The sequence below is a fragment of the Flavobacterium piscinae genome (assembly GCF_004122145.1).
GTDB lineage: Bacteria > Bacteroidota > Bacteroidia > Flavobacteriales > Flavobacteriaceae > Flavobacterium > Flavobacterium piscinae.
Genome location: NZ_SBKQ01000004.1, coordinates 57,672 through 281,023, shown reverse-complemented (window position 1 = coordinate 281,023; position 223,352 = coordinate 57,672). Strand labels below are relative to the sequence as shown.

Below are 223,352 nucleotides of genomic sequence, written 5' to 3'. Positions count from 1 at the left end.
GTGTCAATTGTCCCACTCCATGTTCCCGTTACTCCCTCCAATGAAGTCGTCGGTAATAACGGTGATTCCGAACCTTGACAAACTGATATCGGATCAAAAGTTGGTAAAATCTCTGAGGATACGGTGATTAACAGAGTAACTGTAGTAGCACATTGTCCTGCATCAGGAGTAAACACATATTCTGCATCTGTAACTGCTGCAGAAGTATCAATAGTTGCAGGACTCCATGTTCCTGTAATACCGTTTGTTGCTGTTGGTAAAGCATCCGGTGTTGCATTAAGACAATAAGCTGTTACAATAGGATCAAATGTTGGAATCACTTCTTCTGTTACGGTAATTAACCATGTAACAACACTTGCACATTGTCCTGCATCTGGAGTAAATGTATATTCCGCATCAACAACAGCAACTGATGTATCAATGGTTGCAGGTTCCCATATACCCGTTATGCCATTCGTTGGTATTGGTAATTCATCTGGTGTTGCACCAATACAGTAAGTTGTTGTAATTGAGTCAAAAACAGGCTCAATAACTTCAATAACAGTAAGTGTTACTGTATGACTTTCGTTTATTTCACAAACACCAGTATTTGATGTTACTAAATAAGTAATCTCATAAATACCAGCCGTACTGGTTGACAAATCAATTGCTCCGGTAGAAGCATCGATAGTTAACCCTTCAGGAGTAGTCGTAAAAGTACCTGTTGTATCAAAGTCTACAGCAGGAGTAAGAACCGGATTTGGTCCGGATTTACAATATTCTGCTTCGTCATAATTAAATTCTGTAATAGGTGTAACGGCATTTACTAATTCTACTGTGAAAGTAAACGAACCGCCATCAGTACAACCTTGAGGCTCTAGTGTATATACGACTTCATATATACCTGCAGTACTAGTTCCCAGATTAATTTCTCCGGTTGTTGGATCAATTACTAAGCCAGTGGTTGAAGTAAATTCTCCTCCGGTATTAAAGTCAGTTGCTAATGTTGGCAACAAAAGACCACTCGTACTTGATACACAAATGACTGCCGGATCATATTCAAACTCAACAATTGGAGTAACAATATCATCACCAAAAGTTAAGAAGAAGGATTTAACTAGAGAACAAGTATTCGTTAAATCGGAAACTCGAACCCAAATTTGTTGACCCTCTGTACCTTCAAAAGCTTCTGGGTTTTCAATAGGGTTTTGTGGAACTTGAGCATCTTCTTCTGATAAATAATAAGTAAATAAGAATAATGCTGGATCAAAAGTTCCCAATACAACTTCATTATTTTGAGTTAAATCAAAAATAGCTGTACTAGTTGCACTACATGATTCTAAATCGATAGGATCATTGCTAGGGAATTCAATAATATATACAATATCAACTGTTTTAGAAGTAGTAACCTCTTCGCCTGGAGTACACGTTGCATAAGTTGCAACAGCTTGCATTTCAAGAGTTAAAGACAAATTGGTTTCTAATTCAAGTTGTTGTTCAGGTGTTAAAACAATTGAAATATCTTCTTGATCACTGTATAGCTCACCATTCATTAACCATTGGAAATCTACATCTGACTCACCATTTGGTAAAAATCTCCACGCTTCATCAATTGCAGACCAAGTACCTGTGTTACGTCCCGGAGGAGTATAGCCATCTGTTCCTGTTGCATTTTGAATTCCAATTACACCTCTACCTCCATTCCAAGCAGTACAAGGTTCTCTTCTTTGTACATACACTTCAATAATATTTGAAATTTCATAAATTACAATTTGAGTTGTTTGAGCTCCAATAGTCGGGTTATTATTACAACCGCCACTGAACTGAGCAACTTGAGAAAAATTAACAACCAAAGCTCTACAAGGATAGGTACCTAAAACTTGGTAATTAATATTTGGAATGGCAAATGCATTTTCAACCGAAGGGTCAATATCTTGGTAAACCCCATAAATAGCATTTAAAATTGGGAAGGTAGGATCTGGTACATTTTGGGTATACGACCATGGGCAAAATCCTCCATCAGCCATTCCGTTTCCAAACTGAACAACACCATTAGAACCAACTTTAGCTTGCGTAAACGATTGCCCAAAGAAACAGAAGTTGAATGGCAAATCAATGGCATCCGACCAAACGTCATCCGTCTCAACGGAAGTCTGTATTCCTCCCACAAAAGGGAATGGTGGTGCATATTCGATAGACTCTACGGCATAAGAAGTTGTAGAAGCAATTCCATAGAATGATGCTGAAAGGTTAATTTCTTCAATGTCAGAATCCGGACAAACTACCACAGAACCATCTACTATATCTACACCAACACCAACTACATCAACAGAGGCACATCCTGGTGGGATAAAGATTGAAAATTGTTCAGGACCAGCCCAAAAACTTAAATCATCTTCACTACAAATTGCTCTCACATAAAACTCATAAAATTCATCTTCTGCCGCTATAAAAGTATAATTTGGTTGGTCAACAATAATACCAACTGTACCAGGCCCTGGTGCTCCTGCTCCTAATGGTTGTATGAATACTTCCCATTGTGTCTCAGTTCCAACCGGTGTCCAAGTTAAATCTACAGAAAATGATCCAATCTCTGTTTGCGGTAATAAATCAATCGGAGAAGGACAAGTTACAAGGCTTAAATTAATATTATCAATTGCTGCCGGTGGTTGTGTTCCCCCGCTTCCGTCATTTCTCCATTCAAAAACCAATCGAATTGTAGTTCCTGCATAAGGAGCAAGAGACAATATATATGTCTGAGTCGTGTAATTTCCATTTTGATTAAAGTTGGCTCCCAATTGAACACCTCCACTTGCCGCCGCAGTAATTTGAGTTCCTTGCGTTGGGTTGAAAGAAGTTGGAACAATCCAAACTCTAAAATAATCAAATGTGGACTCTCCAAGTGCTCTCCAATCAAACGAAAGCGTACCCTCATTTACAGCATTTGGAATTTCAATATCTCTGTAAGCATGAACAGTAGTAGCAGAACCACCCGTAGTATAGGTATTCGAAACTCCAGTATCATTAGAAATGTACATTGCTTGAGTGCCGCCGTTATTGGTAGCTGTACCCACTGTCCATCTGTTAACAGATGCTCCGTTTACAAACGACCAACCATGTGTCCCTTCAAACCCTTCAGCATAATCTAATTCTGCCGGAATTTGAGTTGTAATAAAAGTGGCTGGTGATGTAGTCCAAGGACTAATACTTGTCTCGCTACAAATGGTTCTTACATATACTGTATAACTAGATGAAGGAGTTAGGCCTTCAATTAAAAACGGATTATCTGTAGTAACAGTTCCGGTATCAGTATCTGCAGGAGCGGGTGAACCTGCCGGAACCACAATTACTTCATAGTTGTCAAAGCCTGGAATAGCATCCCAACTTACTTCTGCATTTTCTTGACCAACATTCGCTACAACAATATTATTTGGTGGTAAACACGCCGGATTATCACAATCTACCATCGCGGTATATAAAACTGTGTTAACTAATCCTGCTGATGCCACATTCATATTGTATAGAGTTTGATCAAATGGATTGATAACTTCTATACGAACCTCACCGGCAAAAGTACCTCCTACGCTCCAAAATAATTCAAATGGAATACCATTACACAATGGCACGACCACATCAATTGGCCCTGCTCCACCTGTAAAAGTGGCACCTATAGTTGCTACTACAATTCCGTTTTGTCTGATTTGCATTCTAGCTCCGTTCCATCCGTCGCCAAAACTATCACGCATTCTGAAAATGTAATTACATTGTTCCTCTAAAGGACAGATTGTTGTGTTAAACACTGCTACAGGAGTCCAGTTGCTTGGGTTTCCATCACATATCGCTCTTACATAAACATTATAAATTGTTGCTCCGGTTAATCCTTCAATTAAAAAAGGATTATCCGTTGTAACCGTTCCTGTACTTCCGGCATCCGGAGCGGGAGAACCATTTGGCAACACAATAACCTCGTATTCCGTAACACCTGGAATCGGTGTCCAAGATACTTCTGCAGAAGAATCACCAATGTTATCAAAAGTAATACCAGTTGGAGGTAAACACTCCGGAATACCACATTGTACTAAATTATCTTCATACAATACTGTACCAACCAAACCAGCAGATGCTACGTTCATGTTGTACACAGTTTGGTCAAAATTGTTGATTACTTCTATTCTAACTTCTCCGGCAAAAGTACCCCCAACACTCCAGAATAAATCAAATGGTAATCCATCACATAAAGGAACAACTACATCAACTGGACCAGCACCTCCTGTAAAAGTTGCACCAATTGTAGCTACTACAATTCCGTTTTGTCTAATTTGCATTCTGGCACCATTCCATCCATCTCCAAAACTATCCGTCATTCTAAACGTATATTCACACTGATCTTCTATAGGACAAACGGTTGTATTAAATACAGTAACCGGTGTCCAGTTACTTGGTGTAGGTGTAGAACATATTGCTCTTACATATACATTATATATAGTAGCTCCTGTTAATCCCTCAATTAAAAAGGGATTATCCGAGGTAATTGTACCTGTACTGGTAGCACCAGGCGCAGGGTCTCCATTTAGTAGAACAATCACTTCGTATTGAGTAATCCCGGGTATTGGTGTCCATGAAACCTCAGCAGAAACATCACTTATATTATCAACGGTAACCCCATCAGGAGGTAAACACGCCGGAAAATCACAATCAACTAAACCGCTATACAATTCAGTATTTACTAAACCTGCCGAAGCAGTATTCATGTTGTACAGTACTTGGTCAAATGGATTAATTACTTGAATACGAACCTCTCCGGGGAAACCTCCACCAACTGTCCAAAATAATTCAAAAGGTACGCCAGTACAAAGTGAAACCGTAACATCCACAGGACCATTACCTCCGGTGAATGTCTCTCCGATAGTGGCAATGACTATTCCGTTTTGTCTTATTTCCATTCTTGCTCCATTCCATCCGTCACCAAAACTATCACTCATTCGGAATGTATACAAACACTGCTCATTAGGTTCACAGATTGTCGTATTAAATAAAAACGGTCCTGCCCATGCACTGAAAGAACCATCGCCACAATCTCTTCTCACCCAATATTGGTATTGAGAAGAAGCTACAAGCGGTGTACTGTCAAACAATGTTGTTACGTTTACGTTTTCAAAACTATTCGTTTGAACTCCAGCACCTACAGGTACAGTAGATCCAGCAGTTTGAACTACATACTCCCAAGAGGTTGCTCCGTTTGCGTCCCAATTTAAAACAGCACTTGTTTGCCCGCCAACAGCACCTAAATTGGTAGGAGGTGGACAATTAACTACTTGTAATGCCAGCGTGTAAGGAATAGTGGCTGGGGTACCGCTAGTTGAAATAACTATATAATAAGTTTGTCCTGAAACTACAGGCAAGTCAATAACTCTTGGCGTCCCTGCATTATTTGCTACACCTGCAATACAACTTACTCCAACGTTAGCACAACTGTTGTAAATAAACAAACCTGAGTTGTTTCCGGTTGGCGTCATCGTTACATTAACCACACCATCAAAATCTGCGGTGTAACTGTAATATACATTATTTCCATTTAAGAAATTACCTGCTGCTCCACAACCTGATGAACCAGGGGTTCCGTCGATATCATCTGAATAATTTGAGGTATTATCAGTAGTAGAATAAGGTAAACCACTGTCAATTGGAATAGCGGAATCACAGGTTAAACCCGGTGAGGATGTAGTAAAATTCGCCGGTCCAACCCATTCACTGCTACTTTCAGAACAGATTGCTCTGACATATACTTCATATTGAGTAGTAGGGTTTAAATTTGTTGGCGAATAGGAAGTCCCCGGTCCTACTTGAACACCAACTCCGGTAGGAGTATTTGGAAACTCTACAATTTCTACTTCAAAAAGTTGAGCACCACTTGGGTTATCCCAAGTGATAGTAGCACCAACTTGGCTAATCATTCCTACTTGAATGTTTTCGGGATTTAAACATCTTTCAACCACACGAACATCATCCACAATCCATCTGTCTCCGGTTGGAGCCGCTGTGGGTTGTGTAACGCTCAACACAAACGCTATGTAAATATTTTGCCCTTGAAACCCGGTAAGATCTACTGTTTTTTCTTCACAAATATTAAAAACTTCTGTTAATTCAGCCTCAGTCCATGATGCAACAATTTGGAATCCACTAAATTGGTCAACGGTTGAAACCCGAATCTGATAGGTTGTGTTTTGAAACCCATTGATTGTTGAGCGAGTTGAAAATACAAGCTGTCCATTATCCGGAACCGTAACTTCTGTAGAGACCAACCATTTTTCGGAAGTATTTCCTGCTCCAATATTTTCAGTTCCATTCACAAAAGCTGAAATGGTTCCTTCACAAACAATTGGAGGTGTTGCAACGGTGTTTACGGTAGTCCATTGGTTAGAACCGAATGCATTGTTGTATCTTGCCCAGCCGGTCGGTATTCCACCCTCAAAGTCTTGAGGAACCTGAGAATACGCAACCGTTCCTGTCATGATAAACAACAGTAAAAGTAATGTAATTCTTTTCATAAAATGAAAGTTTAGATTGTTTTGTAATTTTTTTTTGTAGGTTTAGAGAGCCAAATTTAACAAAAATTAAGAATTATGTAACATTATTTTAATTTTTAACTAAATAATTCAACAATTTTGTTTTTTTTATTTATACAATTTGGCCTAAAAAGCTCTTGAATTACTTAATTTTGCAAGACATTTAATCGTTTATGTTAGAAAAAGAAAAAATAAATTTTGAGAAAACAGTTGTCGTTGGAATTGTTACCAAAGAGCAAGATGAATCGAAATTGAACGAATATTTAGACGAATTAGAGTTTTTGACCTACACTGCTGGGGGAGAAGTAATTAAACGTTTTTGGCAAAAATTGGAAAAACCCAACCCAAAAACATTTGTTGGCACGGGTAAGATGGAAGAAATTCATCTTTATATTAAAGAAAACGAAGTTTCAACCGTTATTTTTGATGACGAGCTTTCTCCGGCTCAGCAAAAAAATATTACCAAAATTTTAGATTGTAAAGTATTAGACCGAACCAACCTCATCTTAGATATTTTTGCTCAACGTGCCGAAACTTCGTATGCGAGAACGCAAGTAGAACTGGCTCAATGTCAGTATTTGCTGCCGAGATTATCCGGAATGTGGACTCACTTGGAACGTCAACGTGGAGGAATCGGGATGCGTGGTCCGGGGGAAACAGAAATTGAGACTGACAGACGAATTGTGCGTGATCGAATTGCTTTGTTAAAAGACAAAATCAAAACCATTGATAAACAAATGTCGGTCCAACGCAGTAATCGTGGAGCGATGGTTCGCGTTGCTTTGGTTGGTTACACCAACGTAGGAAAATCAACATTGATGAATGCGGTTGGAAAAAGCGATGTTTTTGTAGAGAATAAATTGTTTGCTACCTTAGATACTACCGTCCGTAAAGTAGTGATTAAGAATTTACCGTTTTTGCTATCGGATACAGTTGGTTTTATTCGAAAATTACCAACACAATTAGTTGAATCCTTTAAAAGTACGTTGGATGAAGTTCGCGAAGCCGATTTGTTGCTTCATGTTGTAGATATTTCACACCCGGATTTTGAAGATCATATTGCTTCGGTCAATCAGATTTTGCAGGACATAAAAAGTGTTGATAAGCCAACTATCATGGTTTTTAACAAAATAGATGCTTACAAACCCGCTTATTTTGATGAGCACGATTTAATGACTGAGCGAACTTCAAAGCATTATACTTTGGAAGAATGGAAAACCACTTGGATGAGCAATGTTGGCGAAAAAAATGCCCTATTTATTTCGGCTACTGAAAAAGAAAACTTTGAGGAATTTAGAGAAAAAGTATACGAAGCCGTACGTGAGATTCATGTGACTCGTTTTCCTTATAACAAATTCTTGTATCCGGATTATAAGGATGCTGTAGAAGAAGATAAATAATAGCACAAACTGCGACAGGGGTTGAAGTGGAAAGCTTTTTTGATTTTTTTCGTACAAATGCCCGAGCGAGGAAGCGACCAACGGAAGCTCCCGCAGCAGGAGCAGTTGTTGAAAAAAATCAAAAAACTTGGAACGGAAAACCCGACCGTTCGCCCAAAAAAAATTCCGACAAACGAGAAATTTCACAATTCATTTTTGATTATGAGATTCCTCGTTCCTCGGAATGACAAGGTTCTGTGGGAACTATTTTTTAAAATCCGAAATTCACGCCTAAACCAATAACTTGTCTGGTTTGAAACCCTCTAAAAGCATTGTCGTCATAAATGGTTTGAAAGGCAAGATTGGTTGACAAATATTTATTGATTTTCATCACAATATTCACTTGATAGTCTAAATCAACATTTTGTGGGTCTTCGAGGTAGTTGGTATATAAATTCAAGATATTTTCCATGCTTACATTTTCGAAAAGTTGAGTTTTGTAGTAAGCGGAAAGCGATGCTCCAAATTCAAAACGCATATTATCTCCCGGATCCACTCCAAAAGCACCTAAGTCAGCTAAATCTTGGTCCATCACAAATACAAAACGAGAAGTTAGCGGTGCGATGTTTACTTTAAGATTTTCGCTTTTTCTCCACATCATACCGGGACCAACTTGTAAAAATGCAGGAGAGAAGAAACTGGTTGATTTAGGTAAAGTAAAGCCCGGTGCAGGATTTCCTAAATCAGTTGTTAATTGCGTTTTTAAGTTTAAAAACATCGAATAATACCAATATCCGCTTGCTTTTTTACCGGCTAAGGAATTGAATTCAAAACGGTCATCTGATTTTAAGATTTCTTGTCCTTTAATCTTAGTAACGCCATAGTTAACCATTAATTTGTTATCCCAGCTCCAATCTTCTTTTTTGTAATTGAAATCATAATTAATTCCGGCTGAAATAGCCAAATTTGATTGTCCGCCGGCTAACCAATTAGAAAAAGTTGATTGATTGGCCAGAAAATTAAAGTTTCCTTTTTTAGTCCATCCTTTTGTTGCAGTAGTGTCTTCAATTTTTTTTGCCACTTCTTCAACAGATTTTACAACTCCGTCTTGAGCCATTACTGTTGACCCAACAAATAATACCATTAAAAGTAATTTTTTAAGCATAATTTTAGTGTTAAAAATAAGGGCAAAAGTAACACTTTTTTTTAACTTTTCTTTTTGAATAAGGGAACGGCTGAGCAAGCTTCACCAAACATGACACTTTTGGCTACTTTTTGAAGATTTTGCATAGCAAAAACATAAGCTGATTCCGGTACCGGTTTTTTAGAACATCCTTTTAGAATTACCGGTTTATTGGAGTAATTGGAATAATCGATTTGACTAAGTATTTCATTATACAATATAGTGTCAATTTCTTCCTTTTTACCTAAGGTTACCTTTTTGGCAAAGGGTTGTAAATGTACCGTGACCAAAATAGTAGCCCAAGCGGGCAAAATAGCCTCGGCAGAGCAATGAATGGCTATAAAATGGTTTTGGTATTGCGACCAATCATGGTTTTTTAAGGCTTCCCGAAAATCTTTTTCTTTCAGTAAAAACCCTTCTTCCAGCCATTGGGCAATATCAATTTGTGTTCTGATTCCTGAGGGATAATAATCCTCTAAATCGAACACTTCGAGGGATGAGTTGGCTACTTTGTTGATGATTTCGTTCATAATAATAAGTCTTCAGTCGCAGTTCACAGTCGCAATTTTCAGATTCAAGTTACTGAAAACTGAGACTGAAAACTGCTAACTTCTTTAAAGCATCCCCAATTCTAATTTTGCTTCTTCGCTCATTAAATCTTTGCTCCACGGTGGGTCGAAAGTAATTTCTACTTCGCATGATTTTACCGGATCAAGTGATTTGATTTTTTCTTCCACTTCTCTTGGTAGGGTTTCCGCAACGGGACAATTGGGTGAAGTTAAGGTCATTAACACTTTTACATCATTGTCTTCGTTAATCATGACATCGTAGATTAATCCAAGTTCATAGATATCAACAGGTATTTCAGGGTCGTAAATTCCTTTCAATACTTTAACTACTGATTCACCTAGGTTTATTTCGTCTTTGTATTCTTCCATTTTGTTTATTTAAAAAAAATTGACTGTTTACTTAACCATATAAGTAGTGTAAGGGAATATAAGTTAATCCCAAATTTGATTATATAAATTATTAATATATGTTTTTTGGCCTTCTTTGTAAATGTTTGTTACATTAAAATTGATTAATAAGCCAATTGGTATTTTTAATAAATTCATATACGATAAAATCTGAGCTTCAAAAATCGGCTTCATTTCTGTAACTGATTTTAATTCAACAACTAATTTTTCTTCAATTAAAAAATCACACCTTAATTCAGCATTAACCTCAATCCCTTTATATTGAATTGGTATCAATAATTCCGATTGAAAATTAATTTTTCTTAATTCAAGTTCATGTTTAAGACATTTGTGATAAACACTCTCAAGTAATCCAGGACCAAGACTTTTATGAACTTCAATGGCCGCACCATTTACTTGATAAACTAAATCTTTTAAATCTTGTTTCGTATAATTCATAGATCTTATATTCTCTTATATGGCTTATATGGTAAAAAATTATTGCTTCGCTTCAAAAGCTAACGCGTACATTTTTATTTGTTTGATCATCGAAACTAAACCATTTGCTCGAGTTGGTGAAAGATGTTCTTTCAATCCAATTTCATCAATAAAATCGGTATTCGCTTCTAAAATATCAGCCGGTTTTTGGTTGGAAAACGCTCGAATCAAAATAGCGATAATCCCTTTAGTCAAAATAGCATCACTGTCTGCTGTGAACATAATTCTTCCGTCATTTTCTTCACCTTGCAACCACACTTTTGATTGACACCCTTTAATAATGTTGTCATCCGTTTTATACTTTTCATCTATCAGAGGTAATGATTTTCCAAGTTCGATGATGTATTCGTATCGTTGCATCCAATCATCAAACATTGAAAATTCATCCACAATTTCATTTTGAATTTCTTGAATGGTCATATTATTCTTTTATCGTTAAAAGGACAAGCTTATTAATAAAATTTTCAATTTCTACCGGAGGGTAACCATGGTCAAAACCATCCGTTGTATACGTTTTGCCTTCTAAATTAATCGTAATATTGGCATGAGCTGCTCCGTCATAAAGTCGTTTGGACGTTGGAGCTTTTAAGTTTTTCATGTTCTCTAAGTTGATTTCACGAAAGGCTTCCACTAACTCTTTCCAATCCTCTTTTGATAGATTAAGCTCAAATGGTTTTTCGTCGCGACTATTGAGAACTGTAACTTTTTTGTCATCAATTTTAATAACCTTGTAAAATCCTCTTGAAACAGCTTGGTATTCAATTATTGCATTGTCAATATCAGAAGTATCTGAACATCCTTTCGCCAGAAAAAAGGATAAAAAAATAGTAAAAATTGTTTTCATGTGCTTTGATTTAATATTAACTCAACATCATTTGTGCTTTTTTGACAGCTTCTACTAAGGCATCAATTTCTTCTTTGGTGTTATAAAACGCAAACGAAGCTCTCAGTGTTCCCGGAATTTGATAAAAATCCATAATTGGTTGGGCACAATGGTGTCCGGTGCGAACCGCTATTCCTAATTTGTCAATAATCGTACCAACATCATACGGGTGAATTCCGTCAAGATTAAACGAAATTACGGAAGTTTTTTGAGATGCAGTGCCGTAAATTTTTAAACCTTCAATTTCGAGTAATTTTTTTGTACCGTACTCTAGCAACTCGTGTTCGTAAGCGGCAATGTTGTCAAAACCAATTTCATTAAGGTAATCAATGGCGGTACCGAGGACAATTCCACCCGCAATGTTTGGCGTTCCCGCTTCAAACTTGTGTGGCAATTCCGCATACGTAGTTTTTTCAAAAGAAACGGTAGCAATCATTTCTCCGCCACCTTGATAGGGTGGTAATTTGTTTAACCAAGCTTCTTTTCCGTATAAAATTCCGGTTCCGGTTGGTCCGCAAATTTTGTGTCCGGAAAACACATAAAAATCACAATCCAAGTCTTGAACATCCGGTTTTAAATGCGGCACAGCTTGAGCTCCATCGATTAAAACCGCAGCACCCACTTCGTGTGCTTTTTCAATCATCCATTGAATCGGATTGATGGTACCTAAGGCATTGGAAATGTGGTTTACCGTTACCATTTTAGTTTTTTCTGAAAGTAAACGTTCGAACTCTGAAAGTATCAATTCTCCGTTTTCATTCATCGGAATTACTACCAATTTCGCTCCTGTTTTTTCGCACAACATTTGCCAAGGCACAATATTACTGTGGTGCTCTAAGGCCGATACCATAACTTCATCACCCGGTTTCAAAAAACTCCCAAATCCATTGGCTACCAAATTAATACCGTGTGTAGTGCCGGAAGTAAAAAGCACTTCGTGGGAGAATTTAGCATTGATGTGCTGTTGAATTTTATAACGAGAAGCTTCGTATGCATCGGTAGCCAATTGACTCAACGTATGCACACCACGATGAATATTGGCGTTAATTTCTTTATAATAGTTGGCTTCGGCATCAATCACTACTTGCGGTTTTTGCGAAGTGGCGGCGTTATCGAAATAGACAAGCGGTTTTCCGTTTACGGTTTGATTAAGAATCGGAAAATCAGCTCTAATTTTTTGACTATCTATCATTTTTATTTAGAAAAATTCTAAATACAAAAGTAGTAAAAAAGGAAGTGGTAACCGCGACAAATTCACGAATTTTTATGAATTGTGACAGCTGAAATACTTCATAATCGATTTTTATTTATTATAATTTTATACATTGCAAAAAATAACATTTCAAATGAAAAAGTTTTTCAAATTTTTAGGCGTTATACTTTTTTTGGTTGTCGTATATGTGGGTGTAACCACCTATCCGAAATTAGATATTGTTTCCGGTTTTTCGGCCAAAAGTGTGGCTTCAGGACATTTTATTGACGGACGATCACTCGAAATTATAGAAAGTGGCGATAATGATATTGACAATGTTCGTTTGGCCACTAATGAAATCAATGAACAAGGAAAATTTGTCATCTCTTCTGCTTTCGGATTAAAAACACGGAAAGCCATTTATCGAGAAGGTTTAGGAGCAACTTTGATTAACGATGATTTTGATGAAACAAAACCGTATTTGGTACCGAAACGAAATAAAACAGCTATTGATTTACCTTTTCCTTATGGAAATTTGGAACCCAAAGACAGCGTTTTTCCGGAAGTGAATTACGAAAAACTGAATTTAGCAGTTGATAATGCTTTTGATAAAAAAGGTGAAAAATCGAAACGAACTCGTGCACTTTTGGTAATTTATAAAGACAAAATTATCGCTGAAAAATACGAAGACGGTTTTACTAAAAACACCAAATTCTTAGGTTGGTCGATGACCAAAAGTATTACAGCGACCTGCTTTGGAATTTTGCAAAAACAAGGAAAAATTGACATTAACAAACCCGTTGGTTTAGCGGAATGGGCAAAGGATGAACGTTCCAAAATTACCTTACACCATTTGATTCAAATGAATTCCGGTTTGGAATGGGAGGAAGATTATGGGAAAATATGCGATGTAACCAAAATGCTTTTCTTAGCCGAAGATATGCCCAAAGTGCAATTGGAAAAACCGGCTGCTTTTGAACCCAACACCCATTGGAATTATTCTTCGGGAACAACGAATTTATTGTCAGGGATTTTGCGAAGACAATTTACTACGCATCAGGAATATTTAGATTTTTGGTATGCTTCTTTGATTGATAAAATCGGCATGCATTCGATGTTGATTGAACCCGATATGGCTGGGAATTACGTAGGTTCCTCTTACGGTTGGGCAACCACTCGCGATTGGGCAAAATTTGGCTTATTGTATTTGCACGAGGGCAATTGGAATGGTCAACAGATTTTCGATAAAAGTTGGGCGAAGTATGTAGCAACTCCAACACCAACTTCTAATGGGAGTTATGGTGGACATTTTTGGTTAAACGCAGGCGGAACGTATCCGGATGTACCGAAAGATATGTATTATGCCAGTGGCTACCAAGGGCAAAAAGTCATCATCATTCCGAGTAAAGAAATGGTGATTGTACGTTTTGGATTGACGGAAGATGAGGATTTTGATTTTAATGGGATGATGAAAAACATTATCTCTAGCATTAAATAATTTTTTAACCGGAAAGAGCACAAAGTAAAAATGGCAAAGGACGCAAAGATTGTTAAATCAACTTTGCGTCCTTAGTGTAAAACTTAGCGAACTTTGCGGTTAAATCTTATAAATCAAACCCCAAATTCACTCCCAATTTTGTTGCAATAATCTTCATGATACGTTGCTTGAGTTCCGGGATTTTGATGCTTTCGATGACTTCATTGGAAAAAGCATAGAGCAATAACGCTTTGGCTTCTTTTTGAGGTATACCGCGTTGTTGCATGTAGAACATCGCTCTTTCGTCTAATTGACCAATCGTGCAACCATGCGAACATTTGACATCATCAGCGAAAATTTCCAATTGTGGTTTCGCGTTGATGGTGGCTTTATCGCTCAATAAAATATTGTTGTTTTGCTGAAAAGCATCGGTTTTTTGGGCTTCTTTTTCCACGAAAATTTTTCCGTTGAAAACGCCTGTGGAACTTCCGCCTAATATTGTTTTATAGTTTTGATGGCTTTCACAATTGGGTGTCGCGTGATTTACTAACGTGTAATGATCCACGTGTTGCTTGTCGCCAATAATCGTGATTCCTTTTAAGGTGGAATCGATGCGTTCCCCAAAATGGTAGAAATTTAAGTTATTTCGGGTGATATTTCCACCAAACGAAAAGGTGTGCACCGCTACTCTACTCTCTTGTTTTTGAGAAATATAAGTGTTGTCAATCAAATTGGCGGTTTGTTCGTCATTTTGAATTTTATAATAATCAACAATCGCTCTTTTTTGAGCAAAAATTTCGGTCACTGAATTGGTCAACACCGGATTACTATTCAAACTCTGATGGCGTTCGATAATTTGCACGTGAGCATTTTCGCCTACAATAATCAAGTTTCGAGGTTGCACCATCAAGGCACTTTCTTCACCTGTTGAAAAATGAATGATTTCAATAGGTTTGTCGGCCACTTTACTTTTTGGAATGTTGATGTAAGCACCTTCTTGGGCAAAAGCCGTATTTAGAGTGGTTAAACTCTCATCTTTGCTGGCAATTTGGTTGAAATAGGTGTCCAACACCATCTTGTATTTTGGTTTGGTCAATACCGATGAAAGTAAACAAACATCAATTCCTTCGTGCGTTGTTGACGATAAAAACGAGCTGAATTTTCCATCTACAAAAACCAATTTATAGGTGTCGATTTCGTGAAGAAAAAATTGCTTAACGTCTTTAAATTCAATCGCATTTTCCCTTTTTGGAAAAACAGAAAAGTCGTTTTTTAAGACCGAATTCAGCGATGTATATTTCCAAGCTTCCTCTTTTTTAGTGGGGAAACCTTTGTTTTCAAAATTTTTAATGGCCGAAGTTCTGATGTCGTGTAACTGTGCTGTTACATCAACTTTTTCTTCGAAAGCCATGAAGGATGATATGAGTTTTTCTTTTAGTTCCATTTGTTCGGTTTTCAGTCGCAGTTTTCAGTCGCAGTCGCAGTTACTGTAAACTGTGACTGTGACTGTAAACTAATTTAATTCACTTTTTATCCAATCGTAACCTCTTTCTTCTAGCTCAAGTGCTAGTTCTTTTCCGCCGGATTTGACTATTTTTCCATCCATCAACACATGTACAAAATCAGGAACGATATAATCTAATAAACGTTGGTAATGCGTAATAACTAAAACGGCATTTTCGTCGTTTTTTAATTTGTTTACGCCATTTGCCACAATTCGTAACGCGTCAATGTCTAATCCTGAATCCGTTTCGTCTAAAATAGCAATTTTGGGTTCCAACATTGCCATTTGAAAAATCTCGTTACGTTTTTTCTCACCACCCGAAAAACCTTCATTTAACGAACGGGATAAAAACTTGCGGTCAATTTCTAATAATTCTGATTTTTCACGAATCAATTTCAACATTTCATTGGCCGGCATTTCTTCTTTTCCGTTGGCTTTTCGGTGCTCGTTGATGGCCGTTTTCATGAAATTCGTTACCGAAACGCCCGGTATTTCAACCGGATATTGAAACGATAAGAAAACGCCTTTATGAGCTCTTTCTTCAGGAGCTAATTCTGCTAAATCTTCTCCTTCTAATTCAACTGAACCTTCCGTTACTTCGTAATTTTCGTTTCCTGCTATTACAGCAGAAAGTGTACTTTTCCCGGAACCGTTAGGTCCCATGATGGCGTGTACTTCTCCGGCTTTGATTTCAAGGTTGATGCCTTTTAATATTTCTTTGTCTTCAACACTTGCGTGTAAATTTTTTATGCTTAACATATTATTTTTAGTTTCAGGTTTAACGTTTCAGGTTCATTTAATATGACTCTTGAAACGATTCATTTAAATTATTTTTTATAGTTTAAATACTAATTTGTTTAAGTTCAGGAACAACTTGAAACCTGAAACTTGAAACAAAACTATCCTACCGAGCCTTCTAGCGAAATCTCCAACAACTTCTGAGCTTCCACTGCAAATTCCATCGGTAATTTATTCAATACTTCTTTGCTAAAACCGTTTACTATTAACGCAATGGCTTTTTCAGTTGGAATGCCACGTTGGTTACAATAGAACACTTGGTCTTCTCCAATTTTGGATGTTGTGGCTTCGTGTTCGATTTTGGCGGATGTATTTTTACTTTCGATATAGGGAAAGGTGTGAGCTCCACAATTATTTCCCATCAAAAGTGAATCACATTGCGAAAAGTTTCGAGCATTTTCGGCTCTTGATGAAATTTGTACCAAACCACGGTAACTGTTTTGCGATTTTCCGGCCGAAATTCCTTTAGAAATAATGGTGGACTTAGTGTTTTTGCCTAAATGAATCATCTTAGTGCCGGTATCGGCTTGTTGATGATTATTTGTCACAGCAATAGAGTAAAATTCACCTATCGAATTATCACCTTTTAAAACACACGAAGGATATTTCCAGGTGATAGCAGAACCGGTTTCTACTTGTGTCCATGATATTTTTGCATTTTTCTCACACAAACCTCGTTTGGTCACAAAGTTATAAACGCCACCTTTTCCTTCTTTGTTTCCAGGGAACCAGTTTTGAACAGTGGAATATTTAATTTCGGCATCGTCCAACGCAATCAATTCCACCACAGCGGCATGCAATTGATTTTCGTCACGACTTGGAGCCGTACAGCCTTCTAAATAGGAAACATAACTACCTTCGTCGGCAATGACTAACGTACGTTCAAACTGACCTGTTCCGGCTTGGTTGATACGGAAATAGGTAGATAATTCCATTGGACAATGAACACCTTTTGGGATATAACAGAAACTTCCGTCTGAAAAAACAGCGGAATTCAACGCTGCATAGAAATTATCTTTGGGAGGAACAACGCTTCCAATATATTTCTTTACCAACTCAGGATGTTCTTTGATGGCTTCTGAAATACTCATGAAAATGATGCCTTTCTCCGCCAATGTTTTTTTGAATGTAGTGGCTACAGAAACCGAATCGACCACAATATCGATGGCCACATTGTTCATTTTTTTCTGCTCATCAACTGAAATACCTAGTTTTTTATACATGGCCAGTAATTCAGGATCTACATCATCCAACGTTTTGTTAGGATCTGCTTTTTTGGGTGCCGAATAATACGAAATCGCCTGAAAATCTGGTTTTTCGTAGTGTACATTAGCCCATTCCGGTTCGATCATTTCTTGCCAAGAACGAAAAGCGTCCAAACGCCAATTGGTCATCCATTCGGGTTCACCTTTTTTAAGTGAAATTGCCCGAACAATATCTTCATTTAAGCCAACGGGAAACGTTTCAGAATCTAATTCGGTATAAAAACCATATTCATATTCTTTGGTTTCCAGTTCAACTTTTAAATCGTCTTCTGTATATTTAGCCATAATTTATTAATCTAAAAAATTAAAAAATCTAAAAAATCTAAAAAAAGTCAGTGCAACAATTTTTTTGTTTTCAATCCTTTTGATTTTTTTGATTTATTTTATTCTGCTTTTCTAAATTTTTCAAATACTTAATGTAATTTCCTAATTGTTTTGAAATTTCAAGAACATCATTTCTGTGCTCATAAAAATTTTCATTATTTATATATTCTAACAATTGTAAAAAATTAAACATATTTCTACACTCTCCGGCAGAACCTTTTGAAATATAAAGAAATCGAATTAATTCTTTTTTGGTTTCTCGTTCAAAACCTTCTGCAATATTGTTAGAAATAGATAGTGCAGCTCTTTGTAATTGATCTTTTAAACCATAATCTTTAGCAATTTTTTCATTTGTTAATGTTAGTTTATACACTTTTACACCAAATTCTAATGCTTTTTGGTAAACTTCCATTTCTTCGAAAGAATTATATTTTGCCATTATTATAAATTTAAAAAACTTAAAGAATCTAAAAAATCTTAAATAAGAACAAATAACAATTTGCTAGCTTTTGATTATTTAGATTATTTTACTTGTTTTGATTTTTTTGATTTTTTTGATTCATTTACAACGAAAAACTTTCACCGCATCCGCACGTTCTATTTGCATTCGGGTTGTTGAATACAAATCCTTTTCCGTTTAATCCGCCTGAGAATTCTAAAATCGTTCCGGCTAAATAGAGAAAACTTTTTTTCTCAACCGCTACTTTTATATCGTTGTCCTCGAATACTTTATCGTTTTCTCCGATTTCTTTGTCGAATTTTAAATCATAAGACAAACCGGAACACCCTCCGCTTTTAACCCCTACACGAACATAGTCACGAGCGGCATCAAAACCATCTTCCGACATCAAGTCGATGATTTTTTTTCTGGCTGTATCTGAAACTTTTATCATGTGTTATTTTGATTTTGTCTAAATTAACTGCAAAGATACATCAAAATAAGAATTTTAAAAGCATTGCTAACATTTTTATAACGAATGGATTGATAGAAAATAGTTATAATTCCGCTTTGAAAAGATAAGTTTTTAGTAATTTGCGAAACATTTATATCAATTTATACGATTTATGAAACTATACCCCATAGAAGCCGGAAATTTTAAACTCGACGGAGGAGCCATGTTTGGCGTAGTGCCAAAAACCATTTGGAACCGAACCAATCCCGCAGACGAAAACAACCTCATCGATATTGCGGCTCGTTGCTTATTGATTGAAAATGGAAATCGACTGACCTTAATTGACACCGGAATGGGCAACAAACAATCGGATAAATTTTTTGGTTATTATTCCCTGTGGGGCGAACATTCTTTAGATAAATCGTTGGCCAAATATGGCTTCCATCGGGATGATGTGACCGATGTTTTTATGACGCACCTTCATTTTGATCATTGTGGTGGAAGTGTCAATTGGAACAAAGACCGTACCGGTTACGAAGTCGCTTTCAAAAATGCCAAATTTTGGACCAATGAAAACCATTGGGAATGGGCCACAAAACCCAATGCAAGAGAGAAAGCTTCTTTTTTGTATGAAAACATCATTCCGATGCAAGAAAGTGGTCAGTTACATTTTATCAAAAGACCCAACGGTGATTTTGGCTTTTCAGAAGAATTGAATTTCGGCATTTTTTATGCCGACGGTCATACCGAAAAACAAATGCTACCTCACATTAAATACCAAGATAAAACCATCGTTTTTTGTGCTGATTTATTGGCTACTGCCGGACACATTCCTATTCCGTATGTGATGGGATATGATACTCGGCCGCTTTTAACCTTGGATGAAAAAGCGAAGTTTATGACTGCCGCAGCAGAAAATAATTACTATTTATTTTTAGAACACGATGCTCACAACGAAATCATCACGGTTGAAAAAACCGAAAAAGGTGTGCGTTTAAAAGAAGTTTTCCGTTGTGAAGATGTCTTAAGATAGTGTTAATCTCATTACTTTAGCTTTTAAAAATCATAATTTTACTCCAAAAATCACATCATGAATCATTTAAAATCTTTATCAATTCTGACCCTTTCCGGAATTTTATTAACCGGATGTGGTGCCCAAAAAAATATCTCTTACCAACAATTAAAACCGATTACATCTGAAACGGTTCCCTTAAAAAACAGCAAAATAACTGATGCTGAATTAATGCGTTGGAGTCATTTAGATTTAGTTAAAGATACGATTCCGGGCATGAGTGTAGATCGTGCTTATGAGGAACTTCTTAAAAACAGAAAAGGTCAAAAAGTGATTGTAGCCGTTATTGACAGTGGAACCGATATCGAACATGATGATTTAAAAGGACGTGTTTGGACGAACGCTAAAGAAATTCCCGGAAACGGAATCGACGATGATAAGAATGGTTATGTGGATGATATTCACGGTTGGAATTTTCTTGGCGATATCATTCATGAAAATTATGAGTTTGTTCGTTTGCTAAAAAAAGGAGATGACGGTTCGGAGGCGTATAAAAAATTGCAAGCGAAATACGACAGCAAAAAAGAAGAAATTTTAGCAAACAAACAGCAATTGGATTTTATTATTGCTGCAGATAAAGCCATTTCCGACCATTTGAAAAAAGAAAACTATACCGTTCAGGATATCAAATCCATTTTAACAACAGATGCTACTTTAGGTAATTATAAATTGGTTATGCTACAAGTGCTGTCAACAACAACTGTTGAAGAGTTCAAAAAAGAAATCAATGACTTCAAGGATTACGTTTATGACCAATTGAACTATAATTTGAATTTAGAATATGACGGTCGGAAGATTTTGGGAGACAATCCGGAAGATTTTTCTACTAAATATTATGGAAACAACCAAGTTTGGGGACCGGATAAAAAATATGCTATGCATGGCACTCACGTAGCCGGAATTATTGCTCAAGTGCGTGGGAATAATTTAGGCGGCGACGGTGTGGCTACCGATGTTGAAATCATGGCGATCCGTGCCGTGCCAAATGGTGATGAATATGACAAAGACATCGCTCTTGCTATTCGTTATGCGGTTGATAACGGAGCAAAAGTAATTAACGGCAGTTTTGGAAAAGGCTATTCTCCTCAAAAAGAATGGGTACATGATGCTATTAAATATGCTGAAAGCAAAGATGTGTTGTTTGTGCACGCAGCTGGAAACGACACCGACAATTTAGATGTGGTAGAAAGCTACCCAAATGACCGCGTAGGCGAACAAGAAATTGCTTCTAATTTCATAAAAATTGGAGCATTAAATTATGAATACGGCACAAAAATGGTTGCCACTTTTTCAAACTATGGAAAAAAAGATGTGGATGTTTTTGCTCCCGGTGTAAAAATTTATGCCACTGTTCCTAATCAAGAATTCAAATACGAACAAGGCACTTCCATGGCCTCGCCTAATGCGGCCGGTGTTGCGGCTTTGATTCGTTCGTATTATCCGAATTTAAAAGCAGCTCAAGTAAAACAAATCTTAAAAGAAAGCGGTGTTTTAATCAACAGAACGATTGCTATTGGTGGAGATAATTCAAACAAAGTCAACTTTACCGAATTATCCGGAACCGGAAAAATTGTGAATGCGTATAATGCCATCTTAATGGCGGAAAAAATGTCAAAATAAAAACCGATGAAAAAACTTTTTATCCTTTCTGTTGGTTTCCTTTCGGGAATAGTTTTTGCCCAAAACAACCCCAATCCCGGTTATTGGCAACAACAAGCCGATTATAAAATGGATCTTTCTATGGATGTGAAAACCTTTCAATACAAAGGAACGCAAACATTGGAATACACCAATAATTCAAATGACACCCTTCGTAAAGTGTTTTATCATTTGTATTTTAATGCGTTTCAGCCGGGTAGCGAAATGGATATTCGGTTACAAACCATTACCGACCCGGACAAACGGATGGTGAAAAGCTTTAAAGTAGGCGACAAAGAAGTCAAAGAAAGTAGAATTTCAACTTTAAAACCGAACCAAATTGGCTATTTAAAAATCGCTAATTTCAAACAAGACGGACAAGTGGCTTCGACAAAAGTAGTGGGAACCATTTTAGAAGTAACGTTAGTAAATCCGATTCTTCCCAAATCAAAATCGACTTTTACGTTGGATTTTGACGGACAAGTACCTGAGCAAATTCGTCGTTCGGGAAGAAACAGTTCAGAAGGTGTAGCTCTTTCGATGACGCAATGGTATCCGAAAATCTGTGAATTTGACTTTGAAGGCTGGCATGCCGACCCATACATTGGTAGAGAATTTCACGGTGTTTGGGGCAATTTTGATGTAAAAATTACGATTGATAAAACCTATACGATTGGTGCTTCCGGTTATTTGCAAAACAAAAACGAAATCGGTCACGGCTATCAAGACGAAGGTGTAGAAGTCAAACATCCGAAAAAAACAAAAACCCTAACGTGGCATTTCGTAGCTCCAAAAGTGCACGATTTTGCTTGGGGTGCCGATAACAATTACATCCACGACAAAATCATGGGTGAAAACGGCGTAGAGCTACATTTCTTTTACAAAAACGATAAAGAAATCCTCGAAAACTGGAAAGCCTTACAACCTAAAACGGCTGAATTGTTAAGCTTTTTCAATAAAACAATCGGGCAATATCCCTACAAACAATATTCCGTGATTCAAGGTGGCGATGGCGGAATGGAATATGCGATGTGTACACTCATCACCGGAAAACGTTCGTTAGGCAGTTTGGTGGGCGTAACCGCTCATGAATTGGCTCATATTTGGTTTCAGCACGTGTTAGCGACCAACGAAAGCAAACACGAATGGATGGACGAAGGATTTACTTCTTTCATTTCCGACATGGCGATGACGCAAGTGATGCCACCTAAAAACAAAAAGGAAGACGAAAACCCGTTTCAAAGTGCCTACAACAACTATTTCTACATGGTGAGCACCGGTCGTGAGCAACCGCAATCTACACATGCTGATCGCTATGATGAAAATATGGTATACGGTATTTCTTCGTACAGCAAAGGAACGGTGTTCTTGACGCAATTGGCGTATGTGATTGGCATGGAGAATATGTTTAAAACCTTAAAACGCTATTACCACGATTATCAATTTACGCATCCCACACCAAATGATTTTAAACGCTCGGCAGAACGCGTTTCAGGAGCGGTTTTGGACTGGTATTTGGTCGATTGGACACAAACCACCAACACCATTGATTACGGTATAAAAAACATCGACGATAACGGAAAAGTTACCTTAGAACGCATCGGAAGAATGCCGATGCCGTTGGATATTTTAGTTGCTTACGAAGACGGTACAGTGGAGAGTTTTTACATCCCGAACCCGTTAATGCGATGGGAAAAAGAAAACCCGTACCCACAAGTAAAACGAACCGTTTTAAAAGGCTGGGATTGGGCGTATCCAACCTATGAATTAACACTCTCACAAGCAAAAGCAAAAATTAAATCGGTGGTGATTGACCCGAGCGGCTTAATGGCCGATGTGAATCAAGAGAACAATAGTTATCCTAAAACGAAATAAAGAAAGAATCTGGACGTAATGTTCGGATTTTTTGTTTGCAATTCTTAGGTTATGAAATTTATAAATGGTTATCGCTAGTGCGAAAGTCACGCTCGTACACGCAATCCATTTTTAGCAATGATATGTTATTAACGAACATCGCATAATAAGTATAAATTTTTATACAAAATGTAGATTTTGTTTGTGGGTACGAGTGTGACGCTCGCACTAGAGGGGATTAATAAATCTTATATCATTCATATTATATTCGTTTTCAAAGGTTCCAATTTTTTTTAAATAGTAATATCTTAATCTTTTTGAACACGGTTTGTAATTTTCATAGCCCCCAACTGAATATTTTAATAACTTAATAGGTTTAAAGTCATTTTTATTATAAACAAACCCATTTCCAGAAAATTCAATCCCGCCTTTTGGATAATTCATATACTCATTAAAAACTTTAGTTATAAGTAGACCAGAAGTGATTTCCTTTCCGTGTTTAGAATAAAAAAGTGTGTCAACAATAATTTCTTTACATTCAAGATTTGTAGGTAAATCTATAGCCCAATCTCTTTCAATTGTATCATTGTAGTTTTGTCCGTTAAAATATCTTAGAGCTAATTCAGCGGGCCTTTCAATAGTTTTTATTTTAATTAAACTATCAATCAATTTCTCAATTTTCAATTTATCACGATTATAAATATTTGGGTCAACTTTTACTTCGTTAAGAAATTTTTTTGGTGTTGTCGTTTCGGTGAATTCTAGTGAATATTCTTTTGTCAAATGAGTCAATGATTTTAATGCTAACGGACAACTTAAAATTAATAAAAACCAAACACTTACTTTTTTCATGTTATACTTAAAGGAATAAAAAATATAAATTAAAGTTGAAAAAAATAGAACTATTGAAGTAATTGTAAGAGTTTCAATAACATTTCCCAATCCAGCTCCATTTTTACCATTAATTATATGAAAGATTGAAATTATAAATCCAAGTACTAAAATTCCATATAAAATTTTTATTCCGTGTTCTTTCATTTTAACTTGCCTTTTTAATCTTATTGAAAATAGCTAATAAATTAAATTTTATTTGCTTTTTCTTTAATTCTACACGAATTTGTAATGATAATAATCTAATTTTAATCCTCCACCAAAATACTAAAAAAACAAACACTTCCGCCATTCCAAAACAAATACACAGCACTCAAAACCTTTTCGTACTTTTGCCGCATGTCTTTCACTTATCCCAAACACGAAAAACTCAAAAGCCAAAAGCAGCTAGATTTGCTGTTTTCGGAGGGGAAATCGGTTTCCAAGTATCCGTTGCGGTTGGTTTTTGCTCCGGTGGAATTGGAGCACGAGGAGAAAATTAAGTTTGGGGTTTCGGTTTCTAAGAAATATTTCAAAAAAGCCGTTGATCGCAATTACTACAAACGGTTGCTTCGCGAATGTTATCGGTTGAATAAAAGTATTTTATTGGACAACCTCGATAAACCTTACGCCATGATGTTTTTTTACCAAAGCAAAGAAGCGATGACTTTTGCCGAAATGAATGAAAAAACGGTTCAATTGTTTGAAAAATTTATCAAAGAGATTTAGTCGTAAAAATTGGTTCGATTGTTGTTGTACGTTTTTTGAGAAATTTTCGTTTTACTTCTAAATCAATTCTTTATGAAACTTGCTATTGCTTACCTTTCCCTCTTGGTATTTCCATTAATGTGCAGTAAAAGCTCAGACACCACTGAATATGCAACCGAAGTGCTAGAAGAAGCCGCACCTGCAATGATAGACGACAAAGTCACTTCAGGAAATTTTGAAGCCCAAACCGAACAAAAAATCATCAAAGAGAGTAATCTTCGTTATGAAACGCAAGATTTAGAGGCTACCTATCAGCAAATTATTGCTTCCGTCAAGAAAAATAAAGCCTACGTGCAAAGTGATGCGGAAGGAAAAGACTATAATTCACTTTATCGAACGATTACGGTTCGCATTCCAAACGCTAATTTTGATGCTTTTTTGGCGGATGTAGGAAAAGGCGTAGCCTATTTTGACCGAAAAGAAATTTCTGCCCAAGATGTTACGGCCGAATTTATTGATATTGAAGCACGGTTGAAAGCTAAGAAAACGTTGGAAGAACGCTATCTTCAATTACTAACCAAAGCCACTAAAGTATCCGAAATTTTGGAAATTGAAAAAGAATTATCGGTCATACGGGAAGAAATTGAAGCGAAAGAAGGACAATTAAAGTATTTGCAAAACCGCGTTTCGTTGAGCACCGTGACCATCGAATTTTACAAAAAAGTAGCCAATGCAGACAATGCCACCATTTCCTATGGCACAAAAATGTGGAACGCTATCAAATCCGGCTGGAACGGAATTTCGAGTTTCTTTATCGGATTGCTATACATTTGGCCTTTTATTCTTATTTTAGTAGCCGTTATTTTTATTATCCGAAAAAAATTGAAAAAGAAAAATGTTTAATACCCTTTTAAAAATTAAAAAAAGATATATACTTCCGGTTGTTTTCAGCGGGTTTATCTTGGTGGGAAGTAGTTTCAAAGAAGATTTTTTTGAAATTGCCAAGCAAATTGAAATCTTCACCAATTTGTTTAAAACCGTGAACATGAACTATGTTGACGAGACCAATCCGGGAGAAATGATGGACAAAGCCATCAAAAGCATGTTGGCCGATTTGGATCCGTATACCAACTATTTCAATGAAGCAGATGTGGTGAAATTCAAAATCAACAACACAGGCGAATATACCGGAATTGGTGCTTTGATTACAAGAAAAGAAGGCAAAATCATCATCAAAGAACCCTACAAAGATTATCCGGCCGACAAAGCAGGGTTAAAAGCCGGTGACGAAATTTTTCAAATTGGCGATGTCAATTTGAAAGATTACAAAGAAGATGCTTCTGCCTTGATGCGAGGTGCTAAAAATGCCAAAGTAGAAGTAAAATTCAACCGTCAAGGCAAAACGCAAACCGCTACCATTGTGTTGGACGAAGTAGAAGTAAAAGCTGTTCCGTTTTATGGAAAAGTAGATGAGAAAACCGGGTATATTGTGCTTTCGCAATTCAACCGAAAAGCTTCGTTTGAAACGCAAGCCGCATTGTTAGATTTAAAATCAAAAGGTGCTGAGCGTATCATTTTAGATTTAAGAGGAAATCCGGGAGGTTTGTTGAACGAAGCGGTGAATATTTGTAATTTATTTGTGCCAAAAGGTGAAATCATTGTGACTACCAAATCGAAAATTGAAAAACATAACCAAACCTATAAAACGACCCGTGAACCGATAGATTTAGACATTCCTCTGGTGGTTTTAGTGGATGGAAAAAGTGCTTCGGCCAGTGAAATTGTTTCCGGTGCCTTACAAGATTTAGATCGTGCCGTTGTGGTGGGAAGTCGCAGTTTCGGAAAAGGATTGGTGCAACGTCCGTTGGATTTAACGTATGGAACACAAGTAAAAGTGACAATTTCCAGATATTACACGCCTTCCGGAAGATGCATTCAGGCATTGGATTATTCGAAAAAAGATGCCGAAGGAAAGGCGATTAAAACCGACGCCAAAAACTTTAATGCCTTTAAAACCAAAAAAGGAAGAACTGTTTATGACGGTGGAGGTATTCAACCCGATGTGGAATTAGCGGAAACAAAATTGAGTGCAATTGCCGAAGCCCTTCAAAAAAATGATGCCCTCTTTAATTATGCCACCGCTTATTTTTATAAAAATCCAAATCCGGGCAACACGATTCCAACCATTACAGATGCGGATTTTAATGATTTTAAAGCGTTTTTAAAGAAAGAAAACTTCTCGTTCGACACCGAGACCGAAAAACAATTAAAAAAGACGTTAGAAGCCGCTCAAAACGAAAAAATTGACGAAAACATCAAAACGGAATACCAAAATTTATTGACCGCTTTGCGAAAAAGCGAGGATATTCAGTTAGACAAAAACAAAAACGAAATCAAAGAATTATTGTTGGATGAATTGATTAAACGGTATCAATACAAAGAGGGACTTTATCAATATTATATTCAAAACAATTCTGAGGTAAAAAAAGCGACTTCTATTTTAGCCAATGCTTCCGAATACAATAAAATTCTATTAAAATGATAAAAACGTGGACAATTGGGTTATTATTTCTGATGCAATTTGGACTTTTTGCACAGGAAGAAATGGTACAATCCATTTATTTTGAAACGAACCAATCCGATGTTGAATCAAAATACGTTGCCGAATTGGCTGGTTTTTTTCAAAAAGTAGACAGCACAAGAGTAGAAAGTATTGAAATTTTTGGGTATTGTGATGATGTAGGAAAAGACGATTACAATCGAAAATTATCTACCGACAGAGCCAACAAAGTAAAAGCCGAAATCACCAAAAGCGGGATCAAAAACAAAATTATTGTGACCATCGAAGGAAAAGGACGCATTTTGATTGATGATGATATTGAAGAAAACCTTCCTGAAATTCGTTCAAAAAACCGCCGTGTGGATGTCGTTTTGAATATGAAACCCCAACCGGAAGAAGAAATTAAATTACCCGGAGTTTATTCCACTTTTAATAAAGAAAACATTGTAGGCGATCGCATTATGCTTTCCGATATGATTTTTGAGAGAGGGAGCAGCAAATTGTCGATTAAGAGCAAAAACCAGCTCGATAAAATAGCTCGTATGTTAATTAAGAACAAAAACATTAACATCGAAGTGCAAGGTCATGTGTGTTGCACGCCACCCAACCACAAAGAAGCCATTGACAAAGGAACCAAAAAACGAAAACTGTCGCACAACCGTGCCGAAGCGGTTTACAAATATCTCATCCTGAAAAAAGTACCTAAAGCCAGAATGACTTTTAAAGGCTATGGAAACACAATGCCGTTAGGAAAAAGCCCGGAATTGGATAGAAGGGTGGAGTTGGTGATTACGAAGGTGTAGCTTATTTTCGTTTCATCTGAATATGCTCAATATCATCTTCCAAATACACTTCACTGGTTTTCACAAACCCTAACTTTTCATAGAATTTTTGAAGGTATAATTGAGCAGAAATCGTGATGTTGGTTTCGTTTAATTCTGATTTGGTTGCCGAAATGGCTTCTTGCATCAAATCGTAGCCCCACTTTCTGTCGCGATAGATTTGTTTGACTACTACTCTGCCGATGGAAGCTTCGTCAAAATAATCCCCGGGTTTAAAAATGCGGACGTACGCTACGATTTCGTTTTTATAAGTTCCGATGAGATGAAGTGCTTTCTCGTCTTTGCCGTCAATGTCTTGGTAAACGCAATTTTGCTCCACTACAAACACTTCGCTGCGTAATTGAAGCACATTGTAAAGTTCGATTAGAGATAGTTCGTTAAATCGCTTTATTTTGAATATTAATTTCATTAAAAACAGTTTCACAAGTTAATTCCTGCGAATTTAATGAAAAGTTGACGATAAAATCTTTAAAAGAAAACTTATAAAATCTTCACTGATTTAAGAATCGACTCTAATTCGTGCATAATGTCTCGTTTCGCCATCGAGGGATTATAGCAAAAACCTTCAATTACCAAATAACGCTTGTTTTTTTCATCTCGAATAGCGTAATTAATAAACGGACCTGCCATGTAGTCGTTTTTCAATTCCCAAGTGCCTTTTGTTTCATAGGTTTTTTTACCATCCATCATAATGTTAAAAAAATAGGGGGAATAGGCTGCTTGCGTTATCATGTAAGTATTGGGAAGTGTCCCTTCAATGTGTTTTTGTCCGATGGAATCACGCATTTGAATGATGTTGGCAACCGTGTTAGTGTCTTTTTGAATTGTGTTTAAAGGCACTTCATAAATCAACACACTGGCATTGCCGGAAGGAAGTTCTTTCCGAATCCAGAAGAATTTATCTTCTTCAATAATATATTTGTAAGCAGTTGGTAGCTTCAAACTGGCTTTAAAATGCTTTCTGATTTTACTGTCATCCAACAACGATTTGGCTATTCTTCGTTGATTTTCTTTTATATCGGTTTGTTTAAATTTAGTGATGATTTCCGGTGAATGTTTTTCTAACAACCCAACTATTTCTGCAACAGAACTGCCGGTAATGTGGGCTACATTTTGTGGTTTAGCAAACTCGTTTTCAACTAATTCAAAATTGTTCTCCTCTTTTTTCAAAACCACTAGAATGTTGCGACTGTTGGTCATGAAGCCTTCAAACAAATTGGGAGCATATTGTTTAATGGTAAACAACGGTTCTTCTTGCGGTAAACCATCAACCGGAGCAGCGTAAATGTTTCTGATGCTGTCTCCTACTTCACCATTCCAAAGTTGGTTTTCAATAATAACCGACAAATGATTAATTTTTCCGGAAGATTCTTTAAGTATATCTTCTCTATTTTCCTCTTTGCAAGAAATAAAAAACGAGGCTACAAACAGTAAAATAACAACTCTTTTCATGCTGGTGTTTAATTATGGAAAGAACTTTTTATCCGCTGATCTTAAGTTTCATTCCCGGTTTAATAGTTTTACCGCTAATACCGTTCCATTTTTTTAAATCGGACACAGTTACACCTTTAATTTTTTGAGAAATACTGAAAAGAGAATCACCTTTTTGTACAATGTAAATTTTTTCTGATTTATAGGGTGACTGTTTTTCAGGTTTCTTTGTCTTTACTTCTGCCACAACAACTTCTTCATCGGCCGGAAGCATAATTTTTAAAGTTGTTCCTAATTTGATGTTGTTGTCTTCAAGTTCATTCCATTCTTTCAATTCATCAATCGTTACATTGTATTTTTTTGCAATTGTATTTAGATTTTCACCACTTTGAACAATGTGATTTTCTGTCATTTGTTTTTCAAGAGGACGTACAATTAATTTTGAACCGATTAGAATATTTTCGTCTTCTAATTCATTCCATTCTTTCAACTCATCATTTGTTATCTCGTATTTTTGTGCAATACTGAACAAACTTTCTCCTTTTTCTACAATATGATAATTAACCGCTTCAAGAGGTTTGTCATTTTTTACTTTGACAGTGTCGTTAGAAACCACCGCTTTTGCAACAGGGTTCTCAATCACTTTCTTAGGAGTAACGGCTACTTTTTCTTCTTTAAGTATTTTAAGATTTTTTCCGGCCGCAATAGTATTAGACCGCAATCCATTCCATCGTTTTAATTCTGTAACTGTTACACCATTTTTCTTAGCTATCAAGCCTAAAGATTCACCTCTTCTTACTTTGTGGTATTTGGTTTTCGTCACAATTGAAACATCTGAAGTGGCTAACATTTCTTGCGAAGAAAATGGTTTTTCACGTTGGTTAAATTCATAGTCACAATAGGCATAAATTTTATTTTCATTCGAAGTAAAAACGGCTACTTTATCCAATGGCAAACGAAGAAAATGATTTTTGTCTGTTTGATAGGGTATAAAATCCCGCTTATACATTGGGTTTAAAAACTGTAATTGTTCCATCGAAATATCTAACAAATCAGAAATTTGTTTGAAAGACATTTTGTTTTTCACCATAATGGTATCGGTAGCAAAATGATTTACGATTGGTTTTTGCGGAACAATTCCATGCTCTTTGTGGTATTCAAACACGTACATTGTAGCTAAAAAAGCAGGAACATAACCTTGGGTTTCTTTAGGCAAGTAAGGTCTGATATTCCAGTAGTTTTGTTTTCCGCCGGAACGACGAATTGCTTTAGAAACATTACCGGGACCTGCATTATAGGATGCCAGAACTAAATCCCAATCGCCAAAGATTTTATACATATTTACCATGTATTGGCAAGCCGCATCCGTAGCTTTCAATAAATCACTTCGTTCGTCTGTAAAAGTTGTAATATCAAGATTATATTGTTTTCCGGTTCCGTACATAAACTGCCATAATCCGGTTGCTCCTGCCCTGGATACCGCTCTTGGGTTTAAGGCTGATTCTACGACTGCTAAGTATTTAATTTCTAACGGTACATTGTATTTTGCTAAAGCTTCTTCAAAAATGGGGAAATAATATTGTGACAAAGCCATCAAACGCTCATACGATCTTTTTCTGTTTTTGAGATAATGTTTGATAATATTCTCTAAACCGGGATTGTATTCAATATGAAAAGCAGATTTTGCATCTAACGCTTTTAATCGTTCTTTCAATAATTCAGTTGATAAATCATACTCCACTTTCTCGTCTAGGTTGGTGTTTTCGATATCCGCAATCATTTCGCTGTACAAATCCTGATTGCTTAATTCATTCATCCAGCGTTCATCCACACAAGCTGCAATTTCGTGTTTTTGAAAAGTTGATTTAATGGAGTCTAAATAGGATAACTTTGGTTCTGCAGCTGTATTTACGTCTACAAGCGTTGAGTCTTGAGCATAAGTAACGCAGGCAGAAAACAGAACAACGAGAAGTGTGGTATTTCGTAAATTCATTCTTTCAGGTTAATATTTTATTTGTCAATTGGTTATGTTTTACAAACATAATTAAGTAAAACGACAGAAATTGTTTTTTTATTGTTAAAAATTATTTTTAATCCAAAATTGCGGCGATGCCCGGTAAGGTTCTTCCTTCAAGCATTTCCAACATTGCTCCTCCTCCGGTTGACACATAACTCATTTTTGGTTCTAAACCGAATTGTTTTACGGCTGCTACCGAATCTCCACCGCCAACAAGTGAAAAAGCACCGTTTGCAGTTGCTTCTGCAATATAATTTCCTAATGTGATTGTGCCTTTTGCAAAAGTTTCCATTTCAAAAACACCTATAGGACCATTCCATAAAATCGTTTTTGAATTCATAATAACTTCTTTAAAGTTTTCCAAAGATTTTGGTCCAGCATCAAGACCTTGCCATCCATTCGGAATCTCACGAACATCAACAATCTGCGTTTTGGCATCGTTTGAAAAAGCATCGGCAGCCACTACATCAACCGGAATGTGGATGTGTACATTTTTTTCTTTTGCTAAATGTAAAATATCCAATGCCAATTGCATTTTATCCTCTTCACAAATCGAATCACCAACGTTTCCACCTAAGGCTTTCACAAAAGTAAATGTCATTCCGCCACCAATAATCATATGGTCAACTTTGTCTAATATATTTTCAATTACGGTAATTTTGGAGGACACTTTTGAACCACCCAAAATGGCTGTTACCGGTCTTTCACTGTCTTTTAAAACCTTATTCAGACTTTCAATTTCTTTTGCCAACAAAGTTCCGAAACATTTATCGTTCGGAAAAAACTGAGCAATAATGGTTGTAGAAGCATGTGCTCTGTGGGCTGTACCAAAGGCGTCATTTACATAAATATCGCCTAAAGAAGCTAATTTTTTTGAAAATTCCACATCACCTGCTTCTTCCTCTTTGTAAAAACGAAGGTTTTCTAATAATAAAACTTCTCCCGGTTTTAAATCGGCAGCGGCTTTTTCGGCAATACTTCCGATGCAATCAGTAGCAAACTTTACAGGAACCCCCAGCACTTCTTCTGTTTTGGTAACGATATGTTTAAGTGAATATTTTTCTTCTACCCCTTTAGGTCTTCCTAGGTGTGACATTAAAATCACGCTTCCGCCATCGGCCAAAATTTTATCAATGGTTGGTTTTGCTCCTTCAATTCTATTGACATCCGTTACATTGAAATTTTCATCCAAGGGAACATTAAAATCTACTCGGATTAAAGCTTTTTTATTCTTAAAATTGAAGTCGAATAACGTTTTCATGATTTTTTGTTTTGTTGTTTAATTTTAAAGACAAATATAAAATTTTAGAATTTAAAATGGTTTGATAATAATCATGTTTCGATTATTTATTCATGTTTACTATCAAAATCCACATTTCTTCGGTGTATGAATTATTTAATTTATTTTCGATAAGTTTTTCGGCTTCTTGTTTGGTTGAGACATAATCGAGGTATACATACATATAATTGTTTGCCGGATTTGTAAAATAATTAGGGTCGAGTCCATTGTCACGCAAACTTTTCATAAACCGGGCAGCATTCACTCTTTCATTAAAAACATTGACCACTAAATAATAACCTTTGGGAGAATCGATGTCGTTTAATACTTCTATTTCCAACTCTTCATTTTCTTTTGGAGTTGCGGTTTTTAGTGTATCAGAAACAGCCAGAACGGGTTTGGGTTGTGGTTCAGCTGATTGAGTTTGAGTAGAAACTTCATTTTTTATTGATGTTTTAGGCTCCTCTTTTTTAACAACGGTTTCTTTTTTTGGGGTTGTATCTATGGGTTTGACTGCAATTTCTTTTTTAGTTTCAGGTTTTGAGTCTCCAATCGGTTTTGAGTCTTGTTGTATTTCTTTTTCTACAGATTTATTTTGAGTTTTCTCAACAATCTCTTTTGGGTTTTCTAAAGTTTCTTTGACAAAAGCCTCTTTTGCCTTTAGTGCCAATAAAGTATCGTCTGAACCTTGTAAAGGTTGGTTTTGAACAACTTCCTTGTTCGTAGATTTATCTACTATTTTGAATTTATCATCTTGGTAAACTAATTTAGTATTATCCTCTTGAGCTTCTTTTAAGGGTTTAGTTTCGATAGCCATTGCACTAAAAAAAAGATAAAACACATCACCGGATGACTTAAATCGAACCGTCGCTTCATCTAAATTATTTCCGACAAAACGATTGTTATAATTTGATAAAGTGGTTAAAAACGAATCATAACCCAAGGTGTTTTTACTGTCGGGAATCCGGTACCTAAATTGTTCGTCTTCAATGGTGATTGAACTGTCAAAAAAATTACTGTAACGTCTTGTAATGGTTTTAACGTTAGTAAAATCTTTATTTTTGGTTGAACCAAACATAAACAAATCGCCATCCACTTTAAAATCACCCTCTAAGGCTGCACCGGCCAATTTTACATGAACATTTCCTTCGGGCAAGGTTTTAAATCCTTTGAAAACAACATTTACACTTTCACTTGAAGCCCCAGCGAATCCATCATTTGAAACAATAAACTTTTCACTCATGGATAAGTCTTCAAACACAAAAATCATGGTCCAACCTGCAGCAGAACCACCTATAAGCGTACCTTGAGTGGCTCTTACATTTGCAACTGTATAAAATCCGAAAGGGTTTCCAAGTTCTTGAACTTGCTGGGTAATATCTGCATATACTGCATAGGGGGCGGCATCTTTAAACTTTTTATTTTTTAATCCATCAAAAATAATTTCACCTTTGATTGTTTTGTACTCTTTTTGATCAGGAAATTTTACCAATATCTCTTCAAAAGACTCTCTAGTTTTGTCAAAAGCAACAAACTTGTCTTCTCCTTTTTTATATCCGCTTTCGTATTTGTAAGTGGCAGACCAATATATTCCGGCATAAATTATTTTTTTGGAGGCTTCTTCTTTTTGAAATAATGCGGCACTACTGGATGAAAAAGTTTGATTATCGTCGTCAATATCAATGTATTCCATATCGATTTCGTCGTTGGTAATGGCATCAATACTTTGGTCGTTATACGGATCGTTTGGCGAATTTTTTTTATCAATTCGGTTTAAGATAGAATTGGCTATAATAGCCATGTCGCCTTTTACATTCACTTTGTATCGCTCTTTAAAAGGAATAGCCATTTGAGCATGGCACCAACTGACAGACATAAAAAGTAATAAAAATAAATTTTTACATCTTTTTCGATTCATAAGCTTACTCATTTTGCATGGAGCAATTTAGATTTGGGACAACTAATTTGGGCTCAAAGGTACTAAAGACTCACGACAAAACGCATTTTTTATCGATTAAAGTGTTAAAAATGGTTTCTTTTTTCATACAAACAAAGTATTTTAACTTGATCTTATAAAAATTCAATTATAAATTACTCAAAAACAAAGCGAATCAGAGGCAAAAAATCAATTATATTTGCTTTATGCAATTCAGACAAATATTAGGCCAAGAGCATATCAAAAATCATTTAACCCGAAGTGTACAACTGGGTCGTATTCCGCATGCACAACTTTTTGTTGGGCCAGAAGGTTCCGGAACATTGGCTATGGCTATTGCTTATGCACAATACCTTCTTTGCTATAATACCGGAAATGAAAATACCGGTGGAAACGATGCTTGCAACCTCAAATTTCAACATTTTGCTCATCCGGATTTACATTTTATTTATCCAACGGTAACTACTGAAGATGTAAAATCGAAACCCAAAAGCATTGATTTTATTCAAGATTGGCGAAGTTTTTTAAATGAAAACTGTTACGGTGGTTTGTTTGATTGGTTTAAAATTTTGGGTGTTGAAAACAAACAAGGAGAAATTCGTGTGGATGATGCTCAAGAAATTGTGAAAACACTTTCACTGAAAGCCTATGAAGGGGGCTATAAAGTGATGATTATTTGGATGGCTGATAAAATGAACATCGCCGCTTCCAATAAACTTTTAAAAATATTAGAAGAACCCACCGACAAAACTGTTTTTATCTTGATTACTGAAAAAGAAGAAGATTTGATTCAAACCATTCGTTCTCGTTGTCAGGTGTTGGATTTTAATGGTTTACCTGAAAATATAATTGCCGAAGCTTTGATTGAAAGGCAACAACTTGACCCGAAAGTAGCTGCAAAAATTGCTCATCAAGCACAAGGAAATTACAACAAAGCGTTGAAATTATTGAGCGACGATAACGAAGATTTACCTTTTGAACAATGGTTTGTGCTTTGGGTTCGTGCTGCCTTTAAAGCCAAAGGAAACGCTGCTGCTATTCAAGAATTGATTGCTTGGAGTGAGGAAATTGCCAAACTAGGTCGTGAAACACAAAAGAAATTTTTATCATTTTGTATTGAAATGTTCCGTCAAGCATTATTGTTGAATTATCAAGCCACTTCATTGGTTTATTTGGAACCAAAAGTTGAAAAATTTAAACTCGAAAATTTTGCACCTTTTGTCAATGGAAATAATATCCTGTCAATTTATCAAGAGCTTAACGATGCCATGTATCACATTGAACGCAATGGCAATGCGAAGATTATTTTAACCGATTTATCAATTAAATTAACCCGTTTAATTCATAAAAAATAAACGCATGAACAATCCTGCTTCTTTTCTGATTTTGCTTCTTTTGACTGTTACTTTTTTGCAATCCGGTTATGATAAATTGTTTTATTGGAAAGACAATTTAGCTTGGTTAAAAGAACATTTTTCTAAAACGATTATCAAAAATATGGTTGCACAAGCCTTGGCTTTTGTATTGCTTTTAGAATTAGTCACCGTAATTTTAGCCATTGCCGGCATGATTCAATTGTTGTATAACGGCAACCGAGAATATGGTTTTTATGCCGCTATCATGAGTTGTGTAACGTTGCTTTTTTTACTTTTCGGACAACGTTTAGCCAAAGATTATGACGGTGCCAGAACGATTGTCATTTACTTTATTCCGGCAGTTCTGGCGGTGTATTGGTTGAATTAGGCTGTTTCATAATAAAAGATAAAACCTACAAACTTGCTTTAAACATCCTTAATTCCCCCCAAGTAAACTTTTCGCCAACTTGTTCTTTTAAAGTGTTTAATGATTCTTTGTTATAGCCTTCAAATGCGGCTGCCAATTCGTTTATTTTGTCTTCCGGCAACACCTCTTCAATAGAAATGGTTTTCGCTTCAATCAACTTCGCTAAATGGCCTTGAATCGTTTGTGGTGTTAATACTCTAATTTTTGCTATGTCTTGAATAGAATTGTGTTGTTGCCAAAGTTCGTAGGTTTCTTGAACCGTTGATTTCTTTGGTTCTTTTGTTTTTTTCTTTTTGAGAGTGTAATGATGTGGGTCAAAATCAGATTCTTCCACCTCATCAATTAAGGCTTTGTTGATCGTTTTATAATGTTCTTCCACATTTTCAATCAAAATACTTCTGTAATTTTGAATTTCATTGGAAGTTAAATTTTCTTTGTTTATTTCCTTTCCTTCAGCTAAAACCTCCACCATTTTAACGGCTTTAAATAATTGAAGAATCGTTTTTAAAGTTCCTTCTTCTAATTCACTCAACTCTGTGTAGAATTCTTTGACTCTTTTTTTACGTTTGATCTCTTCCATTTTCAAAAGTAAATCAAACATAATTTCATTCCATTTTGGAAGAAAATAATCTTTGGCTGCTTTCACTCTTTCCGCAATAAAAGGAATATTGACATCATCGGCGTGAAAAAGTTTGTCTAATTGATGTCTAAATTTTTTTGCAGGTTCTTCTAATAAAGCCACTTTTTGTTCTTGCGTTTCTGCCCATTTTTGTTGCTTTGATTTCTCCGATTTTTCAGCATCGGTATGATAACTAAATCGATGGTTTCGCCAATCTTGTGTAATGGCTTCCCAATCGAAACTGTTTTTAATGTAATGAAGTATAAACTGTTGCGTTTCTTTCTGTAATGCAGTCACGATGGTTTCTTCATCCGCTTTATTTTCAGCATATTGCATCACTTCTTGATCATTGGAAATGCCGTTCATTTGAATCGGTTTTAATAAAATTAAACCTTCCAACGAACGCAAACGCGAAAGTGCCACATAGGCTTGACCGGGCAGAAATACTTGCGAAACATCCAAAACGGCTTTATCAAAAGTTAGTCCTTGGCTTTTATGCACCGTGATTGCCCATGCTAACTTTATCGGATAATGAACAAACGTTCCCATGGTTTCTTCATCAATTTCTTTAGTATTTTCGTTTACCGAATAACGAATGTTTTTCCATTCATATTTCTCCACTTCAATGGTTTTATTTTCTTCGGGAAAATGCACAATAATTTCGGCTTCAGATAAGGATTTAATAAAACCCATTTTTCCATTAAAATAATTTTTTTCGGGAGACAAATCGTTTTTAATAAACATAATTTGAGCACCCACTTTCAGTTGTAAAACTTCTTCGACCGGATAAATTTTTTCAGGAAAATCCCCTACTACTTCAGGTTTGTATCGGTAACATTTTCCTTCTAATTCTTCTAACGATTCAGCATTTATCGAATCGGCTTTGGCATTGTGCGTGGTTAGTGTAATGTAACCTTTATTGGCTTTGATATCGAAATTGGGTTTTACAAAATCATTTAACACCATCATATCCTGTTGTGTAATGGTGTTGTTGCGAAGATTATTTAACACCGAAATAAAACGATCATCCGTTTGACGAAAAATCTTTGATAATTCAATGTATAAGGGCGGTTTTTCCAAAATAACTTTGGCGTTAAAAAAGAAAATCCCTCGGTAATAGTTGCGTAAAACTTGCCATTCCTCGTTTTTAACAACGGGTGGCAATTGCAATAAATCGCCAATAAAAAGTACTTGCACTCCACCAAAAGGAATGTCTTTCCGACGAACTTTTCGCAACATAAAATCGATTGCATCCAATAGATCGGCTCTAAGCATGCTGACTTCGTCAATAATGAGTAATTCCATATTAAGCATCACTGCTTTTTTTTGTCCGCTCATTTTGAAATGCTTCACTAAGGTGTTTTTAGTCTCAAATTTTTGGTGTTGCGATAGGCTTGAACCGGTTATAAATTCAGGTATAAAACCTCCAAAAGGCAGCTGAAACATGGAGTGAATGGTAACACCGCCTGCGTTTAAAGCAGCTATTCCTGTTGGAGCTACCACTACTGTGTTTTTGTGAGTTGTTTGAATGATTTTTCGCAACAAGGTAGTTTTTCCTGTTCCTGCTTTTCCGGTTAGAAAAATAGAGCGTTGCGTTTGATTGATAAATTGCAAGACTTGGCGTGCATCGTTTGTAATTTCCATGTGGCGTTGAGTTTAAATGTGTGAAAGTACAAATTTTTGATTAATGACGAAAGTCTTGTTCTGAATTTTCAATTTTTGAATTTAAGCAAAATAAAAAAACCTCCCGAATAGAGAGGTTTAGTTAATTGTAAATCGAAACTTACTTTTTAGTAGAATCAACTTTGGTTTCTGCTTTTTCATCTTTTTTGTCATCTGAAGAAGATGATTTGTACTTCTCATTCAATAATTTAATGATTTCATTGGTGATATCATATTCATCTTTAGCGTATAAAACAGTTGCTGCGTCGCCCGTTCCATAAATATAATTATATCCTTTTTCTTTCCCGTAATCTTTAATAAATTTTTTAACATCTTTCACCAAGCTATCCATTTCTTTGCCACTTTCATCTTGCAATTGACGTAAAATAGCCTGTTGAGCATAAGACAATTCTTGTTCTTTTTGTTGCAGTTCAGCTCCTTTTTGTTGAGCCCATTGTGGACCATAGGTTTGAGCATTTTTTTGAAATGCTGCCGCTTCAGATCGAAATCGAACGACTTCAGCTTCCAATTGCTTGCCCATTTCTTCGCCTTTCGATTTATATTTTTCTTCTATATCTTTTGCTTCTGTATACTCCTCTAAAAGTTTTGAAGTATCTACATAAGCTGTTTTGAAATCTTTTTGCTCGGTTGCTTTTTCACACGATGCCATGGCCAAAAGTAAGCCGAAAACTAAAATTGATTTTTTCATTATGATTGTCTGATTTATAAAATTTTGGTAAAAGTAGTAATTCCTATTTAATTGGCAAATTTGAAAAACATTTTCAAAATATTGTCAGTATAAGAAATTACAATGGTTTTTAAACAGTAAATAACTAAAATTTATTTGGTTTTGGTGTGTTAAAATCGATTAAATCAATTAATAGATCTGAATTGACATAAGAGATGTTCATTGAAGAAATAGCCCCAAAAAAGGTCTTAAAATGATTATTTAACTGTTTTTAAAGATATAAATGTGTGAGGAATATTCTAAACTCTTTTTACCTTTTAAATTGGATGTAAGACCAATCCAAAACGCTTTCCAGGGATTCATTTTTCCGGTTTTGTATTTTTCTGACAATAAACTTACATAAAAACTATCAAACCACATGGGTAAAACTTTTACAAGCTTTAGATTTTCTTGAGCAAATAGCTTTTGCATGGTTGTTTTAGAAAAATGCCAAAGATGTCTAGGCACATCATATGCCGCCCAAAATTTTCCGTAATGTCTTGCGTCATACGATTTATAATTTGGGACTGCAATAAAAATTACACCATCCGGTTTTATTAAGCGTTTTAATTCTTTAATCTGAAAATCTAAATCGGGTACATGTTCTAAAACATGCCACATCGTTATAACATCAAAATAATTGTCTTCTAATTCCGCATATGTATCAATAATGCAAATTCCTTTTCGTTTTGCAAGTGACTTTGCTTTTTCACTGGGCTCCATTCCAACGGCTTTCCATTTTTGTAATTTGGCTTCTGCCAGAAAATCACCCGTACCGGAACCAATATCTAAAACACTTCCTTTTTCACCACTCCAATAATCAATCAAACTGACTTTGTCACGAATTGCTTTTCGTTTGATAAAATGATATACTTTTTCAAACAAAGAACGCTTACTATCGGTGTGCGAGATGTAATCATCACTTTCATAATAATTCGGCAAATCCGAAATTGCTGGTGGCGGATAGGTTTTTAATAATTGGAGGTCTTCGTCTATCAACAATTCAAATTGTTCTCCTGAAACGGAAAAATCTGTAACTTTAAGATACGGTTCTTTTGAAAAATTCATTTTAAATTATAACGTGCCATTGTTGTGGAACACTAAGTGTTTGTTGGGTTTTCGAAAATAGTTTCACGTGGAACAATTAATGATTAGTATTAAACTGAACACTTTAATCTGCCTACTGAATAACTTTTATCTTCCCATATAAATTAATAAAATAGAAATATCACTTGGATTCACGCCGCTAATTCGTGATGCTTGCGAAACAGTAACCGGACGAATTTTTTTAAATTTTTCTCTTGCTTCATACGACAATGATTTAATTTTGTCAAAATCAAAGTTCTCAGGAATTTTTACGTCTTCTAAGCGTTTTAATTTATCAGCATTATTCCGCTCTTTTTCAATATAGCCGTTATATTTTACTTGAATTTCCGCTTGTTCTACCGTTTCTTCGTCTAATTGATTTGCTGATATATATTCTTTTACTTTATCAAACAAAACAATGTCTTCTAAATCAATTTGTGGTCTTGAAAACACTTTGTACATTTTGTCTGATTGAACCATTAAAGAGCTTCCCTTTGTTTCTAAAACCGGATTTGCTTCTTCAGGAGAAATACTGGTTTCTCTGAAAAAGTCAACCATTTTTTGAGCTTCATTAAACTTATGATTCATTCGAATTAATCTATCTTCTGATGCTAATCCTAATTCAAATCCTTTAGGTGTTAATCGTTCATCGGCATTATCCTGACGCAATAAAGTTCTGTATTCTGCTCGTGAGGTAAACATTCTATACGGTTCTTCTGTTCCTTTAGTAATTAAATCATCAATCAATACACCAATATAAGCTTCATCTCTTTTTAGTATAAAAGGTTCACGCTCTTGTACTTTTAGAGCTGCATTAATTCCTGCCATTAACCCTTGAGAAGCGGCTTCTTCATAACCGGTTGTTCCATTGATTTGTCCGGCAAAATACAATCCGTCTACTAATTTAGTTTCTAATGTGTGTTTTAATTGCGTTGGTGGAAAATAATCGTATTCGATAGCATAGCCGGGACGGAAAAACTTCACGTTTTCAAAACCTTCTACAGAACGGAGGGCTTTATATTGCACTTCTTCCGGTAAAGAGGTTGAAAAACCATTAACATATACTTCAACTGTATTCCAACCTTCCGGCTCAACGAACAATTGATGTCTGTCTTTATCTGCAAAACGATTGATTTTATCTTCAATGGAAGGACAATAACGTGGTCCTGTACTTTGAATTCGTCCATTAAACATAGGAGAACGATCAAACCCTTCGCGTAACAGATCATGAACAGTTCCAGATGTATATGTCATCCAACATGATTTTTGATGTGTCAAGGGTTTTGAAGAATCTAAATAAGAGAATTTATGTGGTTTGTCATCTCCTTTTTCTTCTCTCATTTTAGTATAATCCAATGAACGACCATCCACTCTGGGAGGTGTTCCGGTTTTCATTCTTCCTGATTCAAACCCAAGTTTAACTAAATCTTCGGTTATCCCGAAAGCAGCACTTTCCCCTGCTCTTCCTCCTCCGAATTGTTTTTCACCAATATGAATTAAACCATTAAGAAAAGTTCCATTCGTTAACACTACAGTTTTTGCTTTTATTTCAATTCCTAATGACGTTTTGATCCCTTTAATAACATTGTTTTTAATAATTAATCCGGCCACCATTTCTTGATAGAAATCAACGTTTGGAGTGTTTTCCAACATCAAACGCCATTCTTCTGCAAACCGCATTCGGTCACTTTGAACCCTTGGCGACCACATGGCCGGACCTTTCGATTTATTCAACATTTTAAACTGAATAGCCGTTTTATCTGAAACAATTCCCGAATAACCGCCTAACGCATCAATCTCACGAACAATTTGCCCTTTTGCAATTCCGCCCATTGCAGGATTACAGGACATTTGACCGATGGTTTGCAAATTCATGGTAACCAATAAAGTTTTACAACCCATATTGGCAGCAGCAGCAGCGGCTTCTGAACCCGCGTGCCCAGCCCCAACCACAATTACATCATACTTGTCTTGAAACATACTTCTTTATTTGTTCCACGTGAAACAATTCACGCTTATCTTTTTTTTAATGTTCCACGTGGAACATCATGATTTTTTCTTCTTCTTTTTGACGCATTAGCAATGCGTCACTTTTGCTTTTGTCTTTATAGCCACAGTAATGAAGCACGCCATGAGCCATCACTCTTTTCAATTCGTTGTCAAAAGAAACATTAAATTCATTTGCGTTTTCAGCCACTCTTTCCACGGAAATAAAAATATCTCCGTGTAAAAAATTTCCTTCACTGTAGTCGAAGCTAATAATATCAGTCAGCGTGTCGTGATTGAGGTACTCAACATTAATTCTGTGTAAATATTCATCATCACAAAAAATATAGTTGATATCTCCTTCTTCTTTGTTTTCTGAAGCGATTATGTTTTGAATCCAAGTGGTAAAATCGGATTCACTACTGAGTTCAAAATCGATTTCATAATTAAAACTAATCATTCTTTTTAAAGTATTGCTGTACCTTTTGGTTATAATTTGGACGCAAAGGTAAGCTTTGTCGATTTAAAATTTCAACACTATTCAAATATTGTTGTAATTCAGGCGAAAGAGGTTTCACTGAATTATTAAAATCTTTTGTGTTTGTTTCTGATTGTCGTTTGGTATCTTCACCTTGCTGTTGCAATGCTTTTTCTAATTTCAACATTTCATAATTGATGTTCAACATCCGTTGAAGCACTTCGTTTTTGAATCCTTTATTCAAAATTTGTTTCTCTGCATCTTTCATTTGATCCAACACCTTTTGTCCGCCGGGAGTTAGTCCTTTCTTTCTTAATTCATCTTCTAATTGTTGACGTAAACGACGCTGTTCTTGAAAAATTTCCATCAATTCTCGTGCATTTTCTTCTCCGTCATTATTACTTTGGCCACCACCACTTCCTTCGCCGGGCTTATTTCCTTTTTGATTACCTTTGCCTTTATCACCATCTTTGCTACCTTCTTTTCCGCCGGGTTTTTCCCCTTTCTCCCCGTCTTTTCCATCACTGGGCTTTTCCCCTTTTTCCATGCCTTTTTTCATCTTTTCAGACAAACCTTGTTGCTTTTGGATGATATCCGGTAATTGTCCGCCACCTTTCCCTTGACCCCGTTTAGGTTTTCCGGAAGAACCGGAACCCATCCCTTGCATTGACATCTGCATGTTATTCATGATGTCTGACAAAAAATCGGCTAATCGATTGGACGCTGCTACTGTATATTGTTGGTGGGAAACACCTTTGGAAATTATTGCTTCTGCTAAGGATTCTAGAGCTTTATCTACATTGTAATGCACGTTTCCTATTTCTTCCGTCACTTTCTCAGTTATCATCTCGTTTCGTAATGACATAGCAAACAAACTATCATCAACGTGTTTGAATTGCTGTTTCAAATCTTGTTGAATTTTAAGGTATTTATTATAAGAAGGTGCTCCTTTTTTCAATCCTTTAAATTGTTTCATCAACTCTTCTTGAGAAAAAGAAAAAGCCAATAAATTGTCAAGTATTTGACGCATCATTTTGACATCTTCTTCGAGTTGCTCCATATCACCTCCAGCCATACTTTGAGCCATTTGTTGACTCATTTGTTTCATTTTTTGGGCAGCACTTTTTTGTTTTGGTTTAGCTTTTTCTTTTTGGTCTTTTAGTAACTCATCAGAGGCTTTTTGCATGTCTTCTTCTATGCTTTTTTCTTGCTTTTCGTCAGAAGGAATGTCTAAAGGCTTTTTTAATTCTTTGTTTTCTTTTTCTAATTCACGAAATTCTTCTTGCAATTTATCAAACTCTTTGTTTAATTCCTCTTGCTTAGCAGAAGTGTTTTCTTTTTCTTCTTTTGATAAACTCTCTTGTTTTTCAGCTAGTTTATCCAGCTTCTTCATGAGCTGTTCTGCTTTCTTTTCAACGTAATACTTTTTAGTTAATTCAACTAATTGCTCGAGGTTTTTCGTTTGGTTTTTCGCATTTTGTTTAATTTTATCTAACTTTTCTTCGATGTCTAAATCCTGAATCTTCTCTGAGAGTTTTTGAAGTTCATCTAGTAATTTTTGATTTTCTTCCGATTGTTTTTCAGCATTTTCAGCACGTTTTTCAAGCTGTTCTTTGAATTCGTCTTTTTCATCTTTGTTAAACTCGTTCAAATTATTCTTCAAATCCTTAGTAAATTCTTTCATCATTTCCTCTTGTTGCTTTTGGCGTTTGATGAAATCATTTATTTTTTGTTTGTCTTTAAATTCTAAGCTTTCCTTTTCTTTGCTCATTTTCTGAAGCTTTTCTAGCTCAGATAACTGCTTATCTTGATTTTTTAAAGACTTCTGAATACTATTGATATTGTCATTTTGTTGTTTCAATTGCTCTTCTTCCCGTTCTTCTTCCGTACTGATTCGGTCTGAGAAAACAGATGATTTTGAACTTTTATAATTGTGAATTGCGTCATTATCAAAGACTTCAAAATAATATTCATAAGAAACCCCTTCCTCCACCGGAAGATTTCCGGGAAACATGAAGATAAATTGATCAAACACATCCTTTTTGACCGGAATAGATGATTTTAAAGCTGCTTTTTCATTGTTTTTTGGATAATAGACAATTTGCAACTTAGAAAGTCCAATATCATCTGACACTTGTCCGATTAAAATATTCTTCTCCATTCGCAAACTATCCGGAGCATTGTTGACTGTAATGGTAGGAAATTGATCTTTAATCGTTGAAATTTGATAGTTTAACTTCTCGTAATGTTTGATTTTAGCATTAGAAGTAAGTAGTTGATATTCTGTATTTTGAACAATGTTTTTAGACAATTTAAACACCTCATATTCTTGATTAAATTTGATAAATCCGGAACCATCGGAATATTCAATTTTTGAGGTAGAAAGAGCATTTATTTTCCAACTCACCCTCGTTCCTTCAGGAACAATTGCATTACCGGATCCTTTGATAACTTCTGCTTTTCGGTTTAAATACGATGGAAACTGTAAAACCATTTCAAAATTAGAAATCGTTGGAACAGCCACTACTGAAAGTTCCAAATCAGGTGTAGCAACCGAATTGGATTCCACATGAAAAGTAATGTTTTTTGAAGGTTTCGTAAAACGATATTCAAAAACACCTGGTTTGGTACTTTCCATGTAATAACTTTCTTCGCCAATAAATATCATTGCATTTTCAGGAATTACCTTTCCTTCTGATTTCACTTGCAAAATAAAATCTGAACCTTGTTCGGTTTGTAAATTATCATTCAATACCACAAACGAAAAAGGTGCCGGTGGCGAAAATTTCTCATTGTATCGTACTACTCGATTCATGCTATCGGCAATTATATCGCTATTTCCCGACAACATAAAGAAACTCAAAAATAATAGCGGAACAATGGCCCACGGAAGGTATTTGGTGTTCTTCTTGAAATTAATCGCGTTATTAAACGGAATCGGTTGCAAACTTTTTCCTTTTTGTTCAATAGAGGCCAAAAGCAGCTCTGATTGTTGATTGTTTTCCGCTAATTGAAGAAAGTTCGTGAGTTTGTCATTCACTTCCGTAAAATGATTTCCAATAATATGTGAGGCTTGTTTGTAGTCAATTCCTTTTTGAAGCTTAAATAATTTGAAGAGCGGAAACAATATAAAACGTGATAATAAGTAAAGCTCAACCCCTACAAAAGTCCAAAAAAGGATGGTTCTTCCGGTTGGTTTTAACCAAAGAAAATATTCTATAAAAAGGGTAAAAAAGAAATACAACAACCCTAAGCCAACGAACAAAATAACTCCTTTGAGTAATTCATTGGTGTAATATTTTTTGATAAATGCTTCTAACTTTTGATAAATCAGCGACTTTGTTTCCAAAATAATAAGGCTTTTACTTGTAACCGATAAAAGTACAATTTTATTTTTTAGTCAAAAGTTAAAAGTTTTTAAAAGAATTTTCTAATTTTAGAAAAACGATTTGTATCATGAAATACTTATGGGCATACAGTATCCCTTTGGTTGGAATTTTATGTATTTTTCAACAAGGCTTTTGGTCTTATTTTTTAATTGTTTTTGTGTTTATTTTTATTCCTATTCTGGAATACATTCTACCGCTTAATCATTCCAATTATTCAGACGAGGAAAAAGAAAAAAAATTGAAAAATAAACTCTATGACTGGTTGTTGTACCTGAATATCTTAATTGTATATGGAAGTCTCTTTTTTACGTTTAAAATCGTTCAAACAACTTCGTTACAACTGTATGAATTAATCGGAATAGTGCTCAGTTTAGGAATTATTTTGGGTTCTAACGGAATAAATGTTGCTCATGAGTTGGGTCATCGAAAAATATTATTTGAGCGAATTTTAGGAAAATTATTGCTTGTTCCAAGTCATTATACCCATTTTTTCATCGAACACAATCACGGACATCATTTGGATGTTTCTACTCCGGAAGATCCTTCAACGGCAAAATACAATCAGAATTTATACTCTTTTTGGTGGCAAGCCGTTAGTGGAACATATATGAAAGCCTGGAAAATTCAGAAAAAAATTAATGAAATCAATAACACTTCTTTTTTCTCCCCAAAAAATGACATGTTTTGGTTTACTATTCTTCAAATCACCTACTTGATAAGCCTATATGCTTTTTTTGGTTTAAAAGTCTTAATCGTTGGAATCTCTGCCGGCATAATCGGTTTTCTTTTGTTAGAAACCATCAATTATATTGAACATTATGGGTTAAAAAGAAAAAAATTACCATCCGGCCGATATGAACGAGTAACCGAAAAACATTCTTGGAATTCCAATCATATTTTGGGAAGAATCATTTTATATGAACTAACCAGACACAGTGACCATCATTATAAATCGACCAAGGAATATCAAATTTTAGAATGTCATGAGGAAAGTCCACAATTACCTTACGGCTATCCCACTTCAATGGTTTTGTCGTTTATTCCGCCTCTTTGGTTTTCAATCATGAACAAAAGAATACCGGAAGAAATGAAATAAATCATTCCTCTCTATCCTGATTCAACAGAAAAAGCAAACTAAATCTTATCTTTGCAAAAAAATTATTTACAAATGTCAAGACCTGTTCGTGTTCGTTTTGCACCCAGTCCAACCGGACCTTTGCACATTGGTGGAGTAAGAACCGCTTTATTCAATTATTTATTTGCTAAAAAAAATAACGGTGTTTTTTATCTGCGTATTGAAGATACTGACCAAAATCGCTTTGTTCCCGGAGCAGAGCAATACATATTCGAAGCGTTGGAATGGTTAGGAATTTCACCTTCCGAAACAGTTGGAAAAAACGAAAAATTTGGTCCCTATCGTCAGAGTGAACGCAAGCATTTGTATAAACAATACGCCGATCAATTGATCCAATCAGGTTGGGCGTATTATGCGTTTGATACTCCGGAAGCCTTAGATAAACATCGTAAACAACACGAAGAACAAGGAAAAACCTTTATTTATAATTGGCATAATCGTGAAAAATTAGATACTTCATTGGTCATTTCTGACGAAGAAACGAACAGAAGAATTGCTGCCGGCGAAGATTTTGTGATACGTTTTAAAACACCTGTGAATGAGGTTTTAGAATTGAAAGACATCATTCGAGGCGACATCAAATTTGATACAAACTTACTGGATGACAAAGTTTTATTTAAAAGCGACGGAATGCCAACGTATCATTTGGCCAACATTGTTGATGACCATTTGATGGAAACGTCGCACGTAATTCGTGGCGAAGAATGGTTGCCTTCTCTCCCACTTCATCATTTGTTGTACAAAGCTTTTGGTTGGGAAGCACCTGAATTTGCTCATTTACCATTAATTTTAAAACCTATTGGCAACGGAAAATTATCCAAACGAGATGGCGATAAAATGGGCTTTCCGGTTTTCCCGTTGGAATGGAAAACGGAAGAAGGCATTTCATCCGGATATCGTGAAACCGGTTATTTTCCGGAAGCAGTAATCAACTTTTTAGCGTTATTAGGTTGGAATGACGGAACCGATCAAGAATTATTTTCATTAGATGAATTAGTGGAAAAATTTGATTTGAATCGTGTGCACAAAGCCGGAGCTAAATTTGACCCGGAGAAAAACAAATGGTTTAATCATCAGTATTTACAGAAGCAAAGTGAGGAAGCGTTAGCGGAATTATTTATTTCTGACTTAAAGAAAAGAGATTTCTCCTTCGTCGAAATGACAAACAGGTCGTTGATGAAAAGAATCGTTTCTTCCATCAAAGAACGAGCAAATTTTGTATCAGATTTTTGGGAATTAGCCGATTATTTCTTTGTGGTACCGACTTCGTATGACGAAAAAGCATCCAAAAATTGGAAAGAGGAAACGCCGGTTTTAATGAAACAAGTGATTGACGTTTTAGTATCGATAGATGATTTTACCTCTTTAAACATTGAAACGATTGTAAAAGACTGGATGACAACCAATGAAATTGGCATGGGGAAAGTAATGCAACCACTTCGATTGAGTTTAGTTGGAGCGTTAAAAGGGCCACATTTGTTTGATATTATTGAACTAATTGGAAAGGAAGAAACCGTTAAAAGAATTGAAAAAGCGATTCAATCCTTATAAAAAAAGGCTCCCTTGAAGGAGCCTTTTTAATTTAAAAATAGAAGATAATGTTTCCGGCAATAACTCCTAAATTTCCTTTTAACTTTCCATCGGCTAGAGCGGCCACGTCATCTTGTTGATTGAGATTATTTAAAATATTGGTCACACCATATTGGTAACTTAAACTCAAACGAATATTTTCAAAACCTCCTGAAATTCCGGCATAAACATTAAAATTAAAAGTGTTGATGTCTTCAATATCTTGAACACGAAGTAATTCATTGCCTACAATAAAATTATTTTCATCAGCATCGTTGAATTTTAATTTACTGTTCACTTGTAAAACCGGACCAAAATCCAATGAAACAGGACCTCCGCCAATTTTATAACACAACAACAAATGAACTTGAACAGCCATCATCTTTAAATCCACTTCTTTTTGAGAAAAGCCTGAAAAAGTTTCAATGGAAAATTTGTTTTCAGTAAAATTCATACCATATATCATCGAGAAATTATTGTAGTAATTTCCACGCATGGATAAGCCTGCTGTCCAATTCATTGCGGGTTTAATATTAAAATTATCCGTATATAAGTTGGTTTGGTTTATACCTAAACTTATTCCAATATGGTTGTAATCACCCTTGCCATATTGAGCCAATACGGTGCTTGTTATACTAAATAAAACGAGTGTCAAATAATATCTTTTCATAAAATGTGTGTAAAGTTGTAACAAACGTACGAGAAATTTCGTATCATTACGTATAACTCATTAAACTATTTTTTATGATTGGTTACATTATTATTGTTTTAGGTGTTTTTCTTTTATTAGCTTCCTTTTTCACAGTGAAGCAACAAACGGCTGCAGTTATTGAACGATTTGGTCGTTTTAGCAGTATCAGACAGTCCGGTTTACAATTAAAAATCCCGGTTATTGACCGAATTGCAGGGAAAATTAATCTGAGAATTCAACAATTAGACGTGATTATTGAAACCAAAACCAAAGACAACGTATTCGTGAAAATGAAAGTTTCGGTTCAGTTTAAAGTGATTCAAGAAAAGGTTTATGAAGCATTTTACAAATTAGAATATCCTCATGATCAGATTACTTCGTATGTTTTTGACGTGGTGCGTGCGGAAGTTCCTAAATTAAAATTAGATGATGTTTTTGAGCGTAAAGATGACATTGCCATTGCCGTTAAACGCGAATTAAACGAAGCGATGACTACGTATGGATACGACATCATCAATACATTGATTACTGATATTGACCCGGATATTCAAGTAAAAAATGCGATGAATAGAATCAACGCTGCCGATCGTGAAAAAACCGCTGCTGAATACGAAGCAGAAGCCGGAAGAATCAGAATTGTAGCAAAAGCAAAAGCGGAAGCAGAAAGCAAAAGACTTCAAGGTCAAGGTATTGCCGACCAAAGAAGAGAAATTGCAAGAGGTTTAGTAGAATCTGTTGATGTGTTGAATAAAGTGGGAATTAATTCTCAGGAAGCCTCTGCCTTAATTGTAGTGACACAACACTATGATACATTGCAAGCGATTGGTGCCGATACAAATTCCAACTTGATTTTATTACCTAATTCCCCACAAGCCGGAAGTGATATGTTAAACAATATGGTAGCGAGTTTTACAGCAAGCAACCAAGTGGGTGAAGCGATGAAAAAAGCAAACAGTAATTCGCGGATTGGAAAGAAGAAAAAAGATGAATTCGGGACAACCGAAGAAGAAGAATAAAATAGGAGAGACCTTCGGGTCTCTTTTTTTTGAACTATATTTTCTGTTTCTTCTTTGAACACTGATTTTAAAAATTTGAGAAATTTAAAATAAAGAAAACTCGCAAAACAGAAAAATTAAAATCTTTATGTTTTGTGAAAGTAAAAATGAACGAAAAATAATCAAAAACGAATTAGAAGCGTTTAAATTCATTTTTGTCAAGCAAATCATAAAAACATATTGCTGTTTTTTTCTATTCTCTTAAAACTTATCTAAAAAAGTCATTTTTAATTGTTTTTTATTATTTAATTTTTAAAACCAATAGTTTTTTACAATAATAAGAAAAGCCACTATGATATGTGGCTTTTAATTGTTTTTATTTATTGTTTAAACTTATTCTTTGGCTTCAATTTTTGCCCAAGTATCTCTTAAGCCAACTGTTTTATTAAAAACTAATTTTTTTGAAGTAGAATCTTTATCGGTACAAAAATAACCTAACCGTTGAAATTGAAATTTATCTTCCGGTTGAGCGGATGTTAAACTTGGTTCAACATATCCAGTAATTACTTCTAATGAATTAGGATTGATGTAATTTTTAAAGTCAACTTCTTTATCACCATCCGGATTTTCGTGTGTGAATAAACGATCATAAATACGTACTTCTGCTTCAACTGCATGTGGAATCGAAACCCAATGAATGGTTCCTTTTACTTTGCGTTGACTGGCTTCAGTGCCACTACCCGACTTAGAATCCACGTCATACGAAGCGTGAATTTCAGTGATATTTCCGTCAGCATCTTTGATAACATTTTCACCTTTAATAATGTAAGCATTCTTCAAACGCACTTCTGTTCCCAGGGTTAAACGGAAAAATTTCTTGTTGGCTTCTTCTTGAAAATCCTCTCTTTCAATGTATAATTCTTTTGAAAAAGGCACTTTTCGGTAGGTCAAAACTTCTTCCTCAGGATTATTTTCTGCCTCTAACCACTCTTCTTGTCCATCGGGATAATTGGTAATAACCAACTTTACCGGATTTAAAACCGCCATTACACGGGGAGCCGTTTTGTTCAAATCTTCACGAACGCAAAACTCTAAAAGCGAAACATCGATTAAATTGGTTCGTTTCGCAATTCCGATGGTTTTGGCAAAATTTCGAATAGAAGCCGGTGTAAAACCTCTTCTTCGCATACCGGAAATCGTACTCATTCTAGGATCATCCCAGCCGGAAACGTGACCTTCTTGTACTAATTGCAGTAATTTTCGTTTACTCACAACCGTATGCGAAAGGTTTCTTCTGGCAAATTCTCGTTGTTTCGGACGAACCTTTGAGCTATCATAAATTTGGTCTAAAAACCAATCATATAATTCTCTATGTGGTAAAAATTCCAGCGTACATAGCGAATGCGAAATGCCTTCGATATAATCACTCTCTCCGTGAGCCCAATCATACATGGGATAAATACACCATTTATTACCCGTACGGTGATGATGTTTATGTAAAATGCGATACATGATCGGGTCTCGCATCAACATATTGGTAGATGCCATATCTATTTTGGCACGTAAAACGTGAGTTCCTTCCGGAAATTCTCCGTTTTTCATGCGTTCAAAAAGGTCAAGGTTTTCTACTACAGAGCGATTTCTGAATGGGCTATTGGTACCTACTTGAGTGGGCGTTCCTTTTTGCTTGGCCATTTCTTCGGAAGATTGGCTATCGACATACGCTTTATCCATTTTGATGAATTCGACTGCCCAATCATATAATTCTTGAAAATAATCAGATGCATAGCGTTCTTCAGCCCATTGAAAACCAAGCCACTGCACATCCCGTTTGATGGCATCAACAAATTCTTGTTCTTCTTTGGCGGGATTGGTATCATCAAAACGTAAATTAACCGGTGCTTGATAATCAATTCCTAAACTAAAATTTAAACAAATGGCACTCGCGTGACCCACATGAAGATACCCGTTAGGTTCAGGCGGAAAACGAAAACGAAGTTTCGCTTTAGGAAAACCGTTTTTCAAATCTTCTTCGATTATTTGTTCAATAAAATTGAGCGACTTTTCTTCTGACATAATCATTAAAATGAACGACAAAAATACGGAAAAATTTACCTAATTGCCGTAAATGATTTTTTTAAATAAATCACAAAAAAAGGTAGTCTGTTTCTAAATAATCGACCAACAGCATTTGCGGTTACGGTTTTCAACAAAGGCAATTACGGTTTCCCACAAACATGTATGTCGTTCATCGATTTTAATGTTAAATTTATTTTCTCCTCCATATATTTGTATACTTTTAGTGAAACAAAATTCAAAAACAGATAGAAATAAAAAACCATTTATCGTTTTTTTCGTAATTAAATGTAGTGTAGTGCCTATTTAAATTACAAAATAACAACCGATTGCTTTTGGGGTAAAAGCAGTCTGACATAAAGAGTGTTTTATGGTTTGGAAAATTACCCCAAGAAAATTATTTTTTTCTTCTTTGTTTTTGATGTTGCTTAACAGCATCGGGAATGGGTATGCCCAAACGATCGTCATCGGAACTCCCGCATTGGGATTCACACAAGCTTGTGCTTCACAAGGATTTAACTCATACAATTTAAGTTTTACCTTCTTCCCCGTTTCCAACGTTCAAGCCGGTAATCAATTTATTGTGGAGCTTTCTGATGCTTCCGGAAACTTTGGAACGGCAACAACGTTAACCACTTCAACAAGTACTTCTTCTCCGGTAAATGTATCTTTTGCAATGCCTACAACAGTGGCAGGAGAGGCGTACAGAATTAGAGTAAGAAGTACAGCTCCTGCCGTGACAAGTCCAAATAGTGTAGCATTTTCAGCATATTATGCCATTCATAATCAGCCATTTTCAATTAATAATAATTCGGGTTCCGTTTCCTTTTGTGAAGGAGGAAATACAACGTTACAAGTTGATAACACCGGAACTGCAGCTTCGCCTTTATTCTATTCCGGTTTGACCTATAAATGGTATCGGAATTTTGCAGAAGTTGCCGGAGCAACCGGTCCTTCATTAACAGTAACCCAATCCGGAAATTATTATGCTATTGTAGATTATGGAAGTTGTGTAATGAATTCCTATTCCAATATTGTCACTGTTAATGTCACTGCAGGAATCAATTTATCAATTTCTTCTGCCGGTAACGTAGATTATATCTGTGATGGAACTCCACGTCTTTTATCGTCATCGCATCAAAATACGGGTTACGTTTACCAATGGTTTAAAGATAATGTTGCCATTTCGGGAGCAACCGGACCAACGTATAATGCTGCACAAGAAGGAACTTATAAGTTAAGAATCACGTTTGGTGGTTGTGTTTTTGAATCGAATGCTATCTTTTTGGAGTTAATTGAATTAGATGTTGATTGGAATGTAGAAGCAACAGAAGTCTTAATTCCGGGTGAACAACTTCAAATTAATTCGGTTAACAACGCAACAACTCCCACTTATCAATGGAGAAAAGACAACGTAGTAATAGCGGGTGCAACTACGGCCAATTATACTGTTACTCAACCCGGTACTTATCAATTAACCGTAACAGAAACACAAGGGTGCACGATTTCTGAACAATTAACCGTTGTGGTGCAATATCCAATTGGGTTTACGGTAACGATTCAAAATTCCGGCGATTATCAATCGTGTAATGTAACGAATTCTACCTTGTCTTTAAATTCCATAATAGCTCAAACGTCAAGTGGAAATGTACCTGTTTCTCTACCCAATTCAAACTTTACATATCAATGGTTATTGAATAATACACCTGTTGCAGGTGCAACCGCATCAACGCATACCATTAATAATGCTACAGAAAACGGATCGTATAAACTTCGTGTGAGTATTCCAACTTTTGCACCCATTGAATCGAATGCTATTTCAATTGCTTTGCAACTTCCAACACCGGTGTTAACAGCTGTTGGAAGTTTGTGTGGCACAAATACGGTTCAGTTAAACAGTTCTATAACCTATAGTGTTTTTACTTATAAATGGTATCGAAATAATACCTTAATTACCGGAGCAACACAACCAAGTTATACTACCAACCAAGCAGGAAATTATCATTTGGTGATTTCATATGGTGCTTGTTCGGTTACTTCTAATACGTTGAATTTAGAACAAAATAGTATTACAGCAAGTTTGAATTTTCCGGCAACGTCAATTATTATTCCCGGTGAGACTAAAATCTTAACTGTAACAACCAACGCTGTGAATCCAACATTTGAATGGTTTAGAAATAATGCCCTTATTTCCGGTCAAACAAGTTCATCAATCAATGTATCACAAAATGGTATTTACAAAGTAATTGTTACCCAAACCACAGGTTGCAATGCAACACAAGAGGCGGTCTCCGAATTGGTTTATCCCGATTCATTTAACGTGACCATTGCCGCTAATTCAGGTTATTCACTATGCGAAAGTGACCAAGCAACGTTGTCTATTACAAACTTTAATGCGGTGAGTTCTTCTGAAACAATGTCCATTTTAAACAATTCATTCGGGTATGTGTATGATTGGTTTAAAGAGGGAGAATTAGTTTTTTCATCCTCCGGCACAACTTATGACATTACTTCTTATTTGGATAATGGTTCATACGAATTACGCGTTTCTATTCCTGGTTTTAGTGCTATTATTTCGAATGTTGTAGAAATAAAATTAGGAATATCAGATGATTTTACTTTATCGTCTGAAGGAGTTTTGTGCGAATCGGGTGGAAGTGTCACCTTATCATCAGAAATTACAAATCCGGATTATAATCTAACATGGTTTTCTATTGAAAATGACTCGGAAATCGGTACAGGTAATTCGGTTACCGTAACCGAACCCGGAAATTATTTTATGACAATTGACTTTGATGGATGTTCATATTCATCGAATACAATTGCTGTTGAAGTCATCACAACAGATGGAATTACATTAAACATAGCCGATGCCATTACTATTATTCAAGGCGGTTCAACTGAAGTGATTGCCAGCGGAGCGGATAATTATACTTGGTATTTAAATAACGAAATCATCGCAACCGGAAATACATTTTCTGTTTCTGAAGCCGGAACCTATACCATCATCGGAACCCTTGGCGACTGTGAATTTACTAAAACATTCACGGTTACTGTTGTTGAAAACACAAGTATTGTTGTGCCAAATGTGATTACCCTAAATAATGATGGCATTAATGATTTTTGGTCGATTCCAAATGAATATGTGAACAAAGAAGAGGTCGAAGTAATTATTTATTCGCCCAAAGGAAAAGTGGTTTTCAGAGCCCGAAATTATCAAAACAATTGGCCGAATTCTACTTTAGAATATGCTAAAACTGAACCGGTTTTCTATTATACCATTTCTGAAAACGACGAAATTATTAAAAAAGGATCTATTACCGTAATCGAATAAACATGATAAGACTATTCGTAATACTATTTATAGGATTTGTGTTTGCTACTATGCAAGCACAAGATGCTCCTGTATTGACGTTTACGATACCTACGCAAAACACTTTATTGTTGAATCGATTCATGATGAATCCAACATTTTCTGTGGTTCGAGAAAATAATTCCTACCTCACGCTTTACCACAGAAACCAATGGATTCAATTTGATGATTCACCGGAATTATACATGCTTTCCTATTCCGGGAAATATGGTGAAAGAGCAGGGGTAGGAATTGGAGTTTATCAACAAAATTTGGGAATCATCACCAGTTTTGGAGGTGTTGGTAATTATGCGTATCAAATTCCGATTTTAGAAAAAATCAAATTAACACTTGGTTTTAATATTGCTTATTACAATAGTGGTGTGGATAGAACCAGAGCGGTAACCAACGAACCGGATCCGGCCATTTTGGCTCTGCGAAACAATTCAATTTTAACTGTAAAACCGGGTTTGAATGTAACCTGGGGAAGTTTTGACTTTGGAATTTATGCAGAAAACTTTGTGGATTATGATTTTAAATCCAGTAAAATGGTTCAAGATTATGCACAAAAAACCTATACCGGACATGTAATGTATCATCATCAAATGCAAAACCAAGAAGGATTGTTTGAAAACGGTTTTTTCAGATTAATTGCTAGAGGAAAAATGAATCAAACCGATGATTTTGTGTATGGAGGTTCGGTGATAACCAATTTTCCGAATTTAGGATGGGTACAAGCAGGAATTGATGATTTCTTTGGAGTAAATATTGGCGTTGGAGCTCATTTTACCAAAAAATTATCTTTAGGTTACACGTATGAAAGAGTAATAAACGATGGATTAGTAAACTTTGGACCTACCCACGAAATTACACTTTCTTATCGATTTGCAGGAAAAGACAGCGAAGAAACACAAAACAGAAAATCATCTTCAAAAAAGAAGACCACAGCTATTGTTAAAAAGCCTAAAGTATTGAAAAAAACACAAGAAATTGAGGAAGAATATGAAGAGGATATGGCTGAAGAAGAATATGAGGATATGCCCGAAGAACCTATTGTCATTGAGCCTGCTCCAAAGAAGAAAAAATCGGTTTTGAAAAAGAAAAAACCATCAAAAGCAATTACAGAAGTTGAAATGCAAGTAGAATTTGAAGAGGAAGAAAACGAAGAAATGAAAGCCTATAATAAAAACGTTGAAATTGAAAAATTAAAAATGACGTTGGACGAAAATCATTTAAAACTATTGGAAATTATTATCAAACAAGATTCGCTTGAAAACTTGAAAAAAGCTGATTTTGAAAAACGAATTGAAAACATGATGCTATATATCGAACGATTAGAAACAACCATTGCTGAAAAAGATTGCAATTGCGACCCAAAAACAACGGTAGTTACAGAAGAAAAAACGGTAGAAACCACTACAAAAACAACGGTTAAAAATGGTGAAACAGTTGTTGTAAAAGAAGATAAAAATGATTTGAATAGCAAATTATCCGCTATGAAATCATCAACTAAAAGAGAAGAAATCAAATTACCAACTCAAAAAAATAATTCAAAAAATACAGAATTGGAAGCTAAAATTTCCCAACTCAAAAAAGAAGAACCAAAAACAAATACCAACTCCAAATTTACCTTAACCGATGAAGAAATCAAAGAGTATTATTCCAGACTGACCGACAAAAAGAGAGCTACAGCCAAAAAAGGAAATTATTTACAGGTAGCAAATCAAGAACCCGGATTTTACATTATTTCCAATGTTTTTTCCGAACCTGCTTTTGCGGATGATTTTATCAACAAACTAAAAAAGCGAGGAATTACAGCCCATTATTTTATTAACCCAAAAAACAATTTCAGGTATGTTTATTTAAAAAAACATTCGGAATGGAGTGAAGCCCTAATCTCTTATTACACGAATGTGGACAACACCTACTTTGATGAAATTTGGATCATGAACATTAACATAAAATAAACACCCCAAAATGAAAACGCCCCAAATACCACAATTTAAAACAATCTTCCTACTCGGTTGTTTTTTGCTAGTGAGCTTGGCCACCTATGCCCAGGTTCCTGTTCCTTTTACGGTTCGTTATGAACGAAACCTTAAAGGAGACATGACTTTAATTTCTAACGGAATTGTAAACAGACAAACCAATTCCGATGGGCCGAATGTTCCGTATAATGAAACCGGAAATTCTTCGGAATACAATGACAATCTCAACATGCAATACATTGATATTGATGGAGATCCTTCTACCTTCAGTTCAAGTAGTGCATCCTTACTTTTACCCGCAAGCGGTTGTAACAAAATTGTGTATGCAGGATTATATTGGTCCGCAACCTATCGTTTCAACAACGGGTTTTCTACTTCTCCGGGAGATGGAGATAATGTACGTGAAAATGATTTTAACCAAGTGCGATTAAAATTACCCGGAGGAGCTTATCAAAACATCACCGGACAATTAATTTTTGACGGATTTACCAGTCCTGACTTTATTGCCAATAGTCCTTATGCTTGTTACGCCGATATTACTTCTTTAGTAACAGGCTTGGCCAATCCGGAAGGAGAATATACCGTAGCGAACATCAGAGCTACACAAGGACAAATCAATGGGGGAGGAGTTTCCGGCGGATGGACAATTTTCTTTGTCTATGAAAATCCAACCATGACCGGAAAATACATTACGGCTTATGACGGTTTTGCCGGTGTTCGGGCAACAATTGGACAAACAGATATTACTTACTCCGGATTTACCACTTTACCTCCGCCATTTCCGGTAAGAGCAAAATTAGCCTCGGCTGCCTTAGAAGGTGATAATCGAATTACGGGAGATCAGTTGTTAATTAGAGCAGATTCAAATCCAACATTTACCGCCTTAGGAAATACCTTAAACGCAACTAACAATTTCTTTAATAGTAGATTAACACTGAATAATGTTGATTATACGGACAGAGTGCCCAACAGTTTGAACACATTGGGTTACGATGGTGATATTATGACGGTAGCTAATCCGCTTAACAGCGTAATTCCAAATAATGAAACTGCGGCAACATTGCGAATTACCTCAACACAAGACACTTACTTTATGTTCTTCAATGCGTTTAACATTGAAGTCATAGAACCGGATATTAAATTAGTAAAAACAGTAGAAGATTTAGCAGGAAACGACATCGGTGGGGCTGATGTTAACCTGGGGCAATTCTTAGATTATGTTATTACATTTCAAAATGTAGGGAATGATGACGCGACAAACATAACCATTCGCGACATCTTACCCATCAATACCAGTTTCATTTCGGCTGATTTAAGTGGAGCTCCTGGGGTGACCTTCACACATGATCCGGGTTTGGATGAATTGGTTTTTACTTTACCGAATAATTTAGTTGAAATAGGTGATCCTGTTTACACTATTCGTATTCGTGTTCAAGTTGCAACCACTTGTAGCGAATTAGAAGACGCTTGTTCAAACTTAATTCAAAATCAAGCTTATACAACTTATAGAGGTGTATTAAATAGTAATTGGATATCTAATGACCCAAGTTTTGCCGGACTGGACAGTTGTGGATTTGGTCAACCGGGTCCGGCGAATTTCTTGGTCGATATCGACGATTGTATTTTTGAAAACGAAGCCTATTTGTGTGGAACAGATTTAACGCTTACCGCTGCAAATGGCTACGACACCTACACTTGGTACAATAGTTCAAATCAAGTAATCGGAAATACACAAACGATTACCGTTTCCAGTGTGGGAACCTATACCGTGGTGAATACAGCAACTCCTCCGTGTATCGGAATTACGCAAACATTTAATGTATTATTATTTGGAGCAACTCAAACCAATCCGGTGATTCCTTTTGCCGATGAGGTAGTGATTTGTCCAAATAATGGTGAACAATTGCCTTACATTTTCCTTTGTGGAACGAATGACAGTCAACTCATTCAAACAGGAATCAGCGATGCCACCAGTATCGTTTGGGAGGTGTTAAATGAAGCGAGTTGTCCACCGGTTGGTATTGATACATGTGCCAATAATAATCCTTCTTGTCAATGGAATCAAGTTGGTACGGGTGCTAATTTTAATGTAACTACAGCAGGACAATATCGCTTGACGATCAATTATCAAGATGGTTGTTTTACCCGTTTTTATTTTAATGTTTATACGAATTTATTGGATATTCAATATGTAACAACGAATATTCTTTGTAATACACCGGGAAGTATCACAATTACGAATTTACCTTCGGATTATCAATTTCAATTGGTGGGTCAAACGACAGGAAATATTTTAGTTCCCTACCAAAATAATCCTGTGTTTACTATTTCAGATGCGGGAGTATATACCGTTCAAGTTACCCAAATTGGTGTAACAGATGGCTGTGTTTTCGAACTACCCAACATTGGAATTCAAGAAAATGATTTTCAAGTTAATTTAATTCCTGAAAACACCAATTGTAATGGATTTGGTAGCATTCGTGTGCAAGCTAATGGTGCACAACCACAATATCAGTTTAGCATTACCAATCCAATTTCTGCCACAAGCGGATGGGTTGTTGATAATGATTATACCTTCAATAACCTAAATCCTGGAACTTATACCGTTACAGTGGTTACAGAAGATGGTTGTACTTTTACCGGAACTGTAACTATTGAAGATGAAAATAATTTGGCTTTAGTTGCTTCCGTTTCTCAAAATATTACTTGTAATCAAGGAAATATTTTAGTTAATCCTTCAGGAGGACAACCTCCTTATTCTTTTGCAATCTACAGTTATAATGGAACATTGTTAAATCCAACTGGAACTGACTATCAAACTAGCGTTATTTTTGATATTGAATTTGGTCAGCAAGGAACCTATGTTTTTATAGTTGTTGATGCAAATAATTGTACTGCTTTATCAAATCCTGTAACAATTGAATTAGTTCCTAATGTTCAGTTCACTACAACTGTTCAAAATATAAATTGTTTTGGTCAAAATGATGGATCAATTATTTACAATTTAACTTCATCTAATGGTTTTCAGGTATCATATCAATTATTAGATGAAAATGGAAACATCATCAGCACTAATAATTCAGGTATATTCAACAATTTACCTGCTGGAAATTATACTGTTGTTTTGGTTCAATCACAAGGAAACAGAGTGTGTGAATTCCCAACAGATTTTACAATAACTGAACCAACGCCAATGACCGGTGTTGCTGAAATTACTGAAAATTATACTTGTATAACTAACGCGGGAACAATTAACATTGTTCCGGGAAGCATCTCTGGTGGAACTGCTCCGTATCAATTCAGTATTGATGGGGTGAACTTTGTTTCTTCTTCTGAATTTGCGGGCTTAACATCCGGAAATTATACGATTTATATTCAAGATGCTAACGGATGTATTTTTACAACCAATACCATTTCTTTGGTTGCACCAAATCAATTAACCGATTTAACTTTTAGTGCAACTGCTTTGACGTGTCCATCTCAAAATGCTACGGTAACTGTAACAACTGTTGGAGGAACTGCACCGTTTACTTATCAAATTATTGCTCCGGCGGGACAAACGTTGAACAACGGAACCAATCCTGTTTTTGCGGGATTAACTACCGGAACGTATACATTTGAAGTGACCGATAGCAATGGTTGTATTTATCAAGAAACTTACACCATTAATGCGTTACCGATTATAGATGTTATTGGTCAAACGGTGAGTAATGTGGTTTGTTTTGGAGCCTCAAACGGAGAAATTTCGTTTTCGGTAACAAACTCAAATCCATACAATTATCAAATCGTAAATAGTTCAAATACAGTTGTTGCATCAGCAAATAATTCAACTCTTTCAACAATTTCGCTAACAGGTTTAACCGCTTCAACGTATACGATAACAGTGACCGATACTGTTACTAATTGTACAGACACCACTACTGCACTAGTAGAAGCACCAAGTAGTGCATTAGCATTCACTTTTGTGGCTAATCCAATCAGTTGTAATTCCAATGGTAATCTAATCATAACCGCTACCGGCGGATGGGGAAGTTATCAATACCAACTTACGCAACCCAACGGAACTGTACTTGGACCTCAATCAAATGCCACATTTACAAATTTAACTCAAGCCGGAACCTATACAATTTCGGTAAATGATATCAATGGTTGTGTTGTGAGCAACACGTTCAACCTAACTACACCTACGAATCCTGTTGCTGTAATTGCACCGTCATCCGATTTATGTTTTGACGCTAATGGGGCTACATTAGTAATTGCAGTAACAGGTGGTGTAGTTCCTTATACCTACAGTATTAATGGAAACCCATCTCAAAATTCAAACACATTTGCTAATTTAACTCCGGGGAATTATACGGTAATTGTGACGGATGCTAATGGATGTACCTCAACTGTTTCGCAAACCATTCAAGTAGAGTTAACAGGCGATATATCGTTAACAAAAGGGTTAGATTGTACCGCTTCGCCAAATGCTGAAATTTCTGCTCTTATTTCAGGAGGATTAGCTCCGTTTAGCTATCAAGTTTCTTTTAATGGTGGAGCTTTTGGAACTTCAACAAATGTAGTTGGAAACAATTATGTGTATTCAACGACAAATGCCGGAAATTATCAATTTTTAATAACCGATGCACAAGGCTGTACGTTTAACAGTCAAACAATTACAGTTGAACCATTAACATTGCCGGAAATTACTTCGGTAGTAGAAGTACAAGGAATTTTATGTCATGGAGGGAATGACGGTGAAATTCAAATCAATACCAACAATGCCGTTGGATTAGCTCCATTTACTTTTGAAATAATCAACACTTCAACCGGAGTTAATTTCGGAACACAAACTTCTGGCTTAACCGCCGGAACATATCAAATTACGTTAACCGATGCTAATTCATGTACGGATACAGCATCCATTACATTAACAGAACCCAATCCGATTGCTTTCACAATAGCTACGGTAGATATTACGTGTAACAATCCGGGTGGTACTTCTTATGGTGAAATAATCGTGCAAGGTGTAGCCGGTGGAACAACTCCATATACTTATGTTTTAAATAATAATTTTGGTTTTATAGCTTCATATACTCCGGTAACCAATGAAAATCATTCTTTCCAAATTTTAAATTTTGGAATTTACAATGTGGAAGTAATTGATGCCAATGGATGTGTAATGATGGTTGACAATATTGTAATTGCTTCTCCGCCAAGTGATTTGATTATTGATGTTTCGGCTTCCACAGCGGATTGTGTGAATGGTGGAACTGCCGTAATTACGGTAACTTCTGCAGTAAGTAGTGGTTCATATGAATTTGCTATTTTAGAAACCAATACATTGCCTTATTCTTCCGCTTATCAACCGGCAGATGCGGGAACACCTGAAACATCAACATTTACCGGATTAGTTCCGGGTGTAACCTACACGTTTGTAGTACATGATTTAGTAACCGATTGTTATTATTTTAAAACAGCTGATACACCAATCAACACGCCTTCCAATTTAACTTCTGTGTTAGATGTGATTGGAAATGTAAGTTGTACCGGAAGTAACGATGGATTTGTGAATTTTACTTTTGATAATTATGATGCTACGGCTACCAGTGTTTCGTATGAAGTTTTCAATTCTCAATCGAATAGTTCAACCGGAATATCAGGAACTTCTGCTACAACAGGAGGGCCAATTTCAGTTACCAATCTTGGGCCTCTAGCACCTGGAATTTATTATATTTTATTTACTGAAAATGGAGGTACGTTAACCGGATGTAGTAGTGCTTCGGTTCCGTTTACCATTACTCAGTCAACCAATTTATTACAAGTAACGGCAAATGTTACCAGAAATGATAATTGTCAGAATAACAGAGGACGAATTTCTGCAACCGGTCAATTTGGAACCGCTCCTTATCAATTTCAATTGGTTATTGCAGGAAATCCGGCCCCTACGGTGGGAACTTGGGTTGGTAGTGCTACCAATGTTTTCAACGTAGAAGGTGGAAATTATGTGATTTATATCAGAGATGCGAATAATTGTATTCAAGCTGCACCTGTTTTTGTTCCTACCGATCCTTCGCCGCAAATTGCTGCTTCGGTTACAAATTTGTGTACTGCCGCTCAAGGCGATTTTACTATTGAAGTGACATTAACAACCGCTGGAATAGCTCCTTATACGTTCAGTTTAAACGGTGGAACTTTCCAAACACAAACCGTTCCAACTTTTACATATAACAACTTAAATTCAGGAAATTATTCTATTCGTGTGAGAGATTTTAACGGTTGTATTCATACAGTGAATCTATCAATTCCAGCTCCGTTAAATTTAACGCCTTCAGTTACAGCTCAAACTTCATGTGCTAATAACGATGGAATTATTACCGTAACACCTTTCGGCGGAAGCGGAACTTTTACATACGAATTACAAAACAATGTGGGTGGTGTAATTGTAGCAGCTCAAGCTTCTCCAATTTTTAATGGATTAGCTTCCGGAAATTACATTGTAGTAATTAACGACACAACCACAGGCTGTTCAGCTCAAGCTCCAATTGAATTAGAGCCTGCCACTCCTGTAACTTTCACCACAACACACAATGATGTAAGTTGTAATGGTGGAAATGATGGTAGTATCAATGTAACTTTACCGTCATCCAATGATAACCCGATTTATACCTATGTTTTAACCGATGGTGTAAATGCTCCTATTTCTCAAAATAATGGCGTTTTCACCGGATTAGCAGCTGGAACGTATACAATTACTGTTATTTCAGCCAGAAATTGTTCATTACAAGAAATCATTGTAATTGATGAACCGGCTTTATTAACAGTTACTGCAATGGCTACCGATTTTGCTTGTGATGCTTCGAATGTAGTTCAAACATCAACCATTACAGCCACAGCCAATTTTGGAACAGCCCCTTATGTTTACAGCATTAACGGAACGAATTTCTTTGCTTCCAATACCTTTACAATTGTGGATAATGGAAGCGTTCAAAACATTACGGTCACTGTTCGTGATACTAATAACTGTTTAGCATCAACTGTCGTTAACATAAATCCGTTACCAACCATTACGGCTGTTACTGCAACAACAGTAACGAATTTAACGTGTACAAATGACGGAATAGTTCAAATAAATGTAACAGGTGGTTCCAGTGATTTTACCTTTGAATTATTACCACAAGGAAGTCAGCCGGCTGTTACTCCCGGAAGTGGTGTTTTCAATGCCAACTTTACGTTAACAGAACCGGGAACGTATACATTTCAAGTAACAGATAATGTAACCGGATGTTATTTTGTAACCACTCCTTATACAATTGCTCCGTTTGATACCATCGAAGCGAGCATAATCAACTCTTCTGCCGTTACATGTTTTGGCGATACAGATGGAACAATTACCGTAAATGTTTTGGGTTATATAGGAAATGCTACCTACGATGTAATTGACATTCAAGGTAATATTGTCGCTTCCGGAAGTGGAAATACAACAGTTAATCCATTTGTAGTTTCCGGATTATCAGGTGGAAATTATCAAGTGGTTGTAACGGCTACTGAAACTCCATTCTGTACAGCTACATCAAACTTTGCTGTTGTCTCTTCACCAAGCGAACCATTGGTATTATCAGCCAATGAAACTGCTAATGTAACCTGTACAAATAACTTAGGTGAAATTTTTGCAAGTGCAACCGGTGGTTGGGGAACATATCAATTTGAATTGGTCAATAACAGCACTTCAACAACGATTCAGCCTCTTGGAGCCAATTCATTGTTCACCGGATTAGCGGCCGGAAACTATACCGTTACAGTGCAAGATGCCGGAGGATGTTCAATAAGTTCAACGGTTATTTTAGTTCAACCGAGTTTAATTTCTGCAAATCTTACTGCTGCCAATACTAATTTACTATGTAATGGTGATACAAATGCTTCAGTAACCGCTACCAATGTAACCGGTGGTCAAGGAACATATCAATACATTTTGAATTCGTATGATTTAACCGGAACAACGATTGTAACTTCTTCAGGTGCTCAAACCAGTCCAACGTTTACCGGTTTAGGTGCCGGAATTTATAGCATCACCATCACAGACGGATGGAACTGTGATTTTACAACGAATACAATAACTATTACAGAACCTACATCAGTTGTTGCTTCATTGACCTTAACGAGTTCTTTAACCTGTATAAATGATGCGGTTATCACCGTTTCTGCATCCGGTGGAACGGCTCCTTATCAATACAGCACGGATGGAGTGAACTTTACCAACACAACGGTTTACAATGTTGGACCCGGAACGTATCAGTTTTTTGTAAGAGACGCTAACAATTGTGCGGTAGTTCAAACCAATCAAATTACAATAGAAACGATTCCGGATTTAGAATTGAATTTAAATCTTAACAGTGCGAACATCAACTGTTTCGGTGAGAGCACAGCAACCATTATTGCCAACGCAACCGGCGGTTTAGGTAATTACAGCTATACACTTTTTGATGGTGCAAATAATGTGATTGCCGGTCCTCAAAGTAGTGGTCTGTTTACCAATCTTCCATCCGGAAATTATACAGTTGAGGTGGATAGTGTGGATTGTAATGCGGTTTCTTCCGTAATTCAAATTACCGATCCGCAAGAATTAATGATTTCCAACTTAACCGTAAACAATGTTTTATGTAATGGTGGTGCAAACGGAAGTGTTTCCATTCAAACCACAGGGGGAACAGGAACCGTTCAATATGCGATTTCACCCAATTTGAATCAGTTTTTCAACACCGGAACTTTCAACAATTTAGCTCCTGGTAATTATGAAATTATCGTTCAAGATCAAAACGGATGTTTTATATTATTAGACGTTGAAATCACAGAACCTGCTCCATTAGTAGCCGATGTTGATTTGACTTCAGTAGTTCAAAACTTATGTTTAGGAGATAATGATGGTTCGTTTTCCATTTTAATTACAGGTGGAACAGCTCCCTATTCAACCAGTTTAAATAACCAAGATCCAAGTGCTTTTGTTGAAGGGCAATTATCGTTCACAGGATTAGTAGGCGGAACCGATTATTTCATCTTTGTAAAAGATGCCAACGGTTGTGAAACAATTGCGTATATCTTCCTAGATGCACCGGTTGAAGTAATTCCGGCTATCGAATCAGTTGTTTATAACTGTACAGGAAATGTGCCGGGTAACATCGTAACTGTTTCTGTCAATGCTTCAGCAGTTGGAAATGTTCAATATGCTTTGGATGGCGGAAACTATCAAGCATCAAATGTATTTGAGAATGTACCTGCAGGCAATCATACTATTTCAGTTCAACACACCAATGGTTGTACCAAAACAGTTGATGTAAATATCGATGATAATCAGCCGTTGAATGCCACTTTATCCAGTGTTCAAAACGTACTTTGTAACGGTGAGTCAACCGGAAGCGTTACCGTTGATGTAACAGGAGGAACCGGAACAATTGAATATGCGATTTCGCCTAACTTAACCACATTTACAACCAACAATGTGTTTTCTAATTTGGCAGCCGGAACGTATGACATTATTGTTCGAGATGGAATTGGGTGTAGTATTACGCAACAAGTAATCATCACTGAACCAACTGTTTTAACTTCTAATGTTTCCGCTTTAGTACAAGAATTGTGTACCGGAGACGGAAACGGAAGCATTACAATTACTGTAAATGGCGGTGTTGCACCTTACTCAACCAGTTTGAATAACCAAAACAACTTTGTTGCTAATCAATTTACGTATGCTAACTTATCAGGTGGACAAACTTATACGATTTTCGTTCAAGATGCGAATGGTTGTATTTCCTCTATTCCGGTAACGTTAGATGCACCAGTTACTATTTCTCCAACTGTTGATGTGAGTTATATTTGTACTGGAAATGTCGTAGGAAATATTGTGACAGTAACTGTAAATGCTGCTGTTGAAAATGAAGTTACTTATTCGTTAGATGGTGGAGCTTTCCAAGCATCAGAAACATTTAACAATGTTGCGGTTGGAAACCATACCATCACCGTTAGACATACCAATGGTTGTGAGCAACAAGTTCAGTTTACCATCAATCCATCCACACCAATTCAAGCGGTATTTACACAAGTAGATGTAACTTGCCATGGTGAATCAACCGGTTCTTTCCAAGTATCAGCATCAGGAGGAACAGGTATTTTAGAATTTGCGGTTTCACCTAACTTGATGGATTTTGGTTCAAACCAAACCTTTACCAACCTACCTACCGGAAATTATACGGTTATTGTAAGAGATGAAATTGGTTGTACAACTCAATTGAATATTGCCATCAATGAACCAAATCCACTAAATGCTTCCTTAGTAACCATGTTCCCTGATTTATGTGCCGGTGATAACGTAGGAGCTATTGAAATTTCCGTTAATGGTGGAACGGCTCCGTATTCGACGAGTTTGAATAATGAAAACAATTATACCCCAAACCGTATTTTGTTTGAAAATTTAGCCGGTGGACAATCTTATACCATTTATGTAAGAGATGCGAACGGATGCGTAACAACATTGGAAGTTGATGTAGACGGTGGTATTACAATAGCTCCTGCAGCTAATGTAGTTTATGGTTGTGTTGGCGATTCAGCCTTTAACACAGTAACCATTAAAGTTGTTCAAGAAGTGGAATCGGATGTAACTTACTCGTTAGACGGTGGTGCATATCAAAATGGAAATGTATTCACCAATTTAACAAACGGAAACCATACGGTAAGTGTTCTTCATGAAGGAGGTTGTATAGAAACAGTTGATTTTACTATAACAAATTACACACCAATTGTTTTAACATTAGCAGAAACCTATCAAAACCAGTTTACAGCCACAACAACCGGTGGAACGGGTAATTATACCTACTATCTAAACGGTGTAAACTACGGATACAATGATGTTTTCCAAATCTTAGCTACCGGAACCTACACGGTGGTTGTAGAAGATGAAAACGGTTGTACTGCTGAAGCTCAAATTAACATGGAATTCATCGACATCGAAATTCCGAACTTCTTTACACCTAATGATGATGGTGATAATGATACTTGGGTTCCTGAAAATTTAGAAGGTTTCCCTAGAGCTCGCGTAGAAGTCTTTGATCGCTACGGTAGAATTATAACTCAATTTGGACACAAAGGAGAGTGGGATGGAACCTATAACGGATCACTGTTACCTACCGGTGATTATTGGTATACTATTACCCTCGACGGCGGAAGACAATTTGTTGGAAACGTTACCCTTTACAGATAAAAAAATAAAAAAATACCAACTCCAAATCGCCACAAGTTTGGAGTTGGTTTAACCCCAAAACCTACAACCATGAAAAAAATAGCCCCATTTTTCATTTTGCTGGCTTTTCTAAACGGAAAAGCACAGGAATTAAACCTACCTTCTTTTACGCAATATTTAGCCGATAATCCTTTTATTATTTCGCCGGTATATGCCGGAATTGGCGACCATGTAAAAATAAGAGCCAACGGATTTACACAATGGGTAGGCATCAAAAACGCTCCCGAAAACATGTCACTTGCTGCTGATATGCGAATTCATGACCAATCCGGAATTGGATTGTATTTGTACAACGATAAAAACGGAAATACCCGTCAATCCGGAGCAAAAGTGAGTTTTGCTCATCATATTGTAATTGATAAATATGCCGAACAATTTGTTTCGTTTGGAATTTCGTATGCATTAAATCAGTTTCGAATTGAAATAGAAAATTTTACCGGTCAAGATATGGCCGTGGTTGATGACAGACGATTAACAAACCACAACATAGATGTGGGTTTTTTGTATCGTAAAAATGGTTTCTACGGAAGTTTTACCGTAGCGAATTTATTAAACAAAAATGTAGATATTTTTAATGATATTGAACCTTTAGAACTACGTAATTATCAAGTGTTTTCAGGTTATAAATGGCGGAGTAGTTCCAACAGTGATTTTGAAGTGGAACCTTCCGGCTTTTTTCAATATTTTGAAAGTGATCAAAGATCAACTACCGACTTGAATTTAAAGCTGCGTTTTTATAACTTTGAGGATTATTATTGGGCAGGCGTTTCCTATCGGTTTTTAAATGATCAATTGTTGGAACCGTTGAACATTGGACCGATGCTGGGATTAAAAAGAAGTAATTTCTACTTTGCTTATTCCTATCAAATTACGCTCAACAAATTGGTGAATTACAATTCGGGTACGCACATGGTTACGCTTGGGATAGATATTTTCCAAGGCATCAGCAACTGTCCGTGTACCTATTAAAAACAACAAATGGGAACAATTAAATTACAAAACATCCGAACGTTTTCGTTTCACGGCTGTTTGATGGAAGAAAGCAAAATCGGCTCTGATTATTCGATAGATTTGGAAATTAAAACCGATATGCGAAAGTCGGCGGTTTCTGATGAGTTACACGATACAGTAGATTATGTTCACCTGAACAAAATTGTGGTGGAGGAAATGGCTATTCGTTCCAAGTTATTAGAACACGTTGCTCATCGTATCATCAAACGTATTTTTGATGAAATTGCTGCGGTTTCTCGTGTAATCGTTTCGGTTTCTAAACTGAATCCGCCTATTGGTGGCGATGTAGAAGCGGTTACGGTGGTGATGGAAGAATACAGGAGTTGATAGTTGGGAGTAGGGAGTTAGTAGTTTGCGGGTTTTCCTGCGTAAAATTGTCATTCCGAAGAATGAGGAATCTCTTAACTTTAAGAATAAGGTTACTTTTACAAAAGTTTTTTAAGGTTTAGCTTTTTAACTTTAAACTTTTTATTTACATTTGCCATCCGATGATAAGGCGTCGTGGCCGAGCGGCTAGGCACCGGTCTGCAAAACCGTCTACCCCGGTTCGAATCCGGGCGATGCCTCTGAAAGAGTTACCAATTTGGTAGCTCTTTTTTTTGTTTTAAATTTTTAGAAAAAATTAAATTAAAGATAACGCAAAACCGTCTAACCCGGTTCTCCCGATTGCTATCGGTAGGGTGATGACCCTGAAAGCTTCAAGGAAAATTAGTGTTTTAATTTTATTTTTAACTGTACCTTAAGTGGTTAATCAGAAATTAATATCAGAATTGGTGGAATATTAGGCCAAAGACCACTAATATTTGGAGACACTTTGTATTTAATAGCTGCTATTGTAATTATATCTCCTTTTTTTAATCTATTTAATTCAATTAGAGTATTTTCATTGATAGTATTTCCATCTACTATAATAGCGGGCTTTTTTTCCTTTTTAATCACAAAACTTGTTACTTCAAAATTCCAGTCAAATAGAAAATCATCCTGATAAACTGAAATTTTTGCATTTTTAAGCTCTGTTATATCCATTGTTACATAGTTATCACAATTTCTATTATTTATTTTACCCAAAGGACGAGGAATATTTTTTATCCTGAAAATATGTTCTTCTATCACTTTTGAATCATCTTCTAAAATAATTTCTAAAGTGACAATCACTTCATTTCCTTGTCCGGGAACAATAAAATATTTACCATTTTCTTCTTTTACCCCTAATCCAGAAACAGTAAATGATTTTGCGTTTGGAACAGCAATCGAAATTGGATTTTGAATTCCTCTATAAACTACATTCAGCTTATCAACAGAAATCACTCCTATTTTTGGCTTTGAAACAATTACAGAATCATTTTGTGCCAATAAAAATTGACAAAAAAATAAACAAAATATAAGAAGAAATTTTTTCATAACTATCACTCCTTCATCTTCTCAATTTTCTCCTTTATCATTTCCTTTTCCTCCGGAAAAAATCCTTGAATGATTAAAAAGAATCCGAAAATCATTAAAATCACACTGATTACACGTTTGATTTTATAAATGATATACGGCGTTAATCGGTTTTTAAGTTGTTTAGCTAAGATGATTTTGATGATATCGGTAATAAGATAAGTAATGAGAATAACCGACATAAATAGGACAATGCGACCGGGATTCATATTCATTTGAGGACCAAAAACGATAATGATTCCCACCCAAAAACCTAATACACCAATGTTGATGAAATTGAGTAAAAATCCCTTAAAAAAAAGTGCTAAATAATTGTTTTTCGGAATCGAATCGGCTACAAATTCCGGGTTGAGGTTTTTCTTTTTACTTTTCTTTTCTTTAATAAATGAAATTAACCCAAACACAAACATGATTACACCACCAAAAATAAACAGACTTGGGTCATCTTTAAGTTTTTCCAACAATTGGTTAGTACTGAAATAGGCGATAAGTATAAAAACCAAATCGCCAAATACAACGCCTAAATCAAATAGCATAGCCGCTTTAAAACCTTTAGTAATACTGGTTTCGATCAATACAAAAAAAACCGGCCCAATGGTAAAAGCCAAAAGAATTCCCCAAGGAATGGCAGCTAAAATATCGTTAAGCATTGAAAAAAGTTTCAGGTTTAAAGTTTCAGGTTACGAAACTTTCTAAATGCTAATTTAAAATTTAAAATTCAAATGAACACCTTTCTTAGTTCATTTCTTTGATAGAACCGCCTAAAACTGTTTTTTGGTCAATCTGTTTTGGTTTTCCGTAAATGTAAATATATCCACCCGCTCTCACTTTTGCATCCACATAATCAGTGGCGTGAATACTGGCATTTCCACCCGCATTGATACTCACAGTAGTTTGATTGGAATTGAATTTATTAGCATTTACTTCACCTCCCGAAGTAACGATAACCTCCTGATTTTGAGTAGTTCCGGTAATGTTTATTTTTCCGCCGGTGGAAGCTTTGCTGTTGCATTTTTGCACATTTAACGCAATTTTAATTTCTGCTCCTTCTTTGGCATTCAACTCAAAATTAACCGCTTTTATTGTTTTTTCTGCATTAACATACGAACCTTCACTGGCTTCTACACCTTCTAATTTTTTGTAATAAACGGTCGCTTCAATGGTTTCACCTTTTAACAATTTGGTGAGTGGCATGCGGATTTTTAAATCGCCATTATTATTCACCACTTCTACTTCTGCCGCTCTGGAACCTTTGATTTCCACTTTATTTTCATTCGATGGAATAAGCTGAGCTGAAATTCTGTCAAATATTTTTACCGTTGTAAAATCGCCCGGACTTTTGGTTACTGTTTGAGCAAAAAGGGGAGAAGTAGTTAAAATAAAAAGGAAGATGATTTTTTTCATGATAGGATGATTTTGATGATTGATTAGTTCAAATATAATACCATTGTATAAATTTAAGTAGTAAAAATAAAACAATCTTATCAACCATATAAGTCATTTAAGTTCAAGAATGTGAAAACTTATATATCTTATATGGTGATATTATTAAAGTTATGTATAAGTAAAAACTATTCTTTTCTTCTAATAAAATGAAAATCCAATTGTTTTTTTATCAAATCGGCATTTTTTACTTTAACGTAAACTTCGTCGCCTAATTGTAAAATGTTTTTAGAAACTTCGCCTACTAATGCATATTGCTTTTCATCAAACACATAATAATCATCTTTAATTTCACGGATTCGCACCATTCCTTCACATTTGTTTTCGATGATTTCTACATAAATTCCCCATTCGGTTACACCGGAAATTACGCCTAAAAATTCTTGATCTTGATGATCTTGCATGTATTTCACTTGCATGTATTTGATACTATCCCGTTCCGCTTTAGCAGCTAAATTTTCCATATCGGAGGAATGAGCACATTTTTCTTCATAAACTTCTGCGGATACTGATTTTCCTCCATCCAAATAATACTGCAACAAACGATGTACCATAACATCCGGATAACGTCGAATAGGCGAAGTAAAATGCGAATAATAATCAAATGCTAATCCGTAATGACCAATGTTTTCAGTAGAATAAACCGCTTTACTCATACTTCGTATGGTTAATGTATCAACTAAATTTTGCTCTTTTTTACCCACCACATCATTCAATAAATTATTCAATGATTTAGAAATATCTTGTTTCGACTTGAAATTGATTTTATAACCAAACTTCGAAATCACTGTTTGCAAGTTGATTAATTTATCTTCATTCGGTTCATCGTGAATTCGATAAACAAAGGTTTTCTTTTGTTTTCCGATAAATTCTGCCACTTTTCGATTGGCTAACAACATAAATTCTTCAATTAAATGATTGGCATCTTTAGAAATTTTAAAGAAAACACCCACCGGTTCGGCTTGCTCATTCAAATTGAATTTTACTTCCACTTTATCAAAGGAAATAGCACCGTTGGCCATACGTTTTTGACGCAGAATTTTAGCCAATTCATCCAATTTCAAAGTGGCTTCTAAAATAGGTTGAGGTGTTTTATAATCCTTTCCGGTTAATGAAATTTCCGCCGGAATAATAGCTTGTTTGGTTTCAATAAGGTGTTGAGCTTCTTCATACGAAAATCGCTGATCAGAATAAATCACGGTTCTTCCAAACCATTGTTTAACCACTTCTGCTTTAGGTGAAACTTCAAAAACGGCAGAAAACGTAAATTTATCCTCGTGTGGATTCAGCGAACAGGCGTCGTTGCTTAACACTTCCGGAAGCATCGGAACAACACGATCAACTAAATAAACCGAAGTAGCTCGTTTATACGCTTCATCATCTAAAATAGTTCCTTCTTGCAAATAATGTGAAACATCGGCAATGTGAATGCCAATTTCATAATTTCCGTTGTCTAATTTTTCAAACGATAAGGCATCATCAAAATCTTTTGCATCTTTCGGATCAATGGTAAACGTTAATGTTTTTCGCATATCGCGACGTTTGGCTATTTCTTCTTCAGTAACAGAAGTATCAATTTTGTTAGCATACGCCTCAACTTCAATCGGGAAATCATACGGCAAACCATATTCGGCTAAAATACCGTGAATTTCGGTGTTGTGTTCACCCGGTTTTCCTAATACTTTAACCACAGAACCAAACGGACTATCGGCTTTTTTCGGCCAATCTTCCATTTTTACTAAAACCACATCGCCATGCTCCGCCTCACCAATTTTATTTTTAGGAATAAAAATATCAGTGTACATTTTAGCATTGGCGGTGGTGACAAAAGCAAAATTTTTCTGAATGTCAATTACACCTACAAATTCAGTTTTGGCTCGTTCTAAAATTTCTAATACTTCTGCTTCCGGTCGGCGAGAGCTTCTTCGGTTGTAGATATACGCTTTCACCTTATCGTTATCCAATGCATGATTTAAATTGATGAATGGAATGAATACATCTTCTTCCAATTCATCACAAATAAAATAGCCGGTTTTACGCGAAGTCATGTCGATGGTTCCTTCGTAGTATTCGGCTTTAGAAACCATTTGGTATTTGCCAATTTCGGTTTCATGAATTTTATCTTGGGCTTTAAGAATTTTTAAATCGCGAATAATTTCGTTTCTGCTTTTAGTATCGGATAATTCTAAAACAGCCGCTATTTGTTTGTAATTGAATGATTTATTGGGTTCTTTGGATAATATTTTAAATATTTGTGCAGTAAAATCTTTGTTCTTTTTACCTAATTTTTTGGGTTTCTTACTCATAATTCTTTTCTAATAAGGTTGAAAATTACGAATAAGATGGGAGAAAATAGAATTTAGAAAGTAGATTTATTGAAAATATAACTTTTGTATCTTTATGAAAATTTGAAAAATGAAAGACTTTGTAACCGTAGCCGTATTTACTTTACCCACAGAAATTGCCGTTTTAAAAACCGTATTAGAAAACGAAGGTATTCAGTTCTTTTTTGAAAATGAAACGATAGTTTCGATTGATCCTTTTGCGAGTATAGCATACGGTGGTATTAAATTGAAAGTGCATCAAAATGATGTGGAAGTAGTACGAAATATAATTGATAATTTAGAAAGTCATTTACGAATTGTGGAATGATTTAGTTCTCTCAGAAAACACGGAAACTACAGAACATATTTTTTTACTTTAAGTAGAACAAAGATTTATAAAATAGCGTACTTCAAAAATCTTCAATCGTTATTCTTCATTCTAAAATCAGTAAGTTTTCAACATTCATTAAAAACAACAAAAAGAAATTTTAAATTAATTTAAATTTTATGATGGTTATTATAGCGTGTTAATTTGTAGAAAAACTTTTTTGAGAAATAATTTGAAATGCAGTTTTAATTTGTTTTACATAATTATCAACACCTTTTTGAATAGTTAAAATATTGAATATGACTATTTTTTTAGTTTTTATTAACAGTTGTTAACATCCAATTTTTGATGCAAATTATGAATAAGTTTGTTGAGAAAAACTGTTGAAAACTGATTTCAAAAAGTTGATAATTTTAAAGTAAAAAATCAAAACTAAAGTTGATTTTTTCAATTCAATTTTTGATTAGAAAAAAAACCTATACTTCGTAAAAATACTTCTAAAATTCTATCTGAATTTATGAACAACTTATGTTAATTTAATGTTAGCTGAATATCAAGCAATTATGAAATACTGTTAACAATGTGAATATTTAACGTTTGGTACAGTTGTCTGTTATCGGTTATCGGTTGTCAGTCAACCGTTTGCAGATAACGGATAACAGACAACAGTCACACCAACTTCCTCAACGCTCGAAAAGTAGCTTTGATAAAAATCCATTTAGGTAACGTTAACATCACTTTTAAATCGGAGACAACAGTTCCTTCCTCATTTAAAAATCGGAAGATATTTTGAATGGAATTTTTTTGAAAAAGTGTCCCAAAAAGTTGGGCTCCCAATTCATTATTTTGATGTAAAACTTCCAACAAAATTAAGTCATAGAGCCAATACCTGTTTTTTTTATTGAACCGGGAAAGATTTTGATTCGATTTTAAAAATTCCACCAATTTTTTCGACTTTTTTTTACTGTTGAAAAACGTAAAACCCGTGCTGGCTTTGGTCCAACCACCGGCTGTTCCGATGAATAAAACGCGTTCTGAATTTTGTTTATCAAAAGGAAAACACGTCATTGGAATATTTCCGGCTTCTTTTTCTACAATTTCATATTCATTTATTCCTAAATTGTGAAGATAATTTTGAATAGCTTTTTCGTATTCCGAATTTTCCAATAAATCTTCCGAAAACAACGTATATTCAAACAAGGCTTCGTTCTTAGAGGTGGGCAAAACATACATAAAACGCGTATTACCACTTTGCTCAATCGTAAAATCCATGAATTTTACTTCCGAATCATCAAAAATTTCGGTTTTGGTTTTAATAAACCATCCGATGAAATGTTGTTTTAAATAAGGGTATTTTTTTTGGTTAAGAACAGGATTGACGTCAAAAAAACTATTCAATAAATAATATCCATTATAGGATTTATTTTTTCCTTGAACTTCAACCGAATTTCCATTCGTTTTCCAACTTAAAATTTTATCATTAATAAAAGTAAAATTAGATTTCGCTGAAATAGCATCAAACACCAATTGATAAAAATCACTACTTCGAATCATTTTATATAAATAAGGATTCATTTCAAATGATTGTTGAAAATCCTGATTTCCTATGAATGCTTTTTCCCAGGTTTTAGATAAAATAGAATCAAACTCGCCATTAGCTTCTTCCCAAAAACACCAGGTTCGATCGTTTTGATTTTTGATTTCTTTATCAATGATTACTACTGATTTATCATCAAACCAAGCATCATTCGCCATCCGATAAGCGGAAAGCAAACCGGATAATCCGGAACCTAGGATGATGTAATCGTAGTTAATCACTTCTAGATATGTTAAGTTTTTCATTAATTTCAACTAATATATTAGCATCTTCTAAACAAACCGGCCTTTTTGATTTAATTAAAATTTTTCCTTTATATAACTCAACATCTAAGTTTTTATAACCTTTTATTTGAGATAAAATAGCTTTATTTTCTATTGTAAATCTTGATTTTTCTATGGTATTGGTAATGTAATTATCAAGAATTAAATCTTTTTCAGGATGTAGTAATTTTAATAATCGATTTTCTAAATCGTTTTCAAGAAATTGATAATGTCCAGTGGATTTTGTGTTATTTATAAATAACAGAATTTGTTCCTCATTTATATTTTTATAATAAACATTTAAAATGATTAACCAGCAATAATTGTTTATTTCAAATACTTCGGTACAAAACCAATCTTCATATTTTTGAAGAATTTGGCAATCTTGGAATAACACACTTATTTTATCATATTCATTTTCAGAGTCTTCTGCATAGTTTTGTTTTATTTGTTTGAATTTTAATTTTGTAAAATATTCAATTACTTGTTTAAGTTGTACCTTATCTTGGTTTGGAAAATCAATTTTTTTGCAACTACCGATATCCCAAACACCACTTTGTGCTTGATCAAGAGTTATTAAGCATCCTGTTTCTGGATCATATAACATTCCTTCCTCAATATGATCTTCTTTTTTATAATCAATACTTTCCTTTTTTATTACTTTTTTTGGTTTATTATCACCAAAATAAAGGGAATAAATCACTAAAAAAGCTATAAAAACAAAAAAAATGAAAAAGAATGTACTCATTAAATTTACTTAAAAGTTTTTATTAAAATTCTTGAAATCCTCATTCAACCCTTTAAAATCCAAAACCCCTTTTCGACTTTTCAAATGCTCTAAAATTACGAATGATTTCTCAATCCTAAGTTGTGAACTTTTGTATTTATTCACTACATGAATTAATGTTCGTTGTTTGCCGGGTGTGAGTTGATGAAATAAATCACTTCCTTCCGGATCACTGAATAAAACTTCATGCATTTCCTCAGAAAGCGGCATACCGTATTTACTTTCGTCTTTTACTAATTCTACTTCCACATCATCATTCAAATGTAGATTTAGTTTTTTGCAGATTGCTCTATTCAATAATATATAATGAAAGGTTCCTTTTGGCAACATCGCACAATGAAAAGAAAAATCTCTATTCAAGGTACAAACAACACGTTTGTCTTTGGCTAACTCAACTAAAGTTGAAAAGACATTTTCCGGAATAGGGATGTGTAATTCCCAATACAAAGCATTATCATCAAACGAACAAACCTGACCGTTAAATTTCATCCTAACCTGATTGAATTTGATTATTTTTGTAAAGATAAAAATAACAACACAACAACACATGAAAATATCCATTGGAAACGATCACGCCGGCCCGGATTATAAAAAAGCCATCGTTGAATTTTTAGAAAAAAATGGCCACGAAGTCATTAATCACGGAACCAACACCACTGATAGCGTGGATTATCCCGATTTTGGTCATCCTGTAGCCACTGATGTAGAAAAAGGAAAAGCCGATTTTGGCATTGTCATTTGTGGTAGCGGAAACGGAATTGCTATGACGGTAAACAAACATCAAGGCATTAGAGCTGCTTTGTGTTGGACGAAAGAAATCGCTGCTTTGGCCAGACAACATAACGATGCGAATATCATTAGTATTCCGGCACGATTTACTTCGATTCCGCAAGCGGTGGAAATGGTGGATATGTTTTTGAAAACCGATTTTGAAGGCGGAAGACATCAGAATAGAGTGAATAAAATAAGTTGTTCATAACAATTTAAGCATTAAGGAATTAAGTGATATTAAGAAACAAAAACTTAATGAACCTTAATTCCTTAATGGTTTTAAAAAACAAAAAACCAAATGTCCACCAACCCAAAAATCCACAAGCATAACGTAAAAGGGAATAATTTAATTTATTCCATTTTACTGAATACCTTAATTACCATCGCTCAGGTGATTGGCGGAATTGTTTCCGGAAGTTTGGCCTTAATTTCAGATGCATTACATAATTTTTCTGATGTGCTTTCGCTCATTTTTAGTTTGGTGGCTCATAAATTATCCCGAAGAAAAGCCTCTATCAATCACACATTTGGTTACAAAAGAGCTGAATTGATTGCGGCTTTTATCAATGCCTCTACATTAGTTATTGTAGCATTTATATTAATTTATCATGCGATATTAAAATTGATGCATCAAGTACCCATTGAATCTAACTTAGTAATTTGGTTGGCTCTTTTAGGAATTGCGGTAAACGGATTTTCAGTTTTATTACTTCGTAAAGATGCGGCTCATAATTTGAACATGAAATCGGCTTATTTGCATTTGTTAACCGATATGTTGGCCTCGGTAGCGGTTTTAACCGGAGGATTGTTAATGAAATATTATCAAATTTATTGGGTTGACAGTCTGATGACATTGTTGATTGCTGTTTATCTAATAGTTGTAGGATTTGATTTATTTCTAAAATCCACTAAAATGTTGATGCTATTTACACCGGACAACATTGATATTAAAGATATTATTCGTGAAGTGCATCAAATCAAAGGAGTGGGGAAATTGCACCACATTCATGTGTGGCATTTAAACGAAGAAGAATTGCATTTAGAGGCTCATCTCGATTGTGCCGCCGACATCAAAATGAGTGAATTCAACGATTTGTTACATGAAATTGAAGAAGTTCTTTATGAAAAATTCAACATCAACCATGTAAATATCCAGCCGGAATTTCAAAAAGTTGACCCGAAGGATTTTATTGTGCAGGATTAAATTTTCGTTAATTCCGTCAACTAACTGACTCAATTTAGCCAAATTCCGTCAATCAACTGACGGAATTTACATTTTTTTACTATCTTTGTTCTTTCAATGCTAATTCAATTTTAAAAATGAATTATTACAAAAGAGCTGTTTTAGCTGATTTTCATTCCAAATTAAAACCGAATAAAGTATTAATTTTATTGGGAGCAAGACGCGTAGGCAAAACGCAACTGATAAGAAAATATTTAGAAAATGCTGAGGAAAAAGTACTTCAACTAAATGGTGAAGACGTAAACGATGCTCGTTTGTTGGAGGAAAGAAGTTTGGCTAACTATTCAAAATTGTTGCAAAATATTTCCCTTTTGGTTATTGATGAAGCTCAAAATATTACAGATATTGGTCTGATTTTGAAATTCATAGTCGATACCATAGATGGAATAAAAGTCATTGCAACCGGCTCGTCAATGTTTGATTTAGCTAATAAATTAGGAGAACCATTGGTAGGAAGAAAAAGCACATTGTATTTATTTCCTTTAGCTCAGCAGGAATTTCAACAATTTGAAAATTATAAACAGACAACTGAAAATTTAGAAACCCGTTTACTTTATGGTGGCTATCCAGAGTTAACCCATTATGAATCGTGGGACGAAAAAAAAGAGTATTTAAAAGAAATAGTAAATGCTTATTTATTAAAAGATATTTTAATTTTTGAAGGTATTAAAAACGCTGATAAAATTTATGATTTGTTGCGATTGATTGCTTTTCAGATTGGTAAAGAAGTTTCATTACAAGAGTTAGGAAATCAATTGCAAATGTCAAAAAATACAGTGGAACGTTATTTAGATTTGTTGTCTAAAGTGTTTATTTTGTTCAAAGTAGAAGGTTTTTCAAGAAATCTCCGCAAAGAAATCACCAAATCAAGCCGTTGGTATTTTTTTGATAATGGAATCCGAAATGCCATTATTAATAATTTTACAACGTTGAATAACCGAACCGATGTAGGTGATTTATGGGAAAACTACCTCGCTTCTGAACGAATGAAAAAACAAGCCTATCAAAAAATGTCAAAACAGAATTATTTTTGGCGAACTTACGACCAACAAGAATTAGATTGGCTGGAAACCGAAGCAGATAGCATCAATGCTTTTGAATTCAAATGGAATGAAAATAAAAAATCTAAAATTCCAATTGCTTTTGCAAAAGCCTATCCGGAAGCAACATTTGAAGTAATTAATAAACAAAATTATCTAGAATTTATTACCTAATGAATAATATTCAGTATATCCAAAACGCCACACAACTTCCCACCAGAGGAATCGAAAACACTATAAATCTGTTAAACGAAGACTGCACAATTCCCTTCATTTCCCGTTACCGAAAAGACCAAACCGGGAATCTGGATGAGGTGCAAATTGAACAGATTTTTAAACTCAATAAACAATTTGAAGAAATTGTAAAACGAAAAGAATCCATTTTAAAGTCAATTGACGAACAAGGACAATTGTCACCGGAATTAAAACAAAAAATTGAAAATTCATTCGATATACAAGAAATCGAAGATTTTTATTTACCTTATAAAAAGAAGAAAAAAACCAAAGCCGACGTGGCTCGCGAAAAAGGATTGGAACCCTTGGCCAAAATCATCATGGCTCAAAACAGCGATGATATTGAATTCATCGCTTCAAAATACCTGAATGATCAAGTAGCTAATGAATACGAAGCGTTACAAGGAGCACGAGACATTATTGCCGAATGGATCAATGAAAACACGTTTATTCGAAAAAATCTTCGACGGTTATTTCAGCGAAAAGCGATTGTTTCTACCAAAGTGGTAAAAAGCAAAAAAGACGACGAAGCCGCACAAAAATTCAATCAGTATTTTGATTGGGCCGAACCACTTTCAAAAGCACCATCGCACCGATTATTGGCTATGTTACGTGCCGAAGCAGAAGGTTTTGTAAAAATGAATATCGAAATTGATCCCGAAGGTTCGGGACAAGAAGCTATCGAATTCATCGAAAATAATACGATTAAAAACAACAAAGAAACGGCACATCAATTGAAGTTAGCTATAAAAGATAGCTACAAACGTTTGTTAGAACCGGCTATCTCCAATGAAACCTTACAAGAATTCAAAACCAAAGCAGATGCTAAAGCGATTGATGTATTTGCTCAAAATTTGAGTCAGTTGTTACTTGCTCCGCCGTTAGGAGAAAAGCGAATTTTAGCCATCGACCCAGGCTATCGCACCGGTTGTAAGGTAGTTTGTTTAGATGAAAAAGGCGATTTGTTATACAACGAAACCATTTATCCGCATCCGCCACAAAATGAACATGTGATGGCGATGAAGAAAATCCGTTCGATGGTGAATGCCTATAACATTGAAGCCATTTCCATCGGAAACGGAACAGCCAGTCGTGAAACCGAATTTTTCATAAAAAAAATTGCGTTTGACAAGCCAATCCAAGTGTTTGTGGTTTCCGAAGCCGGAGCATCGGTGTATTCCGCTTCCAAAATAGCACGAGATGAATTTCCGAATTATGATGTCACGGTTCGAGGGTCGGTATCCATTGGAAGACGTTTGGCCGACCCGTTGGCTGAATTGGTAAAAATAGATGCCAAATCCATCGGGGTAGGGCAATACCAGCACGATGTGGACCAAACCAAATTAAAGGAGGAATTGGACACGGTTGTCGTTCGTTGTGTAAATTCGGTGGGGGTCAACTTAAATACTGCCAGTAAATCCTTGTTGAGTTATGTTTCCGGAATAGGTGAAAAAATGGCTGAGAATATTGTAACGTTCCGTTCTGAAAATGGTCCTTTTGAAGATAGAAAACAGTTGAAAAAAGTACCTCGATTGGGCGAAAAAGCGTTTCAACAAGCCGCTGCTTTTATTCGTATTCAAAACGGAAAAAATCCGTTGGATAATTCAGCTGTTCATCCGGAAGCCTATTCAATTGTGGAAAAAATGGCGAAAGATTTAAAAGTATCCTTATCGGATTTAATTGGAAATAAAGAAAAAATTGGGTTGATAAACCCCGAAAATTACACGAATGAAACCATTGGAATTTTGGGAATCAAAGACATTTTAAAAGAATTAGAAAAACCCGGACTTGACCCCAGAAAAGCGGCCAAAGTTTTTGAATTTGACCCCAATGTCAAAAAAATGTCCGATTTAAGAACCGGAATGATTCTACCCGGAATTGTGAATAATATTACTGCTTTTGGCTGTTTTGTAGATATTGGATTAAAAGAAAGCGGATTGGTTCATATTTCGCAACTCAAAGCCGGATTTGTCTCGGATGTGAATGAAGTAGTCAAATTACACCAACATGTGCAAGTAAAAGTAGTGGAAGTGGATGAAGTGCGAAAGCGAATTCAGTTGACAATGGTACTATAAAAAAAATCCAAACACAAATTCAAAATTCGTGTTTGGATTTTTATTTAAAAGTAAATAAAAGTTATTCTTTTTTCTCTTCTTCTTTTTTGTTAGCCGGTTGGTCATCTTTGGCGGCGTTTTTAAATTCTTTGATGCCGCTTCCTAAACCTTTCATTAATTCCGGAATTTTCTTTCCTCCGAATAAAAGTAAAACCACGACAATAATCAAACCAATCTGCCAAGGACCAACAAAACCTAAAAATATAGCTAATGCATTCATAATATCTTAATTGAGACCACAAAGGTAAAAATATTTTAATGTACTTGGTTAGATTATAAACAATTCTTAACTAAAAACAGCGTTAAAGTGCAATATATTTGTGTAAAACAAAAATATAGACGCTTTTTAAAGTAGCTTTAATTCCTATATTTGTATATTAAAAGAAAAATATGTCTGCTAAAAGACTAAAAAGACAACGACTTAAAAAACAATTGTTCACCAAAAACCGTTTGGTTATTTTGAATGAAGAATCTTTTGAAGAGATTTTTTCATTAAAACTTAATTTGATGAATGTGTTTGTGGTAGTAACTATTTCAGCTATTTTAATTATTTCCATCACAACTTATATTATTGCTTTTACACCATTAAGAGAATTTATTCCGGGTTATGCCTCCAATAAATTAAAAAAAGACGCAACATTTTTGGCCGTAAAATCAGATTCTTTGGCTTTAGAAGTTAAAAAAAACGAATTGTATATTCAATCAATAAAAAAAATTCTGACCGGTGATTTAGAGTACGCTAAGTTCAACAAAGATTCAATTTTAAATTCAGAAAATGTTGACATCTCCAAAGATGAATTAAATCCGTCAAAGGAAGAATTAAAACTAAGAGAACAAGTGGCTTTAGAGGATAAATACAATCTTTTTGAAAAAGCTCAGTCAAAAGTTAACTTGGTTTTGTTTCCCCCGGTTAGAGGACATATTACTGAAAAATACAGTGCAAAAAATAAGCATTTTGCAGTAGACATTGCCGTTCCTAAAGACACGCCAATAAAGGCGGTTGCCAACGGAACCGTTGTTTTTGCTGATTGGACACCCACTACCGGAAATGTAATTATAATCAAACATCGGGATGCCATTTTATCCGTTTATAAACACGCAGCCACATTGACCAAAACCCAAGGTGATGTGGTGCGAACAGGAGAAGTAATTGGATTGGCAGGATCTACCGGAAAAGAATCAACCGGTATTCATTTGCATTTTGAACTTTGGAAAGACGGATTTACGATCGACCCTTCTCAATTTATTGATTTTGAATAACCATGCGAATTAAAGTTTTAGCCGCCAAATTATTTGCTAAAAAAATAGCAAAAGAAACCAAAAAATGGGCATCAAAACCTGTTGAAACTCAGCAAAAAGTTTTTCAAAATCTGATTAAAGAAGCCTCTAAAACCAAGTTTGGTAAAGATCATCATTTCGAGAAAATCAAAACCTTTCAAGATTTTGCAGAAAAGGTTCCGGTTAGGGATTATGAAGCATTACGTGATTATGTTGATTTGGTTGTGGAAGGAAAATCCGATGTTTTATGGAAAGGCAAACCGATTTATTTTGCCAAAACATCGGGAACAACTTCCGGGGCAAAATATATACCACTCACTAAAGAATCAATACCGTTTCATATTCAAGCCGCTCGAAATGCGTTACTAAGTTATATTCATGAAACCGGAAATGCCGATTTTGTCAAAGGAAAAATGATTTTCTTGCAAGGAAGCCCCATTTTAGAAGAAAAAAATGGAATCAAATTGGGTCGATTGTCAGGTATTGTAGCCCATTATGTGCCAAAGTATTTATTAAAAAACCGAATGCCTTCGTGGGAAACCAATTGCATAGACGATTGGGAAACTAAAGTTAATGCCATTGTTGATGAAACCATAAAGGAAGACATGACCGTTATTTCAGGTATTCCGGCTTGGGTGCAAATGTATTTTGAAAAATTACATGAAAAGTCAGGAAAAAAAGTAGGCGAACTGTTTAAAAATTTCAGTTTGTATGTCTATGGTGGAGTTAATTTTGAACCGTATCGAGCTAAATTTGAAAATTTAATAGGGAGAAAAGTTGATTCGGTAGAATTGTTTCCTGCTTCTGAAGGATTTTTTGCTTACCAAGACAAGCAAAACGAAAAAGGAATGTTGCTTTTATTGAATGCCGGCATGTTTTATGAATTTATCAAAACCGACGAATTTTTTACCGAAAATCCTAAACGATATACCATTGGTGAAGTGGAATTAGGAGTGAATTATGCACTCATTATTTCTACTAATGCCGGACTTTGGGCCTACAACATTGGCGATACGGTACAATTTACATCATTAAAACCGCATCGTGTGATTGTTTCCGGGCGAATCAAACATTTTATTTCCGCATTTGGAGAGCATGTTATTGGCAAAGAAGCAGAACATGCGTTGAAAGAAGCCATGGAGGAAACAACCATTCGAGTAAACGAATTTACGGTTGCTCCACAAATTTCACCCGAAACCGGATTACCTTATCACGAATGGTTTATCGAGTTTGAAAATGAACCAGACAATTTAGAAGCATTTGCTTTAAAAATCGATAATGCGATGCGAAAACAAAACACCTATTATGACGATTTGATTGTCGGTAAAGTGTTGCGAACATTAGTCATTACAAAAGTTGCTCAAAACGGTTTTCAAGAGTATATGAAATCGATTGGAAAATTAGGTGGACAAAATAAATTGCCGCGTTTGAGTAATGATAGAAAAATTGCTGATTTTCTGAACCAATATAAAAAAACGTAACTTTGCGGGTTAGAAATTAAAAATACATGAAAGAAATAAAAAACATATCCCGTTCAAGAGCACAAGAATCATCGGCTGCTATTGAGCGATTATATATCACCATGCGTCACTTGTTCAACCGAGGTTTCTATAAACCGATGGGTGTTTCCGGTGAAACGTTGCGTGAAGCTTTATTGCAATTGCGACCTGAAATTTATGGTTCCATTGCCGAAGAAAAAGTTGAATTAAACGGATTATTATATGTGATTGAACGTCTTCCGGTTGGAATAGAAGAGTGTAGATACATCAATTTAACTTCCGACGAAGGCTATTCAAAATCGCATTTTCAAGCGATAGTTCCTCCTAAAAGAAGACGCAACTGTTACCGAATCGACGAGGAACAAATGAATGTGGAAATAACACGAGGCCGTTCCGATATTTATGATATTTTAACGCATTTGACGTTTATTTTCATCGAGTCACATAAAATAAAAGATCGTGTTTTATTAGATGAAAATCAATTTGAAGTAACGCGTGATTGGCAGAAAGTAGAACACTATGTTTTACAGGGAAAAAAATTATCTCAAATTGATAAAGAAAAAGCGATTTCACATGCCTCAAATGTATTGGGAAGAAGTTTTTCGGAAGTATTAGATATTTATGATGCTTTTGGCTCCACTGAAAAACCCGATCGTTTTTTACATATTATCTATTGGTTAGGAAAATTAGCCATTGAAGAAGTAATTGATAATAACAAACGAACCATCACTTTTAGTCCGATTTTGAGAGAACGTTTAGGACATCACATTCACGGAGAATTTTGGGCAACCCGCATCAAAGATGTTTTAAAAGAAAATAACTTGTTAGATCGACCGATTCACATTATTAGTGCTAACATGCACAGTGTGATGAATTCAATTTTTGCAACGCAGGTTTTAAAATCCAAATTTAAAGATAAAACAGACTTCTTTATTTATGAAGAATTAAGTAAATCCGGAGCGGATGTTTTACGAAATAAAGTAGAAGAAGTGGCTTTAAAAAGTGGTATGATTTCATTATTAGATACTTCAGGGACCAATATTGATGTACAAATCTTTGATACAGCCAAAATAGATTTTTCTAAAACAGCTTTTCCAAAAGCAAAAATAGCTAAACAACAACCTGTTTTGATTGTCATGGATTATGCTTTTGGCGAACAAGCCTATGAAACCATTGACGAGTTGTTAAAAGCTTACAAAGAAAACAACAATCAAACTTTTTTGAATGTAGAATCGGTTTCCATTATGGGAAAAGCCGGTATTTTGCAGGGAGGAAAAGGAGATATCATGATTCCGTCTGCACACATTAACGAAGGAACAGGCGATAATTATCCGTTTGAAAATCAATTGTCACCTAACATGTTTTATGGCAATGACATTCCGGTTTTTGCCGGACCAATGGTCACCGTTTTAGGAACTTCATTACAAAACAAAGATTTATTAAAGTTTTTCCATGAATCTACGTGGGGTGTAATTGGGTTGGAAATGGAAGGAGCTTATTATCAAAAAGCCATTCAATCGGCGTCCAAAATACGAAAAAGTATACCAGAAAATGTAAAAGTACGTTATGCTTACTATGCTTCAGATAATCCATTGGAAACCGGAAGTACGTTGGCATCGGGCGGTTTAGGAACGACTGGTGTTAAACCAACTTATTTAATTACTATCAAAATATTAGAACAAATTTTTAATTCTAAATAAACATGAGCTCAAACTCACCAATTAACTCTGATAATCAAGAAATTGACTTAGCAAAAATTACTCAAAAAGTAAACGGTATTTATGAAGGACTTCTAAACACGCTCTTTCGATTGATATTATTTGTTAAAAAGAATTTTATTTTGCTTGCTATTCTTTTTGTTGTTGGTGGCGGAATAGGATATTATTTAGATAAGAAAGTTAAGTCATATGATCATCAAATTATCGTTTCACCAAATTTTGGAAGCACAGATTATTTGTATTCTAAAGTTGATTTATTACAATCAAAAATAAATGAAGGAGATACGCTCTTTTTAAAAGAAATTGGAATTAAAAACACTAAGAAATTTGGTAACATTCAGATAAAACCAATCATTGATGTTTACAAATTCATTGATAATAAAAAAGATAATTTTGAATTAATTAAGTTATTAGCAGAAGATGGAAATATTGACAAAGTAGTTGAAAATGAATTAACGAGTAAAAACTACCCTTTTCATTTAATTACCTTCAACACGTCAAAAATAACCTCAGAAAACGAGACGGTTCAACCTATTTTAAATTTCTTAAACGATAGCCAACATTTTAAAAAATTACAAAATGAATATTTGAGCAATATTCAAATTAAAATGAAAGCAAATGACTCTACCATTGCTCAAATAGATGGTTTAATGAATCAATTTAAAAACAGAACAAATTCCAATAACAGTGATAAATTGGTTTATTTTAATGAAAACACTCAATTAAATGATGTTCTCCAAACCAAAGAAAACTTAATTGGAGAGCAAGCTAATTTAAGAATAAGTTTAGTTAATCTTGATAAGGTTATTAAAGCAACAAGTATAATTATAAATGATAAAAACACAAAAGGAACTAACGGTAAAATGAAATTCATTGTTCCGTTTATTTTCCTACTTTTTTTTATTGGTTTTAAAGGAATGTTGCGTTTTTATAAAAAACAATCACTGAAAAGCAATCAAAAAAACAGCTAAAATGAAAGGAATAATTTTAGCCGGAGGATCAGGGACACGATTGCATCCGTTAACATTAGCGGTTAGTAAACAGTTAATGCCAATTTATGATAAACCAATGATTTATTATCCTTTGTCCACCTTAATGTGGGCCGGGATAAATGAGATTTTAATTATTTCTACGCCACATGATTTACCTTTATTTCGTCAGCTCTTAGGAGACGGAAGCAAATTAGGTTGTCGGTTTGAATATGCGGTTCAAGAACATCCAAATGGATTGGCCGAAGCTTTTATCATCGGTAAAGAGTTTGTTGGCAACGATAAAGTAGCTTTAATTTTAGGAGATAATATTTTCTACGGAACCGGTTTAGCCGAATTACTTCAAGCCAATAATAATCCGGAAGGTGGAATTATTTATGCCTATCATGTGCATGATCCGGAACGATATGGTGTGGTAGATTTTGATGCAAACGGAAATGTTTTGTCAATAGAAGAAAAACCAAGTCAACCTAAATCGAATTATGCGGTGCCGGGAATTTACTTTTACGATAATTCGGTTATCGAAATTGCTGCAAACATAAAACCAAGTCATCGGGGAGAGTTAGAAATCACCGACGTTAATAAAGAATATTTAAAACGGGGAAATTTAAAAGTGAGTATTTTAGACCGAGGAACTGCTTGGTTAGACACCGGAACGTTTCAATCGCTGATGCAAGCCGGACAATTTGTACAAGTCATTGAAGAACGACAAGGTTTGAAAATCGGTGCCATAGAAGAAGCGGCTTATAAAATGGGATTTATAAATGCCGAACAACTTAAAAGACTTGCTGAGCCATTACTAAAAAGTGGTTATGGAACACATTTAATGGGATTAATTTAATTGGCAGATTGACTAATTGTCAAATCGACACATTTTCACTATGAATTTTATAGAAACTAAATTAAAAGGCTGCTTCGTTATCGAGCCAAAAATAATTCAAGACGAACGCGGTTATTTTATGGAAAGTTTTAATGAACGCACTTTTCAGGAGGGAGTGGGTCAAAATGTACATTTCGTTCAAGATAATCAATCGTATTCCACAAAAGGCGTTTTACGCGGATTGCATTATCAAACCGCTGAACATGCTCAAGCTAAATTAGTTCGAGTTTTACAAGGTGAAGTGTTGGATGTGGCAATTGATATTCGTCCGGAATCAAAAACATTTGGTCAATATGAGGCGGTGGTTTTATCTGCTGACAATCAAAAGCAATTTTTTGTACCAAGAGGTTTTGCTCACGGTTTTTTAGTGTTGAGTGAAACGGCTACATTTTTTTACAAATGTGATAATTTTTACAATAAAGCATCCGAAGGTGGGATCATTTACAACGATGAAACGATTGGAATTGATTGGAATTTTAACTCAGAAAAATTAATCATTTCTGAAAAAGACAAATGTTTACCCACATTAGAAAACGCTAAAAAAGCATGGTAGTTTTAGTAACAGGAGCGGGCGGTCAATTAGGACAGAGTTTGCAATTTATTGCTCCCAATTATCCTGCTATTCAGTTTGCTTTTTGCGATTCAAGTACGTTGGACATAACCAATTTGAACAACGTTAAACAACTATTTAAACAATTTAAACCAACTTTTTGCATTAATGCAGCTGCCTACACAGCGGTTGATAAAGCGGAAAGTGAACCTGAAAAAGCTCATTTAATCAATGTAGTTGGAGCCAAGAATTTGGCTGTAGTTTGCAAAGAATGTGACACGATTTTACTTCATATTTCCACCGATTTTGTATTTGACGGAACAAAAAATTCTCCTTATACCGAAGAAGATATTCCAAATCCAACCGGTGTTTACGGTCAAACCAAATTAGACGGTGAAAAAGCGATACAGGAAACATGGGAAAAGCATTTTATCATCCGAACCTCTTGGGTTTACTCACAATTCGGAAATAATTTTATGAAAACCATGCTTCGTTTGGCTTCCGAAAGAGATAAACTAACAGTTGTAAACGACCAAATCGGAACGCCTACAAATGCTGTTGATTTAGCCGAGGTTTTGGTCAATATAATCCAATCACCCATCACCAATAACCCATCACCAAACCTTTTCGGCATCTACAATTTCTCCAACGAAGGGCAATGCAGTTGGTATGATTTTGCGAAGAAAATCTTTGAGGTGAACCAAATTAGTATCAATTTAATACCTATTCCAACTTCCGGTTTTCCTACACCCGCTAAACGACCGGCGTATAGTGTTTTGGATAAGAGTAAAATTAAAAAGGGATTTGGTGTTGAGATTAAGGATTGGGAGGAGAGTTTGAGATCTTTATAACTTTTTTGCTATAATAATAAGCTAGTTTGAGCCATTTTTTTCACAAATAATTCAGTGAATTAAAATTAGATTTTAAAATAGAATTATCTACTTTTGAAAAGTAATTAAAACACCAAAAAAAAATTGAATTTTGGAAGAAATAAAAATTTCTATTGTAGTTCCGCTTTACAACGAAGAAGCTGTCTTTGATAAGCTCATAGAGCGTATTTCTAATGTAATTAATCAAACAAATTTTACTTGTGAAGTAATTTTAATTAATGATGGTAGTAAAGATAAAACGCCTTTTTTAATTGAACAACTATGTAAAAAAGACAAACGTTTCACAGGTGTTTTACTGTCTAGAAATCACGGTCATCAATTAGCAGTAACAGCTGGCTTAAACTATGTGAGAGGTACAGAAGGAGCAATGATAATCGATGGAGATTTACAAGATCCGCCAGAACTTATTAATGAATTTTATTCATTAATGCAAGAGGGTTATGATGTTGTCTATGCTGTTAGAAAAAACAGGAAAGAGTCTGATTTAAAGAAGTTTGCATACTGGATTTATTATCGATTACAACAAAAGATTTCAAACTTTACAATTCCAATTGACAGTGGTGATTTTTCAATGATTAGTAGAAGAGTCGTTGACACAATGAATGAAATGCCGGAACAAAGTAGGTATTTAAGAGGAATGCGTTCTTGGGTTGGTTTTAAACAAAAAGCATTTGAATATGACAGGGATGAAAGACAAGCAGGACAAACCAAGTATAGTTGGAAAAAATTGTTTGAACTGGCATTTAATGGTATTTTTAATTTTAGCGATTTTCCGGTTAGAATAATAACTAGATTAGGACTACTTACTATTTTACTTTCCATTTTCTATTTTAGCTATATTATTTATAATAAAATTGTAAATCATAATGTACCCCAAGGTTTTACTACGTTGATTTTTGCCATAATTCTTTTTAGCGGAGTTCAGTTATTATCTTTAGGTTTAATTGGCGAATATGTATTAAGAATCTACAATCAAGTTAGAAATAGACCTTTGTTTATTATTGATAAAATTATTCAAGCAGGAGAAGAAAAAGATAAAAAATGAATCACGATTACTATAAAGAATACTATTTATTAGAGCGAAATCATTGGTGGTTTAAAGCAAGAGAACGAATAATTTCAAATTTAATAAAGAAATTAATCTCAGATAATAATTATACATCGGGCGAAATTTCTATATTAAATATTGGATGTAGCACAGGTAGAAGTTCAGAATATTTATCAGAATTTGGTAAAGTAACCTCAATAGAATATGACGAATTTTGTTGTGAATTTGCTAGAGAAAAAACAGGTTTAGAAATCATTCACGGATCAATTACGGAACTACCCTTCACCGTTGAAAAATTTGATTTGGTGTGTGCTTTTGATGTAATTGAGCACGTTGAAGATGATCAATTAGCCGTAAACGAAATGAAGAGAGTTCTTAAAGAGAATGGCGTCATTTTTATTACAGTACCTGCATTTATGAGTTTGTGGAGTCATCATGATGAAATTAATCAACATTTTAGGCGATATAAATTGAATGAAGTGGATCATTTATTCAAATTAGAAAAAAACGGGAAAACAATTTTTTCATCCTATTTCAACTTTTTTCTTTTTCTGCCAATTTATTTATTTAGAAAGTTAAGTAACTTATTAAAATTGGGTAACAAAAGAAAAGGTGCCGGAAGTGATTTTGAAACCTTTAATCCAGGGTTTGTCAATGCTTTTCTTTTTTATTTAATGAAAACGGAATCTTTTTTTATAAATTTTAAAATTCGTTTTCCTTTTGGAGTTTCAATATTATACGTATGGAAAAATACATAATGAAAATTACGAATTGGATTAAAGTTAATAATATTCTATTACTAATATTATTATTAGCCTCTTTTTTAAGGCTTTATAAGGCTGATTTTCAAAGTATATGGTTAGATGAGATTTTAACCATGAATGATGCTAACCCAAAACTAACATTTAAAGAATTTTATGATGGAATTTTGTTTTGGGAATATATACCGCACATGTATTTTTATTTGGTACGAATATTATTTGAGTTATTTGGATACACAACATTGGTAGCACGAGTTTTTTCAGCTATAATTGGAGTTTTAGGTGTTTATTCAATGTATCTGTTAGCTAAAGAAATATTTAATAAAAAAGTGGGACTAGTGGCAGCAGCTTTAGTATCAGTAAATATTTTTCATATTTCGTACTCACAAGAGATTAGACCATATGGAATGTTATTTTTATTTACGGTATTGGCTTTTTACCGTTTAATAAAATTTTTAAAATGTACATCGATAAAAAATGCTTTGTATTATGGTATTTTTGCCGGTTTAATTTTAAACGCTCACTTTTTCGGATTTATTACACTTTTTGCACAGTATTTAATATTGCTTTTCTTTTTAATACAATCTCCAAAGGAAAACAAAAAAACTTTTTTTATTAATTCATTTATATCTGGTTTTGTTACTTTAATAATTTTTCTTCCTGCATATGAAGCTTTTGTGAGAGTTTCAGAAATCCAATCTTTTTGGTTGCAAAAACCAGGACAAGATGCTATTACAAAACTAATTAGTGAGTTTTTCGGTTATTCAGAGCTTATATTGTTTTTAATTCAATTTATTGTCATAAATTATATTATAAATGTTTTCAACCTAAAAAACATAAAAGTAAATTATAAAAGTATTGTCAATAGTAAATTACTCACTTGCTTTATAATTACTTCTGTTTGGTTGTTAGTATCTATAATCATTCCTTTGTTAAGGTCTCATTTAGATGTTCCAATGATTTTAAGTCGGTATTTTATAAATATTTTACCTGCTATTATTTTAATTTTAGCTGTTGGTTTGTATTTGATAAAAAATGTATTTATTAAAAAAACTATCATTATTTTATTTTTAATTTTATCATTAATAGATTTATTTGCCATCTCAAAATATTATTCTACAATTAGAAAAAGTCAATTTAGAGAATTGACTACTGAAATTTCTAAAAAAAACTACAATAACACTAAAATTGTTGCATATTATAGATGGCTGTTCCCTTATTTTTTTCAAAACAAACCCTTTGTCAAAATTGAGGAAAAATCATTGGAGGATTATGTAAGTGGAATAAAAAACAATTCAATAAAAAAAGAACCGTTTTGGTATGCTGATGCAAATTCAAGACCATATTCATTGAATAAAGATCAAGAAAAATTTCTTTTAGAAAATTTTAATTTAATAGATAAAATAGAATATTACGATGCTTGGGCACATTATTATGAACCTAAAACAGAAGTTTCTATTTTAACAGAAGGTAATATAAACTTGTCATTGTTTAAACCTAATAGATTAGATAATAATGGAAACATAATCTTATTTAAAAATGGTAATGTTCGTTCCCCAAATATTTTCCTTGAAAAAGGAAATTATAAATTAATAATTAATTGCAACAGTTTGCCTGATAAACCAATAAATAACGAGAATGCTCATTTAAATGTTAAAATTAATGGTCAAATGGTTGAAGATTTTTACTTAAGTGAAAACAAAAATTCATCGGAAAACGTAATTAAATTTGAAACCCTAACTGATGAAAAGATTAGAATTCAACTTATTTATGACAATGACGTTTCAAATAAAAATAGCGACAGAAATGTAATTATTTATTCAATTAAATTAGTGAAAGAATAATTTTTTTTTATTTTGTAATTGTGAATAAAAAAGTATTTATTTTTGCAAAAAAAAACAATAAAAATGAAAAGTAAAATTTTAATTATAGCATTTACATTATTATTCACCTTGATTTCTTGTAAGGGAGAGAAAGATAATATCTTAAACCCAGAGAATACATTAAAAGATGAAAAAAAGAATGAGTTTTTTAGTGTTGAAATGAGTGTTATTTGCACTAGAGAAGATAATTTTGCTGTATACTATACAGAGGATGGAACCATAAATTTTACAGGAGAAAAAGCTATATGGAGTGGTGTTTTGGGTCAAGAAGGTAGTCAAAAGGTGATGTTTAACTTTCCTGAAGATGTTATTCCTACCCACATTCGTTTTGATTTAGGTTTTAATAAAGAACAAGGAGATATAACTGTTGAAAAATTTAAGTTGGATTATTACGGCAAGAGTTTCGAAGCAAAGGGTTCTGACTTTTTAAAATATTTTATTCAAAATGATTCAGTAAAAACTGAAATAAATGAAGTAAATGGAACTATAACAATTTTGAAAAATCCAAAAGGGTTTTCTCCACCATTTTACTACCCGCATCAAGCTTTACTTGATGAAATATCAAAAATCACAAACTAATTATCGAAACAAAATATAAAGATTATACAAATAATTGGTGTTTAAAAACTATAAAGATTATATTTTTTTTTAATCTTGAATAAAATTTAAAATTATTAGTTGTATTAATTTTATTTCAAATCAATAAAAAGTATTTTTACAATCCAATTATGGATATGTGAAACGAATACGCTTAATTAAAAACAACAAACATTTTCAAAATTTTTCAATTTATGGAATTGGACAATTCTTTAATCTCCTTACTCCATTAATTGTTGCTCCTTATATAATTTCAATATGCGGAGAAGAGGGATTTGGAAAAGTCGGTATTGGTTTGTCATTTGTTTTTATTTTAACTGTTTTAGTAGATTTTGCTTCTGGAATTAATGGCGTTAAAGAAATTTCAGTTCATCGAAACAATCCAAAAAAAATTCAAAAAACAGCAATAACTTTATTTTCAATTAAGTTAATATCGTTAATTGTTGTAATCCTTTTTTCAACGTTAATCATATTTTATATTCCATTTCTATATCAAGAAAAAAAGTTACTTTTTTTGAGTCTGATTATTTTAGTATCTCAAGCGATAAACCCCACATGGTTTTTACAAGGAATTGAAAAATTCAAAATGATTTCCTTTATTACAATTTCAAGCAAATTACTATATATAATTTTGATTTTGTTACAGATAAAGAAACAGGAAGATTATGTTTTTGTGAATTTATATTTTGGTTTGAGTGTAATAATTGCAAACATTTTTTGTTTATATTGGTTAGTAAAAAATCATTTTTTAGTACTAGTAACCCCAAAAAGACAAGATATCATTTTAATTTTTAAAAGAGATTATAAACTTACTTTTTCGCAACTTTTATTGTCGCTTCAACAATATTCTCCAATACTATTAATCGGTTATTTTGGAAATAATATGTTAGCAGGTCAGTATAAAATTATTGAACAAATAATTATGATTTTTAGAACTTATTTACAAGTAATTTTCAATTTTATTTATCCGAGAGTTTGTTTCTTAATAGCCCAAAATAAAGAAAACGGAATGAAAAAATGGTTCTATTTCAATGGGTTAAACTTTGTTTTAATTTTGTTTTGTTCAATATTTCTGTTTGTTTATGCACAAGAAATTTTGACTTATTTCAATGCTTCTGACAGTTTGAATTTATCTTTTTATTTAAAAATAGCGGCGTTTATTCCACTTTTAATTGCTCTCAATATACCCCTTCAGCAACTTGTATTAGCATATAATTTTCAGAAAAAATATGTCAATACTACTATTTTAACAGCAGTAGTTTTGTTAGCATCTATTGTGTTCTTTTTTAATCAGTGGCAATTAACCGGAGTGTTTATGGCTTTATTATTAGCTGAAGTTTTTGTAGTGGTTCTTTATATAAAAATTCTTCGAAATCATTTAATCATTAGAAAAAATGAAATTTAGTTTTTCAAAAAAAATTATACACTCCATTTTATTTACACTTTGTGTTGCTGTTCCCTATTTAAACAATTATGAACTTACATTTTTGGTTTGGTCGGCAACGATGGCTGTTTCGTTACGAAGAACATACAGTAAACAACTATTGATTCAAGTTGGTTTATTTACATTGATTTTAGGAATCGCTTTGTTCAGTAGTTTTTTTCAAGATTTTGGCAGTTATGATTTTATTCGGGATATAACCTATTTGGCCAAACCCATTATTGGATTATTAGTAGGATACCAACTGTGTAGAAATAGCTTGAAAGATCCTTTGCAAACAGTTATTTATACCGGTGTTTTATTAGCAATATTCCACCTGTTTATTGTTTTTTATGGAATTGTTTTTGTCGGCTTTAGAAATATTCACCAAATTAGAGGTTTTGCAGGGTTTTTTAGTGATTTTGAAATCTATGTTATCATTTTACTACTTTTTAGCGATAAATTTGGAGTAGCCTTATCTCGTAACAAAAAAAGTATTTTTCTAACGCTCTTGGTATTATCCTCAGCATTTTATTTATCCAGAACCAATTTTCTACAATTTGGGATTTTATTCTTGGCAATGAAAGGTTATTTTGTACCAAACAGAAGAAATGCAACCATCTTATTTTCTTTAGTACTCGCAGGTTTAGTTGCTTATTCTGCTATTCTTTATTACAACCCTAAACGAAACGGTAAAGGCATTGAAGCTTTTCTATACAAAGTAAAAATAGCCCCAACCGAACCCTTTAAAACCAAAATAAATACTGAGGATTATAAAGATTTTAACGATAATTATCGATCGGTGGAAAACATCAATACCTATCGGCAAATGAGAAATGATGGTGCTTTTTCTGTTTTGTTCGGAAAAGGGCTTGGCTCAAAGGTAGATTTAAAAAAAGAAGTTTGGTTAGATGATGCTTCTTTACGCTATATTTCAATCCTTCATAATGGATTTATGACTGTTTATTTAAAATCGGGAATTTTTGGGCTTATACTTTTAAGTTTATCCATTTTTCTTTTATTTAGAAAGCAAATAACAAACAATCAAGAATTAACCAATTTGAATTATTTGATTACCGGAACAGCACTGTTTCTTTTTATTTCGTATTGGGTGTTTATGGGATTCTATTTTAAAGCCGATACAAAAGCTATTTTAGTGGGATTATTAATTGCTCTTTCCGAAAGAATAAGCTCCCAAAAGTCTACTCAAAAGATTTTAGAATAGTTTTAATTTGTTTACTGGTTGTTCCATCTCCATACGGATTTGAAGCAGATGCAATTTTTGAATAATAATTCTCATTGTCAAGCAATTTAACCGTCTCTGCACAAATTTTATCATAATTTGATCCAACCAAAACAGCAGTTCCGGCTTCTACACCTTCTGTTCGTTCGGTTACTTTTCTCAAAACCAATACCGGTTTTCCTAAACTTGGTGCTTCTTCTTGAATTCCTCCGGAGTCTGTTAATATCAAATTACTTTTACTCATCATCCATATTAGTTCCGGATAATCTAAGGGGGAAATGAGTTTGATGTTAGAAGCGATTAACCACTTGTGGGCGTATTCTTTGATATTTGGATTTAAATGAACAGGATAAACAATTTCAACCGTTTTATCCTTTTGTTTTGCAATACTTAATATAGCTTGACATATTTCTTCAAATGGTTTTCCGAAATTTTCTCTACGGTGACAAGTAACCAAAATAATTTTTTTTGAAAAATCGATGTTCTTAAATTTTTCAAACATAATTTGTTCATTGGTCGAATTAATCTTATTAAGACCCATCAATAACGCATCAATAACTGTGTTACCTACCACAAAAACATTGTCTTTAATTCCCTCCTTAATTAAATTTTGTTGTGCATTTTTTGTTGGACAAAAATGAGCAAAAGTAAGTTTAGAAGTCAAAACACGGTTCATTTCTTCCGGAAAAGGAGAGTACATATCGTCACTTCTTAACCCGGCTTCAATGTGAATAACTTTAATTTTTTGATAAAATGCCGCTAAAGAAGTTGCTAAAACAGTGGTAGTATCGCCTTGTACAAATACAAAATCAAAAGGTTCTTTTAATAAAATATCATCCGTGATTCTGGAAACTAAACGAGCCGTTAATTCATGTAAAGACTGATTTGGCTTCATAATATTAAGATCATAATCGACATTTATTTCAAAAAAATGTAAGACCTGATCCAGCATTTCACGATGTTGTGCTGTGACTGCAATTTTTACATCAAAGTGTTTGTCTTCAGAAAAATTTTTTATTAATGGGGCCATTTTTATGGCTTCTGGTCGAGTTCCGAAAACAAATAGAACTTTTTTCATTTATTAAAGTAAAAATATTGAAATGTAAAACTACTAATAAAAACTATATTTGCAAGGTATAAAATGCCTATATGAAAGTTTTATTTCAAACCAGAACAAATTTATTTGACGCACCCGGTGGAGACATGGTTCAAATGTTAAAAACGAAAGAGTTTTTAGAAAAAGAAGGGGTATCTGTTGATATTTCTTTAGAATTAGAACCTAATTTGGATAATTATGATTTAGTTCATTTATTTAATTTGATGGAGCCTCAAGATATTTATATTCAGATGCTCAATGCAAAAAAACAAAACAAAAAAATTGTACTTTCAACCATTTATGGACTTTACACAGAATTTGAGCGTAAAGCAAGAGGAGGTTTATTTCAACAAATTGCGAACTATTTATCCCCTTATCAAATTGCATTTGTAAAAAACCTAGTAAAGCATTACAAAGGCAAACGAATGCACAAAGGTGTATATAAAATGATTTTTAAAGGCTATTATGGCTTAATGAAAGAAATTGTTGACAACACCATTGTTTTCTTGCCTAATTCTCATTCTGAAATGAATAGAGTTATTCTTGATTTTAAGCTAAATAACCCCAAATATGTCAGCATCCCAAATGCCATAGATAAATCGGTTTTTACCTCTGAAATAGACAATCAAAACAATCCTTACAACAGGTTTAAAGACTGTATTTTATGTGCTGCCAGAATTGAAGGAAGAAAATCTACTTTAAATTTAGTAAGAGCCATTAAAAATACCGATTATCATCTAGTGTTAGTTGGAAATGAATCTAAAAATCAAAAAAAATACGTAGACCAAGTTCGAAAAGAAGCAGGTGCTAATGTTACTTTTTTAGGGGCGGTTTCACATCAAGAGTTAAGACAATTATACGAAGTCTCAAGAGTTCATGCTTTAGTAAGCTGGATGGAAACTCCGGGCTTGTCATCGTTAGAAGCCGCTGCCATGGGCAAAAATATAGTTGTTACAACAAAAGGAGATACGTATGATTATTTTGAAGACTATGCGTTTTATTGTGAACCGGATGATGTAAATTCAATTACAGACGCCATCACAAAAGCCTTTGATTCCCCCGTTGATCCTATGTTAAAAGAAAAGATTCTGCAAAAATATACGTGGGAGGAAACCGCTGCAACAACGATTAAAGCATATCGTGTTGCACTAGAGCATATATAGCGTCTTAATTTTATTTGATTTCTTTCCGTTTGTTTGTTCTAAAATCCTATTTTTGCCATTAGAACAACCTAGCAAGTAGAATGAAAATAGCCATTTTAGGTACACGAGGCATCCCCAACTATTATGGAGGTTTTGAACAATTTGCTGAATTTTTTTCAGTGTATTTGGTTCAAAAAGGACACGAAGTATACTGCTATAATTCTCATAATCACCAGTTTCAAGAAAATACCTTTCATGGTGTAAATATAATTCATCAACACGATCCGGAATATAAATATGGAACCTTCGGTCAGTTTATTTATGATTATAACTGCATTATCGATTCCCGAAAAAGAGATTTTGATATTATCTTACAATTAGGTTACACCAGTAATTCCATTTGGTTTTTTCTACTTCCCAAAAAACCAATCATCATAACCAATATGGACGGCATCGAATGGAAACGCTCCAAGTATAATCGTCTAGTGCAGCAATTTTTGCGATTTGCAGAACGCTTAGCCGCGATGAGTAGCGATTATTTAGTTTCTGACTCTATGGGAATACAATCTTTTTTAAAAAAAAGATATAAAAAAGAGTCTACATACATTGCTTATGGAGCTCATCCGTTTACCAATCCAAATGAAGCCGTTTTAAAAGAATATCATGTTGAAAAAGAAAACTTCAACATGATTATGGCTCGCTTTGAACCCGAAAATAATCTTCAAATGGTGTTAGATGGTGTAGTAAAAAGTAATGATTCAACACCGATTTTGGTCATAGGAAACCACAATACCAAATATGGAAAATATTTAAAGAACAGATACCAAAATCATGCATCTATTCGATTTATGGGTGCTATTTACAATTTAGAACACCTCAATAACCTTCGTTATTTTTCAAAACTATATTTTCATGGTCATTCTGTGGGTGGAACGAATCCTTCATTATTGGAAGCCATGGCCTCCAAAGCATTAATTTTAGCCCACAACAATGATTTTAATAAAGGAATAATTAAACAAAACGGTTATTATTTTGCTAATGCAGAAGAGGTGAAAAATTTACTGCTCACTATCAAAAAAAATGATAACTTGCAAATCATTCAAAACAACTACGAAGCCATTGTAAATGAATTTAATTGGGATAAAATAAATGGAGAATACCTTAACCTTTTTGAGCAATGTATGGCAAGATCTAAAAAAGGAAAATAAACAACATTTTTCATTTATTCCTTTTTTGTTGCTACTCTGTACCATTCCAATGCCATACGGAGTTAATAATGTTCTATTAGGTTTCTTTCTGCTGTCAGTATTCTTAAAGATTAAAGAGGTCAAGTTTAATTTTCAATCCACTCTTTTTCTGCTTATTGTCCTTTTTTTATTGATGGTTGTTTCCTATTTCTGGAGTATTGATACAAAAGCAACTCTCAAAGCCATACCCAAAGAGATTGGGTTAATACTCATTCCGCTCTGTTTTATGATAATGAAACCGTTTTCAAAGGAACAGCGGCAAAAGATTGTAAAATACTACAGCTATGCGATGGTGGTTTATGTTGTTTTTTACTTGGTAAAAGCGGTCGTCAGGTTCCTGTTGAATGCTGATTCAAATGTGTTTTTTTATCATGAATTGGTTACAAAAGAAGTAAACGCAATTCATGTTTCAGTATATGTATCAATTGCTTTTTTCTACTTTTTCACTAAAGAAATCAAATCTAAACTAGAAGTAGGTCTTACTTTATTACTTTTTATCTTTCTATTTCTTTTATCTTCCAAAAACATCATTATTGTTTTTATACTCTTAGTATTAATTGAGTTTTTCTTTTTTTCAAAAAGCGGACATAAAATGCGTTTGCGGAATTTAATTGTTGTTGGTTTAGTGGTTAGTTCTTTTCTGTTTGTTGGAAAAATCAAAGACAGATTTATGGCAGAATTTCAATCCAATACTGAAAAGAGCATCAGTCACACAGTACTGGATCTTGATAAAAGTTTAGAAGGAGTGAATGTATTAAGTATCAAAGAAGCATGGACAAACGAAAAATTTTCACCCAACGACTTTTTCCCCGGGACGGCTTTTCGGGTGTATCAAGCTCGAATTTTTTTAGAACTTTTTAAAGAAGAAAACGTTTTTTGGACAGGTTATGGCCTAAATGCTTCTTATAAAAAACTTGATCAAAAAGCTATAAAATATGATGTATACAGAGGTAATGGTGACAAAGAAGGTTACCAAAATAAAAACTTCCACAATCAATACATTCAAAATTTTGCTGAATTAGGCTTTTTTGGTTTTTTCATTTTAGTACTATTACTTACTTTTAATTTAAAGAATGCAATAAAAAACAAAGATTTTATCCAAATTGCTTTTGCAGTTCTAATGATAAGTTTATTTTTGACAGAATCTTTTTTGTGGAGACAAAGAGGCGTGATGTTTTTTAGTTTACTTTACTGTCTTTTTAATGCAAAACAGTATTCGCCCCTAAAAAAAATGTAATATGAAAAGAATACTTATAACAGGAGCAGCCGGATTTTTAGGCTCGCACCTTTGTGACCGATTTATTGCAGAAGGCTATTATGTTATCGGCATGGATAATTTAATTACCGGAGACTTAAAAAACATTCAACATCTATTTAAGGATAAAAACTTCGAGTTTTATCATCACGATGTAACCAAATTTGTATTTGTACCGGGAAAATTAGATTACATTCTTCATTTTGCCTCACCGGCCAGCCCAATTGATTATTTAAAAATACCTATTCAAACGCTAAAAGTTGGTTCGTTAGGAACACACAACTTGCTTGGTTTGGCTCGGGTTAAAAGAGCAAGAATTTTGATTGCCTCCACATCAGAAGTATATGGAGATCCTCTAATTCATCCTCAAACAGAAGAATATTACGGAAATGTAAACACCATTGGTCCTCGCGGTGTTTACGATGAAGCTAAGCGTTTTCAAGAATCGATTACGATGGCCTACCACACTTTTCATGGATTAGAAACTAGAATTGTTCGTATTTTCAACACTTATGGCCCACGAATGCGATTAAACGACGGCCGTGTTATTCCAGCATTTATTGGTCAGGCATTACGTGGTGAAGATTTAACCATTTTTGGTGATGGAATGCAAACCCGATCATTCTGTTATGTGGACGATCAAGTTGAAGGAATATACAGACTACTTCTTTCTGATTATAATTTACCGGTAAACATTGGAAACCCGGATGAAATCACTATTAAAGATTTTGCAGAAGAAATCATTAAACTTACAGGAACTAAGCAAAAGGTGGTGTATTATCCATTACCTATAAACGATCCGCTACAAAGACAACCGGATATTTCTAAAGCAAGGGAAATACTTGGATGGGAACCAAAAGTTTCTCGATCAGAAGGCATGAAAATTACGTATGATTATTTTAAAACACTTTCTACAGAAGAATTATTAAAAGAAGAGCACAAAGACTTTGCGGGATTTATTCATTAAAAAATGGTAGCAGCTCAAAAAGGAAGATATTCTAAATACATTAGGCCAATAAGCGTTTTATTAGACTTATTGGTTATTGTATTTTTATCACTCCTTTTGTTTGATGAACATCGTGTGAATTTTTTTATTTTTGAACCATATCTGCTAATTACTTGGTCTTTGATAGCTTTTTTCGTTGGCTTTTATGAAGTATATCGATTTACAACCCCTGTAGAAATCCTCTCCAAAATTCTTAAACAGTTTGTTGTTTTTTGTTTAGTAGTTATTGCTTTTTTTCCTTTTGCTAAAGAATCTATTTTTAGCGGAAAAGCGATAGCGATTTTTATGACAATTAGCTTTATTCTTGTTGTTTTAGTCAAATATTTACTTTTCTATTATCTAAAAAAGTATCGAATAATAACCGGAAGCAATTTTCGTAACGCTATTATTATTGGTTACACGCAAGAAGCTAAAAATTTGAAAGAGCTTTTTGAAAAACGAAATGACTATGGTTATCGTTTCTTTGGATATTTTTCAGATAAAAAAGTCAATGATCAAATTAAAGGAAAAGTGGCAGACATAAAAAATTATGTTATTGAAAATAAAATAGATGAAATTTATTGTTCCTTAAACGAAATAACTAATGAACAATTAAAAGATTTAGTTGAGTTTTCTGACGAAAATAACAAAACAATTAAATTTATTCCCGACACAAAACAAATTTTTTCTAAAAATCTTAAAATAGATTATTACGAAATGTTTCCGGTTCTTTCATTACAACGAACGTTGTTACATGAACCAACAACCAAAACTTTTAAAAGAATATTTGATGTTTTGTTTTCTCTTTTTGTAATTACTTTTCTATTATCATGGTTAATGCCAATACTCGCCATTTTGATTAAACTTGAGTCAAAAGGGCCGGTGTTTTTTAAACAAGGAAGACCCGGTTTAGATGAAGAAGAATTTTTCTGTTATAAGTTCAGATCAATGCAAATTAATCAAACAACAGAAAAAGAGGCTTCTAAAAATGATCCAAGGGTAACAAAAATTGGCCGCTTTCTCAGAAAAACCAGTTTAGATGAGATGCCCCAATTTTTTAACGTTTTAATGGGTGATATGTCCGTTGTTGGTCCAAGACCACACCTTTGGTCACAAAATAAAGCCTATGGTAATAAAGTTAAAAAGTATATGGTTCGTCACTATGTTAAGCCGGGAATTACCGGCCTGGCTCAAGTGAAAGGTTTTAGAGGAGAAATTGAGACCGATGAAGACATGATTAATCGAATCAAATTTGATGTTTTTTATATTGAAAATTGGTCTTTTGTGTTAGACATAAAAATTATTATTCAAACGGTCTTAAATATTTTCAAAGGAGAAGAGAAAGCCTACTAAAACACATTTTTTGATAATAATTCGGCAATCTGATTATCTAAATTAAATGATTTTTCCGCTTTTTGGAACACGTCATTTTTTATGCTTTTTAAATCTTCCTTTCTAAGTTCAGCAATTACTTTAATTTCGTTATTCAAAGAAACATAATCACCAACGGGTGCAATCCAACCTAATTTATTTTCTCTTACAATATCTTCTCCTTCGCCGCCGCCAAAATATAATACCGGAAAACCCAACGAGCCATACTCAAAAATTTTAGAAGGAACTGATCCGTAAATTCTAGTTTTTAATGGAACTAATGCAATGTCAAACGTTTTAAGTTCATTGAGTAATTGTTTTCTTTCCATCATACCATGAAAAAAGATTTTTTTCTTGGAGTGGTTTTGAAGATAATCTTCAAGTTGTTTTTTTTCTGCTCCATCACCAAAAAGGTGGAGCTCAACAGGTAGACTTTCTAAATTAATTTGCTTACACAGTTCAAAAACACCCTGAGCGACTCCCAAAAGGCCGGCATAAAAAATTTTGATTGGCTCATCAAGTGTTGTCGTTAAACCAAACTCCGCTGTTTTATGGTCGGGAAAATTACGGTATAAATAGCAATTTTTAGCAGGATAAATACTTCTTACATGAGCAATAATTTCGTCGGATTGACCTAAAATTAAAGTAGCTTTTTTGTAGATAAAACGTTCTAAAAAGCACAAAAACTTGTGTGATATAGAATTTATTTTTATCACTCCCAATTCGATTGCCGCTAATGGCCATAAATCAGAAACATTGAGGATTATTTTTTTAGATTTAAAAGAAAGCGTAAAAACAGAAATAAAGGAAAGCAATAAAGGAGGCGATTGAACAATTATTTTTTTTGGTGTTTTTTTGAACATTAAAAAGAAAAAAAGACTTAAAGAAAAAGATAAAATAGAAAAAACGCGGACTATAAAATTTTTACTGTTACTCGGATAAATCCACAATCGTTTAACCGTAATTTCCTGAAGCACTTCAGTTACCGAAAATTTACCTTTGTATTCAGGGAAAAGCTCACCTTTCGGATAATTTGCTAACGGACAAACAACGGAAACGTTGTACTTATTTTGCTTTAATTTTAATGCTAATTGCTCAATTCGATTGGCCGCTGCTCCTTTTTCAGGTGGATAATAATTGGATATAATCAGGATTTCTTCCATTACTTTTTCAAAAGAATTTCAACAATACGTTCAGAAGCTTTTCCATCCCATAATTCAGGAATACCGGATTCTTTTTTACCCGTTTGAATAAAGTTACGATACACTTTTCGTAGGTTTTCAATTGAAGTTCCCACCAAAGTATTGGTGCCAATGGATTGCGTTTCGGGTCTTTCTGTGTTGTTTCGCATCGTAAAACACGGAATTTTTAACACAGTAGTTTCTTCAGAAATACCGCCACTATCCGTTATCACCGCAAAACTATTTTTAATCAAAAACATAAAATGCAAATATCCTTGAGGTTCTACAAATACTATGTTTTTTAAATTCAATTCATAATCGCCCAAAATTGCTTTCGTTCTCGGATGAATTGGAAAAATTATTTTTTTGTCTTTAACCATTTCATCAATTCCTTGCAATAAGTCAATCAAAGATGTTACTTCATCAACATTGGAAGGGCGATGAAGCGTAAGAACCACATAATTATTTTGTTCTAATTGATAATCATCCCAAAAATTAGGAGCAGAAATTCGATCAAGATTTTGATACAACGTGTCAATCATCACATTGCCAACAAAATGAATGTTTTCCGGATTGGCTCCATACATTTTTAAATTATTTGAGGCGGTATCAGATGTTGTGAAAAAATAATCGGTTATACTGTCTGTCACAATTCTATTAATTTCTTCAGGCATTGTCATGTCTCCTGAACGAATTCCAGCCTCCACATGACAAACTTTTATATTCATTTTTTTGGCTACAATCGCACAAGCCATGGTTGAATTTACATCGCCAACCACCAAAACCAAGTCACACGGGTTTTGAATTAATTCCTGCTCAAAAGCAACCATTATTGCCGCAGTTTGAACGGCTTGTGATCCGCTTTTTACCTCTAAATTAATATCGGGTTTTGGAATATTTAGTTCTTCAAAAAAAGTATCACTTAAATTTTTATCATAGTGTTGACCCGTATGAACTAAACGATAGGATACATTCTTTCCTTCCGATTTATTCTTTTCAATTGCCCTAATAATAGGTGCAATTTTAATGAAATTGGGTCTCGCTCCTGCAACTATAGTTATATTCATTTTGAAGAAGTTGATTTGATTTTAGATTCAATTATTTGAGGTTTACCAGATGGCGTTGGTTTAATTTCATCAACTTTTAAAAATTCTATAATTAAAGAGTTATCTGCCAGAAAATCAATTTTTGTTTTTATTTCATGCAGAACATCTTCCCTAAATGGGAAAAATTCATCAACAATGTATTCGAAAATTATTTTATTTATGGTTTCCTGAATAATTTTAAATTGTTTTATTTCAGGATAAAACTCTACAATACCTGTAAAACTATGTACAATTAAAGTTCTATCATTTGGAGTAACCACAACATCTGTTTCTCGACCAATTATTTTTTCTAAAATTGGATAATTGAATTTTCTATCTTTTGGATATTTTTCTTTTGGAAGTTTAATAGCTAAATCTCCAAGTTTATATCGAATTAATGGCATGGCATAGGAAGTTAAAGAAGTAACTAAAACATTACCCATTTCACCATCTTTTACTTGTTTACCGTAATCATCCACAATTTCTATAACTACATTTGGCGACATAATATAAAAGTAATCCAAATCACATGTACAAGCCATTAATATTCCTTCTGCACATCCATAAGTGTCAATAATTGTTGGGTTTTTAAAAGCGGTATTAAAATTTTTCCTGAAATGCGGAAACAATTTATCTCCCAAAGAAATTACTCCTTTTATTTTATAGTTTAGTTTTTTCTCAATTAATACTCTTGCAAACTCATTAATTGCTGAGGGATATCCAATAATATATTCAATCTTATTTTTTTGTAAAATAGCTGCCGCTTCAAGTAGTTTACTCTCGTTTAATGAAAAGCTGTTTAAATAATGAACGTTGTAAAATATATCTTTTAAATTTTTTGGAAAAACTCTATTTGGCGACATTCCAAATTGCAATATGGGATCTCCTATTTTGTATCCGGACCACATGTACCAATGACTATGTATTCCTTGTATGTAAAATTTATATTTTTTATCAGTGTAGGCATAAGACTGAACACCACTACTTCCACTACTGTAATTCTTTTGTAAATTATTAACATTGTGTTTGTTAGACACTAGATTTTCTTTTTGTTCCCGAAGTATTTCTTTAGTAAGTATCGGAAAATCTTGTAAAGTTATCTTAGAAACATCTTTATTTAAAAAGTAATTTTGATAATAGGGAACATTGGTAGACGTATGATGGAGAATTTTTTTTAAATTTTCGTCTTGAATTTCCTCTAATTTTGATTCAGAAAACGTATCATATTTATTCCACATGTGCAAAGAGGAAAGATAATTTGCTCCTAAGATTTTATCCCCTAAGCTAACAACAGTTTTAATAAATAAATTTCTAAATATCATTTTCTTATTTCAATTAAGAATTCAAAAATAACAAAACCATTAACCGAAAACCAAAAGAACTTACTTTTTTTACCTCTTCGTTTTAACTTCTGTTCAAAACGAGTTATTTTTGCACAACTAAAACTGAATTTATTCAGCTTAAACAACAACACAACATGACAATTTTACTCCTTGGTTCCGGCGGACGCGAACATGCGTTGGCCTGGAAAATGCTTCAAAGTTCAAAATGCTCCAAACTTTTTGTAGCTCCCGGAAATGCCGGAACAGCTTCCATTGCAACGAATATTTCAATCCAACCAACCGATTTTGAATCCATTAAATCTTTTGTATTTAAAGAAAAAATTGAAATGGTTGTTGTCGGCCCGGAAGATCCATTAGTAGCCGGAATTTTCGATTTCTTTAAAAATGATGATGAGCTAAAATCAATTCCTGTGATTGGCCCATCAAAAGAAGGAGCAAAATTGGAAGGAAGTAAAGAATATGCCAAAGAATTTCTAATTAAACACAAAATTCCAACCGCTGCTTATGATAGTTTTACAGCCGATACAGTTGAAAAAGGATATCAATTTTTAGAAACGTTATCGCCGCCTTATGTTTTAAAAGCAGATGGTTTAGCCGCCGGAAAAGGTGTGGTAATCCTTAAAGATTTAGATGAAGCCAAAAGCGAATTACGAAACATGCTTGTGCTTCAAAAATTTGGAAATGCCAGTTCAAAAGTCGTTATCGAAGAATTTTTAGACGGAATCGAACTAAGTTGTTTCGTTTTAACCGATGGGAAAAACTATAAAATTCTTCCCACTGCCAAAGATTACAAACGAATTGGCGAAGGCGATACCGGTTTGAATACAGGTGGAATGGGAGCTGTATCTCCCGTTCCGTTTGCCGATGCTGCTTTGATGGAAAAAATTGAAAATCGAATCGTAAAACCAACCATCGAAGGCCTTCAAAAAGACGGAATTGAATACAAAGGTTTTGTTTTCATTGGTTTAATCAACGTTAAAGGAGAACCGATGGTTATTGAGTACAATGTTCGAATGGGTGATCCGGAAACCGAAGTGGTGATGCCGAGAATAAAATCAGATTTAGTAGAGTTGTTTTTAGCTGTTGCGGATGAAAAGTTAGACCAAGTTTCATTAGAAATCGATTCCAGAAGTGCCACGACCATTATGGTTGTTTCAGGTGGCTATCCCGAAGAGTTTGAAAAAGGAAAGACAATTACCGGAATTGAAAACGTACAAGATTCCATCGTTTTTCATGCCGGAACTAAATTAGAAAATGGAAATGTGGTTTCAAACGGTGGTCGTGTTCTGGCAGTAACTTCCTATGGAAATGATTTTAAAGAGGCTATAAAAAAATCTTACCAAAATATAGAAAAGCTACATTTTGATAAGATGTATTTTAGAAAAGATATTGGTTTTGACCTTTAAAAAGAAGAATTTAGAGTTTAGAATTCAGAATTTCTAATTTCTAATTTCTAAATTCTAAACTCGACTATCTTATTTCAAAAAGGAATGTGCCGTTGTATCTTGATTTTCTTCGTTGTTGGCTTTATGTAATTTCAATTGTTTTATCCAATAGACAATGGCTGCTGAACAAATTATCATAAACAACCAGTTAATGGTATTGGCTCCCCACCAGTTAGATAATTCCATTTCTCTGAAAAAATCGTATGGAAGAAAAAGAAAATCTACAAATAATGATTGAATTCCCTCGAAAAATGCTTTCATGGTATAAAGTATTATATTTACAACCACAAAAGTATAAAATATCCGTATGATTGCAAGTGTTTTTAGTAAATCAAGACCATTTAATTATATTTTAGTTTCCGGTTTATTGGTTTTGTGCTTTTTTATCTATCAAACCCAAACGGTTGATGTGACTTCAAACACTTCATTTTCTTGGTTGAAAGGAATCCAAAAGAGTGTAATATTATTACTATTGGTCGCCTCTCTTTTTGTTACAAATTTTATCATTAAACGAAACGGACTGAGTAAAGACAATAGCTTTTCGGCTCTTTTCTTTGTTTCTTTTTTAATGTTTATTCCGTCAGCTTTTGATGATTTTAAAATAGTGCTTTCTTCTTTTTTTATTTTGTTGGCTATGCGAAGGCTAATTTCGATGAAATCACTTCTTACACCAAAAGAAAAAATATTTGATGCTTCGTTGTGGATTTTCATCGCGGCTTTGTTTCATTTTTGGAGTATTCTTTTTATTGTAATCGTTTTTGTCTCCATTATTTTTCATGTTTCCGGTGATTATCGAAATTGGGTTTTGCCTTTTATTGCTTTTTTTACGGTGGGAATACTTTTTATATTCTTTTCGCTATTGATTGATAAAGAGTGGTTAAATGTAGTTTGGAATCAAACCGGTACTGATTTTGAATTTTATTATCTAGAAAAATCAGCCGGCAATGCAGCCTTAGTTTTGTATGCACTTTTTTCAATCGTTTTTTTATTTTCAATGGTATTCACATTGTCAAAACGGCCTATAATTATGTTGGCGTCGTATAAAAAAGTGATTTTTATTTTTTTAATAAGCATACTGATTTACTTAATATCTCCGGATAAAAACAATACTTTGCTTCTTTTTGGACTTATGCCTGCTTCTATTTTAGCTACCGGCTTTATTGAAATAAACAAAGATTCTGTTTTAAAAGAAATTGTGACAGGAGCCGTTTTAGCAACCGGAATTTTACTTTTTATTTTTCAATTATAATTTGACGCCATAAGCCAAATCGCCGGCATCGCCCAAACCGGGAACGATGTAGTTTTTTTCGTTTAATTTCTCATCCAAAGCGGCGACCCACAAATGACAATTGGTGGGAAGATTTTTTTGTAGATAATCAATTCCTTCCGGAGCCGCAATCACTACAGCAATATGAATCTCTTTGGGTTTTTGTTCTAAATGCAATTTGTTCAAAACCGCTACAATCGATTGTCCGGTGGCCAACATCGGATCGATTAGAATTAATGTTTTATTTTCAAAAGAAGGAGCCGCTTGATATTCCACCAAAATATCAAAATAATCATCATTGTTGGGATGATGACGATAAGCCGATACAAATCCGTTTTCGGCATTGTCAAAAATATTCATAAATCCGGTGTGTAAGGCTAAACCGGCTCTTAAAATGGAACATAAAACCACGTGGTCTTCCAAAGCAGTAGTTTTTTTGATGCCTAGTGGGGTTTGCACTTCAATTGGAATATAGGGAAGCGTTTTACTCAATTCATACGCCATAATTTCACCAATACGTTCAATGTTTTTTCGGAATCGCATGCTGTCTTTTTGCACGGAAATATCTCTAATTTGTGCCAAAAAATGATTGAGAATACTGTTTTGTTCCGAAATGTAATGAAGATGCATAAACGTTTTGGTTTTGAATTAGTTTGATAAAGGTATAAAAAGTATATTTGTATTTTAAAATTTAATCCTATGTTTTCACAATTTGCCTTTTCTGTTTTTGAACAAAGTATAGCCGATTATCACGTCCATGATAATGTATATCAACCGGTTAACAACCCTTATCCCAAAGATAAAATTGAACATTTATTATATGCAAAAAATTGGGTGGATACTGTTCAATGGCATTATGAAGACATCATTCGCGATCCGCAAATTGACCCGGTAGCCGCATTAGATTTAAAACGTAAAATTGATGCCTCGAACCAAGTTCGTACCGATATGGTGGAATATATTGACAGTTATTTTCTTCAAAAATACAAAGATATTCAGGTTAAAGCGGATGCTAAAATCAACACAGAAAGTCCGGCTTGGGCTATCGATCGTCTTTCTATTTTGGCTTTAAAAATTTATCACATGAGCGAAGAAGCCAACAGAGCAGAAGCTTCAGCGGAACACAGAGCCAAATGTCAGGAAAAATTAAACGTGTTGTTAGAACAAAAAAGTGATATGTTTTCTTCCATTGATCAATTGTTGAAAGACATCGAAAGTGGTGACAAATTCATGAAAGTGTACAAACAAATGAAAATGTACAATGATGAGGAATTGAATCCGGTGTTGTATCAGAATAAAAAATAGATGTCGACTGATGTCTAAACCAAAACATATATTGGTCATAAGGCTTTCAGCCATGGGAGATGTAGCAATGGCAGTTCCTGTGCTGAGAGCCTTAGTTTTACAGTATACAGAAGTAAAAATAACTGTCGTTTCCCGACCATTTTTTAAACCATTTTTCGATGGAATTCCGAATGTGAATTTCTTTGCGGTTGATTTAAAAAAACGACACAAAGGATTTTTAGGTTTACTTCGATTGTTTTCCGATTTAAAAAAATTGGGAATTGATGTAGTGGCGGATTTGCATAATGTTATTCGATCAAAAGTTATCCGAAATCTATTTGCTTTAAGCGGAAAAAAAGTGGCATTTACAGACAAAGGAAGAGCGGATAAAAAAGCATTAACGAGTTTGACCAACAAAGTATTTAAACCCGTAAAACGGATGGTTGAACGCCATGTGGAAACGTTCAAAAAACTCGGATTTTCAATTGATTTAACAAATCCACAATTTCCAGCTAAAGCAATTTTATTAGACGATATTCTAAAAATAACCGGCAATAAAAACCAATATTGGGTTGGGATTGCACCTTTTGCTCAATATAAAGGTAAAGTTTATCCGCTCGATTTGATGCAAAAAGTGATTGATGAATTGACTCAAAACACCACAATTAAAATTTTTCTTTTTGGTGGTGGAAACGAAGAAATTGAAAAATTGAATCAATTGCAAAACAATCACTCAAATGTGGTTGTAATTGCCGGAAAAATAAAATTTAAACATGAATTGGATTTAATTTCCAACTTAGATGTGATGCTTTCCATGGATTCCGGAAATGCTCATATTGCTGCTATGTTGGGTGTAAAAGTCATCACACTTTGGGGAGCCACACACCCGTTTGCCGGATTTTCACCGTTTAATCAACCGCTGGAAAATTGTTTAGTTTCAGACAGGGAGAAATTTCCGCTTTTGCCAACTTCTATTTATGGTAACAAGAAAGTAGAAGGTTATGGAGAGGCTATGCGAACGATTGAACCGGAAAAAGTAGTGTTCAGGGTACAGTCTATGCTGGGGGTTTAGTTTTCAGTCGCAGTATTCAGTCGCAGTAACAGTCACAATCGCAGTATTCAGTGACAAATTACAAGTAAATTTTATGGTCTTTGCACATTCCCAAAATAAACGATTTTAAATTAGAAACCGCTTCGGCATAATTAGGAGCATCATAGCCAAACCGTTCGTGTTCCATTTGTTCTTTTTCCATGGCATTGCATCCTTTGATGACCTCGCGAATCATATCAAGTAAAATCAATTCTTTATTGTTGGTTTTTTCAAATTTGAAATCCACTAATTCATCTTCCAAACGGTCACAATAGGCTAAAAGCTCTTGTACCTCCGGCTCTTCTAAAAGATCTTGAGCTTTTTTAAATATGTCCAGTTTGTTTTTCACAGGATATAAATTTTACCCACAATCATTGGAACCGACAACAGACAACCAACAACCGATAACTGAATTAAACATCATCATAATCCACAAAAATCTCACTCGAAGTAGGATGAGCTTGGCAGGTTAAAATTAACCCTTCAGCTATTTCACCATCCGTTAAAATCGTATTTTTTTTCATCTCAGCCGTACCTTTGGAAATTCGGGCAATACAACTGCTACAAATGCCGCCTTGGCAAGAATAAGGAGCGTCTAAACCTTGTTTTAAAGCGGCTTCCAATAAGGTTTGCTTTTGTGACATTTCAAATGAAGTTTCATCACCATCTACTAAAACCGTGATTTTTGTATGTCCATCTAATGATTTTTGCGTTTCCTTTTCAGACGTTGAGGTAGAGAACAATTCGAATTTTATATCTTTTTCTTTGACATTGTTTTCTTTCAAAACCGAACTAACCGTGTTAATCATTTCTTCCGGTCCGCATAAATAGAATTTGTCAAACTCTTTTTCTTTATGTTTATTATTCAACACAAAATTCACGGTTGATTTTTCAATTCTTCCAAACAATTGATCATCGGCTTTTTGCTGACTAAAAACGTAATGCACAAAAAAACGTCCTACATATTTCAATTGCAAATCGTGTAATTGGTTGTAAAAAATGGTATCGTCTGTTGATTTATTTCCATAAACCAATACAAATGTGCTATTAGGTTCTTTTTCTAAAACGGTTTGCAAAATGGACATTACCGGCGTGATTCCGCTACCAGCCACAAAAGCGGCATAATTTTTTAACCGTGTTGCATCGGGTTCAAATGTAAATTTCCCTTCGGGAGTTCCTACTTCCAAAACTTTTCCGGCAGTTAATTGCTCATTGGCAAATTTTGAAAAATAACCGTTTTTTATTGCTTTAATTGCAATTCGCAATTCGCCGCTTTCGGGTGTAGAGCAAATAGAATAAGCTCTACGAATTTCATTTCCGTCTAACGTAAGTTTGAGATTGATGTATTGTCCGGCTGTAAAACGATAGGTTGCTTTGATTTCATCAGGAACATTAAATAAAACTGAAACGGCTTGGGGAGTTTCGCGAGTAATTTCTTTTATTGCTAGTTTATAGAAAATAGACATGTATTTGTTTTTTACAAAGATAATAAACCACAGTTTTTGAAAACAGCATAATTTTTAAAAAATTTATACCTAAGTTTTTTATGTATAAGAAACTTAGGTATATTTGTGTTTTAATATATTTGAAATGAAAAATTCGGCATTGTATAAAGGAAGTCTTAATACGATTATAATGAAGCTTTTAGAAGAAAAAGGCAGAATGTATGGGTATGAAATCACACAAAAAGTAAAAGCCATCACATTGGGCGAATTGACTATCACCGAAGGTGCATTGTATCCTGCCTTACACAAATTGGAAGCCGAAGGTTTGTTGGAAGTAGAAGTTGAAAAGGTAGATAATCGTTTACGCAAATACTACAAACTGACCGAAAAAGGGAACAAAGAAACCGTGAACCGATTGGCAGAATTGGAAGAATTTATAAGAAATATGCAATCTATTGTAAATCCTAAATTGAGTTATTGATTATGGAATTAAAGGTAAATCAAGAACAAATAGACCGCCTCTACCGTTTCACCCGCGAACATTTTGTAGAGCATTACGATTTGCAAACCGAATTGGTTGATCATCTTTCCAATGCCATAGAGGAACAGTGGAAAGAAAATCCAAAATTATCCTTTGAAGATGCCTTACAAAAAGAGTTCAAAAAATTTGGTGTTTTTGGTTTTATGGATGTGGTAGAACAAAGACAAGCAGCTCTAAACAAAAAATATAATTTACTGATTTGGAAACATTTTAAAGAATTTTTTACCATCCCAAAGATTGTGATTACGATTTCATTAGTCATTGGTTTATTCTATTTTTTTAAATATGTATTCTTTTATGAGTTAATGGCTCTCGGGATGATTCTTTGGTTTGTGTTTTTGATAATAGCATTGTTTTATGAAAAGAAAAAAATGAAGAAACGGAAAAGTCAAACCGGAAAAAAATGGATGTTTGAAGAAATTATTTTCGGATACGGCTCTTTTTCAGGGGTTTTTGTTTTTCCGCTTCATGTTATTAATGGTTTTACAAACTTTGGAAATGAAATTCCAAACTATTATGTACTTTTTGGAATTAGTTTCTTTTTAGTTTCGTTGTTTTTGGCCACTTATGTGGTAACCAAAATTATTCCATCCAAAGCAGAAGAATACCTCAATCAAACCTATCCTGAATATGCTTTTTCAAATTAAGTTGTAACAAAACGTTAAAAGTGTAGTCAAACATTCAAACCAAAATAATTCAATAATCACCAAACCATCCAATTTATGATAAAACGTTTTCTCTCACTCGAATGGAAATCTTTTTTTAGAGCGGCATCGTTTCAAACCAATTTAGCGATAAAGATTTTAATGGCATTTGGGGCATTGTATTTTATTTTAGTGTTTTTAGGATTAGGAGCAGGTTCTTATTATTTCATAGAGGAAGTTTTGAAGAAAGAACCCTTTGAATTGATAAACAAATTCATGCTTTATTATTTTGTTTTTGATTTGGTTTTTCGCTTTTTCATGCAAAAAACGCCGGTCATGAATATCAGGCCTTTGCTATATATCAACATCAAAAAAGACACCATTGTCAATTATACCTTAGGAAAATCAGCCTTGTCGTTTTTCAATATCATGCATTTGTTCTTTTTTATTCCTTTTGTTGTTGTTTTATGTATTGAAGACTTTTCGGTTTTAGGGGTAATGACATGGCTACTTGGTATGTTGGCAACAGTTTTAATTATCAATTTTTTGAATATTTTGATAGACAAAAAAGATGTCGTATTTTATTCCGTTGCGGTTATTTTTATGGCGTTAGGAGCTTTGCAGTATTTTAATCTATTTGATGCCACCAACTATACCGTTTATTACTTCAAAGGATTGTATGATTATCCTTGGATGGTCATCATTGCTTTGGCAGTGTTATTTGTAGTTTATAGAATTGTACATAATTTCTTTAAAGGCAATTTATACCTCGATGCAGGATTGTCAACGCAACATGATATTGCTAAATCTCAACATTTTAACTGGTTAGATCAATTTGGGACACTAGGGGCTTTTCTCAAAAACGACATTCGTTTGATTACCCGAAACAAAAGAGCAAAATCAGTTATTTTAATGAGCTTTTTGTTTTTGTTTTATGGACTTTTATTTATCACCGGAGCCATCGAAGCTTATAAAAATCCGGTTTGGAAAATTTTTGGAGGAATATTTGTCACGGGTGGTTTTATGTTTAGTTTCGGACAATTCGTACCGAGTTGGGACAGTTCCTACTACAATTTAATGATGAGTCAAAATATTCCGTACCGCGATTATTTAAGTTCAAAATGGTGGTTGATGGTAATCGTAACTTTAATAGCCGCAATTTTGGCTTCATTTTACATCTATTTTGGATGGGAAGTGTATCTTTTAGTGCTGGCAGCGGCTGTTTACAATATCGGAATTAATGCCCACATTGTACTTTTAGCCGGAGCATTTACGAGAACGCCAATTGATTTAATGAGTAATAAAAATGCCTTTGGCGATAAAAAAGCCTTCAATTTTAAAACCTTGCTGTTAATTATTCCACAGATTTTAATTCCGTTAGCATTGTATTATTTAGGAATAGCCTTTTTTAATGATTTAATTGGATTACTTTTTGTTGCATTAGCCGGAGTGGCCGGTTTTGCCCTCAAAGGGTTTGTATTTGACAAAATTGAACACATTTACAAAACGCAGAAATATGAAACGATTTCAGCATATAAACAAAAAAACTAACCTATTACCTATTTCTTTCACCCATAACCATATTATTATGATTCAAGTAAAAAACCTTAGCAAATCCTACAACGGAACTACCGTTTTAAATATAAATGAATTAGAAATTCCAAAAGGACAAAGTTTCGGTTTGGTAGGAAATAACGGAGCAGGAAAAACCACTTTTTTCAGTTTGTTGTTAGATTTGATTCAGCCTTCAACAGGAATGATTACGAGCAATTCGATTCAAATTAATTTGAGCGAAAAATGGAAACCTTTTACCTCCGCATTTATCGATGAAAGTTTTTTAATTGGCTATTTAACACCGGAAGAATATTTTTATTTTATCGGCGAACTTCGCGGATGGAACAAAGCCGATGTAGACAGTTTTTTAGTAAAATATGAAGATTTTTTCAATGGTGAAATATTGAAAAACAAAAAATACCTACGTGATCTTTCTAAAGGGAATTCCAAAAAAGTGGGCATTGTGGCGGCGTTAATCGGTGAGCCGGAAGTCGTGATTTTAGACGAACCTTTTGCAAACTTAGATCCAACTACTCAAATTCGTTTGAAAAAAATCATCAAAGAGTTGGCTGATGATCCAACAGTAACCATTTTAGTTTCCAGTCACGATTTGCAACACACGGTTGAGGTCTCTAACCGAATTGTAGCCTTACAAAAAGGTGAAGTGGTACTCGATTTAGTTCCCTCTTCAGAAACACTGAAAGAATTAGAAGCGTTTTTTGCCGCCTAATGCATGAATAAAAACCTCATTTTACGATTTTTTTTTCGTGGAATGAGGTTTATAAACAAAAAAACCGCAATATTTTTCTCTATTTCAAAAAGAAACGTATTTTTACCCTTGCGATATACTAAATTCATTAGTTTTTAGTTATGCCTTTAAACGTTTTTATTTTGAAATCCATTACTTTAAAATATTTTATTTTCTTTCTTGCCGCTACTGTTTTTATAGCTTGTTCCACCAAAAAGGATAAGTTTATGAACCGTAACTTTCATGCGTTAAACACAGAATATAACGTTTTATTCAACGGTGAGCTAGCTCTTGAAGCCGGTTTGAATGAAGTGCGAGATACGTACAAGGACAATTTTTGGGAAATTCTTCCCATCGAACGCATGCAAACAGAGGAAGAAGCCATCTTACCCGGGCAGAAAGCCAAAAATGCAAATTTTGAAAAAGCAGAAGAAAAAGCAACCAAAGCCATTCAAAAACGTTCCATGTTAATTGGGGGAAGTGAAAAAAACCCACAAATGGATGAAGCACATTTATTACTGGGAAAATCAAGGTATTATGACCAACGTTTTATCCCGGCTTTAGAAGCTTTCAATTATATTTTATATAAAAGTCCTGCTAGCGATAAAATTTACGAAGCTAAAATCTGGAGAGAAAAAACAAATGTCCGCCTAGAAAATGATGCATTGGCAGTAAATAATCTAACCAAGCTACTGAAAGAAATTAATTTTAAAGACCAGATTTTTGCGGATGCAAATGCTACTTTAGCCCAAGCGTTTTTAAATTTAGAACAAAAAGACAGTGCAATTTCCAGACTTCGATTGGCAACAAAATTTACCCAGAAAGACGAGGAAGAAGCCCGATATAAATTCATTCTGGGTCAATTGTTTGAATCGATGGAAGAAAAAGACAGTGCTTTTAATTACTTCCAATCGGTGATTGATATGAAGAGAAAATCACCCAAACGCTATACAATCCAAGCCCATTCAAAACAAATTCAGCAATATGACGTAGTAAAAGGAGATACAATTGCTCTTTTTGAACGGTTTGCTAAACTCTTGGAAGACAGAGAAAACCGACCTTATTTGGATGTGTTGTACCATCAAAAAGCATTGGTTTATGAACGCTTGAAACAACCGGATAATGCGATAAAAAATTATAACAAATCGCTAAAAGCACAGTCATTAGACAATTATTTATTGGCTTCTAACTACCGTAATTTGGGTGAGATATACTTTTATAAAGCCAAATACCAAACGGCAGGGCATTATTATGACAGCACCTTGGCTTTGTTAAAACCCAGAACACGTGAGTTTAATGCTTTCAAAAAGAAACGTGATAACTTAGAAGATGTAATTAAATACGAGGGAATTGCCCAACGAAATGATAGTATTCTGAATGTAGCCTCTCTATCAAGAGAAGATAAAATAGCCTTTTTTGAAGATTATATTTCTAAACTCAAAAAAAAGGAAGAAGAAGCAGAAAAATTAGCCAAAGAAGAAGCGGAAAGAGCAGAAACAACCGCAACAAATCTTCAAAATTCTAAAGATCTTTCCATTAGCAATCGCAACAGTATTGGCGGACCATCACTGACATCAAACTCAGCAGGAGGTTTTTCCGGAGATTCTAAATTCTATTTTTATAACCAAACTACAGTGGATTTTGGTAAAAGAGAATTTGCTAAAACATGGGGAAAAAGAACTTCTGAAGGCAATTGGAGATTGTCTTCCAATAATTTTTTCAAATCAAAAGAGGAGGATGAAAAGGATCAAAAAGAAGAGGATGTATTAGCCTCAAAAGAAGCTGAACCAAAATATTCAACCGATTTTTACATCGCTCAATTACCCACCACTAAAACTGACTTAGACAGTATTGCCAAAGAAAGAAACTTTGCCTACTATCAATTAGGTGTAATTTATAAAGAAAAATTCAAAGAATATCAATTAGCATCAGACCGATTAGAAATTTTATTGCGAAGTAAACCCGAAGAACGGTTGGTTTTGCCGGCCATGTATAATTTGTATAAAATTTACGAAATTACCGACTCGGCCAAAGCGTTGGCAATGAAAGATAAAATTATCGAGCAGTTTCCGGATTCCCGATATGCACAGATACTTTCCAAAACAGGAACTTCGGCAGAAAACTTAATTGATGACCCGGAAATTGTGTATAAAAACCTCTATAAATCCTATGAAAAAGGAGAGTATCGAGAAGTTGCCGCTAACACTGATTTTGCTATTGAAAAATTTGCCGGCGATGAGATTATGCCAAAACTTGAATTGCTGAAATCGAAAATTACAGCCAAAATCAAAGGATTGGCAGAGTATAAAAAAGGATTAAATTATGTGGCATTAACCTATCCGAACTCCGACGAAGGGAAAGATGCCGAAGAACTATTATATGACAACATCCCATATTTGGAAAGTTTGTATTTTGACCAAGTGGAACCAACCAGTTTTAAAGTGCTTTATCATGCAGACGATTTAGAAGATAAAAAAGTAAAAACGCTAATCGAAAAAATTAATAAATTCATTAAAGAAAGAAACCAGCCTCAATTAACCACTTCAATTGATTTGTATACCATGGAAAAAAACTTTTTTGTGATTCATGGATTACGCGATGAAGAATATGCAAAAGGTGTTGTTTCTATCTTAAAAGAGTTTAAAGAGTATAAAATTGCTGAACAAGCTATTGTTATTTCTTCTGAAAATTACAAAATTGTTCAAATGAAAAAGAATTTAGAAGAGTACCTCGACCCTAGTCTTCGGGTTATACCACCTGCCTATACACCAAAACCTAAGCGAACGAAAGTGAAAGAAGAACGACCACAAGTTGTTATTCCTGCACAGAATCCGATATTACCTCCTATGCAAAGTAAAGGAACAATGCAACCCCCTTCAGGCAATGATCCGCAATCGGCACCAAAAACCAGAACTAATTCTAAAGATACTAGAAATAACAATCAAGAAACAAGGTCTGCCATCATGCCACCATCCGAAGGAGGAAGCCCTAAAAAAGGATAGATATGTTTAAAAAAGACTCAAAATCATATACCGACTTATTGGGAAAAACCAATAGAATTGTGGAAGGCACAATAATTAAAGGAGACATCACTACCGCTGCCGATTTTAGATTGGATGGTCATCTTATAGGAAATTTTAATTCCAAAGGAAAAATTGTAATTGGTCCCGGCGGAATGGTAAAAGGCGATATCGTTTGTAAAAATGCCGATATTGAAGGGAAGTTTGAAGGTAAAATACAAGTAGCTGAAATTTTAAGCCTAAAATCTAAAGCTGTAATTCACGGTGAAGTGATTTGCGGAAAATTAGCCGTAGAACCCGGAGCCGAATTCAGTGCTTCGTGCGTCATGAAACCCAACGTAAAAACGTTACCCACCCAAAATGAATCCGGAACCGAAGAAAAAACCGCTTAATAAATGGTTGCAATTGATCAACATTCCTATTCAAATGGGAATCGTGATTTTTCTTTTTGCCTATCTCGGTCAATGGCTTGATGAACATTATAAAAATGTCCATAACCCTAATACTAAAATTTTCACGATGATGGGTGTCTTTTTAGCTCTTTACAATGTTATTCGTCAAGTCAATCAACTCAACAAAGAAGAATAAATATGGATTTAAAAAGACTTTGGTTTTTTTTTGGATTACTAAAATACACCATTCCGGTTTTTATTATTCATTTACTCCTTTTTCAATTATCTGATTTAAAAGCTGCCGCTCAAAACTTCTATTGGAGTATTCCGGTTTTATACCTTATTTATTTTGTTTTTTCTAAAATTATTCTTTTCCTATTAGTACAGGTTTCAACAAAAAATTTCGACAATGTTGGAATGACTTTTTTGGTTATCACAAGTGCAAAGATGGCTGTTTCATATTTTATTGTGCGGCCAATATTAAATTCCCCATTGGAAAACACAATTGAGAAAGCAAATTTTTTTTTCATTTTCATTCTTTTTTTGACAATTGAAACCTTGATTACGATACGATTATTGAACAAAAAACAATAATCAATCGATTATGGTGCGTATTAATCAAAAAAAATAATTTAATACACTTGCAGAATAAAGAAAAAATGTACCTTTGCACCAAATTTTAGAAACCCTAATAGTTAAGTTTAATCAATATGGTGATTTCAAAAAAACCACTTCATTTTATAGTTGCCTTGCTAGTGTCGGTTTTACCGATGATTTCTTCCGCAAACAATTCGGATTCAACGACTGTTCACAAAGAAGTTGCTCATGCTGAAACCGAAGGGCATCACACAGAAGAGTCAAAAGATTTAAAGACTGAAATCAAAGAATACATTGATCACCACTTGTTGGATAGTTATGATTTTCATTTGTTTTCTTGGGAAGATGATTCAAAAGTGGCTCACCACATTGGTTTTCCACTGCCTGTTATTTTGATTGACAATGGTGTACAGTTTTTCATGTCTTCTAAATTCCATCATGGTGAAACAGTTGCTGAAAGCAATGGAAATTTCTACAAATTATACCACGGAAAAATTTATAAAACAGATGCTGAAGGTACTATTACTTACGATGCAGAACATCATGTAACCAATGCAAAACCAACAATTGATTTATCTATTACCAAAAACGTTTTTATGATGTTGGTGGTTTCTGTTTTAATGTTTTTGTTGTTTTCCGGTTTAGCAAAATCATATGCCAAAAACGGCGGAATTGCCAAAGGAGCAGGACGCTTTTTTGAGCCAATCATTTTGTACATCAGAGATGATATTGCTATTCCTAACATCGGACACAAGAATTATAAAAAATACATGAGTTATTTATTGACCATCTTTTTCTTTATATGGTTTTTAAATATGTTCGGACTAACACCGCTAGGGGTAAACGTTACAGGTAATATTGCTATAACCGCAGGTCTTGCTTTGTTAACGTATTTAATCACAACATTTACAGCAAATAGAAATTATTGGGGACATATTTTTTGGATGCCTGGTGTGCCAACTCCTATGAAAATCATTTTAGCTCCAATTGAATTATTAGGTACATTTATCAAACCCTTCTCATTGATGATCCGTTTGTATGCAAATATTGTGGCAGGTCACGTCGTATTAATGAGTATCATTGGTTTGATGTTTATTTTCAAAAACTGGTTAGGAAGTAGTTTATCATTCTTCTTAGCTTTTGCATTATCATTATTGGAAATTTTAGTTGCGGCATTGCAAGCCTATATTTTCACCATGTTATCCGCTCTCTATTTTGGGGCAGCCAATGAAGAGCACCATCATGAGGATGCTCATCATTAATAAATTGAATGTTTAATTAAATATATATACATTATGACAATTCCAAACATCGTAGGAGCAGGATTAATCGTTATCGGTGCTGGTTTAGGTATCGGTAAAATCGGTGGTTCAGCAATGGACGCTATCGCTCGTCAACCAGAAGCTTCTGGAAAAATTCAAACAGCTATGCTTATTGCAGCAGCTCTTATTGAAGGTATTGGTTTCGCTGCGTTATTCGCATCTTAATCAAAAAAATCAACAACAGTTGTAACGGTTGGTTATAACTGTTGTTTTAAAAAATTATAATTTTCTAAATTATTGATATAAATGGAGAAGTTAATAGAACAGTTTTCACTTGGTTTATTTTTTTGGATGCTTGTCATCTTCGTGGGCTTGATTTTTCTTTTGAAAAAATTCGCTTGGAAACCAATTTTAGATGCCGTTAACGAAAGAGAAGAAGGAATCAGAAACGCTTTACTTTCAGCTGAAAATGCTAAAAAGGAAATGTTAAACCTTCAATCGTCAAACGAAAAGTTAGTTGCAGAAGCTAGAGCAGAGCGTGATGCTATGATGAAAGAAGCTCGTGAAATCAAAGAAAAAATGATTAACGATGCTAAATCAGAAGCTCAAGCACAAGGCGAAAAAATGATTGCCCAAGCAAAAGCCGCTATCGAAAGTGAAAAAAATGCAGCCATGGCAGAATTGAAAAATCAAGTTTCTACCTTGTCATTGGAAATTGCAGAAAAAGTATTAAAAAGCGAATTGTCTAACACAGAGGCTCAGTCAAAATTGGTTGAAAGAATGTTAGGTGATGCTAAATTAAATTAATCCTATGTCAAGAGCTGCGATTAGATATGCCAAAGCGATTATAGAGAATGCTGTTGCCAACGGAAGAGTTGACGCTATTAGTCACGATATGATTTTAATCAATCAGACGGTAAGTTCAAACGAAGAGTTGAAGCAGTTTTTAAGTAGCCCGGTCGTAAAACCTCAAGCAAAATTTGACGCCATAAATGAAGTTTTTGCTTCAGTTCAACCGGATACAAAAGGATTGTTTTTGTTATTGAAGGAAAACAAACGTTTTGAACTTTTGGGTGAAATTGCTCAGCAATACAAAGTGCAACACGATGTGCTTAACGGAATTGAAGAAGCTCATGTTACGACGGCTTTCCCAATTACACAGGAGTTAGAATCGAAAGTTTTGGCAAAAATAAAAGAGTTTTCAAATAAAAAAATCACCTTAATCAACACTGTAGATTCATCCATCATTGGAGGATTTATTTTACGAATTGGGGACCAACAATACAATGCTTCTGTTTCCAGCAGACTGCAACAATTAAAGAGAGAATTTTCAAACTAATTTGATATGAAAAAAATTATTACAATTCTATTTTTATTCTTTTCTTTTTTAGGGTTTTCTCAAAAGGTAAAATTCAAAAAGGGAGATGTTATTGTTGATGATGTTGTTTGGATGAAATATACAGACTGTGGGACTTTTGATTCGACATGTTCATTATATAATTTAAAAGATGAAGAAATTATTTTTTTTAAATATATATTTATTGAAGGAGCTGTTCCAAAAACACAAGCTAATCCTCAAGGAAGATTTGGTTATGTTGAAGTAAATTTCATTGGTTTGAAGAAAAGTTTTGAAATTCAGGAAACAAACAAAAACATTATAGAAATTTTATACAAATCCAAAATTTTTAATTCTGAAGGAGATTTAGACGAAGAAAAAGTAGATCGGTTAGTACAAAAATACGGAAGCGATTTTTCACCTCGATTTAAGAATTACGGAAATTAATTAGATAAAAAATAATTAAACAATGGCGGAAATTAAACCTGCTGAAATTTCAGCAATATTAAAAAAACAATTATCTGATTTCGAATCAGGTGCATCGTTAGAGGAAGTAGGAACAGTACTTCAAGTAGGAGATGGTATTGCTCGTGTGTACGGCTTATCAAATGCTCAATACGGAGAGTTAGTACAATTCGACAACGGATTGGAAGCAATCGTATTAAACTTGGAAGAAGACAATGTGGGGGTAGTATTGTTAGGTCCTTCAACAGGTATTAAAGAAGGTTCTACCGTAAAAAGAACACAACGTATTGCTTCTCTTAAAGTAGGAGAAGAAATGGTAGGTCGTGTGGTTGATACATTAGGAAATCCAATCGATGGAAAAGGACCAATCGGTGGAGATCTTTATGAAATGCCATTGGAAAGAAAAGCTCCCGGTGTAGTTTTCCGTCAACCGGTAAACGAACCGCTTCAAACAGGTATCAAATCAATTGATGCAATGATTCCGGTAGGAAGAGGTCAACGTGAGTTGGTGATTGGTGACCGTCAAACCGGTAAAACAACCGTTTGTATCGATACCATTCTAAATCAAAAAGAATTTTATGATGCGGGTCAACCGGTGTTTTGTATTTATGTTGCTGTGGGACAAAAAGCCTCTACAGTTGCCGGAATTGCTAAAACATTAGAAGACAAAGGAGCAATGGCCTACACGGTTATCGTGGCCGCAAATGCTTCAGACCCTGCACCAATGCAAGTATATGCTCCTTTTGCAGGAGCTGCTATCGGAGAATATTTCCGCGATACAGGTCGTCCGGCTTTGATTATCTATGATGATTTATCTAAACAAGCGGTAGCTTATCGTGAGGTTTCTCTATTATTAAGAAGACCACCGGGACGTGAGGCATATCCTGGAGACGTTTTCTACCTCCACTCAAGATTATTAGAAAGAGCGGCAAAAGTGATTGCCGATGACGATATTGCTAAAAACATGAACGACTTACCGGATTCGTTACGTCCTATCGTAAGAGGTGGAGGTTCATTAACGGCTTTACCAATCATTGAAACACAAGCAGGTGACGTTTCGGCGTATATTCCAACGAACGTAATTTCGATTACAGACGGTCAGATTTTCTTGGATGGAGATTTGTTTAACTCAGGGGTTCGTCCGGCAATTAACGTTGGTATTTCGGTATCACGTGTGGGAGGTAACGCTCAGATTAAATCAATGAAAAAAGTATCAGGTACTTTGAAATTGGATCAAGCTCAATTCCGTGAATTAGAAGCGTTTGCTAAATTTGGTTCAGATTTGGATGCGGTTACGTTAAACGTAATTGAAAAAGGAAAAAGAAACGTTGAAATCTTGAAACAAGCGGTAAACGACCCATATACAGTAGAAGATCAAGTAGCGATTATCTATGCCGGTTCTAAAAACCTGTTGAGAAATGTACCTGTGAATAAAGTAAAAGAATTCGAAAAAGATTTCTTAGAATACTTGAATAACAAACACAGAGATACATTAAACGCTCTAAAAGCCGGTAAATTCACAGACGAAATTACGGATGTGTTAGACCGTGCAGCGAAAGAAGTTTCAGCGAAATATAACTAATTAGTCAATTAGACAATGTGTCAATTAGACAATTAATTGACACATTGATGAATTGGCATATTGACACATTATAAAAAATGGCAAATTTAAAGGAAATCCGTAATAGAATTAGTTCCGTTCAGTCAACGATGCAAATTACATCGGCGATGAAAATGGTTTCTGCCGCAAAGTTGAAAAAGGCCCAAGACGCCATAACAGCCATGCGACCTTATGCCGAAAAATTAACTGAAATTCTACAAAGCCTAAGTGCATCCATGGAAGGCGAAATTGGTGGAGAATTTACAGCACAACGTGAGGTAAAAAAGGTTTTAATTGTAGCCATCACTTCCAACAGAGGATTGTGTGGAGCTTTTAACTCCAATGTTATCAAACAAGTAAAAGCAGTAGCCGATTCGTATACCGGTAAAAAAGTAGACGTTTTAGCCATAGGTAAAAAAGGAAATGATGTATTAGGTAAAAACTATTCGGTTATAGCCAATAAAAGTGAAGTTTTTGATGCGTTGACTTTTGAAAATGTAGCAGCCATTTCTGAATTATTGACAGAAAAATTCATTTCCGGCGATTACGATAAAATCGAAATTGTGTACAACCAATTCAAAAATGCAGCAACACAAATTGTTCAAACAGAACAATTTTTACCGTTAGCTCCGGTTGTGGGTGCTGCTACAGCAAGCTCTGATTATATTTTTGAACCATCCAAAGAAGAAATTGTGTTGACTTTGATTCCAAAATCATTAAAAACACAATTATACAAAGCCATCCGCGATTCATTTGCTTCCGAACATGGAGCTCGTATGACCGCCATGCACAAAGCAACCGATAACGCGACCGAGTTGAGAAATCAATTGAAATTAACCTACAACAAAGCCCGTCAAGCAGCAATTACCAATGAAATTTTAGAGATTGTTGGTGGAGCAGAAGCGTTGAAAGGATAAGTAAAGCATATATTCATATTAAAAAGAGTCAAACATTAGTTTGGCTCTTTTTTTTTATTAAATGTAAAAGTTAAACATTTTTTCGTTAGATTTGAAATGCTAATCCATTTATTTCTAAGTACATGAAATTAATTCTACTTTCAATCACTCAACACTCAACACTCAAAAAATTAAAGTTTGTTAAGTTATTTGTATTTACTTTCTTTTTAATGAATTATTTAATTCATGCACAAGTACCCCAACCAAACCATTTTACTCCAGGAGGTGTGATGGATAATATTTTTGATAAAAGCGGAAATCAATATACATTTAATGATATTTTAATTAATACGCAAAGTAATGCAGAAAGTAGAGTAACTTTATTATCTTGTGCAAACAACTCCATTTTTAATTTGTATTTTGAAGAAGGAAGTGGTTGCGAAGATAATTCGATTATTGAACATAATTTAAGGCGACAAGTGATTTGTAATGTGTTTGAGGATTTATCTGCTTTTTTAACAACATCGTCTTCTGCCTTACTACCAACATCAACCACAAAAGTAAATATCTGGGTTAGAAATATTGCAAATATACCAAACGTATCACCACAGGCACTAGGTTTAGCAAGTGGTTTTTATAATTTTCCTGCAAGTGCTACTACAGGTGGAATAACGGACAATGAAATTTGGAAAACAATTCACAATGGAATAGATTCTTACACAAATGTTGTTAACCCTTTAATTATTGCTGGTAGTGGATCAAACTCTTCTGGAATATTTTTTCACGGTTATATGGCTTTTAATTTTGATGCATCAATTAATTGGAATTTAGACACTTCTGTATTTGCAAGTACAACAGAAAAAGATCTTTATACCGTAGTACTCCATGAAATAACTCACGCATTAGGTTTTAATAGTTTAATTGATGTTGATGGAAGTTCAAAATTTCCTGTCGATTTTAATTATTTTTCCCGATATGATTTGTTTTTAAAAAGCAATACAAATGTTCCTTTACTTTCTACAAATTCAACTATAAATTTATATAATAATTCTTTCAATTCAACTTCATTATCCAGTTCTATTTTACACCCAAATTGCACTATAAGCGGAAATGTCAATACAGGAAGTACTGTGAATACTACTGTTTGCAACAATGCAGTTAAATATTTTGGAGCAGTTTTTACTGTTCCTGTTTATACGCCAACTTGTTTCGAAAGCGGAAGTAGTTTAAGCCATTTTGAAGATGAACTCTATCCCAGTTGTAGTGATGCTTATGGGAATGATAGTTATTTTGTAATGAGTAATGCCAACGGGAATGGTGTAACAAAACGTTTTTTAAAACCAGAAGAGAGAAATGCTTTATGCGATTTAGGCTATACTGTGAATACAACCTATGGAGTAAGTGGTACAATAATTAATGGGGTTGATACTTTTTACGATTATGGAGGCTCAACATGTGATGGGATAATAGTTGCAGGAATTAATGATGGAATTACTTTTGGTGCAAATGATTTTGTCACATACACCTTTTTAGGCTATACTAGTATGGTTCCAAATATTAATATTTATAATATTTTGCAAAACGATCAAAACGCAACCGGATTTGAGGGTTTAGAAGATATTACTGGCAATTCCACTTTATCAGTAACGTCAGGAAACGCTTCTACAATTATAGAATTTAATAGTACAAGTGTTGGGCTACATTTATTGCGTTATGTACCTACTTACGGAGCACAAAAAGGAAATATTACATATATTTATGTATATGTTATACCAAATAACCATGAAGAATTATCTAGCTGTGTTCCTTTACCAAATCCTTGTGATTTAATTTTGAACGGTGATTTTGAACAATATTCATCTATACCGAATAACTGGTCAAATTTAAATTTGGCTTGTGGTTGGTGGGAAGATGGTACTTCCGGGCCGGATTATTTTCACATTGATTCACTATTTCAATTAGGAAGCCCATCTATCCCTTGTAGCGATGCGGGAAATCAAAACCCGACAAATATAGCAAGTAATGGTCATACTGGATTTTATGCTCTAAAACATATTAATTCAAGCGAACTAAATTTATATGAAACAATTACTTCAAAATTATCTTTTCCGTTAGAGCCTGATACAGCCTATCAGCTAAGTTTCAACATTTCTCTTGCAGAAAGGACAAGTGCCAATCCAATTAAAGTACAAGCTTTTCTGAGTTCAGATTATATTCCAAGAGTATACTCATATAATCATGACATTAGTAATGGTATTTTTCTAGAAAATGCAACTTTTACAACTAATTCTGTTGATAATCAGTGGGATACTGTTGTGTTCAATTTTACAACTACTAGTGGAGGTGAACAATATTTATATTTAGGAGGAATTAATAATGTCCAATTTTCGACAAATCCTATAATTGCTTCTCCTTCAAATGGATGTGCTTTTATTGAACAGAATGAAATTCTTAATAATTATATTCTGTCCTATAACTTTATAGATAATATCTCTTTAATTCCAACAAACGGTGCTAAGTTTATTCTTCCGGAGTCAGTCACATGTACTTCTGCCATTATTGAGGATTTACATGCTTTTTTAGGTGGTACACCACTTGATGGCTATTTTTCGGGACTAGGTGTTTCAGATTCTACAACATTACCAGGAACTTATTCTTTTAACCCCGCTTTAGCAGGAGTAGGAACAATAGCAATTACCTATCATTATCAAAATAGTTCGGGTTGCCCGATTGAATTAATTAGAAATATTTTAGTAACAGGAGCCGAAATTATTCCGCTATTCTCACCAGTTGACCCGATTTGTATAGGTGCAGCCTATACTTTACCTTCTGTATCAAATAATGGTTTCGCGGGAACTTGGAGCCCTGATTTTAACAATCAGTCCACCACAACTTATACGTTTACACCAAATGCAAATTCGTGTGCAATTCCCACAACACTCACTGTGGAAGTTACCAATACTAATGCTGTTACACCTATTTTTACGAGTTTAGCCCCTGTTTGTGCAGGTGCTACATTTACCTTACCAACTGTCTCTAATAATGGTTTTACAGGCACTTGGTCGCCAGAGATAAACACTGATATTTCAACTCAATATATTTTTACACCAGATAATGGTCAATGTGCAACTCTTGCCCAAATGAACGTAGAAATAATTAACCCTGAAATCATTTTAGATGGAAGATTAAATGTCTGCATTGGACAAAATCCAAGTTACTACTCTAATATTCTTGGTGGCATGTGGTCTAGTTCTGACATTTCAATAGCAACAATTAATCCTGAAACAGGTGAACTTACAACGTTTAATACAGGCACAATAACCTTAACATACACGCTTTCTGACTCTTGTTCATCATCGTCTAGTATAATTGTTAATATTATAGATCGCTACACAATCCCAGAGTTTAGTTTTCCAACTACTATTTGCAAAGGTTATACTCCCCCAAGACTTCCAGATATTTCTGATAATAATTTAACTGGTGTTTGGCTACCAGCTATAATTAATAATTCTGTAACAGGGGATTATACTTTTTTTGCAGATGACAGCTGTATTGAACCAATAACAATAACGGTTACTGTAATTACTGAAGGTGAAATAACAGCAAACGATGATTATTTTTATTTACCTTATATGCCTGAACCCCATTTATCTCCAAGTATTTTAAATAATGATTTGTTTAATGGTAATCTAATTACATCCAATTTTTTAGGACTTACGATTCAATTAATTGGGTTTACTCACAATATTACAGTAAATAATGATGGTACTTTAAATATACCTCCAGATTTACCCCCTGGATTGTACGCTTTTGATTATATATTAGTAAACCAATGTTTAAATGGTGGTAAAAAAATAACACTTAACATTTTTAAAGAAGTACTATCTGCAAAAGAAAGGTTTATAGTTGATGTATGCTATAAACCAGATGCTTATATTACAGAACAAACCTTTTTAAGCAATGTTGCCTATGGCGAAATTCGTGCCACCTCAGAAAATGTAACATTTAGTAACATTACTGCACCGGCAGGCTTTTCAATTAATCCGGATGGCACTGTTAATGTACCTGCAAATGCTTTACCCGGTGATTATAACTTCACCTACACACTTTGCCCAACAGGAAGCTCAACGGGTTGTGTGTATGATATTATAGCACATTTTACTATTCATAACACCGTTCGAGCAGTAACAGATGCTTTTAATTTTGATACCAGCGGTACATTTTTAGGCTCAAACCATGACGACCCTACAAGCTTCAACATATTAACAAACGATCGCTATTCCGCCGATTGTGGGTTTTCTGCACCTAATAGTTTTGTGGGTGCTGTTTTGGGTGGGAATGTCACACTATCCAATATTAATCAAACTGAATTAGCTGGATATTTTAATATTTTAAACAATGGAATTGTAAACCCACTAAATTTTAATATCCCCACAGGATATTATAACTTTACGTATGAAATTTGTGATTATATTTTTCCGAATGCTTGTTCCACTACTAATGGTTGGATAAATGTAATGAGCACAGCAAAAAGTGCCCCTACAAATATAAAAGAAAAACCAGATGACAATTTAGTGTCTATATATCCTAATCCTTCAAAAGATATTTTTACAGTTTCTTTTCAAAACACAATTGATAAAGGCAATATTAAGGTGTTTTCTGCATTGGGTCAAGTACTTTTTAGTAATTCCATTCAACAAACTAATGAAGAAATAATTGATTTAAGTCGTTTTCCAAATGGCACTTATTTAATTCAAATTATTTTAAGTGATAATGTGGTCAATATGAGAATAATTAAAAATTAAGCTTATGAAAAGCATAATTATATTTTTTATTTGTGTTGTTTCAAATGCCCAAATAATCAACATTCCGGACCAAAATTTCAAGAATAAGTTGCTTCAAGCAAACACTACCAATCAAACAGCTGCGGGTGCTATTATTGACACCAATGCGAATGGAGAAATTGAAATCAGTGAAGCGTTGATGGTTAACTACTTGTTTGTAGCGGTTTCAAATATTAGTGATTTAACGGGTATCGAATATTTTACAAATTTGCAATATTTATTTGTTAATGTGAATTCAATTACTAATATAGATTTATCAACTTTAACTAATTTAATTCAATTTAGATGCGATAACAATAACTTATCTTCAATTGATTTTTCAGGGTTAAATAATCTGGCAGGGATAAATATTTCAAATAATAATTTTAATTCGATAAACTTAAATGGATTGATTGCTTTGGAAGGAATTGCATTAAGTAACAACAATATTTCATTTTTTGATGCAACATCAAAACCATTTCTCAAGGAAGTTTATTGTTTTAATAATCAACTGTCATCTTTAGATTTCAGTAGTAATCCATTATTAACAAAACTACATTGCCGTAATAATAATCTTACTTCTTTAACTATAAAAAACGGGATTAATCAAGATTTTAATTTAACAACAAACAACGACTGCTGGAAAACAGGCAACCCCAACCTAACCACCATTTGTGCCGATGAAAGCGAGCTAGCTAGTGTTCAAAGTTTTTTAGACGGTTGTGGAAGTCAGCAAACTATTTCAGTAAACAGCAACTGTAATTTAACTAGCCAAGATTTTACAAAAAACCAAATTGCAATTTACCCAAACCCTGTTAACGATGTGCTAAACATCAATTTAGAAAACAGTATCATTTCATCGGTTACAGTTTTTAATACATTGGGTCAAAAAGTATATTTTAGTTATTCAACGACCAGCCAAATAGATGTTTCAAAACTGGAGGCCGGAGTTTATTTTTTAAAAGTAGATGGTTTGGAAGGTGAGTATTATGGTAGGTTTGTGAAGAAGTAAAATAGAACGCACTCAAAAACAAAACAATATTTACTTTATATTTGAAGTAACATAAAAGCTATGAAGTATTTTGTTTTATTATTATTCCTTTTTTCTTTTGGCTTAAATGCTCAGGTCATAAATTTTCCTGATCAAAATTTTAAAAATAAATTATTGCAAGCGGATATTAATAACCAAATTGCAGGATGGACTAAAATTGATACTAATAACAATGGTGAGATTGAAGAGAGCGAAGCATTGCAAGTGACCTATCTATTTTTATTTAACTCAAGTATTTCAAATATAGAAGGAATTGAATATTTTACAAGTTTAGAATATCTTTATGTTCACAATAATTCGTTAACATCAATAAATTTATCTAATTTAACGAGTTTAACTCAATTTAGATGTAATAACAATAATTTATCAGATTTAGATTTAACTGGTTTAACTGCTTTAGTTGGAATTAATTTAATGTCAAACAATTTTTCATCATTAAATACTCAGTCTTTACCAAATTTAAACGATGTTTACTGTACTCAAAACCAAATTTCATCATTAGATTTTAGTAACAATCCACAATTAACACGATTATATTGTAGCAATAACAATCTTACTTCTTTAACTATAAAAAACGGCATCAATCAAGATTTTAGTAATGTAAATTTTAACGACTGCTGGAAAACAGGCAACCCTAACCTAACCACCATTTGTGCTGATGAAAGCGAAATTGCCAGCGTTCAAAGCTTTTTAGAGGATTGTGGTAGTCCGCAAACTATTTCGGTAAATAGTAATTGCAATTTAAGTAGCGAAGAATTTACAAAAAATCAAATTACGATTTACCCAAACCCTGTAAACGATGTTCTAAACATCAATTTAGAAAACAGTATTATTTCATCGGTTACAGTTTTTAATACATTGGGTCAAAAAGTGTATTTTAGTTTTTCAACGACCAGCCAAATTGATGTTTCAAAACTGGAGGCCGGAGCTTATTTTTTAAAAGTAGATGGTTTGGAAGGCGAGTATTATGGTAGGTTTGTGAAGAAGTAAATGGATAGATAGTCAAATAAATAAATGACTTTTTTATCTTTGGCAAACTAGTTTTGTACCTATTAAAATGATTCAACTAAAAGAACGCACAACCAAGGCTGAAATGCTTCAACAATTGCCTTTAATTCAGCAATTGTATCCTGAATTTACAGAACAATTTTATGGTGATTTGTTAGACGAAATGTTAACCAACAACTACAAACAAGTAGTTGCTTTCGAAAATGAAATAGCAGTTGGACTTTCCGGTTTTTGGGTGGGAACCAAATTGTGGTGCGGGAAATATTTAGAATTGGACAATGTAATAGTTCATCCCAATCATCGTTCTAAAGGAGTTGGTAAATTACTAACAGAATATTTGAATCAAAAAGCGATTGATTTAGGCTGTAAAGTGGTTGCGTTGGATGCGTATACGAACAATTTCCCGGCTCATAAATTTTATTTTAACCACGGTTTTGTGCCGAAAGGGTTTCATTTTGTGAAGTTTTTGAAGGAGAAGTGATGAAAAGTTATTCAATTATAGTTGTATTAATTTTGGTGGGTTGTGCTTCTAAAGAAACCCTCCAAACCCAATTTCCCAATCCAATTGCTGATTATTTTTATAAAGTTGAAGGCAATCAAACTCATTTTCTGATTGAATTTCAACAACCCCTTCCAGAAGATATCAAACTTAAAAAACTCTATTTCAGAAACCAAACAGCTGCAATTAAAATGATTTCACGTCAAAAAGCAGAAGCTGTTTTCATCAAACCGGATTTGATTTTAGACGTCAATCCCGAAAACGAATACGGAAACCAACCACCTATTCCACCAAAACAACGATTTCAATTAAATTCCACCGAAGCTGTTTTAGAATTCATTCAAAAAGGCAAAATAAAACACTACAAATTCACTAACGTGCCCGAAAAATCAAATAAATAGTTAATTTTGCTTGATTGCAAAATAAATTCAACAGCCACTTTGGGACTTTACAAATCACTTTTTAAACAAACCGCTATTTATGGACTGGCCACTGTGCTACCCAGAATGCTGAGTTTTTTATTAGTTCCGCTTTACACGGATATCCTGAACCCCGGCGATTACGGTGATGTATCCATTATTTTTTCATGGCTGGTCTTGTTTAATGTGATGTTGGCTTACGGAATGGAAACTTCTTTTTTCCGGTTTTACAATTCGCATGACGATAAAAGAGCCGTCATCGGCACATCAACCATTTCTGTTTTTTGGACAACCATTGTGTTCCTCATTGGTTCGCTTTTATTCCGAAATACGATAGCCAATCTTTCAGGTATTGAGGTCGAATATATCACCTATACCATTTGGATTTTAGTATTAGATGCTTTGGTAATTATACCCTTTTCAAAATTAAGAGCCTACCAACGTTCGATTATTTATGCGATAATAAAAATTGGAAATGTCGCAATCAACTTAAGTTTAAATGTTTTCTTTTTGTTGTATTTACCCAAAATTGCAGCAACTCATCCGGATAGTTTTTTAGGAAGTTTATACGTAGAAAACTTTCAAATTGGGTACATATTTGTGGCGATGATATTCGCTAGTTTACTCACATTAATTGTTCTTTCGCCTAATTATTTTCACATTCAATGGCATTTTGATGCACAATTGTGGAAAAAAATGCTTCGTTACGGTTTCCCTATTTTGATTGCCGGACTCGCATTTGCCATCAATGAGCATTTTGATAAAATTTTATTGGATTGGCTCAATGTGAGTAAATCAGAAATCGGAGCTTATTCCGCCTGTTACAAAATCGGTTTGTTCATGGTTTTGTTCAGAACAGCCTATACGTTAGGCATTGAACCGTTTTTCTTTAGCTATGCCAATAACGAAAATGCTCCGCAAACCTATGCTGATGTAACCAAATATTTTGTGATTTTCGGGTCGTTAATTTCATTGTCTGTCATTGTATTGGCCGATATTTTAAAATTATTTTTAATACCGAATGAAACCTATTGGTCGGCCATGAAAGTGGTGCCTTTAATTGTATTGGCTAACTTCTTTTTAGGAATTTACACGAATCTTTCGGTATGGTATAAGTTAACCGACCGAACTAAAATGGGAGCTTATATTTCAATTGTTGGAGCCATTATTACATTAATAGTTAACTTTTTATTAATTGAAAAATTAAGCTATATGGGTTCTGCAATTGCTACCATTGCGGCGTATGGAAGCATGATGGCGATTTCGTATTATCTTGGAAAACGGCATTACCCAATACCTTATGATAAAAGTAAAATTGGCCGTTATCTCGGACTTTCCATCCTGTTCTCTTTTGTCTATTTTTACGGTTTTAGAGAAAACTATTTTGTAGGCATTGGATTCATCCTCATTTTTATTTATTTTGTGTATCGAAATGAAAAAAATACACTCTTACGAATTTTAAAAAAGTCATCTTAAAATGAACATCAAAATCATCAATAAATCGCAACATCCATTGCCAAACTATGAAACCATTGCTTCTGCCGGAATGGATTTACGAGCCAATTTGTCCGAACCAATTACCTTAAAATCATTAGAACGAACCATTGTTAAAACAGGCTTGTTTATTGAATTACCAATTGGTTTTGAAGCTCAAGTTCGACCACGTAGCGGATTGGCCGCCAAAAAAGGAATCACCGTGTTAAATTCACCCGGTACAGTTGATGCCGATTATCGTGGGGAAATCGGGGTTATTTTAGTAAATTTATCCGCAGAAGATTTTATCATCGAAAATGGCGAACGAATCGCACAACTCATTATTGCCAAACACGAACGAGCCGAATGGATAGAAGTGAATGAATTATCTGAAACATCGCGTGGTGAAGGGGGTTTTGGGAGTACAGGCGTGAAATAGTTCAATATTCAACATTCGTTAATCATCATTCAACATTATATATTTACAACAATAAAAATTTAAACGTAAACGCCATGAAAAAATTTGATTTAAACGAGCGATTAATTGATTTTGCAGTACAAATTATTAACATATCCGATTCAATTAAAAATTCAAAAGCAGGAAATCATTTGTGCGGACAAATTATTCGTTCAGGATCATCACCTGCTTTAAATTACAGTGAAGCTCAAAGTGCTGAATCTAAAAATGATTTTATTCATAAAATGTCAATCGTTTTAAAAGAATTAAGAGAAACACTGGCATGTTTAAAAATTATTTCAAAAGCAAAATTATATGTTAACGATCAAATGGAATTGATGGAAGTTATTAATGAAAATAATCAATTGGTTTCAATTTTTGTAAAAAGTATAGAAACATCAAAAAAGAATAAATTATAAATAAATCAGTTCAGGATTTTTTAATTTTGAACAACGAATTTTGAATAACGAATTAAGAATTTTTATATGAAAATAATAGTACCCATGGCCGGACGCGGCTCCCGATTACGACCTCATACCTTAACAGTACCAAAACCCTTAATTCCCGTTGCAGGAAAACCAATCGTGCACCGTTTGGTAGAAGACATTGCCGGTGTTTTAAACCAACCCATCGACGAAGTCGCCTTTATCATTCACGAAAGTTTTGGCAAAAAAGTGGAAGAAGAATTAATTGCCATAGCTCAAAAATTAGGAGCAAAAGGTACAATCTATTACCAAAATGAAGCTCTGGGAACCGGTCATGCCATCATGTGTGCCAAAGATTCATTGAGCGGACCGGCAGTTATTGCTTATGCCGATACGTTAATTCGTGCCGATTTTGATTTGGATACATCAGCGGATAGTGTAATTTGGGTAAAACAAGTCGATCAACCGGAAGCGTTTGGTGTGGTAAATTTGAATGCCAATGGTGAAATCATCGAATTGGTAGAAAAACCAAAAGACTTTGTATCCGATTTAGCAGTCATTGGAATATACTATTTCAAAGATGTTGCCGTTTTAAAAAATGAGTTACAAGCGGTGCTGGACAATAACATCATTCATGGTGGCGAATACCAAATTAATGATGGAATCAAACAAATGATGGCAAAAGGCATGAAATTTGTTCCCGGTAAAGTAGACGAATGGATGGACTGCGGAAACAAAAACGTAACCGTTGAAACCAATACCAGAATGTTAGGGTTTTTACATCAAGACGGAGAAGAATTGATTTCTAAAACAGTAAAATTAGACAACGCAACCATTATTCCGCCTTGTTATATTGGAGAAGATGTAATTTTAATTAATGCAACCGTTGGACCTAATGTATCACTTGGAAAAGGATGTCATGTGATTGATTCAGCCGTCAAAAACAGTTTGGTTCAAACCCATGCACACATAAAAAATGCTGTTTTAGATAATGCTATGATAGGAAATCACGCTTCGTTTGATGGAAAGTTTACAAGTATTAGTATCGGAGATTATTCCGTTTTAGAATAAAACAAAGAAAATGCTCTCTCCCCTCACTAAAGAAGGGTTGGGGTGAAGTAAAATGATAAAAAACAAATTATATACTTTCATCTTCTTTGGAATGCTTTTCCAATTCATAACCGTTTTCTCCCAAGAAGAACCGGAAGATATTGCATTGGAAACAAGCGAGTTTCAAGTGGCTTTTTACGAGTCTTTGCGAGAGAAAGGGATTGAAAATTACGATAAAGCCATAACCGCGTTACAAAAATGTTTATCCTTAGAGCCCAATAATTCAGTTGTCCATTTTGAATTAGGTAAAAATTACCTTTATCAAAAAGACTACAAAAACGCCAACGACAGTTTTGAAAAAGCGACCCAATTGGACCCAAATAACCGTTGGTACTGGGTAGGCTTATATGACGTTTCCTATGCCACTCGCGATTATTTAAACGCGATTGTCATCATGAAAAAGCTCATTGAATTCAAAAAAGAATACAAAGAAGATTTGGTTTCCTTGTATATGTTTACACAACAATATGACGAAGCCCTTAAGTTAATTGATGAATTGACAGAAACGGTAGGTAAAACGGAAATGAGAGAGCAATTCCGCAGTCAAATAAAAACAACTACTCGTTACCAAGGACAGGAAACCGAAAAACTCTTGCAAGCCATCAAGAACAATCCTAAAGTGGAAGATAATTATGTGGCGTTGATTTATTTATATTCAGAAAATAATCAAGAAGATAAAGCGTTGGAAATTGCTAAAATGTTAGAAAAGGAAATTCCGAATTCTGATTGGGCACAAGTCAGCTTGTTCAAATTCAATATTGATAAGAATGACGGAAATAATGCTGCTTTGGCGATGCATAAAATTTTAAAAAGCCCTAAAATTGATCGGAAAATAAAACACCGCGTTTTTAATGAGTTTTTAATTTTTACTAAAAATAACCCTTCATTTTCCAAAGAGTTGGAAACGGCGATTGCTTATTTTCAGGATGATCGAGAAGTAAAAGTGGCCAAAGAAGTTGGGAAATTCTATCAACAAAAAAGCGATTGGGTGAATGCTGTGAAATATTATGAAATATATGCTAAATCCAATCCGGATGATTTGGAGAATACACTTTTGCTTTTTAACGCGTACGCACAAAACAATCAATTCCAAGTGTTGGTTAAACAAGCAGAAGAAAATCTTGAATTGTATCCGTTACAACCGGATTTCTATTATTATGCCGGTTTAGCAAATAACCAACTGAAAAACTTTAAAAAAGCAAAAGATCAATTAGAATCCGGAATAGATTATATTGTTGATAATAAATCCTTAGAAGCTAATTTTTATATTCAATTAGGAGAAGCATACCATGGGTTAGGTGATACCAAGAAAAAAGAAAGTTTTTTTATCAAAGCCGACAAACTTTTAAAAGAAATTAAATAATGAAAAAGTTTGTATTCGTTTTGGTAGTTGTGTTTACATTGGTTGGATGTAAAGCCAAAAAAGGTTTAGTTGAAGCCAATGCTTCCGATGATTTGGCTACTCAAAAAATCATTGAAAACCATTATGATGTAAAGAAAAATTTTTCAACGGCTTACATTCGGGCGAATGCCAAATACAAAGACAAAAACCAATCGTTGAGTTTTTCGGCTGAAATCAGAATTAAAAAAGACGAAATGATTCTGGTTAGCATTCGTTTTCTGGGAATAACCATGGCAAAAGGTTTAATTACACCTACTGAGGTGAAATATTATGAGAAAAACGGAGGCAAATTTTTCGAAGGGGATTATACCACGTTAAGTAATTGGCTCGGAACCGATTTAGATTTCTATAAAGTGCAAAACATGCTTATCGGTCAGGCGATGGATGATTTGCGAAAAGGAAAATATGCCAACACAATTGAAAATAAATTTTACAAATTGAAAGACATCCATGATATACAAAACGTTAAGTCTTTCTATTTTGAAGCGTCCAATTTTTTAATTAAACGACAAGAAATTGAACAAGTGGCAAAAAACAGAAAGTTGAACGTATATTATCCCAACCATAAAGAATATGCGGAAGCGATTTTGCCATTAAACATTCTAATTGAAGCCAATCAGGAAAATGAAAAGAACACCATTTCTTTAGACTATAATTCGGTTACATTTAATGAAGAACTATCTTTTCCGTACAATGTACCCAGTGATTATGAACAAATTTATATAGAAAATTAAAGCTCTAAACATGATAAAGTCGGTATTGACATTTTTGCTTATTCTTTCAAGTTCAATTCTTTTGGCTCAATCGGAGGCACAAAAGAAATTGGAAAAGCGAAAAGAACAATTGTTGGAAGAAATTAGAGTAAACGAACGTATTTTACAAGAGAACAAGAAAAAAGAAAAGTCGGTTGTCAACGTCATTCAACAGCAAAAAGCAAAGATCGAATTACGCGAAAAATTGATTCAAACCAATGAAAAGCAAGCCAAACTATTAAATGATGACATTTATACCAATCAATTAAAAATAAATAAATTAAATCGAGAACTAGAGGCTCTCAAAGAAGATTATGCCAACATGATTGTAAAGTCATACAAAAGCCGTTCCGAACGTAGCCGTGCAATGTTTTTGCTCTCGTCAAAAGATTTTACACAAGCATACAAGCGAGTACAATACATGAAACAGTATGCGGGTTACCGAAAAAGCCAAGGAGATGAAATTAAAGTTAAAACAACAGAATTAGAGGTATACAATGTAAAATTAGCGGCTTTAAAATCCGAAAAAGAAAAAATTATCCAAGAACAAGAAAAAGAAAAATTAGTTCTTGAAAAGGAAAAACAAGAACAGGAAAAATTGGTCAAATCAATTAAAAAAGACCAAAAGAAAATTATTGCTGATATTAAGAAAAAACAACAAGAGGCAAAAGATATCGACAAGAAAATTCAAAAAGCAATTCGTGATGCCATTGCTGCAGAAAATAAAAAAACAGCCAAAAAAGGAGGAACAAAGACTACATCAACCGGAACTTCTTCCTCTAAAATAGTACTAACCGCAGAAGGCAAAATTGAGTCAGATAATTTCAAAGCCAACAAAGGGAAATTACCCTGGCCGGTGGAAAAAGGTTTCGTGTCGTTAAAATTTGGTAATCAGCCACATCCGGTGCAGCCTACGTTAACCATTCACAGTAACGGTGTAGAAATTACAACAGAATCAGGTTCATCTGCCCGGGCTGTTTTTGCCGGAGAAGTAATGCTAATTCAGGTTTTATCTCCCATCAATAAAGCGGTTTATATTAGGCATGGTGATTTTATTACGGTATATCAAAATTTAAGTACCGTTTCTGTAAACAAAGGAGACAAAGTCGGTTTAAAACAAACCATTGGAAGAATTCGAACGAACGAATCTACCGGAAAAACAGCCATCAAGTTTTCTGTTCTTCAAAACGATTCGTTTTTAAATCCGCAAAGTTGGTTGTACAATATGTAATTAAAAAGCCTGAAAGTTTACATTTTCAGGCTTTATGATTTAAAAGAACAATGCTTTTAGTTCAGAGGCTTCGTGTGGCTTCATTTTTCCCGCCAACACCAAACTCAATTGTTTTCTCCGCAAAGCGGCGTCAAATCGTTGCTTTTCTAATTCAGTTTGCGGTTCAATTTGCGGAACCGGTACCGGGTTTCCGGTTTCATCTACGGCCACAAACGTATAAATCGCTTCGTTAGCCTTCGTTTTATTACCTGATTCACGGTCTTCAATCCAAACATCTATATAAATTTCCATCGAAGTGTTAAATGCTCTCGATACTTTCGATTCAACCGTTACCACACTGCCTAACGGAATAGCTTTGTTAAAAGCAACGTGATTCACGGAAGCCGTTACACAAATTCGTCTTGAATGACGTCGGGCAGAAATACTCGCCGCTCGGTCCATTCTGGCGAGTAATTCTCCACCAAAAAGATTATTTAACGGATTGGTTTCACCGGGCAATACAACGTCGGTTAACGTGGTAATGGAATCTGAAGGATATTTGACTTGCATGTTGAATTTTTTTTGCAAAGGTAGAAAAACAACCTTGATTCTTTTGGAGTTATACCAAATAAAAAAAGCCCCATAAGTGAAGCTTTAATCAAGATTGTATGGGCAAAGGGTTTATTGTTCCAATTCTAAAACCAACATCCAAGCATCTTTATTGTGCGATTGCTTAATCGATTGTAAAGCACTTTGTGCTTCCTCAATCGTAGCATAACTTCCATAAAGCACCGGATGTAAGCCGTATTTATTTGGACTGATTTTTTTAGCATTATAGCCCAACTCTTTCAGAGATTGTAAGGCCCTTTCTGCATTTCTTATTTCTTTAAACGCTCCGGCTACAATGTGATAATGAAATGACCGATCGGTTGTTTCTTCCACATTCATAGAAACAGAAGGAATCGGACTTTCAATAAAAAAAGTGGCTTGTTGAATTTTATCTTCTACTTTTTGCTGAACGCTTTTTTCTACCAACAATGTCTCCGCTGCAATTTTGTTTTCGTGCCAATCAAGACCCTGCTTACCTAAAACGCCTGTGATTCCAATGCCAACAGCAAAAATGGCGGCATATTTTATCCAAGGGTTTGCTTTACTTCTTTGTTCAGGGGTAAATTGAATCGGAGCTTTTTCTTCTAATTGTTCGACTTCTTTTTTAAATGTTTCGCGTTTGATTTGTGGAGAAACAAAAGAGGTCAAACCGAAAGAATGTGTAGAATAATTTAAACTGTCTGCCGGTTCAAAAAGCAAACTGCTTTCACTATTTAAAGAAAGTTTACCAATATTTTTTAGCAAAATTGACTCACTTTTTTGAATGGTATATTTCCAAGAGGTTACTTCTTCTTCAATCAAAGCTATGGCTTTTTCATAATCAATTTTCTCTGCAAGAGCAATGTGATTAGCCAAAAGACCATCGTTGTTCTTTAAGTGAAAATTAAATGAAATTACTTTTTTGGGCGGATAAAAAGTGTTCGTGTCTTCAGAAAGACTTGCCGAACGGTTTTCAGTTAAAAACGCACCAAAACCCGGAACCGTAACACACTGGTACCGATATAATAATTGGGATATATACTGCTCCATTCTCATAGCAACAAAGAAAAAATATTCAACTGCCGAATCAAAATTTTATCCACAAATTTTATTAACAATTTAAGGTAAATTGATAACTATTTCGGCTTCATTGAATTAGATTTTTTGATATACATTTCTATAGTAGTCCAAATTCATTTTTCGAGTAATTTTTTTATTAAAAATTTTTAAGAAATAGAAAAAAGCTGTTTCTTTGAAATTCAATTATACGCCATGACAGATTCTGAATTATATTACACGCTTGCGTTACTTCAAGTAGAAGGTGTTGGTGACATTGTTGCCAAAAAACTCATTCATCACTGCGGTTCTGCAGAAAAGGTTTTTCATACAAAAAAGAACAAGTTAGCATCCATTGACGGTATCGGGGAGGTTTTGATTAAAAATCTAACAAATGCATCTGTTTTTAAATTAGCGGAAGAAGAAATAAAATTTATTGAACGGGAAAACATTACTTTCTGTTCATTTTTAGAGGAAGCCTACCCTGAACGACTCAAACACTGTATTGACGGGCCGACCGTTTTGTTTTCTTCCGGAGAAATTGATCTACATTCCAAACGAACCATCAGTGTTGTTGGAACGCGACAAATCACGAGTTACGGGATTGATTTTTGCAAAAAACTAATCGAAGAGTTGTCACCGTTAAATCCGGTAATTGTGAGTGGTTTTGCCTATGGTGTGGACATTGTCGCTCATCAGGCAGCTATGGAAAACAACCTGCAAACCATTGGTGTGTTGGCTCATGGGTTGAATCAAATTTACCCAAAAACGCATAAAAAATACGTTGCCAAAATGGAGAAAAACGGTGGGTTTTTTACCGAATTTTGGAGTTCTTCGAATCCGGACAAAGAAAATTTTGTGCGAAGAAACCGCATCGTAGCGGGTATTTCAGAAGCGACCATCGTGATTGAAAGTGCCGAGCGAGGAGGCTCACTCATCACCGCAACCTTAGCCGGCGATTATAACCGCGACGTGTTTGCCGTTCCGGGACGAACCACGGATAAGTACAGTTTGGGATGTAACAATTTGATTAAAACCCAACGGGCTCACCTACTCACCTCAGCAGCCGACTTAGTTTATATTTTGAATTGGGAATTGGAGGCTAAGCCCTCTAAATCAGTTCAAAAACAATTGTTTGTTTCGTTGGAGGAAGAAGAACAAAAAGTCTATGATTATCTGTTGAAAAAAGGAAAAGAACTCATGGATATTATCGCTTTGGAATGCGATTTTCCCATCTATAAACTCTCCGGGGTTTTATTGAACATGGAATTGAAAGGAGTTGTTCGTCCGTTGCCGGGGAAATTGTTTGAAGCAATTTAATTATTGCAATTTTTCCCAAACCACTTCATATTTCGCATATTGACCGTTTTCAATGGCTTCGATGATATAAATTTTTGGAAAAAGTTGATTGATGTTTTTTGTAAACTTTTCTTCTTCTTCGCGGGAGATCATTTCATCTAACGTAATCATTTTATAGCCGGCTACCACTGAACCATCCACTGTTTCAAAATGATTTTTTTTGAATTCAAACACAAAAATATTTCGGCATAAAATAAACCGGGTGATGTTGATTTTACGATGTCTTTTTTGAGAATAATCCAGTTTTATCTTTTTAACGGGTTCCACCCGTTTTACCGGAAATTGGCAGCTTGCGGTTTCGTTTTGGTTAAATAAAATATACACCGGTTCCTGTTTCTGACTAAATCCGAAAGCGAAAAAGAAAAGAACAAAAACCGTGATATACTTTTTCATTTTATAAAAAACCTAATTTGTTGCGTACGCGTTTCAAAACAGCATCGGCGATTTTTCCTGCTTTGGCAGCTCCTTCGGCTAAAGCATCATCCACTTCGGCTAAATTAGCCATGTAATAATTATATTTTTCTCGTTCTGTTTTAAAACGTTCTAAAATCAATTCATACAAGGCTTGTTTGGCATGGCCGTACCCATAATTTCCACCCAAATAATTGGCGGTCATTTGTTGAACTTGTTCCGCAGAAGCAACTAATTTATAAATGGCAAAAACCTTGCACGTTTCCGGATCTTTGGGTTCTTCCAACGGTTTGCTGTCAGTTTCAATCGACATGATTTGTTTGCGTAAGGCTTTGTCGTCCAAAAAGATGTTGATGATGTTTCCTCTGGATTTGCTCATCTTATGTCCGTCTGTACCGGGAACATACATGGTTTCTTTTTGAATTTGAGCATCCGGAAGCACAAATGTTTCCCCCATTTGATGATTAAAGCGGGAAGCCACATCACGGGTGATTTCCAAATGTTGCAACTGGTCTTTTCCTACCGGAACCACTTCGGCATCATACAGTAAAATATCGGCCGCCATTAACATCGGATACGAAAAAAGACCGGCGTTCACATCTTCCAAACGGTCGGCTTTGTCTTTGAAAGAATGAGCTAAGGTCAACCGTTGAAAAGGGAAAAAGCAACTCAAATACCACGACAATTCTGCCGTTTGAGGCACGTCGCTTTGACGGTAAAAAATGACTTTATTGATGTCTAATCCGCAAGCCAGCCACGTGGCAGCCACACTGTAGGTGTTTTGACGAAGACTTTCGCCGTCTTTAATTTGCGTGATGGAGTGCAAATCGGCAATGAATAAAAACGATTCGTTTTCCGGTTTGTTGGCCATTTCTATGGCAGGCAAAATCGCCCCTAATAAATTTCCTAAATGCGGTGTTCCGGTGGCTTGTATTCCGGTTAATATTTTTGGCATAATGAACGGGTTGTAAAAACGCAAATTTCGGAAAGTTTTTGAAAAACACCGCTACTTATTAAGGTTAAAAATTTTTTTGCCACAGATTCACAAATTTTAACTCCTATTTAACCTGCGAATCTGCGGTAAAATTTCATAATATAACCTTGTGTTCATTTGGTCTGCAAACCAAGTCTAGGGTCTTCAAGATCTCAATTGTTTAGTTAATACGGGAATAAACTTATTTTTATGATTTTAAAATCACTTTGGTTTCCTTACATTTGGCTTCATGAAATTTGTTAATCTACTTTTTTGGTTGCTTTGGCGGATATGGTTTTATATCGTGTTGGCATCCATTATCATGCTGCTTTTCCCACTATTAATCATTTCTATTTTAAAAGAAGAATGGTATCCGTTTTTCTTTCGTTTGGCTCAACTTTGGGCTTGGGGAATTCTCTACGCGATGGGATTTTACCCCAAAATTGTTCGTGAACAAGAATTTAAAAAAGGAGAAAGTTATATGTTGATTGCCAATCACACCTCCATGACCGATGTCATGCTGATGTTAATTATCGCGAAAAATCCGTTTGTTTTTGTGGGTAAAAAAGAACTTTCCAAAATCCCGTTGTTTGGCTTTTTCTACAAACGGACGTGTATTTTGGTGGACCGTGACAGTCCGAAAAGCAGAATGGAAGTTTACCAAAGAGCCCAAAAACGGTTAAATCAAGGCTTAAGCATCTGTATTTTTCCCGAAGGATTAGTGCCGGAAGATGAATCCGTGATTTTAGCGGATTTTAAAGACGGGGCCTTCCGGTTGGCAATTGAGCATCAAATACCCATTGTTCCGATGACATTTTATGATAATAAAAAACGGTTTTCCTATACTTTTTTCAGTGGAAGTCCCGGCATCATGCGAGCGAAAGTACACGAATTTATTCCCACCGCCGGCTTTACGGTAGACGACAAAAAAGCAATCCGCGACAAAGCATGGGATGTGATTTACAAAGAATTAAACAAAGAAAACAATTAAATCTTGAACCATGTAAGTCATATAAGACTAAAGTATTTCAAACTTATATGACTTATATGGTAAATTAATCATCCTTTTTTTTGGTATTAAAATTGCTCATCATGTTGCGATAGGTCCAAACCGATTTGTTCGGATTCTTCCGAAACACGAAGGGGAATAATCACATTCGTAACTTTATACAACAGCATTGACCCAAAGAAAGTAAATGCCGCTACTAACACCAACGCAATCATGTGGTGACTAAACACACCCCAACCGCCGTGTAGCAAACTGGCGTTTTCACCTTGAGCAAAAATAGCGGTTAAAATCATCCCCATGATTCCACCGACTCCATGGCATGCAAACACATCTAAGGTATCGTCGATGGATTTGAGTTTTTTCCAATACAGCATTTTGTTGGAAACAATAGCGGCAATGAAACCAAAGAAAATACTCTGAGGAATAGTCACAAAACCTGCTGCGGGCGTGATGGCAACCAAACCCACCACCGCACCAATACACGCTCCCATGGCCGAAACTTTTCTGCCGTTTAATCGGTCAAAGAAAATCCAGGTAAGCATGGCTGAGGCCGACGCAACGGTGGTGGTGGCAAACGCCATGGCTGCGGTAGCGTTGGCGGCTAAAGCTGAACCGGCATTAAACCCGAACCAGCCAAACCAGAGCATTCCGGTGCCCAGTAATACAAACGGAATATTGGTGGGAATGTGCTCGCTGTTTTTGCGTTTGCCTAAGACTAATACTCCGGCTAAAGCCGCAAAACCGGCACTCATGTGCACCACCGTTCCTCCTGCAAAATCCTTCACGCCAAAATAAGTGCCTAACAAACCATTGGGATGCCAAACCATGTGGCACAGCGGGGTATAAATAAACAAAGTAAACAAACAAATGAATAACAAATAGGAGATAAATCGAACGCGTTCTGCAAACGAACCGGTAATAATGGCCGGTGTTATCACGGCAAATTTCATTTGAAAAAGGGCAAAAAGAATGAACGGAATGGTAGAAGCCATTTTCGCATGGGGTAAAACGCCTACTTGGTCCATGAAGGCAAATTGAAACGGATTCCCGATGAGGCCATAATGTTGTCCGTTAAGGGTAAAACCGTATGAATCGCCAAAAGCCAAACTGAATCCGACGATGACCCATAATAGCGACACCACACCCAAACAGATAAAACTTTGTAACATGGTGGAAATCACATTTTTTTTACCCACCATTCCCCCATAAAAGAAGGAAAGTCCGGGTGTCATTAATAAGACCAAACAGGAAGAAGTGAGCAACCACGCTACATCAGCGGTGACAATCGTGTCGGCTGCGTTAAAAGTGGCAGATGCTATGGCGGGAGTGGTTTCCCAAAACAAACCGCTTATGGCTGCAATGCTGATTAAGACAAATGAAATGACCCAACGTTTTTCTATTTTCATAATTATCCCTATTTTTAAAGGGGTAAAAATAATAAAATATTATTTTATTCAAACACAGCTATATAAAAAAATGGGGGATTATTTAAAAAAACTTTATTTATTTTGTTTTTACCCCACTCAATTTATTGTTTAAATATGTTGTTGTTTTTTAATTATATTTGGTTTTCAATTTAGAAACAATGCAGACACCAACTGCCAATTACATAGCAAATTTATCGGAGGAAAAAGAAAAGGCAATCGCACATCAGTTAGCCCACTTGATTGATACGCACTTGGCTTTTACTGAATCAAAAATCTGGCATGCTCATCCCGTTTGGTTTATTGACGGTAATCCGATTGTGGGTTTCAGCAAACAAAAAGCCGGCATCCGATTGATGTTTTGGAGTGGTGCCGATTTTGACGAAGCACAATTGTCCGTTCGTGGGCAAAAGTTCAAAGATGCTTCGATTTTCTTCAATTCAGTTTCAGAAATCAATGAGGATGATGTAAAACGCTGGCTACAAAAGGCGGAAACCATTCAGTGGGATTATAAGAATATTGTCAAGCGGAAAGGGGTTTTGGAACGGTTGAAGATTGTTTAAGGGTTTAAATGTTTAAGAGGTTTAAACACAGATTTAAAAAATTGGAGAAATAAAAACTCAATTTTTTTAACATTAAGGAAATAAGACGCTTCGCTTATTTTTCATTAAGGGAAATAAGGTAGTTTAAAGTTTAAAAGAGGTTGAGAAATCTGTAATTAATAGCACTATGAAAGCAATACAAATTACGATTGATGCTACAGTGAATCAATCACCTGAAGTCGTTTGGGATCATTATACCAACGCCAAGCACATTGTCAATTGGAATTTTGCCAGCGACGATTGGCATTGTCCAAGAGCTGAAAATAATCCGGTTATTGGTGGAGCTTATTTTTCCAGAATGGAAGCGAAAGACGGCAGTTTTGGTTTCGATTTTAGAGCCACTTACGATGACTTAATTCCGAATGAAAAATTGGTATATACCTTGGAAGACGGCCGAAAAGTGACCACATTATTTGAAAAAGTAGGTAGCACAACCCAAGTTACTACGGTTTTTGAAGCAGAGAATCAAAACCCGTTGGAGCTGCAAAAAGACGGTTGGCAAGCGATTTTGAATAATTTCAAACGCTATGTGGAGGAAGCTAAAAGTTAATCTACTAAAAACGTATATGACTTATATGTTTAATTTTACCATATAAGGCATATAAGTCAAATTTCTAAAACCTCAGCACCTAAAATAAATCAACATGAAAAAATTAACGTATTCCATAGCCATTAACGCCAAAGCCGAAAAGGTGTTTTCTACGATGATTGCGAAAGCTACTTACCAACAATGGACAGCGGCATTCAATCCTACATCCACATTTGAAGGCGGTTGGAACAAAGGTGAAAAAATCCACTTCATCGGAACGGATGAAAACGGAAAAAAAGGCGGCATGGTTTCCCGCATTGCTGAAAACATTCCCAATCAATTTATCTCCATTCACCATTTGGGTATTTTGGATGGCGACAAAGAAATCTTGGATGGTCCCGAAGTAGAAGGTTGGGGCGATGCTTTGGAAAATTATTCCTTTTCGGAAAACAATGGCGTTACAACGGTGACAGTTGAAATGGACACCAAAGAAGATTATGCGGATTATTTTGATGGGACATGGCCGAAAGCATTGGCGATTTTGAAGGAGTTGTGTGAAGATTAGTTTAAAAGGTTAAACGTTTAAAAGTTTAAAAGGCAAGGCGAAATAACTTTGTATAGGAATTGAATATAGCTTTACTACGACTTTGACACGACTTTCATCAGGCTTTGATCAGGGGATGGTCTGCCATACGTATACTATAACAGTACTATACTAGTACTATACCTATACTATATTGATGAACTACTAAAAGGGAAAAACAAAAAAAGGAAGTAACACCGCACCGGTAAATACTAAAATACCGCTACACACACAAAGATAGTTTTTTTGGTGAAATAGACATGTGTTTTTTACGCTTTTTTGGGTGAAGTAGTGGTTTACGAGCACCTTGGTTTTGAACCCCTCCTTTTTTTGAAAAGTAGCCTTCAACAAAGTGTACCACAACCCCGAACCCATCTCGAACGAAACCCGAACAAAACCCGAAGGAAATAGGAACCAATTAGAAAGTGGCTAAAAACCTGCTCTGACCAGTATTTACAATGTATTGGAACACTTTTTACAAGTAGTATCAACGTTTATAAATGGTTTGGTTTTACTAAAAGCATTGATTTTAGGGAGGTTTATGGAATTTTAGTACCACAACCCTTAAGGAATTGGGTAGGAAAAGGTAAAATTTCAGCTCCCGAGATAGTAGTGAATGAAGTCATTTTCGGTCTCGTTTTCAGGGTTGAATTTGAGGACGAATTGAGAAAGGATAAAGTCTATTTTTTGTTTTATGGTTGGGGACAGTTTAGCTCATGTAAGAAGTCAAATGTGGGCTTGTTTCGTGAAATCGTCATTAAAATAGAAAAGTATATCTTCTGTGAAACGATCATAATAGGAATGATGGGTTTGGTTTAGGAATTTTTGGAGTTAATTTATTCTGCAAAAATTATGTTACAATCATAATTTTCTGATTTGAATTTTATTTGAAGTAATCCAAAGAATTTCAATTTGGTCTCCAACCTTTGCATTTATGTGACTAAACCAATTTCCAATCAATTTCAAATTACCATTACCATTAAATTGTTTTGCATAAATATCACCAGCTTTATTACAACCTGTAGATTTTAAAGTGATATTATTTAAAAAGCCGTCAGTAGATGAACAAATGTATACGTTGTTTCCTCCAACTAAATTACTATTGGTTATATTCAGTCTTCTTGCCTCTTTAGCAGGTATCTGTAAATAACCTTCACCATAAATAATCCCTCTGGAATTTGTATGTCTAAATGAACCCCATTCTAGATGTGCTCTTTTTAATGTTGTTATAAAACGATCGCCACTTTTTGCCATTTTTTACTTTTTTTATTGATTTTCATTTATGAATTTTTCATAACTATCAGAACCGGCTTTGTCGATTTTGAAGTTGTTTTCATCCTTTTTTGTTATCATTACACTATCAAAACCGAGTTCTTCTAATTTTTTTATTGTAGCTAATTCGCCTTCTTTTAAGTTTAGAATTTTTCTTAATAACCAATCTGATAAAGCCTTATTTGGGTTTGTCATTAATGCTTTAGAATTTTCTTGACAAACTTTTGCATTAAAAGTTTCACCACTAGGAACAGTTAAGTTAAAACCCTTATCTCTTTGTGGAAAAAAATTAGGATATAAATGATGAATAATTATTGGAATCGGTATGTAAACTTCACCGAAATCTCTTTTTCTTCCACCGGCATTCCATTGATTTAAACCACTTTTTTCAAACACAAATTTTTTCCCATTTTTTAAACCATAAAGTGGTAAAATCACATAATTTTCACCTTTAACTAATAAATCTTTTGAAGTTGAAAGGTCTTTGTATTCATTAAATATTTGTAACAGCAAAGTATAAGGGTCCTCAATAATTTCAATAGGTATATTAAAAGTATTTTTTGGAACCTCAAACTTTCTGAAAAGTGTACTTTTTGAAAAATTAAAAGAGTAAAAATTTTTTCCATCTTCAAATTGAATACCAGCAGCTGTTGATTTGATAGAATTAATATTATTAATGTTTATTAATTCATAGTCCGTTTCGTATAGAAATAGTTCGTTTTTTTTTCTGGCAACAACATGATAAAGTGAATTTTCTGTATTATATAATCTTTTTGCTAATTCAATTCTTTCATTTCTAAATTCTGCCAATTTAATTGCAAGGTCTTTTCCTTTTAAATTTTTTAATTGGTTGGAAAGTTTATTAAATTCAGCAATTTTTTCAGTGCTAGAATTTTTTTCGCAAATAAATGTTTTTAAACCAACTCCTATGTTAAAATGTTTAGCATCAAAAGCACTATCTCCTCTTGACAAATTTTCTGCATTAAAACTTCTACAAAAAATATTTTCAGCTGCTCTATAATATAAATATGGGACACGACTTTCGCTAAATAATCCAGATAATTTGGAAACAGCGGAAAGTAATTTTATGTAATTTCCATTATTTTCTATATCAATTTCAGCAAATGACTTCATAAAGTTTTTAAAATTTCATTAGCAATTCTTTCGATTAATGTTGTTGTTACTGAGTTACCAGCTTGCATGTATAATCCACTATTCGAAATATTTGGTAAAATATATTTGTCAACTGGATATCCTTGAAAAGCAAAGCATTCTTTTGGAGTTAATTTTCTTATCCCATAATCATCTAAAATTAATGGTACATTGTGACCTCCTGCTCCCATATTTGCTGTTAAAGTAGGACACATATTATTCTTATTTTCTCTTACATAAACTCTCCTCCATTGATAAATTGTATCTTTTGATGTTATGGTTTTTTCTAACTCAGGATAATATGGATGATTTTTTTTATAATATAAATATTCTGCTTGTTTACCTTTTTCTAAAACATCATGAATTGTTTTAGTCAAAGGAATTGGCTCTGGGAACTTAAAATTATTGTGGTTTGTTACTTGTTTTGGGTCAAAAGCTACAATAAAGATTCTTTCTCTATTTTGTGGAACATTAGCATGTGTTGAAGAATTTAGAACTTTTGTATATGTTTTGTAACCTAATTTTTCCTCTAAGATTTCAATAATTATTTTAAATGTATTTCCATTGTCATGAGAAACTAAATTTTTCACGTTCTCTAGAAATACCACTTTTGGCCTATGTTTTTCAACAATTTTTTCAATATCAAAGAATAATGTTCCTCTTGTATCATGAAATCCTTTTCGATAACCTGCAATAGAAAACGCCTGACATGGAAAGCCAGCACAAAGAACTTGAAAATCTGAAGGGATGTAATCTTTTGTATATTCTTTAGTAATATCTCCAAACGGTGTTTCACCAAAATTAGCTCGATAAGTTTTTTTTGCATTTTCGTCCCATTCACTGGTGAATACGCATTTTCCTCCTAAATTTTGCAATGCAAGTCTAAAACCACCAATTCCTGCAAATAAATCAATAAATTTAAAAGTGTAATTTTCAGGAGTTGGAAAAGGTACATTTTCAACTTCAAAAAGAAGTTGTTGCAAAGCAACATCGGAGACTAAATTTAATTTTTCTTCATGATTTTTATACTCAACGATTTGATTTAGATATTCAATCGCATCTTTTTCATAATGTTTTTTTACACCATTTCTGTAATTATGAAGATAATGAGTTAAAATAGCTTTCCTATTATCATCTTCCTCAACAAAACGAATTTTAAATTTTTTGTTGTCAAATTCCTCAATTGATATTTTCTCCTTCATTTTCATTTTTTAAAAATTTTATCATTAAAGAATCCGGTAAAATCAGATTCCAAGGCGGTTATTATTTTTTCCATAATTTCTATGGAAAGGTTTCTTTTTCCTTTTTCGATGTCAGAAATATAGTTTCTGTCTACGTTGGAAATATTCGCTAAATGCTCGATTGACATGGACTTTTCTTCTCTGAGTGTTCTGACTTTTTGTCCAAATTTTTCTTTGATATTCATGTTTTTAAAATTATTGTTATGCCTACAATTGACCCGCCTACTATTGTAAGCATAGATTATTATTTATTAACTATTTTTCAAATGTAACTTTATGTTTGTTGGTGAGATTCCTCCTGCGTCGGACACAAGAGCTTTGCTCGAATTGGCGAAGCAATGACAAGATAGCGGAGAGATTCCTCCTTCTTCGCACACGAGAGCTTTGCTCGAATTGGCGAAGCAATGACAACATGGCGAAAAAAGTTAGGCTTTACTTTTCATCCGGCACCGCATATTTTTTACCTTTACCCCATGCAAGTCAAAACCAAAGCCCTCGTGATTTCGGCGTTAAAGTACCAGGAAAAATCCCTGATTGTGAAGTGCTTTACCCGCACCGATGGGGTGAAGAGTTACTTTGTGCCCAACGCGTTTTCGAGTCGGAAAAACCAACAAAAGATTGCCTATTTTCAACCGCTGACGTTGCTGGAAATCGAAGCAACGCATAAAAACCAAGGCAAACTGGAGTACTTTAAGGAAATCCGTATCAGTCAGCCGTATGTGACGTTGCCGATCAATGTGGTGAAAAGTTCCATTGTGCTTTTTCTTTCAGAAGTGTTGCATCATTGCATTCAGGAAGAAGAAAAAAATGAGGCGTTTTTTGATTATTTAGAAACGGCCTTGCTGTGGTTAGACAGCCACGACGAAGTGGCCAATTTTCATTTGATTTTATTGCTGGGCATGACCCGCTTTTTAGGGTTTTATCCGGATATTTCTCAACAAGAAGCTCCCTTTTTTGAATTGACCGAAGGGGTGTTTACCGCCTACCACGGCGTGAGTTGCCTCTCGGAACACGAAACGGGGTTGTTTAAAAAATTACTTTCGTTAAAATGGTCGGGTGATACGAAGTGTTTTGTGGCTGCAGAACGGAGGGTGTTATTGGGGATTTTAATGGATTATTATGCGTTTCATTTGGATGGGTTTAGGAGGCCGAAGTCTTTGGAGGTGTTGGGGGAGGTGTTTTCTTAGGTGCTGAGGTTTTTTAACCGCAAAGGGCACAAAGGAGGTCGCAAAGAGCACAAGGACGCTTCGCTTTTTTTTGGGAACGCGGATTAAACGGATTAAGTGGATTTTCACAGATTTTGATAGATTTTGATAGCTTCGCTATAATGGATGGAAGCGGATTCTATACATCTTTTTTTTAGTTTTTTTCTTGATGTTTTTTACCACTAAGGGCACGAAGGAGGTCGCAAAGGACACAAAGAAGCTTCGCTTTTTTGGGAACGCGGATTAAACGGATTAAGTGGATTTTCAAGGATTTTGATAGCTTCGCTATAATGGATTTCCAGGGATTCATAACTGCTAAATTTAGCAGTTATTTCAACGGTTTCGCTCCCCTCTCCTTTGGAGAGGGGTCGGGGGTGAGGATTTCAGCTTCGCTATTTTCTCTCACAGAAAACACAGAAAACACAGAAAACGCAGAATACAACAACTACTTCTAAAATTGTCCATCAACTAATTGACTCATTGCCACATTGCCGAATTGGCACATTATCACATTGGCTAATTGCCACATTATTTTACCATATTATCCCAAAAATCCTTACTTTCGCAAATTGATTTTTTAGAACGAGAAAACATGAGTACGAAATTCGCTGAATACAAAGGACTTGACTTGCCTACCGTGGCCTCTGAAGTGCTGAAGTATTGGAAAGAAAACCAGATTTTTGAACAAAGTGTCACCAGCCGTGAAGGGCAACCACCGTATGTGTTTTTTGAAGGTCCGCCTTCGGCCAACGGCTTACCCGGGATTCACCACGTGATGGCTCGTGCGATTAAAGATATTTTTTGCCGCTATAAAACCCAAAAAGGCTTTCAAGTCAAGCGTAAAGCGGGTTGGGATACCCACGGCTTGCCGGTAGAATTGGGTACCGAAAAAGAATTAGGCATTACCAAAGAAGACATCGGTACCAAGATTACGGTGGCCGAATACAACGAAGCGTGTAAACGCACCGTGATGCGATACACCGACGTGTGGAACGACCTCACCGAAAAAATGGGCTACTGGGTGGATATGAACGACCCGTATGTGACGTACAAATCGAAATACATGGAGTCGGTTTGGTGGTTGTTGAAACAGATTTACGATAAAGATTTATTATACAAAGGCTACACCATTCAGCCGTATTCGCCCAAAGCGGGAACCGGTTTGTCTTCGCATGAAGTGAACCAACCGGGCAGTTACAGAGATGTGACCGATACCACCGTGGTGGCTCAATTTAAAACCAAACCGGAAACCTTACCTGCTTTTTTACAAGGGTTTGGCGACATTCATATCTTAGCTTGGACAACCACGCCTTGGACGTTGCCAAGTAATACGGCGTTAACGGTTGGACCGAAGATTGACTATGTGTTGGTGAGAACGTTTAATCAATATACGTTTGAGCCAATAAATGTGGTGTTGTCCAAGAATTTAGTGGGGAAACAATTTGGCGGAAAGTATATGTTAGCCGCAAGCGAAGAGGACTTTTCTAACTATAAAGCCGACGACAAAAAAATTCCGTATCAACTCTTAGCCGAATGCAAAGGAGCGGATTTAGTAGGCATTCGCTACGAACAATTATTGCCTTGGATTTTACCGTATCAACATCCGGAAAATGCGTTTCGTGTGATTTCAGGTGATTTTGTGACGACGGAAGACGGTACCGGAATTGTACATACCGCTCCTACTTTTGGTGCGGATGATGCGAAGGTGGCGAAAGAAGCTACGCCTGAAGTACCGCCAATGTTGGTGTTGGACGCCGCCGGAAATCCCGTTCCGTTGGTGGATTTACAAGGAAAATTCATTCAAGGATTGGGTGATTTTTCGGGGAAATATGTAAAAAATGAATATTACACCGAAGGTGATGCACCGGAACGTTCTGCTGATGTGGAAATTGCCATCCAATTAAAAGAGGAAAACAAAGCCTTCAAAGTAGAAAAATACGTGCACAGTTATCCGCATTGTTGGCGAACCGACAAACCGATTTTATATTATCCGTTGGATTCGTGGTTCATCAAAGTAACGGAAATCAAAGACCGTATGTTTGACTTGAACGATACCATCAATTGGAAACCTAAAGCTACCGGCGAAGGGCGTTTTGGCAATTGGTTGAAGAACGCCAACGATTGGAATTTGTCCCGTTCTCGTTACTGGGGTATTCCGTTACCAATTTGGCGAACCGAAGATAAAACCGAAGAAGTGATCATGGGTTCGGTGGAAGAATTATACACGGCTATCGAAAAATCGATAGCAGCAGGTTTCCAAAAAGAGAATCCGTTCAAAGGATTTGAAATTGGCAACATGAGTGAGGAAAACTATGATTTAGTGGATTTACACAAAAATGTTGTGGATGAAATCGTATTGGTTTCGCCTTCCGGCAAACCGATGAAACGAGAAACCGATTTGATTGACGTATGGTTTGACAGTGGAGCCATGCCGTATGCTCAATGGCATTATCCTTTTGAAAACAAGCATTTAATTGACCATAACGAAGCGTTTCCGGCTGATTTTATTGCCGAAGGTGTCGATCAAACCCGTGGATGGTTTTATACTTTACACGCCATCGGAACGTTAGTGTTCGATAAAATTGCCTATAAAAATGTGGTTTCGAATGGGTTGGTTTTGGATAAAAACGGCCAAAAAATGTCGAAACGTTTGGGTAATGCAATTGACCCGTTTAAAACGTTAAGTGATTTTGGTCCGGATGCGACACGTTGGTATATGATTGCCAATGCGAATCCGTGGGATAATTTGAAATTTGATATCGAAGGCGTGGCGGAAGTACGACGTAAGTTTTTTGGCACGTTATATAATACCTATTCATTCTTTGCGTTGTATGCCAACATTGATGGGTTTACCAATAAAGAAGCAGAAGTTCCCTTAACGGAACGGCCTGAAATTGACCGATGGATTTTATCGGAATTGCAAACGCTAGTGCAGTTAGTAGATGAAAGTTATGCCGATTACGAACCCACAAGAGCGGCAAGAGCGATTTCTGATTTTGTACAGGAAAATTTAAGTAATTGGTATGTGCGTTTGTGTAGAAGAAGATTCTGGAAAGGTGAATACGGCACGGATAAGATAGCGGCGTATCAAACATTATACACCTGTTTGATTACAGTGGCTAAATTATCGGCTCCTATTGCTCCTTTCTTTATGGACAGACTTTACCGAGATTTAACACAAGCTACACATTCAGAAAATTTTGACAGCGTACATTTGGCTGATTTTCCGAAATATGTTGAAAAATATGTTGATAAATCGTTGGAGAGTAAAATGATGAAAGCACAGACGGTTTCGTCACTGGTTTTATCGCTTCGCAAGAAGGAGATGATTAAGGTGCGTCAACCGTTGCAAAAGGTAATGATTCCGATACTTGACGATGTTCAGCGAGCAGAAATTGAAGCGGTTTCCGACCTTATAAAAGCGGAAGTAAACGTAAAAGAAGTGGTGTTGTTAGACGATGCTTCAGGGGTGTTGGTAAAGCAAATCAAGCCTAATTTTAAAGCCTTAGGGCCTCGTTTTGGGAAAGATATGGGATTGATTGCCAAAGAGATACAAGGTTTTTCGCAAGAGCAAATTGCTGAATTAGACCGCAACGGAAGCTATTCGCTTGTTATTTCAGGAAATTCAATAACTTTAACACAAGATGATGTGGAGATTTCTTCGCAAGATATCCCGGGTTGGTTGGTGGCTAATGCAAACGGAATTACGGTAGCCTTAGACATTACGATTACCGATGAATTGCGAAAAGAAGGCATAGCGAGAGAGTTAGTCAATCGTATTCAAAACCTTAGAAAAGACAGTGGTTTTGAAGTAACCGATAAAATAAAGGTTCAATTGTTGCGAAATGGTAGTTTAGAGGAAGCCATTACTGCAAATGAATCATATATAAAGTCCGAAACATTAACCGAAATGCTCGTTTTTGAAGACCAATTAGAAAATGGTACGGAAATTGAGTTTGATGACATTAAAACACTAATAATAATTTCAAAATAGATTAACATGACAGATGAAGTAGTACGTTACTCAGAAGCCGATTTGGCGGAGTTCAAAGAAATTATCCTTAAAAAAATTGAGAAAGCACAGAATGATTTGGAGCTCATCAAGAGTGCCTATATGAATGATTTGAATAATGGAACGGATGATACGTCGCCCACGTTCAAAGCATTTGAAGAAGGTTCTGAAACCATGAGCAAAGAAGCGAATTCTCAATTGGCTATTCGCCAGGAGAAGTTTATCCGCGATTTGCGAAATGCTCTTTTTAGAGTAGAAAACAAAACCTATGGGGTTTGCAAAGTAACGGGTAAATTAATTTCGAAAGAACGCTTAAAATTGGTTCCACATGCGACGATGAGTATAGAGGCGAAGAATATGCAGCGATAAGGAGCAAAGGCTCTAAGGTACTGAGTTGCTGAGGTACTGAGGAAATCAGATTTAAAAATACCCAAATAAAAAGAGAGGACTTTAACATCCTCTCTTTTTATTTGGGTATTTTTAAATTTAGAAATTTACAGTGCTAATGACTTCTAATGTATGGTTTTCACCATAGTTGTATTGGATGATTTTATTGGTTCCCACAGCAATAAGATGGGTGTCTAAAGCGATCACATCTTTTACTTGGTCGTTATAAGTGTTTTGAAGTATTAATTCGGCTGAATTGGCAGCATCAAAAACATTTAAGTTTCCATCGGCACACACATAGAGCACATTATTTTTTACACCCAACCCAAAAGGTTGAGTCAATAAATAAGTAGAAATCAACGTTGGGTTTTCAATAGTTGTGATGTCAATGACATTTACTTGGTCTTCAATTGAACCGCAGTTGGAGCCGCCTCTTACAGTGATATAGGCTTTGTAGCCGTCAACCACAACCGGGTCACAGGCTGTGGCATGAGCAAAACTAGATACAAAATAAGGATTGAACTCATCCAAGGCATTCACCACATACATTCCATTGGTAGAACCAATAAAAAGGAATTCTTTTTGTTTAAATAGTGTTTCAAATAGTCCACCTCCTAACCATTCGTTCATGTTTACCGTTTTATCAAAATAAGTTTCTGTCGGGTTGGTAATGTTGAAGACATTTAAATTGTATGAATCTACAGTATACAAAGCATTGTTGTTGATTTGGAATTTAGCATAAGAGCCACCGGTTCCCACACTTCCTCCACTGGCATTTTCAAAGCTTGCAAGAGCGTCGTCGGCCCAATTCGCATATTCCTCAGAAGGTCTTTGTCGGGTTTCAATTTTAAACCCAACCATGATTTCGCCTTCGGATGGATACACGTCATAGGCATAAAATTCAGCCTCATTCGGATAAGTTGGGTAGAAGGAAATTACGTTCTCAGCCACACGAACAACTTCTATATTATTGATGTTGCTGATATCAAAAACCACTAAATCCACAAAGTTATCCGCATACAAATAGTTCCCTTTTACCGCAATATCATGCACTCCTTCCAGGTTGATAAAAGCCATGTTTTGGGGATTAGCCGGGTTGGAATTGTCAAAAATGTGGATGCCTGATTCTTGAGCAATATAAAACAGTAGGTTTTCTGCAATGTAGATTTTGCCGTCGGAGTTGGTTTCTTGGGCGGAAGTAACCGAAATAGAATTTCGTAATGTTTCTAACGATTTGATTACCGGAACCGCAAATTTTGCTGTTTCCGAAGAGCGGTCATCGTCTTGGTTGCAACTTGCAAAAAAGCCGACAAACAAGCATAAGCAAAGTAAATTTATTGTTTTCATTATCAGTTAGGTTAGGTTAAACAAATGTACAAATTGTTGTATGTAGTTGAGATGTAAAATCTAAAAAAGGTTGCGTGAAATGCTAAATATTATTTAAAGTTTTGTGCTCTTGTTCCATAATTCGCCTTTTGTTTGAGATAATTGTTATTTTTGCACGATAAAATTGTCAGCATGTCTTTAAAGAAAGCTTATTTGATCGTCTTTATCATCTTATTAGTTGATCAACTTTCCAAAATATATATTAAAACGAACTTTGTTCTAGGAGAAGAAATTAAAGTTTTCGACTGGTTTCGTATTCATTTTATCGAAAATGAAGGCATGGCTTGGGGAACTAAAATACCCGGTGATTACGGGAAATTGTTTTTAACGTTATTTCGTATTGTAGCTGTTTTTGGAATTGGGTATTGGTTGTGGGACAGTGTGAGAAAGCATAGTTCAAACTACCTGATTGTAGCCGTAGCATTGATTTTAGCCGGAGCCTTTGGCAATATTATCGACAGTGTTTTTTATGGGGTCATTTTTAATGACAGTCACCACGCCGCTTCTACTTTATTTTCAGACAATCCTTATGGAACTTGGTTCCACGGGAAAGTTGTGGATATGCTTTACTTCCCGATTTGGAAAGGAACGTTACCGGAATGGATTCCTGGTGTAGGGGGAAACTACTTTACTTTCTTTAATGCCATTTTTAATATTGCCGACATGGCCATTTCTACCGGAGTGGGTATTTTGATTGTATTTAATAAAAGAGCTTTCGGCACAACTAACAAGGAAGAAGTTGCAACCAACGAAGAAATGGCTGCTTAATTAAACGTGTAAATTTTGGTGGGTGTTATGCAATAATCCAGTAGAACATCTGCTTCAAAAACATCTTCAATTTGATTTTCTGCTTCAAAAAAAGACAATCCTATCTTGATAGTGTCCGGTTTACATTCGGCTAAGAATTGGTCATAAAAGCCTTTGCCGTAACCCACGCGATGTCCTTTTTTATCAAAAGCCAACAAGGGGATAAAAACCACTTCAATCATAGCAACAGGAACTTCTATCCCATTGACCGGTTCCGGAATATTATAGTCGTTTTTTTTGATTTTGGTGTTATCCGTTAACAAAAAATGTGTCATTTTTCTGGTTTCAAAATCACTTTTAGCGATGACAATTTCTTTGTCTTTTCCGGCTAAAATTTGCAAGATGAATTCGGTATCAATTTCTTTATGTTCTTGGATGGATAAAAAAAGATGGTAATAGGTTTTATCCCAAATGTTCAACCGAAGCAATTGGTTGGCAATGGCTAAACTTTTTTCTTCTCTTTCTTCTTCTGCAAGAGCGGCCCGTAACGCTTTATACTTTATCCGAAGTTCTTTTTTATGCATATACCGAAGCGTTCAATTCGGCTATAAAAGTAATTAAATGTTCGGGTTCCACGTGATTCATCACTACAATTTTATACCATTTGTTATCCTTGAGGTGCGATTGAGGTACGAGTTTAAAACGTTGAGCGATTTCATTGGAAATGTATTTTGCTTCAATCGTTACAATGTTCATAAACGGTTCTCGGAAATAACGAATATCCAATTGATCTAATTCACGACAGAGAAAATCGGTTCGTAATTGTAGTGTATTCACTTTTTCAAACCATCCGTGTGGTCCATATGTGGATAGTATCATCCAAACGGCAACAGCATTGGCTCCTGAACGGCTACCGCAGAGCGTAACATCCATGCCTTCTACATATTCTGCTTCTTTGGTGAGTACATGATGGATAAGGTTTTTTCGGCAAATAAAAATGCCGGTTCCATACGGTGCTTGTAACATTTTGTGGGCATCAATGGTAATCGAACTAATAGCAGGATTGCTGAAATTAATGGTTGACTGTTGATTGCTAAACGGATATACGAAACCGCCATACGCCCCATCAATGTGCAATTTAAACGGCAGTTGAAGAGCGTTTAATGTTTCAATATAGTCCAACGGATTGTCCACTGAACCAAACATGGTGGTGCCCATATTTGAGACTACTATACAGTATTTTTTACCGTTTTCTTTCGCCTGTATAAGAATCGATAGCAAGGCTTTTTTATCCAATTGACGGGTTGAAAAATCAACCGGGATTTTGAGCCAATCTACTTGTAAAAGGTTAGCTCCTTTTGGAATGGAATAATGGGTATCTTCTGAGGAAACAATAGCAATTTCCTGTAAAGAAGCTAGATGTTCGTGAAGGAAATAATTGCGGTACATCCATAAGGCTTGAATGTTGGCTTCTGTTCCGCCGGGTGAAACATAGCCGTCAAAACCCTCAGGTTTGGCCTTAAAAACATCAATGGCTAAAGCATTAAGCACTTCATTTTCCAGCTGTTGTGTGCCGCTAAACACACTTTCGGATTGGCCTAATGTGTGACAACCAATATGATTGGGGTTGGCTACAAAGGTTTGCAATGTTGGAGCTTCTTTCAAAAAAGGAGCGTTATCATAAAAGACTTTCCCATCCAATTTTGAAGCCGGAAAGCCGAGTGAAATGTCTTGTGCAAAGTTTACGTTTTCAGCCAACGCCTCAGCTACTTTGTCTAAACGTTCTTGGTGGCTATATTTTTTCCAATACTTCATGGTTGTATATTTTTGGGCAAAGCTAGGTAGTTTGCCGAAGAGGAAATATGATAAATGTTAGTTGCAAGCACCTTTTTTTACTACTATATTTGTACTATGCAGACCATTTCTTTAGAACTTCAACTACAAACCCTTCCCGACAGTCCGGGAGTATATCAATATTTTGATAAGGAAGGAAAGATATTGTATGTTGGAAAAGCGAAGAACTTAAAAAAAAGAGTTTCGTCTTATTTTACCAAATCGCATGACAACCACAAAACGGCGATTTTGGTGAAGAAAATTGTTGAAATCCGTCATATTGTAGTGGCTACCGAACAAGATGCCTTGTTGTTAGAAAACAATTTGATTAAAAAATTACAACCGCGGTATAACATCAATTTAAAAGACGACAAGACTTATCCGTGGATTTGCATCAAAAAAGAACCGTTTTCCCGCATTTTTCCTACTCGAAAAATGATAAAAGACGGTTCCGAATATTACGGACCCTATACCAATTTCAAAACTGTGAATACGTTGTTGGATATGATTAAAGAATTGTATCCGTTGCGAACGTGCAATTACGATTTAAGTGAACAAAATATCCGTAACCATAAATACAAAGTATGTTTGGAATACCATATTGGCAATTGCAAAGGCCCATGTGAAGGGATGGAAAGTCTGGAACATTACCAAAGTCAGGTGGATGCTATTCGGGAAATATTGAAAGGTAATTTTAAAGACAGTATCAAGACTTTTAAACAAAAAATGATGCTTCATGCACAACACATGGAATTTGAAGAAGCACAGAAAATCAAAGAAAAAATAGATGTTTTAGAGAATTATCAGGCTAAATCGACCATTCTCAATCCAAAAATATCCAACATTGATGTGTTTTCAATTGTTTCGGATGAAACGATGGCCTATGTTAATTTCCTTCAAATTGCTCATGGAGCGATTATTCGTTCGCATACCTTGGAGATGAAAAAAAAGTTGGACGAAACCGACGAAGAGCTATTGGAATTGGCCGTTGTAGAGCTTCGGGAACGTTTTCGACTCACTTCCAAAGAAATTATACTGCCGTTTGAATTGGATTTTGGCAATAAAATTAAAGTCACTGTACCACAGTTGGGTGATAAAAAACAGATTTTAGAACTGTCGCAACGCAATGCTAAATACCATCGTTTGGAGCAATTGAAACAAATTCAGATTGTAGATCCGGAAAGGCATACCAACCGCATTATGGCTCAAATGCAAAAGGATTTACGCCTTTCTGTTGAACCACGACACATTGAATGTTTTGACAACTCGAATATTCAGGGAACCAATCCTGTGGCGGCTTGTGTAGTGTTTAAAGACGGAAAGCCCAGCAAAAAAGACTACCGTCATTTCAATATTAAAACGGTGGAAGGACCGAATGATTTTGCGTCGATGGAAGAAGTGGTGTACCGTCGTTATAAAAGGTTATTGGATGAAAACCAACCTTTACCGCAATTGATTATCATTGATGGAGGGAAGGGGCAATTATCGTCGGCACTGAAAAGTTTAGACGATTTAGGATTACGCGGAAAAATAGCGATTATAGGCATTGCTAAACGATTGGAAGAATTGTTTTATCCCGGTGATTCTGTTCCGTTGTATTTGGATAAAAAGTCGGAAACGCTCAAAATTATTCAGCAATTGCGAAACGAAGCTCACCGATTTGGCATTACTCATCATCGAGACAAACGCAGTAAGTCGGCTCTTCAAACCTCGCTTGAAACCATACCCGGAATCGGAGAAAAAACGATGATTACGTTACTAAAACATTTCAAAAGTGTTAAAAGATTGTCTTTGGCCACCGAAAGTGAAATTTCTGACGTGGTGGGTGTATCAAAAGCCAAAAAAATTTCCGAATTTTACAGAAGTAAACCTAACTAATACATTTTGAAGCGAATAATTCCTGCCTTTTTGGATTCCAATTTCCCGTTTTCGTCTGTATCTCTGCATGCAGTTACAAGAATATTGGCTCAACCGGGGATAGGAAGGATTTGTCTTTTGTGTTTGTTGACCATAGCCTTTAACCTATCACCAAATACTGTTCAAGCACAAGATACAATTCCAAAAAAGCCTAAAATTGGGTTGGTTTTAAGTGGAGGAGGAGCAAAAGGATTGGCTCACATTGGTGTACTCAAAGTCATTGAAGAAGCCGGCATCAAAATCGATTACATTGGCGGAACCAGTATGGGAGCTATCGTTGGCGGGTTATATGCTTCGGGCTATACCGCCACGCAACTTGACAGTATTTTTAACAATACCGATTACGATGCTGTGATTCAGGATTTTATTCCTCGGTCATCCAAAAACTTTTATGAAAAAGCAAATGATGAGCGGTATGCTTTTGCGTTACCTTTTAATAAGTTCAAAATTGGCATTCCCACTGCTTTGTCAAAAGGCTTGTATAATTATAATATGATGACCCGTTTAACAGCAAATGTTCGCCATGAACGGGATTTTAAAAAGTTGCCCATCCCGTTTTTGTGTATCGCTACCGATATTGAAACCGGTCAGGAAGTGTTGTTAGACCACGGTTTTTTGGCTCAGTCTATTTTGGCCAGCGGAGCATTTCCATCGCTCTATTCACCACTGGTTATCGATGGTAAATACCTTATAGATGGAGGGGTAATTAATAATTATCCTTTGGATGAGGTGAAAAAAATGGGTGCGGATATCATTATTGGTGTCGATGTTCAAGACGACTTAAAAGACCGGGAATCATTAAAAGATGCGACTCGAATTTTGGTACAGATTTCAAACTTGCAAATGATTCAAAAAATGCAAGAGAAAAAAACGCGTACAGATGTTTATATTCGTCCTGATGTAGAACAATATTCGGTGATTTCTTTTGACAAAGGAACCGAAATTATTGAAGTAGGGAAAAAGGCCGCCCTCAGTGTAATTGAACAACTCAATCAACTAAGTAGTAATTATCAAAAGCAAAAAACAATTGTTCCCTTAACCGAGCGGGATAGTTTATATGTTTCTTCCATTACACATACTCAGTTAGAAAATTACACAAGAGCTTATATCATTGGTAAGTTAAGGTTTAAAGCCGGTAGAAAAATCAGTTTTTCAGAATTAAAGCAAGGCATTGAAAACTTGAATGCTACACAAAATTTCGGATCCATTAATTATACTTTGGAAAAAGACAACAATGGCGGTGACAGAATAAATTTAAATTTAACCGAGAATCCCTATAAAGCATTTTTAAAATTGGGTTTGCATTACGACGGATTGTTTAAAAGTGGGATTTTAGTTAATTTCACACAAAAGAAAATGTTGTTTAAAAATGACATATTTTCCACCGATGTTGTGTTGGGGGATAATTTCAGGTATAATTTGGATTATTATGTTGATAACGGTTTTTATTGGAGTTTTGGAATCAAATCAAAATTTACCGGTTTTAACCGAAATGTAACTACCGATTTTAGTCAAGGTGTTCTGTTTACCTCGGAAGATGTGAATTCTATTAACGTGGATTTTTCCGACTTCACCAATCAAATTTATATGCAAACAGTTTTTATACAAAAATTTGTGGTAGCAGGTGGTTTGGAATATAAACATTTGAAATTAAAATCGGAGACCTTAAACACAGGTGATCCGGTTATAGAAAACAGTGATTATTGGAGTGCTTTTGGGTATTTGAAGTATGACTCTTTTGATAATAAATACTTTCCCAAAAGTGGTTGGTATTTTAATGGGGATATACAATCGTTTTTTTATTCTACGGATTACACGAACACGTATAACAATTTTTCTATTTTAAAAGCGGAAGCCGGTATAGCTCAAAAGTTGTTTAACCGAACGACACTGAATATTCAAACCGAAGGAGGTTTAACTATTGGAGAACAAACCGTTCCCTTTTTTAATTTTGTATTTGGGGGATATGGGTTTTATCCCATCAACAACTTTAAACCGTTTTACGGGTATGATTTTTTAAGTTTTGCCGGGAACAGTTATGTTAAAGCCCTGTTTCAGTTGGATTATGAAATTTTTAAAAAAAATCATTTAAACTTCTCGGCGAATTTTGCAAATGCCGGCGATAAGATTTTTGAATCGGATGAGTGGCTCACTAAGCCTTCTTTTACCGGTTATGGATTTGGTTATGGGTTAGAATCTATTTTTGGTCCCATAGAAATTAAGCACAGTTGGTCCCCCGAAACTAAAGATCACCACACATGGTTTAGTGTAGGTTTTTGGTTTTAATTGTGTAGTATTCCTTTTTTTACGATATTTGTGTTATATTTTACTAAAATCATAAAAAATGTTTGTAATTCTTGGTTTTTTGGTAGCCTTTGGTCTTGGAATTATTGTAGGCGTGAACATTAAAAAAAATCAAAACTAACCTCAAATAATTTTTGAAATGAGTGCTTTTTGGCCCGGATTATTGGATTACCTTCAGTTCCTTATCAAACGGAATCCGGAGTGATTTGAATTAATTAGCCAAATTGACAATTTGTCAATGTGACAATTCATCAAATGTTCAATCTAAATTCAAAAAAATGCCATTTTATCATCAATTAGGAGAAATTCCTCCCAAACGTCATACACAATTCCGAAAACCAAACGGCGAACTTTATTATGAGCAACTTTTTGGTACTGTGGGTTTTGACGGAATGTATTCCAACATGTATCACGTGCACAGACCCACACAAGTTAAAGAAATCCGTAAACAATATTCCGTGGCACCTTCCATTGCCAAATCCAATAATATGCAATCGTATAAATTGCACGGATTTGACGTAGCCCCTGAAAAAGATTATTTGGAAAGTAGAAAAATTGTGTTGACCAATTCAGACTGCCACATTACGTTGGCTGCTCCTCAAAACAAAACGCAAGACTATTTTTATAAAAACACCGATTCCGATGAAATGATTTTCATTCACAAAGGAAGCGGAAAACTACGCACTTTTTTAGGTAATATCGACTTTAAATACGGCGATTATTTATTGATTCCACGCGGAATCATTTATAAAATTGATTTTGATACCGAAGATAACCGATTGTTTATTGTAGAATCGAGACGACCTATTTATACGCCAAAACGGTACCGTAACTGGTTTGGTCAATTGCTAGAACATTCTCCTTTTTGCGAACGCGATTTACGTCGCCCAACTGAATTAGAAACGTATGACGAAATAGGTGATTTTGTGATTAAAGTGAAAAAAAGAGACGAAATCATCGAAATGGTCTATGCTTCGCATCCGTTTGATGTGGTAGGCTATGACGGTTACAATTATCCGTATGCTTTTTCCATTCACGATTTTGAACCGATAACCGGAAGAATTCACCAACCGCCACCGGTGCACCAAACTTTTGAAACGGATGCGTTTGTGGTATGTTCATTTGTGCCGAGATTGTATGACTATCATCCGCTTTCTATTCCGGCACCCTATAATCACAGTAATATTGACAGTGATGAGGTGTTGTATTATGTGGATGGTGATTTCATGAGCCGAAATGATGTGAAACCGGGAAATATTTCCTTGCATCCGGCGGGTATTCCGCACGGACCGCATCCGGGAGCCTACGAAAGAAGCATCGGAAAAACCGAAACAAAAGAGTTGGCCGTAATGGTGGACACTTTTAAGCCGTTGATGGTGACGGATGAAGCGATGAAAGTGGCAGATGAGCAGTACTTTCAATCGTGGCTTTGATAATTTGGCAATTTGTCAATTCGGCAATTTGTCAATGAGGGGTAGTAGTAATCAAGATATTAGAATTTATATTTAAAAAAAGATATTAATTTTAAAAACATTTCTAAACAAATCAGTCAATTGACACATAGACAAATCAATCAATTGACACATTAATTCTATAAGCCATGATAACATTTAAAGAAAAGTACAAGGATAATTTAATTCTTGTAAAATCATTTGAATTTGCCAAGAAGATTGTTTTATACACCGAAAAATTAGAGGAAAATAAAAGGTTTGTTGTTGCCAATCAACTGCTTAAGTCCGGCACATCAATAGGAGCAAACATAAAAGAAGCTCAAAACGCAGAAAGCAAAGCTGATTTCATACACAAATTTAAAATTGCCATGAAAGAAGCTGATGAAACCGAGTTTTGGTTGTTTTTATGCAATGAACTAGAACGTTATCCCGAAACAGAAGAATTGTTAATAGAATTATTTGACATTTTAAAAATCACAAATAAAATTATAGCAACTTCAAAAATTAATAAAAAAAGTTCAACCCAATTGGTTGATGAAATGTAAATTTTAGCAGTTTTCAAAATTGACAAATTGCCACATTGACCAATTGACAAATTAAAAACAAAGTTTAACCAAATTGGTTGAAAAGATGCAATTTTAGCAGTTTTCAAAAATTGTCACATTGCCACATTGACCAATTGCCACATTAAAAAATTATGTCACAAGAAATAAAATCAGTAGAATACGGACTGGAAAAAATATTTGAAGGAGCTCAAGATTTCCTTCCTTTAATGGGAACCGATTATGTAGAGTTTTATGTTGGGAATGCCAAACAAGCGGCTCATTTTTATAAAACAGCCTTTGGCTTTCAATCGTTGGCGTATGCCGGATTGGAAACCGGTGTAAAAGACCGAGCTTCGTATGTGTTGAAGCAAGATAAAATCCGATTAGTTTTAACCACCGCATTAAAAAGTGATTCGCTTATTGGAGAACATGTTAAAAAACATGGCGATGGAGTAAAAATCGTAGCTTTATGGGTAGAAGACGCTCGTAAATCGTTTGAAGAAACGACTAAACGCGGTGCAAAAGTTTTCATGGAGCCTACGGTGGAAACCGATGAGTTTGGTGAAGTGGTTCGTGCCGGAATTTATACGTACGGTGAAACCGTTCATCTATTCGTAGAACGCAAAAATTACAACGGGACTTTTTTACCGGGTTATAAAGAATGGAAATCGGATTACAATCCCGCACCTGTTGGATTAAAATATGTAGATCACATGGTGGGAAATGTGGGTTGGAATGAAATGAATACGTGGGTAAAATGGTATGAAGATGTGATGGGATTTGTGAATTTCCTTTCCTTTGATGACAAACAAATTACCACCGAATATTCCGCTTTGATGAGTAAAGTAATGAGCAACGGAAACGGGAGAATTAAATTCCCCATCAACGAACCGGCCGAAGGAAAGAAAAAATCACAGATTGAAGAATATTTAGATTTTTATGAAGGTCCGGGTGTGCAGCACATTGCGGTAGCCACCGATGATATCATTTCCACCGTAGCCGAAATGCGAAAAAGAGGTGTTGAGTTTTTGAGTACGCCACCACAAGCCTATTACGATGCCATTCCGGAACGTTTAAAAGATCACATGTCGAAGTTTAAAGAAGACATCAAAGAACTTCAAAAATTGGGTATTATGATTGATGCCGATGAGGAAGGATATTTGTTGCAAATTTTCACCAAACCGGTGGAAGACCGCCCTACTTTATTCTTTGAAATCATCCAACGGATGGGAGCCAGAGGTTTTGGAGCAGGAAATTTCAAAGCGTTGTTTGAAAGTATCGAACGTGAACAAGCGTTAAGAGGAACGTTATAATCGTTTTTGTATATTAATAATCCGCTATGTTTCATAAAATCATCGTGAAACTTAGCGGATTTTTATTTTATAACGGGAACAAGAAGTTTTTTGTAAATTAAAATTAATAAAACAGTCTTAAAATTGCGAATAGTGAAATTTTACACCTTCTTTCAATGTGTTTTTTGCTGAATATGTGTTAAAGTCAAAAAATAACTAACAATTTAGTAACCAACCCATTACCTTTGCACTCGCAAAAAAGGAGGAGTGGTTACCTTTTTTTGAGTAATGTAAATTTTCATAATTTATAGTTTTTTTGGTTAGTTAATTAGCATACAGCCCAATTGGAAACAGTTGGGCTTTGTGTTTTGGGTAATGTGTCAATGATTCAATTTGGAAATGAGTCAATTTGTTTTTACAACAGATCAATTCATCAGAGTTCCCTCTACGCTGAGTATTCAACAAACAATTTTTATTATTTTTTCACAAATTTAAATGTAAAACTTTCAAAGTTAGGTGAGTCAATTATACCAAAATAAAGACCTGTTGTAAGGTTTGAAACATCCAATTGATTATTGATAATTTCACCACGATAAATTTCTCTTCCGTTTATGTCAATCAATCTTATTGAATTTGTATTACCGTCTTCTAACTGAAAATTCAAAAAATCATTAGTAGGGTTCGGATAAATTGTGAAGCGTTTATTGTTTTGTGTCAGGCTTAAGTTTTCACTCAACGAATTTCCAAATTTAACGACGGTAAATTTATTTTGGATAACGGTATAAATTTTTTCTTGAGAATCTAAAACAATTGCCATCGGTTCCGTGCCTTGAATATTGTATGAAGTGGACCATTCAAAACCATTTTGAGCCGAATAAGCATAGATGAATGTTGCCGAGGGAGCACCACCATTGTTATTTGAATTACCTATGATATAATAATTGTCATTTACAGAAACAATCATATCATAAACCCAGTTGTTACTTTGTGATAAAAGCTGTTCGTTTTGATATAAAATTGAGCCATCTATTGGAGATACTTTTGCTACATATAGTTTGTTTTCTCCGCTGGTAGACCAATTTGTTCCGGAAATAATTAATTCGCCGGTACTCAGTACTTTTAATCTTCCCGAAGTAGCGGCCACTTGTATATCGTATGTTTGAGAAAATACAACATTGCCATTTGTGTCATATTTTGTTAATTCAATGGATGGATCGGAGCCTACATACGTTTGCGTAAGAGAAAAGGTGTTCCCGGAATTGTCTAGTAAAACATCTGTAGCCCAAGTTTGGTTATTGTTTTGACTGTTTCCGGACCAAATCAAATCACCATCTGCATTCCAAACAGCGTATTGATTGTTATAACCTGAAATCATCGTATTTCCTACTAAAACAATTTTGCCGTTTTTATAATTCATACCATGAATCCCGTGAACGTTGCCAAAGCTCTTAACTCTTTCCCACAATAATTCTCCGCCACTACTAAGTTTCAATAAAACAAATCCGGCTTGTGATAATGTATTGGTGATACCGGCTGTTCCAATATACAAATTATCCAACTCATCAATTGCTCCTAAGTTTCGCTTGCGAATTCCCATTATATCTCCCGAATTAAATGTTCCCGGAATAGATACATTATACAGTAATTCACCTGTTGGAGAATATTTCAAAACTTTTATAGCATTTGGATTTTCATTTTGGAGTGATAAAGTAAATTGATAACCCACTACAATAATGTTGTTATTACTATCTGTTCCCGTCCAAGTGGCTCGATGTGAATTGTTTGGCAATGTAGTTGAAACAGAATCTTTCCAAATTAAGTTCCCTTCGGAATCCATTTTTTGAGTATAAATATAATTGGCATATCCGGTTTGGTTGAACCCATTTCCAACAGAAATAATTTTATCCTCAGAGTCTACCGCTATCATTTTTCCCAAAACAAGGGGGTTAGGATAGACGTTTTCCCAAAGTAGATTTTGACTAATGGAAAATTGAAAAAAGAGGCATATCATAAATAAGTATAAATATCTCATAATGGTATTATTTGAATGAATAATTAGTTAATAAAGGTTCAAAGTTATTGTATCTACTTTAGCAAAACAGTGACAAATGTCACATCGTACTTTTTATTTTAACAATTGTTGAGACAATTACCCTACTTTTAGAATAAAGAAGTAATCAATTATCCTAAAAAAACATTAAAATCCTCCCTTTTTTTGAGGTCTTTTTTAGATTTAGTACATTTGGAACAGAAATTGCAACGGCTTCTGAAAAAAGACAACGTTTTATGAAAAAAGTACTGCTTCTCTTCCTGTTTATATCAACTGCCAGTTTTGATTCTCAGACGAGTTATCCTATAAAAGAAGATGCTTTTGATGTGGGTGAATGGTTTCAGTTCCGCATTCACTACGGCTTGATTAATGCCGGAATGGCAGAATTGAGTGTGCATGAAGCCATTAGAAACAATAAAAAAGTTTTTCATGCTAAAGGGCGTGGCTACACCACCGGAATGACTAAATTTTTCTTTAAAGTAGAAGATGATTACCAAAGTTATTTTGATAAACAAACCGGTAAACCCTATCAATTTGTTCGAAAAATAGACGAGGGCGGTTACACCAAAAACCAAGAAGGTTTCTTCAACCAAAGCAACAATACGGTTTTGGTAAAAGACTATAAACGGAAGACAGAAAAAACATTCCAAGTACCGGATAAAACACAAGATATTTTATCGACATTTTATTATTTGAGAAATCACCCTGCTGTTGATAAACTAAAAGTAGGAGAGTCCATCGACATCGATATGTTTTTTGATGAAGAAACTACAAAATTTAAACTGAAATTTATTGGTCGTGAAGATTTAAAAACTAAATTTGGTGTCGTTCCTGCCATGATTTTCAGGCCTTATGTGCAAGCCGGACGTGTTTTTAAAGAACAAGAAAGCTTAACTGTTTGGATTTCAGACGATGACAACAAATTACCCCTGCGAATTAAGGCCGAATTAGCCGTGGGATCGATCAAAGCTGATTTGGAAAAATTTAAAGGATTAAAACATACATTTACCGTTAAAGCAAAACCGTAATGAATACTACCGCACACGATGATATTCTTGAAAAGTTGGAAGAAAAGTTTCAAGGAATTAACCAAAAAACGGAAACACACTTAGAAGGACTTTTGTGGGCGAAGCCCATCACTTATTGGGATTATATTCAAACGGATGCACTTTTGAACTTGCAGATACAACGAACAACCTTGCCGGATGAGATGGTTTTTGTGATGTATCACCAAGTGAATGAATTGTTATTCAAAATGATACTTTGGGAAATCGAGCAAGTCTGTCATTCTGAAAAGCCCGAAACAGCTTTTTTTACTGAAAAATTAATGCGAATCAGTCGTTATTTCGATATGCTGACCACTTCTTTTACCATCATGAAAGACGGAATGGAAGTAGAACAATACATGAAATTCCGCAATACATTAACACCTGCCAGCGGTTTTCAAAGTGCTCAATACCGATTGATAGAATTTGCTTCAACCGACTTAATCAATTTGATTGATTATCGTTTTAGAAGTTCAATCGATCGCAACACACCCTATGAACATGCCCTGGAACATTTGTATTGGCAAGCCGCCGGGAAAGATTATCAAACAGGCGAAAAGTCCTATTTAATTTTAGAATTCGAAAGAAAATACAAGAAAGAATTTTTGGCCTTCATGGAAGAATACAACACGATTAATCTTTGGCAAAAGTTCAAACAATTGCCGGAAGAGGATCAAAAAAATGAAGCGTTGGTTAAAGCCATGCGACATTATGATTACACCGTTAACATTACCTGGGTAATGGGGCATTTTAATGCGGCCAAAAAATACATCGAGAGTGGTCATGGCAGTGGTGAAGCAACCGGCGGAAGCGATTGGAAAAAATACATGCTTCCTAAATACCAACGAAGAATTTTCTTCCCGGAATTATGGTCGGAGGAAGAATTGGCAACTTGGGGAGAAAAAGAAAGTGTTTAATTAGATTAAAAGTTACAAATTGAAATTCAACAAAATACTAGCTGTTTTATTTGCACTGAGCTTGTTTTCGTGCGAAAAAAAGGTTGATAAAGTCATTATAGAAGAAGATACAAAACCCAAAATACCAATAGTCGTTGAATTCGGATTCACTTTAAACGATTATTTGGTTGTTCAAGACACGATTAAAAGCGGCGATACATTCGGTAAATTATTAGAAAATCACAACATCGGAAATTTCAAAGTACATGAGGTAACCGAACAAGTGAAAGACAGTTTTAAGATGCGGGATATTCGTGTTGGAAAGCCGATTACATTATTAAAATCAAAAGAAAAGCCCAATCAACTTCAGGTTTTTATTTATCAAAAAGATAATATCAATTACAGCGTAGTCGATTTTCGAGATACGATTGTAAAGGCATACAACAAACAAAAACCAATCACCATCCGAAGAAGAACCATTGCCACGGCAATTCATGGTTCTTTATCTGAAACTTTGAATAAAAATGGCGTGGATGCCGGTGTGGCGAATAATTTAGCCAAGATTTATGAATATTCCATCGACTTTTTTAAAATTCAAAAAGAAGATAAATTTGCCGTTACGTTTTATGAAAAATACATTAACGATAGTATTTATGCCGGAGTAGACCGATTAGAAAGCTCATTTTTTGAACATAAAGGAAAGAGAATTTATGCTTTTCCATACAAATTGGACAGTCTTTCCAGAAAAGTAGATTACTATGACGAAGAAGGTAAAGGATTGAAAACCATGTTTTTAAAAGCTCCGTTGGACTTCTTCCGAATTTCTTCCCGTTTTTCACCCAAACGATTTCATCCGGTTCAAATGACATGGAAAGCTCATAAAGGAACCGATTATGCCGCTCCACACGGAACGCCAATTAAAACCACCGCTTCCGGTATTGTTGAACGCACAGGATATACAGCAGGGAATGGAAATTATGTCAAAGTAAAACACAATGGAACGTATTCCACTCAATACCTACACATGTCTAAAATTTTAGTTCGACAAGGGCAACATGTGGCACAAGGAGAAGTAATTGGAAAAGTAGGAAGTACCGGTTTAGCCACAGGACCGCATGTTTGTTATCGTTTTTGGAAAAATGGGGTACAAGTTGATCCGCTCTCGCAAAAACTTCCGAATACCGAACCCATGAATGCAAAGCACAAAGCAAACTATTTAGCCTACATTGCTCCATTAAAGAAAGAATTAGACAGTATCGCGACACTTAAATTAAAATAAAATGGCTTTAGAAAATACAAACCCTTCCGGAACAGCAGCTTGGCAAAGTTTGCGAAAACATTTTGAAGACATGCAATATGTCTCCATGCAAGAACTTTTTGAAAAAGATCCAAATCGTGCGTCCAATTTACATATCCAATGGAATGATTTTTTAGTAGATTATTCCAAAAATATTGTCACTCAGGAAACGATGAGTCATCTTTTGGATTTGGCCAAAGAAGTGAATTTGGAAGATGCCATTCAAAAATATTTTGCCGGAGATACCATTAATCAAACTGAAAATAGGGCGGTTTTACACACGGCTTTACGTGCTCCGTCTGATTCAAAAGTTTTGGTGGATGGTCAAAATGTGATGCCGGAAGTTTATTCGGTTAAAAATAAAATTAAAAATTTTACCGACGAAGTTGTCAACGGAAACAGAAAAGGATTTACCGGAAAACAATTTACTGATATTGTAAACATTGGTATTGGTGGCTCCGATTTAGGTCCGGCGATGGTAGTGGAGGCACTTCAGTTTTATAAAAATCACTTAACTGTTCATTTTGTTTCCAACGTTGATGGAGATCACGTGAATGAAGTTATTAAAAAATTAAATCCGGAAACTACTTTATTTGTCATTGTTTCTAAAACATTTACTACACAAGAAACCCTATCCAATTCAGAAACCATTCGAAATTGGTTTTTGCAATCAGCCAAGCAAGAAGACGTTGCGAAACATTTTGTGGCTGTTTCCACCAATATTCAGCGAGTAACTGAATTCGGAATCCACCCGGACAATATTTTCCCGATGTGGGATTGGGTTGGCGGACGATTTTCGTTGTGGAGTGCTGTTGGATTATCCATTAGTTTGGCCGTTGGTTTTGATCATTTTGACAAATTATTAAAAGGAGCGAACAACATGGATGAGCATTTTAAAACAACTCCTTTTGATAAAAATATTCCGGTTGTTTTGGCTTTGTTAAGTGTTTGGTATAACAATTTCTTTGGTGCAGAAAGCGAAGCGTTGATTCCGTACACTCAATATTTGCAAAAATTGGCCCCCTACCTGCAACAAGGAATTATGGAAAGCAACGGTAAAAGCATCGACCGCGACGGAAATCCGGTCAATTATCAAACCGGAACCATTATTTGGGGCGAACCGGGAACGAATTCACAACACGCTTTTTTCCAATTAATTCACCAAGGAACCAAATTGATTCCGACTGATTTTATAGGCTATGTTAAATCGCTTCATGGCAATCAAGATCATCATGACAAATTGATGTCTAACTTTTTTGCTCAAACTGAAGCATTGTTAAATGGGAAATCGGCGGAACAGGTGTTGGCAGAATTTGAAAAACAAGGCATATCCGGTGAAAAAGCAGAATTTTTATTACCGTTTAAAATATTTTCAGGGAATAGACCAACCAACACACTTTTAATCAATCAATTAACTCCGGAAAGTTTGGGTGAATTGATTGCTTTATACGAACACAAAATATTTGTGCAAGGAGTAATATGGAATATTTTCAGCTACGACCAATGGGGGGTTGAATTAGGAAAACAATTGGCCAATTCCATTTTAGATGAAATTCATACAGGAAACATTAAAGAACACGATGGTTCTACTCACTTTTTACTAAAGTATTTTTTGGACAAGAAATAATTTTTTAATTAATAATTGTAACCACGAAGAATTCTCCTTCGTGGTTTTTTTGTGCCTTTTAAAATCAAATGTTATTTTTTAATCAAATTATGATTTCCAAATGATGATTAAAAAAGTACATTTTCTTTCTATTGTTTCTTTTTTGTGTAGATAAGATTATAAAATTATAAAGTTGATTTCCTTAACATTTTCATAACGATTGAGGTTTTCCAATGGCTGAATTTTGCGGTCAAATTAAATCGAAAACCATGAAAAAAAATTTACATTTATTTTTAATTATTTGTTTCATGTCTGTCTTTATGGTAAAGGGGCATGCCCAAGGAAATACTACAGCATCCATCTTGGGGAAAGTGTCTGAAAAAGGAGATGAGTCGTTACCGGGAGCAACAATCATCGTAACACACGAACCTTCCGGAACACGTTACACAGCTACAACCGATGAAAAAGGGGCTTACCGAATCTCTAATATGAGAGTAGGAGGTCCTTATATTCTCGATGTAACGTATGTAGGATATAAGCCATTCAAGGGACAAAATATTTACTTGCAATTAGGGGATTCTAGGTTGATCAACATTGATTTGGAAAGCGAAGTTAGTGCTTTGGAGGAAGTAGTGCTTACGGGTACAAAAGACGCTGACTTTAATTCCAAAAAAACGGGAGCCCAAACCATTATTGATTCTAAGAGAATTCAAAATTTACCCACATTGTCAAGGAATATTACTGACTTTGCTCGTTTAACTCCACAAGCTCAGTTACGAGGAGACGATGTGATTTCGATAAGTGGACAAAACAATCGTTTTAATGCTATTTACATTGACGGAGCAGTAAACAACGATGTTTTTGGTTTGGCAGCCAACGGAACAAATGGAGGACAAACGGGGGTAAGTCCAATTTCTGTAGATGCGATTGAGCAATTTCAAGTACAAGTAGCTCCTTTTGATGTGAAAATTTCGGGATTTGCCGGAGGGTCAATTAGTGCTATTACTCGATCAGGGACAAATAATTTTGAAGGTTCTGCTTATTATTTAAATAGAAATCAAAATTTGGCCGGGATGACGCCGAATGCAATTAGTTCTACAAACAGAAGTAAATTAGCTGAATTTGATGCTACAACTATTGGAGTAAGAGCCGCAGGAGCGATAAAAAAAGACAAATTGTTCTATTTTATTAATTACGAACGTCAAGACAATGAAACGCCACAACCTTTTGAGATAAACAATTATGTTGGAAACATTGCTTTACAAGGAAATAGTCCGGATATAGTGCCCGGTTTAGCTGCCACAAGAATTGATGAGTTAAGCAATTATTTAATTTCAGAATATGGATACAATCCAGGCGAATATGCTAATACAAAAAGCTCTTTAGTGAGTGATAAATTTATTGCTAAAATTGACTGGAATATTAACGACAATCATAAATTGGCTGTTCGTCATAGTTTAGTGAAAGCGGTAAATATTTCACCCTTTAGATCTTCAAACAATTCAATCAATTTTTATAATGGAGCTCAAGAATTTACGTCCACCACAAACTCATCATCGATTGAATTGAGTTCACGATTCAGTGACAAAGTTTCAAACAGCTTAGTTTTAGGTTATACGAGCGTGAAAGATGATCGCAATGCACTTGGAGATCCTTTCCCATATTTAGAAATTAGAGATGGTTTAGGAACTATTTTTGTCGGTTCAGAGCCTTTTTCTACGGCTAATTTATTAGAGCAAAAGATTTTTACAGTTACGGATAATGTAGAAATACAAACCGGAATCAACACTATAACGATAGGAACTCATAATGAATTTAGTTCTTCAAAGAACGTGTTCTTCGGAAGAAATTATGGTTATTATCGTTATAGTACCTTACAAGATTTCTTAGATAATAATAAACCAAACCGATTTAGAATTGGTTATTCATTAGTGGGAGGAGATGGAGATGATTCGCAAGGAGCTGCAGAATTTGATGTGATGCAGTTGGGAGGGTATATTCAAAATGAAATGCGAATAACAGACAATTTTAGATTTTCTTTCGGACTTAGAGTAGATGTACCGGTTTGGGATGACTATATTGTAAATGAGGACTTCAATAACAGAACAATTCCACTTTTGGAAGCAGCCGGGAAAGATTTAAAAGGAGCCAAAGTTGGCAATCGAATTGATTCTAGAGCACATATTTCACCTCGTTTAGGTTTTAATTATGATGTGAATGGGAAAAAACAGACGCAAATTAGAGGTGGTTTAGGAATTTTCACGTCTAGACTTCCATTGGTTTGGCCTGGTGGAGCTTACAATAATAATGGGGTAACACAAGGAACTGTTGACATCAACGGTGCCACAAATCCGAATATGCCGAACTTTAATCCAAATACCAGCGTATCTTCTCAAATTGCAACATTACCGTCTACTATTGCTCCTGCTCAAGGAAATCCAGGTGCTCCCGGTCAATTTTCCGGTGTTGTAGATTTGTTTGCGAAGGATTTTAAATTACCTCAAGTCTTTAAAGCCAATTTGGCAATTGACCAAAAATTACCTTTTGGGATTCGATTGACAACTGATTTTACATACAATGATAATATTAGTGCAATTACGTATGAAAATATTAATTTGAGAGAACCGGCTACAAACCTAACAGGAGGAGATACTCGACCCCGCTATAATGCGAACAATAGAATTGATAATACGTATCAAGGGATTTATTTAGCTTCGAATACTAGTGAAGGAAAATCTTGGAATGCAGCATTTACGTTAACGAGAAATTTTATATCTGATAAAATTGATGCAAGTGTGCAAGCTACGTATTCTTATGGAGAATCAACGACATTGTTTGATGCAACATCGTCCCAAAATAGTTCTCAATGGAATAATATTGAGACTGTAAACGGTTCAAATGCGATTGGAGGTGTTGCTCGTTCTGATTTTGATCAAGGTCATCGAGTTTTAGCAAATTCATTCTTAACTTACAAATGGAACAAATACTTAAAAACCAGAATTGGTTTGTTTTACGAAGGAGCAGAAGGAACACCAATTAGTTATGTTTATAATGATAACGGAAGACTTTTAAGTGATACCTTTTCAAACTCGGCTCTGATTTATGTGCCTGCCAGTCAATCGGATATTGTTTTGGTAGCCGACCCTTCTACCGGTTTAGACCCTCAACAACAATGGGATGCTTTGAATGCATTTATAGAAGGAAACGAATACCTCAAAAGTAGAAGAGGAAATTATGCAGAACGAAATGGAGACCGATTAAAATGGAGTCATGTGATAGATTTAAAATTTGCTCAAGAGTTTATTTTAAACATCAAAAATAAAAAACACACCTTTGAGTTAACCGCCGACATTTTTAACTTTACAAACCTTTTAAATAAAGATTGGGGTAAACGTTATTTTGCCACTTTTGACCAAGTGCAATTGCTCAATCAGGTTGGCTTTTTAGCCGATGGTACAACACCAACATTCCGTTATAATCCGGCAGTTGAACAATCATTAAATCAGATTGACGATCAAGGTTTAAATTCATCAAGATGGCAAATGCAAATTGGAGTTAGATATACCTTCAACTAACAGAAATTTTTTTATTTGTTTTGAGGAAAAGCCTTCGGTTAATTTAATCGGAGGTTTTTCTTTTTTTGATTATATTTGTTATTCAAAAAAATCAACGCTATGTACGAACTTTTACAAAAACTTCATTCTTGGTGGGCTTATTTGGCTCTTATTGTGCTTTTTATTGCCGTTGTAAACGCCTTAATAGGCTATACGTCTAAAAAATCTTTTGAATCAAAAGACTTACGCATTTCGCTTTTTGCATTAATATTTACGCACGTGCAATTACTTTTGGGTTTAGCCGTCTATTTTGTTTCTCAAAAAGGATTAAAAGCATTTGAAATTGAAGGAGCCATGAAAAATTCCGAATTGCGTTTGACCATGTTAGAGCATCCACTCATTAATATTATTGCTATTGCTCTAATTACAATAGGATGGTCTAAACACAAAAAAGTGGCACAAGAACTCAAATTCAGAAAGATATTTTTCTTTTATGCTATTGGTTTAGTCCTTATATTAAGCCGCCTTCCATGGAAAACATGGTTCGCTTAAGAAGGTAAACCACGGATTGACGTGGTTTTTTTTATTGTTGGAATAGTATTTGTTAAATGAAACAGTCACTAAATAGTTGGCTTATGAAACACAAAACTGAACTTCTCGTGTTGGGCATTTTGTCTTTACTTTTTTTTAGTAGTTTTTCATTTAAAACAAAACGATTTGAAAGACCTAGTTTTGAACGGTTGATTCTCAATGATACTATAAAAAAAGACAGTATCTTAAACGATAGCATAAAAACGGAAGCTAATTATCGTTTTAAGCTTTACAAAAAAGGGGCCCATGCTTCTTACTATCACGATAAATTCACCGGTAGAAAAACGGCAAGCGGTCAAATTTTTGACAATCAAAAGTATACTGCTGCTCATAAAAAACTGCCTTTTGGCACCAAAGTTCGTGTGACTAATGAGGCCAATGACAAATCGGTTATGGTTACCATCAACGACAGAGGCCCATTTACAAAAGGCAGAGAAATCGATTTGAGCAAAAGAGCTTTTCGTGATATTGCCAGGCATCATGGCTATGGGACAATGAAAGTAACCATTGAAATTGTGGAAGAAGTGAAAGATAGTTTGAAACTTGATTAGTTTTATTTTAACGTACTACCTTTAGCGGCCCACCACGGAAGTGCTTCTACTTCCAAACGACCGGCTTTTACGGCTGGGTCTAAGTGGGCTAAACTATCCGCTTCTTTAATTGTTTCGGTATTAAAAAGTAAAAAACCGGCTATCGTTTCATGGTTTTCAGATGGTCCGGCCAAACTGATTTTACCGGTTTTATCCAACCAAGCGATGTGTGCCATGTGTTTTTGTTGAAGTTCAGCAGCTTCTTCTTTGGAATGGTTTCTGTTTTTTCCTTTTTTCAACAAAACCAAAAAATACTTTTGCATTACATAAGTGGTGTCTCCTTGTTGATAGGAAAAAGTTTCATGGTTTGTTTTTTTTGTTATTTTTTGATTGGGGCCATTACTAATTGTAACTGTTTTAGCACTGTTACACGCAATGATTACAAATAATAACAATAAAAAGACATTTTTTTTCATGGTTTTATTTTTTTAGTTCTTTCCATTCGCAATCCAATTCCAATGACATTCGGTAGGTATTCTCCGTTAAATAGATGCGAGATACTGATGGAATAGTTTCCTTTTTTTAGTAATCTATCTTTAAAAACAGCCTGACGAAGATCACAAACGTCACCCATGCACTCCCCTTTGTCCTTGCCGTTTTCATCTTTTATGGCAAGTTTAATTTTTTCTACCCTCAAGGTTCCGTCGGGGGATTCAATTCTGAATTGAATTGGAATTTCAGAAAATTGAAAATCATAAACATGGCTAAAATCAAAGAATAAAGTATAAGAAGACTCTTCTTCAATATTAATCGAATGTATTTTACTATCGGTTTTTAACCAACGATTATTTTCAAATTTAGTATCCATTTTTTGGTAAACGGCTAATTTATCGCAGGAGAATAGCAAGAAAAAAGCAAGTAAGACAAGAGGTTTGTGTAATTTCATAATTATTTTATTTTCCATTCTTTAAAAGGGTTTTTACTTAAATAAGCATTGTAATAACGCTCATCGTTGGTTACTTCTTCTCCCAACCAATTGGGTTTTTCAAAGGTTTCAGATTCTGAATTCAATTCAATTTCGGCAATAATCAATCCTTCATTCTCCCCTTGAAAAACATCTACTTCAAACACATGATTACCTTTTTTTATTTCGTATCGAATTTTATCAATAACACCTTTTTCGCATAATGACAGCAGCATTTCAGCTTCGTTAAGAGGAATTTCTTTTTCCCATTCCAGTCGGCTCATGCCGGAATCGTTTCCTTTTCCTTTAATGGTTAAATACCCTTTTTCGCCTTTCACTCGAACACGAACAGTGCGTTCCGGAACCGAACTTACATAGCCTTGTACTATTCTATTCTGACAAAAAGCCTCCTTTTTAAACGCTTCTGAAAGCACTAAAAATTTTCGTTCGATTTCTATCATAAAATTAATTTTCATTATATTGTATGGTAAAGATAATTCAATACATTCGTATAGTAAAAACAAATTGTAAAATGGGCTTATTTTTGGCAAAAAAGGAGCGTGAATCTGTCGTTGAAAAAGTCAACTTCTATTTTGATGAAAATAACCGTTGGCAAGAAAAAACAGATTCTTATGAAGTTTTAGTGGATATTGTTGCTGCATTTCGCCCGAAGAAATTGCACAATCTTCCGCCTCTTGATATTGCCGATTTAATTGTTTTTTTGCAAGAGCATCAGGCTGTTAAAAATTCCTTTTCTACTTATCTGAAATCATTATTTTCCGGAAAAAAAATCAATAAAATAGTTACGGATGCTGCCATTTTACAAGATGCTGACTTTTTTTTCGAGTTAAAGAAAAGAGTAGTTGCAAAATTCTTACCGTATCAACACGAGTCCGATACATTGGAATATATACTGAATCAAGTTTTTTATAACGATACGGATCCACTTTGGGTGCAAAAAATTCCACAAGGACAAGTTGAAACCCTTTTTGATTTGTTGACATTACCCACAATTTATGATTCAGACGATCAAAATTCAGTGTTTTCAGAACTTATGATGTCAATATTGTTAATAGCTCAACGTATAAGCGGACGTGCTTTGGAAACTGATGTGCTGAAAATGGTGCCCGAATACTTTCATTATGAAAGTCCGTTCGCGGCGTTCGAAAAAGAATTGCAAACCATTCAAAAAGAACTGGTCACCACAACCACCAATCAAACCATTACTTCTGACAATTTATCCTATAAACAATTGGAGGTGTTGCTCAAACAGTGTGAGGAATATGTGGATAAAGCCTTTCAAAATTCATCAAAATACGGGATTACAATTCATGTTAATCAAAGTTTGCTCCGAATTCGTCAGCAACTCTCGCGATTAAAAATTCTGTTACCATTGCTTACTATCAATGAAGAAATGGATAAAAAACGGCATACAATTCGTTTGGCGTACAAGCTTGTTAAATATAATTGCACTCGAAATAATCTCCGCACATTTATCAAAGAGAGTATTCAATTATTATCCTATGAAGTAACGCAACATACGGCAAAAACAGGAGAGAAATACATCACTCAATCCCGAGGGGAATATTTTAAAATGTTAAACACAGCAATGGGCGGCGGATTAATTGTTGGCGTTTTGTGTATCCTCAAAGTATTACTATCTAAAGTAGATACTAGTGATTTTGGGTATGCCTTTTTGTATAGCATGAATTACTCCATTGGGTTTATTTCAATTTATCTTTTAGGATTTACCTTAGCCACTAAACAACCGGCAATGACTGCAGCGGCGTTGATTAAGGTTTTGGAAGAAGGAATGAAAAGCGATAGTTCCACGATAAAACATCAAGCTTTTGCAGTATTTTTTGCCCGTGTTTTTCGTTCGCAGTTTATTGCTTTTGTTGGGAATGTAATCATGGCATTTCCGGTTTCATTACTCGGAATTTGGTTGATAGATTTAGCGTTTGATTATAATATTACAGCAACCAAATGGAAAACTATGGTAACCAATTTGAGTCCAATTCACTCCATGGCCATTTTTCATGCGGCAATTGCCGGTTGCTTTTTGTTTTTATCGGGAATTATATCAGGCAGTGTAGCCAATCGGGATAAACATTACGAAATCTATCAACGGATTAAAGAAAATCCTTTTTTGAAACGCAGTTTTGGAAAAGTAAAAGCTGAAAAAATTGCTCATTGGTATGAGCATAAATGGGCCGGTATTACGTCCAATTTTTGGTTTGGGATTTTTATGGGATCAACTGCTTCGGTGGGTATGTTTTTCGGATTAAATTTAGACATACGGCACATTACTTTTTCCAGCGGAAACCTTGCGTTAGGACTTTACGGCTCAAATTATTCTTTGGAGTATGGGATGCTTTTTTGGGGAATTTTGGGAGTTGGGATTATCGGATTGGTTAACTTTATTGTCAGTTTCAGTTTGTCACTGGGCTTGGCTTTTCGTTCCAGAGATATTCCTTTTTCAGAGTTGCGAAATATTAACGTTTCGATATGGCAACACTTTAAACGTAGGCCACTTTCATTCTTTTTTCCAATAGGAACCAACGTTAAAATTACTGATGGAGGAGATAAAACTTCGTAAAATCATTCACATTGACATGGATGCTTTTTATGCCTCTGTGGAGCAAAAGGATTTTCCTGAATTGATAGGAAAACCATTGGCTGTGGGCGGAAGCGAAATTCGTGGTGTGATTTCTGCTGCCAGTTATGAAGCAAGAAAATTTGGTGTTCGCAGTGCCATGAGTGGTGTGCAAGCCAAAAAATTATGTCCTGAATTGGTTTTTGTTCGTCCTCGTTTTGAACGTTACACCGAAATTTCAAAAATAATCCGAAAGATTTTTTTTGAATATACCGACTTGGTTGAACCTCTTTCACTAGACGAAGCCTATTTGGATGTAACCCAAAATAAAAAAGGAAATCCGAGTGCCACTTTATTGGCTCAAGAAATCCGAAAACGCATTTTTGAAGAAACCGGTTTGACTGCTTCAGCCGGAATTTCGATTAATAAATTTGTGGCAAAAGTAGCTTCCGATTATAATAAACCCAATGGGCAAAAAACAGTGAATCCCGACGAAGTTGAGCCTTTTTTAGAAGCCTTAGACATTCGAAAATTTTACGGGATCGGGAAAGTCACTGCCGAACGCATGTATCAATTGGGTATTTATACCGGGAAAGATTTAAAAAACCGAAGTTTGGAATTTTTAGAACAACATTTCGGGAAAAGCGGAACACATTATTATTTCATTGTTCGGGGCATTCACAACAGTCCGGTTAAACCGAACCGCATTTCAAAATCGGTAGGAGCCGAACGAACATTTAATGAAAATTTATCTTCTGAAGTATTCATGGAAGAACGTTTGGAAAGCATCGCCAAAGAACTTGAACGACGTTTACAAAAACACAAAATCGCCGGAAAAACAGTTACATTAAAAATAAAATATTCTGATTTTTCACAACAAACCCGAAGCAAAACCTTGCCTTATTTTATTTCGGATAAAGCCTTGCTATTAGAAACCGCCAAGGAATTATTGTATCAAGAAAAGCTGAAAGAATCCGTTCGTTTATTGGGTATTTCGTTAAATAATTTAAATACGGAAGTAAAGAAAACGGTGGTGGTGCAGTTGCGGTTTGAGTTTTAAAGCTTTTTTATTATTTTTATAAAAAATAGCACACATGAAAATTAATTTAAATTCTTTTTTCAGCATTAAATACTTGGTTGTTTTAGCCTGTTTTTTATCATTTCAATTTCAAGCCCAGACTAACGAAAATGTAATCATTACCGATGCAATAGATATTTCTGCTTTACAAGAAGGCTATCAAAAAAAGCAATATACCATAGAGGAGATTACAAAAGCTTATTTGGATAGAATTGAGGCAATTGACAAAAATGGTTCTCAACTCAATGCGGTTCTTACTATTAATCCTGACGCTATTTCCATTGCAAAAGCATTGGATTTAGAATTAAAACAAGGAAAGTGGCGAGGGCCTTTGCATGGCGTTCCGGTTTTATTAAAAGATAATATAAATACCCATGATAAAATGCCAACCACCGCCGGTTCAAGGGCGTTGGCGAATTCTTTTCCCTTGGAGGATAGTTTTATCGTAAAAAAACTGAGGGCTGCCGGAGCCGTTATTATTGGCAAAACAAACCTAAGCGAATGGGCCAATTTTAGGTCTCATCCTTCCTCAAGTGGTTGGAGCGGGTTGGGAGGTCAAACCAAAAATGCGTATGATGGCGAAAGAAATCCGTGTGGCTCCAGTTCCGGTTCGGCAGTGGCAGTAGCGGCTAATTTAGCAGTGTTTGCCATCGGTACCGAAACCAATGGATCAATCGTTTGTCCGTCTCATGCCAATGGCATTGTGGGTTTAAAACCAACGGTGGGATTAATCAGTAGAACAGGAATTATCCCGATTTCATTTACACAAGATACCGCAGGACCAATGGCACGTTCTGTAAAAGATGCAGCCATTATTTTAGGTTGGCTCACCGGTATTGATCCGGACGATTCAAAAACTGCGGCCAGTGAAAAGTATCGTCAAACAGATTATGCCGGCTCATTAGACAAAGAAAGTTTAAAAGGTAAACGAATTGGCGTTTTTACCGGAGTAAAAGGGAAATCCACTCCAGTAGATGCGTTGTTTCAAAAAGCGGTTGCTGCGATAGAAGCTCAAGGTGCTACCCTTGTTGAGGTGCCGGAAATTAGTCCTGAAATTACCAACGGACAGTCGTTTACAGTGCTTTTATATGAGTTTAAACAAGGATTAAATGACTATTTCAAATCGTTGGGACCTAACGCACCTATCAAAACCTTGGAAGATTTAATTGCGTTTAATAAAAAAGATGTGGAAGGGTTAAAGCAATTTAATCAATTGTTATTGGAATTAGCTCAACAGAAAACGGATTTAAACAGTGAAGAATATAAAACAGCTTTGGCGGGTATGTTGGCAAATTCGCAAACGAACGGCATTGATAAAGTAATGAACGCCAATCAATTGGATGCCATTGTTGCACCAACCGGAACACCTGCTTGGTTGACGGATTGGGAAAAAGGAGATCAATTTGTTTTTGGCACTTCCGGTCCGGCAGCTCATGCCGGATATCCTAACTTAACCGTTCCAATGGGCTATGTTGATGGTTTGCCGATAGGAATTTCTTTCATTGGTAGAGCGTGGAGCGAAGCATTACTTTTAAATTTAGGTTACTCATTTGAACAAAATACCAAACACCGAATAGCACCGCAATTAAAAGGGAATTGATTTTTGGATTAGTAAAGTAATAAAAAAAGATTGATGATATATAGGTTTTATGAATGCTTTTATTTAACAACATGCCGGAATTTAGTAGTACTAGACAAGAATTAAATAAATCAAAAGGAAAAATTAAATAATCAATACTAGAAAAGAAGAAAAAATTGATTAATGAAAGTCAAAATATTAGAACTATAGATTCTGTATTAAATCTTGATACAGGTAAAATTATATATGCTAATACCTTCTTAGAATTAGATGACCATATTGTTTTTCCATTCAGAGAAAAATGTCAAGATGCATATAAGAAAAAGAGAGAGCCTTTTCTTGTTTGTGAAGTTTGCGGACAAATGGTTCAAATAAGCGGAGGGAAAGGAATAAATGGAAAGATAAAATATTTTAAGCATCTTAAAGATAGCAAAGATTGTCCTATTAAAACAGACACCAAATTATCACGAGAAGACATATTAAGAGGAAAGTTTAATGGACAACAAGAGGGTGCATTGCATATTGAAACCAAAGAATTAATTTATAATTTTTTGTGTTTGAATAAAGAAACTAAAGGCGAAGTTTCATTTGCTAAAAAAGAAATGGTAATTAAAAGTGAAAGGGATTATTTAAGATGGAAAAAGCCTGATGTAACATCAATTTTCAATGATAAGAAACTAGCTTTTGAAATTCAACTTGCAACTACTTTTTTAGACGTTATTTGTGAAAGACAGCATTTTTACAAAGAAAATCAATCTTTTATATTCTGGATATTCAAAAAATTTGAAATTGAAGCAGATAAGCAACGATTTACTCAAAAGGACATTTTTTATTCTAATAACAGAAATGCTTTTGTATTAGATGATGAAGCTATCAGATTATCAAGCTTAAACAATGATTTATTCTTATTATGCCAATATCAACAACCAATTGAAAAAGAGGAAAAGATTGTTTATGAATGGCAAAGCAAATATGTTTGTATAAGTGAACTACTTTTTGATGAAGAACATTATAAGGTATATTATTTTGATGTAAATAAAGCTGAAAATGAGATTACGAACATTATTGAAAAGAAAATAGCAGTTCGTAAAAATGAAGAAAAACTTTTTAAGGAAGAAGAAGAAAAATTAAGATTAAAAGAGATAAAAGATTGGGAGGAGAAACAAAGAAAAATCAAAGCCGAACAAGAAAAAAAGCATTTAGAGGAAATAGAAAGACAGCAAGAGCTAGAAAAATATAAGACTCAAAGACAAAATGAAATAGCTGCTGAACAAAATAATTTTAAAAACAAGAATGCACTCTTTTTTGAAAGATTAGAAAAAAATTACAGTGTATTGAGTCCAATGCAAATAATATTTAAATCAAAATTACATGAAATTGATTCAAGAATAGATGAGTTATTTAAAAATGGATATGAACCAAATAAAAATGATATTACATTCCTTAATGACGAATATAACACTGAATTAAAGCTCTATAAAGAACCTGCTAGAGTATCAATCCTTTATTACCTATCAATTATTACAATAAACGCAAAAATTAGGCATAATTCAGTTTATAAACAGCAATTACCAAAAATTGAAAGATTATTAATTGCAATTTTATCATTTAAAGAAAAAAAAGTAATTGGATATAGTTATAGTTTAATACAACTCGCAAATTATTTTTTTAATCCAAAGAACGAAAAAAATTATAGTTTTGCATTTATAATTTTAAAAGCAATAAAAACTTATTACGGAATTGAATTATTCTTTAAAAACGAAGATTTGAAAGGTAGTTTTAGAAATAAAGTAAATGAATTTGAAAAAAGTAACATTTCAAAAAATACAGAATTTAATGGATTAATAAATCACATTTTTAAAGATTTAAAACTATAATATTCTAAAATAAAAAAAACCGCCCATCAAGGCGGTCATAACAATTAATCTAATTCTACAACGTATCCCTATGGGTTGTAACTTCCGCGATAAACACATCAACTTCGGCAAGTTGTTTGTTTACGCGTTCAAGGTCTAATTCTTTTTCAAGCAGAGCCACCGCACCGTAACTTTCTTTTCGGTTTTCCAACAAGAATTTACGGTATTCTAACCGTACTTTGCGTTTTTCTTCGGCCTCTTTGGTGGGGCCTTCCGGCAAAATCGCAATAACGGTGTCAACGGCAGCTATTTCAGCATTTACACCTTGCAGGATGGCATCAATCTCTACAGCGGTATTGCTGTAGTTGGTCACAAGTCGTTCTTCTGATAACTTTTTAAAGTTTAAATCAGATTTTTCCTTTTGGGCAATGCCCAACAACACATCGCAATCGGCAACTGTTGTTAAATTACTTACTGAATACATAATTAATTCATTTAAAATTACAATTACATAAACGCAAGTAATGTGCCGTAAAAGTGTTACAAATCAGAAGTTTACCAAAATATTAACGTGTAGCGTTAATCTTATTTTAAAAGTATACTAAACTCAAAATAGATTACGTTTTGACCGCTATTTCTAAACGTTTTTTGAGCAATTTTTCTTCAAAAGCCAATACTTCTATTTTAATTTGTAGTTGAACTAAACCCTCTGCATTTTTTTCATCTTGCTTTTTTAGGGTAAGCGATTCGATTAATTTGATTTCTTTTTTTGTTTTGGCTTGTTCTTTCAAGTGGTTTACTATTTTATTAGACGCCTTAGTAGCATATTCTTTTTTTTGCATGGCCACTAGTTTCTTTTCAACCAATAGTTGTTGGTGTTGATTTTTTACTAAAAGTCGTTGTAAAAAACTTTGATTTATTTGTTCGTTTTTAGCTTCAAGTTCAAAATCAGTAGTTTCATTTTGTGCTAAAGACAATAGATTTGCTAATTTTTCAGTGGCATGAGTGGGTAGTTTGCGTTTACCAATTTCATACAATGATAGTTGACTTCGTGTCACTTGAAGCAATTGTGCCAATTCTTCTTGCTTTAAACCCAATTGTTCTCTAATGGTTAGTTGCTTTTTCATTTTGAAAGTAAGTTTGTAGCAAATTTGCAAAAAATAATTTTACGCTACACTTTTTGTAGCAAAATTTTAAGAATGAAAAAAATGCGTCAATTGTTGACGCATTTTTTTATAAATGAAATTTTTGCTACGCTTGTTGAGTTGGTTTTAGATTATAAATATACTAAAGTAAAATAATATTTAAAGCAAAACAAATGAATAATACTGCTTATAACTTTATACATAACGTTTATAACATTTGTATAGCTAAAATAGTTTTCATCATTTATTATTGCAAATTTTTATCAAAACTACTCCATGCATAACACAAAAGTTTAGCAAAAATAAAAAAACATTAAACAAAATATCACCATTTCTAGTGAGAGAAAAAAAATCACTAAAAGTGGGTATTGTTTGGTGTTTATTTTTACTCTAAACTTGTAATCAGTTGATTGTAAGTAAAAAATTTTACAAAAAGAAAATATTCTCTTTACGCATAGTTTACTCCCTTTTGTACCTTTAAACACTATCAATTTTAACAATTTTTACAGAAAATCTGTAAAATGGTCTTGCTAACGTTCTTTACATTGCAGAAACAATGACAATGACAATAGCAATATAAATGGCAATATCAATAACAATATCAAAACTAAAGATTCACCAATTCCCTTCACTTATATGAAACATTACACTTCTTTTTACAGCCTCATTGCTTTTTTGTTTTGCTTATGCAGTGTGCAGCTGTTTTCCCAAGACATTTTATGGGAAAAATCTATTGGCGGTAAACACGCTGATTATTTGTTTGATGCTGTTCCAACGGCAGATTATGGATTTTTATTAGCGGGAAGCTCATTATCTGGTAAAACCGGTAAGAAAACCGATGCTAATCAAGGTGACTTGGATTATTGGCTTTGGAAAATGAATGAACATGGTGATTTGGAATGGCAAAAAAGTTTTGGAGGAACCGGTTCAGACTTTTTGCAAAGGGTTGAACTTACCAATGATGGCGGTTTTATTTTGGTCGGAACATCCAATTCCCCTAAAGGCGAAGGAAAGAAAGAAGACAGCCGAGGACATGAAGATATTTGGGTAATAAAGTTGGATGCTAAAGGAACAGAAGAATGGCAAAAAACCATTGGTGGCTCATCTCAAGAAATGGCACACAGCATTCGTCAAACAGCAGATGGTGGTTATATCATTGGAGCATCATCGTCCTCCGAAAAAACGGGTGACAAAGAAACAAACAGCCGAGGAGCAATGGATTATTGGATTATTAAATTAGATAAAAAAGGAGAAATTGATTGGCAACAAACCTTTGGTGGAATTTACAATGATTTTTTAAAGAGTATCGAACAAACGCATGACGGCGGTTACATTGTTGGTGGTTATTCAAACTCACCCGAATCAGGTGACAAAACCAACCGTAACTTCGGCATTGGTGATTACTGGGTTTTAAAACTGGACAAATCAGGTAACCTTGAATGGCAGAAAACACTTGGTGGAGACAAGGACGATCAATTAGCTACACTTGTACAAACCCGAGATGGTGATTTTATTTTGGGTGGTAACTCCAATTCAGGTGTATCTGAAAGCAAGCGTAAAAGTAATAGAAATGGAACTGATTTTTGGGTTATAAAATTAGATAAAGAAGGTGAAGAAATCTGGCAAGAAACCTATCATTTTGGCAAATCAGATGTTCTAACATCAATAGTGGAAAACGATGATAAAACACTGCTTATTGCAGGCTTTGCCAAAAGTGAAGTAATCGGAGCAAAAAAAACAGATAAGGAAGACATTAATGATTATGCATTTATTAAAGTAAAAGAAAACGGAGAAGAAATTTTTAAAAGAACCGTTGGCAGTACTGGTGAAGAAATCATGCGAAAAGTTATAATTACTCGTGATGGAGGTTACTTACTCACAGGAACATCAAACGGAAAAACTTCTCGCGACAAAAAATCGGCTATCGGCAGTCAAGATTTTTGGGTGGTAAAACTTAAAGACAAAGACAAACGCAAAGAAGATAAACTGGCCATCGAGGCCTTTCCAAACCCAACGGCACAGTACACCAATGTAATCATTGGCTATGACTATGAAAAAGGTACTTGTTCTGTATTTGATATAGCCGGACGACAGTTACAAACTTTTGACATTGCCAAGGAACGCACCATTCCGGTGGATTTGGGCGGACTACCCGAAGGGATATATGTGATTGAGATAAAAACAAACGTGCAGAAGGATGGGGTGAAGGTGATTAAAGGAAATAAAAATTAAACAAATAAGCCATATGAAATCAATCGTAAAAAAAATACTCATCATATCTTGGATAGTGATAAACAGTAGCTGTGTTTATTCCCAAATAACACCTGAAGAAATTAGTGTTCCTAATCATGCACCACTTGCACCGGAAGTTGCCGCATTAGCAAAATATAAAGAAGTTCCAGTAAACATGTATACAGGCGTACCAAATGTTAGTATCCCAATCTACACCGTTAAAACGGGTAATATAGAACTTCCAATCTCATTAAGTTATCATGCCGGAGGACATAGAGTTGAAGAAATAGCAACTTGGGTCGGACTTGGATGGAGTTTGAATGCGGGAGGTACAATTTACAGGCAAACCAGACAGTTACCGGATGATGCACCAGCTGGGTATATTCATACAGCTAGAACTATCGTAGAATGGGAAAATACAGCAACCTATTCAGGCAGAAGAGTATTGGAACAAAACGCAAAAAGAGGACATCAAGATTATGAGCCAGATAATTTTCAATTTAATTTTTTAGATTACAAGGGTAGTTTTTATTTTAATCAAAATAGAAGTACTCAAAAACCTTATGGAGAGTTAATACAGTTCCCTATTTCTGATATTAAGATTGATTATACTTTAAATCCCAGTGGCATGTTTGATTATTGGAAAATAACAACACCCGATGGGACAAAATATTTTTTTAATTCACAATGTGGAGATTTTTTAAGTAGTTCTTTCAGTTATTATGGGGATACTAGTGGATCTTTACCTATCCCAACAGTTGGACATTTAGAAAATAGTATTCCACACAATACATCTTGGCGTTTAAGTAAAATTGAAACCAATTCAGGGGAGTTAATTGAATTTGAATATGAAGCTTACTCTTATACTAATAATTGTATTCCTTCAGGTGAATCTACGAGTATATCCAATAATAGTGTTTCAGTAAACAACAGCTTTACAATAAATTTGTCCTCAGGAACAAATTATCGTTTAAAAAAAATTAGTTTTAAAAACGGGTATGTAGAGTTTGTCACACAGGGTGAACGTTTAGATTTATCGTATGATAAAGCATTAGAAGAAATATTTGTTTATTCAAAATTAGAAGACACAACTACTTCAACTTTAGTTCAAAGAACAAAATTAATTTACGATTATTTTGAAAGCCCAACTTCTCAATTCAATTCAATGTGTTTAGGTAATTATAATCCCGATGAAATTAATAAGAGGCTCTATTTAAAAGAAATTGAATTCTATGGAAACCAACTTTTTTCTTCCGATAAAATAAAATATTCTTTTGAATACAATACTGATGTAATTTTACCTCACAGATTTTCAAAGTCTCAGGATTATTGGGGATATTATAATGGAAAGTCAAACACAACCCTTATCCCAACAACTTTTTCAAGCGTTTTTGCTGGAAATTTAACTAAATCACTTGTGAATAAAGGCAATAGAGAGATTGATATTAATTATACCCAAGCCTGTATTTTAAAACGGATTAATTATCCTGAAGGGGGTTTTACTGAGTTTACGTATGAAAATAATGAACGAAATCCCACCAATATAGGATTTGGAATAGACATGATCTATGAGCCTAGTTTACAAAGAACTGAAATTGTAAACTCTAATGGCACTATGATAACCGATTCGCAAACCGGAAGAAGATATTTTAGAACCAATTTTGATGTTTCAGATGAAATATCCTATGATAATTATTTCACTTTTACAACCTCAAGTACACTTTGTGACAATACGCAAACAGACCCTGTAGAACCAAATATTAACCTACCAATACTAGGCTGTGATATTGTTTTACACATAAAAAACAGAGTTTTAGGACAACCTAATCTCACACATCCTAACGGTTTACCCATAGGATACAATGGTAAATTATTCATTCAACCCGGTCAATATACGTTGGAGATTGAAATTAAATCAAACAATTTAGATATTAGTAATGCTTATATTGAAGTGGTTGCCCAATGGAAAGAAAACAAATACCCCGGTAAAAAATTTATTGGCGGATTAAGAATTAAAGAAATAAAAGATTATAAATCGGGATATATACTAAATCAAACAGACCCGAATGCCCCAGCTTATGAGTTAGATGAAAATGCAACCATAACAAGAAAATATGTTTATCAAAACAATGATAATTCACCCTCAGGGTGGGTTGTGGGAGTACCCGTTTTTAGAAGTTTTAGTAAAAGTGAAGGTAGTTTGGATAATCCACCGCAATTATCAGAAGTCATTAGTTCCAGTTCTAGCAATAATGCCATAAGCTCTGATGCAAATAACTTAGGATATTTTTGTGTGAGAGAGGTTAGACAAGTTGAGGATAAAGAAATCATTAAAGAGGAAAGTTTTACAGGTGATACGGCAACATCAAGTTATCCGGGTTCACCAATTTATCATAATTGGACATCAGGAAGACCAACCCTTCAAAGGCTATTTATAAAAAAATCACCGGGAGACATAACTGATTTAAGCTTAGATGGTCTTTTTAATGTGATACAATCTACTCAAACAAACTATTATTCGGTAGCTACTTTGCCTTCTAATTATCCAAAAACAACCAGAGGGCTTAATCTTCATCAATCCTATTTTTCGGAATCGCAAGCAGATTTAAATGAAAAAGAGATTTATGATATTATTTCAGGAACAAATTTGGGGGTTAGAGAACAAATCGAGACAGACTACTTTTATGAAAGTGGATCAGTAAGCACAATTCAAAATGTAACAAAAACACTTTATCACAATCTTTCCGAAAATGGAACTCCAATTGGAACTCCACATCATTTTTTACCGTTAAAAAAGATAAATATTTTAAATAACGGAAGTGAAACCATTGAAACAAAATATTATTATACTCACGATTTAATTGGCAATAGTCTTTTTAATCAAACCGTTATTAATCAATTAAATACCAATCATCAATTTAATTCACCATTACTTAGAGAGACCTTTCTAAACGGTGTTAAAACCGCTACTCTTGCCACTCAATTTAAAGATTGGGGCAATAACGCTTTGGGACAAAAAGTATTAATGCCGGAGATTATTCAAGCAAATAAAGGAAGTTTAAGCCCACTTGAAAATAGAGTAAGATATATAAATATAGACCCTTTGGGTGCTAAACCAAGAGAGATGCAACAAGAAAACGGAACCTCGGTAGTTTATATTTGGGGTTATGCCAAATCGTTACCCGTTGCAAAAATCGAAAATATCAGTTTTAGTAGTATACCGTCAAATCTTATAAATGCCGTTCAAAGTGCTTCAACAGAAACTGGTTTAATCACTGCATTAAATGCTTTACGAAATTCCAGTGCATTAGTTAATGCACAGATTTCTACCTACACTTACATACCTCTTGTTGGTGTCAAAACCATGACAGACCCAAAAGGATACACCATGACCTATCATTACGATGAATTCAATCGTCTTAATAAAGTAACCGACATGGAAGGTAATATACTAAGTGAAAACGAATACCATTACAGAACTCAAAATTAATACGAAAAGCCATGAGACACATATATATCTTATTTTTAGTCCTACCGGTATTCGTTTTTGGTCAAGATCAAAACCAGAATTATGTAAAAACGATTACTTACAAAGAACCATCATCCATTGTGCAAATCGATTATTCAAATCCTTCACATGTGGCGGTTCAAGTTCAATATTTTGATGGATTAGGTCGATTAATTCAACAACTGGCTCATAAACAATCCGGTGCCGGAAAAGACCTTATCATCAACACAGAGTATGATGAATTTGGAAGACAAATTAAAGAATACTTGCCTTATGTGAGAACAAATACCTCTACTTATTTTGACCCACTTGGAAAAGAAAACACAATGAGTTTTTATGGGTATAATAATTCTTCGTTAACTGGAAATCCAAACATGGAAACCACTAATAATCCTTACAGTGAAAAAGTGTTAGAGCTTTCCCCGCTTTCAAGGGTTTTAGAACAAGCAGCCCCCGGTGACCCTTGGGAGAAAGCTAATGGCAAAACCATCAAGTTTGTTTATCAGACTAATGAAGCGAACGAGGTAAGATATTTTAACGCTCAAACCGAATGGTCATCAACCTATGGATTATACACCATTACACTCATTCAAAATGGTTTTTATGAAAAAGAGGAACTTTATAAAACCATCACCAAAGATGAAAACTGGACATCTGGATTAAACAACACCACTGAAGAGTTCAAAAACAAACAAGGACAAGTAATTTTAAAACGAACTTACAACAATGGTGATACGCATGACACTTATTATGTCTACGATATTTATGGTAATTTAACGTATGTAATTCCGCCATTAGTTGATACTTCCTCAACAATTGATGAAACTACATTAGACGGCTTGTGTTACCAATACAAATACGATTACCGTAATCGATTAGTAGAAAAGAAACTACCGGGTAAGCAATGGGAGTTTATTGTATATAATAAATTGGACAAACCTGTTCTAACTGGCCCGACTTATTCACCTTATGGACAAACTGACTTAAAAGGATGGTTGTTGACCAAATACGATGCGTTTGGCAGAGTAGCTTATACCGGATGGAAGGAAAGCCATAGCATCGATTCCAACGCTAGAAAAGTGTTACAAGATCAACACAATGCTACCTCTTTACAATTGTTTGAAAGTAAGACTTCTTCAACCGTAAACATAGACGGTATCCAAGTAAAATATTCTAACCAATCCTTACCTAACAATGGTTTTGAATTACTAACAGTGAATTACTATGACAACTATGATTATCCAAACGCACCAGCACTACCTGCTGATATTTATGGAGATGTTGTTTTAACCAATGTAAAATCACTACCAACCGCTACGTGGACAAGGTTTTTAACCAGCGAAAATGAAACGGCAGGAGAACTTACAACCTCCTTTTACAATGCAAAAGGAAGACCAATTGGAAGTCATACTATCAATCATTTGGGTGGAGCTACCATTTCTCAATCAAAGCTAGATTTTGAAGGGAAAGCACTTCAAACCTTAACAGAACACAAAAAAGAAGATGGGTTTGATGTTGTAAGAATAAGTGAATACTTCACTTATTCACCACAAAGTAAATTGTTAACCCACCTTCACCAAGTAAACGAAAACCCGAAAGAACTGATTGTTCATAATGTATACGACGAACTTGGTCAGCTTATATCAAAGCAAGTAGGTGGTCAAGATACAGAAAATTTAGTTGGCCATCAAAAAGTGGATTATCAGTACAATATTAGAGGTTGGTTAAAATCAATTAATGATACCGAATGCTTAAACTGTAATATTGGCAATTTTCAAGATTTATTTAGTTTTAAAATTCATTACAATACGGTCACCAAAAAAAATATTGACACCAATGTAATCGAGGAAGTCAATGATTCATACAACAACACGGTGAAAAAACTTTACAACGGTAACATTGCCGAGACCTATTGGCGTACAGCAAGCGATGCTACTTTGCGAAAATACAGTTATGCCTACGATGATTTAAATCGTTTGAATGATGCTTATTATCAAAAACCGGAATCCAACATAGAAGCACGAAACTCGTATAACGAATCGTTAACCTATGACAAGAACGGTAATATCATGACTTTAATTAGAAAAGGAAATGAGGATGGTGATTTATTTGCTTACGAAATTGATAACTTAGGTTATAAATACCAAGATAAAAGTAATTTACTGAAAAAAGTAACCGATGCTACAAATGAATCCTTAGGGTTTAAAGATGATAGTGATGGTACAAATGATGAGGATGATGATTATACCTACGATGCTTATGGAAATATGATAAGCGATCAGAACAAAAACATCACAAAAATTGTTTACAATCATCTAAATTTGCCCACAGTAATTGAGTTTTTTAATTCAGAAAAAATAATGTATTTTTACAATGCAGCTGGCGTAAAGTTGAGAAAAGAAGTACACGAGTATTTTTCTACCAATGGAACTACAACAACTGATTATTTAGGCGGATTTCAATACAAAAACAACGTTCTACAGTTTTTTCCACATCCAGAAGGATATGTGAAAAACACACCAAGAGAAGATGGAAGTCCAAGCTATGATTATGTTTATAATTACACCGATCATTTAGGAAATATTAGATTAAGTTATACCTTAGACCCATATACCAACGATCTTAAAATTTTAGAGGAAAACCATTATTATCCATTTGGGTTAAAGCATACGAATTACAGTACAGGTAAGAAAACAATTTTAAAGGAAACCCAAGAAGACCCTAAAAAAGTGGGACCAAGTGCGGATGATTTGTATAAGTATAAGTTTCAAGGTCAGGAACGCCAGGACGAGTTGGGGCTTAACTGGGACAGCTTCAAGTGGAGAAATTATGATTATGCGATTGGACGTTTTATGAACATTGATCCTTTAACAGAGGAATATCATACTTGGTCTCCTTATGTCTTTAGTGGAAATCGTGTTATTGATGCGAGAGAGTTAGAGGGACTTGAACCACATTCCGTTCATAATAGTTTACAAGAAGCATCAAGAAATTTTTCAACAGAATATAATGGATACTCAATAACTAACAACGTTGAAGTGGCTACCCAATTTTATAAAAACGGAGATGGTACTTATTCATATACAGCCCCCGTGCAATTCACTGAAGGTGGAGCAGATCCTTCTCAAGCTAATAATTTTGGTCCACATAGTGATGCAGTAGTAGTAGGTTCAGGTCATACACATGGAAGTGATACAGGAGAAAATGTACTAGTTAGAGAAAAAGTAACAGGAAATGATTTAGAAAACCCGAAATCATTAAAACTTTCTGATATGAATGATTTTGATGTATTAAATGGTTCAAATGGTCCAAGTGGAACCGATAAGGAATATTTTAGTAATGAAAGTAAAGGACAAAATTTTGAAGCATCTTATGTTTTTACACCTAGCGGACTAGTTTACAGTGCAAAAATTAATCCAAGTACAGGTAAGCTTGAAGTTAAGGTTAACTTTAATTTATCCAAAACTAACCCAAGTAATGAAAATTCCAATATTAGGATGAATCAGGTGGATTCAAATAATGTACCTCAAGTATTACCAACACAAGGAGAAATTAAATTAGATTGATATGAAAAAATGTTTAATTATAGTTATGCTTACGATGTTTAGTAATGTCTATTCTCATCGAGAGAAAGTTGTTCGTAAAGTTTACAACAATATAGATGTTACTACTTACAATTCATTTCATACAGAAGAAATGAATAAAACTTTAATGATAGCACAATATGCTGAAATGTTATCAAAAAAATTATCTTATAATGATAAAATTTACTTAAATTTTTCCGAAACTAAACTTGAACAGCCTACGATAAATGTTTGGCTACCAAAAAAAGATGATAATACTGATAATATTGATGGTATAAATATTACTTTTAGAATTGATGACTTTGATGTTGTCGGGTGTTTAAATATTATTGAAAGTGCAATATTAAATAAGAATGAATTAAAAAAATTATCAGAGAGAAGTTGGAAAGTATATAAAAACTTACCTTCTGTGGAAGTTTCAAATATATTAAAAGCAAAAATCTATCGTCCAAATGAAATCAAAGAACTTGAAAAACCTCCATTTTTTAATTATTATTTCCAAGACGGTAAATTTCATTTTGTATGGATAAATTCAGAAAATGAAAAAGAACTTAATGAATTTGAGAAAATAAAGGATTTTTATGTTTTAACGAATTATTTGCTTGTTGTAGTTTCTGATAATGAAGAGATTAAATTAATTAAACCTAATCAAGAGATCCAAACATTAAAGGTAGATGATGTTGAAAATTTTTATCGTCCCTATGAAATCAAATTGATTGGAAATAATAAAATATCAATTGGATTTAATCAATTATCAAGAAATAAGAATAGACTATTACTCTATTTTATGGAGAAAAATATACTCATTCAAAATGTGGATGAATTGATAAAGAATTAAATGTGGATAATATTTTCTTGATTAATAATATGCAAATCAAAAGTCCCAATATTAAAAAAAGACAGCTCCAAAACTGTCTTTTAGTTGTTAAACCAATTATTATTACGATCTAATAAATTAGTTTATTTAATCTTGTTATTTTTTAAATAAATGGTATCTCTTACCACAACGGTATCCTGTTGTATTATAAAAATTGGTTTTATAGTTCTAATTATAGAATCTAATTTATCAATCTTCACAGCCTTTTCAATATGAATTTTAGGGTCATCATTCTTTGAGAAGAGAATCATAACACTTAAAAATACAACTATTAAACCTGTTATTAGGTTAGCAAATTTAAAGGTATTATGAGAATGAAGTAAATTTGTTGCCTTTCGATTGTTAGTTACAATATTCTTATTTATACAGTACAAATAATCTCGAATAAGTTCTGAATTAAATTCTTCCACAGTATTGTTCTGCAAAGTCAGTACATTTTCAGGAGTAGGAACAGAATAGCTGAATTTATTTATATTAAAGTTTTTCAAGGCATTATTTATCGTTAACAGATAAAAAATGAATGCTATTAAAACTAAAAATATAATTGCAACCTTAATGTAAATGTTTGTTTCACCTGTTTTATCAATAATAATAGGCATGAAAAGTCCAAGTAAGGAAAATACAATACTGGTTTGAGATATTATTTGTGAGGTCTTATTTTCAATTAAACTAAGCCTATTGTTTTCTTCATCTATAGCAGATTTTAAAAACTCCTTGTGACTTATAATTTTTTCAGAATCAGTTTTAGAACTAAGGGTGGAAAAAACGGTCAAATTGACCACCTAATTCCGGAGCAAATTGACCACCGATTCCGATTCAAAATGACCACCTAATTTCGGTTGAAAGTGACCACCACTTTCCGGTTGAAATTGACCACCGAAAAATACTACTTTTTTTCATGCTGTTAGCCACCTAAATTCGTTGAAAAACGGATTATGGCAAATAAACTAACAGACATGAGTAAGATAAGAAAAGTCATTAAATTTCATTGCAAGGGCAAGAGTAATTTATTTATCAGTAAGTACCTTTCACTTTCCAGAAACACGGTAAAGAAGTATATTTCTTTGTTTAAAGTATCGGGCTATAGTCTTGATTATATCGCTGAGAAGTCTGATGCTGAACTAGAAGCTATCTTCGTTGGAAATACTGCAGAAAAGGTCAATCCTAAGCTAGAGAAGCTTTATAGCTATTTTCCACAAATGGAGCGAGAACTCAAAAACGTTGGGGCAACTGTTCAACAACAATGGGAACTCTATTTTGCTGCAAACCCTGACGGGGTAAAGACATCCCAATTTAGAGTTCACTTCAAAAACTGGAGCAATCGCGTGAATCCGGTAATGCATATTCAACATAAATCAGGCGATAAGATGTATGTGGATTATGCCGGAAAGAAACCTTCTATCGTAGATGAAAATACTGGAGAAGTAAAAGAAGTGGAGTTTTTTGTAGCAATTCTTGGTGCTAGCCAATACACCTATGCAGAAGCCTCAATGAGCCAACAAAAAGAAGATTTTGTAAACTCTGTAGAAAACGCCATGCGATATTTTGGTGGAACTCCAGAAGCTATTGTTCCTGACAATTTAAAATCGGCGGTTATAAAAAGTAGTCGTTTTGAACCAACAATTAATGAAACTTTAGCTGATTTAGCAGAACATTACGAAACCACCATACTTCCTGCTAGAGCTTATAAACCAAGAGATAAATCATTGGTTGAAGGAGCAGTTAAGATTTTGTACCGAAGAATTTATGTGCATCTTAAAAACAGAACATTTTTTAATTTAGAGCAATTGAATGAAGCTATTTGGGAATTATTAGATCTTCATAATCGCAAGAAACTCACAGGAAGACCTTATTCTCGCTACGAACTCTTCTTGGAGGATGAGAAAGACAAACTACGACCATTGCCACTAGAACGTTTTCAAATCAAGTATCATTCTTTTGCTACGGTTATGCAAAACGGACATGTATTACACAGTCAGGATAAAAACTATTATAGTGTTCCCTATCAATACATCCGTAAAAAAGTAAAGCTTTTGTATACGCAATCAGTAGTTGAAGTGTATTACAAATACAATCGTATTGCTATACATCAAAGAAGCAATAAGGCTTATGTATACACCACCAATGCGGAACATTTAGCAAGTACGCATCAGTTTGTAGCTGATTGGAGTGCTACACGATTTATCGATTGGGCAAACAGTATCGACCCTTGTGTGGGTGAATTTATCATTAAAATCATAGAGAACAGAAACCATCCCGAGCAGGCCTTCAAGAGTTGTTTAGGTATCTTATCCTTCGAGAAAAAAGTAGGCAAAGAACGATTAATCAATGCCTGTAAGAGAGCTCTTGATTTTAAGATTTACAGCTTTAAAACCATACAAAACATCTTGGAAAACAACTTAGACTCTTTGGATGAGGATAAAGACTTGAATCAAGACTTACCTGAACACCACAACATTAGAGGCAAACACTATTATGAATAATTTAAAACCATTACTTATGAATCAAGCAACAGAAAGCAAAATGAAACAAATGAAGCTCTATGGCATGCATAGTGCTTTTAAAACCGCACTAGAAATCGGTAAAACAGACCATTACACCATTGACCAATTTGTGTCAATGATTATTGATGCCGAATGGGATGAAAGGCACAACAGGCGTATTGAACGAAGTATTAAAAATGCCCGGTTCCATTACAAGTCAAACATTGAAAACATCCATTTTGATGAATCCCGAAATCTGGACCGCACACTTGTTTTTCGATTGGCAGAATGTGATTTTGTGGAGAAAAATCAAAACGTTTTAATCACCGGAAGCACCGGTGTCGGTAAAAGTTTTTTAGGTACGGCACTAGGTTATCAAGCCTGTATACAAGGTTACAAGGTCAGTTATTTTAATACCTCAAAGCTTTTTGCCAAGTTAAAAATGGCCAAAGCAGACGGTTCTTATTTACGCGAACTTGCCAAAATAGAAAAACAAGATGTAATAATTTTAGACGATTTTGGTCTACAAGCTCTCGATAGTCAAAACAGAATCACACTCTTAGAAATAATTGAAGACAGGCATAATAACAGTTCCATAATCGTTACTTCACAGATACCAGTTCAGGGTTGGTATGACATTATTGGTGAAAAAACAATCGCAGATGCTATCTTAGATCGTTTGATTCATCAGTCACACAGAATCGAATTATCAGGAGAATCGATGCGGAAGAAAAAAAGCATCACTAAAGTTTAATTTTTTAACTATTTTTGAATAGAAACTAACGTATGAAAAAAAGTAATTTTAGGTGAAAAATCTAGGTGGTCAATTTGAACCGAAATTGGGTGGTCACTTTCAACCGAAATCAGGTGGTCACTTTAAATCGGAATTGGGTGGTCAATATCACCGGAATTTGCAATTAATAAAGATATTTTGTTTAATGATATTGTAGGAAATTATAAAAGCAGGAATAATTATTTAACAATTGAATTAAAAGAAGATGGTTCTTTCTTTTATAAAGATAATTTAAAAAGAGAAATATCTTTTGGGAAATGGATTTATAATGGGACAGAAATTAAGTTGATATCTGAAAATCCAATACACATTACGGATTATTTTTCTTCTTACAAGTTAATAACTGATTTTTCTAAAGTGCTTAAATTAAAAAATAAAGATAAACTTATCTTAAATAATAAATCATTATCAAAGGGGTAATTTAGTAGGGTAATATTACAAAGTTGGTAATGTTCCAAAGTTAGTGATGAACAAAAAAGTTCAACTTAACTTTTTGTAAATCAATCCTTAAATAAAAATTAAAACTAAAAGGCAAGCTATATAAGTTTGCCTTTTTACATTTGAAAATGCCTTAAAACGAATGTAATGAAGAAAAGTGACCCACCGCTCCCGCACGAATCCCTTCGTGTGGTTCTAGCAAATAAAAAAAAGTTTTTACTACATTTGAAATAAAGCAAAAACATGAGTAGGAATTATAAATTTTATAACCCAGAAGGTCTTTATTTTGTAAGTTTTACTCATGCTTTTTTATTTGTTTTTTGGTATTCGTGCATCCGCTTCGCTCAAGTGCCGTAGTGGGTTGGCTTGATGTTTTTACTAGAAATGAATACAAAGATTTGGTTTTAGAAAGTTTGGAATTTTGTCAAAAAAACAAAGGAATGGAAATTCATGCATGGTGCATTATGACCAATCATGTACATTTGATTTTTAGGAGTACTACTAGTCAAAAACCAGAACTTTTATTAGGTGATTTTAAAAGATTTACCAGTCGAAGCGTTATTAATGCTATTCAAGAAAACCCAAAGGAAAGTAGAAAAGAATTCTTATTAGACTATTTTAAAAAAGAGGCAGAAAAAACATCAAATACAACTAATTTTCAATTTTGGCGACATGATAATAAACCCATTGAACTATGGAGTAATGAAGTAATTCAACAGAAAATTGATTATATTCATAACAATCCGGTTGAAGAAGGTATCGTTTTTAGACCGGAAGATTATAAATACAGTAGTGCTCCAGATTATGCAGGCGAAAAGGGTTTGCTTGATGAGGTTTGTGTTTTTCAGTATTTTAAATTGTAAAGCCACACGAAGGGATTCGTGCGGCAGCGGGGGATTCGTGCGGCAGCGGGGGGAATTGATTTTTGGAGTAATAAATTAATCAAACAAAAGATTTATAAATAAAACAACTACTAAATTCCTCCTAAAGCCACCAAATAAGCCTAAATTCCCTTATTTTTGTAATACAAAAACATTTTGCTTTAGTAGCTCATTCCATTTCAATGAAAGATAAATTCTATCCATACATACAAAATCTTCAAAATCAAATTACAGCCAAATTAGAAGAAGTCGATGGCAAAGCCAAATTTCGCGAAGACATTTGGGAACGTCCCGAAGGCGGTGGTGGCAGAACGCGAGTGATTGAAAACGGAAATGTATTTGAAAAAGGAGGCGTCAACATATCAGCCGTTCATGGGAAGTTACCCGACTCGATGCAAAAATTATTTAACGTAGGCGAAGCTGATTTTTTTGCCTGCGGACTCAGTTTGGTGATTCATCCCAAAAACCCAATGGTTCCCACCGTTCATGCCAATTGGCGGTATTTTGAAATGTATGATGAGGAGGGAACAATTATCAATTCATGGTTTGGTGGGGGTCAGGATTTAACGCCGTATTATTTGTTTGAAGAAGATGCCATTCATTTTCATCAAACGTGCAAAACAGCATGCGACAAACACAATCCGGACTTTTATCCCAAATTTAAAAAACAATGTGATGATTATTTTTGGAATGCACATCGCATGGAAGCCCGTGGCATAGGTGGTTTGTTTTTTGATTATTGCAAAGCAACCGATTTGATGACGATGGAAAACTGGTATGATTTTGTCACCGAAGTGGGAAATAGTTTTTTAGAAGCATACGTTCCAATTGTAGAAAAAAGAGTAAATTTACCCTATTCGGATGCACAACGGAAATGGCAGGAAATCCGCCGTGGTCGTTATGTAGAATTCAATTTGGTTCACGATAAAGGAACCCTTTTCGGGCTAAAAACCAACGGAAGAATCGAAAGTATTTTGATGAGTTTACCTCCACATGTGCAATGGGTGTATGATTATCATCCGAATAAAAACAGTGAAGAAGAAAAATTGATTACTATTTTAAAAACACCACAACAATGGCTAGAGTAAATTTAATTTTATGGGTAGTATTTTTTACTGCAGTTGGTGTTGCCCAACAAGATTCTTTATCAAAACCACACTTTAAGCGTTATAACGAAAAGGTAATTTTTAGTGTCTATTACACGGATATTTCAAATAGTTTTGAGGCTAAACTCAATAATTCGGCACAAGCTGATTATTTTGAGTTTATACCAAATAAGCGAGAACAAATAGGAGTAAATTTAAGTTATAAATTTATTGATGTTTCTTATGGTTTTTCACCTTCCTTTTTTGAGATAAATAAAGACAATAAAAACTCTAAATTGTTTAGTTTAAGTACCCGATTTTACCACAAAAAATGGATGCAGTTATTAACTTTCATAAATCAAAAAGGGTTTTATGTTTCTCAAGGAAGCAATGAGTTATACTTTGAACGCTTGCGAACTATAAAAATTGGAGGAACTACGTCTTATATTTTTAATGAAAATTTTTCATTCAGAACCATAGCTAATCAAAAAGAATGGCAATCTAAAAGTGCAGGCAGTTTTATCCCTAATTTTTCATTTTATTATACTAATTTTGACTTAAATGATGAGGATTTTTCAGACAGTAGTGATGTTTATCTTTTATCTTTGTCTCCGTCATATTTTTATAATTGGGTTATAAATGATCATTTTTTGCTTTCAGGAGGTGTAATTTTAGGGGGAGGAATCAACATTGTTGATGGTGATACATCCTCCGTTTTTGAATGGGGAACAAATTTAAAAGTGGGTTATAATTCTGATTCATTTTTTACTTTTTTAAATTTTAATTATGCTGATTTCTTGCAGGAATCAAAAGCTAGTATCAGATTAAATGATGAAATTAGTATGTTGAAAATAACAGCGGGTTACCGTTTTGATCCTCCCAAAAAAATAAAAGAATATTACGATAAAACAGCAGAAAAAGTTGGGTTGTAAATGAAGTTACAATCTATAATCAAAAATTCATCAACATTATGTTCCCACTCAGACGAAACCGACGACTCAGAACCAACAAAACCATTCGCTCATTAGTACGTGAAACCATACTTTCTCCCAGTGATTTTATTGTCCCACTTTTTGTAGTGGAAGGGAAAAATGTGAAAGAAGAGATTCCTTCTATGCCCAATTATTTTCGATTGAGTCTCGATTTATTGGAAAAAGAAGTAAAAGAATTGGCTAAACTGAATTTAAAAACGGTTTTGGTTTTTGTAAAAGTTCCGGACCATTTAAAAGACAACAAAGGAACGGAAGCGTTAAATCCCAACGGATTAATGCAACGAGCGGTGAAAGTGATTAAAAATGCGGTTCCGGATATGATTGTGATGACCGATGTGGCATTAGATCCGTACTCCTCTTTTGGACATGATGGTGTGATTGAAAACGGAATTATTGTTAATGACATAACAACAGCCCTTTTAGCAGAAATGAGTTGTTCGCATGCCGAAGCCGGTGCCGATATTGTCGCTCCCAGTGATATGATGGACGGTAGAATTTTGGAAATCCGCGAAGCGTTGGAAGACGAAGGTTATCTAAACACAGGAATTTTGGCGTACAGTGCCAAATATGCCTCTGCACATTACGGTCCGTTTCGGGATGCGTTGGATAGTGCTCCTGTGGATGCACAAGACATTCCAAAAGACAAAAAAACCTATCAAATGGATTACCATAACCGCCTCGAAGCCATTCGAGAAACCAGAATGGATATTGAAGAAGGTGCCGATATTGTGATGGTAAAACCCGGCATTGCTTATTTGGATATTGTTCGTGAGATTAAAAATACATTTGATGTACCGGTAGCAGTTTATCAAGTTTCAGGCGAATATGCCATGATTAAAGCGGCTGCCGAAAAAGGTTGGTTGGATCATGATGCGGTGATGATGGAACAAGTTACGGCTATCAAAAGAGCCGGTGCCGACATGATGGCGAGTTATTTTGCAAAAGAGGTCGTGAAAATCATTTCTTAACTGATAAATATCACATTTTCAACAAAATAATTGATGTAAATTTGAGTAATTCAAATACCTAACACATGAAAAAAATAGTTGTTTTTGTTGTTTTTGTGATGTTATTCTCTTGCCAGAATAAGAAAGATGAACCTTTTGGAACTGTTTCAAAAGCAGTTGCTGAAATAGCAGATGATTCTGTTGAGGCAAAAATTAAACTTGGTGAAGAACTTTTTAATGGTGTAGGCTTGTGTTACACTTGTCATAAACCGGATCAAAAAATTATTGGACCCAGCATTAAAGAAATTGCCACTATTTATAAAGAGCAAAATGCTGATATGGTTGATTTTCTTCGTGAAAATGCCAAACCAATTGTAGACTCAAGCCAATATGAAGTAATGAAAACTAATTTTGCTATCACCAAAAGCATGAAAGATTTCGAATTAGAAGCCATTGAAATCTATATGCACAGTTTTTTAGATTAAGAAAGCCTATTCAGTCAGTAATTTAAACCCAACCCTCGGAATGTTTTCAATCCGAATGTTGGGTTCGTCTTTAAATATTTTTCGCAAACGAGAAATAAATACGTCCAAACTTCTGCCCACAAAATAGTCATCGGTTCCCCAGAGTTCCATTAGTATTTTTTCACGTTTTAAAACAGTGTTTTTGTTGTCTAAAAACAACTTCAACAAAGCCGCCTCTCTTTCGGTTAAGTTGGTCATTTCTTTTCCTTTGGAAACGCAGTAATTAGTTGGGTCAAATTCAAACGAGCCAATTAAATAGGTTGCATTATTTTTAAACGATGTTTTCTGACTTCGGTTCAAAAAAACTTCTATCTTCAAGGTCAATTCTTCCATGCTGTAAGGCTTTACCAAATAATCATCGGCACCTAATTTCAACCCTTTAATTCGGTCTTCCTTCATTGTTTTTGCTGAAAGAAAAATGATTGGAATTTCCTGATTTCGTTTTCGGATTTGTGTGGCAATTTCAAAACCATCCATGTCGGGTAACATGACATCTAAAATGCACAAGTCAAAATCATCGTTGCAAAACGCGTCAAAACCAGATTGACCATTGATAAAATGAGCTACCTCGTATTGGTTTTCCAAACTATCGGCGGTTAAAAAACCTAAAGTTTCGTCATCTTCTACATAAAGAATTTTCTTTTTACTCATAAAACATCTTTTTTTGGAATGAAAATAGAAACTGTAATCCCTTTAGTTGTATTATTTTTGATTGAAATTTTCCAATGGTGCAAATCGATGATTTTTTTCACATAAAATAAACCAATACCAAAACCTTCAATTTCTTTTTTGTTTTCTCTGGGTACGCGGTAAAATTTATCAAAAACATAGTCGATATGTTGAGGTGAAATGCCGCTTCCGTTATCGGAGAAACTGAGTGTAATTCCTTTTTCTGTTTCTAATGATTTTATGGTTATTTCCGGATTTTCAGAACAATATTTTACTGCATTATCCACTAAATTAAACAGAATATTATTGAAATGAAATTCATCTGCTGAAATATTTATTTTATCCGAAACAGCTATCGTAATCGTAACATTTTTCTTTGATTTAAGTAATGTATTTTCTTTTACTAACTCTAAAACATCCTTAAGAGGGATGGAGCATTTTTCCAATTCAATCCATTTGGCATCCCCTTTAGCCACATTTAAAATCCGTTCGATGTGGTGATTTAATTTGTGACTTTGGTTGGTGATAATTTGCATGTATTTGGCCAATTTCGGATTGTTTTTAATTTCTTCCTGTGAGGTAGCATATTGAGAAGCAATCAAAATAGACGAAAGCGGTGTTTTGAATTCATGCGTCATATTGTTGATGAAATCCGTTTGCAATTCGGTATATTTTTTTTGTTTTAACAATAAAATAACCGAGTAAACATAGATGATTAAAACTAAAAATAAAATAGCTGTGTAAATCCAATATTGACCTAGAGAGGTGATGAATTTATGTTGCAAATCGGGAAAACGAATGCCGAAATAATAAATTAATCCTTCGTTTTTTTTAAAACAATTTTCACACTTTTCTGGTTTTCCGGCATCGCTTGAGATATAGCTGCCATAAATCATTTCATCGGTTGCACAATCGTATATGGCATATTCATAATCCAGTTCAAGTTTTACTTTTTGAAATTCAGTTTTAAGATAATATTCTAATACTTCATGCTCAAAAACATCATTTAAATCCACAATATAATAATCGTCTGTAATTTTTTTAACCTGATTGGTGATACTCAATTGCGTATTATTGTCGCGATAAATTCGTTTTACTACATCTTGAAGAGCGAAATGAATTTTTTCTTCGAAATCTTTTTTCTCAAATTGATAGGCTCGGTTCAACATGAGCAACTGCATGACCAAAACCCCGGCTATGCAGAGAAATCCGGCTAAGATGATGCTATTTAATCGGGTAAATTTCAAGGTTTTACTTTTATTATGTTTTGACAAATCTACTCATAGAAAGGTTTAAATTTTATTTAAATAAAGCCGATTAACATCTCATTAACAAAACTTATATTGTGCTTAACAAATATCTGATTTCTTGTGAATATATTTGCTATGTTCAAAATGAATAATTTAACTAATTAAAATAATAACGTATGAAATCATTAAAAGTATCTTTATTAGCAATTGCTGCTACAGTATTGTTTTCGGTTGGTGCAAATGCACAAGAAAAAAAACCTACCACTACTAAGCCGGCTATTACCACAACACCTGCTCCTCAAAAGCCAACATCACCGGTAACTTGGAAAGAAATATCATATGATTTTGGAGAAATCAAAAAAGGAACACCTGTATCTCATGACTTTTCATTTACCAACACTACCAAGCAAACGGTTATCATAACTAACGTAAAAGCTTCTTGTGGTTGTACGGCAACTAATTATACAAAAACACCTGTGAAACCTGGGGAAACAGCAACTGTAACAGCAACTTACAATGCAGCAACTGCCGGAAACTTTTCTAAAACGGTAACGGTTTCTTTAAATGAGAATGAAGTTCCAAAAGTACTTACTATCAAAGGAAAAGTAATTGATACAACTCCGGTAAATCAATAATCTACTTTCTAAATTATAATTCAATTGAACCATCTTGATTTTCAAGATGGTTTTTTTGTTAAAATATTTTTTTTGAAAATGTAAAAACTTCATACTTTTTTATATATTTATGACTTAATTATAAAGCCATGATAGATAAAATTAAACTCGACAACATCTTATTTTTAGATATTGAAACTGCACCGGAAGAAGAAAACTTCAAACTTTTAGACGAAGAAAAACAATATCTTTTTGAAACGAAAACCCAATACCAACGCAAAGACGAATTTACTCCTGAAGAATTTTACGACCGTGCCGGAATATGGGCAGAATTTGGTAAAATCATTTGTATTTCTGTGGGTTATTTTACGACTAAAGGTGATATCCGAAACTTTAGAGTTACTTCATTTTTTGGAGAAGAAAAGAAAATACTGAATGATTTCAGTAACTTGCTTAATCACCATTTTAATCAACCACAGCATATTTTGTGTGGTCATAATGCTAAAGAATTTGATTTTCCATTCATAGCCAGACGAATGATAATCAATCAAATTGAAATTCCGCCAAAATTAAATTTATTTGGAAAAAAACCATGGGAAGTTCCACATATTGACACAATGGAATTATGGAAATTTGGTGATTTTAAGCATTTTTCTTCTATGCGATTATTAACAAAGGTACTTCAGATTCCTTCTCCGAAAGATGATATTGACGGAAGTGAAGTGGCTTATGTGTATTATGTTGAAAAAGACATCGACAGAATTATCACCTATTGCGAAAAAGATGTAATTGCCGTTGCACAAATTTTCTTGCGTTTCAGAAGAGAAGATTTGTTGATTGAAGACGAAATTATTCACGTATAAAAAAGGCTCCAAACAGGAGCCTTTCTTTATTTTTTCAATACTATTTTCCGGGTTGTTTTTACTTTTTCGTTTTGAATTGAAATTAAATAAATTCCATCTGAAAAATGATTTAAATCTACTACTGTGTTAGAGGCATTAATTTTCTTCGATAAAATTATTCGGCCATGTAAATCAAATAAATCAATGTTAGTTTCTAAATTTTCAATCCATGAAACGGTTACTTTACCATTGGTTGGGTTTGGATAAATGAGTGCTTGAACAGTTTCATTTTCAATCAAACTGAGATTGTTTTCAATCGTAATCGGAATAACCACATTAGGCAACCAAGCTGAAGAAGCATTAATGATATTTACTTTAAAAAAATCTGACGCTGCATCAGACAAGGAGTTTGTATAATTGATTTTATTTAAATTTATATCCTCTTGTGTGAAAATGTCTCCAATAATTAATGGTGTATTTTCCTTTTTCAATACTCCGAGTGAAGGTAATTCTAGTAGAGTATACACTTGATTTGAAGCAGCTTGCAACGTCGTAAAAGCATTCATTTCCTCCAAAGTGATTGTTTTTACACTGTTAATTTCTGTAATGATACCATTGTTAGTAAAATTCAAATCATTTTCTATTGAAACGGAATTGCAAAAGGATAAACTTACGGAATTAATTGTACCTCCGTCATTATTATATTTGTCGATAACGAATAAAGTCCATTCACCATCAGCCAAAACACCATTAAATGCATTTAAAGGTTGAAATGGCAATACAGTACCTGAAATTGCCGGGTTAGATGCACAAACTATCGATGTACCAGAGTCATCAACAGTTACATCAATGTCATCTTGACCACCGCAGGCTTCTTCAAATAAGGTGATGGTTGGGCTGCCAATTTCCTCAGGACCAATTAAATAAATGGTCATGTCTTGAACCCAAGTATGTGAAATATTCATGCTCACATTTACATCTGCAATGGTGATTCCTCCTGAAACAGAAATAGGAATACTTGCAGTTGAGTTTGCCGTGTTTTCAATCACTGCATCCGAAAAATCTGTTGCAGTAAATTCAATTCCGCAGTCGAAAATTCCGGTTTGAAAATTAGAAACGGTAAACGAATTAGCCTCTCCACATCGGTTGCTTGGAGTTACCCTCCAATAGTATACTGTTTGAGCAATTAAGTCAGTAATATTAATTGAATTATTTACAGTGTTTTCAGACCAAACAATGGTGTTAAATCCGGCATCGGTGGCAACATCCACAACATAATTTTCAGCATTAATATCCTCTTCCCAGGATAATGTTATTGCAGAAGGAACAGTGGTTTGTCCGTTAAGTGGAAAAGTTGTGGTAACCGGAACGAATTCCGCACGCAATACTTTTAAATTTACGAATCTTGTTTCAGTTTCATTGGGATTAGAAGCTACAATACCTATTGAATATTCTCCGGGTTCAACTCCGGTTAAATCGGATAAAATTAACTCATAAGTACCGTTGGTGCTTATGGAGTTTTGATTAAAGTTTGCGTTTGCACCGGGTGGTAAATTTATCGTTGAAAGCGTTACATTTTCATTATTACTTGTTATAAAAGAGAAAGGAAAAACAGCATTTTCACTTGAACAAACTACTTGATTGTAGCCAAGAGGCACAAACCCGAAATCCGAATCAACTCCTGAAATAATTAAAGAAAAATCTTGAAAATTGGTTTGTAGCGTTCCTTTGTGTGATATTGTAATCAAATAATCTCCTCCGTTGGCATTATCTATTTGTATTGTTTCAACGGTGTCAACAAAATTGTCACCGTTTCTCAATGCATTTTGAGTTGCATCTGCTTGTAAACGCCATGGATAAAAGACAGCGTTTCCTTGTGTAATTCTAATGTCTAAATCGTGTACGATAGCAGGTGTCGGATCATTTAGATTTCCCGTATTAGCAATGCCGGGTATATCAGTCCAACAAATTGTAGCTATTAAGGGTTGACCCGCTTTTGACTTTAATGTTTTAGTATAGACTTGATTTTGAGATAAGCGTTCTTCAGAAATCCAAGTACTTAAACCGTTGTTTGAAATACTATTTGCTGCGTTTTTCGCATTGAGCAATCCCCAACCAAAAACAGCATCAGGGCCTGGGTTTCCTGCATCATCCGCGGTTTGACATGCTAAGCCTTTTAGCGTTGCAGATTTCATAAAACGTTGATATAAATTGTTGTGGTGCTGTTGAAGTAACAATAACGTTCCCATTACATTTGGGCTAGCCATTGAGGTTCCTGAAAGGGAAGTATAGTCATCATCACTGCCGCTATTTGTAGAATATACTCCTGTTCCGTTACCGGTAATGTCCGGCTTTATTCGTAAATCGTCCGTAGGCCCTTCACTGCTAGCGGAGTTAATGTTTACAGAAATCAAATTGCCATTACTATCAATTTCTGCATCTTGAGCATTGCCAACAATGAGGTTGTTTTTGCCATTTTTATGTCCGGTTAATTTGTCAAAACCATCTGTCGTTGGGTCGTCATTATTGACATTACCGTCATTACCTGCTGCAGCAACCATTAGGTAATAGGGTGAAACATAATGGATTAAATCCCACTGAACGGCATCTTGTGAATAGGCTCCCGCATACCAACTGGGAACATTAAATAATCGCATTCCATAGGAATGGTTTGAAAGTAGTAGGCCTTCCTGAATTTCACCTAAAACTTCTGATTCATCTTCTGTCCAGTCAAAGGTTTTTACAGTAGCTTGAAAAGCCATGCCTTTTGCATTGAAGTCTATACCTGAAGCACCAACTGTTCCTGTTACGTGGGTAGCGTGAAAACTATTACCATTGAGATCGAATGTGTTATCACCAACAGAAATTCTTCCACCAAATTCTTGATGAGATGTTCTAACCGGGCCACCATCCCAAACACCACCAACCATTCCTTGACCGTTAAGGTTCAGTCCTAAACTACCTCCTGCGTGAAGATGGTTCGCTCGTGTTGAGACAGCTGCATCAACATTATTTATGGAGTAATATTTTGGACTTCCATCAGAAAGTAAACCCATTAATTCATCAACACTGCCGTCTGAATTTATTTTAAATACGTCCCATTGATTTATTTTAGCAGAAAAGTAAGCTTTTTCTTTATCTGCTTTTGCTTTTTCGGATAGTTCAATTTGAAGCTGTTTGATTTTAGTTAAATCATATTGCTCCAACAAAGCCTTTTTTTGTTCTGGTGTCTGACCAAAGGCGGAAAGCGAAAAAAGTAATAATACTAAATATTTACCCTTACCTATTTTAGAAAAGTAGCAATTTTTCATCGGTTGATTTGGAATTTTAAGGATTCAAAGATATAAATTTAATTTTTTCTAATGATTTGCTAAAAAAAATATAAATTATTTAACAATGGTTTAAGCATGATTTATCTGCTCAAAAGCCATTTTATTAGTAATTACGAAAAAAAATAAAATACAGATGTAAATAAAAAAAATCGGTTAATTTTATAGTCATGGAAAAAAAGGTCCTATTAGCAGTAGAACAGTTGACAATTTCTTTTAAAAAAGAAAAAGAATTTGTGCCCGTTGTTCGAGATTTAACGTATCAATTACATGAAAATGAAATTGTAGGAATTGTAGGGGAGTCCGGTTCAGGGAAATCCGTTTCATCCTTGGCTGTGATGGGATTGCTTCCCACAAAGATTTCGAAAATAGCCAACGGAACGATTTTCTTTAATGATTTCGACATGACCGAGTTGTCTGAAAAAGAATTTCAAAAAGTTCGGGGTAAAGATATTGCGATGATTTTTCAAGAACCGATGAGTTCATTAAACCCGTCTTTAAAATGTGGTTTTCAAGTAGAGGAAATATTAACCAGACACACATCATTATCTAAAAATGAAATAAAAACTGAGGTAATCTCTTTGTTTGAAAAAGTAAAATTGACCAATCCGGAGGAACTATTCAACAAATATCCGCATCAAATCTCAGGCGGACAAAAACAACGCGTGATGATTGCCATGGCGATTGCTTGTAAACCTAAGATTTTAATTGCCGATGAGCCAACAACCGCTTTAGATGTCACTGTTCAAAAAGAGATCATTCAATTGTTGAGAGAGTTGCAACAAGAAACCAAAATGAGTATTTTATTTATTTCCCATGATTTATCGTTGGTTTCTGAAATTGCCAATCGGGTTTTAGTTATGTATAAAGGTGAAATTGTGGAACAAGGCAAATCAAAAGCTATTTTTGAAAACCCGCAACACAATTATACCAAAGCATTGATTTCCTCCCGACCTTTGTTGGAATTTCGGTTGAAAAGGCTTCCAACCATTCAAGATTTTTTAAATGATAGGTCTAAAAGTGAAATTGTAACCGCAGAAGAACGAAAGGAAAATCATGAAAAAATATATGCCCAAGCCCCTCTTTTGGAAGTTAAAAATGTAGAAAAAGAATATCTTTCGACTGTTGGTTTATTTGGAAAAAAATGCTCTTTTAAAGCAGTTAATAATGTGAGTTTTAAAATTTATGAAGGCGAAACGGTAGGTTTGGTGGGCGAATCCGGTTGTGGAAAATCCACGTTAGGCAACGCCATTTTGCAATTGGATAAAGCTACTGCCGGACAAATTATCTATAAAGGAAACGATATTACGAAATTGAATAAAGACGAAATCCGAAAACTCAGAAAAGAAATTCAACTTATTTTTCAGGATCCGTATTCTTCTTTAAATCCCAGAATTCCAATTGGCAAAGCGATTATGGAACCGATGAAAGTGCACGGTTTGTATAAAAATGATGCCGAACGAAAAGTAAAAACCATAGAAATTTTAGAACGAGTAGGGTTGGGTGAAGCTTTTTTTAACCGTTATCCACATGAATTTTCCGGTGGTCAACGACAACGAATTGGTATTGCGAGAACCATTGCTTTGCAACCAAAATTAATTGTTTGCGATGAATCGGTTTCTGCGTTGGATATTTCAGTTCAAGCTCAGGTATTGAATTTATTGAATGAATTAAAAGAAAATTTTGGGTTCACTTATATCTTTATTTCTCATGATTTGGCTGTTGTAAAATACATGAGCGATCAAGTTTTAGTTATGAATAAAGGAAAGATTGAGGAAATGGCGGATGCAGATGAATTATATGCTCATCCGAAAAGTGAGTATACTAAAAAGTTAATTGAGGCAATACCGAAAGGATAAAAAATTGAAATTATGTTGTTTACAGATTCTTTTTCTGCGTTTTATGAACAATTCAAAACCAGTCTTACTGACGGAACTTTTGCCAAACTTACTTTTGCGAAAACCATTGGAAAAACGGAATTGAAAAACATTTTTATTCGTCCCATTTTAGAAGAAAACGAGTTAAAGTTAGAATTAAAATTCCGCTTTCAAAGAGAAGAATTGTTTGAAATTCATACAATCAACAGTGCTTTTGATCGCTTGCTTCCCTTTATCAATAATCCGTTTTTGTCGGTTATTTTGTTTGCTACAGAATTTGATTTGACGTATAAATTAAACAAAAAAAGAATGGTAAATGTAATCGATAAACCGCCTACTTTTGGTAATGCGAATGAGGTTTTGTTGGCGTTTTTGAATAAATGGAATTAAAGTAAGTTTAATAAACTTGTAGACTATTTTTTTGAGCATTTACTTACTTAGCTTTTCTAAACTGTTTTTTAATTCTTTAATCATTTCGTCCTTTTCTTTTAAGCGTAATTCATATTGTTCAATTAACTTTTCGGATAGTTGGTTGATAATACCAAGATTAATCGCAATTCCTCCCTTTTGATCATTGTTTTCCTGATTTATAACAGTTTCACTAAATAAATCCGAAGGTTTAATTTCAAAAATTTCACATAATTTTTCAATATGACTTGACCACGATTGGCTTTCGCCAGATTCTATCCGAGCATAAGCAGATTGAGAAAGATGAAGAATTTCAGCAACATATTCCTGCGACCATCCTTTTTGCTTTCTATATGCTTTAATTTTTGAGCCTATCACTGTATTCATAGTATTCTTTTTTAGTCAAAGTTAATTTGTTATGCAAAATCAGGGTAAAAATACTTAAAATTTGCATAAAAAGATTTAAATTTTATTTGTAGTTTAGCTGTACACATTTTTATTAAAATTTAATACCTACACGCCATGCAGAATAATTTAGAAATCATTTTCTTTCTATTTACATCCATCTTCAACTTTTTACTGTGCTTACTTTTATATTATACAAGAGGAAAACCTAAATATGTTTTTCTTAAAGATATTCATTTCTATTATTTAAAAAGAAATTAAAGTAAAATACAAACCATTTTTAACAATTTTATAAAAGTAATTATATGAAGATAAAAGTTAAACCCTTAATCAAATTAGTAGTTTTTTGCTCTTTTTTAGCCTATTTTGGTTGCTCAACCGATTTTGAAGTGGTAGATAATTCTACTGGCACACATTTTGGAGTAAAGAATAAGGGCCCAAAAGTAAAAACTTTTAAAGGTGCTGATGCCATGCAAATGAAAAATAAGCTTGAAAAGATGATGGGCAAATCGTCAAGTTTCAACATTTTTCGGAACTCAGGATTAACAGCTAGAGGTTCTGAAAATTTAGAAATTGATTTTTCAGAAATCATGGAAGTAATAGATACGTTAGGAAACAAGAATTATACGTTTAAAATTATTAACCATCCTGATGATAATTATAAAATATTTCATAACTTAGTTATAACTGAAAAAGATGAAAATCTAAAAATAAAATTGGTAAAGTATGAAATGACAGATGAATTTGCACTTGCCTATCAAAACAATTCTGAAAAATTTGTAGATTTTAAGGGAACCGTTTCTACAATAGGACTTGATCCGGCAATAGACCCTTGTGCAGATTTAATAATTGAAGTTCCAGGGAGTCAGTCAGGTGGAAGCGGATATGATGGTTCTGGCGACAATTCAGGTTCCAATCCCGGTAGTGGAGAAAATGGTGGGCCAAGTGGAGGATCTAGTGGTGGTGGTTGCGTTAGCTTTTACTTGAGTTGTTCTTGTGGCAGAACATATGAAAATTGGGATAGTTATACAGGTTCAATGTGTGGAGATGGTAGCAATCCGGGTTATGATTTAACCATTGTAATTATGGAATTTGCGTGTAGAATGGCATCTGACCCTTGTGCAGATGAAGATGGTTTGGTGGGGATATTGCCGGTAAATTTAACCCAACCATGTGATGAATTAAAAAAATTAGCACAAAGTCCTAACTATATCCAATCAATCAACTATTTGAAGCAGAAAGCAGCTGGGCCCAAAGAACATGCATGGGTTTATAAGTATTTTGAAGAGTCAACAAATTTTGCACCCCCAACTGTTGCAGGGCATAATACGAAAAACCCACATAAAGTAGAATTAAAAGATTTTATGTC

182 protein-coding genes and 1 tRNA gene (1 of these 183 only partly in view) are annotated in these 223,352 nt (G+C 34.6%); 116 read left to right on the top strand and 67 right to left on the bottom strand.

Annotation, left to right across the window (positions count from 1 at the left end):
• Positions 1–6,527 (bottom strand): fibronectin type III domain-containing protein (locus EQG68_RS05540; RefSeq protein ID WP_164975393.1); only part of this gene is annotated, 6,527 nt, incomplete at its 3' end.
• 191 nt (positions 6,528–6,718) lie between these two features.
• On the opposite strand from EQG68_RS05540, the gene hflX reads away from it, so the two are divergent.
• Positions 6,719–7,945 carry a GTPase HflX gene (hflX, locus tag EQG68_RS05535; RefSeq protein WP_129463788.1) on the top strand — a complete coding sequence of 409 codons (1,227 nt, stop codon included), beginning with the start codon at positions 6,719–6,721 and terminating at the stop codon, positions 7,943–7,945.
• A 26-nt stretch (positions 7,946–7,971) separates the two neighbouring features.
• Complete coding sequence (locus tag EQG68_RS05530) at positions 7,972–8,172, top strand: hypothetical protein (protein ID WP_129463787.1); 201 nt, start codon at positions 7,972–7,974, stop codon at positions 8,170–8,172.
• A gap of 23 nt (positions 8,173–8,195) precedes the next feature.
• On the opposite strand, the gene EQG68_RS05525 is transcribed toward EQG68_RS05530, so the two are convergent.
• From EQG68_RS05525 to EQG68_RS05495, 7 genes are all read right to left on the bottom strand, one after another.
• On the bottom strand, positions 8,196–9,089 hold the full coding sequence (locus EQG68_RS05525; RefSeq protein ID WP_129463786.1) for a DUF3078 domain-containing protein: 894 nt from the start codon (positions 9,087–9,089) through the stop codon (positions 8,196–8,198).
• A 41-nt stretch (positions 9,090–9,130) separates the two neighbouring features.
• Entirely contained in the window at positions 9,131–9,637 is a 507-nt protein-coding gene (locus EQG68_RS05520; protein ID WP_129463785.1) for a DUF2480 family protein, read from the bottom strand.
• Between the two features lie 84 nt (positions 9,638–9,721).
• Positions 9,722–10,045, bottom strand: coding sequence for an SUF system Fe-S cluster assembly protein (locus tag EQG68_RS05515; protein WP_129463784.1), 324 nt, complete (start codon positions 10,043–10,045; stop codon positions 9,722–9,724).
• A 63-nt stretch (positions 10,046–10,108) separates the two neighbouring features.
• Entirely contained in the window at positions 10,109–10,522 is a 414-nt protein-coding gene (locus EQG68_RS05510; protein ID WP_129463783.1) for a GxxExxY protein, read from the bottom strand.
• A gap of 39 nt (positions 10,523–10,561) precedes the next feature.
• The gene (locus tag EQG68_RS05505) at positions 10,562–10,981 is read right to left on the bottom strand and encodes a SufE family protein (RefSeq protein WP_129463782.1); all 420 of its coding nucleotides are present in this window, start codon (positions 10,979–10,981) and stop codon (positions 10,562–10,564) included.
• A 1-nt stretch (position 10,982) separates the two neighbouring features.
• On the bottom strand, positions 10,983–11,405 hold the full coding sequence (locus tag EQG68_RS05500; RefSeq protein WP_129463781.1) for a hypothetical protein: 423 nt from the start codon (positions 11,403–11,405) through the stop codon (positions 10,983–10,985).
• Between the two features lie 16 nt (positions 11,406–11,421).
• Positions 11,422–12,636 (bottom strand): aminotransferase class V-fold PLP-dependent enzyme, encoded by a 1,215-nt coding sequence (locus EQG68_RS05495; RefSeq protein ID WP_129463780.1) that lies wholly within the window; start codon positions 12,634–12,636, stop codon positions 11,422–11,424.
• Positions 12,637–12,790: 154 nt separating this feature from the next.
• Between EQG68_RS05495 and EQG68_RS05490 the strand changes: the two genes are divergently transcribed.
• A complete protein-coding gene (locus tag EQG68_RS05490) occupies positions 12,791–14,134 on the top strand; it encodes a serine hydrolase domain-containing protein (protein WP_129463779.1) in 1,344 nt (447 codons plus the stop codon).
• 106 nt (positions 14,135–14,240) lie between these two features.
• Here EQG68_RS05490 and sufD read toward each other — a convergent pair whose 3' ends face one another.
• The 5 genes from sufD to EQG68_RS05465 form a co-directional block, all read right to left on the bottom strand.
• Positions 14,241–15,557, bottom strand: coding sequence for a Fe-S cluster assembly protein SufD (gene sufD, locus EQG68_RS05485; protein WP_129463778.1), 1,317 nt, complete (start codon positions 15,555–15,557; stop codon positions 14,241–14,243).
• A 69-nt stretch (positions 15,558–15,626) separates the two neighbouring features.
• Positions 15,627–16,376, bottom strand: a complete 750-nt coding sequence (gene sufC / locus EQG68_RS05480; protein WP_129463777.1) for a Fe-S cluster assembly ATPase SufC — start codon at positions 16,374–16,376, stop codon at positions 15,627–15,629.
• 140 nt (positions 16,377–16,516) lie between these two features.
• Positions 16,517–17,965 (bottom strand): Fe-S cluster assembly protein SufB, encoded by a 1,449-nt coding sequence (gene sufB, locus EQG68_RS05475; RefSeq protein WP_129463776.1) that lies wholly within the window; start codon positions 17,963–17,965, stop codon positions 16,517–16,519.
• A gap of 70 nt (positions 17,966–18,035) precedes the next feature.
• Positions 18,036–18,443 carry a four helix bundle protein gene (locus EQG68_RS05470; RefSeq protein WP_129463775.1) on the bottom strand — a complete coding sequence of 136 codons (408 nt, stop codon included), beginning with the start codon at positions 18,441–18,443 and terminating at the stop codon, positions 18,036–18,038.
• Positions 18,444–18,567: 124 nt separating this feature from the next.
• The gene (locus EQG68_RS05465) at positions 18,568–18,897 is read right to left on the bottom strand and encodes a HesB/IscA family protein (protein WP_129463774.1); all 330 of its coding nucleotides are present in this window, start codon (positions 18,895–18,897) and stop codon (positions 18,568–18,570) included.
• Between the two features lie 172 nt (positions 18,898–19,069).
• Between EQG68_RS05465 and EQG68_RS05460 the strand changes: the two genes are divergently transcribed.
• From EQG68_RS05460 to EQG68_RS05450, 3 genes are read left to right on the top strand one after another with little or no spacing between them, the layout of a single operon-like run.
• The gene (locus EQG68_RS05460) at positions 19,070–19,930 is read left to right on the top strand and encodes an MBL fold metallo-hydrolase (RefSeq protein ID WP_129463773.1); all 861 of its coding nucleotides are present in this window, start codon (positions 19,070–19,072) and stop codon (positions 19,928–19,930) included.
• Between the two features lie 57 nt (positions 19,931–19,987).
• Positions 19,988–21,589, top strand: a complete 1,602-nt coding sequence (locus EQG68_RS05455) for a S8 family peptidase (protein WP_129463772.1) — start codon at positions 19,988–19,990, stop codon at positions 21,587–21,589.
• A 6-nt stretch (positions 21,590–21,595) separates the two neighbouring features.
• Positions 21,596–23,482: a M1 family metallopeptidase gene (locus tag EQG68_RS05450; RefSeq protein WP_129463771.1), complete on the top strand. Its 1,887-nt coding sequence runs from the start codon at positions 21,596–21,598 to the stop codon at positions 23,480–23,482.
• Between the two features lie 207 nt (positions 23,483–23,689).
• On the opposite strand, the gene EQG68_RS05445 is transcribed toward EQG68_RS05450, so the two are convergent.
• Positions 23,690–24,499 (bottom strand): hypothetical protein, encoded by an 810-nt coding sequence (locus EQG68_RS05445; protein WP_129463770.1) that lies wholly within the window; start codon positions 24,497–24,499, stop codon positions 23,690–23,692.
• A 192-nt stretch (positions 24,500–24,691) separates the two neighbouring features.
• Here EQG68_RS05445 and rnpA point away from each other — a divergent pair, with 192 nt between their 5' ends.
• The 4 genes from rnpA (at position 24,692) to EQG68_RS05425 (ending at position 28,402) form a co-directional block, all read left to right on the top strand.
• Positions 24,692–25,060 carry a ribonuclease P protein component gene (gene rnpA / locus EQG68_RS05440; RefSeq protein ID WP_129463769.1) on the top strand — a complete coding sequence of 123 codons (369 nt, stop codon included), beginning with the start codon at positions 24,692–24,694 and terminating at the stop codon, positions 25,058–25,060.
• A gap of 72 nt (positions 25,061–25,132) precedes the next feature.
• Positions 25,133–25,942, top strand: coding sequence for a DUF4349 domain-containing protein (locus EQG68_RS05435; protein WP_129463768.1), 810 nt, complete (start codon positions 25,133–25,135; stop codon positions 25,940–25,942).
• Complete coding sequence (locus tag EQG68_RS05430; protein ID WP_129463767.1) at positions 25,935–27,581, top strand: S41 family peptidase; 1,647 nt, start codon at positions 25,935–25,937, stop codon at positions 27,579–27,581. Before EQG68_RS05435 ends, EQG68_RS05430 begins: the two co-directional genes overlap by 8 nt.
• Positions 27,578–28,402, top strand: a complete 825-nt coding sequence (locus EQG68_RS05425; protein ID WP_129463766.1) for an OmpA family protein — start codon at positions 27,578–27,580, stop codon at positions 28,400–28,402. Before EQG68_RS05430 ends, EQG68_RS05425 begins: the two co-directional genes overlap by 4 nt.
• 1 nt (position 28,403) lies before the next feature.
• Here the strand turns inward: EQG68_RS05425 and EQG68_RS05420 are convergent, their stop codons facing one another.
• The 5 genes from EQG68_RS05420 to EQG68_RS05400 form a co-directional block, all read right to left on the bottom strand.
• A complete protein-coding gene (locus EQG68_RS05420) occupies positions 28,404–28,850 on the bottom strand; it encodes a GNAT family N-acetyltransferase (protein ID WP_129463765.1) in 447 nt (148 codons plus the stop codon).
• 71 nt (positions 28,851–28,921) lie between these two features.
• Positions 28,922–29,893, bottom strand: coding sequence for a DUF4837 family protein (locus EQG68_RS05415; RefSeq protein WP_129463764.1), 972 nt, complete (start codon positions 29,891–29,893; stop codon positions 28,922–28,924).
• Between the two features lie 28 nt (positions 29,894–29,921).
• Positions 29,922–31,865, bottom strand: a complete 1,944-nt coding sequence (locus EQG68_RS05410) for a LysM peptidoglycan-binding domain-containing protein (RefSeq protein ID WP_129463763.1) — start codon at positions 31,863–31,865, stop codon at positions 29,922–29,924.
• A gap of 97 nt (positions 31,866–31,962) precedes the next feature.
• The gene (locus EQG68_RS05405) at positions 31,963–33,150 is read right to left on the bottom strand and encodes a phosphoglycerate kinase (RefSeq protein ID WP_129463762.1); all 1,188 of its coding nucleotides are present in this window, start codon (positions 33,148–33,150) and stop codon (positions 31,963–31,965) included.
• An 82-nt stretch (positions 33,151–33,232) separates the two neighbouring features.
• Entirely contained in the window at positions 33,233–35,086 is a 1,854-nt protein-coding gene (locus EQG68_RS05400) for an SPOR domain-containing protein (RefSeq protein WP_129463761.1), read from the bottom strand.
• Between the two features lie 224 nt (positions 35,087–35,310).
• On the opposite strand from EQG68_RS05400, the gene EQG68_RS05395 reads away from it, so the two are divergent.
• Both EQG68_RS05395 and EQG68_RS05390 read left to right on the top strand, forming a co-directional pair.
• Positions 35,311–36,459, top strand: a complete 1,149-nt coding sequence (locus EQG68_RS05395; protein ID WP_129463760.1) for a DNA polymerase III subunit — start codon at positions 35,311–35,313, stop codon at positions 36,457–36,459.
• Between the two features lie 4 nt (positions 36,460–36,463).
• A complete protein-coding gene (locus EQG68_RS05390; RefSeq protein ID WP_129463759.1) occupies positions 36,464–36,847 on the top strand; it encodes a DoxX family protein in 384 nt (127 codons plus the stop codon).
• Between the two features lie 25 nt (positions 36,848–36,872).
• Here EQG68_RS05390 and EQG68_RS05385 read toward each other — a convergent pair whose 3' ends face one another.
• From EQG68_RS05385 to EQG68_RS05360, 6 genes are all read right to left on the bottom strand, one after another.
• Positions 36,873–39,149: a helix-turn-helix domain-containing protein gene (locus EQG68_RS05385; RefSeq protein WP_129463758.1), complete on the bottom strand. Its 2,277-nt coding sequence runs from the start codon at positions 39,147–39,149 to the stop codon at positions 36,873–36,875.
• 139 nt (positions 39,150–39,288) lie between these two features.
• Positions 39,289–39,876 carry an OmpH family outer membrane protein gene (locus tag EQG68_RS05380; RefSeq protein WP_129463757.1) on the bottom strand — a complete coding sequence of 196 codons (588 nt, stop codon included), beginning with the start codon at positions 39,874–39,876 and terminating at the stop codon, positions 39,289–39,291.
• A 240-nt stretch (positions 39,877–40,116) separates the two neighbouring features.
• Positions 40,117–40,962 carry a class I SAM-dependent methyltransferase gene (locus EQG68_RS05375; protein ID WP_129463756.1) on the bottom strand — a complete coding sequence of 282 codons (846 nt, stop codon included), beginning with the start codon at positions 40,960–40,962 and terminating at the stop codon, positions 40,117–40,119.
• Positions 40,963–41,088: 126 nt separating this feature from the next.
• Complete coding sequence (gene mnmG / locus EQG68_RS05370; RefSeq protein ID WP_129463755.1) at positions 41,089–42,960, bottom strand: tRNA uridine-5-carboxymethylaminomethyl(34) synthesis enzyme MnmG; 1,872 nt, start codon at positions 42,958–42,960, stop codon at positions 41,089–41,091.
• 46 nt (positions 42,961–43,006) lie between these two features.
• Positions 43,007–43,426 carry an rRNA maturation RNase YbeY gene (gene ybeY, locus EQG68_RS05365; RefSeq protein ID WP_129463754.1) on the bottom strand — a complete coding sequence of 140 codons (420 nt, stop codon included), beginning with the start codon at positions 43,424–43,426 and terminating at the stop codon, positions 43,007–43,009.
• Positions 43,419–46,793, bottom strand: coding sequence for a hypothetical protein (locus EQG68_RS05360; RefSeq protein ID WP_129463753.1), 3,375 nt, complete (start codon positions 46,791–46,793; stop codon positions 43,419–43,421). The genes ybeY and EQG68_RS05360 overlap by 8 nt, the downstream gene beginning before the upstream one ends.
• Positions 46,794–46,900: 107 nt before the next feature.
• Between EQG68_RS05360 and EQG68_RS05355 the strand changes: the two genes are divergently transcribed.
• Positions 46,901–47,929: an alkane 1-monooxygenase gene (locus EQG68_RS05355; RefSeq protein ID WP_317125511.1), complete on the top strand. Its 1,029-nt coding sequence runs from the start codon at positions 46,901–46,903 to the stop codon at positions 47,927–47,929.
• Positions 47,930–48,001: 72 nt separating this feature from the next.
• Positions 48,002–49,519 carry a glutamate--tRNA ligase gene (gene gltX / locus EQG68_RS05350; protein ID WP_129463751.1) on the top strand — a complete coding sequence of 506 codons (1,518 nt, stop codon included), beginning with the start codon at positions 48,002–48,004 and terminating at the stop codon, positions 49,517–49,519.
• Positions 49,520–49,550: 31 nt separating this feature from the next.
• Here the strand turns inward: gltX and EQG68_RS05345 are convergent, their stop codons facing one another.
• The gene (locus tag EQG68_RS05345; RefSeq protein WP_129463750.1) at positions 49,551–50,207 is read right to left on the bottom strand and encodes a PorT family protein; all 657 of its coding nucleotides are present in this window, start codon (positions 50,205–50,207) and stop codon (positions 49,551–49,553) included.
• Positions 50,208–50,281: 74 nt separating this feature from the next.
• On the opposite strand from EQG68_RS05345, the gene EQG68_RS05340 reads away from it, so the two are divergent.
• Positions 50,282–51,244 (top strand): SPFH domain-containing protein, encoded by a 963-nt coding sequence (locus EQG68_RS05340; RefSeq protein ID WP_129463749.1) that lies wholly within the window; start codon positions 50,282–50,284, stop codon positions 51,242–51,244.
• Between the two features lie 372 nt (positions 51,245–51,616).
• Here the strand turns inward: EQG68_RS05340 and EQG68_RS05335 are convergent, their stop codons facing one another.
• Entirely contained in the window at positions 51,617–53,302 is a 1,686-nt protein-coding gene (locus EQG68_RS05335) for a glutamine--tRNA ligase/YqeY domain fusion protein (protein ID WP_129463798.1), read from the bottom strand.
• Between the two features lie 367 nt (positions 53,303–53,669).
• Here EQG68_RS05335 and EQG68_RS05330 point away from each other — a divergent pair, with 367 nt between their 5' ends.
• The 6 genes from EQG68_RS05330 to EQG68_RS05305 all read left to right on the top strand — a co-directional run bounded on the left by EQG68_RS05330 (position 53,670) and on the right by EQG68_RS05305 (position 71,485).
• Positions 53,670–56,633: a T9SS type B sorting domain-containing protein gene (locus EQG68_RS05330; RefSeq protein WP_129463748.1), complete on the top strand. Its 2,964-nt coding sequence runs from the start codon at positions 53,670–53,672 to the stop codon at positions 56,631–56,633.
• 2 nt (positions 56,634–56,635) lie between these two features.
• A complete protein-coding gene (locus tag EQG68_RS05325; protein WP_129463747.1) occupies positions 56,636–58,618 on the top strand; it encodes a PorP/SprF family type IX secretion system membrane protein in 1,983 nt (660 codons plus the stop codon).
• A gap of 10 nt (positions 58,619–58,628) precedes the next feature.
• Positions 58,629–69,869, top strand: a complete 11,241-nt coding sequence (locus tag EQG68_RS05320) for a T9SS type B sorting domain-containing protein (RefSeq protein ID WP_129463746.1) — start codon at positions 58,629–58,631, stop codon at positions 69,867–69,869.
• Between the two features lie 69 nt (positions 69,870–69,938).
• Positions 69,939–70,877 (top strand): PorP/SprF family type IX secretion system membrane protein, encoded by a 939-nt coding sequence (locus EQG68_RS05315; RefSeq protein WP_129463745.1) that lies wholly within the window; start codon positions 69,939–69,941, stop codon positions 70,875–70,877.
• 9 nt (positions 70,878–70,886) lie between these two features.
• Positions 70,887–71,246, top strand: coding sequence for a dihydroneopterin aldolase (gene folB, locus EQG68_RS05310; protein ID WP_129463744.1), 360 nt, complete (start codon positions 70,887–70,889; stop codon positions 71,244–71,246).
• Between the two features lie 168 nt (positions 71,247–71,414).
• Positions 71,415–71,485: transfer RNA gene (locus EQG68_RS05305), tRNA-Cys, on the top strand.
• A 181-nt stretch (positions 71,486–71,666) separates the two neighbouring features.
• On the opposite strand, the gene EQG68_RS05300 is transcribed toward EQG68_RS05305, so the two are convergent.
• The 4 genes from EQG68_RS05300 to rnr all read right to left on the bottom strand — a co-directional run bounded on the left by EQG68_RS05300 (position 71,667) and on the right by rnr (position 76,108).
• On the bottom strand, positions 71,667–72,320 hold the full coding sequence (locus EQG68_RS05300) for a GldM family protein (RefSeq protein ID WP_129463743.1): 654 nt from the start codon (positions 72,318–72,320) through the stop codon (positions 71,667–71,669).
• A 5-nt stretch (positions 72,321–72,325) separates the two neighbouring features.
• A complete protein-coding gene (locus EQG68_RS05295) occupies positions 72,326–73,009 on the bottom strand; it encodes a LysE family translocator (RefSeq protein ID WP_129463742.1) in 684 nt (227 codons plus the stop codon).
• A gap of 85 nt (positions 73,010–73,094) precedes the next feature.
• On the bottom strand, positions 73,095–73,763 hold the full coding sequence (locus EQG68_RS05290) for a head GIN domain-containing protein (RefSeq protein ID WP_129463741.1): 669 nt from the start codon (positions 73,761–73,763) through the stop codon (positions 73,095–73,097).
• Between the two features lie 167 nt (positions 73,764–73,930).
• Entirely contained in the window at positions 73,931–76,108 is a 2,178-nt protein-coding gene (rnr, locus tag EQG68_RS05285; RefSeq protein WP_129463740.1) for a ribonuclease R, read from the bottom strand.
• A 109-nt stretch (positions 76,109–76,217) separates the two neighbouring features.
• On the opposite strand from rnr, the gene EQG68_RS05280 reads away from it, so the two are divergent.
• A complete protein-coding gene (locus tag EQG68_RS05280; protein WP_129463739.1) occupies positions 76,218–76,454 on the top strand; it encodes a DUF2007 domain-containing protein in 237 nt (78 codons plus the stop codon).
• Positions 76,455–77,123: 669 nt separating this feature from the next.
• On the opposite strand, the gene EQG68_RS05275 is transcribed toward EQG68_RS05280, so the two are convergent.
• From EQG68_RS05275 to EQG68_RS05265, 3 genes are read right to left on the bottom strand one after another with little or no spacing between them, the layout of a single operon-like run.
• Positions 77,124–78,296, bottom strand: coding sequence for a lycopene cyclase family protein (locus EQG68_RS05275; RefSeq protein WP_129463738.1), 1,173 nt, complete (start codon positions 78,294–78,296; stop codon positions 77,124–77,126).
• Positions 78,265–79,062 carry a hypothetical protein gene (locus EQG68_RS05270; RefSeq protein ID WP_129463737.1) on the bottom strand — a complete coding sequence of 266 codons (798 nt, stop codon included), beginning with the start codon at positions 79,060–79,062 and terminating at the stop codon, positions 78,265–78,267. Before EQG68_RS05270 ends, EQG68_RS05275 begins: the two co-directional genes overlap by 32 nt.
• A 9-nt stretch (positions 79,063–79,071) precedes the next feature.
• Entirely contained in the window at positions 79,072–79,590 is a 519-nt protein-coding gene (locus EQG68_RS05265) for a DUF1905 domain-containing protein (RefSeq protein ID WP_164975392.1), read from the bottom strand.
• Between the two features lie 58 nt (positions 79,591–79,648).
• Here EQG68_RS05265 and rpiB point away from each other — a divergent pair, with 58 nt between their 5' ends.
• The 4 genes from rpiB to EQG68_RS05245 all read left to right on the top strand — a co-directional run bounded on the left by rpiB (position 79,649) and on the right by EQG68_RS05245 (position 84,464).
• On the top strand, positions 79,649–80,080 hold the full coding sequence (rpiB, locus tag EQG68_RS05260) for a ribose 5-phosphate isomerase B (RefSeq protein WP_129463735.1): 432 nt from the start codon (positions 79,649–79,651) through the stop codon (positions 80,078–80,080).
• Positions 80,081–80,170: 90 nt separating this feature from the next.
• Complete coding sequence (locus EQG68_RS05255; RefSeq protein WP_129463734.1) at positions 80,171–81,076, top strand: cation diffusion facilitator family transporter; 906 nt, start codon at positions 80,171–80,173, stop codon at positions 81,074–81,076.
• A 116-nt stretch (positions 81,077–81,192) separates the two neighbouring features.
• On the top strand, positions 81,193–82,329 hold the full coding sequence (locus EQG68_RS05250) for an ATP-binding protein (protein WP_129463733.1): 1,137 nt from the start codon (positions 81,193–81,195) through the stop codon (positions 82,327–82,329).
• On the top strand, positions 82,329–84,464 hold the full coding sequence (locus tag EQG68_RS05245) for a Tex family protein (protein WP_129463732.1): 2,136 nt from the start codon (positions 82,329–82,331) through the stop codon (positions 84,462–84,464). The genes EQG68_RS05250 and EQG68_RS05245 overlap by 1 nt, the downstream gene beginning before the upstream one ends.
• A gap of 61 nt (positions 84,465–84,525) precedes the next feature.
• Here the strand turns inward: EQG68_RS05245 and EQG68_RS05240 are convergent, their stop codons facing one another.
• Complete coding sequence (locus EQG68_RS05240) at positions 84,526–84,723, bottom strand: Sec-independent protein translocase subunit TatA/TatB (RefSeq protein WP_129463731.1); 198 nt, start codon at positions 84,721–84,723, stop codon at positions 84,526–84,528.
• A 170-nt stretch (positions 84,724–84,893) separates the two neighbouring features.
• Here EQG68_RS05240 and EQG68_RS05235 point away from each other — a divergent pair, with 170 nt between their 5' ends.
• The 13 genes from EQG68_RS05235 to EQG68_RS05175 all read left to right on the top strand — a co-directional run bounded on the left by EQG68_RS05235 (position 84,894) and on the right by EQG68_RS05175 (position 99,241).
• Entirely contained in the window at positions 84,894–85,763 is an 870-nt protein-coding gene (locus EQG68_RS05235) for a M23 family metallopeptidase (RefSeq protein WP_129463730.1), read from the top strand.
• Positions 85,764–85,765: 2 nt separating this feature from the next.
• The gene (locus EQG68_RS05230) at positions 85,766–87,262 is read left to right on the top strand and encodes a GH3 auxin-responsive promoter family protein (RefSeq protein WP_129463729.1); all 1,497 of its coding nucleotides are present in this window, start codon (positions 85,766–85,768) and stop codon (positions 87,260–87,262) included.
• A gap of 26 nt (positions 87,263–87,288) precedes the next feature.
• Positions 87,289–88,980, top strand: coding sequence for a DUF6909 family protein (locus tag EQG68_RS05225; protein ID WP_129463728.1), 1,692 nt, complete (start codon positions 87,289–87,291; stop codon positions 88,978–88,980).
• 2 nt (positions 88,981–88,982) lie between these two features.
• Positions 88,983–89,969: a hypothetical protein gene (locus EQG68_RS05220; protein ID WP_187347460.1), complete on the top strand. Its 987-nt coding sequence runs from the start codon at positions 88,983–88,985 to the stop codon at positions 89,967–89,969.
• Between the two features lies 1 nt (position 89,970).
• A complete protein-coding gene (gene rfbA / locus EQG68_RS05215; protein ID WP_129463727.1) occupies positions 89,971–90,828 on the top strand; it encodes a glucose-1-phosphate thymidylyltransferase RfbA in 858 nt (285 codons plus the stop codon).
• Between the two features lie 40 nt (positions 90,829–90,868).
• Positions 90,869–91,420 carry a dTDP-4-dehydrorhamnose 3,5-epimerase gene (gene rfbC, locus EQG68_RS05210; protein WP_129463726.1) on the top strand — a complete coding sequence of 184 codons (552 nt, stop codon included), beginning with the start codon at positions 90,869–90,871 and terminating at the stop codon, positions 91,418–91,420.
• Entirely contained in the window at positions 91,414–92,268 is an 855-nt protein-coding gene (gene rfbD, locus EQG68_RS05205) for a dTDP-4-dehydrorhamnose reductase (RefSeq protein ID WP_129463725.1), read from the top strand. The genes rfbC and rfbD overlap by 7 nt, the downstream gene beginning before the upstream one ends.
• A 130-nt stretch (positions 92,269–92,398) precedes the next feature.
• Positions 92,399–93,352, top strand: coding sequence for a glycosyltransferase family 2 protein (locus EQG68_RS05200; RefSeq protein WP_129463724.1), 954 nt, complete (start codon positions 92,399–92,401; stop codon positions 93,350–93,352).
• Complete coding sequence (locus tag EQG68_RS05195; RefSeq protein ID WP_129463723.1) at positions 93,349–94,113, top strand: class I SAM-dependent methyltransferase; 765 nt, start codon at positions 93,349–93,351, stop codon at positions 94,111–94,113. Before EQG68_RS05200 ends, EQG68_RS05195 begins: the two co-directional genes overlap by 4 nt.
• Complete coding sequence (locus tag EQG68_RS05190) at positions 94,098–95,960, top strand: glycosyltransferase family 39 protein (RefSeq protein ID WP_129463722.1); 1,863 nt, start codon at positions 94,098–94,100, stop codon at positions 95,958–95,960. Before EQG68_RS05195 ends, EQG68_RS05190 begins: the two co-directional genes overlap by 16 nt.
• Positions 95,961–96,023: 63 nt before the next feature.
• Positions 96,024–96,578 (top strand): hypothetical protein, encoded by a 555-nt coding sequence (locus EQG68_RS05185; RefSeq protein WP_129463721.1) that lies wholly within the window; start codon positions 96,024–96,026, stop codon positions 96,576–96,578.
• Between the two features lie 157 nt (positions 96,579–96,735).
• Entirely contained in the window at positions 96,736–98,001 is a 1,266-nt protein-coding gene (locus EQG68_RS05180) for an oligosaccharide flippase family protein (protein ID WP_129463720.1), read from the top strand.
• The gene (locus EQG68_RS05175; RefSeq protein ID WP_129463719.1) at positions 97,991–99,241 is read left to right on the top strand and encodes a hypothetical protein; all 1,251 of its coding nucleotides are present in this window, start codon (positions 97,991–97,993) and stop codon (positions 99,239–99,241) included. The genes EQG68_RS05180 and EQG68_RS05175 overlap by 11 nt, the downstream gene beginning before the upstream one ends.
• Here EQG68_RS05175 and wecB (EQG68_RS05170) read toward each other — a convergent pair.
• Positions 99,219–100,337, bottom strand: coding sequence for a non-hydrolyzing UDP-N-acetylglucosamine 2-epimerase (gene wecB / locus EQG68_RS05170; RefSeq protein ID WP_129463718.1), 1,119 nt, complete (start codon positions 100,335–100,337; stop codon positions 99,219–99,221). The two genes, EQG68_RS05175 and wecB (EQG68_RS05170), sit on opposite strands and share 23 nt — an antisense overlap.
• Before the next feature lie 71 nt (positions 100,338–100,408).
• Between wecB (EQG68_RS05170) and EQG68_RS05165 the strand changes: the two genes are divergently transcribed.
• From EQG68_RS05165 to EQG68_RS05145, 5 genes are all read left to right on the top strand, one after another.
• A complete protein-coding gene (locus tag EQG68_RS05165) occupies positions 100,409–101,518 on the top strand; it encodes a glycosyltransferase family 4 protein (RefSeq protein ID WP_129463717.1) in 1,110 nt (369 codons plus the stop codon).
• Positions 101,519–101,598: 80 nt separating this feature from the next.
• On the top strand, positions 101,599–102,705 hold the full coding sequence (locus tag EQG68_RS05160) for a DUF1972 domain-containing protein (RefSeq protein WP_129463716.1): 1,107 nt from the start codon (positions 101,599–101,601) through the stop codon (positions 102,703–102,705).
• Positions 102,647–103,981 carry an O-antigen ligase family protein gene (locus EQG68_RS05155; protein ID WP_129463715.1) on the top strand — a complete coding sequence of 445 codons (1,335 nt, stop codon included), beginning with the start codon at positions 102,647–102,649 and terminating at the stop codon, positions 103,979–103,981. Before EQG68_RS05160 ends, EQG68_RS05155 begins: the two co-directional genes overlap by 59 nt.
• 1 nt (position 103,982) lies before the next feature.
• A complete protein-coding gene (locus EQG68_RS05150) occupies positions 103,983–104,966 on the top strand; it encodes a UDP-glucuronic acid decarboxylase family protein (protein ID WP_129463714.1) in 984 nt (327 codons plus the stop codon).
• A gap of 3 nt (positions 104,967–104,969) precedes the next feature.
• Complete coding sequence (locus EQG68_RS05145; RefSeq protein WP_129463713.1) at positions 104,970–106,337, top strand: undecaprenyl-phosphate glucose phosphotransferase; 1,368 nt, start codon at positions 104,970–104,972, stop codon at positions 106,335–106,337.
• Here the strand turns inward: EQG68_RS05145 and EQG68_RS05140 are convergent.
• The 3 genes from EQG68_RS05140 to EQG68_RS05130 are packed head-to-tail and all read right to left on the bottom strand — an operon-like array spanning position 106,334 to position 109,943.
• Positions 106,334–107,518: a glycosyltransferase family 4 protein gene (locus EQG68_RS05140; protein WP_129463712.1), complete on the bottom strand. Its 1,185-nt coding sequence runs from the start codon at positions 107,516–107,518 to the stop codon at positions 106,334–106,336. The two genes, EQG68_RS05145 and EQG68_RS05140, sit on opposite strands and share 4 nt — an antisense overlap.
• Positions 107,518–108,603 (bottom strand): non-hydrolyzing UDP-N-acetylglucosamine 2-epimerase, encoded by a 1,086-nt coding sequence (wecB, locus tag EQG68_RS05135; protein ID WP_129463711.1) that lies wholly within the window; start codon positions 108,601–108,603, stop codon positions 107,518–107,520. The genes EQG68_RS05140 and wecB (EQG68_RS05135) overlap by 1 nt, the downstream gene beginning before the upstream one ends.
• Complete coding sequence (locus EQG68_RS05130; RefSeq protein ID WP_129463710.1) at positions 108,600–109,943, bottom strand: AMP-binding protein; 1,344 nt, start codon at positions 109,941–109,943, stop codon at positions 108,600–108,602. Before EQG68_RS05130 ends, wecB (EQG68_RS05135) begins: the two co-directional genes overlap by 4 nt.
• Before the next feature lie 155 nt (positions 109,944–110,098).
• On the opposite strand from EQG68_RS05130, the gene purD reads away from it, so the two are divergent.
• Positions 110,099–111,370, top strand: a complete 1,272-nt coding sequence (gene purD, locus EQG68_RS05125; RefSeq protein WP_129463709.1) for a phosphoribosylamine--glycine ligase — start codon at positions 110,099–110,101, stop codon at positions 111,368–111,370.
• 69 nt (positions 111,371–111,439) lie between these two features.
• Here purD and EQG68_RS05120 read toward each other — a convergent pair whose 3' ends face one another.
• Positions 111,440–111,670 carry a DUF6341 family protein gene (locus EQG68_RS05120; protein ID WP_129463708.1) on the bottom strand — a complete coding sequence of 77 codons (231 nt, stop codon included), beginning with the start codon at positions 111,668–111,670 and terminating at the stop codon, positions 111,440–111,442.
• A 46-nt stretch (positions 111,671–111,716) separates the two neighbouring features.
• On the opposite strand from EQG68_RS05120, the gene EQG68_RS05115 reads away from it, so the two are divergent.
• Entirely contained in the window at positions 111,717–112,658 is a 942-nt protein-coding gene (locus EQG68_RS05115) for a hypothetical protein (RefSeq protein ID WP_129463707.1), read from the top strand.
• Here EQG68_RS05115 and upp read toward each other — a convergent pair.
• On the bottom strand, positions 112,653–113,306 hold the full coding sequence (gene upp, locus EQG68_RS05110; protein ID WP_129463706.1) for a uracil phosphoribosyltransferase: 654 nt from the start codon (positions 113,304–113,306) through the stop codon (positions 112,653–112,655). The genes EQG68_RS05115 and upp overlap by 6 nt on opposite strands.
• 69 nt (positions 113,307–113,375) lie before the next feature.
• Between upp and EQG68_RS05105 the strand changes: the two genes are divergently transcribed.
• Positions 113,376–113,981, top strand: coding sequence for a DUF4254 domain-containing protein (locus EQG68_RS05105; RefSeq protein ID WP_129463705.1), 606 nt, complete (start codon positions 113,376–113,378; stop codon positions 113,979–113,981).
• 10 nt (positions 113,982–113,991) lie between these two features.
• Entirely contained in the window at positions 113,992–115,032 is a 1,041-nt protein-coding gene (locus EQG68_RS05100; RefSeq protein ID WP_129463704.1) for a glycosyltransferase family 9 protein, read from the top strand.
• A 58-nt stretch (positions 115,033–115,090) separates the two neighbouring features.
• Here EQG68_RS05100 and EQG68_RS05095 read toward each other — a convergent pair whose 3' ends face one another.
• Both EQG68_RS05095 and EQG68_RS05090 read right to left on the bottom strand, forming a co-directional pair.
• Positions 115,091–115,399, bottom strand: a complete 309-nt coding sequence (locus tag EQG68_RS05095) for a hypothetical protein (protein ID WP_129463703.1) — start codon at positions 115,397–115,399, stop codon at positions 115,091–115,093.
• Between the two features lie 64 nt (positions 115,400–115,463).
• Positions 115,464–116,516 (bottom strand): ferredoxin--NADP reductase, encoded by a 1,053-nt coding sequence (locus tag EQG68_RS05090; protein WP_129463702.1) that lies wholly within the window; start codon positions 116,514–116,516, stop codon positions 115,464–115,466.
• 124 nt (positions 116,517–116,640) lie between these two features.
• On the opposite strand from EQG68_RS05090, the gene EQG68_RS05085 reads away from it, so the two are divergent.
• From EQG68_RS05085 to EQG68_RS05055, 7 genes are all read left to right on the top strand, one after another.
• Positions 116,641–116,976, top strand: a complete 336-nt coding sequence (locus tag EQG68_RS05085) for a PadR family transcriptional regulator (protein ID WP_129463701.1) — start codon at positions 116,641–116,643, stop codon at positions 116,974–116,976.
• A gap of 2 nt (positions 116,977–116,978) precedes the next feature.
• On the top strand, positions 116,979–117,683 hold the full coding sequence (locus EQG68_RS05080; protein WP_129463700.1) for a hypothetical protein: 705 nt from the start codon (positions 116,979–116,981) through the stop codon (positions 117,681–117,683).
• A 75-nt stretch (positions 117,684–117,758) separates the two neighbouring features.
• On the top strand, positions 117,759–119,231 hold the full coding sequence (locus tag EQG68_RS05075) for a DUF5687 family protein (protein ID WP_129463699.1): 1,473 nt from the start codon (positions 117,759–117,761) through the stop codon (positions 119,229–119,231).
• 37 nt (positions 119,232–119,268) lie between these two features.
• A complete protein-coding gene (locus EQG68_RS05070; RefSeq protein ID WP_129463698.1) occupies positions 119,269–119,964 on the top strand; it encodes an ABC transporter ATP-binding protein in 696 nt (231 codons plus the stop codon).
• 161 nt (positions 119,965–120,125) lie between these two features.
• Positions 120,126–122,984 (top strand): type IX secretion system periplasmic lipoprotein PorW/SprE, encoded by a 2,859-nt coding sequence (gene porW / locus EQG68_RS05065; RefSeq protein WP_246011647.1) that lies wholly within the window; start codon positions 120,126–120,128, stop codon positions 122,982–122,984.
• Positions 122,985–122,986: 2 nt separating this feature from the next.
• Entirely contained in the window at positions 122,987–123,394 is a 408-nt protein-coding gene (locus EQG68_RS05060) for a bactofilin family protein (protein WP_129463697.1), read from the top strand.
• Entirely contained in the window at positions 123,363–123,590 is a 228-nt protein-coding gene (locus tag EQG68_RS05055; protein ID WP_129463696.1) for an AtpZ/AtpI family protein, read from the top strand. The genes EQG68_RS05060 and EQG68_RS05055 overlap by 32 nt, the downstream gene beginning before the upstream one ends.
• 148 nt (positions 123,591–123,738) lie before the next feature.
• Here the strand turns inward: EQG68_RS05055 and EQG68_RS15015 are convergent, their stop codons facing one another.
• Positions 123,739–123,924, bottom strand: a complete 186-nt coding sequence (locus tag EQG68_RS15015; protein WP_164975391.1) for a hypothetical protein — start codon at positions 123,922–123,924, stop codon at positions 123,739–123,741.
• A 180-nt stretch (positions 123,925–124,104) separates the two neighbouring features.
• On the opposite strand from EQG68_RS15015, the gene atpB reads away from it, so the two are divergent.
• The 19 genes from atpB to EQG68_RS04955 all read left to right on the top strand — a co-directional run bounded on the left by atpB (position 124,105) and on the right by EQG68_RS04955 (position 144,200).
• Positions 124,105–125,253, top strand: coding sequence for a F0F1 ATP synthase subunit A (gene atpB / locus EQG68_RS05045; RefSeq protein ID WP_129463694.1), 1,149 nt, complete (start codon positions 124,105–124,107; stop codon positions 125,251–125,253).
• A gap of 33 nt (positions 125,254–125,286) precedes the next feature.
• Positions 125,287–125,478: an ATP synthase F0 subunit C gene (atpE, locus tag EQG68_RS05040; protein WP_071671018.1), complete on the top strand. Its 192-nt coding sequence runs from the start codon at positions 125,287–125,289 to the stop codon at positions 125,476–125,478.
• Positions 125,479–125,559: 81 nt separating this feature from the next.
• Positions 125,560–126,060, top strand: coding sequence for a F0F1 ATP synthase subunit B (locus EQG68_RS05035; protein ID WP_129463692.1), 501 nt, complete (start codon positions 125,560–125,562; stop codon positions 126,058–126,060).
• A 4-nt stretch (positions 126,061–126,064) separates the two neighbouring features.
• A complete protein-coding gene (atpH, locus tag EQG68_RS05030) occupies positions 126,065–126,592 on the top strand; it encodes an ATP synthase F1 subunit delta (protein ID WP_129463691.1) in 528 nt (175 codons plus the stop codon).
• A 6-nt stretch (positions 126,593–126,598) separates the two neighbouring features.
• Positions 126,599–127,036, top strand: a complete 438-nt coding sequence (locus EQG68_RS05025; RefSeq protein ID WP_129463690.1) for a hypothetical protein — start codon at positions 126,599–126,601, stop codon at positions 127,034–127,036.
• 22 nt (positions 127,037–127,058) lie between these two features.
• Positions 127,059–128,636 carry a F0F1 ATP synthase subunit alpha gene (atpA, locus tag EQG68_RS05020; RefSeq protein WP_129463689.1) on the top strand — a complete coding sequence of 526 codons (1,578 nt, stop codon included), beginning with the start codon at positions 127,059–127,061 and terminating at the stop codon, positions 128,634–128,636.
• Between the two features lie 77 nt (positions 128,637–128,713).
• A complete protein-coding gene (gene atpG / locus EQG68_RS05015) occupies positions 128,714–129,571 on the top strand; it encodes an ATP synthase F1 subunit gamma (protein ID WP_129463688.1) in 858 nt (285 codons plus the stop codon).
• Positions 129,572–129,780: 209 nt separating this feature from the next.
• Positions 129,781–134,355 carry a T9SS type A sorting domain-containing protein gene (locus tag EQG68_RS05010; protein WP_164975390.1) on the top strand — a complete coding sequence of 1,525 codons (4,575 nt, stop codon included), beginning with the start codon at positions 129,781–129,783 and terminating at the stop codon, positions 134,353–134,355.
• A gap of 4 nt (positions 134,356–134,359) precedes the next feature.
• Positions 134,360–135,385 carry a T9SS type A sorting domain-containing protein gene (locus EQG68_RS05005; RefSeq protein WP_129463686.1) on the top strand — a complete coding sequence of 342 codons (1,026 nt, stop codon included), beginning with the start codon at positions 134,360–134,362 and terminating at the stop codon, positions 135,383–135,385.
• A gap of 60 nt (positions 135,386–135,445) precedes the next feature.
• Positions 135,446–136,414, top strand: coding sequence for a T9SS type A sorting domain-containing protein (locus EQG68_RS05000; RefSeq protein ID WP_129463685.1), 969 nt, complete (start codon positions 135,446–135,448; stop codon positions 136,412–136,414).
• 67 nt (positions 136,415–136,481) lie between these two features.
• Positions 136,482–136,913 carry a GNAT family N-acetyltransferase gene (locus tag EQG68_RS04995; protein WP_129463684.1) on the top strand — a complete coding sequence of 144 codons (432 nt, stop codon included), beginning with the start codon at positions 136,482–136,484 and terminating at the stop codon, positions 136,911–136,913.
• Entirely contained in the window at positions 136,913–137,332 is a 420-nt protein-coding gene (locus EQG68_RS04990) for a hypothetical protein (protein WP_129463683.1), read from the top strand. The genes EQG68_RS04995 and EQG68_RS04990 overlap by 1 nt, the downstream gene beginning before the upstream one ends.
• A gap of 39 nt (positions 137,333–137,371) precedes the next feature.
• Entirely contained in the window at positions 137,372–138,826 is a 1,455-nt protein-coding gene (locus EQG68_RS04985) for a lipopolysaccharide biosynthesis protein (protein ID WP_129463796.1), read from the top strand.
• A gap of 1 nt (position 138,827) precedes the next feature.
• On the top strand, positions 138,828–139,262 hold the full coding sequence (gene dut / locus EQG68_RS04980) for a dUTP diphosphatase (RefSeq protein ID WP_129463682.1): 435 nt from the start codon (positions 138,828–138,830) through the stop codon (positions 139,260–139,262).
• Between the two features lie 74 nt (positions 139,263–139,336).
• On the top strand, positions 139,337–139,699 hold the full coding sequence (locus tag EQG68_RS04975) for a four helix bundle protein (protein ID WP_129463681.1): 363 nt from the start codon (positions 139,337–139,339) through the stop codon (positions 139,697–139,699).
• 66 nt (positions 139,700–139,765) lie between these two features.
• On the top strand, positions 139,766–140,776 hold the full coding sequence (locus EQG68_RS04970; protein ID WP_129463680.1) for a sugar phosphate nucleotidyltransferase: 1,011 nt from the start codon (positions 139,766–139,768) through the stop codon (positions 140,774–140,776).
• Between the two features lie 52 nt (positions 140,777–140,828).
• Entirely contained in the window at positions 140,829–142,178 is a 1,350-nt protein-coding gene (locus EQG68_RS04965) for a tetratricopeptide repeat protein (RefSeq protein ID WP_129463679.1), read from the top strand.
• On the top strand, positions 142,178–142,951 hold the full coding sequence (locus EQG68_RS04960) for a DUF4292 domain-containing protein (RefSeq protein ID WP_129463678.1): 774 nt from the start codon (positions 142,178–142,180) through the stop codon (positions 142,949–142,951). Before EQG68_RS04965 ends, EQG68_RS04960 begins: the two co-directional genes overlap by 1 nt.
• A gap of 10 nt (positions 142,952–142,961) precedes the next feature.
• Positions 142,962–144,200 (top strand): murein hydrolase activator EnvC family protein, encoded by a 1,239-nt coding sequence (locus EQG68_RS04955; protein WP_129463677.1) that lies wholly within the window; start codon positions 142,962–142,964, stop codon positions 144,198–144,200.
• A gap of 39 nt (positions 144,201–144,239) precedes the next feature.
• Here the strand turns inward: EQG68_RS04955 and EQG68_RS04950 are convergent, their stop codons facing one another.
• Entirely contained in the window at positions 144,240–144,749 is a 510-nt protein-coding gene (locus EQG68_RS04950) for an acyl-CoA thioesterase (RefSeq protein ID WP_129463676.1), read from the bottom strand.
• A gap of 111 nt (positions 144,750–144,860) precedes the next feature.
• Complete coding sequence (locus EQG68_RS04945) at positions 144,861–145,817, bottom strand: HU domain-containing protein (RefSeq protein ID WP_317125510.1); 957 nt, start codon at positions 145,815–145,817, stop codon at positions 144,861–144,863.
• A gap of 222 nt (positions 145,818–146,039) precedes the next feature.
• On the opposite strand from EQG68_RS04945, the gene dprA reads away from it, so the two are divergent.
• The gene (gene dprA / locus EQG68_RS04940; protein WP_129463674.1) at positions 146,040–147,143 is read left to right on the top strand and encodes a DNA-processing protein DprA; all 1,104 of its coding nucleotides are present in this window, start codon (positions 146,040–146,042) and stop codon (positions 147,141–147,143) included.
• Here dprA and EQG68_RS04935 read toward each other — a convergent pair whose 3' ends face one another.
• Both EQG68_RS04935 and trpS read right to left on the bottom strand, forming a co-directional pair.
• On the bottom strand, positions 147,144–147,575 hold the full coding sequence (locus EQG68_RS04935; RefSeq protein WP_129463673.1) for a hypothetical protein: 432 nt from the start codon (positions 147,573–147,575) through the stop codon (positions 147,144–147,146).
• Position 147,576: 1 nt separating this feature from the next.
• Positions 147,577–148,548 (bottom strand): tryptophan--tRNA ligase, encoded by a 972-nt coding sequence (gene trpS / locus EQG68_RS04930; protein WP_129463672.1) that lies wholly within the window; start codon positions 148,546–148,548, stop codon positions 147,577–147,579.
• A 268-nt stretch (positions 148,549–148,816) separates the two neighbouring features.
• Between trpS and EQG68_RS04925 the strand changes: the two genes are divergently transcribed.
• Positions 148,817–149,557 (top strand): lysophospholipid acyltransferase family protein, encoded by a 741-nt coding sequence (locus EQG68_RS04925; RefSeq protein WP_129463671.1) that lies wholly within the window; start codon positions 148,817–148,819, stop codon positions 149,555–149,557.
• 86 nt (positions 149,558–149,643) lie between these two features.
• Here EQG68_RS04925 and EQG68_RS04920 read toward each other — a convergent pair whose 3' ends face one another.
• Entirely contained in the window at positions 149,644–150,981 is a 1,338-nt protein-coding gene (locus tag EQG68_RS04920) for an ammonium transporter (RefSeq protein WP_129463670.1), read from the bottom strand.
• Positions 150,982–151,160: 179 nt separating this feature from the next.
• Between EQG68_RS04920 and EQG68_RS04915 the strand changes: the two genes are divergently transcribed.
• The 3 genes from EQG68_RS04915 (at position 151,161) to EQG68_RS04905 (ending at position 152,695) form a co-directional block, all read left to right on the top strand.
• Complete coding sequence (locus EQG68_RS04915) at positions 151,161–151,562, top strand: DUF1801 domain-containing protein (RefSeq protein WP_129463669.1); 402 nt, start codon at positions 151,161–151,163, stop codon at positions 151,560–151,562.
• Between the two features lie 166 nt (positions 151,563–151,728).
• Positions 151,729–152,151, top strand: coding sequence for an SRPBCC family protein (locus tag EQG68_RS04910; RefSeq protein ID WP_129463668.1), 423 nt, complete (start codon positions 151,729–151,731; stop codon positions 152,149–152,151).
• Positions 152,152–152,245: 94 nt separating this feature from the next.
• The gene (locus EQG68_RS04905) at positions 152,246–152,695 is read left to right on the top strand and encodes an SRPBCC family protein (protein ID WP_129463667.1); all 450 of its coding nucleotides are present in this window, start codon (positions 152,246–152,248) and stop codon (positions 152,693–152,695) included.
• Positions 152,696–153,574: 879 nt separating this feature from the next.
• Here the strand turns inward: EQG68_RS04905 and EQG68_RS04900 are convergent.
• From EQG68_RS04900 to EQG68_RS04885, 4 genes are read right to left on the bottom strand one after another with little or no spacing between them, the layout of a single operon-like run.
• The gene (locus EQG68_RS04900; protein WP_129463666.1) at positions 153,575–153,967 is read right to left on the bottom strand and encodes a hypothetical protein; all 393 of its coding nucleotides are present in this window, start codon (positions 153,965–153,967) and stop codon (positions 153,575–153,577) included.
• Between the two features lie 12 nt (positions 153,968–153,979).
• Positions 153,980–155,119, bottom strand: a complete 1,140-nt coding sequence (locus EQG68_RS04895; RefSeq protein WP_129463665.1) for a phospholipase D-like domain-containing protein — start codon at positions 155,117–155,119, stop codon at positions 153,980–153,982.
• A complete protein-coding gene (gene dcm, locus EQG68_RS04890) occupies positions 155,116–156,345 on the bottom strand; it encodes a DNA cytosine methyltransferase (protein ID WP_129463664.1) in 1,230 nt (409 codons plus the stop codon). The genes EQG68_RS04895 and dcm overlap by 4 nt, the downstream gene beginning before the upstream one ends.
• Complete coding sequence (locus tag EQG68_RS04885; RefSeq protein WP_129463663.1) at positions 156,342–156,563, bottom strand: helix-turn-helix domain-containing protein; 222 nt, start codon at positions 156,561–156,563, stop codon at positions 156,342–156,344. Before EQG68_RS04885 ends, dcm begins: the two co-directional genes overlap by 4 nt.
• Positions 156,564–156,851: 288 nt before the next feature.
• Here EQG68_RS04885 and recO point away from each other — a divergent pair, with 288 nt between their 5' ends.
• From recO to EQG68_RS04870, 3 genes are all read left to right on the top strand, one after another.
• On the top strand, positions 156,852–157,565 hold the full coding sequence (gene recO / locus EQG68_RS04880; protein ID WP_129463795.1) for a DNA repair protein RecO: 714 nt from the start codon (positions 156,852–156,854) through the stop codon (positions 157,563–157,565).
• Between the two features lie 610 nt (positions 157,566–158,175).
• Positions 158,176–161,577 (top strand): isoleucine--tRNA ligase, encoded by a 3,402-nt coding sequence (gene ileS, locus EQG68_RS04875; RefSeq protein WP_129463662.1) that lies wholly within the window; start codon positions 158,176–158,178, stop codon positions 161,575–161,577.
• A 6-nt stretch (positions 161,578–161,583) separates the two neighbouring features.
• A complete protein-coding gene (locus EQG68_RS04870) occupies positions 161,584–161,964 on the top strand; it encodes a TraR/DksA family transcriptional regulator (protein WP_026710085.1) in 381 nt (126 codons plus the stop codon).
• A gap of 117 nt (positions 161,965–162,081) precedes the next feature.
• On the opposite strand, the gene EQG68_RS04865 is transcribed toward EQG68_RS04870, so the two are convergent.
• Complete coding sequence (locus EQG68_RS04865) at positions 162,082–163,329, bottom strand: LVIVD repeat-containing protein (protein ID WP_129463661.1); 1,248 nt, start codon at positions 163,327–163,329, stop codon at positions 162,082–162,084.
• Between the two features lie 171 nt (positions 163,330–163,500).
• On the opposite strand from EQG68_RS04865, the gene EQG68_RS04860 reads away from it, so the two are divergent.
• Positions 163,501–164,136 carry a lipoprotein signal peptidase gene (locus tag EQG68_RS04860; protein ID WP_129463660.1) on the top strand — a complete coding sequence of 212 codons (636 nt, stop codon included), beginning with the start codon at positions 163,501–163,503 and terminating at the stop codon, positions 164,134–164,136.
• Here EQG68_RS04860 and EQG68_RS04855 read toward each other — a convergent pair.
• Together EQG68_RS04855 and EQG68_RS04850 are read right to left on the bottom strand one after the other, a co-directional pair.
• The gene (locus EQG68_RS04855) at positions 164,133–164,699 is read right to left on the bottom strand and encodes a 5-formyltetrahydrofolate cyclo-ligase (RefSeq protein ID WP_129463659.1); all 567 of its coding nucleotides are present in this window, start codon (positions 164,697–164,699) and stop codon (positions 164,133–164,135) included. The two genes, EQG68_RS04860 and EQG68_RS04855, sit on opposite strands and share 4 nt — an antisense overlap.
• On the bottom strand, positions 164,692–165,930 hold the full coding sequence (locus EQG68_RS04850) for a pyridoxal phosphate-dependent decarboxylase family protein (protein ID WP_129463658.1): 1,239 nt from the start codon (positions 165,928–165,930) through the stop codon (positions 164,692–164,694). The genes EQG68_RS04855 and EQG68_RS04850 overlap by 8 nt, the downstream gene beginning before the upstream one ends.
• A gap of 96 nt (positions 165,931–166,026) precedes the next feature.
• On the opposite strand from EQG68_RS04850, the gene uvrC reads away from it, so the two are divergent.
• From uvrC to hppD, 5 genes are all read left to right on the top strand, one after another.
• Positions 166,027–167,826, top strand: a complete 1,800-nt coding sequence (gene uvrC, locus EQG68_RS04845) for an excinuclease ABC subunit UvrC (protein WP_129463657.1) — start codon at positions 166,027–166,029, stop codon at positions 167,824–167,826.
• A 126-nt stretch (positions 167,827–167,952) separates the two neighbouring features.
• Positions 167,953–170,151: a patatin-like phospholipase family protein gene (locus EQG68_RS04840; protein ID WP_449404218.1), complete on the top strand. Its 2,199-nt coding sequence runs from the start codon at positions 167,953–167,955 to the stop codon at positions 170,149–170,151.
• Between the two features lie 296 nt (positions 170,152–170,447).
• Positions 170,448–171,602 carry a homogentisate 1,2-dioxygenase gene (locus tag EQG68_RS04835; protein WP_129463656.1) on the top strand — a complete coding sequence of 385 codons (1,155 nt, stop codon included), beginning with the start codon at positions 170,448–170,450 and terminating at the stop codon, positions 171,600–171,602.
• A gap of 167 nt (positions 171,603–171,769) precedes the next feature.
• Positions 171,770–172,165: a four helix bundle protein gene (locus EQG68_RS04830; RefSeq protein WP_129463655.1), complete on the top strand. Its 396-nt coding sequence runs from the start codon at positions 171,770–171,772 to the stop codon at positions 172,163–172,165.
• A gap of 152 nt (positions 172,166–172,317) precedes the next feature.
• Positions 172,318–173,478, top strand: a complete 1,161-nt coding sequence (gene hppD, locus EQG68_RS04825; RefSeq protein ID WP_129463654.1) for a 4-hydroxyphenylpyruvate dioxygenase — start codon at positions 172,318–172,320, stop codon at positions 173,476–173,478.
• 454 nt (positions 173,479–173,932) lie between these two features.
• On the opposite strand, the gene EQG68_RS04820 is transcribed toward hppD, so the two are convergent.
• Entirely contained in the window at positions 173,933–175,384 is a 1,452-nt protein-coding gene (locus tag EQG68_RS04820; RefSeq protein WP_164975389.1) for a T9SS type A sorting domain-containing protein, read from the bottom strand.
• A 359-nt stretch (positions 175,385–175,743) separates the two neighbouring features.
• On the opposite strand from EQG68_RS04820, the gene EQG68_RS04815 reads away from it, so the two are divergent.
• The 7 genes from EQG68_RS04815 (at position 175,744) to EQG68_RS04785 (ending at position 185,048) form a co-directional block, all read left to right on the top strand.
• On the top strand, positions 175,744–176,535 hold the full coding sequence (locus EQG68_RS04815; RefSeq protein ID WP_129463652.1) for a DUF3108 domain-containing protein: 792 nt from the start codon (positions 175,744–175,746) through the stop codon (positions 176,533–176,535).
• The gene (locus tag EQG68_RS04810; protein WP_129463651.1) at positions 176,535–177,470 is read left to right on the top strand and encodes a tryptophan 2,3-dioxygenase family protein; all 936 of its coding nucleotides are present in this window, start codon (positions 176,535–176,537) and stop codon (positions 177,468–177,470) included. Before EQG68_RS04815 ends, EQG68_RS04810 begins: the two co-directional genes overlap by 1 nt.
• Positions 177,471–177,489: 19 nt before the next feature.
• Positions 177,490–178,728, top strand: a complete 1,239-nt coding sequence (locus EQG68_RS04805; protein WP_164975388.1) for a M23 family metallopeptidase — start codon at positions 177,490–177,492, stop codon at positions 178,726–178,728.
• Position 178,729: 1 nt separating this feature from the next.
• On the top strand, positions 178,730–180,373 hold the full coding sequence (gene pgi / locus EQG68_RS04800) for a glucose-6-phosphate isomerase (protein WP_129463650.1): 1,644 nt from the start codon (positions 178,730–178,732) through the stop codon (positions 180,371–180,373).
• A 248-nt stretch (positions 180,374–180,621) separates the two neighbouring features.
• Positions 180,622–183,927 (top strand): TonB-dependent receptor, encoded by a 3,306-nt coding sequence (locus EQG68_RS04795; RefSeq protein WP_129463649.1) that lies wholly within the window; start codon positions 180,622–180,624, stop codon positions 183,925–183,927.
• Between the two features lie 99 nt (positions 183,928–184,026).
• A complete protein-coding gene (locus tag EQG68_RS04790) occupies positions 184,027–184,458 on the top strand; it encodes a hypothetical protein (RefSeq protein WP_129463648.1) in 432 nt (143 codons plus the stop codon).
• An 83-nt stretch (positions 184,459–184,541) separates the two neighbouring features.
• Entirely contained in the window at positions 184,542–185,048 is a 507-nt protein-coding gene (locus EQG68_RS04785; protein ID WP_129463647.1) for a septal ring lytic transglycosylase RlpA family protein, read from the top strand.
• Between the two features lie 2 nt (positions 185,049–185,050).
• Here the strand turns inward: EQG68_RS04785 and EQG68_RS04780 are convergent, their stop codons facing one another.
• The 3 genes from EQG68_RS04780 to EQG68_RS04770 all read right to left on the bottom strand — a co-directional run bounded on the left by EQG68_RS04780 (position 185,051) and on the right by EQG68_RS04770 (position 186,452).
• A complete protein-coding gene (locus tag EQG68_RS04780; RefSeq protein WP_129463646.1) occupies positions 185,051–185,503 on the bottom strand; it encodes a YciI family protein in 453 nt (150 codons plus the stop codon).
• A complete protein-coding gene (locus tag EQG68_RS04775) occupies positions 185,500–185,895 on the bottom strand; it encodes a gliding motility lipoprotein GldH (RefSeq protein WP_164975387.1) in 396 nt (131 codons plus the stop codon). Before EQG68_RS04775 ends, EQG68_RS04780 begins: the two co-directional genes overlap by 4 nt.
• A gap of 80 nt (positions 185,896–185,975) precedes the next feature.
• Positions 185,976–186,452, bottom strand: coding sequence for a CYTH domain-containing protein (locus tag EQG68_RS04770; RefSeq protein ID WP_129463644.1), 477 nt, complete (start codon positions 186,450–186,452; stop codon positions 185,976–185,978).
• Positions 186,453–186,535: 83 nt separating this feature from the next.
• Here EQG68_RS04770 and EQG68_RS04765 point away from each other — a divergent pair, with 83 nt between their 5' ends.
• The 4 genes from EQG68_RS04765 to EQG68_RS04750 all read left to right on the top strand — a co-directional run bounded on the left by EQG68_RS04765 (position 186,536) and on the right by EQG68_RS04750 (position 193,121).
• Positions 186,536–188,590: a site-specific recombinase gene (locus tag EQG68_RS04765; RefSeq protein ID WP_246011644.1), complete on the top strand. Its 2,055-nt coding sequence runs from the start codon at positions 186,536–186,538 to the stop codon at positions 188,588–188,590.
• On the top strand, positions 188,568–189,647 hold the full coding sequence (dinB, locus tag EQG68_RS04760) for a DNA polymerase IV (protein WP_129463643.1): 1,080 nt from the start codon (positions 188,568–188,570) through the stop codon (positions 189,645–189,647). Before EQG68_RS04765 ends, dinB begins: the two co-directional genes overlap by 23 nt.
• Before the next feature lie 34 nt (positions 189,648–189,681).
• Positions 189,682–191,265 (top strand): amidase, encoded by a 1,584-nt coding sequence (locus EQG68_RS04755; protein ID WP_129463642.1) that lies wholly within the window; start codon positions 189,682–189,684, stop codon positions 191,263–191,265.
• A gap of 155 nt (positions 191,266–191,420) precedes the next feature.
• Positions 191,421–193,121, top strand: coding sequence for a DUF6035 family protein (locus tag EQG68_RS04750; protein WP_129463641.1), 1,701 nt, complete (start codon positions 191,421–191,423; stop codon positions 193,119–193,121).
• Positions 193,122–193,176: 55 nt separating this feature from the next.
• Here EQG68_RS04750 and EQG68_RS04745 read toward each other — a convergent pair whose 3' ends face one another.
• Both EQG68_RS04745 and EQG68_RS04740 read right to left on the bottom strand, forming a co-directional pair.
• Positions 193,177–193,584 (bottom strand): hypothetical protein, encoded by a 408-nt coding sequence (locus tag EQG68_RS04745; RefSeq protein WP_129463640.1) that lies wholly within the window; start codon positions 193,582–193,584, stop codon positions 193,177–193,179.
• A gap of 133 nt (positions 193,585–193,717) precedes the next feature.
• Positions 193,718–194,227 carry a helix-turn-helix domain-containing protein gene (locus EQG68_RS04740; protein WP_129463639.1) on the bottom strand — a complete coding sequence of 170 codons (510 nt, stop codon included), beginning with the start codon at positions 194,225–194,227 and terminating at the stop codon, positions 193,718–193,720.
• 654 nt (positions 194,228–194,881) lie between these two features.
• Here EQG68_RS04740 and EQG68_RS04735 point away from each other — a divergent pair.
• The 4 genes from EQG68_RS04735 to EQG68_RS04720 are packed head-to-tail and all read left to right on the top strand — an operon-like array spanning position 194,882 to position 204,407.
• Positions 194,882–196,477: a T9SS type A sorting domain-containing protein gene (locus EQG68_RS04735; RefSeq protein WP_129463638.1), complete on the top strand. Its 1,596-nt coding sequence runs from the start codon at positions 194,882–194,884 to the stop codon at positions 196,475–196,477.
• 13 nt (positions 196,478–196,490) lie between these two features.
• On the top strand, positions 196,491–199,967 hold the full coding sequence (locus EQG68_RS04730) for an RHS repeat domain-containing protein (RefSeq protein ID WP_129463637.1): 3,477 nt from the start codon (positions 196,491–196,493) through the stop codon (positions 199,965–199,967).
• Between the two features lie 11 nt (positions 199,968–199,978).
• Positions 199,979–203,551: a DUF6443 domain-containing protein gene (locus EQG68_RS04725; protein ID WP_129463636.1), complete on the top strand. Its 3,573-nt coding sequence runs from the start codon at positions 199,979–199,981 to the stop codon at positions 203,549–203,551.
• A gap of 1 nt (position 203,552) precedes the next feature.
• Entirely contained in the window at positions 203,553–204,407 is an 855-nt protein-coding gene (locus tag EQG68_RS04720; RefSeq protein WP_129463635.1) for a hypothetical protein, read from the top strand.
• Between the two features lie 122 nt (positions 204,408–204,529).
• On the opposite strand, the gene EQG68_RS04715 is transcribed toward EQG68_RS04720, so the two are convergent.
• A complete protein-coding gene (locus tag EQG68_RS04715; RefSeq protein ID WP_129463634.1) occupies positions 204,530–205,219 on the bottom strand; it encodes a hypothetical protein in 690 nt (229 codons plus the stop codon).
• 162 nt (positions 205,220–205,381) lie between these two features.
• On the opposite strand from EQG68_RS04715, the gene istA reads away from it, so the two are divergent.
• The 8 genes from istA to EQG68_RS04675 all read left to right on the top strand — a co-directional run bounded on the left by istA (position 205,382) and on the right by EQG68_RS04675 (position 212,550).
• Positions 205,382–206,929 carry an IS21 family transposase gene (istA, locus tag EQG68_RS04710; RefSeq protein WP_222845198.1) on the top strand — a complete coding sequence of 516 codons (1,548 nt, stop codon included), beginning with the start codon at positions 205,382–205,384 and terminating at the stop codon, positions 206,927–206,929.
• Between the two features lie 16 nt (positions 206,930–206,945).
• On the top strand, positions 206,946–207,683 hold the full coding sequence (gene istB, locus EQG68_RS04705) for an IS21-like element helper ATPase IstB (protein WP_129463633.1): 738 nt from the start codon (positions 206,946–206,948) through the stop codon (positions 207,681–207,683).
• A gap of 177 nt (positions 207,684–207,860) precedes the next feature.
• Positions 207,861–208,142 (top strand): hypothetical protein, encoded by a 282-nt coding sequence (locus EQG68_RS04700; protein ID WP_129463632.1) that lies wholly within the window; start codon positions 207,861–207,863, stop codon positions 208,140–208,142.
• A gap of 347 nt (positions 208,143–208,489) precedes the next feature.
• On the top strand, positions 208,490–209,023 hold the full coding sequence (locus tag EQG68_RS04695; protein WP_317125512.1) for a transposase: 534 nt from the start codon (positions 208,490–208,492) through the stop codon (positions 209,021–209,023).
• 200 nt (positions 209,024–209,223) lie between these two features.
• Positions 209,224–210,129, top strand: coding sequence for an oxygen-dependent coproporphyrinogen oxidase (gene hemF / locus EQG68_RS04690; RefSeq protein WP_129463631.1), 906 nt, complete (start codon positions 209,224–209,226; stop codon positions 210,127–210,129).
• On the top strand, positions 210,117–211,058 hold the full coding sequence (locus EQG68_RS04685; protein ID WP_129463630.1) for a DUF4421 family protein: 942 nt from the start codon (positions 210,117–210,119) through the stop codon (positions 211,056–211,058). The genes hemF and EQG68_RS04685 overlap by 13 nt, the downstream gene beginning before the upstream one ends.
• A gap of 38 nt (positions 211,059–211,096) precedes the next feature.
• Positions 211,097–212,086: a porphobilinogen synthase gene (gene hemB, locus EQG68_RS04680; protein WP_129463629.1), complete on the top strand. Its 990-nt coding sequence runs from the start codon at positions 211,097–211,099 to the stop codon at positions 212,084–212,086.
• Positions 212,087–212,151: 65 nt separating this feature from the next.
• On the top strand, positions 212,152–212,550 hold the full coding sequence (locus EQG68_RS04675; protein ID WP_129463628.1) for a c-type cytochrome: 399 nt from the start codon (positions 212,152–212,154) through the stop codon (positions 212,548–212,550).
• Positions 212,551–212,556: 6 nt separating this feature from the next.
• Here EQG68_RS04675 and EQG68_RS04670 read toward each other — a convergent pair whose 3' ends face one another.
• Both EQG68_RS04670 and EQG68_RS04665 read right to left on the bottom strand, forming a co-directional pair.
• Positions 212,557–213,240, bottom strand: a complete 684-nt coding sequence (locus EQG68_RS04670; protein WP_129463627.1) for a response regulator transcription factor — start codon at positions 213,238–213,240, stop codon at positions 212,557–212,559.
• Complete coding sequence (locus EQG68_RS04665) at positions 213,237–214,505, bottom strand: sensor histidine kinase (RefSeq protein WP_246011642.1); 1,269 nt, start codon at positions 214,503–214,505, stop codon at positions 213,237–213,239. The genes EQG68_RS04670 and EQG68_RS04665 overlap by 4 nt, the downstream gene beginning before the upstream one ends.
• 179 nt (positions 214,506–214,684) lie before the next feature.
• On the opposite strand from EQG68_RS04665, the gene EQG68_RS04660 reads away from it, so the two are divergent.
• Positions 214,685–215,143 carry a DUF1573 domain-containing protein gene (locus EQG68_RS04660; protein ID WP_129463626.1) on the top strand — a complete coding sequence of 153 codons (459 nt, stop codon included), beginning with the start codon at positions 214,685–214,687 and terminating at the stop codon, positions 215,141–215,143.
• 128 nt (positions 215,144–215,271) lie between these two features.
• Positions 215,272–215,985 (top strand): 3'-5' exonuclease, encoded by a 714-nt coding sequence (locus tag EQG68_RS04655; protein ID WP_129463625.1) that lies wholly within the window; start codon positions 215,272–215,274, stop codon positions 215,983–215,985.
• 26 nt (positions 215,986–216,011) lie between these two features.
• On the opposite strand, the gene EQG68_RS04650 is transcribed toward EQG68_RS04655, so the two are convergent.
• Positions 216,012–219,275, bottom strand: coding sequence for a S8 family serine peptidase (locus EQG68_RS04650; RefSeq protein WP_129463624.1), 3,264 nt, complete (start codon positions 219,273–219,275; stop codon positions 216,012–216,014).
• Positions 219,276–219,463: 188 nt separating this feature from the next.
• On the opposite strand from EQG68_RS04650, the gene EQG68_RS04645 reads away from it, so the two are divergent.
• The gene (locus tag EQG68_RS04645) at positions 219,464–221,152 is read left to right on the top strand and encodes an ABC transporter ATP-binding protein (RefSeq protein WP_129463623.1); all 1,689 of its coding nucleotides are present in this window, start codon (positions 219,464–219,466) and stop codon (positions 221,150–221,152) included.
• 12 nt (positions 221,153–221,164) lie between these two features.
• Positions 221,165–221,560, top strand: a complete 396-nt coding sequence (locus EQG68_RS04640; protein ID WP_129463622.1) for a hypothetical protein — start codon at positions 221,165–221,167, stop codon at positions 221,558–221,560.
• Between the two features lie 39 nt (positions 221,561–221,599).
• Here EQG68_RS04640 and EQG68_RS04635 read toward each other — a convergent pair whose 3' ends face one another.
• Positions 221,600–221,965 carry a helix-turn-helix domain-containing protein gene (locus EQG68_RS04635; RefSeq protein WP_129463621.1) on the bottom strand — a complete coding sequence of 122 codons (366 nt, stop codon included), beginning with the start codon at positions 221,963–221,965 and terminating at the stop codon, positions 221,600–221,602.
• A gap of 323 nt (positions 221,966–222,288) precedes the next feature.
• Here EQG68_RS04635 and EQG68_RS04630 point away from each other — a divergent pair, with 323 nt between their 5' ends.
• Positions 222,289–223,352: the 5' portion of a hypothetical protein gene (locus EQG68_RS04630; protein WP_129463620.1), read on the top strand. Its footprint extends 457 nt past the window's final position; the window shows 1,064 of its 1,521 coding nt (coding positions 1–1,064); its start codon is at positions 222,289–222,291; the stop codon falls past the right edge of the window.

Coding starts and splice junctions, on each gene's coding strand:
- hflX (WP_129463788.1), top strand. CDS start 6,719: ATGTTAGAAAAAGAAAAAATAAATTTTGAGAAAACAGTTGTCGTTGGA.
- EQG68_RS05525 (WP_129463786.1), bottom strand. CDS start 9,089: ATGCTTAAAAAATTACTTTTAATGGTATTATTTGTTGGGTCAACAGTA.
- EQG68_RS05520 (WP_129463785.1), bottom strand. CDS start 9,637: ATGAACGAAATCATCAACAAAGTAGCCAACTCATCCCTCGAAGTGTTC.
- EQG68_RS05515 (WP_129463784.1), bottom strand. CDS start 10,045: ATGGAAGAATACAAAGACGAAATAAACCTAGGTGAATCAGTAGTTAAA.
- EQG68_RS05510 (WP_129463783.1), bottom strand. CDS start 10,522: ATGAATTATACGAAACAAGATTTAAAAGATTTAGTTTATCAAGTAAAT.
- EQG68_RS05505 (WP_129463782.1), bottom strand. CDS start 10,981: ATGACCATTCAAGAAATTCAAAATGAAATTGTGGATGAATTTTCAATG.
- EQG68_RS05500 (WP_129463781.1), bottom strand. CDS start 11,405: ATGAAAACAATTTTTACTATTTTTTTATCCTTTTTTCTGGCGAAAGGA.
- EQG68_RS05495 (WP_129463780.1), bottom strand. CDS start 12,636: ATGATAGATAGTCAAAAAATTAGAGCTGATTTTCCGATTCTTAATCAA.
- EQG68_RS05490 (WP_129463779.1), top strand. CDS start 12,791: ATGAAAAAGTTTTTCAAATTTTTAGGCGTTATACTTTTTTTGGTTGTC.
- sufD (WP_129463778.1), bottom strand. CDS start 15,557: ATGGAACTAAAAGAAAAACTCATATCATCCTTCATGGCTTTCGAAGAA.
- sufC (WP_129463777.1), bottom strand. CDS start 16,376: ATGTTAAGCATAAAAAATTTACACGCAAGTGTTGAAGACAAAGAAATA.
- sufB (WP_129463776.1), bottom strand. CDS start 17,965: ATGGCTAAATATACAGAAGACGATTTAAAAGTTGAACTGGAAACCAAA.
- EQG68_RS05470 (WP_129463775.1), bottom strand. CDS start 18,443: ATGGCAAAATATAATTCTTTCGAAGAAATGGAAGTTTACCAAAAAGCA.
- EQG68_RS05465 (WP_129463774.1), bottom strand. CDS start 18,897: ATGATAAAAGTTTCAGATACAGCCAGAAAAAAAATCATCGACTTGATG.
- EQG68_RS05460 (WP_129463773.1), top strand. CDS start 19,070: ATGAAACTATACCCCATAGAAGCCGGAAATTTTAAACTCGACGGAGGA.
- EQG68_RS05455 (WP_129463772.1), top strand. CDS start 19,988: ATGAATCATTTAAAATCTTTATCAATTCTGACCCTTTCCGGAATTTTA.
- EQG68_RS05450 (WP_129463771.1), top strand. CDS start 21,596: ATGAAAAAACTTTTTATCCTTTCTGTTGGTTTCCTTTCGGGAATAGTT.
- EQG68_RS05445 (WP_129463770.1), bottom strand. CDS start 24,499: ATGAAAGAACACGGAATAAAAATTTTATATGGAATTTTAGTACTTGGA.
- rnpA (WP_129463769.1), top strand. CDS start 24,692: ATGTCTTTCACTTATCCCAAACACGAAAAACTCAAAAGCCAAAAGCAG.
- EQG68_RS05435 (WP_129463768.1), top strand. CDS start 25,133: ATGAAACTTGCTATTGCTTACCTTTCCCTCTTGGTATTTCCATTAATG.
- EQG68_RS05430 (WP_129463767.1), top strand. CDS start 25,935: ATGTTTAATACCCTTTTAAAAATTAAAAAAAGATATATACTTCCGGTT.
- EQG68_RS05425 (WP_129463766.1), top strand. CDS start 27,578: ATGATAAAAACGTGGACAATTGGGTTATTATTTCTGATGCAATTTGGA.
- EQG68_RS05420 (WP_129463765.1), bottom strand. CDS start 28,850: ATGAAATTAATATTCAAAATAAAGCGATTTAACGAACTATCTCTAATC.
- EQG68_RS05415 (WP_129463764.1), bottom strand. CDS start 29,893: ATGAAAAGAGTTGTTATTTTACTGTTTGTAGCCTCGTTTTTTATTTCT.
- EQG68_RS05410 (WP_129463763.1), bottom strand. CDS start 31,865: ATGAATTTACGAAATACCACACTTCTCGTTGTTCTGTTTTCTGCCTGC.
- EQG68_RS05405 (WP_129463762.1), bottom strand. CDS start 33,150: ATGAAAACGTTATTCGACTTCAATTTTAAGAATAAAAAAGCTTTAATC.
- EQG68_RS05400 (WP_129463761.1), bottom strand. CDS start 35,086: ATGAATCGAAAAAGATGTAAAAATTTATTTTTATTACTTTTTATGTCT.
- EQG68_RS05395 (WP_129463760.1), top strand. CDS start 35,311: ATGCAATTCAGACAAATATTAGGCCAAGAGCATATCAAAAATCATTTA.
- EQG68_RS05390 (WP_129463759.1), top strand. CDS start 36,464: ATGAACAATCCTGCTTCTTTTCTGATTTTGCTTCTTTTGACTGTTACT.
- EQG68_RS05385 (WP_129463758.1), bottom strand. CDS start 39,149: ATGGAAATTACAAACGATGCACGCCAAGTCTTGCAATTTATCAATCAA.
- EQG68_RS05380 (WP_129463757.1), bottom strand. CDS start 39,876: ATGAAAAAATCAATTTTAGTTTTCGGCTTACTTTTGGCCATGGCATCG.
- EQG68_RS05375 (WP_129463756.1), bottom strand. CDS start 40,962: ATGAATTTTTCAAAAGAACCGTATCTTAAAGTTACAGATTTTTCCGTT.
- mnmG (WP_129463755.1), bottom strand. CDS start 42,960: ATGTTTCAAGACAAGTATGATGTAATTGTGGTTGGGGCTGGGCACGCG.
- ybeY (WP_129463754.1), bottom strand. CDS start 43,426: ATGATTAGTTTTAATTATGAAATCGATTTTGAACTCAGTAGTGAATCC.
- EQG68_RS05355 (WP_317125511.1), top strand. CDS start 46,901: ATGAAATACTTATGGGCATACAGTATCCCTTTGGTTGGAATTTTATGT.
- gltX (WP_129463751.1), top strand. CDS start 48,002: ATGTCAAGACCTGTTCGTGTTCGTTTTGCACCCAGTCCAACCGGACCT.
- EQG68_RS05345 (WP_129463750.1), bottom strand. CDS start 50,207: ATGAAAAGATATTATTTGACACTCGTTTTATTTAGTATAACAAGCACC.
- EQG68_RS05340 (WP_129463749.1), top strand. CDS start 50,282: ATGATTGGTTACATTATTATTGTTTTAGGTGTTTTTCTTTTATTAGCT.
- EQG68_RS05330 (WP_129463748.1), top strand. CDS start 53,670: ATGGTTTGGAAAATTACCCCAAGAAAATTATTTTTTTCTTCTTTGTTT.
- EQG68_RS05325 (WP_129463747.1), top strand. CDS start 56,636: ATGATAAGACTATTCGTAATACTATTTATAGGATTTGTGTTTGCTACT.
- EQG68_RS05320 (WP_129463746.1), top strand. CDS start 58,629: ATGAAAACGCCCCAAATACCACAATTTAAAACAATCTTCCTACTCGGT.
- EQG68_RS05315 (WP_129463745.1), top strand. CDS start 69,939: ATGAAAAAAATAGCCCCATTTTTCATTTTGCTGGCTTTTCTAAACGGA.
- folB (WP_129463744.1), top strand. CDS start 70,887: ATGGGAACAATTAAATTACAAAACATCCGAACGTTTTCGTTTCACGGC.
- EQG68_RS05300 (WP_129463743.1), bottom strand. CDS start 72,320: ATGAAAAAATTTCTTCTTATATTTTGTTTATTTTTTTGTCAATTTTTA.
- EQG68_RS05295 (WP_129463742.1), bottom strand. CDS start 73,009: ATGCTTAACGATATTTTAGCTGCCATTCCTTGGGGAATTCTTTTGGCT.
- EQG68_RS05290 (WP_129463741.1), bottom strand. CDS start 73,763: ATGAAAAAAATCATCTTCCTTTTTATTTTAACTACTTCTCCCCTTTTT.
- rnr (WP_129463740.1), bottom strand. CDS start 76,108: ATGAGTAAGAAACCCAAAAAATTAGGTAAAAAGAACAAAGATTTTACT.
- EQG68_RS05280 (WP_129463739.1), top strand. CDS start 76,218: ATGAAAGACTTTGTAACCGTAGCCGTATTTACTTTACCCACAGAAATT.
- EQG68_RS05275 (WP_129463738.1), bottom strand. CDS start 78,296: ATGAAAAACTTAACATATCTAGAAGTGATTAACTACGATTACATCATC.
- EQG68_RS05270 (WP_129463737.1), bottom strand. CDS start 79,062: ATGAGTACATTCTTTTTCATTTTTTTTGTTTTTATAGCTTTTTTAGTG.
- EQG68_RS05265 (WP_164975392.1), bottom strand. CDS start 79,590: ATGAAATTTAACGGTCAGGTTTGTTCGTTTGATGATAATGCTTTGTAT.
- rpiB (WP_129463735.1), top strand. CDS start 79,649: ATGAAAATATCCATTGGAAACGATCACGCCGGCCCGGATTATAAAAAA.
- EQG68_RS05255 (WP_129463734.1), top strand. CDS start 80,171: ATGTCCACCAACCCAAAAATCCACAAGCATAACGTAAAAGGGAATAAT.
- EQG68_RS05250 (WP_129463733.1), top strand. CDS start 81,193: ATGAATTATTACAAAAGAGCTGTTTTAGCTGATTTTCATTCCAAATTA.
- EQG68_RS05245 (WP_129463732.1), top strand. CDS start 82,329: ATGAATAATATTCAGTATATCCAAAACGCCACACAACTTCCCACCAGA.
- EQG68_RS05240 (WP_129463731.1), bottom strand. CDS start 84,723: ATGAATGCATTAGCTATATTTTTAGGTTTTGTTGGTCCTTGGCAGATT.
- EQG68_RS05235 (WP_129463730.1), top strand. CDS start 84,894: ATGTCTGCTAAAAGACTAAAAAGACAACGACTTAAAAAACAATTGTTC.
- EQG68_RS05230 (WP_129463729.1), top strand. CDS start 85,766: ATGCGAATTAAAGTTTTAGCCGCCAAATTATTTGCTAAAAAAATAGCA.
- EQG68_RS05225 (WP_129463728.1), top strand. CDS start 87,289: ATGAAAGAAATAAAAAACATATCCCGTTCAAGAGCACAAGAATCATCG.
- EQG68_RS05220 (WP_187347460.1), top strand. CDS start 88,983: ATGAGCTCAAACTCACCAATTAACTCTGATAATCAAGAAATTGACTTA.
- rfbA (WP_129463727.1), top strand. CDS start 89,971: ATGAAAGGAATAATTTTAGCCGGAGGATCAGGGACACGATTGCATCCG.
- rfbC (WP_129463726.1), top strand. CDS start 90,869: ATGAATTTTATAGAAACTAAATTAAAAGGCTGCTTCGTTATCGAGCCA.
- rfbD (WP_129463725.1), top strand. CDS start 91,414: ATGGTAGTTTTAGTAACAGGAGCGGGCGGTCAATTAGGACAGAGTTTG.
- EQG68_RS05195 (WP_129463723.1), top strand. CDS start 93,349: ATGAATCACGATTACTATAAAGAATACTATTTATTAGAGCGAAATCAT.
- EQG68_RS05190 (WP_129463722.1), top strand. CDS start 94,098: ATGGAAAAATACATAATGAAAATTACGAATTGGATTAAAGTTAATAAT.
- EQG68_RS05185 (WP_129463721.1), top strand. CDS start 96,024: ATGAAAAGTAAAATTTTAATTATAGCATTTACATTATTATTCACCTTG.
- EQG68_RS05175 (WP_129463719.1), top strand. CDS start 97,991: ATGAAATTTAGTTTTTCAAAAAAAATTATACACTCCATTTTATTTACA.
- wecB (WP_129463718.1), bottom strand. CDS start 100,337: ATGAAAAAAGTTCTATTTGTTTTCGGAACTCGACCAGAAGCCATAAAA.
- EQG68_RS05165 (WP_129463717.1), top strand. CDS start 100,409: ATGAAAGTTTTATTTCAAACCAGAACAAATTTATTTGACGCACCCGGT.
- EQG68_RS05160 (WP_129463716.1), top strand. CDS start 101,599: ATGAAAATAGCCATTTTAGGTACACGAGGCATCCCCAACTATTATGGA.
- EQG68_RS05155 (WP_129463715.1), top strand. CDS start 102,647: ATGGAGAATACCTTAACCTTTTTGAGCAATGTATGGCAAGATCTAAAA.
- EQG68_RS05150 (WP_129463714.1), top strand. CDS start 103,983: ATGAAAAGAATACTTATAACAGGAGCAGCCGGATTTTTAGGCTCGCAC.
- EQG68_RS05145 (WP_129463713.1), top strand. CDS start 104,970: ATGGTAGCAGCTCAAAAAGGAAGATATTCTAAATACATTAGGCCAATA.
- EQG68_RS05140 (WP_129463712.1), bottom strand. CDS start 107,518: ATGGAAGAAATCCTGATTATATCCAATTATTATCCACCTGAAAAAGGA.
- wecB (WP_129463711.1), bottom strand. CDS start 108,603: ATGAATATAACTATAGTTGCAGGAGCGAGACCCAATTTCATTAAAATT.
- EQG68_RS05130 (WP_129463710.1), bottom strand. CDS start 109,943: ATGATATTTAGAAATTTATTTATTAAAACTGTTGTTAGCTTAGGGGAT.
- purD (WP_129463709.1), top strand. CDS start 110,099: ATGACAATTTTACTCCTTGGTTCCGGCGGACGCGAACATGCGTTGGCC.
- EQG68_RS05120 (WP_129463708.1), bottom strand. CDS start 111,670: ATGAAAGCATTTTTCGAGGGAATTCAATCATTATTTGTAGATTTTCTT.
- EQG68_RS05115 (WP_129463707.1), top strand. CDS start 111,717: ATGATTGCAAGTGTTTTTAGTAAATCAAGACCATTTAATTATATTTTA.
- upp (WP_129463706.1), bottom strand. CDS start 113,306: ATGCATCTTCATTACATTTCGGAACAAAACAGTATTCTCAATCATTTT.
- EQG68_RS05105 (WP_129463705.1), top strand. CDS start 113,376: ATGTTTTCACAATTTGCCTTTTCTGTTTTTGAACAAAGTATAGCCGAT.
- EQG68_RS05100 (WP_129463704.1), top strand. CDS start 113,992: ATGTCTAAACCAAAACATATATTGGTCATAAGGCTTTCAGCCATGGGA.
- EQG68_RS05090 (WP_129463702.1), bottom strand. CDS start 116,516: ATGTCTATTTTCTATAAACTAGCAATAAAAGAAATTACTCGCGAAACT.
- EQG68_RS05085 (WP_129463701.1), top strand. CDS start 116,641: ATGAAAAATTCGGCATTGTATAAAGGAAGTCTTAATACGATTATAATG.
- EQG68_RS05080 (WP_129463700.1), top strand. CDS start 116,979: ATGGAATTAAAGGTAAATCAAGAACAAATAGACCGCCTCTACCGTTTC.
- EQG68_RS05075 (WP_129463699.1), top strand. CDS start 117,759: ATGATAAAACGTTTTCTCTCACTCGAATGGAAATCTTTTTTTAGAGCG.
- EQG68_RS05070 (WP_129463698.1), top strand. CDS start 119,269: ATGATTCAAGTAAAAAACCTTAGCAAATCCTACAACGGAACTACCGTT.
- EQG68_RS05060 (WP_129463697.1), top strand. CDS start 122,987: ATGTTTAAAAAAGACTCAAAATCATATACCGACTTATTGGGAAAAACC.
- EQG68_RS05055 (WP_129463696.1), top strand. CDS start 123,363: ATGAATCCGGAACCGAAGAAAAAACCGCTTAATAAATGGTTGCAATTG.
- EQG68_RS15015 (WP_164975391.1), bottom strand. CDS start 123,924: ATGAAAAAAAAATTTGCTTTCTCAATTGTGTTTTCCAATGGGGAATTT.
- atpB (WP_129463694.1), top strand. CDS start 124,105: ATGGTGATTTCAAAAAAACCACTTCATTTTATAGTTGCCTTGCTAGTG.
- atpE (WP_071671018.1), top strand. CDS start 125,287: ATGACAATTCCAAACATCGTAGGAGCAGGATTAATCGTTATCGGTGCT.
- EQG68_RS05035 (WP_129463692.1), top strand. CDS start 125,560: ATGGAGAAGTTAATAGAACAGTTTTCACTTGGTTTATTTTTTTGGATG.
- atpH (WP_129463691.1), top strand. CDS start 126,065: ATGTCAAGAGCTGCGATTAGATATGCCAAAGCGATTATAGAGAATGCT.
- EQG68_RS05025 (WP_129463690.1), top strand. CDS start 126,599: ATGAAAAAAATTATTACAATTCTATTTTTATTCTTTTCTTTTTTAGGG.
- atpA (WP_129463689.1), top strand. CDS start 127,059: ATGGCGGAAATTAAACCTGCTGAAATTTCAGCAATATTAAAAAAACAA.
- atpG (WP_129463688.1), top strand. CDS start 128,714: ATGGCAAATTTAAAGGAAATCCGTAATAGAATTAGTTCCGTTCAGTCA.
- EQG68_RS05010 (WP_164975390.1), top strand. CDS start 129,781: ATGAATTATTTAATTCATGCACAAGTACCCCAACCAAACCATTTTACT.
- EQG68_RS05005 (WP_129463686.1), top strand. CDS start 134,360: ATGAAAAGCATAATTATATTTTTTATTTGTGTTGTTTCAAATGCCCAA.
- EQG68_RS05000 (WP_129463685.1), top strand. CDS start 135,446: ATGAAGTATTTTGTTTTATTATTATTCCTTTTTTCTTTTGGCTTAAAT.
- EQG68_RS04995 (WP_129463684.1), top strand. CDS start 136,482: ATGATTCAACTAAAAGAACGCACAACCAAGGCTGAAATGCTTCAACAA.
- EQG68_RS04990 (WP_129463683.1), top strand. CDS start 136,913: ATGAAAAGTTATTCAATTATAGTTGTATTAATTTTGGTGGGTTGTGCT.
- dut (WP_129463682.1), top strand. CDS start 138,828: ATGAACATCAAAATCATCAATAAATCGCAACATCCATTGCCAAACTAT.
- EQG68_RS04975 (WP_129463681.1), top strand. CDS start 139,337: ATGAAAAAATTTGATTTAAACGAGCGATTAATTGATTTTGCAGTACAA.
- EQG68_RS04970 (WP_129463680.1), top strand. CDS start 139,766: ATGAAAATAATAGTACCCATGGCCGGACGCGGCTCCCGATTACGACCT.
- EQG68_RS04965 (WP_129463679.1), top strand. CDS start 140,829: ATGATAAAAAACAAATTATATACTTTCATCTTCTTTGGAATGCTTTTC.
- EQG68_RS04960 (WP_129463678.1), top strand. CDS start 142,178: ATGAAAAAGTTTGTATTCGTTTTGGTAGTTGTGTTTACATTGGTTGGA.
- EQG68_RS04955 (WP_129463677.1), top strand. CDS start 142,962: ATGATAAAGTCGGTATTGACATTTTTGCTTATTCTTTCAAGTTCAATT.
- EQG68_RS04950 (WP_129463676.1), bottom strand. CDS start 144,749: ATGCAAGTCAAATATCCTTCAGATTCCATTACCACGTTAACCGACGTT.
- EQG68_RS04945 (WP_317125510.1), bottom strand. CDS start 145,817: ATGGAGCAGTATATATCCCAATTATTATATCGGTACCAGTGTGTTACG.
- dprA (WP_129463674.1), top strand. CDS start 146,040: ATGACAGATTCTGAATTATATTACACGCTTGCGTTACTTCAAGTAGAA.
- EQG68_RS04935 (WP_129463673.1), bottom strand. CDS start 147,575: ATGAAAAAGTATATCACGGTTTTTGTTCTTTTCTTTTTCGCTTTCGGA.
- trpS (WP_129463672.1), bottom strand. CDS start 148,548: ATGCCAAAAATATTAACCGGAATACAAGCCACCGGAACACCGCATTTA.
- EQG68_RS04925 (WP_129463671.1), top strand. CDS start 148,817: ATGAAATTTGTTAATCTACTTTTTTGGTTGCTTTGGCGGATATGGTTT.
- EQG68_RS04920 (WP_129463670.1), bottom strand. CDS start 150,981: ATGAAAATAGAAAAACGTTGGGTCATTTCATTTGTCTTAATCAGCATT.
- EQG68_RS04915 (WP_129463669.1), top strand. CDS start 151,161: ATGCAGACACCAACTGCCAATTACATAGCAAATTTATCGGAGGAAAAA.
- EQG68_RS04910 (WP_129463668.1), top strand. CDS start 151,729: ATGAAAGCAATACAAATTACGATTGATGCTACAGTGAATCAATCACCT.
- EQG68_RS04905 (WP_129463667.1), top strand. CDS start 152,246: ATGAAAAAATTAACGTATTCCATAGCCATTAACGCCAAAGCCGAAAAG.
- EQG68_RS04900 (WP_129463666.1), bottom strand. CDS start 153,967: ATGGCAAAAAGTGGCGATCGTTTTATAACAACATTAAAAAGAGCACAT.
- EQG68_RS04895 (WP_129463665.1), bottom strand. CDS start 155,119: ATGAAGTCATTTGCTGAAATTGATATAGAAAATAATGGAAATTACATA.
- dcm (WP_129463664.1), bottom strand. CDS start 156,345: ATGAAAATGAAGGAGAAAATATCAATTGAGGAATTTGACAACAAAAAA.
- EQG68_RS04885 (WP_129463663.1), bottom strand. CDS start 156,563: ATGAATATCAAAGAAAAATTTGGACAAAAAGTCAGAACACTCAGAGAA.
- recO (WP_129463795.1), top strand. CDS start 156,852: ATGCAAGTCAAAACCAAAGCCCTCGTGATTTCGGCGTTAAAGTACCAG.
- ileS (WP_129463662.1), top strand. CDS start 158,176: ATGAGTACGAAATTCGCTGAATACAAAGGACTTGACTTGCCTACCGTG.
- EQG68_RS04870 (WP_026710085.1), top strand. CDS start 161,584: ATGACAGATGAAGTAGTACGTTACTCAGAAGCCGATTTGGCGGAGTTC.
- EQG68_RS04865 (WP_129463661.1), bottom strand. CDS start 163,329: ATGAAAACAATAAATTTACTTTGCTTATGCTTGTTTGTCGGCTTTTTT.
- EQG68_RS04860 (WP_129463660.1), top strand. CDS start 163,501: ATGTCTTTAAAGAAAGCTTATTTGATCGTCTTTATCATCTTATTAGTT.
- EQG68_RS04855 (WP_129463659.1), bottom strand. CDS start 164,699: ATGCATAAAAAAGAACTTCGGATAAAGTATAAAGCGTTACGGGCCGCT.
- EQG68_RS04850 (WP_129463658.1), bottom strand. CDS start 165,930: ATGAAGTATTGGAAAAAATATAGCCACCAAGAACGTTTAGACAAAGTA.
- uvrC (WP_129463657.1), top strand. CDS start 166,027: ATGCAGACCATTTCTTTAGAACTTCAACTACAAACCCTTCCCGACAGT.
- EQG68_RS04835 (WP_129463656.1), top strand. CDS start 170,448: ATGCCATTTTATCATCAATTAGGAGAAATTCCTCCCAAACGTCATACA.
- EQG68_RS04830 (WP_129463655.1), top strand. CDS start 171,770: ATGATAACATTTAAAGAAAAGTACAAGGATAATTTAATTCTTGTAAAA.
- hppD (WP_129463654.1), top strand. CDS start 172,318: ATGTCACAAGAAATAAAATCAGTAGAATACGGACTGGAAAAAATATTT.
- EQG68_RS04820 (WP_164975389.1), bottom strand. CDS start 175,384: ATGATAGCGGTAGACTCTGAGGATAAAATTATTTCTGTTGGAAATGGG.
- EQG68_RS04815 (WP_129463652.1), top strand. CDS start 175,744: ATGAAAAAAGTACTGCTTCTCTTCCTGTTTATATCAACTGCCAGTTTT.
- EQG68_RS04810 (WP_129463651.1), top strand. CDS start 176,535: ATGAATACTACCGCACACGATGATATTCTTGAAAAGTTGGAAGAAAAG.
- pgi (WP_129463650.1), top strand. CDS start 178,730: ATGGCTTTAGAAAATACAAACCCTTCCGGAACAGCAGCTTGGCAAAGT.
- EQG68_RS04795 (WP_129463649.1), top strand. CDS start 180,622: ATGAAAAAAAATTTACATTTATTTTTAATTATTTGTTTCATGTCTGTC.
- EQG68_RS04790 (WP_129463648.1), top strand. CDS start 184,027: ATGTACGAACTTTTACAAAAACTTCATTCTTGGTGGGCTTATTTGGCT.
- EQG68_RS04785 (WP_129463647.1), top strand. CDS start 184,542: ATGAAACACAAAACTGAACTTCTCGTGTTGGGCATTTTGTCTTTACTT.
- EQG68_RS04780 (WP_129463646.1), bottom strand. CDS start 185,503: ATGAAAAAAAATGTCTTTTTATTGTTATTATTTGTAATCATTGCGTGT.
- EQG68_RS04775 (WP_164975387.1), bottom strand. CDS start 185,895: ATGGATACTAAATTTGAAAATAATCGTTGGTTAAAAACCGATAGTAAA.
- EQG68_RS04770 (WP_129463644.1), bottom strand. CDS start 186,452: ATGATAGAAATCGAACGAAAATTTTTAGTGCTTTCAGAAGCGTTTAAA.
- dinB (WP_129463643.1), top strand. CDS start 188,568: ATGGAGGAGATAAAACTTCGTAAAATCATTCACATTGACATGGATGCT.
- EQG68_RS04755 (WP_129463642.1), top strand. CDS start 189,682: ATGAAAATTAATTTAAATTCTTTTTTCAGCATTAAATACTTGGTTGTT.
- EQG68_RS04745 (WP_129463640.1), bottom strand. CDS start 193,584: ATGTATTCAGTAAGTAATTTAACAACAGTTGCCGATTGCGATGTGTTG.
- EQG68_RS04740 (WP_129463639.1), bottom strand. CDS start 194,227: ATGAAAAAGCAACTAACCATTAGAGAACAATTGGGTTTAAAGCAAGAA.
- EQG68_RS04735 (WP_129463638.1), top strand. CDS start 194,882: ATGAAACATTACACTTCTTTTTACAGCCTCATTGCTTTTTTGTTTTGC.
- EQG68_RS04730 (WP_129463637.1), top strand. CDS start 196,491: ATGAAATCAATCGTAAAAAAAATACTCATCATATCTTGGATAGTGATA.
- EQG68_RS04725 (WP_129463636.1), top strand. CDS start 199,979: ATGAGACACATATATATCTTATTTTTAGTCCTACCGGTATTCGTTTTT.
- EQG68_RS04720 (WP_129463635.1), top strand. CDS start 203,553: ATGAAAAAATGTTTAATTATAGTTATGCTTACGATGTTTAGTAATGTC.
- istA (WP_222845198.1), top strand. CDS start 205,382: ATGGCAAATAAACTAACAGACATGAGTAAGATAAGAAAAGTCATTAAA.
- istB (WP_129463633.1), top strand. CDS start 206,946: ATGAATCAAGCAACAGAAAGCAAAATGAAACAAATGAAGCTCTATGGC.
- hemF (WP_129463631.1), top strand. CDS start 209,224: ATGAAAGATAAATTCTATCCATACATACAAAATCTTCAAAATCAAATT.
- EQG68_RS04685 (WP_129463630.1), top strand. CDS start 210,117: ATGGCTAGAGTAAATTTAATTTTATGGGTAGTATTTTTTACTGCAGTT.
- hemB (WP_129463629.1), top strand. CDS start 211,097: ATGTTCCCACTCAGACGAAACCGACGACTCAGAACCAACAAAACCATT.
- EQG68_RS04675 (WP_129463628.1), top strand. CDS start 212,152: ATGAAAAAAATAGTTGTTTTTGTTGTTTTTGTGATGTTATTCTCTTGC.
- EQG68_RS04670 (WP_129463627.1), bottom strand. CDS start 213,240: ATGAGTAAAAAGAAAATTCTTTATGTAGAAGATGACGAAACTTTAGGT.
- EQG68_RS04660 (WP_129463626.1), top strand. CDS start 214,685: ATGAAATCATTAAAAGTATCTTTATTAGCAATTGCTGCTACAGTATTG.
- EQG68_RS04655 (WP_129463625.1), top strand. CDS start 215,272: ATGATAGATAAAATTAAACTCGACAACATCTTATTTTTAGATATTGAA.
- EQG68_RS04650 (WP_129463624.1), bottom strand. CDS start 219,275: ATGAAAAATTGCTACTTTTCTAAAATAGGTAAGGGTAAATATTTAGTA.
- EQG68_RS04645 (WP_129463623.1), top strand. CDS start 219,464: ATGGAAAAAAAGGTCCTATTAGCAGTAGAACAGTTGACAATTTCTTTT.
- EQG68_RS04640 (WP_129463622.1), top strand. CDS start 221,165: ATGTTGTTTACAGATTCTTTTTCTGCGTTTTATGAACAATTCAAAACC.
- EQG68_RS04635 (WP_129463621.1), bottom strand. CDS start 221,965: ATGAATACAGTGATAGGCTCAAAAATTAAAGCATATAGAAAGCAAAAA.